Genomic DNA, 230,686 nt, shown 5'->3' with positions numbered 1-230,686 from the left:
TAGATCGTCGCCGAGGCCAGCAGGCCGGCCTTCTGCTCCGGGCCGACCCAGCCCAGCAAGCGGACCTTGTCGCCCAGCCCGCGCTGGCGCGCATAGTCGGTGGTCTGGGCGGTCTCGCCGTCGCCGCCCAGCAGCGCTTCCGGCGCGGCCGGCAGGCGCGACAGGGCGTCGACCAGGTCGTAGGTGCCCTTGCGCTTGCCCAGGCGGCCCAGGAACAGCAACTGGCCGCTGGCGCGGGCCGACCATGCGGTGGCCGGCGGCAGCATCACCGGGTTGTAGATCGCCTGCACCGGCGCGCGCACGCCTATGCTTTCCACCCATTGTTTCCACATGTCCGACAGCACCACCACGCGGCGCGCGCGGTTGAAGACGGCGCGGATCAGGCGGCGCCGCAGCGGGCCGGACTCCTGCTCGTAGAAGATGACGAACTCGGCGCCGTGCAGGTGCAGGATGGTCGGAATGCGGAACAAGAAGGCCAGCAGGAACAGCGGCATCTTGCGCCAGAAGCTGGCGCGCGAAGCCACGTGCACGTGCAGCAGGCCGACCTTGAAACTGAGCAGCATCAACAGGTAGCGGCCGTAGGCGCGCAGCGCGGCGCCCAGCTTGGCCGCGGCGCTGCCGTCGCAATGGGTGGCCAGGTAGACGATGGGATAGCGCTGGAACAGGCCGGCGTCGCGGTACACTTTGACCACCGACGAAATGCCGCCCATGGTGTCGAAGCCGGTGCCGGCCATCACAATTATTTTACTCATCGCGCCTGTTCAGGATAGTGGTTGCAGGGGCCCGTCATGCGGCTTCCTGCAACGAGATAAATTCAAACTTGCCATTGGCGCCGCGCGGGATCGCCGCCACCCTGTTCACGCTGACCGTCACGTTCGGCACGCGCAGCAGGAAGTTGTCGACCAGTTCGGCCTCGTCGGCCGCCGAGAAGCCGGCCGCCGCCACCACGTTCAGCTCGAAGCGGGCGCGGCCGCGATACACGATCTGCCCCTCCACCACCTGGTCCGCGCCCTTGAAGACGTGGTCCAGGCGGCCGATCTGGCGGCCGTCCGGCAAGGTGATCACGCGTTCCTTGCGGCCGCCGATCGCCGCCACCACCGGGAACTGGCGCCCGCAGGCGCACGGCCCCTCGCCCATCCGCACCAGGTCGCCGGTGCGGTAGCGCACCAGCGCCGTGGCCCGGTTGTTCAGGCTGGTGCCCACCAGTTCGGCCGTGCCGTCGCCGTTGTCGAGCAGCTCGACCATGCTGTAGTCGGTCAGCAGGTGGTAGCTGCCATGCTCGCAGTTGGCGATGGCGGCGACGCGCTCGGCCTGGCCGTACCAGTCGAACACCTTGACGCCGAACACCGCCTCGACCTGGGCCCGGACGTCGGCGTCCATGGTTTCGGACGAGGTCATGATGCCGCGCAGCGCCCCTCCCTCGTAGCGCCGGCCCTGCGCATGCAGCCAGGCGGCGATCGCGGCGATGGACGAAGGATACGCGTGGATAATGACCGGATCATAACGGCGCAGCTCGTCGCAATAGGCGCCGATGGTGGCGCCGGCCAGATGGTAGGACGACATCATCAGCATCTTGCCCGGCCAGTCGTAGCACCAGTAGCGGCCATCGGCCGGCCGGGCGTCGCACACCACGTCGCCGCGTATCCAGGCGCGCCGCTGGCCGGGCTGGTAGCCCATCCAGCGCAGGTGGCGGTGGATGAAGGCTTCCTCGCGCACCACGCAGGCCAGGTCCTGGACCACGGTCAGCGGCTGGCCGGAGCTGCCGCTGGTCTTGATCTTGTTGCGCAACAGCGTGCCCAGGCCGCGCGGGCGCAGGTAGCGCTGCGGCGTGCCGCGCACATCGGCCTTGGCCATCGTCGCCGCGCCGTCCGCCACCATGGGCACGGCGTTGGGCTGCGCCGGCACGGGCAAGCCAAGCAGGCGGCAGCGGGCCGCCACGTAGTCCGCCAGCGCCGCCGCCGAGCGTTCGTTGCGCGCCAGCTCGGGGTACAGCAGGGTCCGCGCGGCGACGCCGCGCACGGCGTCACGCAGCAGGGAGCGCAGCGAAAATTTTAACGAGTATTTCCACATGTTCAAAAGCTCTGGGAGCGCGCGCCGGTCGACGCGCGGTGTTGGGAAAGGCTAGCGACTAGCAACAAAGCAGGGGCTGACGTCGGGCATTATATAGCAGTTTCGATATCCTTTCGGCAATTACCGTAGCGTGCGGGGCGGCGCCACTCATTTCCCGGCATCCACAATCGCCGTATATTGTTGCGCCACCTGCTCCGACAGCACGGCATAGCTGCGCGCCGCGCGCAGGTAGGCCGGGCCGCGCGCGGCGCGGGCGCGGGCCGCGCCGGTGTCCTGGAAGATCGTCACCAGCGCCTGCGCCATCGAGGCGGCGTCGCTGGCGGTGAGCCAGCCGGCGTCGCTGGACGACAGCACGTGCGCCTGGTCCGGGATGTCGTTGCCCACCGCCGGCAGGCCCAGCGCCAGGTATTCCAGCAGCTTGGTCGGCGAGCTGACGTCGTACAGCATATTGCGCGGCACGTAGGAGACGGCGGCGTCGGCGCTCAGCAGCAGCTGCCAGGCCTGGCTGGACGGCAGCCAGCCGGTGATGCGCACCGCGTCCTCCAGCCCCTGCTGGCGGACGTAGGCCATCAGCTGCTCGGTATCGGCGGCGTTGGCCGCCGCGCCGACCAGCAGCAGGCAGGCGTCGGGGATCTGGCGGCGGGCCAGCTGCAGCGCGTCGACCACGGTCTGCAACTGGCGCTCCTTGTCCATGCTGCCCAGGTAGCCCAGCATGGGCCGCGCCTCCCAGCCCGCCGGGCGCGCGCCGGCGCTGATGCCGGCGCCGAACAATTCCATGTCCACCCCCATCGGCACGGCGCTCAGCCTGGCGGCCGGCACGCCCTGCGCCACCATATAGGCCACCATGGCATCGCTCTGGACGAAGATGTGGCGGGCGCCGGGCAGCACCAGCCGGTACAGCACCGCCTTCTCCGCCAGGCCTTTCCACAGCACCAGGTAGGCCCGCAGGCTGCGCTTGCGCGCCAGGTTGGCGCGCGCGCGCTCGATGCGTCCTTCGCTCATCAGGAACGACACCCAGTAGCAAAACGGCAGTCCCTTGACGCGGGCCACCAGCATCGCCAGCAGGCCGATCGAGACCATGTCGCGCGCCTGCACCAGGTCGCAGTTGGCGCGGTTGGCGCCCAGCAGCGCTCGCAGGCACAGCCAGAAGAAGCGCGCTTCGCGCAGCAAGCGGCTGGCATGCCAGGCCGGGCGCCGCAGCGAGGCGTAGCCCTGCTGGTCGGCGGCGGCGGCCGACGGCATGCCCACCATGTCGCAAGCGACGCCGGCGCGGGGCAGGTATTTTCCAAACAAGACGGCGACATCGGCGCGATGGGTCGGCAGCGCCTCGGGGACCAGCTGCAAAATGGTGAGGGACATGGGTGGGATGTAGTGAATTATAGGCAATAAAAAAGGGCGACTGGATAGTATCACAGTCGCCCCTTAAAACATTGCCATTAAAGCAATTAAAACACAGCGCTCCTTAGTTCGGCACGGTGATGCTCTGGCCGTTGACCAGCAGCGTGCGGCCGTTCGAGCCCGGCGTCACCGTCACCACCGGACGTTTGCAGCCGACGTCCAGCACCACCAGGAACTCGGTGTTTTGCACTGCGGCCTTCTTGATGAAGGCCGCATGCGTCTCGGTCACTTTCGGACGCGATGGATAAGGCACGGTCCAGGAGGTCAAGGTCGTATCCGGGGTCAGCGACGTCAGGCAGACCGAGCTGGTGCCGTTGACGATCTTGGCGCCGGCGCTGCCGTCGGCGACGATAGGCACGGTGGAGTGCATATTCCACTCATACTTGTGCGCAGCCGGCGCGCTGATCTTGTCCTGGACGACGTAGACGTTGTTGGTGCGCAGATACCATACTTTGCGCACCGCCGACGTGATGGCCGGACCGTAGGAGACGGTGGCATCGCCTTCGGCGTAGTCCAGCGCCGCGCTGGTCGAGAAGCCGGTGATCTTGCCGTTGCGGGTCAGGTTCTCGCGGCCGCCGATCAGCTGGCCGACGCCGCCGTCAAAGGTGATGGCGTTGTGGGCGCGGGTGGTGCGGTACCAGGCGGTCACGGTCGGCGAGTAGTAATAGTCTTCATAGCCGGCTTCGCCCAGCAGGCGCACGCCGCCGCTGTCGAGCACCAGCGCGTTCTGGTCGCCGTGGGCGTGGTTGTACGAACCATACGGGCTGGACTTGAAGTACAGCGAGGTGCGCTTGGTGTTGGTGATATCGCTGTGCATGGACACCCAGCCTATGGTCGGGAACAGCGCGGCGTTCGGCGGCGCCACCGGGGTAATCGCCGAGGCCGGCAACGGATACTCCGAGGTCAGCAGCTGGATCGGATCTTCGCTGCCGGTGACGGTGCGCGCATACCAGGCGCTTTCCGCGTTGGCGGTGCGGGCGGCGAAGGCTTTCAGCGCGCTGTAGTCGAAGCCGACTTCATGCTGGTCGCCAAACACCAGGCCGGCGGCGCCAGGCGGGATGAACTGCATCAGCATGCGGCCGAAGCCGATCGACCACGGTTTCTGGTACAGGTCGACGCCGGTGGCTTCCTTGAACGGGCCCCACAGCTGGACCGAATAGGTCGCCTGGTACATGGCGTAGGCCGAGCCCGGGAAGTAGCCGCCCTCCGGGCCGCTCCAGACAAAGATGGAATTGACGTAAGGACGCACGGCAAAGTCGAACCACTTGTCGGCGGCCGGCACGTCGCCCACCGTCATCGCGGCGATCAGGGCCAGGTAGCCGTAAGCGGTGGCGCCGTGCGAGTCGAACGGCTGCTCGTCGATGCGGCCGTCCGAGCCGGACAAGTCGGCATAGATCGCCTCGGTGCGCGCGGTGATGGCGGCGAGCCAGCGGGTACGACGGGCCGCGTCGAGGTTATTCCACAACATATCGACGGCGCGCAGCAGCGAAACGTCGATGCTGCGCGTCACCTGGTCCTGGCTGGTATAGCTGGTGATGGCGGCCGGGTCGAGCGACGCCGCCTGATCGCCGCGCGCGATCGCTTCCGCCAGGTATTTCGGGTCGCCCATCAGGCGGTACAGCAGCGCCGAGGCCTCCAGCTGACGCAGCACCGGATTGACTTTGGCCGGCAGCAGGGCCACCACTTGCGTGGTGGTGGGGGCGCTGCTCAACAACATGCCATCGGATACCGCCGGCACCGCCGTCAGGTTTTGGGGCGCAGGCGCGGGGGCGCTGGTCATGCCGGCGGTGACTTCGCGGATCAGTGCGGAAATCGCGGAGCCACGCTCGGCCATCATGGCCGACGTCCATTTCGAGAACGGCAGGAAATTCTTGCTCAGCATACGCGAGCGGCCATGCGCAATGATTCTGGCGCGCAGGACATCGTTTTCCGGCACTTCGAACACCTTGGCCGACGCATACAGCGTGAAGGTGCGCGGCGTCGACCAGTCGATCTTGGCGATATTCGGACGCACGCGCCAGCTATAGGTGGTGCCGCTGGCGGAGGCCGTCAAGGCCTTGCTGGGCAGGTAAAAGTTGCGGGTCGTGGTGTAGGTGCCGATGACGACGCCGCCGCTGGACACTTCCAGGATGTAACCCGGCGGTTTCGGGTAGACCGGATACCGCGGCCAGGCAAATGCCGGCGGGTTCTGCGGCTGCGGCATCAAATTGGTGGGGCCCGGTTGCACGGTATAAGGGTCGGCAGCGGCGGCCGTGACCCATTCCACGGGCGCGGTCGCCGCGTTTGCTTGCCCCCAGACGAGGCCCAGTCCAAGCAGCAAACTGCCAACAAGACTCGATTTATTGAAAGTCATGAGAATCCTCCGAGGGGTAAAGCATGAACAGCATAGTTGTTTGGCCACATGAAGGCAGGGCAACATTGTCAAGAAGGTTGCAAAATGCAATCATTATTGCAGCGAAGAAATTAAATATACACTAAACCGGGGTTTTCGTGGTTACGCATTAACAACTGCGTGCAAATTAAGCCGGCTGCGCCGGATTTCGTGCTGCAAATATTAGTGTAGCGGATCAAGTCTTGATTGGAAGGCAGAATTGTAGCCAAGTTGTAGCGTTTATTACGCCGGCACACCGCGCCGCGCGCGGTCTATGCTGTCCAGCAGCTCGGCCGAACGGGCTTGGTCGAACTTGCGGGCAAAAAATTTTCCAGATTGCATCAAGGGCTCGAAGTCGCGCGCTTCCAACACCGCCGGGTTCTCGCGCGCCGGGTTCCAGTCGATATAGTGCAGCGACACCTTGTTCTCGTTCATCGCGCTGTGGTGCTGCGCGGCGTCGTCGTAGCCGGCGCAGTGCGGCGCCAGCGGCGAGTTGAGCAGAATGGTCTGGAAAAAGATTTCATCGGCGCCCGTGACCGAGCGGAAAAAGCGCAGCACCGGGGCGTTTTTTGGCTGACGCACGAAGTCCAGCAGATACGCCACCGCGTCGGCGCTCAGGCACCACGAGGTCGAGCCGCGGTAGGGGCGCAGGCCGGCCACGAAGCGCCTGGCCGGCAGCACACGGTTGGCCGCCCGCACCAGCCACAGGGCCAGGCTCTTGACGGCCGGCGCGCGCAGCCGCGCATACACGTCGCGGAAAGCGTAAATCTCGATCAGGTGGGCAAAGTCCGTGCCCTTGCGCAGCGCATAGAAATTGATGAAGCTGCGTTGCTGGTCCTGCGCCAGCAGCGCTTGCAACTCGTCGTGGCGGCGCAAGGGGTAGTCGCGCCCGCTGAGGAAGATGAAATGCTCGTGGCCGCCGCTGGCGGCTGCCTCCAGCAGCTTGAGCATGGCCTCCACCTGCGAGTAGCCGCCCCAGTTGACGGCCACCGGGGCGTCGACAAAACGCACCGGCAGCGCGCCGGCGGCCTGGCGGAACGGTCCGGCATCCTGCTTGCCGTCGATATGGGCGTAGATGGTCGCGCCTTCGTGCTGCAGCGCGGCGGTCAGCCTGCCGAACAGCGCGGGCTGGTCATGGGCGAGGACTAGATAGGCAATGTTGGTCATGGTTTGTCATCATATTCGGGGGCTGGGAACAGTGATGCCTAGTGGAGATCGATCTCCAGTTCGTCAACAAAACGGCGCTCGACCGTGGTGTGCGCATAGTCGTCGAGGCGGGCGCGCTGGGCGGCCGCGGCGGCGAGGAAGGCCGGATACTGCGCATGCAAGCGGCGCACGCCGTCGAACAGCGCGTCGGCGCTCCAGTGGACCACCACCGCATTGTCGCCGACATAGTCGGTATGAGTGACCAGATCGTTGCACAACACCGGCAGGCCGGCCGCCATGTATTCAAAGATCTTCTGCGGCGGGCTGGCCGAGTAGAACGGATTACCCGCCAGCAGCGACACGCCGGCCTGCATCTGCCCGTACAGGCGCACCACCTCGGCATACGGCATCGGCGCATAGACGCGGATGGCTTGCGCCAGCGCCGGCTCGGCCGCCAGCGCCCGCTCCAGCACCGGGTCTTCGCAGCCGACCAGGTGGAAGGTGGCCGGCACGCCCTCGGCCACCAGGCGGCGGGCGCAGGCGACGATCAGGTCCAGTCCCCTGCCCTCGCCGCCGGAACCCGGATAGACGATGTGCAGGCGGCCGTCCGCCGAGGCGGCCGGCGCGCAGGCGCGGTACAGGCCCAGGTCCACCCCCATCGGTATCAGCGACACGCGCGGCGTGCGGCCGGTGTACAGCGCGGCCAGCTGGCGCGAAATGGCCATCACCGAATCCACCCGCGCCAGGCCGCGCAGGAAGGTGCTCAGCTTCAGCCAGGCGCCGAGCTTGAACGGGCGGCGCCGTTCCGGGCCGTAGCTCTGCTCGAAATGGGTGGGCGCGTAGGCCACGATAGGACAAGCCGGGCGATAGAAGGCGAAGGTGGTCACGGCCGGCAGGCCGATGACGTAGATGAAGTCGTAGTCGCGCCTGGCCCACAGCAGTTTCCAGGCGGCTTGCAGCGAAAACAGCAGCGGGTTTTTTTGCGCGATGATGTCGGTGCGGCGGATGCCGGCCACGCCGGTGCCGGCCGAGCTCAGCACCGTGGAGACCCGGTAGTGGCGGCGCAAGAAGTCGAAGCGCGCCATCTGGTCCGGGAAGCGCGACAGTTCGCGCCCCGGCAGGAAGACCAGGGCCAGGCACTCCTTTTGCGGGGCTTCAGAAGTCAATCGTCAGTCTCCAGTCGGGCCGGGGGCTGAGTTTTTCGACCAGCACCCGCAGGAAGCGGTTGCGGTCCTTGAAATCCCATGACGACGCATAGTGGTGGATGCCCACCGTTTCCTCGACGATGTCCGAATACAGCAGTTGGCCGGCGTTGAGCGGGTTGTTGTCGTCGAAGGGGTTGAAGGGGTAGAAGCTCGGCGGCGCCAGGATGTTGAGCGGCCGGCCGCCGGCGGCGTCGTCGACGGCCCGCATCAGCACGCGCGGCGCGGTGGCGAATTTCTTGATCGGAATCAGGTTTTCCAGGATCAGCTGGCGCGCGCGCTGCATGATGGGGTCGTGCGGCATGGCGGCGATGAAGCCGGCGCCCATCAGCCCGGGGCTTTCCCAGGCGGAGCAGAAGCGGTCGTCGGTCAGGATGGTCGACAGCGGCTTGATCAGCTCGATGTCGGTGTCGAGGTAGACGCCGCCGTGCTGGGCCAGGATGTCGAAGCGCACCCAGTCGGAAATGAAGGCCCAGTTGCGCTGCCGCGCGGCTTGGCGGCAGTACTCGTTATCGATATCGGAGTTCGATTCGTTCCACAGGATGATCTCGTACTCGGGGGCGAATTTCTTCCACGAGGTGAGGCAGCGCTGGGCCATCACAGGCAAAGGCTTGCCGCCGAACCAGCAATAATGGATTTTCTTTGGAATCATTTGACCGCTTTCTCTTTCAATACCAGGATAACTTTGATCACCACCACCAGGCTCACGTGCAGCAGGAAGGCGCTGATGGCGCCCGTGATGCCGAAATAATGGCTGAGCACCAGCAACTCCACCATGTACAACAGGTTCGAACACACCGTCACCACCGAGGTTTCCCTCTTCTTGCCCAGCGCCCAGTAGAAGGCGTGGGTGGTGATGAAGGAACCGCCTATCACCGCCGTCAACATCATGATGAACAGCTCCAGGTCGTACTGGGCCAGCCCGCGATAGATGATGGGCACCCAGATCGGCCGGCACAGGAAGGCCGTCAGGCCGATCAGCGTCGCCACCGGCAACAGGATCAAGATCGTTTTCCGCCACAGCGCAAAGGCGCCGGCGCGGTCGCCGACATTGAGCTTGTGCGAAAACTCGGGGATCGAGTTGGTGTAGACCGGGCTGGTGGCCATCGAAATGATGGCATACAGCCGTTTCAAAATATTGTAGACGCCCAGCGCTTCCGGACTCAGCGCCACGCCCACCAGCACCTTGTCGATATAGGCCACCGGCAGGTCGGCCACCGCCAGCAAGGTGCTCCACTTCCCGGTCGACAGCACGGCGCGCCGGTCCAGCGGCGCATCGGACGGTTCCAGCGACCCCGCCGGCTTGCGGTAGATCAGCAGTCCCAGATAGGTCAGCCGGCACAGCTCGGGCAAAGCATAACAGACGATCACCGATGACGGCGTCGGGCTCCAGTGCGCGGCCCCGTACAGCATCGCCAGGCGCAGCAGGTTGGCGCTGACGCCGGCCATCAGCAAGACCTGGTATTTATTGGTCAGGCGATAAAACGCCACCAGCGAACCCAGCGACGGCAACAGCATGGACAGCACGATGAACACCGCATCCAGCGGACCGAAGCCGCTGACCTGGGATATGTGCAGCGCCGGCAGCATCAGCGCCAGCACGGCCAGGAAGGCGGTCGCCATGCCGGCCAGCTCGAACAACAGGCTGCGGCCGATCTCCCGCCTGAGCACGGCGACCGACGATATCTTTCCCGGAAACTCGACCAGCAAGCCCTGCCAGTACTGCACCGTCACCAGCGTGAAGGCGATCATCGCCACCGATTGCATGAAGATGAAACTGCCGTACAGCTCGATGCCCATGATCTTCAGGGTAATCGGAATGGCAAAGAATCCGATGGCAGTGCTCGATACATTGAGCAGGAAAGAAAACACACTGTTTTTAAGTAAATTACTACCGCTTTTTCTGCTCACACAGCCTCACTGTTGCAACATGGGTTCATGCCAGGCCCAGGGGCTGCTTGCTCGCCAGCAGCGTCCTGCCGAGGCGTAGGAAGGGTTTTTCCACATATCGATAAGACAGATGGGCCGAAAGGAAAGACAGGGGCATCAACACCGCCCATTTGGCGACCACGCCATAGCCCGGCATCAGCATGGACACCAGTCCCAGCATCAGCCAGTGATAAAGGTAGAGCGAATAACTGATGCGCCCGATATACGACATCAGCGGCAGCGACAGAAAGCGGCTGGCCACGGAGTCGACAAACAGCAGGCGGTTGAACATCAGCGCCAGCGCTATCCCCTGCAGGGTGTAGCGCAGGGTTTCGCGGAACAGGTCGCTGCGCAGGGCCAGCGTACTGAGCAGCAGCAGCGCGCCGCACCAGAACGCCACGCTGCCGCGCAAGGCCGTGTCGACGCGCGGGAAATTCGCGCACAGCAGCGCAAAGCCGGCGCCGAAGAAGATCGCGTCGACCCGGGTGTCGGTGCCCATGTAGACGCGCACCACCGTGAATTCGCTCAGCCCCATCGACCAGACCAGGTAGATGCGCCAGCACAGCACGGCGACGACGCAGGCGGCGATCAGCTGCAGGAAGGCGCGCGGCCGCGCCACCAGCGCGGCGAACAGCGCCGGATAGACGAAATAATAGTGTTCTTCGATCGCCAGCGACCAGGTGATGCGCAGCGGCGACATCAGCGTGTCTTGCGCGAAGCCGACGAACACCTGGTAGAAGTTGGCGAAATATAGCAGGACGGCGACGAAATCCATCAGCTTCAACGGCTGGCCGGTGCCCGCCATCAGCAGCAGCGACACCAGCAGGTAGACGCTCAGCGCCGGCATCAGGCGGAACAGGCGGCGCACATAGAACTTATGGATCGACACGCCGCCGGTGGCCGCGTATTCGGCCAGCAGCACGCGGGTGATGATGAAGCCGGAAATGAAGAAGAAGATCGTCACCCCCAGGCCGCCCGGGATGACGTGGCTGAGCCAGGCGTGCGAACAGACCACGAGCAGGATCGATACCGCACGCAATCCATCGAGGGATTGCATGCGGGCGTGTGCATCAACCATGACGCGCGCCTCCGGCCACGGGCAGCGCCCGCATGGCGGACGACGGGCCGTAAGGACGCTTGGCGGCGGCCGGCGCCGGAGCCGGCGCCTTGGCGGCGCTGAAACGGCACATTTGCACGATGCAGCCGGCGCAGAACAGGAACAGCAGCTGGCTGGACGTCTCCACCAGCAAGGTGCGGTTGTAGATCAGGGTGGTCATCATCAGCACCAGAGTGACCGCGCTGGCGTCGACCATCGCCTGCTGGTGCAGGCTGCCGCCGCCGCGCCGCAGATACCTGACCGCGGCCAGCACCGCCAGCACCGGTATCAGCACGAAGCTGAGCGCCCCCAGCACGCCCAGGTCCCACAGCAGCGCCGTCAGCGTGGTGGAGTCGATGTGCAGCGGGCGGTAGCGCATGGCGATCACGCCGCGGCCGGTCGACTCGCCGTCGGCGCTGGCGCCGGGGCCGAAGCCGATCAGGCGGCCCATGGCGTCCGGCGTCGGATCGCGGTACCAGATGTACAGCGAGGCGAAGCGGCCCACTTCGCCGGTGCCGTATTGAATCTCGTACGGGTCGAAGAAGTAGCCCCCGGTATGCTCCAGCTTTTGCTCGACCGTGTTGCCGGACGAGCCCTGCTCGCCCCAGTACATGGCCTTGTAGGCGGCAAACGTTCCCGCCATGAACACCGCCAGCAGGCAGCCGTAGGCGATGAAGGTGCCGACATTGCGCAGCAGGCGGGTGCGCAGCGTCAGCACCAGCGCCAGCGGCATCCAGAACACAATCGCCTTGACCTCGCCCAGCAGCATGTTCGCCATGGCAAACACGAACACCACGGCCAGCTGCCAGAACGGCATCAGGCCGCGCGACCAGCAGGCCAGCGCGTAGATCAGCGCGGCGATCGAGAACACCACCATCACCGCGCTCATGCCGGGACCGAAGGTGCCGACCACGGCATCCCAGCCGATCAGGCCCATGCCCCAGAAGTGCTGGTAAAACACCACCGGCAATTGCAGCAGCATGATGCCGATGATCAGGCGCCACATGATCAGCAGGCGTTTTTCCGTGAACGGCGTAAAGGCCAGCACCATCAGCACGCCGAACATCGGCACGCCGAAACGGATCGACGACAACATCTGCAACTTGGTCGCCTTGCCGATGGCCAAGCCGAAGAAGAAGAAACCGAGGTAGATCGCGGCGGCGATGACGATGCCGGCGGCGCCGCCCCAGGGCACATTCGGCATGCGCCGGCCGAGCTTGGTCAGCAGGATTTCCAGCACGGTGCGCAGCAGGAACAGGAAAGCCAGGCAGCTGCCGACCCACAGGATGGCGCGGATGTGCAGGATGCTGGCGCACGGCCCCTGGATCAGGAAAATGAACACCAACAGGATGGGCAGCAGGTTTTTGGCGCTGAGGAACCACACCACCGGGATCACCAGCAGCACGCCGGCAAACACCAGCGTCAGCTTGACGCCGCCCATCGGCGCGATCAGGCCGGCAAAGGCGGCCACCAACAGCAAGGCCAGCCCGGCCAGCATGGCCGGCAGGCTGGGCAGCATACGCTTGCGGCGCGGCGCATAATAGCCGCCCGACGGCAGCGCGGGCGTGGCTTGTTTTCTAAAGAAATTCATATCGCTTTCGCTTCAAACGGCCCTGTTTCAATGCGCGTGGCCGCTGAAATGCGCGCGCATCGTCGGCGACACCGCAGCCAGCATGTCATCGACGAAACCCTGCTGCAGGCGGTAGGCCACGGCGCTGTCGGCATTGATGCTCGACACCCGTATCAGCGTCGCATCGGGGATCAGGCCATCGAGCGCGTACGACAGGCGGGCTTTTTTCAGTTCCCAGGAATTGCGCACGGCCTTTTCGCCGACCACGATCCAGTAGGTGATCGGCTCGACCCGGTTGTTCAGCGAGGCCACCAGGCGCGTGGCCGGAATGTCGCCGGAGCGCGAGCTCATGCTCTCATAGTGCACCGGCGAGACGTTGAAGCCCTGGGCGCCGTAGCAGCCTTCCGGATAGTGCACGGCCAGGTTGTCGCGCTGGTCGGTGCCGTAGGCGATCGACAGCATGATGCGCTCGCCGTCCTTGTTGACATAGGTGCGCGACAGGGTCTGCGCGTAGATCTTCTTGATCTCGGCGTCGACCTGCGGATTGATCACCGCCGACACCTGGTTGACGTCTTCCGTCCAGCCGCCAAAGCGGGTCGGTATGACGTCGGCCAGCACGATTTTCTGGTGCAGGTCCGACAGCCGCGTCGTCGGCTTGACCGCCTGCGCGGTCCACGAGGTCAGCACCATCAAGCCGCACAACACCGCTCCGGTGACGATAGATTTGTTCATACGACCGCCTTTAAGCCCGCGCCACGTTTCAATTCATGCCTGCGCACCAGCCATTGCAGGAAGGTGTCCAGGCTCAGGATCAGCACCAGCGCGCTGACGAACAGCACCATGCCGGCAAAGCCGTGCAGGAAGCCCTGCCCCGCCGCGTCGCCGAAGTAATAGGTAATCAGCGTCAGCGTCATCACGCGCAGCACGTTGGCGGTGAACGAGATCGGGATGATCAGGATCGCCAGCACGATGTTGCGGAACGCCGAGGTGTGCTGCACCACGTTCAGGTAGAACAGGCCCAGCGACTCCAGCGCCAGCAGGGTCTGCAGGCCGGCGCAGGCGTCCGCCACCAGCAGCTGGTACTGGCCGATCTGCAGGATCACGCCGCTGCGGGCGATCGGATAGCCGACCCAGAACAGCAGGTGTTCGGTGACATAGGAGACCGCCATCTTCATCGGCATGGTCAGCATCGCCACCAGCGTGCCCGGCAGCGGCACCATGAACAGCATGAAGAAGAACGCAAACCAGACGATGCGCAGCGCGCGCACGCCGAACTTGATCAGGATCACCGAGGCCAGCGTGAAGATGAAGCCCAGCATTTCGCCGGCCAGCACTTCCTGCGAACGGCCGACGATGTAGCACAGCATGCCGGCCACAAAGCACAGCCAGCCCAGCACCGGCACGCCGGAGACCGGCGGCAGCGCCAGGATTTCCTTGCCGCGCCGCGCGATCAGCCAGCTCGACAACGCCAGGATGATGGGGCCGTGGGCCTGGTCCTCGTGCATCCAGACGTCGCTGAACGTGACCATGGTGGGCACGAACAGCAACAGGAAGCCGAAAACAATGGGCGCCCACTCCAGCACGATGGTGCGGGACGGCATCGCGATACCCGTCTTGTTGGTGGTTTGCGTCATGGGTTTCATCAGAAGTCGACCAGCACCGAACCGACCACCTCGGCGCCGCTGTGCGCCATCTGCTCTTGCATCGCGTGGATGTCGGCCACCTGCGTGTGGTTCTTGCGGGCCACCAGCAGCACGCCGCCGACGCGCGCAGCGACCGCCAGCGCATCCGAGCCCATGGAGAACGACGGGGTGTCGTACAGCACCACGTCGAAATTCGCCTCCAGTTCATTGCCCAGGCCGGCAAACGAGGCGCGGCTCAGCAGTTCCTGCGGGTTGGGCGGCAAGGTGCCGGCGCCCAGCACCGACAGCGCGACGAAGGATTCGATCTTGGCGATGCTGTCGTGGCCGGCGCGGCCGGCCAGCATGTCCGACAAGCCCTGGCGCGACTGGATGTTGAAGATCTGCTGCTGCTTCGGGGTGCGCAGGTTGGCGTCGACCAGCAGGGTTTTTTCGCCCAGCTGCGAGAACACGATGGCCAGGTTGGCGGCGAACAGGCTGGCGCCGTCGCCCGGATTGATGCCGACCACGGCCAGCGCCTTGCGGCCGCGCGCGAACCAGCGCAGCATCAGCTGGCTGCGCACGGCGCGCAGCTGTTCCACCTGCTGGCTGAACGGCTTGTAGGCCGCCACCAGTTCGTTGGCGTACTTGCTCTCGCCTTGCAGCAGGTAGGGATAATCGAACTGACGCGCCAGCACTTGCTGGATGTCTTCTTCGGTGATCAGTCCCAGCCGCATGGCGGCCTCGCCGAAGCGCATGCCCAGTTCTTTTTGCATGCGCAATACGCGCTCGGCGTTCTCCGGCGAAATCTTGCCGGACTCCAGCAGCAAGCCGCCGATGCTGGAATCGCGGGCCGGCTGCACCACCGGGGAAATGATGGGGGTCGATTGCTGATTCATCTTGTCGTCCATATTAATTCAAGCGCATATTGCGCGGCAAAACGGAGTTGATCGCGCGGAAGCGTTTTTGTGCCGGCGCATTCCATTCGATGGTGCCCAGCACAGGGATGCCCAGCACGTCGCCGAGGTCGTCGCCGGAGCGCACGCGGCGGTCCATCATTTCAGCCAGCAGCGTGAAGCCCAGGCCCAGCAGCGAACCCAGGAAGGCGGCCAGCATGGTGTTGAGCAAGACGCGCGGACCGGACGGCGCCACCGGCACGATGGCGGGATTGAGCACCGAGATGTCGGACTGGTCCGATTGGCCTTCGATCTTGGTCTGCGAGAAGCGCTGCGAGGTGACGTCGAAGGCGCGCTGGGCGCTTTCCACGTCCTTGGCCAGCACGTTCATTTCGTCGCGGGTACGGTTCAGTTCCAGCACCTTGTTCTTCTGCTCGGCCAGCGCGGCGCGGATCGCGCCTTCGCGCTGGGCCAGGATGGCGGCGTTGTTGCCCACGCTGTTGGAGGTGATCTTCATCTGCACCGCCAGCTCGCTGCGCATCTTATCGACCTCGGTCTTGGCGCTCTGGTACTGCGGATGGTTGGTGCCCAGGCGCTGTGCCAGTTCAGCCAGCTTGGTCTCGGCGGCGCCGAGGCCGACCTTCAGGTTCTGGATCAGCGGATTGGTGGCCACGTCCGGCGACTCGGCCGACTGGGTGCCCTGCGCCATGCTGCGGCGCGAAGCCGCTTCCATGGCCTGGCCCTGGGCGGCAACCAGCTGCGCCGACAGGTCGTTCAGGCGGTTCGATTCGACGTCGAGACGGTTGTCGACGCTGACGATGCCGTGCTCCTGCTGGTACTTCGACAGGCGGCTCTGCGCCAGTTCGACATTGTCGCGCAACAGCTTGGTCTGCTCGTTGAAGTAGGCCGAAGCCTTTTTCATCGGGTCGACCTTCAACTGGATGCTGGTGCGCTGGTATTGCTCGGCGAAGGCGTTGGCCACGGCCGCGACGAACTGCGGGTCGCTGCCCTTGAAGCTGATGTCGATCACGCTGCTTTCGCGCGACGGCACGATTTCCAGCTTGGCCAGCAGCAGATCGGCCAGCCAGTGTTCGACCGAACCCTGACCGCCGGTGGCTTCATTGAACTGGGCCACCACCGCCGGGCTTTGCGCCAGCTTGAGCTGGTCCACCACGCGCAGCGCGACGTTCTTGCTGGTGATGATGTCGACCTGGGTCGCCATAAAGCCTGGCAACAGCTGGCTGGGCATCGCCATGCCGGTCAGGGGGTCGACCCCCTTGTAGTTGAGCAGCAACGAATTGGTGGCCTTATACGTCTTAGGCAGCAATTGGCTGATAACGGCGGTAACGGTGACTGTCACCAGCAAGGTAATCAGAAATATCCATTTTCGCGCGCGCAAAATCAGGAAAAACTGGGAAAAATTCATGGCCACTCTCTTTTCAAAATACGTAGGCTAGACAACGACGGTATAGCCGGCGTTAGAACAGGCTTTCTTTCACATAGATCACATCGTCCACCTGGACCAGGTCATCCTGCTTGGCTTCGATCACCTGCAGCACGCCCTTGGCGTCGCGGCGCTTGATGCGGATGCCGCGCTCGGTGCCGCGCGGGGTCAGGCCGCCGCCGGTGCTCAGCGCCTGCAGCAGCGTCATCTGGCGTTCCAGGCGGAATGGGCCCGGGCGCTGGACTTCGCCGTAGATGTAGAAGCGCGGCGCGCGCTCGACGTACAGGATGTCGCCGCCCATGACTTCGAAATCGCGGTTGAAGTCGTTGCCGCGGACCATGTCGACGACGTCGATGGCATCCTTGGTGGTGACGCCGTTGCGCTTGCGGATCAGGCTGACGACATCGCCGCCGTCGCCGCCGAAGCCGCCGGCCAGCGCCAGCATGTCCATCAGCGTGCGCTTGCCTTCGATCGGATAGCGGCCAGGACGGTTGACCGCGCCCAGCACCGACACCTGGGCGCTTTGCAGCGACGTCACCAGCAGGTTGACCTGGGCTTTACGGATGAAACCGCCGCTTTCCAGCATGCCGGCGATCTTCTTTTCCGCCGCCGCCGCCGTCAGTCCGCCCAGCTCGACCGTGCCGATCAGCGGGAAGGTGATCGTGCCGGCCTCGCTGACGCGGGTCTCCAGCGACAAGTCCTGGTTGCCGTACACCGACACCTTGACCACATCGCCCGCCCCCAGCAGCACGTCAGCCGCGCCGGCGGTCTGCGCCAACAAGGCCAGCATGCCGGCCACCATCCACATTGCAAGTCGCTTCATGATTCGCCCATTCCATTCTAGTTATAAAAACACTGCTACTTATTATTTGAGACCGGCCACGCCGCGCGCGTTCGAATCGGCTTCGCTCGCTGCCGGCGCCGCGGCGGCCGGGGCCGGGGCCGACGCTGCCGCCGATGCCGAGGCGCTGGCCGACGCGGCCGACTTGTTCAGGTACTCGATCTTGGCGGCGGCGCGCAGGCGGGCCAGTTCGGCGTCGGCGGCGGTCTTGCTCTTCTTATTGAACAGGAACTGGCCGATCTGGTTTTCCGCCGCGGCCAGGGTCTGCGGCGCGTCCTTGATATCGGTGATCTGGATCAGCAGGCTGCGCTCGCCTTCCTTGATGATGAACAGCTGGCCCTTCGGCAGCGACTGCAGCTTGCTGCTCAGCTCAGGCGGCAGGTCGGCCGTGGTGCGGGCGATCTGGGCGCGGGTGAACGCCACTTTGTTGGTGTCCAGCCAGGCCGCCACTTCTTCCAGCGACTTGGCGCCGTCCATCGCGGTTTTCAGCTCCGGCGTCATGGCGCTGGTGGCGATGATCAGTTCCTTCATGTCGAACTGCTTGCGCTGCGAGAAGAATTCCGGATGCTGGTTGAAGTACTCGGCGATCTCTTCCTTGGTCGGCTTGGTGATGGTGCCGACGCGCTTTTGCATGTACGACTGGGCGATGATCAGCGCCTTGGCGCGTTCGATCGCCTGCACTACCTTGGGATCGCGGTCCAGTTTTTCCTTGGCGGCTTCGTTGAGCAGCAGTTGGCGGTCGATCAGCGACTCCAGCAACTGCTTGCTGGCGGCTTCCTGCTGGGCGGCCTGCACGTTCGCGCGCTGCAGTTCCTCGTTCAACTGGGTGATCGTGATTTCTTCGCCATTGACGCTGGCCAACGACTGGCCAGGCTTTTTATCCTTGCTGCCGCCGCAGGCAGTCAGGCCTGCCGCAGCGACCAGCAGCAGTGCAGCGCACAGTACGCGCTGTTTCGATGGGACATCCTTGCGTACAACAACACCGGTAGTAGCGTTCAAAATTATTCCTTCCAAGTACATTCTAAAAAGCGGGCAGCCTGAAGCCCGGAACGAGGTATTGCGTTATTATAAAGAATGACACTTAATTTTACGTTAGACAACGCTGTTTATTTTTAAAAGCGCCACAATATCGGGCGGCGCCTGGTTCTCAATGTGCATTTTCCCGCTGGGCAACAACCAATACAGTACGGGCAATAATCCACAGGTCCAGCAGCAGCGACCAGCGGCGCAGGTAATCCAGATCGTACTGGATGCGCGCCTCCATCTTGTCCAGCGTGGCGGTTTCGCCGCGCAGGCCGTTGACCTGGGCCCAGCCGGTGATGCCGGGCTTGACCTTGTGGCGCAACATATACCCCTTGATCAGCTTGCGGTACTGCTCGTTGTGCGCCACGGCGTGCGGGCGCGGTCCGACGATGCTCATCCGCCCCTGCAACACATTAATGAATTGCGGCAGTTCGTCAAGCGAACTCTTACGCAGGAAGGCGCCGACCCGCGTCACGCGCTGGTCGTTCTTGGTGGCCTGCACCACCTTGGCGCCGTCCTCGCTGACCGTCATCGAGCGGAATTTGTAGACGATGATTTCCTCGCCGTACAGGCCGTAGCGGCGCTGGCGGAAGATGGCCGGCCCCGGCGACGACAGTTTCACGCTCAGGCCGATGACCAGCATGATGGGCAGCAGGCCGATCAGGATCAGCGTGCCCAGCACGATGTCGCTGACGCGCTTGATCATGCTGTTGAAGCCGGTGAACGGCGTTTCGCAGATGGCGATCACCGGCATGCCGCCGACGTTGTCGAAGCGCGCCTGCATCAGGTCGAAGATGTAGATGTCCGGCAAGAAATACACGGAGGCCGTGGTGTCCTGCAGCTCGTCGACCAGCGTGCGGATGCGCGGCTGGGCCGAGATCGGCTGGCTGATGAAGATCATCTTGATGTTGTTTTCGCGGACGAAGCCGGGAATGTCGACCATTTTGCCCAGCATCGGGTGCTGCATGCCGGGCGGGCGGCGGTCTTCGGTACGGTCGTCGAAGAAGCCGCGCACGGCCATGAACAGGTTGGGGTTCTTCTCGATGGTCGAGGCAAACTTCAGGCCGACGTCGTTGGCGCCGACGATGATCACCGAGCGCACCTCGCTGGCGTTGCCGGGCGAGCTGCCGAGCTTGCGCACCGCCAGGTGGCTGGCCAGCAGCAGGAACGGCGTGGCCACGAACCAGGCCAGCACCAGGCGCGCATTGTAGTGGCGCGTCAGGCCGCTGGCCATGCCGAGGAAAATCAGGATGGCCGCCGAGATGACCCAGCCGACGATGACGTCGCGGCCGTAGGCCCACATGCGGCCGCTGCGCCAGGTGCGATAGGGGTCGACGTGCTGGTACACCGACGACGTGATGAAATATGACAAGGTCATCAGGATCAGGTCGTAACCGGTGAAAGGCTGGTTGAAGCCCACCGAAAACAGGTATAACGTTCCCATGATGAGCAGCGGGTCGAGCACCCGCTGGAAGAACGAAATTAAGGGGATATCGTTGACCGTCATATTTTTCTTCTAGAACTGAATACTGCCATTAAGCGAAATCGTGTTGGCCAGGTAGCTGCCGGAGCCGACCAGCGGGCTGCCGGTGCGGCGCTGGCGATTGGCGTTCAGGCTGATCTGCGAGTGCACCGTCGGCATATAAGTCAGGCCGGCCTGCAGGGAGTTGCCGCTGTCGCTGGCGCCTGGCGGCAACTGGGCGCCGGAGGCGGCGTTGAAGTCGCGCCGCTCGCGCTGCACGCGCGCCGTCGCCATGATCTTGGTCGACAAATCCCACGACGCCGAAGCGCTGGCGCCCTTGTTCAAGCTGTTGTTGACGACGTTGCCCTCGACCGCCTCGTACACGCGCCAGCCGGAGAACGTCAGGCGCAGGCGCGACGCCGGCGACCAGATGAAGGTGGCGCGGCCGGTCGGGCCGTTGGAGTCGCGCGAGGTCAGCGCCGCGTGCGTGCGGCGCGCATAGCCGCCCAGCAGCTGGAACTGCGTGGTGCCGCTGAACACCCAGTTGACGTTGGCGTTGACCTCGTCCTGCTCGAAGCCGTTATCGAACAGCTGGCCGCCCGAGAAGCGCGGCAACTCGTAGGTGCCGCGCACATGGCGCAGCAAGATCCCCACGCGCGACGAGCTGGAGGCCAGGAAATCGATGCCGGCGTCGGTGGTGGTGTCGGTGCGGTTGTTGAAGCGCTGCGCCGTCAGGTCGTACTCGGCACGGCTGCGCTCGTAACCCGCATGGACACGCCAGCTCGGGTGGAACAGCCAGTTGATGTCGCCGTACGAACGGCGCTGGATGCGCAGATTGCGCTCGGTCGAATGGTAGTCATTGAACGGGGTCAGCGTCTGCACATAGTTGAGGCCGACATGTCCGTCGACATGGCTGCCGATGCGCCAGAGCAGGTCGGCCAGATAGTCGCGGCCATCGTAGTTGAAAGAATCGTAGTGCTCGAAGGCGACTTTGGACATCTTGGCGTGGCCGCTCAGCACCTGGCGGCCGATCGGGCGATCGAACAGCGCCCCCACTTGCAACTGCCGCATACTATCGCCGCGCGGCCCGAAAATGTTGGGGATACTGTCATCCAAACGCAACAAATTATCGTCATGCGTGTACGTGGCAGCAACAAAAGGATGGATGGTATCGCTCAGCTCGGCGTGCGCCGGCAGCGCGGCCAGGCCCAGGATCGCCAGCGGCAGCAGGCGCAGCAGCGGCTTCTGGCCGCGGGAAGTAGTTTGGACAGGACTATGCATTATCGTTTTCTTTGTCTGATCAATGTATCACTGCTTGAATATTACCAATAAGTCCACTGGCCGGTCATCACTACCCATACGCCCAGCGCTCCATTGGTGATCCCGTGCGCCACGATGGGCGCCCATAGATTTCGGCTACGCATGTACAGCAGGCTGTATGCCGCGCCGGCGACCATGCCGGCGAACCACAGATTGTGCTCAATCCCAAACAGTACCACCGAAATTGCCACCGCCTTCAGCCCGGCGCGCGCCGGGTCCAGCCGCAGAAAGTCGCCCTGGGCGATCCAGCGCATCAGGAAAGAGCGCCAGAACAGCTCCTCCATCACCGGCACCACCAGGGCCGCGCCGGCGATGCGTATCGCCACCAGCAGCCAGTCGATCTGTCCATCGGTGCGGGGATCATAGCCGGCCGACTGGCCGACCTGCATCCAGCCGGCATCGAGATTAATCCACAGCACCAGCACCACGAGGCCGACCGCCACCGCCAGGGCGCAGCCGCCCCAGCCCAGGCGCCAGTCGCGCAATTCCTCGTAACTGCGCCAGCACCAGGCCAGCGCCGCCACTACCGCCAGGATTTTGACTGGATAAAGCCAGCGCAGTTCCGCCGGACCAAGGCCGAGACGCTCGGCAACGTCGGCAACGAAGATGAAGGCGAGATAGACGAAAAACGGCAGGACCCGGCGCAGCGCCGCCGGCTCAAACACGACCCCCGCCCTCCCCGGTAGCGGCGCCCGGCTGCGACAACAGCGCCAGCGGCGAGGAAAACGGCGTGATCAAGGCGAAGCGCATGCGGGTCCCGTGTGTGCGAAATAAAAAGAAAATTGCCGACGCCCAACGTCAGCTCAAAACCATGCACATACTACAACAAAACCGCCCTACTTTGTTGCTACCGTGCGCAGCTATGCGCGGGTATTGGACTCGATTGTTTCCCAGCGCTCCAGAGCGGCCAGCAATTCCGCCTCGATCTCTTCCATGCGGCCGTTGACGCGTTTGGCTTCGGCGGCGTTTTTCTTGTAGAAATCGGGGTCGGACAGCTGCAGCGCCAGCGCGGTCTGCTCGTCCTCCAGGCGGGCGATCAGCGCCGGCAACTCGTCGAGCTCGCGCTGCTCCTTGAAACTGAGCTTGCGCTGCTTGGCGGCCGGGGCGGCGGCGGCCGGAGCCGCTTCGGCCTTGGCGGCAGCCTTGGCCGGAGCCGTCGGGGCGGCCACCGTGCGCACGCGTTCCCAGTCGCTGTAGCCGCCGACGAATTCACGCCATTGCCCCCCGCCTTCGGCCACGACGACCTGCGTTACCACGTTGTCGAGGAAGGTGCGGTCGTGGCTGACCAGGAACACGGTGCCCGGGTAGTCTTCCAACAATTCCTCCAGCAACTCCAGGGTTTCAATGTCCAGATCGTTGGTGGGCTCATCCAGCACCAGGCAGTTGGCCGGCTTGGCGAACAGGCGCGCCAGCAGCAAGCGGTTACGCTCGCCGCCGGACAGCGACTTGACCGGCGAGCGCGCGCGTTCCGGCGCGAACAGGAAGTCGTTCAGGTAGCTCATCACATGCTTGCGGGCGCCGTTGACTTCGACCCAGTCGCTGCCCGGGGCGATGGTTTCCATCAGGTTGGCTTCCTCGTTGAGCTGGGTGCGCATCTGGTCGAAGTACGCCACCTGCAGCTTGGTGCCCAATTTGGCGCTGCCGCTGTCCGGCTCCAGCTCGCCCAGGATCATTTTCAGCAGCGTGGTCTTGCCGGCGCCGTTGGCGCCGATCAGGCCGACCTTGTCGCCGCGCAGGATGGTGCCGGTGAAATTGCTGACGATCACACGGTCGCCGAAACTCTTGCTGATGTTTTCCAGTTCCGCCACGATCTTGCCGGAACGCTCGCCCGACGCCACCTCCAGCTTGACCTGGCCTTGCTGTTCGCGGCGCGCGGCGCGTTGCAGGCGCAGCGCCTCCAGGCGGCGCACGCGGCCTTCGTCGCGCACGCGGCGGGCCTTGACGCCCTTGCGTATCCAGATTTCCTCCTGCGCCAGCACTTTGTCGAACTTGGCGTTTTCCACTTCCTCGTTCTCCAGCAGCTCGGCCTTGCGGGCCTGGTAGGTGGTGAAGTTGCCGGGGAAGGACAGCAGGCGGCCGCGATCGAGCTCGATGATGCGGGTGGCGACGTTGTCGAGGAAGGAGCGGTCGTGGGTGATGAACAGCACGCTGCCCTTGAAATCGCGCAGCAAGCCTTCCAGCCACAGGATGGACGTGAAGTCCAGGTGGTTGGTCGGTTCGTCCAGCAGCAGCACGTCCGGCGCCGACACCAGCGCGCGCGCCAGCGCCACGCGCTTCTGCATCCCGCCCGACAGCGTCTTCATCAGCATGTCGCCGGTCAGGTTAAGGCGGTCGAGCACGGTTTCCACCTTGTTCGGCAGGCTCCAGGCGTCGGCCGCATCCAGCAGCACCTGCACGTCGTGCATGCGCTCCATGACGGCGTCGTCGTTGCCCTGGCCGAACTGGCCGGTCAGCGCATCGTATTCCTTCAGCAGCGCCGGCAGCTCGCCCATGCCGGAGGCGACGGCGTCGAACACCGTCATCTCGGGATCGAACACCGGTTCCTGCTCGACATAGGCGATCTTGATGTTCTGCTGCATGACCAGCAGGCCGTCGTCGAGCTTGAAGCGGCCGGAGATGATTTTCAGCAGCGACGACTTGCCGGTGCCGTTGCGTCCGATCAGGCCGACGCGTTCGCCGGTTTCCAGCGAGAATTCAGCATGATCGAGGAGCGCGACGTGGCCGAACGCCAGTTGCGCTGAGGAAAGAGAGATGACTGCCATAGTAGAATGAGGAGATCGAAACGCGCTGCGTGATGCGAGCCCGCCGATTAGGTGAGTAAAGCACGCATTGTACCGATAGTCGGCTCACACGCGCCATTTATTGCAGCCACGATGGCCGGGCGCGTCGTTTCGAACGCTGGCAACGGCCGGGCGTGGCCCGGCCGCGCAGTCAAAGGCCGCTGCTCAGGCGGCGTTGCGGCGGCGACGCGCCAGCACGCCCAGACCGGCGAAACCGGCCAGCAGCATTGCATAGGTGTCCGCCTCGGGTACCGGCGAAGTCAGGTCGAAGCGGGTGTCCGCGGTCCAGTGCATGGTATTGTCGCTCCAGCCGGACGGTGCATTCAGATAGCGGTATTCCTGGACGCCGCTGGTGATTTCCTGGCCGCGGGAAACAATACCCTCAGGGTCGGAGGACGACATCGACGTGCCGAAGTTCAGGGCGCCGTGGGCATAGGAAAAGGCCGACAGGCCGCAGTGGAAATAAGGAATGCCCGGATTGGAGCAATTGGCATAGTCCACGCCATCGACGACGAAGCTGGAGATTTCACCGCTATCGATCGTGCCGTCGGCGTTGCGATCGCTGCCGGTGAACGCACCGCCGATCGAATAGGTATTGTCAAAGGATTGCGTCGCATCATTGTAGAAGCCGGTAAAACTAAAGGTCCACGTCTGGTCCGCAGCGTGCGCAGCGGTAGAGCACATTAATGATGCAGCAAAAATTGCAAGAATTTTACTTTTCAAGATACTGCTCCCTGATGAACAAATTAGCTAATTAGCATGGATAGTATAATGCAAATGAGTAAAAGAACAATCTGTGTTACATGTTATTTGTGTTAAAGCGCAGGGATTGTGACAATCCTGCAAAAGGGAAAGAGGCCGGAGTGGGGGGTGGTGTCGCCAACAGGAATCGAACCTGTATCTGATTCTTAGGAGGAACCTGTTCTATCCGTTGAACTATGGCGACACGCTGAATGAGCCGCCATTGTAGCCGCTAACCTTCGTGTCGCCCAGAGGTAAGCATGCCCATCCTGGATTTTTTTGCAAGACACCTCCGCGAACCGCAGCGTATCGGCCTGTTCCCGCTTGACATTTCATTTCGAATAATACGAGTTTGTTAAATTATAATAGCGACTGAAATCGCCCTCTCCTCGCCAGAGGAGGACTGTTCACCCCGTCACCCCCATTCCTATGAAAAAATACCATGGCATTCAGATACTCAGGTTTGCGGCGGCCTCGCTGGTCGTTGCCGAGCATCTAATTGGCAACGTCGTCAATCACTGGGCCAATGCCGGACATTATGAGGTGCCGCCGCTGGGATTAATCGGCGTCATCGTTTTCTTCGGCATCAGCGGCTTCATTATGGTGACTACCCAGTACGACGCATTTGGAAGCGTCGCCAAAAGCGCCGATTTCTTCTTTCGGCGCGTGCTCCGCATCCTGCCGGTTTATGCCATTGCGACAACCATGCAATTCATAAACAAGTTCAATGCCGGCGAACACTACACAATCGTTAACTATTTTAAATCGCTGCTCTTCGTTCCCTATATCGGCGACAAAGGCTTTTACCGTCCTATCCTGGGCCAGGGCTGGACGCTGAATCTGGAAATGTTCTTTTATCTGGTGTTCGCCTTGTCGCTCATCCTGCCCCGCATGGGTGGCATGGCGCTCAGCATCGCCGTGTTCGTGGCCTTTGCCGCCACACACAGCTACGCCGCGGAGATGAACGTCGTCCTGGCGTTCTACATGCAACAAATCCTGCTGTTCTTCGCGTGCGGGATGCTGATTGCAACGCTGTGCAAGCATGTCCACTGGCGCTCGGCCTCGGTGGCGTCGCCGCTGGGCATCTGCCTGGCGCTGATGGCGGGCGGCATATGGGTCAATCTGTACCTGCCGGAAGGCGCGCACCTGGCCTACAACCTGGTGATGGTGTCGGCCTGCGTCTGGGCGGCGGCAAGCTACCAGCCCGTCCATACCGGCAAGACGGTGGCCATCCTGGAGCGCCTGGGCGATGCATCGTTCAGCACCTACTTGTTCCATGGTTTCATGCTGGGTGCGATCAAGTTCCTGTCCTACCGCACCGAGGAAGGCCAGTGGCTCAAGTTCGCGCTCCTGCTCGCAAGCGCCGTGATACTCGCCAATCTGGTCGGGCTGCTGATGTACAGATTCGTGGAACACCCGATTGCACGTTTGCTCAAGGGATGGACGCAGAAGCCGCACACGGCCCAGTCCAAGCCGCCGCAGCAGACGGCCAAATCCCGCGCCTGAAGGGGCCTACCCCACCGGCACCACGGCCGTCACCTCGATCTCCACCCGCGCCTGGTCCTCGACCAGGCCGGCCACCTGCACCGCCGTCATCGCCGGAAAATGCTTGCCGATGATGTCGCGGTAGGCGGCGCCGACTTCCTTGTAGGCGCCCACGTATTCCTTCTTGTCCAGCACATACCAGGTCATGCGCACGATATGCTCGGGCTTGGCGCCCGCCTCGGCCAGCACCTCGACCGCGTTCTGCAGCGCCTGGCGCACCTGGCCGGCGAAGTCGTCGGTGTGGAACACGCCCTGGCCGTCCCACCCTATCATGCCGCTGACGCACACCGTGCGTCCGCTGGCGGCCACGCCGTTCGAATAGCCACGCGGCCGGACCCAGCCCGGCGGTTGAAGAAATTCCATCATTGTTCCTTAGTGTTTGCCGCGCGCAGCAGTTCGCGCGCGATGATCAATTGCTGTACTTCGGTGGCGCCCTCGTAGATGCGCAGCGCGCGGATCTCGCGGTACAGCCGCTCGACCGGCTGCTCGCTGACCACGCCCAGGCCGCCGAACATCTGCAGCGCGGCGTCGATCACCTGCTGCGCCGTTTCGGTGGCCGTCATCTTGGCCATCGCCGCCTCCCTGGTGACGTTGCGGCCCTGGTCGCGCTGCCAGGCGGCGCGATAAGTCAGCAGCGCGGCGGCGTCGATGCCGGTCGCCATCTGCGCCAGCTTCGCCTGCGTCATCTGGAAATCCGACAGCGCCTGGCCGAACATCTTGCGCTGCGTGGCGTGCGCCAGCGCCTCGTCCAGCGCGCGCCGCGCGAAGCCCAGCGCCGCCGCCGCCACCGAGGTGCGGAACACGTCCAGCGTGGACATCGCCACCTTGAAGCCCTGTCCCGCCTCGCCGATGCGCTGCGCGGCCGGGATGCGGCAATCGCTGAACGCCAGGCGCGCCAGCGGATGCGGGGCGATCACCTGGATACGTTCGGCGATAGCGAAGCCCGGCGTGCCGGCATCGACGATGAAGGCGCTGATGCCGCGCGCGCCGGGCTGTTCCCCCGTGCGGGCGAACACCACATAAAAGTCGGCGATGCCGCCGTTGGAGATCCAGGTCTTCTCGCCGTTGAGCACATAGTGGTCGCCGTCGCGGACCGCCGCGCACTGCATGGCGGCGACATCGGAACCTGCCTGCGGTTCGGACAGCGCGAAAGCCGCGATGGCGTCGCCACGCGCCACGCGCGGCAGGTAGGCCTCGCGCTGGGCAGCCGTGCCGTGCAGGCTGATGGCGCCCGAGCCCAGCCCCTGCATGGCGAAGGCGAAATCGGCCAGGCCGTTATGCCGCGCCAGCGTCTCGCGGATCAGGCAGATGGCGCGGGTATCGATGCCCTCGCCCATCGCGCCGTACGCGGCGCCGGCAATCGCGTGTTTGAGCCAGCCGCCGTCGCCCAGCTGGCGCACCAGATGGCGGCAGGCCGCATCGACGTCGGCCTCGTGCTGCTGCGCGATGTGCTGCGCGGCCCAGGCATCGAGCTCGCGCTCCAGCACCGCGTGGCGCGCATCGAAGAACGGCCATTCCAGATAAGTCTTGTCGCCCATTAGTCGCCTTCGAATTCAGGTTTTTGCTTGGCCACGAAAGCGTGGTAAGCGCGATGGAAGTCGTTGGTCGCCATGCAGATCGCCTGCGCCTGCGCTTCCGCCTCGATGGCTTCGTCGACACCCATGTTCCATTCCTGCTGCAGCATCTTCTTGGTCATGCCGTGGGCGAAGGTGGGCCCGTCGGCCAGGCCGCGGGCGAAGGCGTGCGCCGCGTCCAGCAGCGCCTCCGGTTCCTGCAGGCTGTTGAAGAAGCCCCAGCGCTCGGCCTCCGCGCCGGACATCGAACGGCCGGTGTACAGCAGCTCGGCGGCGCGGCCCTGGCCGATCACGCGCGGCAGCAAGGCGCAGGCGCCCATGTCGCAGCCGGCCAGCCCCACCCGCGTGAACAGGAAGGCGGTCTTGCTGCGCGCCGTGCCGAGGCGAATGTCCGAAGCCAGCGCCAGGATCGCGCCGGCGCCGGCGCAGATGCCGTCGACCGCCGCCACCACAGGCTGCGGGCAGGCGCGGATGGCCTTCACCAGGTCGCCCGTCATGCGCGTGAACGCCAGCAGGCCGGGCATGTCCAGCTTGGTCAGCGGGCCGATGATGTCGTGCACGTCGCCGCCGGAGCAGAAGTTCTCGCCGGCGCCGGTGATGACGACGGCCTTGACGTCGTCCGCATAGGCCAGCGCGCGGAACAAGTCGCGCAGCTCGGCGTAGGAATCGAAGGTCAGCGGATTTTTGCGCTCGGGGCGGTTCAGCGTCAGCGTGGCGACGCCGGCGCGGACTTCAAACAGAAAGTGGCTGGCATGGTAATCGGCCAGCGCGGCGCGGTTGCCGGGCAGTTGCTGCGCTTCGCCGGGAAGATATCGCATGGTGTGGTTCCTTATTTTTCGTCCGAGGCGTTCAGGTGCTGCTTCATCTGCGACAGCAGGTCGATCAGCTGGCTCTTGTCGGCGCCGGAAATGTCCTGCAACAGTTCGGCGATCCAGCCCTCGTGCACGGCGGCCATGGTGGCGAAGGCCTTTCGGCCGGCCGCCGTCAGCTTGACGCTGTAGGCGCGGCCGTCTTTCGGATCGGGCACGCGCACCACCAGCTTCTCCTGCTCCAGCTGGTCGGTGATGCCGGTGATGTTACCGCCCGTGACCATCATCCGCTTCGACAGCTCGCCCATGCGCAGGCCTTGCGGGTAGCGCTCCAGCTGCGCCATCAGATCGAAGCGCGGCAGCGTGATGCCGAAGCTGGCGCGCAGCCGGCTGCGGATTTCGTTCTCGATTTTGACGGTGCAGGACAGCATGCGCAGCCACAGCTTGAGCGATTGATGGTGGTCCTGCGTCAGGCGGCTGGCCAGGTCGAGCACCGGCGCCCCCTCGTCCTCGTCGTCGATGGGATTCGGTTGATTCTCGTTGTCTGAAAATGGTGGCATAGCTTCCTCGTGCTTCACATTACTTCGCCGCCGGCGACGGCGACGGATTGTCCATTCATGGCGCCCGCTTCGGGCAGGCAAAGCCAGGCCACGGCGCTGGCCACTTCCCCGCTCTGCACCAGCCGCTTCTGCGGATTGGCGGCGGCCAGTTCGGCGCGCGCCTCATCCTCGCTGCGGCCGGTCTTGGCGGCGATATTGGCGACAGCTTCGCGCACGATATCGGTTTCGGTGTAGCCGGGGCAGACGGCGTTGACCGTCACGCCCTTGGCCGCGACCTCCAGCGCCAGCGCGCGCGTCAGGCCGATCACGCCGTGCTTGGCCGCGACGTAGGCCGACACGTAACGATAACCGATCAGCCCCGCAGTCGAGGCAACGTTGACGATGCGGCCCCACTTCGCGTCCAGCATGCCGGGCAGCGCGGCCTGGGTGCAGTGGAAGGTGCCGGTCAGGTTCACGTCCAGCATGCGCTGCCACAGCGCGGCGTCGGTCTTGCCGAACGGCGCGGGCGCGGCCTGGCCGGCGTTGTTGACCAGGATGTCGATACGGCCGAAGCGCTCCACAGCGCCGGCAAAGCCGCTGCGCACCGAGGCTTCATCGGTCACATCCAGCACCTGCATGGCTACCGCGCCGCCCAGGGGTGCGGCGATGGCGCTTATCGTCTCGACGGCCGCCAGCAGCGCCTGCGCGTCGCGGCCAGCCAGCGTAACGCGTGCGCCGCGCAGCAGCAAGGCCTGCGCGCAAGCGGCGCCGATGCCGCGCGCGCCGCCCGTCACCAGCGCATGCTTGCCGGCCAGCGGCAGTTGAACTGTCCCGCTCATACGCTCACCCTTCCAGCAGCTTGGCCGCGACTTGCTGCGGCGTGAGGCCGGTGCTGGCGGCCGCCAGCTGGCGCTCGCGCTCCAGGTTGCGCTCCAGTTGCTGCTTGGCCGGCAGGTACTGCTTCGGCCAGGCGACGCCGGAATAGCCTATCCTGGCCGCTTCCGCCAGCGTCCACGCCGGATTGGCCAGATGCGGCCGGCCGACCGCGCACAGGTCCGCACGGCCTGCGGCGATGATGCCGTTGGCATGGTCGGCCTCGAAGATCGAGCCGACCGCGATCGCGCCTATGCCCGCCTCGTTGCGGATGCGGTCCGCGAACGGCGTCTGGAACATGCGTCCATAGACCGGCTTTTCCAGCTTGCTGACCTGCCCCGACGAGCAATCGATCATGTCGGCGCCGGCCGCCTTGAACAGGCGCGCGATCTGCACCGCGTCGTCCGGCGTAACGCCGCCTTCGACCCAGTCGTGCGCCGAGATGCGCACGCTCATCGGCTTGTGCCGCGGCCAGGCGGCGCGCATCGCCGCGAACACGCGCAGCGGATAGCGGCAGCGGTTTTCCAGGCTGCCGCCGAATTCGTCGCCGCGCTCGTTGGTCAGCGGCGAGATGAAGGACGACAGCAGATAGCCGTGCGCGCAATGCAGCTCGACCCAGTCGAAGCCCGCCGCGTCGGCCGCCTGCGTGGCGCGCACGAAGTCGGCTTCGATGCGGTCCATGTCGGCCACGGTCATGGCGCGCGCGGTTTGCGAAACGCCGGCCAGGTACTGCTGCGGCGACGCGGAGACCAGCGGCCAGTTGTCCTTGTCGAGCGGCTGGTCGATGCCGTCCCACATGGCGCGGGTCGAACCCTTGGCGCCGGCATGTCCCAGCTGCAGCGCGATCTTCGCGTCGCTGTGCTGGTGGACGAAATCGACGATGCGCTTCCAGGCCTGCGTGTGCTCCGGCGCGTACATGCCGGGACAGGCCGGCGTGATGCGCGCATCGGCCGACACGCAGGTCATCTCGGCGAACACCATCGCCGCGCCGCCCATCGCCCTCGCGCCCAGGTGGGCCAGGTGATAGTCGCCGACCACGCCGTCCACCGCGCTGTACTGCGCCATCGGCGAGACGACGATACGGTTCTTCAGCACGACGTCGCGCACCTTGAAAGGCGTGAACATCGGCGGCACCGGCTGCGCAGGCGCCGCCTGCAAGCCCGCCTGCGCGAACGAGCGCGCCGCGAACCAGCGTTCATAGTCCGCCACGTAGCCGGCGTCGCGCAGGCGCAGGTTCTCGTGCGATAGCCGCTGGCTGCGGGTCAGCATCGAGTAGGCGAACTGCGGCGCTTCCATCGCCGTGTAGCGTTCGACGTTCTCGAACCACTCCATCGAATTGAGCGCCGCGCTTTGCAGCTTGATGACCTCCACCGCACGCACCGACTGGTAAGCCGCCAGCGCCGTCGCCGCATCATCATGCTCGCCGAAACAACGCGCCAGTTCGATCGCATCCTCCAGCGCCAGCTTGGTGCCGGAGCCGATCGAGTAATGCGCCGAATGCGCGGCGTCGCCCATCAGCACCACCGGCACCTCACCGTTCCAGTGCACCCACTTGTCGCAAACGATGCGCGGAAACTTGATCCACATGGCGGAGCCGCGCAGGTGCGCCGAATTGGACATCAGGCCATGGCCGTCCAGCTGGTCGGCAAACAGCTTCTCGCAAAACGCGACCGACTCCTCCTGGCTCATCTCCTCCAGCCCCGCCGCGCGCCATACCGATTCCGGCGTCTCGACGATAAAGGTCGAGGTGTCGCCGTCGTACTGGTAGATGTGCGCCTGGAACCAGCCGTGCTCCGTCTGTTTGAAGGAGAAGGTGAAGGCGTCGAACTTCTTGCGCGTGCCCAGCCACACGAAGCGGCATTGGCGCGCTTCGATCTGCGGCAGGTAGCTGGCGGCGTAGCGGGTGCGGATGCGGCTGTTCAAACCGTCGGAGGCGATCACCAGATCCGCGCCATAGCGGGCGGCGATTTCCTGGTCGTCCAACACCTCGGTCTCGAACACCAGCGACACGCCCAGTTCCTCGCAGCGCTGCTGCAGGATGTTGAGCACGCGCTTGCGGCCGATGCCGCAGAAACCGTGGCCGCCGGACGTGACCTTCGCGTCCTTGAAGTAGACGTCGATATCGTCCCAGTGGTTGAACGATTCCTGGATCGCACGCGCGGTCGCCTCGTCGGCGTTCATCAGATTGCCCAGCGTCTGGTCGGAGAACACCACGCCCCAGCCGAAGGTGTCGTAGGGACGGTTGCGCTCCACCACCGTGATCTGGTGGGCCGGGTCCTGCTTCTTCATCAACAGGCTGAAATACAGGCCGGCGGGGCCGCCGCCTATGCAAACAATATTCATGTGGCTCTCTTTATTCGGTACGCAGCTTGAAGCGCTGTAGTTTTCCCGTTTCGGTGCGCGGCAGCGCCGTCAGGAAGCGGATCGCGCGCGGATACTTGTACGGCGCGATCTGGCCCTTGACGAACTCCTGCAACTGCGACGTCAGCTCCGGCGATGCCTCGTGGCCCGGCTTGAGCACCACATGGGCCTCGACGATCTGCCCGCGCTCCTCGTCGGCGCGGCCGATCACGCCGCATTCGGCCACCGCCGGATGCCGCAGCAGCGCATCCTCTACCTCCGGCCCGGCGATGTTGTAGCCGGCCGAGATGATCATGTCGTCGGTGCGCGAACGGTAGTAGAAGTAACCGTCGGCGTCCATCTCGTAGGCGTCGCCGGTCAGGTTCCAGCCATTGAGCACATAGTCGCGCTGGCGTTCGTCCGCCAGGTAGCGGCAGCCGGTCGGCCCCTTCACGGCCAGGCGGCCGATCACGCCCGGCCCGACCGGATTGCCGTCGTGGTCCAGGATGCAGGCCTGGTAGCCCGGCACCGGCTTGCCGGTGGCGCCCGGCCGTATCTGGTCGCCCGCCGCCGAGATGAAGATGTGCAGCAGCTCGGTCGCGCCTATGCCGTCTATCATCGACAGGCCGGTGGCCTGGCGCCAGCTCTCGCGCGTCGCCAGCGGCAGCGCTTCACCGGCGGAGACGGTTTTTTGCAGGCTGCCGATGTCGTACTTGCCAACCAGCGGCACCATCTGGCGATAAAACGTCGGCGCCGTGAAGCACACCGTCGCCCGGTATTGTTCGATCGCCTTGAGCAGGGTTTCCGGCGTCAGCTTTTCCAGCAGCACGGCGGTCGCGCCCACCCGCAGCGGGAACAGCAGCAGGCCGCCAAGGCCAAAGGTAAAGGCCAGCGGCGGCGTGCCGATGAAAGTGTCGCTGCGCTGCGATGCCAGCACCGAGCGCGGGAAGCAGTCGCAGATCGCCATCACGTCGCGATGGAAGTGCATGGTCCCTTTCGGGATGCCGGTGGTGCCGGAGGTGAAGCTGATCAGGCAGACGTCGTCGGCCGCCGTGTCCACCGCATCGTAGCTGGCCGGCTGCGCCGCCATCAGCGCTTCGAGCGAACCTTCGGCGCCGGCGCCGCCGAAGCACAGCGTCCTGCCGCGCACGGCGGCCGGCAGATCCACCGCCTCCATCTCGGCGCGCAGGCTGTCGGCGCACAGCACCGCATTGATCTCGGCCTTGCCGGCGATGGCGCCCAGTTCGCGCGCGCGCAGCAGCGGCATGGTCGGCACCGCGATGCAGCCGGCCTTGAGCACCGCCAGGATGCACGCGGCCATCATCGGATTGTTCGCGCCGCGCAGCAGCACGCGGTTGCCCGCCTCCAGTCCCATCGGGCCGCGCAGCACATGGGCGATGCGGTCGATCTGTTCCAGCAGTTGCGCGTACGTCCAGCTCAACTGCTCGCCACGGACCGCGACGCGGTCGGCCGCGCCGCCGGCCAATGCGCCGTCGAACAGCTCCGCCACGCAGTTCAGGCGCGGCGGGTAGTGAAGCTCGGGCAGGTCGAAACGCAGCTCCGGCCACAGCGCCTGCGGCGGCAGATGCTCGCGCGCGAAGTGGTCGGTGTACGCGCTGGAAGTGCTGGCAGAACTGGCTGTCGGTCTGGTCATGGTCGCCCTGTAGTTGTAGGTCGTTCGGTGTCCGCTGCTCACGCAACAGATACTTTAAACCTAAACTATCATGACATCAAGTGCTATCGCTCAGGCGGCGGCGCCCTGCCGCACCAGGCCGGATTGGTGGATCACGGCGCGCACCACGTCGGCCAGCACCGACTGCACGGTGTCGCTGGACAGGGCGCCGGGATCGAGACTCTTCAGCGTGGCGGCGGCGCCGTCCAGGCCCAGCGTGACGCAGCCCGCATGCAGGCGCTCGATGCGCGCCTGCGCTTCCTGCTGCTGGCCCTTGGCCAGCAAGGCGTCGATGTCGCCGCTGGCGGCGGTCAACTGGTTCTGGAATCCGCTGAGATAGACCAGCAGGCGCTCGGCGTTGATGCCCAGCCGGCGCAAGGTGGTGGCTGGTTCTTCGGCGTGGTGGTCGTAGCCGCTGGCCGCCTGGTCGAGGAAATTCACCAGGTGCACCCGCACCTGCTCCGCCTGGAAGGGTTTGACGATGTAGCCGGCCGCGCCGGCCTGGGTCGCCTCCTGCACCGTGTCCTTGTCGTTGGCGGATGTCACCAGCACGAAGGGCATGGTGTTGATTTCGGCGTGGCCCTTCACGCGCTGCAGCAGCTCCATGCCGGACAGGCGCGGCATGCGCAGGTCGCAGAAGCAGATCGCCGGACGCAAACCATCTTCCAGCTGCTGCCAGGCGTCGGCGCCATCTTCCGCTTCAACGATGTCGAACTTGCCGCAGCTGTCGATCAGGTGCATCAACACCATGCGCGAGACGACATCGTCGTCGACTACCAGAACTTTCATGAGACTCCCTGTGCCCTTAATAACTAATTTTGCATTACCTTAGTACGGCACTTACCGACGATATTACATGAAAAACCCAGTTTATATGTCCTGGACATACAAGGTGATGACGAATAGCCGCAGCTTACAAAGCGCTAGCCGCTCCAGCGCGCAGCAGCAGTTCGCGCAGCTGCGGCATGGCCTCGACGATGCGCGGCCAGTTGCCGTGGTCCGCGTCCAGTTCCAGTTCCCCGCACAGCGCCTGCAGTTCCTGCTCCTCCAGATAGCCGGCGCTGCCCTTCATGCCGTGCAGCAGACGGCTGGCGGTATCGGCGTCGGCCTGCTCGACGGCGCGCTCCAGTTCCGCCAGCCGCAGCGGCGCGTCCTGGTTGAAGGCGCTGCGCAGCCGCAGTTTCAGATCGCTGCCGCCGCTGTGCTGCGCCAGCCGGGCCGGTTCGTCGGCCGCCGGCGCCACGCCGAACAGCGTGTCGAGTTCCGGCGTGCCCAGCGCGGGATTGTGGCGCGGCTCCATCAGCGGCAGCTTGAAGCCGCGCTGTAGCTGGCGTTCGATCGCGCGGCTGAGCTGGAAGTGCAGCTTGTCTTCATCGATAGGCTTGGTGAGGAAGTCGTCCATGCCGGAGGCCAGGTAGCGGCTGCGGTCTTCCTCGCTGGCGTTGGCGGTCAGCGCGATGATCATCAGTTCCTGGTCGCGCACCGGCGCCGCCTCGGTGCCGCCCGAGCGTATCAGGCGGGTGGCGCTGGCGCCGTCCATTTCCGGCATGCGGCCGTCCATCAGAATCAGGTCGTAGCGCGTCAGCGAGCAGGCCTTGACGGCCAGCGCGCCGTTGGCGGCGATGTCGACCTTGTGGCCCAGGTCCTCCAGCATCATGCGGATGATGATCTGGTTGGTCGGGAAGTCTTCCGCGCACAGCACCTTGAGCTGATGGCTGTGCGGCTCGCGCGGCACGTGCGGCACCATCGGCGGCGGCACGCCGTTCGCCAGCGGCAGCTCGAACGAGAACGTGCTGCCGTCGCCAGGCGTGCTGACGGCATTGATGCTGCCGCCCATCAGCTCCACCAGTTGGCGGCAGATCGCCAGTCCCAGCCCGGTGCCGCCGTAGCGGCGCGTGGTGGAGGCGTCGGCCTGCTCGAACTGCTGGAACAGGCGCGGGATGGCGTCGGCCTCGATGCCGATGCCGGTGTCGCTGACGCAGAAACGGATGCGGTTCAACGCGCCCTTGAAGCCGGCGCGGGCGCGCTCGTCGTCCTCCTGCGGCACGCGTTCGACGCGCATCCGCACCGAGCCTTTTTCAGTGAACTTGAAGGCGTTGCCGACCAGGTTGACCAGCACCTGCCGCAGGCGCGTCGGATCGCCGACGACGAACTGCGGCAGCCCCTCGCCGAACTCCAGGCTGAAGCCCACGCTGTGCGCCGCCGCCTGCTCTTCGAACAGGCTGACCACGTTCTCCACCGCCGACGACAACGAGAAGTCGATGTTCTCGATGGTCAGCTTGCCGGCCTCGATCTTCGAAAAATCCAGCAGGTCGTTGATGATCGACAGCAGCGACTGCGCATTGGCCTGGCCGCGCAGGATCTGCTCGCGGGTGCTGGCCGCCAGCCGGCTGTCGCGCAGGGCGAAGCCCAGCATGCCGATCACGCCGGCCAGCGGAGTGCGCATCTCGTGGCTCATATTGGCCAGGAATTCGGATTTCTGGCGGGTGGCGTCTTCCGCCTTCTGCTTGGCCAGGCGCAGGCGCTCGTCGTTCTCCTGCAAGGCGCGGTTGGCCAGCGCCAGCTCCTCGGTGTGCAGGCGCACCTGGCGCTCCTGCTGCATCAGCTGCTCCTGCGTCTGGCGCAGGGTTTGCAGCGCCTCTTCCAGCTGCTGGTAGGCGCGGGCGTTTTCCAGGCCGGCGGCAGCGTGCGAGGCCAGCGTCTGCAGCATGTCCATGTGCACCTGCTGATAGGCGTCCTTCTCCAGGCTCTGCACGCACAGCAGGCCGACCACCTTGTCGCTGATGATCAGCGGCGCATACATCATCGAGCGCGCCACGGCGGCCGGCACGCCGTCCTCGCGCACGCAGGGCACCAGCGTGTCCAGGCCCGATTCGTCCATGTAGTCGCGGTACTCGGACTCGAAGTCGTTGATGAACACCGGCTTGCGCTCCGTCAGGCACCATACGGCCAGCTGGTTGGGCTGGTCCAGCAGGCGCTGGTAGGGCAAGGTGCGCACGCCGGCCTCGATGGCGAACGGGAAGTCGATCACGCCGTCCTCCTCGCGCACGAAGCCGATGCCGAAGATCTGCGCGTTCATCAGGTGGTGCACGTGGCGGTACAGCGTGCGCATGGTGGTTTCCATGTCCAGCGTGGCGCTCATCTCGCGGCCCAGCTCACTCAGTACCGAGATGTTGCGGTGCGCCTGTTCGACGTTTTCCTTCTGGCGCTCGACTTCTTCCTTCTGCCGCTCGGTGTCGACGCGGCGCTGCTCGGCCTCGGCGCGTTGCGCCTCCGCCTCCAGGCGGCGCTGTTCCAGTTCCTGCTTCTGCTGTTGCAGCAGCTGGTTCTTGTGCTCCACCTCCGCCGTGCGCGCGCCGACCAGTTCCTCCAGCCGCTGCTGCTGGTGGTGCAGGCTGCGCACGCGCGCGTGGTAGGCGGCGTAGGCGGCGCCCAGCAGCGCAAGGCCGAACAGCCCGCGGAACCACCAGGTCTTCCAGAACGGCGGCAGGATGGTGATGTCCAAGGTGGCGGCGTTGTCGTTCCAGATGCCGTCCTTGTTGGCGGCCTTGACGCGGAAGGTGTACTTGCCGGGATCGAGATTGGTGTAGGTGGCGAAGCGCTTGGTGGAATCCGTCACCACCCAGTCCTCGTCGAAGCCCTGCAATTGGTAGGCGAAGCGGTTGCGCTGCGGCGCCGCGTAGTGCAGCGCCGCGAACTCCAGCGAAAAGACGGAATCGTCTTCCTGCAGCGTCAGCGCGTTGGTATGCTCGATCGCCACCTTCAGCACATCGGGATGCTCGCCCTGCCCCGGCTTGAGCGACTTGTTAAAGATCTGGAAGTCGGTGATGGCCACGGTCGGCGCCACGCTGTTCTCGCGCACTTCCGGCGGCGAGAACGCGGTGATGCCGTTGAAGCCGCCGAAGTACAGCGTGCCATCCGGCGTACGCAGCGCGGCGCCGTCGAAGTAAGCGCCTTCGATGGTGCCGTCGGCGCCGCTGTAGTTGCGCACCAGGCCAGTCTCGGTGTTGAGGCGCGACAGGCCGCTGTTGGTGCTCAGCCAGAGATTGCCGGCGTCGTCGGGCAGGATCGAGGCGATGGCGTCGTCGGCGATGCCGTCCTTGCGCAGGTAGCGGCGGAAGCGGATGCCGCCGTCGGCCGCCACTTCCATCTTGTTCAGGCCCGCCGCCGTGCCGACCCAGATGATGCCGCGTCCGTCCTCGTACAGGTAGTGCACCTCGTCGTGACTGAGGCTGAAGGGGTCGGCCGGGTCGCGCCGGAAGTGGCGGAACTTGCCGGTCTTGCGGTCCAGCAGATCGAGGCCGTTGAAGGTGCCTATCCACAGCTGGCCCTTGCGGTCCTCCAGTATCGGCCGCACCACGTTGTCGGCCAGGCTGCTGATGTCGGACGGATCGTGGCGGAAGGTGCGCACCTCCATGCTCTGCGGGTCGAGCCGGTGCAGGCCGCCGCGCGAGGCGATCCACAGGATGCCGCTGCGGTCGCCGACGATGTTGCGGATGGTGTCGCTGGCCGGGTCGCCGCGCACGAAGGACAGCGCCTTGATCGCCCCGCTCTCCACGTTCAGGTGGTTGACGCCGGCCCGGCCGCCGATCCACATATTGCCGTTCTTCTCGCGCCACAGCGCCGTCACCTGGTCGTCGCTCAAGCTGTTGGCGCGCAGCGGATCGTGGCGCCACACCTTGCCCTCGCCGATGACCGGGTCGTACAGATTGAGGCCGCCGCTGCTGCCCAGCCACAGCTGGCCGCGCGCCTCGGCGACGATGGCGCGCACCTTGTTGTCGGACAGCGTGTTCGGAATGTCGGCCTGGCGCACGATGCGGGCGAAGCCGCCGCTGCCCAGGTCCACGCGGCTGGCGCCGTCGTTCCAGGTGCCGACCCAGAAGGTGCCGACGCGGTCGCGGAACAGCGCCGAAATCTGGTTGTCCGCCACACTGTGGCTGTCGCTGAATTGATGCAGATACTGCACCAGGCGGTTCTCGGACGGCAGCCAGCGCAGCAGGCCGTCGGCCTGGGTGCCGACCCAGACGTTGGTCTCGGCGTCGACGTACAGCGTGGTGATGCTCATGCCCGGCTTCATGCCCTCGCGCGGGCCGAGGCGGCGGCGCTGCGGCTCCTTGCCCAGCAGGCGCCATTGTTCCAGCCCGCCCAGCGTGCCGACCCACAGCGTCTGCGCGCTGTCGACCTGCAGCGCCAGCACCGCGTTGTACTTGCTGTCGCCGCGGGCGTCTATCGTGAAGTGCTGGAAGCGCGCCTCGCCCGGCGCCAGCATATCGAGGCCGGTGGCGGTGGCCACCCACAGGCGGCCGGCGGCGTCGCGCGCCAGCGCGTTGACCTGGTCGTTGGCCAGGCTGCCGGCATCGGCCGGGTCGTGGTGCCAGCTGGTGAAGCGCTTGCTGACCGGGTCGAAGTGATGCAGGCCGTCGGCGCTGGCCAGCCACAGGCCGCCCAGGCCATCGTCGGCGATGGCGCGCACGTGGCGGTTGCCGTTGCCGCGCTGCGCCGATTCGTGCGGCAGGAAGTGGGTGAAGGTCTTGGTGGCGGCGTCGTAGCGATCCAGGCCGCCGTCGGTGCCCACCCACAGCTGGCCGGAACGGTCCAGGTGCAGCACGCGCACCCAGTTGTCGGCCAGGCTGCGCGGATCGGAGACGGCGCTCTTGTAGGTGACGGTGCGGTAGCCGTCGAAGCGGGTCAGGCCGGCCTGGGTGCCCAGCCAGATGAAACCCTGCTTGTCCTGGGCGATGGCCAGCACCGATTCCTGCGCCAGGCCGTGTTCGACGCTGAGCTGCTCGAAACGCAGCGTGCGCGGCGGCGCCCCCGCCCATGCAGCGGCCGTGCCCATGCCCCACAACAGCAGGACGGGCAGCAGCAAACGGCTACAAAGGCGTAGAAAAAACAACAAGGAAAGCCCCGTTTTCAGGATTCGAAGAAGGCCAGCACATCGTCCTTGCGCGCTTGCGTGTCGCGCTGTCCGAGGCGGATCAACTCGCAAGTATACGTCGATTCGAACAACAGGTACGACGCGAGTGCGGCGCCGCGTGTTTCGGTGGCCCCTATCCCCGACAGCATGGTGCGTATCGGCGCCGGCAAACTGGCGATGTGGCGGCTGGCGATGTCGTCGAGCCGCTCGGACGGCGCGATCACCAGCAGCTTGACCGGCTTGAGCGGCGTCTGCTCGAGCAGCTCCGGCGGCAGCATGGACAGGGTCTTGTTGACCCGCTCCAGGCGCTCGATGTCGACCGCCAGGCTGTCGAGGAAGATCGAGGACATCGCGTGGCCGGCGATCTGCGCCAGGCTGGGATAGCGGGCGGCGCTCTTTTCGGCGGCGCTGCGGGCCGGTTCGGTCAGGCGTCCGGCGCCGACCACCAGCACCTTGCTGGCGCCGAGATGGATGGCCGGCGAGATCGGCGCCAGCTGGCGCATCGAGCCGTCGCCGCAGTATTCGCGGTGGCCGCCCATGTACAGCGGTGTGGCCGGGAAGATGAAGGGTATCGCCGACGACGCCAGCAGGTGCTCGACGCCGATCTGGTCCTGCAGCGCCACGCGCTGCATGCGTATCCACGGCGCGATGTCGGCGGCGGTCTGGTAGAAGGTAAGGTGGTTGCCGGCGGTGTAGGACGAGGCGGTGACGGCCAGCGCGTGCAGCAGGCCTTCCGACAGCACCGCGTCCAGGCGCGGCAGGTCGAGCATGCGGTGCAGCAGGCCGACCAGCGGGGTGTTGTCGAGCAGCGACGCGGGCGGCGCGGCCCGCCATTTGCGCAGCAGCCAGCCGAACGACAGCAGCGAGAGCCAGCGCGCGCCGGAACGGATCACGCCCAGCGAATCGGCGCGGTAGACCTGTTCGACCTCGATGTGCTGCCAGACGTCGAGCAGCTTCTGCACGCCCTCGCCGAAGTTATCGGCGCGGCAGGCCAGCGCGGTGGCGTTGATGGCGCCGGCCGAGGTGCCGCAGATGATGTCGAACGGGTTGCGCGCGGGAGGCCAGCCCGCTTCCCACAGTATCTCCGAGATCGCCTGCAGCACGCCGACCTGGTAGGCGGCGCGGGCGCCGCCGCCCGTCAGGATCAACCCTGTTTTCTTTTGAATTCCCATGCGACAAGATTAGCAGGGTCTGCCGGATTTGGGGCGCGTTTGACGCCGTTTGACACCATTATTCGCCTAATACGACACCTTCGCGACGGGGATCGGCGCCGCCGAACCACTCCGGCTTGCCGTTGACGGTGCGGCGCTGGATGCCCTGCAGGCCGGAATTGAGCTCGAACTCGCGCACCTGGTGGCCGCGCGCCTTCAGCTGCTCGATCACGGCCGGCGTCACGCGCCCTGCTTCCAGCTCGGTCGGGCCGTTGCGGCTGCCGAAGTTGGGCAGGCTGATGGCCTGCTGCACATCGAGCTTCCAGTCCAGCGTACCGACCAGCACCTTGGCCACGTAGTTGATGATGGTCGAACCGCCCGGCGAGCCGGTGGCCAGCACCAGCTTGTGCGTGCCCTTGTCGAACACCAGCGTCGGCGACATGGCGCTGCGCGGACGTTTGCCGGCCTGCACGCGGTTGGCGATCGGGCCATTCTCGTCCTGCGAATCGAAGGAGAAATCGGTCAGTTGATTATTCAGCATGAAGCCGTCGACCATCTGGCGCGCGCCGAAGGCGTCTTCCACCGAGGTGGTCATCGACAGGCCGCCGCCAAAGGCGTCCACCGCCACCAGATGGGAGGTGGATGGTTTGTCGATGGCGGTGTCGGCGCCCCAGGCCACCTGCATCGTGGCCGGCACGCCGTAGTTGGCGCGCCCCATGGACTTCTCGCCGATCAGCGAAGCGCGCTGCTTCAGGTAGCCCTTGTCCAGCAAGGCCGCCACACCCTTGCCCGGCAACGGCACGAAGTCGGTGTCGGCCGCGTAGCGGTTGCGGTCCGCGTAGGCCAGGCGGCCCGCCTCGGTGAACAGGTGGATGCCTTCGGCCGTCAGCGCGCCGTTGACCGGCTTGTAGGGGGCGATGTCCTTCACTTCCAGTATCCCCAGCATCTGCGCGATGGCGATGCCGCCCGAGGATGGCGGCGGTGCGCCGCACACGGTCCAGGCCTTGTAGTCGCTGCAGACCGGCGTGCGTTCCTTGGCCTGGTAGCCGGCGATGTCGGCGGCGGTCAGCTTGCCCGGGTTGGTCGGATGCGCGGCCACCTTGGCGGCGATGTCGCGGGCGATGCGGCCTTTGTAGAAGGCGTCGGCGCCGCCGTCGGCGATCTCGCGCAGCGTGCGCGCCAGTTCGGGGTTCTTCAGCAGGTAGCCGACCGGACGCGGTTTGCCGTCCTCGCCGAAGAAGTAGGCCTTGGCGACCGGGTCGCGCGCCAGGTAGCGGTCGTACGACAGCAGCGCGTTCAGGCGCGGGCTGACATTGAAGCCGTCTTCGGCCAGCTTGATGGCCGGTGCGAACAGGGTTTTCCATGGCAGCTTGCCGTGCTCCTTGTGCGCCAGCTCCAGCATGCGCAGCACGCCGGGCGCGCCGACCGAGCGACCGCCGATCACGCCGATCTCGCGCGAGACGGCCTTGCCATCCTTGTCCTGGAACAGGTGCTCGTCCGCCGCGGCGGGCGCGGTTTCGCGGCCGTCGTAGGATTGCACGCGCTTGCCGTCGGAGTACAGCAGGAAGGAACCGCCGCCGATGCCGGACGATTGCGGCTCCACCAGCGTCAGCACCAGCTGGGTGGCGATGGCGGCGTCGATCGCGCTGCCGCCCTGCTTGAGCATCTGGTAGCCGGCCTGGGTGGCCAGCGGATTGGCTGCCGCCACCATGAATTTTTGCGCGGACTTGCCGGTCTTCTCGGCATAGCCGGTGGCGATTTCGGGCGCGGCGTCGGCGCTGGTGCGTTGTGCGTAGGCCGGCGCGTGCAGCGCGGCCAGCAGTGGAAGGGACAGCGCGAAGCTGAGCGCCAGGGGCTTCAAACGGAACATGGACTCTCCAAAATAAGAGGCGCGCGGCCTGGGCCGCGCGCCCGATCACCCTGGCATCCTACACGAAATCGAGTAAATCGTTTTCGCGCTGCTTACTTCGCCTGCTTACTTCGGCTGCATGCGGATGGCGCCGTCCAGACGGATGGTTTCGCCGTTCATCATGGTGTTTTCGATAATGGCCTTGGCCAGGTGGGCGTACTCGTCAGGACGGCCGAGGCGCGGCGGGAACGGCACCATATTGCCCAGCGCGGTGCGCACTTCTTCCGGCATGCCCATCAGCATAGGCGTTTCGAAGATGCCCGGGGCGATGGTCATCACGCGGATGGCGCTGCGCGACAGGTCGCGCGCCATCGGCAGCGTCAGGCCGGCGACGGCGGCCTTGGAGGCGGCGTAGGCGGCCTGGCCGATCTGGCCGTCGAACGCTGCGACGGAGGCGGTGTTGATGATCACGCCGCGTTCGCCGCTGTCGGTGGCGGCGGTCTTGCCCATGGCGTCAGCCGCCAGGCGGGCCATGTTGAAGGTGCCGACCAGGTTGATGTTGACGGTGCGCTGGAATACGTCCAGCGGGTGCGGGCCATCCTTGCCGACGGTCTTGATGGCTGGCGCCACGCCGGCGCAGTTGATCAGGCCGCGCAGCGTGCCCAAGGCGACGGCGGCGTCGACCACGGCCTTGCCGTCGGCTTCCGAGGTGACGTCGCATTTGACGAATACCGCCTTGAGCTCGGCGGCCAGCGCCTCGCCCGGTTCCACTTGCACGTCGGCCAGCACGACTTTGCCGCCGTTGGCGGTGATCATGCGGGCGGTGGCGGCGCCCAGGCCCGAAGCGCCGCCGGTTACGATGAATACATTGTCCTGAATTTGCATGAGTGTCCCTATCTCGTTTTTATTTGACGTTTACGTTAACGTCACCTCGCAATTGTAGCGAATTTTTTATCGGAGATGAGGAAATCGATGACCAGTGCGGCGAGAATGATCAGCAGAGGCATGATCGGCTCCCGGTAGCGATAAATCACGTAGAAAATCATGTGCACGGCGGTGTAGCCCAGGATGGCCAGCCAGATGAGGCCGGTGTTGGGGGTGCGCAGCCGCCGACAGGCCATGCCGGCCACCGCCGCCCCGCAGATCAAAAGATACTGGGCGAGCCAGGCCAGCCGCGTCAGGGCCTCCCCTTTGGACTGGGGCCCCTCCCCCTCGTGTATCGGGGGCATCCAGAACAGGGCGGCTTTTTGAAAGGACAGGGTGAGGAACCTGGCTGGGTTCCGCCTTATCCAGGCCAGCGCTTCTGCTTTCAATGTGTTGTTTGCCGCCACCTCCCCTTGCTTGCGCAACTGCTGCCAGGTCGCGCCTCTGGGCGTGTCGGCTATGGAGATGAACATGCCGTCGGCGGCGGGATTGTTTCCCAAGTAGAGATTAAAGCCTCCGTTCGTATTCAAGACGGGGGCGCCGACGGCTTGGTAGTTGCGCACCAGCCAGGGGGCCACAACCAGCACCGCGACGAGTCCGGCCAAGCCCAGCCTGGCCAATTTCTCGGGAACAGACAATGGCGACATCGCCAGCGCGATCGCCAGCATCGGCGTGAGCGCCAACCCGGCATTTCCAGTGATTGCAAGCAGTCCAAGAACAGCCCCGACGGAGACCGCTATCCGCGCAGATGGATTGCGTACGCATCGCAGGGACAGCAGGACAACACCGAGCATCAGCGGTGTCATGAGGTTTTCCTTGGCAAGATAGGCCGCATAAATCCACGAAGGCAAATAAATGGCATAGATGCCGACGCTGAGTAGCCGCCCTGGCCTGCCCGCGCCAGCCTCCTTGGCGATCAGATAAATCAGCCATCCGCTGACCGTGCACAGCACTGCGTTCGCAAGCAGCGCCGCCAGCAAGTGGTGGCCACAGACGGCAAAGACTGGCGCTAAAACAAACAGCGGATAACCGGCGCTCAAGAATGCGGAATTGCCGCCTTCAACCAAGCCCCTGCCAGCCAGCAGGTTCACGGCCATGTGTTCATATCCGGCATAGTCGCTGACCGGCTGGAATTGAAAGGCTAGCGCTGTCGCGGCCCGTGCGAAGAACGCAAGAACCAGGATCAAGGCCAGGCACTGCTTTTCACCAATACGAGTTCGCATAACTTAGCTCTTGCTGACTAAAAAAACCCCGACACAAATCAGCGCAACCCCGGCGGCGCGCGGCATCGTCACCTGCTCGCCTGCCAGCAAGCCGACGATGACGGTGAGTCCAAAGCCCAGGCCAACCAATGGATACGCCTTGCTGATGTCCCACTTGAATAGCACCTCAAGCCAGACGATGGCGCCGAGCCCGTACAGGAAGAAACCGCCCAGCACGTAGCTGTTTGAAAGCACCGTGATGAAGGTACGCAGCGCCAGCGGTTGCGCCATGACCTCCCTCACCGCCAAGCTGGACATGCCCGCCTTCAAGGCAAACTGCGCGGCGACAGAGAGCGCGATGCTCACGATTGCAATCAGAAGAGTATTCACAGCAGTCCATCCAACACGAGAAAGTGCGCGACGATCATCGTGACGCCCATGACGACGACGGTGCTCCGGCTGCCACGGTCTTTGATCGCATAGATCACGGGATCGTCGTGCATCTCCCCGCGCGAGGTCTTGATCCAAAGCCGGGCCAGCCAGTAAATCAAACCGATGGCAACCAGCCACAACAGGCTGGGTGTCGCGTAGCGGGATTGGGTATCGGGGGCATTGATAAACAGCCCGAAGACCACGACTGCGGACATGGCGGAGGACACACCCAGCGGCCATAGCACCGCCAAGTCCGTCACCCGGTAATCGCGGCCACGCGCGGCGGCCTTGCCGTTCTGTTCCAGCGAGATCAATTCGGAACAGCGCTTCACCAATGCCAGGCTCAAGAACATGAACACCGAAAAGGCCAACAGCCAGGCGCTGGTGACGACGGCGATGGCTACTGAGCCAGCAAGGATGCGCAGGGTGTAGAGCAGAGACAGCATGATCACGTCGATCAGCACGTACTCCTTGAACATCCAGCTGTAGGTGCTGGTCAGCACCACGTACAACAGCAGCATGAAAGAGAACGCCGGGGACACCACCAGCGCCAGCATGAACGCCAGGACGAGCAGGCAACCCGCAACGGCAAGCCCGACAAGAATCGGGATCTTGGCGCTGGCGAATGGACGGTCTTTTTTTCGGGGATGAGCGCGGTCGCTTTCCAAGTCCCACAAATCGTTGACCAGATAGGTTGCCGAAGCGGCAAACGAGAAGGACAAAAAAGCCAGCGCTGTGGTCGCAAGCTTCCCGATATCCGTGAACGAAAAGGCTGTCAGCAGGGGCACGAACAACAGCAGGTTTTTCAGCCACTGGTGTACTCGCAAGGCCCTCACCCACGTGGAAAGGCGTACCGATTCTTTCGGAAACTCTTGCTCGATTGTGTTGCGTTGTCGGACGGACTTGGACAGGCCGGCGGAGGCCCCAACCAGGATAGCCGCTTGCGCCGCGTTCCAAATGGGGATGTCCGCGCGGCTATCACCGGCGTACACAAACTCTGTTCCAACCTTTTCCTGTATCGCCTCCAGCTTGGCGTTGCCCTTGAGATTGCGGCCTGTGCCGGATGCCAGCACATCGTCAAACAAACCGAGATGGTCGGAGACGCGTTGGGCGATGGATTGATGCGCCGCCGTCGCGAGGATGATACGGCGCCCCTTGTTTTTTTCATCGTGGAGATACGCCAGCAACGCCTCGTGGTAGGGCAAGCGGGCTGCGGAGAACACTGTACGGGAGCAGACCGCTTCCTTGAAAGCTGCACGACCTTTCAACAGCCAGAAAGGCAGGCGCAGTAAATTGAGCGGCGACTGCTTGACGAGCTGGATGACCGACTCAAGCAGCGTATCGGTTGGCGTCAACGTTCCATCGAGATCGACAACCACGGGCCAACCGGCCGCCGGATTGTTTTGCACGTCGCTCAAGTGGATGTTCATCAGATGGTTGGATCGAAAAGGACGGGGCAGCCCAATTACTATGGCATTGGCGGAGCCCGCCGCCTAGGGGGCTGATGTCGATTCGATCAAACAAAGGCTGCAATTTTCCTGGCGACCGGGAGACCCGTCAGCGCCTCAGCATTGCATCAAGGCGCCGTTGCGCTGGCACAGTTTTCCCGTCGGCGAGACGACGGTGCCGGGACCGGCGTTGTTGATGTGGACGCCGTTGGCGTCGTAGCAACCGGTGGTGCTGCAGCCATTCAGCACTTGCGGAGCGTTGGGTGGGGTGAGCAAGGTTTGCATCGATGGAACCGGCGGCGCGGACGGCATCGCCACTTGCGGCGCCTGCTTGACGATGGGCATGCGCTGTATCGTCAGCGGCACCGGACGACGCGGCATCGGCACGCGCGCCGGCGCCGTGCGGCAGGGTTCGACGGCCAGGCGCTTGCCGTCCGCACTGAGCGTGCAGACCGGCAGCCGGGCGTAATCCCGCAGCTCGGCCGAGGTGACGTCCCGGTTGATGCCTGGCACGGCTACGGGCGACTGGGCCGTCGCCTGCGCTGCAACCAGCGCAGCCAGGAACAGCGCGCTGCGCGGCGTCATGGCGACGGCACCACGGTGGCCGTCAGCACGCGCCAAGGCACCAGGCAGGCGCCAACGTTCGGGAAGTAGCCGCGCGGGTTGCCGCAGTAGTACAGCCTTCTGGGCAACGACGGCGCATCGGCCGGCGGCAGGTACAGCGGAGCGCCGGCATAGTAGCCGGGCGGATAGTAGTAGCGGTCGTAGTAGGGATCGAGGTAGCCATAGCGCGGCCAATACACCGGTGCGCCGACTATGATGCCCTCACGGACATAACCATGACCATGGCCGTGGCCGTGGCCGTGATGGTAGCCGTGCCCGCCCCCTCCATGGCCGCGACCTTGCGTCCAGGCATCAGGACTGGCCAGTGCTCCCAGCAGGAAGGCCAGCGTCAGCGCCGGTTTCAACATGTTCATGGCATCACCTCGCGTAGTGCTACACCTTTCATTAATAGCAGGTCTAGCACCGGAGGGAAGCGAATGAAACAATTAGTAACCTTAGTCAGGCAAGCGGATGCGGAAATATATCAGTTTCATTTGGTCCTTTTTTTGATCTCCAAAGCACTTGTCCGCGTTGTAACCCTTCGGCCTAGGCTGCGTCTGCCCATTGACCACTACCGGAGGATCGAATTCGGTCGCGCAGGCATTCAGGTAGCCATCGACCGAGCCGCTGCGCGCGGTTCCGCCGCGCGGGCTGGCCAAGTACAATGCCCGCCCCCCGGTGGCGGCGGCGTAGGCCATCTGCTCCCAGCCCCGGTCGAACGAGGCAAAACTGTTGGTCAAATCGGCGGCCAGGGAGAGAGAGAAAGCGGGCGCACCAGCGGCATCGGTGCCCTCGGTCAGCCGAAAGACCTTGAGGACCGTTGACTTCCATATCGAACTCCAGATCAGGTAGAGGTTTTTGTGGGCATCTTCCACGATGTGCCCGCTTCCGCTAGACAGGTCCTGCAGCCGTCCCCGGTAGATGCCATGCCCCGTCACAGGATCGGTGACTGACAAATCAAAGTAGTTCTGGCTCAAAGACGAATTGCCATCCGTCGTACGTTTCAGCGCAATGGAAAACGCCCGTCCCTTGGTGTCCACGTAGGCGTCTATTTGCTGCAACTCCGGCGCCACCGTCGCCGTTGGCTTGTCGTTTACGCCGAGCGGCTCCATTACATCCCATGTGCGCCCGCTGGGGAAGACAAATCCCTTCACGCCATTAAACACATAGCTATTGCCAGTGTAACGGGGATACCCGGCAATCTCCTTCGTCAGGTCCAGCTGCGACGAGGTGAAAAACAGCGAATTCGCCACGCCAGGGAAAATATAGTCGTACACCGACCGTTCACCGATGCGTTTGGAATCAAACGTTGCCACCGCAAAGGTCGGCTCTCCCAGCGTCTCCGCCGTACAGTTGTATTGCGTATAGGTATCGCCAGTGTCTCGCCCCTCCCACGACGCCTTCAAGCATATTTGTCCATTTTCCCCTATGCCGGCGTTGCCGTAGTGTCGTTGGCTGCGCGTCAGCTGGCTCCAGTTGCCGGGGATCGCCTGCATCGTGAAAGACGGCTCCACTCCGATCGCAGGTTTTCCTTCAGGATGGGCAATGACATATACCTTGCCGGTTATCGGCGACAGTAACAAGTGCGCCTCATCCAGGCTCGGGCCAGATGCCACCGCCTCCCATGTGCCGGATGCCTGCGTCCGTTTCCGCAATTGCCAGCCTTCCTGCACACCGCCCTCGCCTGTCAGCACCAGGTTCAGCATGTACACGGTACCGTCGGCGGTAGTCGCGACACGCGACATATGGCCGCCCCAGTCATTGTTGGGCGACCAGGGTTTGACGTTTGGCGCAGTTTGCGCACCTTGCTGCAGGCCATCCGACGTGACCAGCTCAAATCGTTCCAGTGTCGGCACCGTCACGCGAGTGTAGGTGTGCGTCAGTTTTGGCGTGGTGTGAGATGTGGAGCCTTCCTGAATGTCGAACACCAGATCGTCCGCCTGTGCAGCGGAAACGTCGGCGCCGATGCTGCTGCGCTTGATCATCAATCGGACCCGTCCATTGGCTGCCGAATATCCGGCGATGCGGCCATTGTTGGTGTCGTCAACCTGCCACTTCCAGTCGGTCTTGCCCACGCCTGAATATTTAAACAGCACGCCGTTTTCAACCATGAACTCACTGCCGATGTCGCCCTTCGTGTAGCCCTTGGTGGCATTCCTGTCGGTGTCGATAAACACTCGAACAAAGTTGGGCGCGCCGGTGTAGTCGAACTCGTAGTACACATAGGTACCGTCATTGCTCGTTTTCGGATTGGAGATCAACAGTCCCGTATCGGCGCTGGCGGCGCCGGCGGTCAACAGCAGGGACGACAGCAGGACAGCCTGGCGCGCAGGCAGCATTTTATTCATGGAGGTGGTCTCGGGAAAGTAAAAAAAGAAAGGCCCAAGGCAGACGACGCATCGTCTTGCCTTGGGCGAAATAGTATCTTTTATTTAACTTGAGGGGAAGCGGAATCCGGTGCGGAGGCAGGCGCTGGGGCCATGGTCGAGTCCACCGGCGGAGGCGGCGCCACGGCAGGCGCCATCATCATCGCAGGCGGCGCCATCGTCGAGGTCGCGGGCGCGGCCAGCGGCGCCGGGGCGGCGACGCTCACCGCCAGCCAGCCCGAGGCAGGCAACAGCGGCACCAGCAGCAAGGCCACGATGTTGATGATCTTGATCAGCGGGTTGACCGCCGGACCCGCCGTATCCTTGTACGGATCGCCCACGGTGTCCCCGGTGACGGCCGCCTTGTGCGCGTCCGAACCCTTGCCGCCGAAGTGGCCGTCTTCGATGTATTTCTTGGCGTTGTCCCAGGCGCCGCCGCCGGTGGTCATCGAGATCGCCACGAACAGGCCGGTGACGATGGTCCCCATCAGCATGCCGCCCAGCGCGGCCGCACCCAGCAGCATGCCGACCACAATCGGCACCACCACCGGCAGCAGCGAAGGAATGATCATTTCCTTGATCGCCGACGCGGTCAGCATGTCGACCGCCTTGTCGTACTCCGGCTTGCCGGTGCCGTCCATGATGCCCTTGATGTCGCGGAACTGGCGGCGCACTTCCACCACCACGGCGCCGGCGGCGCGGCCCACGGCCTCCATCGCCATCGCGCCGAACAGGTAGGGTATCAGGCCGCCGATGATCAGGCCGACGATCACCATCGGATTCGACAGGTCGAAGGTGATGCTCTTGCCGGTCGATTCCAGCGCGTGCGTGTAGTCGGCGAACAGCACCAGCGCGGCCAGGCCGGCCGAACCGATCGCATAGCCCTTGGTGACGGCCTTGGTGGTGTTGCCCACCGCGTCCAGCGGATCGGTAATCGCGCGCACCGATTCCGGCATGCCCGACATTTCGGCGATGCCGCCGGCGTTGTCGGTGATCGGGCCGTAGGCGTCCAGCGCCACGATGATGCCGGCCATCGACAGCATCGCGGTGGCCGCGATCGCCACGCCGTACAGCTGGCCCAGCTGGTACGACACCAGGATCGCCGCGCACACCGCCAGCACCGGATAGGCAGTGGACTTCATCGACACGCCCAGGCCGGCGATGATGTTGGTGCCGTGGCCGGTGGTCGAAGCCTCGGCGATATGCTTGACCGGCGCGAAATCGGTGCCGGTGTAGTACTCGGTGATGTAGACCATCAGCCCGGTCAGCACGATGCCGACCACGGTGCAGCCCATCATCTTCATGCGCATGGCTTCATCGGGCCAGATCTGCCACGTCACCACGGCGAAGCCGATCAGCGACAGGCCGGCCGCCCACCACAGGCCGGTGTACAGCGCCGACATGATTTTCTTGCCCGGCTTGGCCTTGACCATCGAGCAGCCGATGATGGAAGCGATGATGGACACCGCGCCCAGCAGCAGCGGGTAGATGATGGCCGACGTCGGCGCGGAGGTGATCAGCAAGGCGCCCAGCAGCATGGTGGCGATCAGCGTCACCACATAGGTTTCGAACAGGTCGGCCGCCATGCCGGCGCAATCGCCGACGTTGTCGCCGACGTTATCGGCGATCACCGCCGGGTTGCGCGGGTCGTCCTCGGGGATGCCCGCCTCCACCTTGCCCACCAGGTCGGCGCCGACGTCCGCGCCCTTGGTGAAGATGCCCCCGCCCAGACGGGCGAAGATCGAAATCAGCGACGCGCCGAAGGCCAGGCCGATCAGCGGCTTGATCACATCGTGCGGATTGAGCGGCGGATTCGGCGCACCCGGCGCCATCGCGACCAGGAACAGATAGAACAGCACCACGCCCAGCAGGCCCAGGCCGACCACCAGCATGCCGGTGATCGCGCCGCCCTTGAAGGCGACGTCGAGCGCCTCGTTCATGCCCTTGGTGGCCGCCTGAGCGGTGCGCACGTTGGCGCGCACGGAGACGTTCATGCCGATGAAGCCGCAGGCGCCGGACAGCACCGCGCCGATCAGGAAGCCGATCGCGGTGTGCATATCGAGTAAGACAGCGATGAGGATGAGCAGCACCACGCCGACGATGCCGATGGTGCGATACTGGCGCGCCAGGTAGGCGGCGGCGCCCTGCTGGATGGCCAGTGCGATTTCCTGCATGCGGGCGTTGCCCGCGTCCTGTCGCAAAATCCAGCTACGAGACCATAAACCGTAAATCACGGCGATCACGCCGCACGCAACTGCAAACCAAAGACTAGCTGCCATAGTGTCCCCTTATTTTTATTGATCGAGCCTACAAACCCACACTTCAGAAAACCAACGCCCGCCGGGTAGGCAAGCGCAGCCAACTAAACCTGCGAACTGCAACACTTCATAAAACGGGATGGCATCCAGCCGATTTTGGGCGCAAAAAAAGCGGACACTCGGTCCGCTCTACTTTACCGCTTATTTCGCCAGCGCGGCAAACGCGCTGTCGCGAATTTGCTCGACGGGGCCGACGCCTTCGATGCGGCGGTATTTCGGCGCACCAGGCTGGCCCGATTGTGCCCAGGTATTGTAGTAACCCAGCAGCACTTCGGTCTGGTTGTGATAAACGTCCAGTCGCTTCTTGACGGTCGCTGCCTTGTCGTCGTCACGCTGCACCAGGTCTTCACCGGTGACATCGTCCTTGCCTTCGACTTTAGGCGGATTGAATTTGACGTGGTACACGCGGCCCGAACCCGGGTGGCAACGGCGGCCATCCATGCGCTCGATGATCGATTCGTCCGGCACGGCGATTTCCAGCACGTAGTCGACCTTGACGCCGCTGTCCTTCATCGCGTCGGCCTGGGCCACGGTGCGTGGGAAGCCGTCGAACAGGTAGCCGTTGGCACAATCCGGCTGGGCCAGGCGGTCCTTGACCAGGCCGATGATGATGTCATCCGATACCAAACCACCCTCATCCATCACCTTCTTGGCGGCCAGGCCTAATTCCGAACCCGCCTTGATCGCCGCGCGCAGCATGTCGCCGGTGGAGATTTGCGGGATGTTATATTTTTCTTTGATGAAATTAGCCTGGGTGCCCTTGCCTGCACCTGGTGCTCCTAAAAGAATAAGACGCATGAAAAATTCCTAAAACAGATATGGATGTGGGTTAGTTAGTATTGGATCGTACGAAACTTACCACAAAACTTCGTCTCAACGCCAATTTGTGACGGTTTGAACCGTTCTTAGCTGGCGAAACCGGGGTACGGCCCGATATTCCGTATGAATATCGCACCATTGTCTTCGTTATATCAGTTGTAACTGACTGCTGGCTGACGCATCCTTTGACACAGATCAATAGAACTGCCGGACGCGGGCCAGGTCTTCCGGCGTATCCACCCCGGCCGCAGGCGCAGAGTCGGTCACATGGACCGCGATGGGATAGCCGTGCCAGAGCACGCGCAGCTGTTCCAGTGCCTCAATGGCTTCCAGCGGCGACACTTCCAGCGCCGGGTAGGCTTGCAGGAAGTCGTTGCGGTAGGCGTACAGTCCGATGTGACGGAGCGGCACGTAAGCGGCAGGCAGCGCGTCCTTGGACTGCGCAAAGGCGTCGCGATGCCAGGGTATGGTCGCGCGCGAAAAATAGAGGGCCCGGCCGGTCTTGTCCAGCACCACCTTGACCACGTTGGGGTTGAAGGCGTCGGCGGCGTCGTGCAGCGGGTGGGCGCAGGTGGACATCGGCACCTCGGCGCTGATGCGCGAGGCGGCCGCCTGCAGCAGTTCCGGGTCGATCAGCGGCTCGTCGCCCTGCAGATTGACGACGACGGCGTCGGCCGGCAGGTTCAGCGCGCGCGCCACTTCGGCGATGCGGTCGGTGCCGGACGGATGGTCGGCGCGGGTCATGCACACTTCCACGCCATGCTGTACGCAGGCGGCGCGGATGTCTTCATGGTCGGTGGCGACGATGACGCGGGCGGCACCGGCCAGCTGCGCGCGCTCGGCCACGCGCACCACCATGGGCTTGCCGCCCAGGTCGGCCAGGGGCTTGTTCGGCAGCCGGGTCGAGGCCAGGCGGGCCGGAATGATGGCGACGAAGGACACTGCTTATTCCGCCTTGTCCTGCAGCGTGCGCGCCTCGTCGGCCCACATGATGGGGATGCCGTCGCGGATAGGATAGGCCAGGCGATCGCCCTTGCAAATCATTTCCTGGGCTTTTTTATCGTACTCCAGGGGGCCTTTGCAGACCGGGCATACCAGGATATCAAGCAAACGAGCGTCCACGACATTTCTCCACAATTTGGTCGGCCAGCGCGCCATCGATGCGCGCCGTCACCGGGACGACCCATAGTCGCGGGTCGTCTCTGAGTTCTTCAATTTGCGCACATTTTACTGCATCCTTCTCGGTCATCAAGATCAGGTCCGCATCGAGCGCGGCAAACGGGCGGTCCTGGAAGTCGTGATGGTCGGGCAAGGGCAGCTCGGCGATGCCCAGGCCGGCGGCCTTGAGCATGCCGAAAAAGCGCGACGGGTTGCCGATGCCGGCCGCCGCCGCCAGGCGCAGGCCGGTGCCGGCCAGGCTGGCGAGCGTGCGGCGCTGCGAGCGGTCGATCAGCTGCTCGGCGTACTGGCCCTCCAGCGTCATCTGGATAGCCCGGCCGCCGACGTTGCGCACCAGTTCCTCGGTCAGCAGCGGCGCATTGATGACGGTGAAGTCGCGCCGGCGCGAGACCGGCTCCCGCAGCGGGCCGGCCGGCAGCAGCCAGCCGTTGCCGGCACCGCGGCCGTCGAACAGGATGATTTCCACGTCGCGCTGCAAGGCGTAGTGCTGCAGGCCGTCGTCGGTCAGCAGGATGTCCACATCGGGATGCGCGGCCAGCAGCGCGCGGCCGGTGGCGGCACGGTCGCGCCCCACCATCACCGGGCAGCCGGTTCTTTGCTTGATTAAAAGCGGTTCGTCGCCGACCTGCGCCGGCGTGGATGCGGCGCCCACCTCGCGCCCGTGCACGCCGTCGCTGCCATGTCCACGCGAGATCACGCCCGGCTTCATGCCGGCCGCTTGCAGCGCCTGCACCAGCCAGATGGTCAGCGGCGTCTTGCCGGTGCCGCCGATGTAGATATTGCCCACCACGACCACCGGCACCGGCAGCCGCGAGGACGTCAGCACGCCGGCTCGGAACAGCGCGGCCCGCACGCCGCTGAGCGCGCGGAACAGCAGCGACACCGGCCACAAGGCACAGGCGAGCGGCCCGCGCCGCAGCCAGTTACGCGTCAGCGTGGTTTCCAGCGCCGACGATTTGGAGGGAGAAGATGTGGTCACGCGTAGGGCAATTACTTGGTCGTGCCACTGGTCTGCGCGGCGAAGGTCAGCTTGTCGTAGCCTGCGATGCGCGCCGCTTCCATCACGTTGATCACCATCTGGTGCATCGCGAACTGGTCGGCATTGACGATCACCACCGGCGACTTGCCGGCCATGCCGCCCTTGTCGGCCGCACTCTTCATGGCCTGCGCAAAGCCGGCGACATCATGGAAGGACACCGGCTCGCCATTGATCGTGTAGTTGCCCTTGGCATCGACCGTCACGTTCAGTTCGAACGGTTTGTCGGCCGCCTTCTGCGCATCGGCGGTCGGCAGCGTGATCTGCAGCTCGGTGAACTTGCTGTAGGTGGTCGTCACCATCAGGAAGATCAGGATCACCAGCAGCACGTCGATGAACGGGATCAGGTTGATATGCGGATCTTCGCGGCTTTGTCCCTTGCGGAAATTCATGGCCCGTCCTTACTTGCGCTTGCAGTGGACCAGGTCGACGAACTTCACCGCCTGCTGCTCCATCTCGATGACGAAGCTGTTGACCAGCGCGCGGAAGTGGCGGTAGAACACCATGGTCGGCATCGCGATGGCGATACCAAAGCCGGTGTTGTACAGCGCCACCGAAATGCCATGCGCCAGCTGGGTAGGATTGGCGCCGGTGCCGGTCTGCGAACCGAAAATCTCGATCATGCCGACCACGGTGCCGAACAGGCCCATCAAGGTAGCCAATTCGGCGATGGTGCCCAGCGTGGTCAGGAAGCGTTCCAGCATGTGGGCCACGCCACTGCCGGCCTCTTCGATGGATTCCTTCATCACTTCGCGCGGCGAATCGATATTGCGCAGCGCGGCCGACAGCACCACGCCCAGCGGCGAACTCTTCTCCAGCTTGTCGATCACATCGGGCGTGATATTGCCGCTGCGGTAGACCTGCACCACCTCGTCCAGCAATTTTTTAGGCAGGATCTTGCTGCGGCGCAGATACAGCAAGCGCTCGATGATCAGCGCGGTCGCGACGATCGATGCAACCAGCAACAACCAGATAGGCCAACCGGCGGCTTGTAATATGGCGAGCAAAAGGAACTCCTGTCTAGATAAACACCCGAAGGCGCAATGTATCTTGTTGGGCCGTCCTCGGCAAGTGGTGGATGGCAGCCGGAGCGCCGCCTCACAGCAGTCATCGTACGACCATGTGGAGTTCTGCACATTTTCTGTGGACAATTGTGTGCGCAATGCCTACCAAGCCAACTCAAGCCATTGATTTTAAAGAAGATAATCTCAAAGCTCAAAAATGACGCAGTTTGAACAGCCGGGCCCGCTTTTTGCCCAGCAAAAGTTGTGCCCAGTTATGCCCATATTCTGTTGATAAGATTGTGAGCAAGGCATACGATGACCTTCCAAGTCCTTGATTTCAATCGATATTCTTTCCATGCGTAAAAATCTGGCATATCGGCTTATCCGCGCCCTAAGCCTTGTCGTTACGATAATTCCAGCCACCAAAAGTGGCCAAGTCGCGGGCCATGTGGAGTTCTGCACAAAAAATGTGGATAAGATTGTTAGCAAGGAGCTACACTGTATACAAAGTCATTGATTTATAAGGATATTTTTTCCATGCGTAAAAAAAGCGCAGGGAAAATCGCCAAAATCGCCCTCGCCCGGCACCGGTATGGGTGTGGACTTCTGCACACTTAATGTGGATAAGATTGTTAGCAACGCCTCCCACATAGTGAAAGATCGTTGATTTATAAGGGATTTTTTGCCGTGAGTAAAAACCGTGCAGACCATCCCTTTTAACCGGTTTTCCCAGTGAAACCCGGGTTTTCCACCGCAACAGCCGAGTCCGCTACCGATAAGATCCGTCTATCGTGGAAAAGCAGGCACTTCTGCACATTTTGTGTGGATAAGATTGTTAGCAAGGCCTACCGACATGTTCAAAGTCATTGATTTATATGGCTTTTATTACCCTGCGCAAAAATGAAGCAGGCGGTTTTTTATCCCCATCCCCACCGGCCGAGTGCGGAGACGACCTCGACACCCTCATTCACCGAAAAGTGCGGCCTGGGCGCAAGTCCAAAGTTTTGCACATCTTCTGTGGATAAAAGTGTGCGCAATACCCTGGCCCAACACTTAAGTCATTGATTTGTCACAATATACTTTCTCTGCGTAAATTTTGAGCATGATAAAATCAACAAGAAGAAAATAGCTATCGCTCACAAAAGTTTCACACATCTTTTGTGGATAACTTTGTGCGTAACTGCCGGTGGCTAAGGCAAAGTACTTGATCCATAAGGGTTTTTCCTCGTTGCACGCAAATACGGCAGAAATGTTTACCCTTTAAAATCATATACCTACCTATAATACTTACCGCTTTAGATGCTCTGTGACCGCTGTGTTACCAAACTCACAAAGTGTGGATAGTTTCCATTTTTGAAATTTATGAACTTCGACGACCACCACGAACCCGCCCCCGCCGCAGCCCCCGTCATCACCGTCAGCGCGCTCAACCAGGCGGTGGCGCGGCTGCTGGAGCGCAGCTTCCCGCTCACGTGGATCTCCGGCGAGATCTCCAACTTCACGCGGGCCAGTTCCGGCCACTGGTATTTCACGCTGAAGGACGACGCGGCCCAGGTGCGCGCGGTGATGTTCCGCGGCCGTGCCCAATACGCCGGCTTCGTGCCGCGCGAGGGCGACCGCGTTGAAGTGCGGGCGCTGGTCACGCTGTACGGCGCGCGCGGCGACTACCAGATCAATGTGGAGGCGATACGCCGGGCCGGCGTCGGCTCGCTGTTCGAAGCCTTCCAACGCCTGAAGGAGAAGCTCGACGCGGCCGGCCTGTTCCACCCGGAGCGCAAGCGCGCCTTGCCGCTGTTCCCGCGCACCGTGGGCATCGTCACCAGCCCGCAGGCGGCGGCGCTGCGCGACGTGCTCACCGCGCTCAAGCGCCGCGCCCCGCATGTGCATGTCGTGCTGTATCCGACGCCGGTGCAGGGCCAGGGCGCGGGCGAGAAGATCGCCGCCGCCATCGACACCGCCTCGCTGCGCAACGACTGCGACGTGCTGATCGTCTGCCGGGGCGGCGGCAGCATCGAAGACCTGTGGTCCTTCAACGACGAGGACGTGGCCTACGCGGTGGCCAACTGCCGCATGCCGGTGATCTCCGGCGTCGGCCACGAGACCGACTTCACCATCTGCGACTTCGCCGCCGACCTGCGCGCCGCCACGCCGACCGCCGCCGCCGAACTGGCCGTCACGCCGCGCGCGGACTGGATGGCCTCCCTGCGCGCCGACGCGATCGACCTGCGGCGCGCGATGCGGCGCAGCGTGGGCGAAGCATCGCAGACATTGGATAACTACACGCGCCGCCTGCTCAGCCCCGGCGCGCAGATCAAGCAGCAGCGCCTCAAGCTGCTGGCGCTGTCGACCGCGATGACGCACGCGAACCGCGCGCCGCTGTCGCAGGCGCGCTTTCAATTGGACCGTTTGAGCGGCCGCCTCGGCGCGCGCAAGCCCGATGTGACGGCGGCGCGTTCGAGGCTGTCGGATTTCCAGCACCGCGCGACGATGAGCGTGTCCACGCAACTGGCGCAGCGGCGCGACGCGCTGGCGGCGCTGTCCTCGCAACTGGAGCTGCTCAATCCCCAGCGCACGCTGGAGCGCGGCTATGCCATCGTCACCGACGACCAGGGGGCCATCGTCCGCGCGCCGGCGCAGCTGAAGGCGCACAGTACACTGAACCTGCGCCTGGCCGAAGGCAGCGCGGCCGTCGGCGTGGAGTCGGTGCAGCCGCTCACTCGCAGCCAGGACTGAGCACAGGCTGCGCGTGCCGATCCGGTGGGCGCAGATCCGGACGGTCGTAGGGGATATACCCCATCCAGTACCACGGCAGGCAGGTCCCGCCGAACAGGCGCTCGACCGCAGGCAGGAACATGCGGTCCGCGTTAGAGCTATTGCTTAGCATGACGACGCCGCTCTGCGTGCGCAGGAAGCCGAGCGCGAAATTATTGGTGCCGTCGTCATTGCCCTCCTTGAAGAACGCCGGCCCCAGCGGCGAGTTGTACAACACCCAGCCCAGGCCCGCAGCCAGGCCGATGCCGCGATAAGCAGCCGTCTCCCCCGGCCAGTGCGACGGAAACTGCCGCGGCGAGACGATCGCCAGCTGCGGCGAGAACATCTCCTCACGCGCCTTTGCCGACAAGCCCTCCCCGCGCAGCACGCCGGCCATGAAGCTGGCGTAGTCGTCGAGCGTGGTGTCCATCGATCCCGCCGCCCGCGCGCGGCTGCGGTGCTGATGGGCGATGACCGTGCCGTCGCCGCCGTAGTGCACGGTCTCGCGCCCGGAAAAATCGTCACGCCAGACCATGCTGGTATTGCGCATGCCGAAGCGTTCGAACACGCGCTGCCGCATCAGCGTTTGCAGCGGCGTGCCGGTGCGCTCCTCAACCACAAGTTGCAGGATCTGCAGCCCCTCGCCCGAATACACATAGCGGCTGCCCGGCGGGTACTTGAAATCGAGCTTGCGGTTGTCGTTAATGAAGCGCCAGTTCAGCAGGCCGCTGGTGTGGGACAGCAGCATGCGCGGCGTGAGCAGGCGCCAGCGCGGATCGTCGCCCAGATCGGCGTAGCCCGGATAGTCGGGCAGCGGCTTGCTCAACAACGATGGCAACGGCGCGTCGAGCGCCAGCACCTGCTCGTCGACCAGCTGCATCACCATGTAGGCAAACGCCGCCTTCGTCAATGAAGCGCCATACATGATGGTGTCGGTGCGCAGCGGCCGCGCCGCGGCGACATCGGCGTGGCCGTAGGCGTGGCGATACACCACCTGGCCGTGATCGATGACGGCCAGCGCCAGGCCTGGCACCAGGGCGGCGTCCATCAGGCGGCGCACGTCGGCGTCCACGCCCGGCCCACGCTGCGGCACGGCGGCGCAACCCGCGCACAGCGCGGCAAGAACAATCAACGCACGAATCTTCATGCGTCGATTGTAAGTCGGCGGCGCTTGTGCAGAGGTTGTATTTATGATACTTTTGCGCGCTTACTCCAGCACCTGCCTGACATGAAAATTTCGCGTACCTGGCCACACCTGATCGTCGCAGCGCTGCTGCCGATCGCCGCCCACTCGGCAAACGTCGACGTGGATATCAAACTGGTTTCCGCCGATGCGCTGGAGGTGAGCTTCGCGCTGCCTGAGCATTGCACCGCCCTCGCCTTCCTCAAGGACGGGCGAGGCGGCCAGGAGATCCGCGCCGCATGGCAGAAGCAAAACGATTGCGCCACCGCCGAAGGCGACCTGCTGAAAAGCGCCGGCGCCTGCACCGCGCGCTTCCGCGTGCCGGCGACGATGCAGAAGATCAGCGGCTATCCCGGCTCCTTCCCCGCCCCGGGCGGCATGTACGTCCACAGCTCCAACTACGCGCTGGCCGACAGCTGCGGGCCGGTGCGCTACCGCTTCCTCGCCGCCGATGTCGTCATGAACGGCCAGCGCTACCACGACACGGCCACGCCGCCCGCGACCAGCGGCGGCGACACGTCGGCGATGCTGATGCTGACGCCGCAAACCAGCACCACGCTGGACTACTTCGATCCGCGCCTGTCGGCGGCGACCGTCGCGCAGATACGCGAAGTGGCCGACGGCACGATCGCCTTCCTGAGCAAGGAGCTGCCGCTGGCGGTGTTCACCCGCCCGGTGATCGCCGCCATCAGCGCCAGCGAACCTGGCGGCCCCAATGTCGGCGGCGACGCGAGCAACATCCTGCGCCTTGCCCTGTTCAACTGGCCGCAGGCGGCGGGACCGGAAGATCAAGCCAAGCTGACGCTGCTGGTCTCGCACGAATTCAGCCACCGCTTCCAGCTGCGCGACGCGGTCGATGTCTATCCCGATGCGCGCCTGATCAACGAAGGCGGCGGCGAGTTCCTGCGCTGGCTGACATCGGTGCGGCGGGGTTGGCTCAGCCATCAGCAGGCGGCGGCACAACTGGACACGGCGCTGGCCGAGTGTGTGCTCTACACCGAGGGCAAAAGCTGGCGCGCGCTGACGCCGCGCCAGATCGGCAGCCAGCGGCTCGAATATTTGTGCGGCCTGCCGGCCTATGTCTACGCCCTGGCCGCGCGCCAGGGGCCAGGCACCGCGCTGGCGCGCTTCGACCGCTTCTACCATCTGCTGCGCCAGGGCCAGGTACCCGATTTCGCGCAGGCGCTGGAATGCGGCGATACGGCGGCCTGCAAGCCGCAAGTGCTGCCGGCGCTGCTGTCTTCCGGTCCGACGATGGAACAGCAATGGAATGAAGTGCTGCCCAAGACCGGCCTGGCGACGCTGCGTCCGCCCAGCCAGGCCTTGCGCGACCGGATGGTGCTGCGCGCCGTGGTCAAGCTGATGGTCGACGACTGCGCCGGCCGCAGCGGCACCACCGAGACGCCGGAAGGCATCATCCTCGACGGCATGAAGGTGTGCAAATCCATCCACCAGGACAGCTACGCGACCAGCATCGAAGGCCATCCGGTATTCGGCGACGCCGCCACCGGGCCTGCCATGAAAGCGGCCTGCCTGGCGCGGCATGAGGTGACGCTGGGCCTGAAGGATGGCGGCAAGCTCGCCATCCCCTGCCAGACGCCGTACGAGATGCGCGAAGCCTTCTACGCTGTCGACATCGAGAAGACACTGGCCCGGCTGTTGAGCGAACAAGGCAAGCCATGAAAAGAGTCGGCGTCGGCAGGCAGCTTGCGGTGTGCGCCGCGATGTCCTGTCTGGCGCTGATCGTCATCGCCTTTTTGCACAAGCCGCCGTATGCCGCTTCGCTGCTGGCGGGCCTGCCGCTGCACTACCAGATGGGCATAGGACTTGGATTCGGCTGCTGTTACTGGGCCGCTTCGCAGATCGGCTACCGGTTCGCGGCCAATTCGGAGTCGACCAGAAGCACCATCGAAAGCTACAGCCGCTTGAATCTCGATGGCTGGAATCCGCTCTGGATATCGCTGGCGGCCTGCTTCGGCGAGGAGCTGCTGTTTCGGGGTGCGCTTCAACCGCTGATCGGCATCTGGATCACATCCGCGCTCTTCGTGCTCGCCCACACCAAGGCTTACCGCTTCAATGGGCTGAACAAACGCGTTGCCATCCAGGCTGCCGGAATCTTTACGGTCAGCGTCATTTTCGGCTTCGTCGCCGAGTACATCGGGCTGGTCGCCGCGATGCTGATCCACGCGCTGACGGACGTCGTCGGCCTGTACACGATCAAAACAGCCGCTCGGCGCGGCTGAATTGAAAGTGAAAGAACTCGCGCCTTACGGCTTGAACATTCTCGCCTGCAGTGCGACGCTGATGCTGGCCGCCTGCGCATCCGCCGCGCTATGCGCCAACATCACCTGGTAGCGCCCCTTGGCAACACGCCAGCTGCGCGAGCGGCTGTCGTACATCGCCAGCAGTCGCGGATCGACCGTCACGCTGACTTCGCGGCTCTCGCCAGGCGCCAGCTCAACCTTGTCCCAGCCGGCCAGGCGCTTGGGCGCCTCCCACTTCGCGCCCAACGGCGCCACGTACAACTGCGGCACGTCCTTGCCCTTGACCGCGCCGGTATTAGTCACCTTGAAGCGCAGTTGCAGCTTGCCGTCCTTCTGGCTCGCTGCCAGGCCCGAATATGCGAACTGCGTGTACGACAGGCCGTGGCCGAACGGGAACAAAGGCTTCAATCCCTTCAAGTCGAACCACTTGTAGCCAACCGCCGCTCCTTCGTGATAATCGACGGTGAAGCGCTTGCCCTCGTTCTTCGGATCGCCATCGAGCACCGGCCGTGGCAGCTGCGCTTCCGACGCCGGGAAGGTCGCCGGCAAACGCCCGGACGGATTGACCTCGCCGAACAGCACGCGGGCGATGGCCTCGCCGCCGCTGCTGCCCGCATACCACGCCTGCAGTACGGCGGCGCTCTGCCCCAGCCAAGGCATCAGCACCGGGCCGGAAGTTTCCAGCACCACCACCGTCCGTGGATTGGCCTTGGCAACGGCTGCGATCAAGCCATCCTGGTTGTCCGGCAGCGACAGCGAGACCGCGTCGAGCGCCTCGCCCACCCACTGCTGCGCGAACAGCACCACTACGTCGGCATCGGCCGCCGCACGGGCGGCAGCGTCGGCATCGCGCCCGTCGTGATAGACCACGCTGGCGCCTGGCGCGCGCGCCTGGATCGCCTTCAACGGCGACGAAGCGTGATAGACCACCGGACCGGGCCAGGTGGTCGGCGCGATGCCCGTCACGGCGCTGCCGCCGACCGGATACACCACGGACGAACCACCACCTGCCAGCACACCCACATCCGCATGCGCGCCGATCACAACGATCTTCTTCACGCCTGCCCTCAGCGGCAGCACGCCGCCCGCATTCTTCAGCAGCACCATGCCCTGCTCGGCATCGGTGCGGCTGACCAGGCCATGCGCCGCATAGTCGATCGCTCCGCCCTCGGCCACCGGATGATCGACCACGCCTTTTTCAAACATGGTGCGCAGGATGCGGAACACCATGTTATCCAGGCGCGCCTGCGGCACGTGGCCGTTGGCGACCGCCTCCTCCAGCGCGGGACCGAAGTACTGGCTCTTGTCGAACTCCCAGGCCGACTCCTGATCCAGCCCGCTGTTGGCGGATGCCACGGTGCTGTGCACCGCGCCCCAGTCGGACATCACGTAACCCTTGTAACCCCAATCCTGCTTCAGCACCTGGTTGAGCAGGTAGCCGCTCTCGCAGGCATAAGCGCCGTTCACGCGGTTGTAAGAGCACATGACGGAGCCGGGATCTGCCTGCTCCAGCACCAGCTGGAAGGCCAGCAGATCGGACATGCGGTTGGCGGCATCGTCGATGCGGCTGTCGAGAATGAAACGGCCGGTCTCCTGGTTGTTGACGGCGAAGTGCTTCATCGTCGCGATCACATGGTTGGACTGGATGCCCCGCACCTGCTGCGCCACCATGACGCCCGCCAGCAAAGGATCCTCGCCGGCGTACTCGAAATTGCGGCCGTTGCGCGGTTCGCGCAACAGGTTCACGCCGCCGGCCAGCATGACGTTGAAGCCGGACGCGCGCGCCTCGGCGCCTATCATCACACCGCCGCTGTAGGCCAGCGCACGGTCCCAGGTGGCGGCGGTGGCCAGGCCGGACGGCAGCGAGGTGCGCTCGCGCGGCGTCTTGCCGGGCTGGCTGGCGACACCGAGGCCGGCGTCGGTTTCAAACAAGGCCGGCAGCCCCAGTCGCGGCACGCCGGCGATATAGCCCGCCGACAAAGGCAGCGCGGCCGGATTGCGTTTCTTGTCGCCGAAGTCGGAGCCGAACCAGCCCATGACCCAGCCCAGTTTTTCCTGCTGCGTCATGGCTTGCAGCGCGAGCCGGGCGCGCTGGTCCGCGCCCAGCGAGGTATCCATCCACGGACGAGCGGCCGCTTCCTGCGCGTGGGCCGGCAAGGCGGAGGAAGCGACCAGCACGGTGGCGCCGGCCAGCGCCGCAGCCACCGCCAGCGCGATCGCCAGCGGACGAAGAGTCGATGCAGAATTCAAAGTGTCTCCTTATGTAGCATGCGAACGGCGGCGTCCGCAGACGCCGCCGTGCACCGCTTTAGTAGTTGATGCCGGCCCGCACGCCGACGGTGCGCGGTTCGATATAGCCGGCCTGCATCTGGCCGCCCGTCGCCGCGCCGCCCCAGGTTTTGGCCCAGGTATCGGTCACGTTGCGCACATAGCCTTCCACATACCACTTGTCTTCAGGGCTGGTCAGCTTGAGCGAGACGTCGCCCTTGGCATAGCCCTTCTGCGACAGGCCGATATGCGGATCGTCGAAGTTCAGCAGGTCGAAGTAGATCTTGCTCTGGTAGCGCATGCCGCCCCAGGCCACCAGCTTGTAGCCGCTGTCGAGCACAAAGTCCTGCGACATGTTCAGGCCGAAGGTGTACTTCGGCGCATTCGGCAGCGTGTTGCCTTCGAGGTTGCGCGCGCGGCGGCCGCGCAGGCGCGCTTCCGGTCCGCTATACACCTCGGGGCATTTCGACACCGAGTTGAACTCGACCCGCTCGGCGCACAAGTAGCTGTCGTTGTAGGAATCGTAGTCGTGGATGGTCGGCTTGATGTAGCTGGCGAAGCCGCCCACCTTCGCGCCGCTCCACGGCTTGTAGTCCCACTCGATTTCCAGGCCGGGGATGTTGACCTTGGCCACGTTGACCGTCTGCCAGCCATGCTGGATGTCGCAGGCAGGATCGGTGGTGCATGGGCTCTTCGGTATCACCTGGGCGAAGAAGTTATCGCCGGTGATCTGCATGTCCTTGTAGCGCTGGACGAAGGCCACCACCGACAGGCCCAGGCGGTTCTGCAGCAGCTTGGCCTTGTAGCCCAGCTCGAAGTTGATGACGGTCTCCGGTCCGTACGGCGTGTACGAAATGTTCGGCGACGGGCCGTTGACGCATTTCATGCCGCCACACAGGTCGTGCTTGTCGCCGAAGCCGCCCGACTTGTAGCCGGTCGACACCGAACCATAGGCCATCTCCTGGGCGTTGATCTGCTTGTTCAGGCCGACACGCCAGGTGAACTTGCGCCAGCTGTCGGCGTGGTCGTTGGGGGTCGGCGTGCCGAAGCCCAGCAAGGCTTGCGGACCGTTGTTCGGCCCCATCGCCGTCGTCAGGTCGTTGCCGTTGTGCGGACGCCAGCCCGGCGAGCCCGGCACGCCGGGATTGATCAGGCCGAGGTAGTAGGCGTTCGGGTAGTTGCCGCCCCAGCTGTCGCCGCCGTAGTTCAGGCCCCCCACGTCGGTCTTGCTGTCGCGGCTGAAGCGGCCGCCGACCGTGCCGGTCCACGTCGGCGCGAAGGTCCAGTCGGCCTGCGCGAAGGCGGCCTTGGCGTCGATCTCACGGTCCGGCTGCGCGTAGTACTGCGCGATCGGCGCACCGTAAGGACCATAGACCATGTTCTCCTGCGAGAAGTTGATCTGGTTTTTCTCGTGCATCCAGAACAGGCCCGCCACGTATTTGAAGGCGCCGAAGCTCTGCTTCAACTGCAGCTCGTTGACGGTGGACTTGTAGCGCGAATCATGGGTGCGGGTGGCACTGTCCTTGTACGGCCAGGTGCCCCAGTTGCCGCCGGAGCCCAGCGGCAAGCTCACTTCCGTCTGGAACGGCAGCGGATGGAAGCCGTTGTCGTCGTCGTGCACCTGGCTGCGCTGCTGGTCGGCCCAGGCGAAGCCGTAATCCAAAGTCGTGTTGCCGTTGACGTTCCAGGTGGCTTGCGAGCGCACGGTGTCGATCGTCATGTCGGTCTTGCCGGGCACGTTGATCAGCACATCCCACTGCCCGCGCGTGCAGGCGTAGCGCGTGCCGGCGCCCTGGTCGCAATCGCGCACGTTGACGTAGCCGGCGCCGTTGTTCTGGAATTTCTCCGCCGTCAGCAGCCACTCCACGTCGCGGCCGAACTTCATGCGCGCGGCCAGGCGGCCTGCCCATTCGTCCTGGTTGTTGTAGGCGTGGGCCGCGTCGACCTTGCTGTTGTAGCGCTGGTCGACCAAAGGCGTCCCTGGAGGGAACACGGCGCCGAAGCCCTTGTCGCTGTAGCCGGTGAAGTCCTGCAGCTGGTTCAGGCGGCTGTCCTTCTTGACCTTCATGAAGGTGGCGCGCAGGGCCAGCCCATCGTTGACGGCGATATTCTGGATCATGTTCAGCTGCTTCATGTGCAGGCTGCCCATCTCGTACGAGCTGCTGCCGTAGGTGCTGCCGAATTCAGGCTTGGCGGGAATGATGTTGATGCTGCCGGCGGTGGAGTTACGGCCGAACAGCGTGCCCTGCGGGCCGCGCAGCACTTCCACCTGCTCCAGGTCGAACATCAGCGCCTGCGCGCCCTGCGGACGCGGCGAGTACAGGCCCGCCACGTGCAGGCCGGCCGACGGGTCGCCGATCTCGGTGAAGTTGGTGGCGCTGATGCCGCGGATGGTGATCTGCACCGCCGAGTCGTTAGCCTCGGTCATCTGCACGTTGGGCAGTTCGCCGGAGATGCCCTTGAGCGTGGTGATGCCCTGGCGCGTAAGCTTGTCCTGCGTGAAGGCCGTCACGGCCAGCGGGGTTTTCAGCAGCGAAGTGGCGTAGCGCGTGGCTGTCACCTTCACTTCCGGGATGCCGTCCTTGTCGACGTCGGTGCCGACCACTTTAGGCGCGGCCTCGGCGCCGTCCGCCGCCGCTGCATAGGCGTGGTGTGCCGCCAGGTTGAAGGCGCCGGCTATGGCCAGGCTCATGATGGTTTTCTTGGTCATCGCGTGCAAAATATGTCTCCTGTTTTTATAGGTGTAAAAAAACCGGCCCCCGCGTCGGGGCCGGCAACTTCGCGGCGGGCGAAGCGATGAACTTGTTTTACTGGGCGATCAGCTTGAAGGATTGCGCCGGCGTGCCATTGCAGTCGTAGACCTGCAGCTGCACGCCGTTGGAGGTGGAAGCGGCCGGCACGTCGAGGCACTTGCCGCTGCCGCGGCCGACGAACTTGTAGTAGCCGTCGCCCAGGTCCACCGCCTGCCATTGCTGGTTGCTGCCGCCGCCGTAGGTCCACAGCTGGACCAGCGAGCCGTTGGCCGTGCCCCAGCCCGCGACATCCCAGGCCAGCCCCGGCGCCTGCTGGGTGCTGACGCGGTAGTTGCCGCTGTCGGTGGGCGTGAACTTCCACTGCTGGTTGGCCGCGCCCCGGCTGTCGCACGCCCATTGATGGACCACGGCGCCGTTACTGGTCGAGAAATCGGCGTCGTCGACGCAGGAGCCGCTGTTCTTGTTGACGACGCTGTACCACTTGTTCGGATCGATCCCCTTGACCGGATCGGTGTGGAACTGCACGTCGAAATCGCCGCTGGCGAAGCCGGCGCCGTTGCGCCAGAGTTCGGTGCCCGCTTCCACGTCCAGCAGGTACCAGTTGTTGTCGACCGCCTTGCGCCCGACCGAGTCGCGGAAGAACGGCACCAGGTCGAAGTTGACGGCGTTGACCGGCGAGGTGGCGACGTAGGAGACGATGTTCCAGCGCGGCCAGCCGGACGGGTTGTTCCAGGCGGTCCACACATCCCAGTTCATGCCGTTGATGTTGACGTTGGCGGTCTTGCTGCCGGCCGGTTGCACCGAGCCGCTGTGGTTAATCCAGATCATGATCTCGGCGCCGTCGGGCTGGCCGCTGGGCGGCGCCTCCCGGCCGGACGAGAACCAGATGTCATAGGCGATGTCCCAGTCGCCGCCGGCGCCGGGCGTGACGCGCCAGCGCGTCGGTGCGTAGGTGATGGCCTTGGCCTGCAATGGCAGGCCGCTGTCCTTGGTGCACGAGGCCCAGTGGCAGCCCTTGTAGATGGCGGGATAGGCGGCCGGCGTGCTGTCCGGCGACGACGGCGCACTGCTCACGCTCCACTCGCCGTTGTCCTGGTTGACGTTGACGCATTGCGAACCGCTGGCCTTGTCGTTCCAGAAGTTGGTAATGACGGTATAGGTCCCGCCCTTCACCGGGTAGGACGCGTAGCGATCGCAGGTGGATGCGGCCAGGCTGGGTGCGCTGTAGGCCAGCAGGATGGCGGCGGCCAGCGCCAGTTTGGGTGCTGTGGTTGTTGTCATTGCTTAGTCTCCGTATTGGTTTTGTAAGAGATCTCCCTCCGTGCAGTGCCAAGCGACAACATTGCACGTAGGTAAAGCATAGTCAGATTGAAACCCGTCCGCCCGTTCAAACTTGCGCAGCGGCCCGGCCAAAATTGCTCAGCATTGGTGTCCCCTCAGCGCCCCTCAGTATCTTTTCAGCCACAGCAGATGTAACGGCAGTGGTCTTGCATGAAATATATGCTTTATGATGGAAACGTTTCACTTGTCTTTTTTTATTAACATCTTTTATTATTTGTCAACAAGCAGCACGGAGCACGTCATGCATATGCCATCCCCCACGTCCCGGCCGCTGGAGTACCGGCTCAATCACGTCCTGGACTACATCGATGCGCATCTGGGCCAGAACCTCAATCTCGATTGCCTGGCCGCACTCGCCCATTTATCGCGCTACCATTTCCTGCGCCGTTTCCAGCAGTGGAGCGCCGAGGCGCCGCATGCCTACGTGCGCCGGCGCCGGCTGGAGACCGGCGCCTCGCAGCTGCTGTACTCGTCCGACTCCATCGCCGCCGTCGCGCAGAACTGCGGTTTCGACACCGCCGACGGCTTCGCCCGCGCCTTCCGCCAGTACTTCGGCCTGTCGCCGTCGCGCTGGCGCGACCGGCAGCGCGACATGGCGGCCGCCAGCAGCGCGGGGCCGGTGGCGGGCCAGCACGGGCCGGTGCGGGTGATCCAGCTGCCAACGGCGCGGGTGGCCTACACGCGGCACTTCGGCCCCTACGATATGGACAGCGCCGCGCAATGGCGGCAGCTCGATATCTGGTGCTGCCAGCACGGCCTGCCGCCGTCGGCGCGCTTCGGCATGGGCCTGGACGATCCCGATATCACGGCGCCGGAGAAGTGCCGATACGACGTCTGCGTGGAACTGCCGGAGAGTTTCGTGGCGCCGGCCGGCATGCCGGTCAAGACCATCGCCGGCGGCATGCATGCGGTGCTGAGGTTTATCGGCCCGCGCGTGCTGAGCAAGGATGCGTGGCACCGGCTGCTGCGCGACGGCGTGCTGTATGGCCGCTACAAGGTGGCGGCGCGGCCCTGCTTCGAACGCTATCCGGCGAACCAGCGCCAGGCCTGCATCGAGGCCCAGGATTGCGAGTTGTGCCTGCCGCTGGAGCCGCAGATGGCGCTGTGACTAGCCCGCCGACAGCATGGCCGACATGCCGATCAGCGTCGGATATTGTTCGGTGATGACGAAGGTGGGGATGTGCGACAGGTAGTCCGAGAAGCGGCCCTTCTGCTCGAAGCGCGCGCGGAAGCCCGAGCGTTCGAAGAACTCGCTCATCTGCGGCACGATGCGGCCGCCGATGTAGATGCCGCCCTTGGCGCCCAGGGTCAGCGCGACGTTGCCGGCCACGGTGCCCAGCATTTCGCAGAAGGCGTCCAGCGTCTCTTCGCACACGGGACACAGGCGGTGCAGGCCGCGCTCCATGATCTGCGACGTGGACAGGTTCTGCGGCTCGATGCGCGCGCGTTCGGCCAGCGCGCGGTACACCAGCACGATGCCGATGCCCGACACCAGCCGCTCGCTCGACACATGCTCGTGGTGGCGCCGCGCGTAGCGCAGGATATCGATCTCGCGTTCGTTCATCGGCGCGAAGGTGCTGTGCCCTCCCTCGCTGTCGATGGCGATCCAGCGGTCGCCGGCCGGCACCAGGCCGGACACGCCCAGCCCCGCGTCCGCGCCCACCAGGCCGATGGTGGCGCCGCTGCGCGCCACGCCGCCGCCGATCTGGCGCTTGTGGTCCGGCGCCAGGTAGGGCAAGGCGCTGGCCAGCGCGGTGAAGTCGTTCACCACCACCAGCGATTTCAAACTGAATTGCGAGCACACGGCCTCGATCGAGAACGACCAGTGGTGGTTGGTCATCGTCACCCAGTCGCCGTCGATGGGGTTGGCGATGGCGATGCCGGCGAAGCGCGCCTGGTAGCCGCCGGCCGTCACCGTGGCCGGCTGCGACAGGTAGGCCACCAGCGCCGCGCCCAGCGTCGGATAGGCCGCGCACTCCGTCACCCAGATCGCCTCGATCTGGTTGGGGGCCGTCTCCAGGCCGAAGCTGGCGCTGGTGCCGCCGATGTCGGCCAGCAGGCGCGGGCCGTTTGCGAGGTGCGAAAAAGATTCGCGTTTCATGGTCTCTTCCTTGTTATTACCGGCGGCTTGATTATATGTCACGTCGTTTATGAAAACGTTTTCAAGCACTGTTTTCATTAAATAACGTATCCCGATGAAAGTCAATGCGGGATCAAGGGCTGATTTGGCGGAAAGCCGCAAAATTTATGGTAATCTTCCGGCGAAAAGGTTTTCAGAAATAATCAGAACAGGACACGCCTTGGCAGACACCCCCTACTCCTCCGGCCCATCGACCCTGATGGATGTTGCACGCCAGGCGGGAGTGTCGCCCAGTACCGTGTCGCGCATCCTGAACGGCACCGCCAAGGTGTCGGAAGACAAGCGCCTGGCCGTGCTGGCCGCCATCGACAAGATGAAGTTCGCGCCCAACCAGATGGCGCAGGGCCTGAAAAAAGGCCGCTCGATGACCATCGGCATCGTGGTGCAGGATATCTCCTCCCCCTTCTTCGACGAAACGCTGCGCGGCGTCGACGACGGCTTGAAAGGCACGGGCTACGCCTCGGTGATCGTCAGCGGCCACTGGAACGCGGAAGAGGAAGCGGACCGCATCCGCCTGCTGCTGGCGCGCAAGGTCGACGGCATCATCCTGCTGTCGGGCCGGATGTCGGACCAGACGGTGCTGGGCTTCTCCAGCCAGCGCCCCATCGTCTCCACCGGCCGCGCGCTGCAGACCCGCAGCGCGCTCGGCTTCAAGCTCGACAATGAATCGGGCGCCTACATGGCGGTGCACCACCTGATCGAACTGGGCCACCGCCGCATCGCCTTCATCTCCGGCCCGGCCAACAACATCGACGCCGCCGAACGCCTGGCCGGCTATACGCGCGCGCTGAACGAGGCGCACATCGAACTGGACGACAACCTGATCGTCGAGGGCAATTACCACGAGGCCAGCGGCATGCTGGCGATGAACCGGCTGTTCGACACGCACCAGCAATTCACCGCCGTCTTCGCGGCCAACGACCTGAGCGCCTACGGCGCGCGGCTGGCGCTGTACCGCAAGGGCATCCGCGTGCCGGACGACATCTCGCTGGTCGGCTTCGACGATTTGCCCGGTTCGTCCTATACCACGCCGCCTCTGACCACCATACGCCAGCCCTTATATGACATCGGCCGCATCGCCACCCAGGCGCTGCTGCGCATCATCAACGGCGAGGAAGCACGGGGCGAAGTGCCGCCGCTGGAGCTGATCGTGCGCGAAACCACGCGGCGCGTGCGATGAGCATAGTAGCCACACGGAAAAGCTGCCTTTTCTGCACCGAAGCCCCATCCGCTTTACAATGGCGGACGTTTCGGCAAAAATCACCCTCGATCTTTTAACATCGTCAAACCAACAAAAGGAAGAACAATGGAACATACTCTGCCACCACTGCCGTATGCAATCGACGCCCTGGCGCCACACATCTCGCAAGAAACGCTGGAATACCACTACGGTAAGCATCACCAGACCTACGTTACCAACCTGAACAACCTGATCAAGGGTACCGAGTTCGAAAACCTGTCCCTGGAAGAGATCGTCAAAAAATCGTCCGGCGGCATCTTCAACAACTCCGCCCAGGTATGGAACCACACCTTCTACTGGAACGGCCTGACCCCGAACGGCAAAGGCGCACCAGACGGCGCGCTGGCCGACGCGATCAACGCCAAGTGGGGCTCGTTCGACAAGTTCAAGGAAGAGTTCACCAAGTCGTGCGTAGGCAACTTCGGTTCGAGCTGGACCTGGCTGGTGAAAAAAGCCGACGGTTCGCTGGACATCGTCAACACCTCCAACGCCGCCACCCCGCTGACCACCGACGCCAAAGCGCTGCTGACCTGCGACCTGTGGGAGCACGCCTACTACATCGACTACCGCAACGTACGTCCTAAGTATGTAGAGACCTTCTTCAAGCTGGCAAACTGGGACTTCGCTGCCGCGAACTTCGCATGATGCAAACCCGGGGTCAAGTCTCGCTTGACCCCGGGTGTTAAAGCTGCCTACACTCCAGATCGCGTCATCGCGTTTTTTTTCACGACTATATGTTAACGTTAACTTGTTTCATCACAGTGGAGATGGAGAATGAGGAAAAGCTTGATTTACCGGACTGGGGCGCTGGGCGTTCTATGCGGCGCGGCACTGCTGGCAGGCTGCGGCGGTAGCGGCGACGCGGAGGCGCAGTCCGCGCCACGCACGGCGGCGCTGCGCATGGGGGCCAGCGCCCCGGCCGACGAATACGACACGCTGCGCCTGAAATGGCTAACGCAGATCACCGGCGGCAGCGCCATCAACACCGCCGACGCCGACATCGCCGCGCAGATCGCCACGCTGACCGCCACCGCGCAATCGAACTGGAGCTCGATGACGCCCGCCGCCGGCCGCACCGCGCTGTGGAGCGACCTTGCCGACTGGAGCGCCTCCTCCACCATCACCGCCAGCTACGGGCGCCTGCGCGCCATGGCCACCGCCTACGCCACCAGCGGCTCCACGCTGCAAGGCAATGCCAGCCTGGCCGCCGACATCGTCGCCGCGCTGGACTGGATGGCCGCCAACCGCTACGGCACGGCCAACACCGCAACGGGCAACTGGTGGGACTGGGAGATCGGCTCACCACAAGCGCTCAACGACCTGATGGTGCTGATGTACGACCAGCTCAGCCCCGCGCAGATCGCCACCTACACCGCCGCCATCGACAAGTTCGTCCCCGATCCCACCAGGCGCACCGGCAGCACGCTGGTCGAAACAGGCGCCAACCGTTTGGACAAGGCCTCCGTGGTGGCAGTGCGCGGCGCGGTCGGCAAGTCCGCCGCCAAGCTGGCGCAGGGCCGCGACGCCATCAGCCAGACCTTCCCCTACGTGACCAGCGGCGACGGCTTCTACGCCGACGGCTCCTTCATCCAGCACACCAACGTCGCCTACACCGGCAGCTACGGCCTGGTGATGATAGGCGACATGGCGCGGCTGTTCTACCTGCTCAACGGCTCCGCCTGGGCCGTCACGGACACCAACGCCGGCAACGTCTACACCTGGGCCACGCAGGCCTACAAGCCCTTCGTCTACCAGGGCGCGATGATGGACTCGGTGCGCGGCCGCGCCATCTCCCGCGAGCCGACCGCGCTCTCGCCCAATAGCGACCACGATGCCGGCCGCTCGCTGACAGCCACGCTGGCGCGGCTTGCGCAAGGCCTGCCGGCGGCGCAGTCGGCGACGCTGAAGAGCACCATCAAGCACTGGATGCAGCGCGACACCAGCTACGCCAACTACTACGCGGGCCTGGGCCTGTACGACATCGCCAACCTCAAGGCCATCGCCGCCGACAGCAGCGTGACACCGGAACCGGAACAGATCCAGACCCACGTCTTCGCCAGCATGGACCGCGCGCTGCACAGCTACGCGGGCTACAGCTTCAACCTGAGCATGTTCTCGAACCGGATCTCGTCCTTCGAATACGGCAACGGCGAGAACCTCACCGGCTGGTTCACCGGCACCGGCGCCACCTGGCTGTACAACAACGAGCTGACCCAGTTCGACGGCAACTACTGGCCCACGGTGAACATGCGCCGCCTGCCCGGCATCACCACCGACGGCTCGGGCTCCGGCACGCCAGCCAACTTCGGCAGCTTCCCCAACACGCAAACCTGGGTGGGCGGATCGGAAGTCGACAAGCTGCACGCGTCGGCCGGCATGCAGTTCTCGCTGTCCAAAGTCACGGGCAGCACGCTGGCGGGCAAGAAGTCGTGGTTCATGTTCGGGAATAAGATCATCGCGCTGGGCTCGGGCATTTCCAACACCGACGGCCGCACGGTCGAAACCATCGTCGAAAACCGCAAGCTGAACGCGGCCGGCAGCAATGCGCTGACCATCAACGGCTCGGCGATGCCGACCACGATGGGCTGGTCCGCCACCACCAGCGGCGTGCAGTGGGCGCATCTGGCGGGATCGGTCAGCGGCAGCGATATCGGCTACTACTTCCCCACAGCCGCCAGCGTCAACGGCCTGCGCGAGACCCGTACCGGCAGCTGGCAGGCGATCAATACCGGACAGTCCAGCGCCCAGGTCAGCAACCGCTTCCTCAGCCTCGCGCTGTCGCACGGGGCCGGGCCGAACAATGCGTCGTACGCCTACGTGCTGCTGCCCAACCTGACGGCGGCGCAGACGGCCAGCTATGCCGCCTCTCCCACCGTGACGGTGCTGGAGAATTCAACGGAAGCCCATGCGGTCAAAGATAGCGCCTACGGCGTGGTCGGCGTCAACTTCTGGAATGACGCGAGCAAGACGGTATCCGACGGCGCAGCGGCCTACATCACCAGCAACCGCAAGGCCTCCGTCACGGCGATCGAAGCGCAGAACGAGCTGCATATCGGCGTCTCCGATCCTACGCAGAAGAACACCGGCACCATCAACCTGGAAATCCAGCGCGCCGCATGGCAGGTGATTTCGGCGGACGCCAACGTCACCGTGACGCAAATGAGCCCTACCATCAAGCTCGCCATCAACGTCAATGGCGCGGCCGGGAAAAGCTTCGCTGTGAAGCTGGCGCTGGCGCAAAACCAGACGCTGACAGCGGTGGCCGACGCCTACGTCATCAACGGCGCATCCGCAGCCAACAACTACGGTGCCGCGAATGTACTGGTGACGAAGAACGACGGCGTCGGCTACTTCCGGCAGTCGTATCTGCGCTTCGACCTGTCGTCGATCACGGGCACGGTGTCGAATGCCCGCGTGATGATGACGCCGACCAGCCTTGGCGCGGTAGCCGGCATGGCGAATCAGGTCCAGCTGGTGCAGGTCAATACGTGGGGCGAAAGTACGCTCAACTGGAGCAACCAGCCTGCCGCCACCACCCTGCTGGGCAGCTGGACGCTGGGTGCCGCCGGCACGCCGGCGTGGCTGGATATCACCGCGCAGGTCAACAGCGCACTGGCCGGTGACAAGCTCTTATCGTTGCTGGTGTCGTCGCCGACCAACTACGGCGCGGACGGCTGGGTCAACTACGGATCGCGTGAAAACACCAACGCGGCCTATCGGCCCGCGCTGGTGATCACAACGCACTAGTCCAAACTGATATTGGCTTCGCTCTCCGCATCGAACAAATGGATGCGGGAGCAATCCACCACCAGCGCCAACGCCTGGCCGGCGCGGATGTCCACATTGCCGGCCAGGCGAGCAACGATGTTCTGCGCCCCCACCTGCACGGTGACGATGGTCTCGGCGCCGAGCGGCTCCACCACCTCGGCCACGCCGCGCAGCACCGCGCCGTTGTCCGCCACCGCGCCGGGCTGCAACAAGCTGAGTATCTCCGGCCGCAGCCCCAGGCTGACAGGCCGCCCTTCGTGGCCGGACACGCGCTGCGCCATCTCGGTCGGTAGCATCAAGGCATAGCCCTCGCCGCCCACCACGCCGCCGAGCACATGGCCGTCGAGGAAGCTCATCGCAGGCGAACCGATAAAGCTGCCGACGAATTTATTGGCCGGCCGCTCATACAGCGCCATCGGACTGGCGACCTGCTGGATCTCGCCGCCCTTCATTACCACGATGCGGTCGCCCATCGTCATCGCCTCGACCTGGTCGTGCGTGACGTAGACGGTGGTGACGCCCAGCTTGCGGTGCAGCCGCGCGATCGACGCCCGCATCTCCACGCGCAGCTTGGCGTCGAGGTTGGACAGCGGCTCGTCCATCAGGAAGGCCTGCGGCTTGCGCACGATAGCGCGGCCCAGCGCCACGCGCTGCCGCTGGCCGCCGGACAGCTCCTTCGGCCGACGCTCCAGCAGCGGCTCCAGATGCAGCATCTTCGCCGCCTCGTCGACGCGTTCGTTGATCTGCGCCTTCGGCACGCCATCCAGTTTGAGCGCGAAGCCCATGTTCTGCCGCACCGTCATGTGCGGATACAGCGCATAGCTCTGGAAGACCATCGCGATATCGCGCTCCTTGGGCTGCAGGTCGTTGACGACGCGGCCGCCGATTTGCAGGTTGCCGTCGGAGATATCCTCCAGGCCCGCGATCATGCGCAGCGTGGTCGATTTTCCGCAACCCGACGGGCCGACAAAGACCACGAACTCTCCATCCTCGATGTGCAGGTTGAAGTCCTTCACGGCATGGAAGCCGTTGTCATAGAATTTACGTACATGCTGCAAACTGATTGCTGCCATGGTGTTTTCCTTGTGTGCTGGTCAGACGCCGCCCATGGCGGGATCGCTGACGCCATGGGCGCCTGTTTCCAGCCGTCCGGCGTAGCGCCGTACAAAATCGCCGCAGGTGGCGCTGAAGTCGTACCAATAGTGCTGGTTGGCGATCTCCTGCCGCCACAGATAGGAACCGCCGTTCGCCTGCAGGATGATGGTCTTGGGCGGCAGCATGCGGTAAGCGTTGAGCTCCAGCGTGACGCTGCATGGCGTGGAGCCATCGTTGCGCAGCGCTAGCCACAGATTGCCTTCGCGGCTATCCGCCTCCGCCGACAGGCCCGTGGTGGTGGCGGTCAGGTTGCCGGCCAGGCGGCGGTGGAATCCGTTCGGACCCAGTATCCACAGGTCGTAGCGCCCCTGGTCCTTGGCGTCCGGCTGCCAGACATCGTCCAGCTGCTTGCCCGCTTCGACGGTGTAGCGGCGCGGCAGGCGATCCAGATGCAGCTGGTCGTAGACATGGAACACCGCACCGGCGCTGCCGCTGTTGACGAAACTCAGTGCCACCACATCACGCCCGGCGACACCTCCGGCGGCCAGCCGCACCTCAGCACGCACATTCAGCTTGTACGGCAACGCGCGCGATGGCCGCGTGCCGCCCGCCTGCACCGGCAGCGACTGCGCGTCGGCGGCCGGTACTTCGATGCCGCGCTGGCGCCGCTGCTCGGCGCGCAGGTCGTCGGCCCACTCCTTGCTGCGCGGGTCCAGCACCGGCGGGCGCGCATCGGGCGAGGCGAAATCGAAACAGCTGGTCAAGTCGCCGCAAACGGCACGGCGCCATGGCGCGATATTGGTGTCGCGCACACCAAAGCGGCGCTCCAGGAACTGTAAGACGGAGGTGTGGTCGAACACCTGCGAGTTGACCCAACCGCCTTTGCTCCACGGTGAAATCACCAGCATAGGCACGCGCGGACCCAGGCCGTAAATGCGGCCGTCGGTGTGGCATTCGTCGTTGAACGGCAGCGTGGACTTGCCGGCCCGAGTGCCGTCGCGGTTTAATGCCGGCGCGGCCGGCGGTGGCACGTGGTCGAAGAAAGCGTCGTTTTCGTCGTACATATGGAGGAACACGGTCTTGCTCCAGACTTCGGGATTCGAAGTCAGCGCCTCCAGCACCTGCTGCGTGTACCAGCCGCCCTGGATCGGCGTCGATGGTCCCGGATGTTCGCAATACATGCGCGGCGCGACGATCCACGATACCTGCGGCAGGCGGCCCGCCTGCACGTCGTCTTTCAGCCCCTGCACGGACACGCCCTTGAGCGTGGAGCTCAGCCCCTTTTCCAGCAGCACGCCGCGGCCGTCCGTGTACTGCTGGCGATACTGGCGGAACAGCACCAGCGGGTTGTTGTCGTAGTTGTCGGCCATGTCCTGATAGACCTTCCAGCTGACGCCCGCCTCCTCCAGCCGCTCCGCGTATGTGACCCAGGTGAAGCCATCCTCCGCCGGCCCCAGGCCGTCCTTGGTGTTGTCGATGGCAGGGCCGCCGCACAGCGACGCCGGATCGTTGGTACCGCTGAACAGGAACAATCGATTCGGATTGGTGCCGCCCTGTAGCGAGCAGTGATAAGCGTCGCACACCGTGAAGGCCTGCGCCAGCGCGAACTGGAATGGCAGCTCCTGCTCGCCGTAGTACGCCATCGACGCATCCGTCTTGGCACGCGGCCAGAAGCGCATGCGGCCGCCGTCCCAGGCTTCCTGCGCGTCCGGCCAGGTGTGCGGCAGGTCCAGCGCGCACTGGGCGTTGCCGGCCTGCTGGTCCAGGCGGTACGGCAGCACGGTGCGCCGGCCGTTGAACTGCTGCCAGATATTGCGGTTGCCCTGCACCGGTATCGTGAAGCGGTCGCCGAAGCCTCGCACACCGTTCATCGTGCCGAAATAGTGGTCGAAGGAGCGGTTCTCCTGCATCAGTATCACCACGTGCTGCACGTCCTCGATGCTGCCCTTGACGCTGTGCGCAGGTACGGCAAGCGCCTCGCGTATCGACAGCGGCAGGCTGGCGTACACGCTGCCTGCTATCGCGGACCGCAGGAACCCGCGGCGACCAGTTTTCAGCTTCATCTATTTTCTCTCCTGTTACGGACGCTGCGCCGACAAACGGGCGATATGCGTACCGGTACCGTGCAGTTCCAGCACGATCAACTCGTTCTCGCCCTCACGCAGCAAAGGCGCCGGCACATACAGTGCCGTCTGCGGACCGCACTCCCAGTAGCGGCTCAGATTGAAACCGTTAAGCCAGGCCACGCCCTTGCGCCATCCCGCCATGTCGAGGAAGGTGTCGCCAAGCGTCGCCACGTTGAAGCGCGCGCGATGGAAGGCCGGCCGGCCGTCTGCCGCTACGCCGGACCTGAACGGCAGGCCGCCGACATCCTCCAGCGGCAGCGGGTACATCTGCCAGTGATATAACTTGTTGATGCCCAGCCTTACCCAACCCAATATGCCTTTGCGGTCCTGCAGATCGGGGCCGTAATTGACGCGCCCCTGATTCTCGACCAACAGCTCCAGCGTAGTCAAGCCGCCCGCAGGAATGTCGACCTCCAGATGCAGCGGGCCGTTACGTTCGATGACGCCGGCCGGCTGGCCGTTGATGAAGACTTGCGCACGGTCGTGCAGGCGTTCCAGCGACAGCATCACCTTGCCCGGTGGGTGAGCAGTCTCGGTGCGGTACAAGATGAAGCCATAGTTTTGTCCCAGTGTCTCCATTGAGCGCGGGACGATGTCACGATACGCCTCGCTCAGCAAGGGCAAGGCGTCCCACAGGCCGGCGCAGGCGTCGAACGTCAGCGCGTCGATGGCTATGCGCGGCGCCGGCGCGGGCAGCTGCATCGGCGGCAGCGCTACATGTTTCTCCAGCACGGCGCGGAAGGCGTGGAACTTGGCAGTCGGCTGGCCGGTTTCATCGAGCGGCGCGTCGTAGTCGTAGCTGTTGACGGTGGGTTGATAGTCGCGCGTCAGCAGGTCTGTATTAGCGCCATTCATGAAGCCGAAGTTGGTCCCGCCATGGAACATGTAGACGTTGACGTGCGCACCGCAAGCCATGATGCGGTCCAGCGCATCGGCGGCATCGGCGGCGTCGCGGGTGTGGTGCGGCTCGCCCCAGTGGTCGAACCAGCCGTTCCAGAACTCCATGCACATCAGCGGACCGTCCGGCTGGTACTCGCGCAGCTTGGCGAATTCCTCCTCGGCGCGCGAGCCGAAGTTGGCGCTCTTCCAGACCTGCGCCAGCGTGCCGTGCGTGAGCATATGATCGGTTGCGCCGTCCGATGTGAACAGCAGGGTTTCCACCCCGCTGTCCAACATCAGACGGCGTAGCCACGTCAGGTAAAGCTGATCGCTGCCGTAACTGCCGTATTCATTTTCAACCTGCATGGCCAATATCGGGCCGCCGCGCTGGATCTGGAGAGGGAGCAGGCGCGGTAAAAGGTCGTCGTAAAAACGGCGTACAGCTTCCAGGTAAGGCTGGTAGCAGCAGCGCACTTCCATGTAGGGATCGGCCAGCAGCCAGGCGGGCAAGCCGCCGAACTCCCATTCGGCACAGATGAATGGGCCGGGCCGGACGATCACGTACAAACCCAACGACTCGGCCAGGCGGATGAACGCCGCCAGATCGAGTCCACCTTCGTAGCGGAACTGCCCTGCGGCGGGCTCGTGCAGATTCCAGGCTACATAGGTCTCTACCGTGTTCAAGCCCATGGCTTTGAGCTTGAGCAGGCGGTCCTCCCACAGTTCGGGGAGGACGCGAAAATAGTGCAAGGCGCCGGAGAGCACCCTGAACGGCTGGCCGTTCAGGTGGAACTGGTCCCCGACGATATCGAAACTGCCCATCGTTTGATTCATGTTCTGCTTGTAGGTGAATTAGAATTTATAACGCAGGCCGAGGTAGAACTGACGCCCGGAGCTGTAGAACGCGCTGCTGTTCTCGAACGGGATCGTGGCGCTGGCGGCGTTGTAGACGCGCAGCTTCGGATTGTTCAGGTTCAGTCCCTCGAAGGTCAGCGTCAGCTTGTCGTTGACGATGTAGTTGACCGATGCGGCCAGCGTACCGGTAGCGGCGCTATAGCTCTGCGACAGCCCGAACAAGCCGTTACGCGAAGCCGAGCGGTAGGAATACACCAGGCGCGCGCTGAACTGGTCGTTCTCGAAATAGGCGCCGGCGGTGTAGGCGTTCTTCGAGGAGCCCAGCATCGGCAGGCCGTTGGCTTCCTTGGCGTCGACATAGCTGTAGTTGGCCTGCACGCCGAAACTGCCCCACACCGGCTGCTCGTAACCAAGCTCGATGCCTTTCGAAACACCCTTCGTCGATACCGGCGAGTTGACCACCGTCGGCACCAGCGCAGGGCCGCCCAGCGATGCGGGGATGGCGGTGTTGAGCAGCACCTGGGTGCTGGTGCCGGAACCGATCAGCGATTCGAAGTCGATGTAGAACAGCTGTGCCGACAGCAGCGAGCGCGGTTTGAAGTACCACTCAACGCCTGCGTTGTAATTCTTCGCCACCACCGGCGCCAGTTTCGGATTGCCGCCGGTAGCGGTGGACGGCACCGGATTGGCCACGTTGTAGGCGAAGCCGCTGAACGTCGCGCCAAGGGCGCTGTAGTCGGGACGGGACATGACCTTGGCCGCGCTCAGACGCACCACCACGTCTTCGTGCACGTCCAGCGCCAGGTTCGCGCTCGGCAGCTTGTTGGTGTAGCTGCTGTCGGTGGTCATGGTGTAGAAGTTACCGAAGCGCGAACCGGTGGTCAGCGTCGCGCCAGCCGGCACGAAGGCTGCGCAGGCGCCGGCCTGGGCCGGGCTGCCGTAGGTGATGCCATTGGTGGCCGACGGCACGCCGCATGGCACGCCGGTGTTGGTGGTGACGCTGACCTTGGTGCGCACCAGGCGCAGGCCGACATCGCCGCGCCAGTGCTCCCCCTCGAAGCGCGCCATCAGGTAGCCGGAATCCACTTTCTCCTTGACCTTGAACACGCCCGATACCGGCAGGTTGTACGAAGGGTTGGTCGGCAGGTTGGCGTTGGACCACGACACCACCTGGTCGGAAGTCAGCAGCGGCAGGCCACCAGTACCGACGCCGCCGAGGTTATTGCCAAAGTCGCCGGGATAGACGGTGCCGCCGTAGCCTGGCAGCGTGGTGATGGCGGTGGCGCCGTTGTTGGCCGCGTTGACCGCTGGGCCGCCCTTGAGCGGACGCGTACCCGCGCGCTCGTGATCCGAATGGCGCACGCCGGCCTTGATGGCGGACAGCCAGCTGTCTTCGAAGCGGTACTCGCCATCCACGTTGCCGTAGCTTTCCTTGTCGGCGCTGTGCTGCAACGCGTAGGAGTCATCGGCGCCGCTGTTGCCAGGGTTGGCCGTGAGGTTGGCGGCGTTGACGCCGTTCGGCAGCGACAGCTGCAACGGCGATCCGGCGCCGCTGTAGGCGTAGCCGGTCGAGGTGTTGGGCAGGAAGGCGTAGTTGGCGTACAGGTAGGCGTCGCTGTCTGCCTTGGTCTTGCCGACCTGGCCAGTGAAGCGCAGGTTTTCCGAGGCGCGGTATTTGAAGTCGCCGTTGAGGAAGTTGGTCTGCGAGGCGGCGCTTGGATTCGAATAGGTTTCGATCTGGGCGCCGGTGGCGTTGCCGGTGTTGTCGAAGCGGGCGTTGGTCAGCACGCCGTTGGCGAGGGTGACGTTGGTCGGCACGATACCGCCGGCGATGCTGTTACCGGGACGGACAACGAAGTTGTTCATCAGGTACTCGGCCTTCAGCTTGGAGTGGAAGCCGTTCAGGTTCAGCGTCAAATCGTTATTGACCTTGAACTCCGCATCGACCACCGCGCCGCTGCGATGGCGCTCCTGCTGGAACAGCTGCTGTGTAATGCCGGACGCGTAGTAGGCGCCGGCCAGCTGGCCGCCGTTGGCCTTGCCCGCAGCGCTGGTCGGGCTGATGACGCCCCAGGTCATCTGCTGGCTGTCGCGGCGGATCTGGCGCTTCTGGTCGAATACCTGCAGCATCACGCCCGCGTTGCCGGTGTCGTTCTTCCAGTTGAACAGTGCGTTCAGCTGCGGGTTGGTCTTGCCGGACAAATCGGAGTACACGCCTTGCAGGCCGATTTCAGCGGTGAACGGCTTCTTGAACTCCAGCGGACGGCGGGTGAGGATGTCGATCGCGCCGGAGACGCCGCCTTCCAGCTGGTCGGCCTGCGCGCTCTTGTGCACGATCACCTGCGAGACGATCTCCGACGGCAGCAGCAGGAAGCTGACGGAACGCGAAGCGCCGCCGTTGGACAGCATGTCGGAAGGATCCCAGTCGGCGGTCGCTACCGAGTGCCCGTTGATGGTGGTCAGCGCCAGGCTTGGGCTGGTGCCGCGCATGCTGACACGGTCGTTCTCGTCGTAGCCGTTGCCGCCGCCGCTGCCGGCGGTGGTGACGACGCCGGGCAGCTTTTGCAGCGCGTCGGCCACGTTCTTGTCCGGCATTTTGCCGACGTCTTCGGCGCTGATTACTTCGGTCACGCCGTCGGCGTGGCGCTTCTTCTCCAGCGATTTCTGCTTGGAGGCGCGGATGCCCGTGACTTCGATCTGTTGAACCGGAGCGTCGGCCGCCGGTGTCGTTGCCAGTTCAGCCGCATGCGGTGTCGCCGTCCCCACGATGGTCAATGCCACCGCCAGCGCCATCGGATGGAAACGCAATTGCGCCTTGCTGCTGTTGTAGCTGTCATTCATCTCCGACTCCCTTTTGTTAAGTACATCAATACTTTTATAATTGGTCAAGACATGCCTGACCTGGAATGTGAAAACAACACCGGTCCCTTGCGAGACGTCTCCTAATCTCTGTCCATCCTGTCCCCTTCTATTCTTCGAATTAATCGATCTACCAGTAGCCGGCCATGCCGCGTGCGACGCGGCTCAGTGCCTCCAGGTAGAAGAAATCGCCCCACAAATTCGCCTCGTCGACGCCGTGGCCGTGCGGTTTGCTATACACGCCGTGCAGCAGCAGCGCGTTGCTGTCGCCGGGCTGCGCGGCGCATAGCCGCACCAGGCCATCGAGGATGTGCAGCGCGGCGGCGCGGTAGCGGCGGCGCGGCTCGCCCTCCTCCAACTGGTCCGACAGCTCCAGCAGGCCGCAGACGGCGATGGCGCTGGCTGAGCTGTCCCACGGTTCGCCGCTGCGTTCGTCGAATGCCAGGTCCCAGTAGGCGATGCCGTTCGCGGGCAGGCGGCGCAGGAAGTAGTCGGCCTGGCGCATCGCCACTTGCAGCAGTCCCAGATGCGGCGCGTAGCGGTGATTCAGCGCGAAACCGTAGATGCCCCAGGCCTGGCCCCGCGCCCAGCACGAATCGTCAGACCAGCCTTGCGCGGTGCTGCCGCGCAGTGGCGCTCCGGTCTGAGGATCGAAATGAAAGGTGTGGAAACTGGAGTCGTCGCTGCGCACCAGGTAGTCCCGCGAACGCAGCGCGTGCGTCATCGCGGCCGCCTTGTAGCTCGAACGGCGCTCCTTGCCGCCGGCCCAATGCAGCAGCGGTAGATTCATCAGGCAGTCGATGATGATGCGGCCGCGCTGTTGCGGGTCGCTCAAGTCGCCCCAGGCCTGGATGATGCCGGCCTTGGGCAGGTAGCGCTGCATCAGGTGGTCGGCCGCGTCCAGCGCCATCTTGCGCGCGCCCTCGTCGCCGGTGATGCGGTAGGCGGCCACGCAGGACGGCATGTAGAGGAAGCCGAGGTCGTGATGATCGATGTTGATGCGCTTGGCCAGCCGTTCGCCGTAGCTGGGCAACTGCGCCAGCGCGGCCTCGCGGAATTCGGCTTTGCCGCTCAGTTCATGGGCCATCCACAGCATGCCGGTCCAGAAGCCGGTAGTCCAGCCGGTGTTGGCGCCGTCGGCGTAGTGTTCGAAGCGGCGCGGCTCGTAGTGGTTGGCGTGGCTGGTATCGTCCGGGAACAGCATGGTGTAGCGCGGCAGATTGGCCGATAGCTGCGTCAGCGCGGCTTGCAGCGCGGCCTCCAGATCCATGGCCTGCGGCTTGTCGATAATGGTCGGCGATGGAGAAGTTGCGATCATGGTTTCCTTGTTCAATTGATGGTTGCCGATGGCGATAGCGATAGCGACGACGAGACCGGCGACGGCGGAATCGCGCCACGGTGGGCCAGCTTGGCGGCGGCGGCCAGGTTGGCCAGCGCGGCGGCGCGTTCGGCCTCTGCGCCGCGCACGCGATGCAGCAGATAGGCGCCGTTCCATGCGTCGCCAGCGCCGGTGGTGTCGAACACGGTGGCCTTCGCCGGGGCGATGCACAGCGGGCCGCCGGCCAGCATCAGCAGGCTGCCTTCGGCGCCGCACTTGATCGCCATTTCGAGACCGGGATGTGCCGCCAGCACAGGGGCGGCGGCGAATAGTTCGAAATCGGTCGGGTGGCTGGGCAGCAGGATGTCGACCAGCGGCAGCAAGGCGTCGAACGCCCGTTTAGCAGCATCGAGGCCGCCTCGTTCGGCCCACAGGCGCGGCCGGTAGTTCGGGTCATACGCCACCTTGACGCCATATGCGCGGGCGATCCGCGCGGCCGCCAGCGTGGCCTGCATCGCGCTATCCGAAATCGCCTGCGTGATCCCGGACAGCAGGATGCAGCTTGCGGAGGCGATGTATGCCGCATCCAGATCGGCCGCAGCGATGCGCGAGGCGGCGGAGCCCTTGCGGCGGTAAGTGAATTCGCGCTCGCCGCCTTTCAGTAGCGAGATGAAGTAGACGCCGTTGTCTCCGGCCGCCAGCGGCGCCTGTTCCGTGTCGATGCCCAGCTGCCGCCACTGGCGCAGCAAGGACGGTCCGAACGGATCGTCACCGACGCGGGTGATAAAGCCCGTACTGCCGCCCTGCCGGGCCGCCGACGCCAGCGCATTCAGCACATCGCCGCCGAAACCACGGGTAAGCTGCGAGGCCTCGCCCAGCGGCTCGCCGGCATGCAGCTCCACCATGCACTCGCCCAGTGCGACCAGATCGAAACGGCGTCCGCTCATCGCGCCATCCAGCCGCCGTCGACCACCAGCGTATGGCCGTGCACATAATCTGCCGCCGGCGATGCCAGGAACACGGCTGCGCCGCCGAGGTCCGACGGACGCCCCCAGCGGCCGGCCGGAATGCGCTCCATGATCTGCCGGCTGCGTTGTTCGTCCTGCCGCAACGCTGCGGTATTGGCCGTCTCGATATAGCCAGGCGCAATGCAGTTAACGTTAACACATTTGGACGACAATTCGTTGGCGAACGCTTTCGTCAGTCCCACCACGGCGTGTTTGCTGGCGGTGTACGAAGGCACACGGATGCCGCCCTGGAAGCTCAACAGCGATGCGATGTTGATGATCTTGCCGCCGCCCCGCTGCACCATGCCGCGCGCTGCCGCCTGCGACAAACGCCACACCGCATCCAGGTTGACCGCCAGGACATCGCTCCAATCCTGTTCGCCAAACTCCGTCAGATCGGCGCGGCGGATGATGCCAGCGTTGTTGACCAGGATATCGACCGGCCCCAGTTCTGCGACCACCGCGCCGAGCAGCGCCTGCACGTCGGCCTGTGCGCCAAGGTCGCACTGCACCTCGTGATAGCGGCGGCCAGTGGCTGCAACCAGCGCATGCGTTTCATCTGCCGCAGCGGAATGCACGGTGATGGCGACATCGGCGCCCGCCTGTGCCAATGCGACGGCAATCGCCTGGCCTATGCCGATTGCGCCGCCTGTCACCAGTGCGGTCTTGCCGGCGAGGGAAAAGAGTTCGGCTGCCATGCTTACACCATGCCGACCAGTTTTTGCGTCCACGCCAGCGCGGGATCGGCCTTCACGCCCTGCTTGCGGCTGTCGCCCGCGAGGAACCACAGGTAGTAGCTCTGCGTACCCGGCGCACCGGCGTAGGTGTGATACCCATGCGGCATGGAGATCAGGCTGTTGTCGCGCACCACGTGGGTGTCGTCGAACTCACCGTCGCTGCCGTAGTGGCGCAGGAAGCCGAAGCCCTCCGGTGCGGAGATGCGGAAGTAGTACATCTCTTCATGGAAGACTTCCGCGCCATCGACCTTCTCGTGCTTGTGCGGCGGGTAGGTGCTCCAGTTGCCCGATGGGGTCAGCGTCTCGCCGACGATCAGGCTGGCGGCAGGACGGCCGTCCGGTGCGGTCAGGATTTCGCGGAAGTGGCGCGTGTAGTTCAGCGTGCCCCAGGTGCCGGTCTTCACTTGTGCAGGCACGATCTCGTACGGCTCGATGTCCAGCGACGACGGGGCGGATGGCATGGCGGCGTCGAACATGGTCAGCGCCTCGACCTTGTAGCTGGCGCCACGCGGCAGGTAGACGCTATGCGGATTGCCGGCGAAGACAGTGGCGCGGCCGCCCACCGATGCGAACACCTTGCCGTTGACGGTGATGCGCGCGCTGCCGCCGATGGCGACCAGCAGGCATTCGCGGTCGTCCTCGATGCTGCCGATGTAGGTTTCGCCGGCGGCCAGCACCAGGCGCGAAAATTCCAGCAGCTTGCAGCTGTGGCCTTGCAACGCCGAGAGGCCAGGTTCCTGGGCCAGTTGGTGGAAATGCTTGTTCATATGTGCTCCTGTTTCAGTGAGGTTAGTGCAATCAGCGTTTAGGTTGGCCGGCGCCCGGCAGCTTCTTGGCGCGGCTGCGGTCCAGCGCCTTCTGCATATAGCCGATGGCGCGCTGGATGCCGGCCTGGTCGAGTTTCTTGCGATAGCTGTCGAAGTTCTCCAGCGGCTCGCGGCCGAGGATGAAGCGGGTCGTCATTTCGGCGACGTAGATTTTCAGGTCGCTCATGATGGCGTTGAACCTGCGCGCGTCGGCCGCGCCTACTTCCACAGCAGGCATCAGCAGCTCGTCCGACGCGTCGGACCAGATGCGCACAGCCTCCGCCTGTTCCGGCAACGAGTAGAACTGCTTCAGGTAGCGCACGTCCTGCACCAGTGGGCCGCTCTGCGGGCGGGCGTGGGCGAAGATCGCTTCCGCCACCGACAGCTTGGGATTCTTCAGTATCAGATCGGTGTAGCGCGGCTCGCCCTCCACCATGCGATAACTCAGGCCTTCCTTGCCGAAGCTGAGCGCCAGGCCGCCCTCGCGGCTGTAGCCGTAGTCGAGATACTTGACGGTTTCGATCACATGGCGGTTCTGGGTGCTGATGGCCGCGCCCACGCCGGGATAGATCTGTCCCGCTTCCGGCCAGGTCAGGTAGCGCTTGCCGTCGGCGGCCGTCGGATACGCCACAGGCGCCAGATGGAAGCCGGGAAAGCGCGCCTGGTTCATCGCGGTGAAGCGCGCCAGGCCGCTGCCGTTGTAGCCCGCGTAGGCGCCGACCTGGTTGTTGGTCATCTTGGCGTCGAACTGGCGCTCGGTCTGCGACAGGTAATCGGGGTCGAGCAGGCCTTCGCTGTACCACTGGCGCATGGTGGCCAGGAAGTCTCGGTAGGCCGGATCGGCCGCGCTGTAATGGACCTTGCCGTCCTTCTGGTAGAACTCCGGCGCCAGGCCAAATCCGCCCAGGAAAACCCACAGCGGCGGCGGCAGGCCGGGCACCTGCTTCTCGCCCGGGATGGTCAGGGCGGAGAACGGAATCTCGTCGGCGCGGCCGTTGCCATTGGGGTCGCGGGTCTTGAAGGCTTTCAGCACCTGGTACCAGTCGGCGATGGTTTCGGGCTTGGCCAGGTTGAGGCGCTCCAGCCAGTCGGCACGGATCTGCGGCCCCCAGATGCTGCGCACCTGCGGGTCGATGCGCAGCATGGGGAAAGCGTAGATCACGCCCTCGTCGGTGGAGATCTGGCGGAATACTTCCGGGTTGGCGTCCAACAGCGCTTGGAGGTTGGGGGCGTGGCGCCGGATCAGGTCATTGAGCGGGATGATGACGCCATCGCTCAAGGCCTTGGCCGAGCCGCCGGGATAGGAGAACCAGTCGGCCTCGATCACGTCCGGATACTTGCCGGAGACGGCCAGCAGGTTGAAGCGCTCACGCTCCGCGCCCAGCGGCGGGTGGTTGAAGTCGACCACGATGCCGGTGCGCGCGGCCAGCACCTGATAAGCGCTCTGCTCCGCGTAGCTGTTGATGGAGACGGCGGCCTTGCCGTTGAAGTTGGCGAACCAGCTCAGATGCAGCGGTTGCGTGGCGATGGGCAGCGTTGGCTCGGCGGCCGAAGCTGTTATCGTTACCACACACAGGACAAAAAACAGACGCATGATGTTCATTCCTTGATGCCTCCAACCAGCACGCCTTTGACGAAGTAACGCTGCAGGAAGGGGTACAGCGCCAGCACCGGCAGCGTGGCCACCACCACGGTGGCGTATTTGATCGTGGTGCTCAGCGCCTCGCGGCCGGCGGCCTGGCCGGTCATCATCGAATCCGTGCTGCCGGAAACCAGGATCTCGCGCAGCACCAGCTGGATCGGGAACATGTGGCGGTCGGACAGGTAGATCATCGAATAGAAGTAGCCGTTCCAATGGCTGACGGCATAGAACAGCCCCACCACCGCCAGCGTCGGCATGCAGAGCGGGACGTAGACCTGCATCAGTATCGTGAAGTCGCCGGCGCCGTCCATGCGCGCGGCTTCCTCGTAGTCCTTGGGCACGGCGTTGAAGGCGGAGCGCAGCAGGATCAGGTTCCAGGCGCTGACGGCGAACGGCAGCACGATGGCCCAGCGGCTGTCCAGGAGGCCCAGGTCGCGCACCAGCAGGTACTGCGGCACCAGGCCGCCGCTGAAGAACATGGTGAAGATAATCAGCAGCATGACCGGCTTTTCCAGCATCAGCCGCTTGCGCGACAAGGCGTAGGCGCCAAAGCTGGTCAACACGAGGTTGAGCGCCGTGCCGCCGACCACGATCAGCATGGTGTTAAAGAAGCCGCTGCGCACCATGGGGTTGTCCCACACGCGGTGGAAGGCTTCCAGCGACAGGCCACGCGGCAGCAGCATCAGGCCGCGGTAGGACATCAGCTCCAGCGGATCGCTGAGCGAGGCGATCACCACGTAGTAGAACGGATAGAAAGTGATGAAGCACAGCGCCAGCAACAGCGCCACGTTGAACGTGTCGAAGATGGCGCCGGCCCAGCCGTTGCGCGGCTTCAGGCGGCGCAGCATCGGCAGCACGCCTGGTCCGGCCGTCGGTTTGATCGTCTGCATAGCGTTACTCATGTCTGCCCTTCCCTTACCAGATACTGTTGCCGGAACAGCGGCGGCTCAGCGCATTCGCGGCCACCAGCAGCACCAGCGCGATGGCGGAGTTGAACAGGCCGACGGCGGCGGCGTAGCTGTAGTTGGCATCGAGGATGCCGTGGCGGTAGACGTAGGTGGAGATCACGTCGGCCGTCTCGTAGGTGCTTGGGTTGTAGAGCAGGATGATCTTCTCGAAGCCCACGCTCATCAACTGACCCAGGCGCAGGATCAGCAGCGTCATCGTGATCGGCAGCAGGCCAGGCAGCGTAATGTGCAGCAGCTGCTGCCAGCGGTTGGCGCCGTCGATGCGGGCCGCCTCGTACAGCGATGGGTTGATGCCCGCCAGCGAAGCGAGGTAGATGATCGAACCCCAGCCTATGCTCTGCCAGATCTCCGAGCCGACGTAGATGCGGCGGAACCAGTCCGGGTTGTTCATCACCGCATCCGGCGTGGCGCCCAGCGCCACCAGCATATTGGTCAATACGCCGTCACGGGCCAGGAAATCCAGCACCATGCCCGACACCACCACCACCGAGATGAAGTGCGGCAGGTAGGTCACGGTCTGCACGAACTGCTTGAAGCGCAGGCTGGTCAACTCGTTCATCAGCAGCGCCAGCACGATGGGCGCCGGGAAGCCGAGCAGCACGTCGTACACGTTCAACATCAGCGTGTTGAGCATCAGGCGGTTGAAATACAGGCCGTTGAAGAACTGCTTGAACCAGTCCAGCCCCACCCACTCGCTGCCGGCCATGCCGGAAGCGGGGTTGAAGTCCTTGAAGGCGATCAGCGCGCCGTAGACCGGCACGTAATGGAACACCACAAAGTAGGCCAGCACCGGCAGCAGCATGGCATAAGCCCACTTGTTGTTGACCAGGTCGCGGCGCAGGCGCTGCATATACGATGGTGCTGCTTTGGATGCGGGCATGTCGGCGTCCCTTTCAGTGCTTGGCGGCGGCGCGTTTGCCGCGAGGCGCCTTGCCGGCTACAGGCGCGGGGCCGGTCGATTCCCGTACCACCAGCTGGCTCGGGAACTCGGCGCGCTGCTGTGCATCCGCGCCGGTGATACGGTGCAGCAGCTCCTGCACCGCCGCTTCGCTGATCGCGGTGAGCGGCTGGCGCAGCGTGCTCAGTTTCGGATGCACGTGGCTGGCGGCGGGAATATCATCGAAGCCGATCACCGACACGTCCTGCGGCACGCGCAGGCCATGGGCACGCACGGCATCCATCGCGCCGAAGGCCATTTCGTCGTTGGCGGCGAAGATGGCGGTCGGCGGTTCGGCCAGCGCCAGCAGCTTGCCGGTGGCCTGGAAGCCGGACAGTTGGCCAAAATCTCCAGGCGCCACCAGTTGTTTGTCGACGGCGATACCGGCCGCCTTGAGCGCGTCCGCGTAGCCGCGCTGACGCTCCTGGCTTTGGCCTGTGTGGACGGAGCCGCCGATGAAGGCGATGCGGCGGTGGCCCAGTTGCAGCAAGTGGTTGACGGCTTCGCGGCCGCCCATGCGGTTATCGCCGCGCACCACCGGCAGCGTGGTCTCGGTGCGGCAGTAGTTGATGAGCACCATGGGCAGGCTGCTCTGCTCCAGCATGTCGATGTAGCCGTCCTTGAGGCGCGGCAGGATGAACAGCAGACCGTCGCACAGGCCGCGCATGATCTGGCTGATGCCGGTGCGCGTGGACGATCCCAGCTCCTCGATGGAGTTGTAGATGATGAGGTCCATATTGTGGGCGCGGACGGCGACGCTGACAGCGCCGATGATCTCGTTGATCACCGTCGACTGCAGGTCGTTCACCAGCACGCCGATCACATTGGTGCGGCTGCCGCGCATCATCCTGGCCGAGATATTCGGCGAGTATCCCAGTTCGCTGGCGGCGGCCAGCACCCGGGCGCGGGTCTTCTCGGCGACATAGCCCTCCCCGCTCAGCGCGCGCGACACCGTCATTACCGACACTCCGGCTTTCTCCGCCACGTTCTGCAGTGTCACCGGTGCGGCGTCCGCACTCCCTAATTTAGCCTCTGGCACGCATCTCTCCTTGAATCCAATAAGATAACGTTATCACAAATTCCGAGAAAAAGGGAAAATTCGAGTATCGGCGTGGCCGGGAAGCCACGCCGGCCGCTTACAGGATCTGCAGGGTTTTGACGATCTTCTGGTCGCTCTTCTCGCCCGCACCGGACGCCGTGTTGCGGCTCTCCTTGCGGACTGCGACCAGGCGCGTGCCCGCCAGCGCGTAGACGCTGGACTCTTCGTTCTTCGCTTCGAATGTAACGACGATGAAGGCGCGGCCGTAGACGTTCTGCGTAATGCGGCTGGCCAGCGGCGTGCCGTCGGCCGCGATCCATACGTGCACCCGCCCCTCGAACTCCTTGACGTACTTCCGATCGCGGTCGCTCACCGCGTCGATGCCCTGCGCGAAGGTCAGCACGCGCGCCGGCTTGCCCTGGTAGACGTCGGCCTTCTCGGTCAGGAGGCTGGTCTTCTCCAGCATGTGCGACAGGCTGCTCGCGGCGGAGATCATGGGCCGCAGGTCGGTCGGACTGAATTCGCGGGCGGCGTTCAGCGTCGGCGTCTTGGCATTGGGATTGCGGGCGACGGCCGTGGCCTCGGCATCCAGCTTGGCCAGCATCTCGCGGCTGTAGCTGAGCTGCATGCCGCGCGGCCCGTCCTCGATGACGACCGCCGCCTGGCCATTGGTCTCGTCAGCATCCTTGCCTTCGCCGTTGCGGCGCCATACGCTCGAATCCAGCGACACCTTCAACGGCGCCGGTTCCTGCAGGCGCTCCAGGGCCGATTTCAGATCGGCCAGGCCGTCGGCACGGGCTGCGGAGCCGGCCAGGGCCAGCGCGGGTATCAACATCAGGTGTGGCAAACGCATTCAATCCTCTTTCTCAGACTGGCCCAGACGGCCTGCATTCATGATAACGGTTCTGCCGCAGCGCGCGGCGACGGACAGGTCGTGCGTGACCATCACCAGCGTCGAACCCCGTTCGCGATTCAGCGCGAACATCAGTTCTATCACCGCTGCGCCGGTGGCCGCGTCGAGCGCGCCGGTCGGCTCGTCGGCCAGCAGCAGCGGCGGTTCGCACACGAAGGCGCGGGCCAGCGCCACCCGCTGCTGCTCGCCACCGGACATGTACTTCGGGTAGTGCCGCAGGCGGGCCGACAGCCCTACCCGCTCCAGCATCGCCGCCGCCTTCTCCTTCGCCTCGTCGTCGCCGCGCAGTTCCAGCGGCAGCATGACGTTCTCCAGAGCGGACAAGTGCGGCAACAGCTGGAAGGACTGGAACACAAAGCCGACGTTCTGCTGGCGGAATACGGCGCGGCCGTCTTCGCTGAGCTGGAAGATATCCGTGTTCTCCAACACGACCGTGCCGCTGGTCGGCAGGTCCAACCCCGCCAGTATGCCCAGCAGCGTGGACTTGCCCGAGCCGGAAGCGCCGACGATGGCGAGCGTCTCCCCGCTCTGCACAGTCAGGTCGATATCATGCAGGATGGTCAGTTCGCCGGTGGCGTCGGCCACCCGCTTGCCGAGGTTCCTGACCGCGATGGCGGGCCGCAGCAGGCTGGCGGCGAGATTCATATTCGTCATAACTACTCCTAATTTTCCCGAAGACTGAGTAATGGCGGCTGGTTCAGCACATTGCGCAAACCCGCCCATCCGCCGAACAGGGCGCACACCGCGCCGGCCGCCAGGCCGGCGGCCCACAACAACGGCGACCAATGCCATTCCAGATGAAAGCTGAATCGCGCCAGCGCCCAGCTGGCGGCAGTGGCGCCGCCGGCAGCCAGCAAGCCCGCCAGGGCGCCGGTCAGCAGATGCTCTATCCACTGCGCCTGCGACAACTGGCCGCGCGTAGCGCCCAAGGCGCGCAACAAGGCTGCCTGGCGCTTGCGCGCATCCAGCGATCCGGCCATCGCGGCGTACAGTACCAGCAATCCGGACGCCAGCGTGAACGCGAACAAAAATTCCACCGCCGCGCTGACCTGCGCCAGCGTTTCCTGCATCCGCTGAAGGAAGGCGCTGATATCGAACACGCTCAGGTTCGGATAGTCGCGCGCCAGCAGGTAGGAGAAGCGCCGGTCGTCCTGGGGCACATGCACCGCGGTCGCCAGCGTCATGGGCATGCCGGCCATCAGCTTGGGCGACACCTCGAATGCGGCGCCGACCTGGTGCGCGCGCCAATCCACTTTGCGCAGGCTGGTGACTTTGACGTCCAGCGCCTCGCCGGCCACGTCGAAGGTCACGCGGTCGCCCAGCTTGATGCCGAGGATTTCGGCGATGCCCTTGTCCATCGAGGTCTCCGCCGCGCTGCCGTCATACCAGCGGCCGGCCGTGAGGGTATTGGGCGCCCGCAGCTGGCTGGCCTGCTCGATTTCGATTTCACGCTCGACCATCTCCTTGGCGCGCGGATCGTCCGATTTGGCGGGCTTGCCGTTGATGGCGATCAGCCGTCCCCGGCTCAGGACATGCATCTCCGGCCGGCCGTAGCTTCTCAGGCGCGCGGCCAGTTCCTGCTGCTGGTCCGGCTGGATGTTGATGATGTAGTGGTTCGGCGCTCCTTCCGGCGTGGCTTGCCGCCATGTCGCCAGCAGGTCGCCGCGCACCACTGTCAACAGCAGCAAGGCGGTCAGGCCCAGCGCCAGCGCGACGATCTGCGTTACGCTGGCGGCGGGACGGCGGCGCATGTCGGTGATGGCGAAGCGCCATGCGGGGTGGTCGAACAGGCCGCGCATCCGCTGCAGCGAGCCGATCCCCAGCCAGGCCACCAGGCCGAATACCACCCCGCACAGCGCAAAGGCGGCAGCCGCGATCAGGCCGAGCATGGCATCGCCGGTCTGCCACACCAGCAGCGCTGCGAACATGGCGGCGCCCAGCACGTAGCTGGCGATCGTGCGCGCCTGCGGTGCTTCCTGCTCGCGGCGCAGCAGGCGCACCTGCGACACATTGCGCAGCTGGAGCAGCGGCGGCAGCGCGAAGCCAAGCAGCAGCACCATCCCCGCCGCCAGCCCCTGCACCGCCGGCTGCCAGCCTGGCGGCGGCAGGTCGGCGGCCACCAGCTTGCCCAGCCACTCCAGCAGCACGAAATGGCTGCCGTAACCGAGCAACACCCCGCCCACGCTGCCGGCCGCGCCGAGCATCAGGAACTCCAGCAGATACATGCGCATCTGCTGCGATTGCGTCTGGCCCAGGCAGCGCATCACGGCGCAGGCGTCGAGGTGGCGCTGCATGAAGCGGCGCGCCGCCATCGCCACCGCTATCCCCGCCAGCAGCGCGGACAACAGGCTGACCAGCGACAGGAACTGGTGCACCTGATCCTGCATGGACTGGCTGTCCTTGCCCATGGAGGCGATCGAGCTGATTTCGATACCCAGCTTGGGCGCTGCCGCGACGCGTGCCTTGATCCATTGTTCGAACGCCGCCACCTGCGCCGGCTCGCCCGCCAACAGCAGGCGGTGGGTGGCCATGGCGTGCTGCTGCAGCAGATTGGTGGACATCAGGTCGGCGGCGGACATCATGGCGCGCGGCGCCAGCGTGATGAAGGATGCGGCGGCATCGGGCTCCGACGCGATCACCTCCGCCACCGCCAGGCTGCGGTCGCCGATGCGTACAGTGGCGCCGATGCGCAGGTTCAGCGCGGCCGTCAACGTCCGGTCTACCCACACCGTGCCGGGCTTGGGAGCGCCGGTGGCGATGGCGTCCGGCTGGCCATCGCGGCGCAGTTTCATTTTGCCGCGCAAGGGATAGGCATCGCTGACGCTCTTCAGCGCGACCAGCATGGACAGGCCGTCATCATCTATACCGGCGACGGCCATGCTCAACATGGCGACGGTGTCGGCGCTGCGCAAGCCGCGCCGCTGCGCCTCGGCGCATATGTCGGCGGGTAGCGGCTGGTCTGAAGCCAGCACCAGGTCTGCCGCCAGCACCTGGCCGGCGTTGCGCGCTATGCTGGCGCCCATCCGCGCGGTGAAGAAGTTCACCGACGACAGCGCGGCCACCGACAGCATCAGCGCCGCCAGCAGGAAGCGCAACTCGCCCGCGCGCCAGTCGCGCAGCATCATGGAAAACGATAGTCTGAACATCTACACTGGCTCCGATCCCAAAGATAGCAGCATGCCTAAACTCAGGCCGGCAAGCTGCGGAAATGCGACGAATCGACACATGCCGCGATGGTTTGCAAAAATGAACGCCTGGGACGCATGCGGCGGGAGTCCGCCGACATGCCTATAATCGCGGACGCCCTCTTAATCCTGGAGCATTCGACATGACCTATCTCGCATCGCCGCAACGCTATGAAGCCATGCAGTACCGCACCTGCGGCCGCAGCGGCCTGAAACTGCCTTTGATGTCCCTCGGACTGTGGCACAACTTCGGCGACACCAACACCCTCGCCTCGCAGCGCGACATGCTGCGCACCGCCTTCGACCTGGGCATCACCCACTTCGACCTGGCCAATAACTACGGGCCGCCGTATGGCGCGGCCGAAACCAACTTCGGCCACCTGTACAAGGAAGACTTCAAGCCCTACCGCGATGAGCTGATCGTCTCCACCAAGGCCGGCTGGGACATGTGGCCTGGCCCCTACGGCCAGGGCGGCGGTTCGCGCAAGTACGTGCTGGCCAGCCTGGATCAAAGCCTGCAGCGCATGGGCCTCGACTACGTCGACATCTTCTACTCGCATCGCTTCGATCCGGACACGCCGCTGGAGGAAACCATGGGCGCGCTGGCGCATGCAGTCCGGCAGGGCAAGGCCCTGTACGTGGGCGTGTCGTCCTACTCCGCCGAGAAGACCGCCGAGGCGGCGCGCCTGCTGGCCGAGTGGAAGGTGCCGTGCCTGATCCACCAGCCGTCCTACAATATGCTGAACCGCTGGATCGAGGAAGACCTGCTCGACACGCTGGCCAGCCAGGGCATGGGCTGCATCACCTTTACCGCACTGGCGCAGGGCATCCTGAGCGACAAGTACCTGAACGGCATTCCGGAAGACTCGCGCATCAACCGCCCGGGCGGCGGCTCGTTGCAGAAGGCCCACCTGAGCGAGGAAAACCTCGAACGCGTGCGCGGCCTGAACGAGATCGCCAAGGCGCGCGGCCAGACGCTGGCGCAGATGGCGCTGGCCTGGGTGCTGCGCGATCCGCGCGTCACGTCCACGCTGATCGGCGCCAGCAGCAGCGCGCAGATCCGCGAGAACGTGGCGGCCTTGCAGAACCTGGGCTTCAGCGCCAGGGAGCTGGCGGACATCGATGCGCTGGCCAAGGAAGGCGCCATCAATCTGTGGGCAGGATCGTCCAGTCACAAGTAAGCTCGGTGGTTCGGTTGATGGTGGATTGTAGGCGAGACAACCTTTGGCTCACCTTAAGATGGCTGCGGTTATACTCGCCGCATGCAAAAACTGAAACTGAACCTGGGCCAGCCGACGCTGGTGCGGCGCGTGATGCTGTCGCTGCTGGCGGCGTTCTGCCTGGTGTGGCTGGTGCTGATGGGGCGCGAGCTTTCCGTCGCCATCGATCGCGAAGACTTCGACCGCCGCGTGCGCGCCCTCGGCGACAATGTGCAGGTGACGCTGGATGGCGTGCAGAGCGAAGAGGTGGCACGCGCCGCGCTGGCCGCCACCTCCAACCTGATCAACCAGAGCTATCGCGACCAAGGCGTGCCAGGCATCCTGGCGCTGCAGCTGTCGCGCGCGGACGGCACGCGCATCTACCTGTCGCCCGAGACGAAAGGCACGCCGCTGCCGAATCCGGGCGTGGACATCGGCAGCACCGAGATCGCCGGCCAGCCATTCCGCATCCACCAGCGCCGCGTGGGCGCGTGGGCCGTGACCGTGGCGGCGCAGAAGATCTCCAACTGGTGGATATTACGCCGCATGGGCGCGGAACTGGGCGTCAACATGCTGATCGCGCTGCCGCTGGTGGTGCTGCCGCTGTGGATCGCGGTGCGGCGCGGATTGAAGCCCTTGCAGGAGCTGTCGGCCCACATCGTCGGCAAGGGCGGCCATGACCTGACGCCGCTGAACATCGTGCCGAAGTACCAGGAGCTCAAGCCGCTGGCGACAGCACTGGACAATCTGCTGGACCAGCTGCGCCGCCGCGTGGCGCGCGAGACCAGCTTCGTCCACGACGCCGCCCACGAGCTGCGCACGCCGATGGCGGTGATCTCGGTGCAGGCCCACGTGCTGGTGAAGGCGCAGGACCAGGCGCAGCGCGACGAGGCCGAGCAGCGCATGGACCACGCCATCGCCCGCGCCTCCCACCTGGTGCAGCAGCTGATGGAGATGGCGCAGCTGGAGCGCGGCACCGAAAAAGGCCTGTCGCTGCAACCGCTGGATGCGGCGCAAATGGCGCGGCAAGCCATCGTCGACCTGGCGCCGGCGGCGATGGAGCGCGACATCGAACTGTCGCTGGAGGCTCCGGACGCGCTGCCGCATGCGCTGGACCACCACGCCTTCCTCTCCATCCTGCACAACCTGCTGCACAACGCGGTGCGCTACATCGACGATGGCGGGCAAGTGACGGTGGAACTGGCCCGCATCGACGGCACGCTGCGCCTGGCCGTCAGCGACAACGGTCCCGGCATCCCCGCCGCCGAACAGGCGCTGGTGTTCGAACGCTTCTACCGCTGCGCGGGCCAGAACGTCTCCGGCTCGGGACTGGGATTGTCCATCGTGCAGCGCGCGGCCCAGGGCTTGCGCGGCGCCGTGCGGCTGGAAGCCGTACAGCCGCGCGGCTGCCGCTTCGTGGTCGACATCCCGGCTGCGTGACCGCAGGCGAATAAAGACGGACCGCTATCCGGACCTGGAATCAAGGCCTGGTGCAGCTGCCGCGCTATCACGTCGCCGGCCTGCTGGAGAGCGGCGCCCTGCGCGAAGTGCTGGGCGCGTGGCGGCCCAAGCCGATGCCGGTATCGGTGCTGTATCCGCACGCGCGCCAGCTGTCGCCGCGCGTGCGCGTGTTCGTCGACTGGCTTACGGACGCGATGTCGGCGGCGAGCTAGTACGCGACCAGTCGCGCCGCTCTCCCCGCTCGTCCGACGCTGCATCCCCGGCCTCCGCAACCTCGCGGAATTCGCCATCCACCACCGGGATCGTTTCAATGTGATCGAAGCCGATGTCCGCATCGGAAGGCAGCGTCTCGACATCGACACCGGCGCGTTCGCCCGTGCCCTCCGCGTCGGTGTCGCTATCGAGGCCCACGTCCGGCTCACCGGCGACGTCGCTGCCGCTGTCGGAGTTGTCGCTGGGGCCCAATGCGCGCGTGCCGTGGCCGCGCCCCAGTGTGCGGTCGGTACCTACCGGAATATTGTCCGGGTCCAGGGTGCTGTCAGCCATGATCTGCTCCTTCCAGTGAAAAACCCGATTTGACCACTGCCGCCGCCGCCCTTCCGTGCGGATGCGCGCATAAAGGCTATCGTGCCGATAGGTATTTTTTACTTTACAAATGTAATATTCATCTCTATAGTTACTCCATACCGCAGCCAACCAAGGAGTAACGCCATGAGCACCACGACCAAAAATCTGATCCGCGCCGCAGCCACCGCAGCATTTGCCATCGCCGCCACGGCCACTACCGTCAGCAGCGCCTTCGCGCAGACCACCGCACCGGCCGCCGCCACGGCAACCGCAGCAACCACCAACGCCGCGCAAACCGCCGTCGCCAACGGCGCGCTGGCGTCGACCACCAAAGCCCAACCCGCCGGCCTGACCCGCGCCCAGGTGCAGGCGGAGTTCCTCGAAGCGCGCAAGAACGGCACGCTGATCGAAAACGAAGCCGACATGGATGTCGCCCAGACCAAGAAGCACTACACCAAGTAATACGCAAGTAATCGGAAGCCCAGTCCATGCAAACGCCACGCGCCCTCCAGACCACCGCCCTCGCCGCATGCGTGCTGGCGGTGCTGGCCGGCTGCGCCGACGTGGGCAAGGTCAAGCCGCAGGCCACCGCGCTGAAACCGGCCGAACTCAATGCCGGCAAAGCCATCGCCGCCGCCAGCGCCAATGTCGCCTGGCCCGGGCAGCAATGGTGGGAAGCGCTGCATGACGCGCAGCTGAACAAGCTGGTGGCCGCCGCGCTGGCCGACAATCCGTCGCTGCGCGCCACCCAGGCCCGCGTGCACCAGGCCGAAGCACTGGCCGGCGTCGCCAGGGCCGGCACGCTGCCGCAGGTGAACGCCTCCGCCAACGCCGACCGCGAACTGTATTCCGCGCACAGCACCGTGCCCGCTCCATTGGCCGGCAACTACGCGTGGAAGAATACCGCCACCCTGTCCGGCTCCTACGACCTGGATCTGTGGGGCCGCAACCGCGATGCGCTGGCCGCCGCGCTGGACGAGGTGCACATGGCGTCGGCGGAATCGCAGATGGCGCGGCTGACGCTGGAATCGGCCATCGTGCGCAGCTACATCCAGCTGTCGCTGGAATACGCGCTGCAGGACAGCGTGGCGCAAAACCTGGCGCAGCGCCAGCGCATCCTGGAGATCACGCGCAAGCGCCAGGCCGCGGGGCTGGCCAGCGAGATCGAAGTCGCGAGCATAGAAACCACGCTGCCGGCGGGACGGCGCGAGCATGAGCAGATCGGAGAATCGATCGCCCTGCTGCGCAACCAGCTGGCGGCACTGATCGGCAAAGGACCGGGCGACGGAGATGCGATCGCCCGGCCGATGCTGGCCCTCGACGCCGGCCATGGCGACGCGGTGCCCGCCTCGCTGCCGGCGGAACTGGTCGGCCACCGGCCCGACATCGCGGCGCAGCGCTGGCGCGTGGAAGCGGCCGGCGCCCGCATCGCCGGCGCCAAGGCCGATTTTTACCCGAACATCAACCTGGCGGCCTTTGTCGGCTTCCAGTCGCTGGGCTTCACACACTTCCTGGACGCTAACTCCGCCATGCGCGGCGTGACGCCGGCCATCAGCCTGCCGATCTTCGAAGGCGGACGACTGCGCAGTCAATTGGGCAACCAGACCGCGCTCTATGATGGTGCGGTCGAGCAGTACAACGCGGCCGTGGTGCAGGCGATGGCCGACGTGGCCAACGCGGTGGTCCGCATCGATTCGGTGAAGCAGCAGGACAAGCTGGCGCAGCGCGCGCTGGCCTCGGCCCGGCGCCAGCAGCAGCTGGCGGAACGCGCCTACCGCGCCGGCATGACCGATGCGCTGAACGTGATCAACGCCCAGTTGGTGTTATTGAACGAAGAACAGCAGATGGCGCAAGTGGCTAGCAAACAACTAGATAACTACACATTGTTGATGACCGCGCTGGGTGGCGGCATAAAACTGGAATTGCCGTGATGCTTAGATAGTACAATCAAAGCCTTTGAAAAACGTATGAGGAGCAGGCAATGAGCAGTTTTGAAGCGACTAAAAAACGCCTGAAAAACATCCATGCCCGAATGCCGGACTTCCCCGAGGATTTGATGCGCGTACTGCGCATGACCTACCACATCCAGAAACGGATGAAAGACCTGAGCAACGCGGCGCTGCGCAAATACGACCTGGTCGACGCCAGCTACATGGTGTTGGCCGTGCTGTACGGCTCGGACGACGAGACATCGACCGCCTCCACGCTCGGCGAAGCCTGCATGGAAAAGCCGGCCAACCTGACGCGCGTCTGCAACGACCTGGAATCCCAGGGCTTGATCACGCGCGGCAACCGCCCCGGCGACCGCCGCTGCGTGATGATCTCGCTGACGGACGCCGGCCGCGAGCTGGCCGCCAAGGTGCTGCCGGAAGTATGGTCGGCCACCACCCATGCCTACGACGGCTACAGCGCGGAAGAAGTTAAAGTACTTGAAGGGCTGCTGAAAAGGCAGCTGGATAATTTAGAAGCACTCACATAGCCTGAATCGACGCCATGAACCCTCCCCAAGCCGCCACTCCCACCCCGGACACCAGCGCGGCCAGGGGAGCCATGCACTGGCTGGCGGCGGAAGCCAAAGGCTGGTTCAACACCGAGGGCGAACGCTGGGTCTTTGTCGCCAAGACCATGCTGGCCTCCTTCTCCGCGCTGTGGCTGGCCTTCCGCCTCGGCCTTGACGCCCCCTATACCGCCCTCGCCACCACCGTCATCCTGGCGCTGCCCAGCAGCGGCATGGTGCTGGAAAAAGCCTTCTACCGTTTTCTCGGCACGCTGGTCGGCTGCGCGGCCTCGCTGCTGCTGGTGGCCTTGTTCCCGCAATCGCCGCCGCTGCTGTTCATCGGCGTGGCGGTCTGGATCGCCCTGTGCACCGGCGGCGCCGCCATGCACCGCAACCAGCAGTCGTACAGCTTCGTCCTGGCCGGCTACACCGCCTGCATGATCGCGGTGCCGGCCATCGACTCGCCGGACCGCGTGTTCACGCTGGCCGTCACCCGCGTCACCGAGGTCGGGCTGGGGATCATCTGCGCCGCCGTGGTGCACGACGTGGTCTTCCCGCGCCGCCATTCGCGCGCCGTGATGCGCACCGTGCAGGCGCGCTACGCCAGCTTCGTCAGTTTCTGCACGCAGGTGCTGGAGCAGCGCCTGACGCCGGCCGAGACGGAACTAAGCCACCTGAAGTTCGCCGCCGACATCGCCGCGCTGGAATCGGGCCGCGCCGCCGCTTTTTTCGAAGCGGACCATCCACGCTCGCACACGCGCCAGCTGCACGCCTTCAACGCCGCCTTCATGACGGTGCTGACCACATTCTATACGTTGCACCGGCTGATCCACCGACTGCGCGGGGCCGCGCCACGGCATGCGCAGCCGGTGCTGGAGCTGGTCGAGCCGATGCACGCGCATCTGGCGCTGGCGCTGCGCGACGAGCTGACGCCGCAGCACATGGCCAGCATGCGCACCGTGCTGGCCGCCGACATCGCCGCCGCCCGCAGCCGGCTGGCCGAGGCGGAAGCCACGGAAACCAGCACGCCGGTCACGCGCGCGCAACAAATCGACTTCGACACCGCGGTGGAGCTGCTGGAGCGCTACGCCCGCGACATGGAGGCCTTCACCGGCCTGTATCACGGCCTGGCGCAGGAAAAGCGCCAGCAGGTCAGCGATCCCGGCTCCTACACGCCGAAGACGCCGCCGGCCATCGTCGCCGCCAGCGGCTTCCGCGCCGGCGTCACGCTGCTGCTGACGGCGTCGGCCTGGTACTGGCTGGCCTGGCCCTTCGTCGGCAACGCCATCCTGATGGCGACCATCTTCTGCGCGCTGGCCTCGTCGTCGCCGCGTCCCACGGCGCTGGTGCAGCAGGTGCTGATCGGTTTTTTGCTCGCCACGCCGCTGGCCTTCGTCAGCGAATTCTTCCTGGTCGCGCGCGCCAACGACTTCCCGACGCTGATCGTGGCGGCGCTGCCGATCTTCGTCCTTGGCAGCTACCTGATGACCAGCCCGCGCTGGGCCGGCGTCGGCATCGGCATCTGCATGTTCTGCGCGACGCTGCTGGTGCCGACCAATCTGATGCGCTACGACGTGGAAAGCTTCATGAGCAGCGAGCTGTCGCTGACCATGGGCGTGGCGGTGGCCTACCTGATGTTCAAGGTGGTGCTGCCCGAGCACACCATGGGCCAGAAGGACCACGTTGCCGCCGCCCTGTGGCGCGAGGCGCAAGGCGCTTGCACCGCGTCGATGTACCGCCTGAAGCGGCGCTTCGACAACCGCGTGCGCGACCTGCTCAGCCAACTGAACGCCGCCTCCGGCCCGGCGCCGGGCGAAGCCGCGCGCGCCGTGGTGCGCCAGGGCCTGACCTTGCTGGAGCTGGGCCATGCCGTGATCGAACTGCGCCAGCTGATCGCCGGCTCGCAGCCAGGCCCGGTGCCGGCGGCGCTGAAACTGGTGGTGCGCGAACTGGCCGCCTACCTGCGGGCGCCGTCGGGCGCCAGCGGCGGTACGGCGCTGCAATCGATACTCGACGCCGGCGCCAGCGTGCGCGCCGCCCTGCCCTCGGCCACGCCGGAGCGCAGGCTGCGCCTGCAAACGGCGCTGACCGACCTGCATTCCATTTACACGTCCCTGCTGGACCAGATAGCTACAGGAGAAACCGACCATGCCGCGTGAGATAGACTTTTTCGGCGTACTGCTGCCCGGCGTGCTGCCGCTGTTCCTCGTCAGCCTGGTGTTGCAGGTGGCGCTAGACAGCGCCTTGAGCCACCTCGGCGCCTACCGTCGCAGCTGGCATCCGGCGCTGGTGCGCCTGTGCCTGTTTGCCTGCATCTTCAGCGCCCTGCTGGTGACGCTCTACAAATAATCAAAAATATTATAAATAATTTATCTCAATCAGAAAGCCTGCCGTGAGTGCATCCAAAATCTTCCGTTTTTTCCTGACCATGCTGCTGTTGGCCGCCGCCCTGTGGATGGGGCGTTCGGCCTGGGACCACTACATGGAGTCCGCCTGGACCCGCGACGGCCGCGTCAAGGCCGATGTCGTCACCATCAGCGCCGATGTCGCCGGCACCGTCACCGAGGTGAAGGTGCATGACAACCAGCTGGTCAAGCAGGGCGACGTGCTGTTCGTGGTCGACGCGGCGCGCTACCAGAGCGCGCTGGCGCAGGCCAACGCCGTGCTGGCGTCGCAGCAGGTGGAGAAAGGCCGGCGCAGCAAGGAAGCCAGCCGCCGCGCGGGACTGGACAGTTCCATCGTCTCGGCCGAGAACAAGGAGACGGCGGAATTCGCGGTCGGCACGGCGACGGCGCAGTACCAGGCCGCGCTGGCGGCGCGCAATCTGGCCCAGCTCAATCTGGAGCGCACGGTGGTGCGCGCCCCCGTCACCGGCTACGTCACCAACCTGAACGTGCATGCGGGCGACTTCGCCGCCGTCGGCGCGGCCAAGCTGGCGATGATCAATAGCGCCTCGTTCTACGTGGTCGGCTACTTCGAAGAGACCAAGCTGCCGCTGTTGAAGGTGAACGACGCCGTCGAGGTGCACCTGATGAGCGGCGCGGCGCAGCTGAAAGGCCATATCGAAAGCATCGCCCACGGCATCACCGACCGCGACGCCAACACCGGCCGCGAGCTGCTGGCCGACGTCAACCCCACCTTCAACTGGGTGCGGCTGGCGCAGCGCGTGCCGGTGCGCATCCACATCGACGAGCAGCCCAAGGGCCTCGACCTGGTGGCCGGCACGACCTGCACGGTGGTGATCCATGGATAACGGCGCCGATCGTTTCAGCACCATCCGCCTGTTCCTGGACGCGGCGCAGCTGGGCAGCTTTTCCGCCGCCGGCCGCAAGCAAGGCATGTCGCCGGCGGCGGCCAGCGCCTGCATCCAGCGGCTGGAGGCGTCGTTGCAGGTCAAGCTGTTCGAGCGCACCACGCGCCAGCTGCGGTTGACCGAGGAAGGCCAGATGTACCGCCACTTCAGCGAGCAGGCGATGGCGCTGATGGCGGAGGCGGAAGCCGGCCTGCATGCGGGTGGCGACGGCGTGCGCGGAATGGTAAAGATTTCGGCGCCGTCGGACCTGGGCCGCAATGTGCTGATGCCGATGCTCGACGAGTTCCGCGCGCTGCACCCGGAGCTGCAGTACGCGCTGACGCTGAGCGACACCACCGCCAACATGGTGCAGGACGATATCGACCTGGCGATCCGCTACGGCCAGCTGGCCGACAGCGAGATGGTGCGGCGCGTGCTGGCGCCGAGCCGGCGCGTGGTGTGCGCGTCGCCGGCGCTGATCGCGCAGACGGGCGGCCCGGCCACGCCGGAAGAGCTGGCGCAGCTGCCGACGCTGGTGCTGGTGACGGCGCTGGGGCCGATGCAGGAGTGGCGTTATTGCAGCAACGACGAGGCGGACGAGAAGCGCGCGGTGCGCGTGCGCCGCACGCAGCAGAGCAACGACGGCGAGGTGATACGCAAGTGGGCCATCGCGGGCCAGGGCTATGCGTACAAGTCCATCCTCGATATCGCGGGCGATCTGCGCAGCGGCAGGCTGGCGACGGTGCTGGACGAATACTTCACCGAGAGCGCGCCGCTCAACCTGCTCTATCACCGCAACCGCTATCAGCCGCCGCGCATTACGCTGCTTATTGAGTTTTTGCTGGAGCGCTTTGCAGACCTGGCATGACGCCCATTTGCTGCAACAGCGTCAGGTTGTCTTCCAGGTGCCAGTTCTCGGCGATGCGGCCGTCGGCCACGCGGTACAGGTCGAAGGCCTGGAAGTCGATCGCCTGGCCCTTGCCGGCGGTTGCGCCGAACTGGCCGGTGAAGTGGCCGCTGAAATGCAGGTGCACGGCCACGCGGTCGCCGTTGACGACCATGTCGGTGATTTCGGCCTTCAGGTCCGGCACGGCGGCGCGGAAGCCTTTCGACGCTTGCAGCGGGCCGTTGACGCCCTGCTCGCGCCCGGCGGGCAAGGTGCGGTCCATGAAGTCCGGGGCCAGCGCCTGCGCGGCCAGTGCCGGGTCGCCGGTGTTCCAGAAGGCGGCGTAGCGGCGGGCTGCCTGGATGGTGAGGTCGGTGGTGTTGTCGGCGTAGGCAACGTTGACGGCGCCGGCCAGCAGCAAGGCGGCGGGCAGGAGGGAGCGTTTCATGGGCAGTCCTTTCGTTGAGTGGATGCCCAAATTGTGCGCCGCCCGCCGCCGCGCGGGAATTGGCCTGGCCGTTGAAGCAGCTGCTTGCTGCGGTTGAAAATGCCGTGCAGCGTGCGTGCGGCCGGCGGACGGCGGCTTTCTAGCGCGCCCCGGCGGCGTCGATGATGGCGCCGCTGACGTAGGACGATTGTGGGCTGAGCAGCCACAATATCGTTTCCGCGATCTCCTCCGGCTGGCCGCCGCGCAGCATCGGCACGTTGGATTCCAGCCGCGCCACGCGCCCCGGATCGCCGCCGCTGGCGTGGATATCGGTATAAATCATGCCCGGCCGGACGCAGTTCACCCGTATGCCCTCGGCCGCCACCTCCTTCGACAGGCCCAGCGTCATCACATCGATCGCACCCTTGGACGACGCATAGTCGATGTAGACGTTAGGCGCCCCATGCTTCGCCGCGCCAGACGACAGGTTGACGATGCCGCCGCCCTGCCCGCCGCCGGCGGTGGACATGCGCTTGACCGCCTCCTTGCTGCACAAGAAGTAGCTGATCACATTGGTGGCGAACACCCGCTGCAGGCGCTCCACCGACATCTCCGTCAAGCGGCACTGCTGCTCCAGCACGCCGACGTTGTTGACCAGCGCCGTCAACGGCCCCAGTTCCTCGTCGACGGTTGTGAACAGGCGCTGCACGTCCGCCTCCACGCTGACGTCGGCCTGCACGGCGATGGCCTCGCCGCCCTCGGCGACGATCTGCTCGCGCAGCCTGCCCGCCGCCTCCGCGTCGTTCAGGTAGTTGATGCAGACCGCGTAGCCGCGCCGGCTGGCCATCAGCGCGGTCGCCGCGCCTATGCCCCGGCTGCTGCCGGTTATGAGTATCACTTGTTTCATAAGCTGCCTTATCAAAGAAAAAGCCCGCTGCTGCGGGCTTGGGCCATGTTTATTTTTCCGGGCTGACGTGGGTCAGCGCGTAGCTCACATGCTCCCACCAGTGCTCGCGCGAGTGCACCGTGCGCAGGCACTTCTTGTCGATTTCACCCTTGAACACGGGGTCGAAGCACTGCTTGGTCATCAGCGCGTTGCGCTGGTTCTCGGCGTTGCTCAAGGCGATCACCAGCCAGACGATGAAGCCCAGCGCCAGCACCGCCAGGCTCCAGGCGACGTGGTTGATGTAGGCCCACTCAAACAGGGTTTCGATGACAGGCGAAGACTCCTTGTAGATCTTCATGACCTGGCCCTCGGCCGCCTTGCGTTCGTCGCTGATTTCTTTCATGGCGCTATCCTTACTTCTTTCCGGCGCGTTCCTGGGCCGACTTGGCTACCAGGCTGTCCGCCACTGCAAACACGGCTGCGTGCACCTCGGGGGTGGACGTCAGGCCATGGCCCGCCACCGACGGCGATGTCGTGTAGTGACCGTCGATCACCAGCGTCGGAGCACTGTCCAGTTTATACTGGTTTGCCACCTGCACGCCACGCTTCATCTTCGCTTGGACACCAAACGAGTTGAAAAATTCCAGATATTTGGCCTTGTCGACGCCGTTCTTGACGACGAAGTCGAGGATGGCCTGGTCGGTGTTGAGGCGGTTATGTTCGACGTGGACGGCATGGAACAGCTTTTCGTGCATGCCGTTGCCCAGCGCGTTCATCGCCTCCAGCGTGAAGAAGGCCTTGGCTTGCGCATCCTCGCCCAGGTGCATGCGGCGGAACACGATCTTGTCGCCCTGCTTCCTGACCCATTCGGCCAGCGGCGCTTCCAGCTGGTTGCAGTACGGGCAGTGGTACATGAACACTTCCAGCACTTCGACCTTCTTGCCGGTGTCGGGACGGTTGGGCAGGTCCAGCGTGTTGTAGTCCACGCCGTTCTTGAAATCGGCGGCTTGGGCGCCGGCGGCGGCGGCCATGAAGGCCGCGGTGACGAGCAGCGGGCGCAGGAAGCTCAGGAAACGCATGACAGTCCTTCATCGAGGGTGAGTGGCAAACGCCGCGAGATTACCACCTTTTCCACGATGTGCAAATTATGGCCGCATTAAACCCATCAAGGCCGGTGCTGGCGTGCCGCTTCCAGCCGCTCGCACAGCATGGCGACGCCATCGGCGATGCGCGGCGTGGCGCGCACCAGGGTTTCGCTGTCGATCATGAACAGGTTGCCGCGCTGGACCGCCTGCATGCCCTTGTACTGCTTCCAGATATTGATGCCGGCTTCGGCGTCGTGCTTCTCGCCGCCGACGATGGCTTCCGGATTTTCCTGCAACACCGCCTCGGTGCTGACCGTGGGCGCCGGCACCTTGAGCGCGGCGAACACGTTCTGGCCGCCGCACACGCGGATCGCGTCGCTGACGATATGCTCGCCGCTCAGCGTGAAGATGGGCTTTTCCCAGATCTGGTAGAACACCCGCACCGTGGACCGCTGCGCATAGGCGGCCGACAGTCTGGCGATGCGCTGGCGGTAGTCCTGCGCGGCCTTTTGCGCGGACGGTCCGGTGTCCATCAGCTGCCCCAGGCGGGTCAGGCTGGTGGCTACCTCTTCCAGCTTTTGCGGGTCGCTGTAGAAGATCGGGATGCCCAGGCTTTTCAGCTGGTCGAGCTGGCGGGCGGTGTTCCCGCTTTTCCATACCACCAGCAGGTCCGGGCGCAGCGCCAGCACATGCTCCATGTCGATGGTGGCGTTGCTGCCCACCTGCGGGATGCGCTTGGCCGCTTCCGGATAGTCGCTGTAGTTCATGACGCCGACCACGCGTTCGCCGCCGCCGGCCGCAAACAGCAGTTCGGTGATGTGCGGCGCCATCGAGATGATGCGCTGCGCCGGCCTGGCGACGGTGACGCTGTTGCCGGCGTCGTCCTTCACCGTGACGGCAGGTTGAGCGCACACCGGCGCGCAGGCCAGCGCCAGCCAAGGCAATAGCTGCGCAGGGCGAACGGTCGTGGTCGGGGTGCGCATCAGAACTCGTAGCGGGCCGACAGTTTCAGCTGGCGGCCGTCGGCGGCGTAGATAGCGCCCTGGATGCCGTCCTTGCAGCTGAAGGCTTGCGAGAAGTAGCGCTTGTCGGCCAGGTTCAGGCCCGACACCGCGAACTCCCACTGGCCCAGCTTGCGGGCGTAGCGCGCATCCAGCGTGGTGTAGGCAGGGATCTGCGCCGGGCACTTGTTGTCGAAGTCCGCGCCGTTGCGCTGGCTGTCCACCCACTGCACGCCGACATCGGCGGTGTGGCCGGTGGCCAGGGTCCAGCTCAGGCGCGCGGTCAGCGTGTTCTTCGGCACCAGCATCATTTCCTTGCCGTTGTAGGCGCCCTCGGTGAATTTGGCGTCCACGTGCTGGTAGTGCGCGTTGACGCTCCAGTTGGCGTTGATCCGCTGCTCGGCATCGAGCTCGAAGCCTTCGCGGCGGGTCGCCGCCAGGTTGGTGTTGGCGTAGATCGTCGGATCGTAGAAGATCTCGTTGGTCAGGTTGTGGCGGAATACGCGGCCGGTGATCTTCTGCGCGGCGGTGCCATAGCTCACGCCCAGCTCCAGGTCATGCGACTGCTGCGGCGCCAGCGGCTTGTTGAAGCCCGGGGTGTAGGCGTTTTCATCGGAATTGGCGACACGGTAGCTTTGGCCAGCCTTGCCGTAGACGGTCAGCTTCGCGACTGGCATGTAGCTCGCCTGCAGCTCCCAGGCGTTCAGGCCTTGCGACACTTTGTAGCCGGTGCTGCCGAAACTCACGGCATCGCTGAAGTCCTTGTTGAAGATCTCGCGGCGCACGCCGGCCGACACGCGGCCTTCATGGGCGGCGTCAAAACGCAGTTCGTCGCGGACGTACAGGGCCTTCGAATGCTGCGTCGCATCGGCTGCGGAGTACTTGGCGCTGGTGGCCGTGGTGCGATTCCAGACGGTCCAGTCGAAGCCGGCCACCATCTCGTTCAGCAGGCCGCCGATCTCGCCCAGGCGGCGCACGCGCGGCGAGAACTGAGTCTGCTTGCTGTCGTAGGTGGTGATCGACGGCGGGCCGCCGAAGGAGTAGGCGGATTCCGCCTTCTTCTTGCGGTACGACAGATCGGCCGCCAGCTCATAGCCGCCGATGCGGCGCTGGGCGAAGGCGGTGAAGCGGTCGCTGTCGAGCGTGGCGTAATCGTCGGGAGTCTTGCTCTGGCGCGGATTGGCGTTGTACTCTGCCTCGCTCAGCGAGCCGGGAAGGCGCATGTCCTGGCGCGCGCCTTCGTAGCGGAAGCCTGCGCGGCCGGCGTTGTCGAACCATTGCGCGCCGCCGCTGAAGTGGGTCTGCTTGAATTCGTTGTTGTCGCGGTAGTTGTCGGTGCGCTGGGTGTCCAGCGTGGCGTCGGCGGCGAAGCCGTCCCAGGCCTGGAAGCCGGACGCGCGCACTTCGCCGGCGCGGAACTGGCCGCCCTCGACGAACACGCTGCCGCGGCGGCTGTTCTTGACCGGGCGCTTGGTGACGATGTTGATCACGCCGCCGGTGGCGCCGTCGCCGTACAACACGCTGGCGCCGCCGCGCGTGATTTCGATGTGGTCCACGGTGTAGATCGGGATGGTCGACAGGATGGCGCTGCTCAGTTCATTCTCCGACAGGCGTACGCCGTCCAGCACGATCACCATGTTCTGGCTGCTGTTGCTGCCGAAGCCGCGCAGGTCCAGGCCGAAGTCCGGGCTGCCGTCCAGGCTTTGGCGGCCGTAGACGCCGCCTACTTTGCGGATCGCGGCGTTGACGTCGTTGGCGCCGGCGCGCTGGATCTCTTCCGCGCTGATGATGGTGGCGCCGATCGGGGCCAGCGCCGGGTCGGCGTCGAAACGCGAACCGGTGATGACGATCGGTGCCAGCATCTGGGCGACCTGCGCGCCGGCGGTGGCGCCGGCAGCGGCGGCATCTTGCGCCAGGGCGGCGACGGGAACGGCGGCGGTGAAGCACAGGGAAACGGCGGCGGCCAGCAGGCGCGGTTGGAAAGCGGTGGAGTGCATGTCAGATCATTTTCAAAAGAGACATCCGCCTGCGTCCCCGCAAGCCGGAAGTGTACGGAAGCCGCGCGGATCGCATCACGCGCGCTTCCCCCTGGTCTGGCCGGTATCCGGGCTGGCAAGGCGCTCAAGCGGCCTTGCGTTACCGTTGCGGGGGCAGCACACCTTGGCCGTCACGCTGCGAGCGTGGGCGGCCTGTGTTTCCCGTTTAACTGCACATGTGAGCACATGGGCAAGCACCAGAACCCCGGCATTATACGCCCCTGCCCCGTATCATTAACTTTTTAGATATGACCTATCTACATTTCGCGCATTGATTGCAACAGCTTCCGTCCTTATAGTGAGTTCAACCTCACACCGGAGCTTTACCATGCATGCATTGCCCAGCTATTTCCTTTCCCACGGCGGCGGCCCCTGGCCGTTCATGATGGACCAGGTGGGCCATCTGTACGGCCAGCTGGACGCGTCGCTGCGCGACATCCCGCGCCAGCTCGGCGTGACGCCGAAGGCGGTGCTGGTGATCACGGCGCACTGGGAGGGCCGCGATTTCACGGTGTCGTCGTCGGCACGGCCGCCGATGATCTACGACTACGGCGGCTTCCCGCCGCACACGTATGAGGTGCAGTACAAGGCGCCGGGTGCGCCGGAGCTGGCGGCGCAGGTTAAGCAGCTGCTCGATGCGGGCGGTTTCCCGGCGCAGCTGGATCCGCAGCGCGGCTTCGACCACGGCACCTTCAGCGCCATGTATCCGGTGTATCCGGATGCGGACGTGCCCATCGTGCAGCTGTCGCTCAAGCACGGCCTCGATCCGTTGACGCACCTGGAGGCGGGACGTTTGCTGGCGCCCTTGCGCGAGCAGGGCGTGCTGATCGTCGGCAGCGGCCTCAGTTACCACAACCTGCGCGCGTTCAACGCCCAGGGTGCGGCGGCCTCGCACGCCTTCGACGGCTGGCTGCGCGCGACCATGGCGCTGCCGCCGCAGCAACGCGCGGCGCAGTTGATGGAGTGGGAAAAGGCGCCGGCTGCGCGCATGGCGCATCCACGCGAGGAGCATCTGCTGCCGTTGATGGTGGCGCTGGGCGCGGCGGAGAACGAGGCGGCCAGCGTCCCCTATCACGAGGACGCGTTCATGGGATCGCTGGCGGTGAGCAGCTTCCGCTTCGGTTAAATCCGGGGTCAGGTCCCCGGATTTAGGTGCCGCGCTTGCCGTTGGCGTAGGCTTCGGCCTTGGCGGCGGCGATCGCGGCTTTCTCGGCCGCCTTCACCGCCATCTCGGCGTCATGCACGTCCAGCCGCTCCTTGCGGTTGGCCGGCGTCTCCAGCGAGATGCGGCCCAGGATGCCGCTGCGGTAGTCGCCCAGGAAGGTGTGCGAGGCTTTTTCGAAATCGAGGTCGCCGCCCTTCTGGCGGAAGCCGCGCTTGGCCGCCACGCCCTCCACCACTGCGATGCCGTCGAACGTCTCGATATCCTTGAAGCCGTAGCGCGCCACCAGCAGCTGCGGGTAGTACTTCAGCATCTCGTCGGCCAGGAACACCGCCACTTCCTCTTCGATCAGCGCGTTCGAGCCGATCGCGTGGCTGGCGGCCAGCATCAGGCCGTCGCTCGGCAGCGCGATCTTCGGCCACAGCATGCCCGGCGTGTCGACCAGGATGGTGTTCTTGTCCAGGTAAAGCTTTTGCTGCTGCTTGGTGACGGCCGGCTCGTCGCCGACCTTGGCCACCTTGCGCTTGAGCAGCGCGTTCATCAGCGTCGACTTGCCGACGTTGGGGATGCCCATGATCATGATACGCAGCGGCTTGGTCGGCACGCCGCGGTGCGGCGCCAGCTGCTTGGCCAGTTCCGGCACGCGGGCCACGTCGGCCGGCTTCTTGGTCGTCATCGCGAACGCGGTCACGCCTTCCTGCGCGTTGTAATAAGCCACCCAGGCCGCCGTGGCGGCCGGATCGGCCAGGTCGACCTTGTTGAGGATCTTCAGGCACGGACGCTGGCGGAACTTGCGCAGCTCCTCCACCATCGGGTTGGTGCTGGCCTCGGGCAGGCGCGCGTCGACCACCTCGATCACCAGATCGGTGTTCTCCATCTGCTCGGCCGCCTTCTTCTTGGCGGCGTTCATATGCCCTGGGTACCATTGTATCGACATGCTCTGACCTTCAAAATCGTTCTGACAATCCGCTATTTTACCTGCTGGCCCGACTGGACTTCGGATATCATGAGGCGCTTTTCCCTTTTTCTGACCATATAAACAATATTATTTCTCCACCGGAGTGCTGAAGATGAGCATAGCTGCACCGTCCAACCCCAAGGAAATCACCGTTCGCGGCATCATCCTTGGCATACTGATCACGCTGGTCTTCACGGCGGCTCAGGTCTACCTGGGGCTGAAAGTGGGCCTGACGTTCGCCACCTCGATCCCGGCAGCCGTCATCTCGATGGCGCTGCTGAGCGCCTTCAAGGATGCCACCATCCAGGAAAACAACATCGTCCAGACCATCGCCTCGGCCGCCGGCACGCTGGCCTCGGTGATCTTCGTGCTGCCCGGCCTGCTGATGATAGGCTGGTGGGCCAAGGTGCCGTTCTGGCCGACCTTCGGTGCCTGCGCCATCGGCGGCGTATTGGGCGTGATGTACACCATGCCGCTGCGCCGCGCGCTGGTGTCGCAGTCCGACCTGCCCTACCCGGAAGGCGTGGCCGCCGCTGAAGTGCTCAAGGTCGGCATGGCCTCGCGCGCCGGCGCCGCCGAAGGCAAGGCCGGCCTGTGGGCCGTGATCTGGGGCAGCGTGGCGTCCGCCGTGTTCGCCGCCGGCGCCGCCGTCAAGCTGATGGCCGGCGAAGTGTCGATCTACTTCCGCACCGGCTCCGGCGCCACCGGCATCGGCGCCTCCAGCTCGCTGGCCTTGATCGGCGCCGGCCACCTGATGGGCATCACGGTCGGCATCGCCATGCTGGCCGGCCTGGTCATCGCCTGGGGCATCATGGTGCCCTTGATGACCTCGCTGAGCCCGGCCGCGCCCGGCGTCGAAGCCTCCGCCCACGCGCTGGGCATCTGGTCCAAGGAAGTGCGCATGATGGGCGCCGGCGTGATCGGCATGGCCGCGATCATCACGCTGGCCGGCCTGGCCAAGCCCATCTTCGGCGGCCTGAAGTCGGCGATGGAATCGGCCCGCAAGGCCAAGCTCAATGGCGGCGTGCTGGACCGCACCGAGCAGGACTTGCCGATCTTCGTGGTCGGCCTGGTCACGCTGCTGTCGATGGTGCCGGCCGGCTGGCTGCTGTCGAGCTTCCTGCAAGGCGGCCCGCTGGGCTCGCTGGCCTTCCCGCTGGTGGCGGTCGGCATCGGCTACATCCTGGTGGCCGGCATCTTCGCCGCCGCGGTCTGCGGCTACATGGCCGGCCTGATCGGCTCGTCGAATTCGCCGGTGTCCGGCATCGCCATCCTGACCATCCTCGGCGCCGCGCTGAGCGTGGGCATGGTCGGCCGCAGCATCATGGGCCCGGAAGTGGCGCAGGCGCTGATCGCCTACGCGCTGTTCGTCACCACCGTGGTGCTGGCCGTGGCCGTGATCGGCAACGACAACCTGCAGGACTTGAAGACCGGCCAGCTGGTCGACGCGACGCCGTGGAAACAGCAGGTCGGCCTGCTGATCGGCGTGGTCGCCGGTTCCTGCGTGGTGCCGCCGGTGCTGGAGCTGCTCAACCACGCCAACGGCTTCGTCGGCGCCCCCAACCTCAACTCGATCTCGGACCAGCCGCTGGCCGCGCCGCAGGCGCTGCTGATCTCGACCTTGGCCAAGGGCGTCATCGGCGGCCAGCTGCGCTGGGACCTGCTGGGCTACGGCGCCTTGGTCGGCCTGCTGCTGGTGGCGATCAACTTCGGCCTGAAGCGGTCCAGCAACGGCAAGTACAGCCTGCCGCCGCTGGGCGTGGGCCTGGCGATCTACCTGCCGAGCGCGGTGATCACGCCGGTGTGCATCGGCGCCGTGGCCGGCTACCTGTTCGACCGCGCCATGGAGCACAAGGTCGGCGGCGACACCGCCAAGCGCCTGGGCGTGCTGGTGATGTCGGGCTTCATCGTCGGCGAGAGCTTGTTCAACGTCGCGCTGGCGGGCCTGATCGTGGTTTCCGGCAAGGGCGAGCCGCTGGCCATCGCCAACTCGCTGAGCGAGGCGCAGACCATGGTGGTGGCGCTGATCTTCGGCGTGGCCATGGTGTGGGGCTTGTACCGCTGGTCGGCCAAGAGCGGCCGCAGCGTCGCCGCCTGATGTAGCGGAACGCGTTCCAGCCCCAACGCCCTGCCGGCTCCGGCAGGGCGTTTTTCATTGGGCGGCCGGTTGTGACAATTAGCGATAATTCAACATTGGAATTTCAATATGATGTCGGGACCGCCTTCTTCCACTATCCCGAGGAATTCCATGAAAAAATCCCTGGTATGCCTGCATGCGCTGGCCGCACTGGCGCTGTCATCCCCAGTGCTGGCGCAGCAGATCCCCGACTTCACGGCGAACAACGCCAACCCGACCGACCCCGGCACCTTGGGACCGCCGGCGCCGTCCTACGGATACCCCGATGCCCCCGACATCTACTCCGACGAGCGCAATATGCGCTTCCGCAAGGGCCTGCCGTCCTACCAGGCCGAGCTGACAACGGTGCCGACTTTCCAGTCCATCGGCATCTACTGGGCGCCGCCGGGAGGCAACGTCGACCGCCGTTCGCGCGTCAAATACCGCAAGCATGGCGAGCAACAGTGGAAGAACGGCCTGCCGCTGTCCTTCGATCCGCGCAACAAGGAATACCGCGGCAGCCTGGTGATGCTGGACGCGGGCACCAGCTACGACATCGAACTGTCGCTGGCCGACCAGCCGGACCTGAGCGCCGCCACCACCCAGGCCACCTGGAGCGAACAATTCCCGGTCGGCCGCACCATCACGCTGCCGCCGGGCGTGCTGAAGCTGCCGGGAGAGAGCACGTCCCGGACTTACGAGGTCAACGTGTCGGGCACGCCGGACGCCTACGTGCGCTATGTGTCGGCGCCGTTCGACGCCGACCCGAGCCAGCGCAGCACCATCGACATGGGCGCGGCGGACGGACACCTTCATTCCGGCAATAGCTGCGTGGTGATCAAAGCGTCCTACGTCATCGTCAGCAAGCTGCAACTGAAGAACTGCCAGCGCCAGGGCATCGCCATCGACGCGCCTTCGCACGACGTCATCATCGAGGACAACGACATCAGTGGTTTCGGCTCGGCGCCTGTCACCACCGAAAGCCCGCCGACCGCCGGCAATGTGCCGACCAATAAGATCGTCCCCGGCCACTACCTTGAGGCGGGCATATCCTGCTCGAATAGGCTGAGCGCCCCGGCCGACCGCGTGCAGCGCGTCGTCATCCAGCGCAACCGGATACACGATCCGCGTTACGGCTCCATCCACTGGGGCTACGCCCATCCCAACTCGGCGAACGGCATCGCGTTCGGCCATTGCGGCGGCAACCATGTGATCCGCTACAACGAGGTCTACGCCGCGGCCGGCCACTACTTCAGCGACGGCATCGGCGGTGGCGACAACTTCACCTTCGAAGGTTTCCCGGCCGCCGACTCAGACATTCACGGCAACGACGTCTCCGGCGTGTACGACGACGCCATCGAATCGGAGGGCGCCAACCGCAACGTGCGCATCTGGGGCAACTACCTGCACCATGTGTTCACCGGCGTCGGGCTGGCCACCGTGTCGCAGGGGCCGGTATACGCCTTCCGCAACATCCTCGGCGACACGGTGGGCATGAGCAATCCCAACGGCGCCGACCAGGACAGCGAGGGCCATGGCGTATTCTTCAAGCTGGGCAGCCGGGAGCCCATCGTCAATGGAGGACGGGCTTACTTCTTCCACAACACCAATCTGCAACCGCCGCCGTTGGCCGGCATGCGATTTGGCCTGGGCTCGAACGGATTCCTGGCCAATAACGGCGGCGACACCTGCAACATCGTCAGTCGCAACAACCTTATGTCGATCAGCGACACCGGGCAGGGCACCGTGGTAGTGAATGAGGTGTGCGGCAAGAACGACATCGACTACGATGCCTATCGCGGCGGCATTTCGATCAACGGCGCCCGCTCGGAGTTGCATCCAGCGCCCGGCAGCGGCAGGAACGGTAGCGCCATCGTTTTCAAGGCCGGCAGCCAGGTCTGGCCGACGATAGGACTGGTCGAGTACGGCGATTATCCCAACCCGCAATACAAGACGGGCAAGGTGTACCTGACGACCGCGCGGCCCACCAACGCCGGCAACTACCAGCTGCAAGCCGGGTCGCTGGGCTATGGCAGCGGCGTGTATCTACCCAACTTCAACGAGCCGGGCACGGGCACGCCGACCGACACCGGCATCGATGCCGGCGCCCACCAGCGCAACACGCCGCCGATGGAATTCGGCGTCGACGCCTACCGCCCCAAGCCGTAGCAGCCGCCGCCGATTCATGCCGCCAGTATAGGCACCGGGCGTGAAATTCGACCCGTGCGGCATTCGTGCTCGTTTGGATGTCTCGTTCTGTCTCGTTTTGACTCGTTTGAACTTTGTGCGGCGCACAAGGCCTAGCGAGACAGAACGAGACAGAACACGACACAACGAGCAAGGAGAACGAGCATGAATGCCGTACAGACCTGTGAGCTGCCACCCGCCGCATACTCCGAGCTGGCGGATTTTCTGCGCAAGAGCGCCAGCACGCTGTCCCCGGTGGAGGCGGCATCGTCGCCATTCACGAGTGGACGGAAAGAAGCCGCGCTGCGGCGGCAGCGCTGCGCGGCTACCAATGGAAGCTGCTCTTTATTGTCGCCGCGCCAGATGGCCGTGCAGATTGCCGGCGACGGCTGGTGGCACACGCCAACCATCAATCGCAAAACACGGTGGAGCGCCGCCTGCCCCGCTATCGTCGCGAGGTCGACGAACTGACCGACGATCACTGACGGCCCGTCACAGGTCCGCCAGCGCCCTCACATGCGCCACCACGCTGCGGCCCAGCGCCGACAGGTTGTAGCCGCCTTCGAGGCAGCTGACGATGCGGCCCTTGGCGTACAGCCTGGCCACCTCCATCACCTGCTGCGTCATCCACGCGTAGTCCGCCTCGACCAGGCCCATGCCGCCGACGTCGTCCTCGCGGTGGGCGTCGAAGCCGGCCGAGATGAAGATCATCTCCGGCTTGAAGGCGTGCAGCGCCGGCAGCCACTGCTCCAGCACGATCTGGCGCACCGCGTCGCCGCGCGTGTGCGCCGGCACCGGCACGTTGACCATGTGCGCGCTGATCGGCTCAGGCTCGGTGTACGGATAGAACGGATGCTGGTAGAAGCTGACCATCAGCGCGCGCGGCTCGTTGAGCAGCGCCTCCTCGGTGCCATTGCCGTGGTGGACGTCGAAATCCACCACCGCCACCCGCGCCAGGCCGCGCGCGTCCAGCGCATGCTTGGCCGCCACCGCGACGTTGTTGAACAGGCAGAAGCCCATCGGCTCGATCGGCCGCGCATGGTGGCCGGGCGGACGCACCGAGCAGAAGGCGTTGTCGATCTCGCCGTCGATGACGGCGTCGGTCGCCGCCACGGCGGCGCCGGCGGCGCGCTGCGCGGCCAGCCAGCTGTAATGGTTGAGCGAGGTGTCGCCGTCGATCGGGTAGCACTCGCCCGGCTCGGGCACGTTGTCGCGCACGATGGCGATGGCGTTCTTGCTGTGGTTGCGTTCGAGATCGGCGAGCGCCACCAGCGGCGCTTCGCGGTGCTCCAGCAGGTCGCTGATGTGCGATCCGATCAGCTGGTCGGCAATCGCTTGCAGGCGCGCGGGGGATTCGGGGTGCCAGTCGCCCATGTCGTGGCGGGCGCAATCGGGGTGGCTGTATATGGCTGTAGTCATGTGACGGGTATCTGCTGCTGTAGTCGCTAATCTACCATAGATAGCGGCGGCGCCGGATGGCCGCGCGCCGCTGGATAGACAAAAAAACAATTGCCGCATATCATTGCAGATTATTTAACAATGAAAGTCATGCATGGCAGGTTTTCCCCTCTTCCGCTCGCTAACACTGGCCGGCGCCGCACTACTGAGCCACGGCGCCCATGCCGCCGCAGCAACGTCGCCGCCGCCGCCGGTCGCCAGCTTCTTCTCCGCGCAGCAGGTCAGCCATGCTGCACTGTCGCCCAAGGGCGGCTACATCGCCCTCACCACCATGCTGCCCGACGGCATCCAGGCGCTGGTCGTACGCGACAGCACGAATCTGTCCAAGGTGACGTTGCTGGCGCGCTCCACCGCCGACCGCGCCGTCATCACCAGCGTCCACTGGATCAACGAAAACCGCGTCGGCTTCACCGTCAGGAACCTGGACAACGAATTCGAAGGCAACCTCGATGAATTCGCCATCGACCGCAGCGGCGAGAACCGCGTGCACCTGATCGCCGGCAACTGGAAGCACCAGCAAAAGCAGGTCGGCAGCAATATGGTCAACCGCACGCTGACCGCCGCCTACAGCTTCCATGGCGTGACCCACGACGGCTCGGACGACATCCTGGTCGAGAAGTACACCTGGAACAACACCGACCGCACGCCCGACCACTCGCGCCTGATGCGCCTGAACACCCGCACCCAGGCGCTGCGCAGCGCCTTCGACGGCACCCAGCCGGAAGCGGTCCAGTCCTGGCTGACCGACGGCAACGATGTGCCGCGCGTCGTCACCGCGCAGGTCAAGGGCCGCTGCATCACCTCCCACCGCAACCCCGCCGACACCAGTTGGAGCGAGATCGGCAACAGCGTCTGCTACCAGGACCAGCGCTTCGCCCCGCTGTTCTTCGACGGCGCCGACACGCTCTACGTCACCGCCAATTACAAGGGCAACGGCGCGCTGTTCCGCTACAACCTGAAGACGCTGAAGATGGACCCGGAACCCTTCGTCGAAACGCCGGGCTACGATTTCCACGGCAGCCCCGAGATCGACCGCGTCACCCACAAGCTGCTGGGCCTGCACCTGCATACCGACGCCGCCACCACCGTCTGGCTGGACCCGGCGCTGAAGGCCGAACAAGCCAAGATCGATGCCGCCCTGCCCACCACCATCAACACTGTGCACTGCGCGCAGGATTGCGCCGCCAGTCCGGTGCTGCTGATCGCATCGAACTCCGACCGCCAGCCGCAGCGCTTCCTGCTGTACACCCGCGCCAGCGGCGCCGTCATCGGCCTGGGCGGCGTTCATCCCGACATCGTGCCGGCGCAGATGGGGCCGCGCAGCTTCCACCGCTACGCGGCACGCGACGGCCGCTCCATCCCGGTCTACGTGACGCTGCCGCCCGGTAAGCCGAGCGGCCCGCAGCCGGCCGTGGTGCTGGTGCACGGCGGCCCGATGGTGCGCGGCGGCTCGTGGGAATGGGACGCCGAAGCGGCCTTCCTGGCCACGCGCGGCTACGTCGTGATCCAGCCGGAATTCCGCGGCGGCACCGGCTTCGGCGCCGACCACTTCCAGGCCGGCTGGAAGCAATGGGGCGGCACCATGCAGGACGACCTGGCCGACGCCGCGCGCTGGGCCGCCAGGCAGGGCTGGGCCGATCCCAAGCGCGTCGCCATCATGGGCGCCAGCTACGGCGGCTACGCCACGCTGATGGGCCTGATCAAGGATCCGGCCGTGTTCCGCTGCGGCGTCGAATGGGCCGGTTCCACCGACATCAAGCTGCGCTTCACCACCACCGAGTCGGATGCGTCGCAGGAAATCCTGGGCTACAGCCTGCGCCTGCTGGTCGGCGACCCCGACAACCCGGCCGACGCCGCGATGATGCGCAAGAACTCGCCGCTGCTGCGCGCGGCCGAGCTCAAGCAACCGCTGCTGATGGCGCACGGCCTGATGGACCGCCGCGTGCCGATCGAGAACGCGCGCAGCTTCGCCGCCGCCGTCAAGGCCGGCAACCCCAATGTGACGTCGATCATCTACAACGACGAGGGCCACGGCTGGCGCCGTCCGGAAAACAGCATCGACTTCTGGACCCAGGTCGAGACCTTCCTCGACCGCAACCTGAAGCAGGCGCCGTAAGCCGCAACACCCGCATGGTATCGCCTGGGCAGTTTCTCGCATAGAATCTGTACAGCGCACAACTCCCATCGATACCATGTACACAAAATTGCATGCCGTGGCCCGGCAGGTCGGCGACATCATCGTCGGCAAGGAGCTGCAGATCCGCCAGGCGCTGACCTGCCTGCTGGCCGGCGGCCACCTGCTGGTCGAGGACGTGCCGGGCGTGGGCAAGACCACGCTGGCGCATGCGCTGGCGATCTCGCTGGGGCTGCGCTTCAACCGCATCCAGTTCACCAGCGACCTGCTGCCGGCCGACGTCAACGGCATCTCCATCTACGAGCGCGAACAGAACGGCTTCGTGTTCCACCCCGGCCCCATCTTCACCCAGGTGCTGCTGGCCGACGAGATCAACCGCGCCACGCCCAAGACCCAGTCCGGCCTGCTCGAAGCGATGGAGGAGCGCCAGGTCAGCGCCGACGGCGTCACCCGTCCGCTGCCGCAGCCGTTCTTCGTCATCGCCACGCAAAACCCCACCCACCAGATCGGCACCTTCCCGCTGCCGGAATCGCAGCTGGACCGTTTCCTGATGTGCCTGTCGCTGGGCTATCCCGACGCCGCCGCCGAACGCGCGCTGCTGATGGGCGAGGACCGCCGCGTGCTGCTCAAGGCGCTGTCGCCGGCCATGGCGCCGGCCGAACTGGCCGAGGCGCAGCAGGCGCTCAAGCGCATCCACGCCGCGCCGGCGCTGATCGACTATGTGCAGGCGCTGGCCGCCGCCTCGCGCCAGAACGGCCTGTTCGCCGAGGGCATGAGCCCGCGCGCCGCCATCGCCCTGCTGCAGGCCGCGCGCGCCTGGGCCGCGCTGGAGGGCCGCGACCACGTGCTGCCGGAGGACGTGCAGGCGGTGCTGGTGCCGGTGTGCGCGCACCGGCTGCGGCCGCTGAAGGCGGCGCACGGCGTCGCGCTGGCCAGCCGCGACCTGGTGCTGCAGCTGCAGGCGTCGGTGCCCGTCTAGGCCGCCATGGCCGGCCCGCCGCCCTCGCTGTCTTCGCCATCCTCGCTGCGCGGCCTGTACCGGCGCGCCCGCGACCAGTGGCTGTTCCAGCTCGGGCCCAGCGAAGCGGGCGCGGTCACGCTGACCATGCGCCGCGTGTTCATCGTGCCGACCCGGCCCGGCCTGGCCTTCGCCGGCCTGCTGCTGTTGATGCTGATCGGCGCCCTCAACTACAACCTCGGCCTCGGCTTCGCGCTGACCTTTTTCGCCGGCGCCTGCGCCGTGGCCGATATGTACCAGACCGCCAACAACCTGGCCCGCCTGGAATTGACGCCGGGCCGCGCGGCGCCGGTGTTCGCCGGCGAGGAGGCGCAGTTCGAACTGCACCTGCACAACCGCGGCAAGCTGGCGCGCTACGCCGTCTGGCTCGGCTTCCAGGCCGACGGCGAACCGCGCCAGGTCACGGACGTCGCGGCCGGCGGCGCCAGCACGGTGCGGCTGTCGGCCGCCACCTCCGCGCGCGGCTGGCTGGAGGCGCCGCGCATCCGCCTCGTCACGCGCTTCCCGCTCGGCCTGTTCCGCGCCTGGAGCTACTGGCGCCCCGCGCTCAGGGTGCTGGTGTATCCGGCGCCCGAGCTGCCGGCCCGGCCGCTGCCGTCCAGCGGCGCCGCCAGCGAGGACGGCCACGGCACCGTGGGGCTGGACAATTTCGCCGGCATCCGCAGCTACCAGCCGGGCGACCCGATGCGCCACCTGGCCTGGCGCCAGATCGCCCGCCACGATCCGGCGCTGGGCGGGCAGCTCGTCACCAAGCATTTCGACGGCGGCGCCGTGGCCGAGCTGTGCCTCGACTTCGCCGCGCTGCCCGCGCAGCTGGACCTGGAACTGAAGCTGTCGCGCATGGCGCGCTGGGTGCTGGAGGCCGAGCGGCGCGCCCTGCCCTACACCTTCCGCCTGGCGCAGCACGAGTACGGCCCGGCGCTGGGCGACGCCCACCAGGCCGCCTGCCTGCGCGCGCTGGCGCTGTTCGGACTGGAGGGCGGCGCATGAGCGCCCGCCTGGCGCCGCGCCTGACGCGCGACAAGTCCGACACCCTGCTGCTGCTGGCCGCCGCGCTGATGGTGCTGGCGCCGCACTTCGCGCACCTGCCGCCGTGGATCAGCGCCGTGGTGTGCGCCACGCTGCTGTGGCGCGCCGCCATCACCTGGCGCGGCAAGCGCATGCCGCCGCTGTGGCTGCTGCTGCCGGTCTCGATCGCCGCCATGGCCGGCGTCTACCGCAGCTTCCACACGCTGCTGGGGCGCGACGCCGGCGTCGCCATGCTGGCGCTGCTGCTGGCCTTCAAGCTGCTGGAGATGCGCGCCAAACGCGACCTGTTCGTGGTGATCTTCCTCAGCTTCTTCGTGCTGCTGACGAATTTCTTCTACTCGCAAAGCATGCCCACCGCGCTGTGGATGGGCGCCACCCTGATCGTGCTGCTGACGGCCCAGCAATCGTTCCAGTACACCGGCGCCGTGCCGCCGCTGGCGCGCCGCCTGCGCACCGCCGCCACCACCGCGCTGCTGGCGGCGCCGCTGGCGATGCTGATGTTCGTCGGCTTCCCGCGCATCCAGGGTCCGCTGTGGGGCCTGCCCGGCGACGCCCACAGCGGCCACACCGGCATCTCCGACAGCATGGCGCCCGGCACGCTGTCGTCGCTGGCGCAGTCGGACGCCGTGGCCTTCCGCGTGCGCTTCTTCGGCCCGATGCCGGCCCAGGGCCAGCTGTACTGGCGCAGCATCGTGCTGGGCGACTACGACGGCCACACCTGGACCCGCGTGCCGCGCCGGCGCGGCCTGCAACGGCTGGACATCGGCGTCGCCACGCGCGGCCAGCCGCTGCGCCACGAGATCACCATGGAGCCCACCAACAGCCGCTGGCTGGCGGCGCTGGAGCTGAGCGGGCCGACGCTGTCCCTGCCCGGCTACCGCGTGCGCGATTCCGACGAACTGGAGTTCTTCACCAGCGAGCCGGTCACGCAGCGCGTGCGCTACGAGGCCGGCGCCTGGACCGACTTCCGCGTGCAGGCCGACGAACAGCCGCAGCGCATGGCGCGCTGGACCGAGCTGCCGGCCGGCTTCAACCCGCGCACGCTGGCGCTGGCGCGCGCGCTGCACGCGCACGCCGCCGGGTCCGCGCCGCCGGCCGCGCGCGAGGCGGCCGGGCTGGCGCTGCGCCTGCTGCAGCGCTTCCACGACGACGGCTACGTCTACACGCTGCAGCCGCCCTTGCTGGGCCGCGACGCCGTCGACGATTTCCTGTTCGGCAGCAAGGCCGGCTTCTGCGAGCACTACGCCGGCGCCTTCGTGGTGCTGATGCGCGCCATGGGCGTGCCGGCGCGCGTCGTCACCGGCTACCAGGGCGGCGAGCTGAACCCGGTGGACGGCTACCTGACCGTGCGCCAGTCCGACGCCCACGCCTGGGCCGAGTTCTGGGCCCCCGGCGCCGGCTGGCGCCGCATCGACCCGACCGCCGCCGTCGCGCCCGAACGCATCGCCCACAGCCTGGCGCAGGCGCTGCCGCAACCGTCCGCTTTCGGCCTCGGCCCCTTGCTGAATCTGCAAAACGACCCCGATTCGTGGCTGGGCAAGCTCAGATTCAACTACGCCGCGTTGAATAATGCTTGGAATCAATGGGTCCTGGATTACAATCCAGAGAGGCAGCGGAGTTTCCTTGAGGAACTAAGCTCAGCCTTCGCCAACTGGCGCAGCGCACTCGGTGCGGCGCTGGCGGGCGGCCTGCTGTATGGGCTGTACTGGAGGCGGCAGCGGCGGCCGTTGGCGCCGCTGGACCGGCTGTACCAGGCCTTTTGCCGGCAGCAGGCGCGCCGGGGCTACGCGCGCCGCCCGGACGAAGGCCCGGCCAGCTACGCCGCCCGCCTGCGCACCATGCAAGCCAGCCCGGACCGGCTAGCCGCGATGGACAAATTTTTAACACTGTACGGCGCGCTGAAGTACGGCGCCGCCGGTTCCGAACCACGCTCGGCGTCGCTGACGACGCTGAAAACCTTGCTACGCATATGCCGATGAAGACATTGATGACCGCCCTGCTGCTGGGCACCGCCACCCTGGGCCAGGCCGCCCAGATCGACCCCTACGGCTACAAGCTGCCGCCGAGCATGCAGCCGAAGAAAAAGGCCCCGGCGGCCGCCAAGAAAAAAGGCCCGCCGCCGGTCGACTATGTCGGCGAGTTCGTCAACTTCGGCGACTGGAAGGAAGTGCGCAGCTTCCTCGACGAGGTCGCCACCCGCGACGGCTTCGAGCGCGCCGAACTGAACACGCTGATGGGCCAGGTGCGCTACCTCGATTCGGCGGTGCAGCTGGTCAAGCCGGCGCCGCCGGGCAAGCCGAAGAACTGGCAAGCCTACAGCCGCCTGATCGTCGATCCGGTGCGCATCGACAACGGCGTCAAATTCTGGAACGACAACCGCGACGCGCTGGAACGGGCCGAGGCGCTGTACGGCATCCCGGCGGAGATCCTGGTCGGCATCATCGGCGTCGAGACCGTGTACGGCCGCAACACCGGCCGCTTCCGCGTGGTCGACGCGCTGACCACGCTGGCCTTCTCCTACCCGGAAGCGCCGCAGCGCGCCGAGCGCATGGCCTTCTTCCGCGGCGAGCTGGAGGCGACCTTGCTGTTCGCGCGCCAGAACGGCATCGATCCGCTGTCGCTGCGCGGCTCCTTCGCCGGCGCCATCGGCATGCCGCAGTTCATGCCCAGCAGCGTGATGAAGTACGCGGTCGATTTCGACGGCAGCGGCAAGATCGACCTGCTCAACTCCAGCGGCGACGCCATCGGCAGCGTGGCGGCCTTCCTGGCCGCGCACGGCTGGCAGCGCGAGCTGGGCGGCCCGCTGGTGTACGCCGCCAGCGTCTCGCCCAACCGCGCCTGGGAAGCCATGACCAACCAGGGCCTGAGCGCCAAGTACCGCGCGCCGGAACTGGCGGCGGCCGGCGTCACCACCGCGGTGCCGGTGCCGGAACAGCAGAACTACGGCCTGGTGGATTTGCAGAACGGCGCCGAGCCGACCGAGTACTGGCTGGCCAACAATAATTTCTTCGCGATCACACAATACAACCGCAGCTATTTCTACGCGATGTCGGTGGTGGAACTGGGGCGCGCGGTGCGCCTGGCACGCGGCGGTTTGTAAGGAAGCGTAAAGTACCTTGATCCGCAGACTTGCCGACTGTATTGTTTAGTTGACACTTGGCAAGTATTTGTACAAACTTGCGGTATCTGTGGTGCAAACATAAACTGATCTACAACAAAATTAACTTAAAATTAACTTTGTGTGTTCATTAAGTGTGTGCACAAGCAGCTTAGCATATCAGTGGGTGTATAATTCTCACACAATGTTGCAACCGGACAACAATACCCCACAAGCAATGAGGTTTTTTTATTGCTTATGAGTATTACATGGCATGTTGTTGTACAATTGTGTATATATTATGAAACTTGTTATCCCGGAATCCCGTCCGTGTGTGAATTCGTTCCTTGGTAAGGATGAACATTAACGCAGCAAAGCGAGCTCCGAGTGTTGTACTTTGCAGGACAACTTTACAGAAGGAAAAGACGAAATCATGACAAACCAAGTCGGCATAGATATGAACAACGATGCGGATGGCGATGATCTGCTGCAATACAATCCCAACCGCCTGCTCGATACCCTGATCGAGAACCTGCGTCTGAAAAACGATGCAGCCCTGTCGCGCGCGTTGGAAGTGGCACCGCCGGTCATCAGCAAAATCCGCCACCACCGCTTGCCGGTTGGCGCTTCGCTGCTGATCCGCATGCACGAAGTAAGCGACCTGAGCATCCGCGACCTGCGTTACTTGATGGGCGACCGCCGCAACAAGTTCCGCATCAGCGACAAGCAATTCAAGCCTAAAGAAGGCGAACCAGGCGGCCAGGGCTGATCCAGCCGTCGTCCTGCAGCGACTCCCTCCCCCTTATCCAGGGGCGAGGGATGCAATACCTTACGCCGGGAATACCCCGGTCGATAAGTAGCGGTCGCCGCGATCGCAAACGATGAACACGATGGTTGCGTTCTCCACCGTTTGCGCAATGCGCAGCGCGATCTCGCAGGCGCCCGCCGCTGAAATACCACAGAAGATGCCTTCCTCGGCAGCCATGCGGCGCGCCATGCGTTCGGCCGCCGCCTGCGACACCGACTCCACCTGATCCACCCGCGAGCGGTCGTAGATTTTCGGCAGGTAGGCTTCCGGCCATTTGCGGATGCCGGGTATCGACGAGCCCTCTTCCGGCTCGGCGCCGATGATCTGCACGCCAGGATTCTGCTCCTTCAGATAACGCGACACGCCCATGATGGTGCCGGTGGTGCCCATGGCGCTGACGAAGTGCGTCACGCGGCCATTGGTGTCGCGCCAGATCTCCGGCCCCGTGCCCTCGTAGTGCGCGCGGGCGTTGTCGAAGTTGCCGAACTGGTCGAGGATGATGCCCTTGCCGTCCTTCTGCAATTGCTCGGCCATGTCGCGCGCGTACTCCATGCCGCCGGTCTTGGGCGTGAGCATGATCTGCGCGCCATAGGCGGCCATGCTCTGGCGCCGTTCCACACTCAGGTTCTCCGGCATCAGCAACAGCATCTTGTAGCCGCGCAGCGCGGCCGCCATCGCCAGCGCGATGCCGGTGTTGCCGCTGGTGGCCTCGATCAGCGTATCGCCCGGCTTGATGTCGCCCCGTTCCTCGGCGCGCTTGAGCATGGACATGGCGGCGCGGTCCTTGACGGAACCGGCCGGATTATTGCCTTCGAGCTTGCCGAGTATGACGTTGTTACGGGCCAGCGCCTCGGCGCCGGGCAAGCGCGTCAGCTGCACCAGCGGCGTGTTGCCTATCGTATCTTCCAGAGTCTTGTAAGCCATCGTGTTCTATCTTCAGTTATTTCGCCAAAACATGCATTTTAATCCGAGTTGGGATCCCGCGTACGGGAGATCCCCGGGCGAAGTGCTTGGACGGCGCGCCGCCATGGGATAGACTTGCAACACTTCTGTCACCACTTTCATTTCCCGGAATCGTCATGGCCACAACCCCTATGGAACTGCTCCCCGAAGACACGCCGGACGAGCCGACTCCGCTCACCGGTCTGGACCTCGAAAAACGCCAGCACCAGATCTTCCCCGTGCTCAGCGCGGCCGACATCAGGCACATGCTGCGCTTCGGCCACGTGCGCCACTTCGAGGACGGCGACATGATCTTCGAAGCGGGCAAGACCGGCTTCGGCCTGATGCTGGTGCTCAAGGGCGGCATCGAAGTCAGCCGCTACGACGGCCTCGGCAACACATCCTACATCACCACCCACACGCCGGGGCAGTTCAGCGGCGAGGTGGCGCAGCTGTCCGGCCGGCCTTCGCTGGGCAACGGCAAGGCGGTGGGCGCGGTGGAAGTGCTGGTGGTGCCGTCCGAATCGCTGCGCGCGCTGCTGGTCGCGCACGCCGAGCTGGGCGAGCGCATCGTGCGCGCGCTGATCCTGCGCCGCGTCGGCCTGATCGAACAGAATTCCGGCGGCCCGGTGATCGTCGGCCCGCGCGGCCACGGCCGCATCCACACGCTGCAAAGCTTCCTGTCGGCCAACGGCCACCCGCACAGCGTGCTCGATCCCGAACTGGACCGGCAGGCCGCCGACCTGATGGCGCACTACCAGCCGAAACCCGAGGAACTACCGCTGGTGGTGTGCCCGGACGGCGTCGTCAAAAAGAATCCGAGCGTGGTCGACATCGGCCGCTGCCTCGGCATGCTGCCCGAGATCGACAGCGAGAAAATCTGGGACGTGATCGTGGTCGGCGCCGGCCCCGCCGGCCTGGCGACGGCGGTGTACGCCGCGTCGGAAGGCTTGTCGGTGCTGGCGCTGGAAACGCGCGCCTACGGCGGCCAGGCCGCCGCCAGCGCGCGCATCGAGAACTACCTGGGCTTCCCCACCGGCGTCTCCGGCCGCGCGCTGGCCGGCCGCGCCTACGTGCAGGCGCAGAAGTTCGGCGTCGAAGTGGCCATCCCCGCGCCTGCCGGCCGCCTGATCTGCGACACCTATCCGCTGCAAGTGGAAATGTGCGGCAGCCTGCAGCGGCTGAAGGCGCGCACCGTCGTGCTGTCGTGCGGCGCGCGCTACCGCCGCCCGTCGCTGGCCAACCTGCGCCAGTTCGAAGGCAAGGGCGTGTACTACTGGGCCTCGCCGATCGAGGCCAAGCTGTGCAAGACCGAAGAGATCGTGCTGGTCGGCGGCGGCAACTCGGCCGGCCAGGCGGCGGTCTTCCTGGCCAGCCACGCGGCCAAGGTGCATATGCTGATCCGCAAGGACAGCCTGGCATCGACCATGTCGAGCTACCTGATCGAGCGCATCCAGGCCACGCCCAACATCGAGCTGCACACGCAAACCGAGATCGTCGCGCTGGAAGGCGACGACGACGGCTTGAAGCAGGTGCGCATCCGCGGCATCAAGAGCGGCGAGGAATGCGACTACGACGTCTGCCGCGTGTTCCTGTTCATCGGCGCCGATCCGAATACCGACTGGCTGGGCGATTGCGGCGTGGACGTCGACGCCAACGGCTTCATCCGCACCGGTTTCGACGTCACCAAATCGCAGTGCAAGGCCAACTTCCGCGACGGCGTGTACCCGCGCGACCTGCCGTCGCGCGCCGCGCTGGAGACCAGCGTGCCGGGCGTGTTCGCCATCGGCGACGTGCGCGCCAGCTCGACCAAGCGCGTCGCGGCGGCGGTGGGCGAAGGCGCGGCCGTGGTGTCGCAGATCCACGCCTTCCTGGCCAACCTGCCGGCCGACAAGGTATTCAGCTAAATCGTTTAGCTCAATTGTTTGGCCGAATTGTTTGGCTGAACCCGGCGCTATGCCCGGCCCGGCAGCGCCAGCCGGGCCGGCGCCGCCCGCGGGGCCGGCTGCGGCCGTTGCAAGTGGGCCGCCGCCTCCCCCTTCAAATGGAAGACCTTGACGGACTGCGCCAATGCCTGCGCATGCTCCTGCAAGCTTTCCGCAGCCGCCGCCGCCTGCTCCACCAGCGCGGCGTTCTGCTGCGTGATGTCGTCCATCTGCGTCACCGCGCGGTTGACCTCGCCGATGCCGGTGCTTTGTTCCTGGCTGGCGGCGGTGATCTGCGCCATGATGTCGGCCACTTTCTGCACCGACGCCACCAGCAGCGTCATGGTGCTGCCGGCGTCGTTCACCAGCTTGCTGCCGGCATCGACGGTTTCCACCGACGCGCCGATCAGTTGCTTGATCTCCTTGGCAGCCGCCGCGCTGCGCTGCGCCAGGTTGCGCACCTCCGACGCCACCACCGCGAAGCCGCGCCCCTGCTCGCCGGCGCGCGCCGCTTCCACGGCGGCGTTGAGCGCCAGGATATTGGTCTGGAAAGCGATGCCGTCGATCACGCCGATGATGTCGACGATGCGGCTGGAACTGGCCTTGATCGAGCCCATCGTATCGACCACCTGCGCCACCATCGCGCCGCCCTGCACGGCCACGGTCGACGCGTCGGCCGCGAACTGATTGGCCGAGCGCGCGCTGTCGGCGTTCTGCTTGACGGTGTCGGTCAATTGCTCCATCGAACTGGCGGTCTGCTCCAGCGAACTGGCCTGGGCCTCGGTGCGCGACGACAGGTCGGCGTTGCCGCGTGCGATCTCGTCGGTGGCCACCAGCATCTCGTCGGTGCTGGAGCGGATGCGGCCTATCATGCTGGTCAGGTTGGTGTTGATGGTGTTCATCGCATCCATCAGATGGCCGACCTCGTCGTCGCGCTCGATGCGGATGTCATGGTCCAGATCGCCTGCCGCGATATTGCGCGCGGTGTCGATCGCGTGGTCGAAGCTGAGTTTGATGTGGCGATAAATCATGAACAGGCAAACCAGCGACACGCCGACCAGCAGCGCCAGCAAGGCGATCGCGGTCCGGAACGCCATGGTGGTGCTGCGGGTCGAGGCCGCGACCGCCGCGCCGGTGCGCTCGTCGAGCAGCACCAGGAATTCATTCACCGGCTGCATGATCTTGGCCTTGTTCTTGTGATACTGATCGTCATGCATGATCTTGCGCGCCATGTCCGGGTCGGGCGGCCCGGTCTTGGTGAACTTGCCGCTGCCGTCGTCGAACAAGCCCTTGACGGCGTTCATGGCGATCACTTCGGTTTTCACCAGCCCGTCCGAATTGGCCTGCGCCTCTTTCAGCTTGCCGAATTCCTCTTCGGTGAACCCGGCTCGACGCATCAGCTCACTCAGCGCGACGGCTTCGCCGTCGGGGGTGGGCTGGTCGACGCCGGCCGCGACGAAGTCCCAGTAGATGCGCTCGTAATGCTGGGGCCGCGGCTTCTTGCCGTTGCGGATATCGAGGATGTCCACGTATTCTTTTTCGTACTTGGGGTCGCCGGTGACGACGTAGGTGCGGGCCAGCCGGGTCAGGTCGTCCGAGCTTTGCCGCAATTCGTCGGCCAGCAGATAGGAGTGGTAGCGCGCCTCGTTGGCGCGGTTCAGCTCCCCCTCCTTGGTCGAGATGCGCACCAGCGCCCACAAGGTCAGACTGGACAGCGCGAGGCTGACCAGAAAGAACACGATGAAAATATTCTTGATGGAGAATTTGCTTTTCATGAAGGCCCCCAATGATCGGTTCGCGACAATTGTAGACCCTGGCGCACCAATCGGGCGCACCGCATGAACCGGCAGGCAATACTGTTGCTTCCAAGCGAACTTGCTTGGCGCGCGCGACCTATTTCTGCGGCGGCGCCGGCGCTTCCAGCGCGTTGATCTCGAAGTCACCGTCGTCGACCACCCGCTCCCAGCCCTCGAACTTGCCCATGCCGCGCGTGCGCGCGATCGACAGCAACAGGCTCTGGCCCGGCGCCGGCCGCTCCGGCTGCAACTGGTAGACCGGATCGGCAAACGCCTGCGCAGGCGTGGTGATGGTCCAGCCCATGTCGACGAACTGCTGGATCACGTCCTTGAGCCACAGCGCGTTGATCAGATTGTGGTGCATCAGCATGACCTGCGGGATATCGCGGCCCTCCAGCTTGCGCGACAGGTCGCGGTAGGCGATGGCGCGCTGGCGCACGTGCGACAGGTAGGCTTGCCTGATCGGCGCGAGGTCGGCCTTGGAATCGGCGCGCAGCACCTGGTTCAGTTTTTCATCCAGCCGCCAGTCGCTGGTATCGAGGCTGACGTAACCGTTGCGGTAGCCGCTCTGCCTGAGGAAGGCGCGCATGCCGTCGCGCTTCTCCGGCGTGTTGCCTTCGCGCAGATAGGTGTAGCGGAACCACTTCTGATAGCCCGGCAGGGTGGCCGTGATGCGGTCGCAGTCCTGCACCTCCTGGCGATATTGCGCGAGACTGAGCTTGGCGTCGTTCAGGTCGGGATGGGTCATCGTGTGATTGCCGAGCGCATGCCCCGCCTGCCCCCAGGCCCTGGCCAGCGCATAGCCTTCCGGCTTGTCCGCGCCGAAGCCGCAGGTGACGAACAAGGCCGCCTGCACGTGGTGCGCGGCCAGCGCGTCGAGCATCGCCTGGTTGCGCTGCTGCGGCGACATCAGCGGCGTCGCCTCCAGCCTAGGGCCGTCATCGAAGGTGAAGGCCACGGACTGCGCCTGCGCAGCAGGGGCGCAGGCCAGCGTGGCGATAATCAATGCGCGGCGCAGAGCCGGTACCCAAGACCTCATTGTGCGTTGCGCTCCTTGATGCGTTTCAGTTGGGCCGACTGGTAGGCGCCGAAGGCGTCGTTGAACAGGCAGCGTATCAGCGGATCGTCGACGATGTCGGCGTCGGGCGGCGCACCGTTGATGCGCATATACATCGACGTCAGCGACTCGCCCAGCGCCAGGCCGGCGTACAGCTTGGCGATGGGGATCTCGGTCATCCAGGTCGGCGCCTCCTCGTCGCCGGCGAGCGCGATGTCGTCGCCGTGTATGCGGTAGCGGAACTGCTGCGCCACGCCCTCGTGATCGTAGACCCACAGCTGCCAGACGCAGGGCGTTTCGAAATAGCTGTCCGGGGTCAGCTCCATGTCGCGGTATTTTTCGAGCAGGCCGTTGCGGCAGTAGTCCAGCGCCAGCGCGGTTTGCCCGGCGCTGAGCGGCGCGAAATGGCGGGCGATCTCCGATGTCGGTGGCGGCGTGATGGCGGCGTTGTATTCGTAGTCCACATCCTGCTCGCCGACCGGCTGCACCCATGGCAGCGGTGCCGATGGCGTCAGCGCTTGCGGCGTCAGCTCCACCGACACCGACGGGTTCAGGCGCACAATGCCGGCGCCGGGCAGCCACGCGCCGACTTCCTGCGCGAACTGGCGATAGGTGATCGGGAACAGCGCGTGGTTGTACCACGACCAGGGCTCCTGCACGAACTGGCAGGAGCTCGGCACCACGTAGCGCGGCGCCAGTGCCTGCAGCTGTTCGGGCCACTCCTCGGGCAGCTGCGGCACACCGCCCTCCGCGCGCGACGGTGCGATGACATCGATCTCGCGCATGGTCTGGAAAGGCCACAACACCATATCCCACGGCGCGTAGGGCTTGAGCTGCTCCAGCGTTTCCGGGTCCATCCACGAATCGACGACGTTGAGCACATTCAGGCCGGCGGCGCGGATGTGGAACATCGAATCGACGTCGGAGTCGAGGGCCTTGCGCGGGATGACTTCGATGGCGCCGATGCGCACCGGCGCATCCACCTTCAGCGACTGCACATTGACGAAGCCCAGCGCGCGTATCATCGCGAACAGTTCATCGAACAGGCAGTAGAGGTAGATTGGCGTAGCGCGGTCGAGCAGCTCCAGGCTCTCGAGCGAACAGTGGTCGTCATGGAAGTGCGAGATGAACACCGCATCCGGCTTCATCCCGCGTATCTGCGCGTGATCGAAGCGCACATCAGGGAAGGCGTGGCAGTTCCTGCTGAACGGGTTCTCGAAGATCGGATCGAACACGATACGCGTTTCATCGCATTCGAACACATAGCCGGCATGGAGGATTCTGGATATCTTGAGTGTCATAAGCTGGGCTGGCGGCAACGGGGCCGCGATGATATCGTACTCACACCGAAATGGCACAGAGACTACGCATCATACGCCGTCCCCTTTGCCGCGCCTCCTGCGGCATGGCCTTATTGCGCGCCAATGCCTCCAACTCGGCCTTCACCGATTGCTGCATCGCAGGATCGTTTTCCAGCCAAGCGAGGGCTTTCGTCGGCCAGTAGCCGCCAACTGAAGTACTGAGAGCATGCTTCAGCAATGACTTCGCCGGAAACCTTCGTACACTTGCAGCATAGTCGGGGAATCGGAGCTCAACACCAGCCAAAAACTCATGGAAGTCCTGCACGTCCAACTCCAGAACAGGCAAGAGATGCACGCACATGCTTTCAGAGTTAATGAGGTGTGCTTGATCGTGTACTAGCATGCACCATCCGTCGCGCAAATGAACACCGAGCTTACGGCCACTGATTTCCATCAGCCAGCAATAAGGCCGCGCTTCATCTGCAAGAAAAAGTGCCGGCGCTATCATTTCCGTCCCCATGACTGATGCAATACCACCATCCCAGTCATTTTCGACAACCACCGAGGGAAGTGATGGCGATAAAAAATGGTCCAGTTTTGGCCGTAATGCCCGCTATGCTCATTGGTCAAAAACTCCCCATGAGGCCCGCGTTGAAGCATGCCTCCGAGGACATAACTATGTACCGCATTGAGCGAATGCGCAAGCTGCTGGTTAACGCAGCGGCGTCGGGTAGCTGGCCGGGCTGGCGTTGCCTTCGGTGTCGATGGCTTGGACGCCGAAGTAGTAGTTGTCCTTCGACAGCGGCACCGTGAACTCGGTGGCCTTGCCGACGAACTGGCTGCCCTGCCATTCGGCGGCCGAGGTGTCGCGCCAGACGATGCGGTAGCCCGCCAGGTCCGGCTCGGCGTTGGCTTGCCACACCAGCTCGGTATCGTTCTGCAATTTGGCGGTGCGCACCTGCACCTTGGCCGGCGCGGCCGGCGCCAGCGACAGCGACGACAAGGCCGCCGCGTTCACCCGCGCCACCTGGGCGATGTAGTTGAAATCGTCGTACTGCGGCAGGTCGCCGATCAGCACGCCATTCTCGGTGCGGATGTTCTGGTGCTGGTGGTTGAAGTCTTCCGCCGGCTCGGTGAAGCGCAGGGCCGCATAGCCGCGCTCCAGGAACGGCATGTGGTCGCCGCCGCGCAGGTAGCGGTCGCGGCGCTGGATGACGTTGACCTTGAACTTGGGCACATAACGCTCGCCCGCCTCCTTCACCGCCCGCGCCAGCTGGCGCGACAGCGAATCGTTCTCGCCGCCGGTCTGGATCAGCGTGCGCACGGCGTCGCTGTTTTCCTTTTGCACCGGCAAGCCTTCGGCGAACAAACGCACTTGCGTGTTGTCGACCTTGCCGTGCTCGTCACGCGAGCTGCCGATGATGTCGTTGGTGAACATGCCGGCGATGTTCAGGTTCTTCTGCCTGGCCAGCTCGGCCCAGTGCGCCGCGCCCAGCAAGCCCTGCTCTTCCGCCGCCACCGTCATGAAGACCAGCGTGGCGTCGAATTTGTACTTGGCCATCACGCACGCCATTTCCATCACGGCGGCGGTGCCGGAGGCGTCGTCGTTGGCGCCGGGCGCGTCGCCCTTGGCGTCCATGACGTCGGTGTTGCGCGAGTCGTAGTGGCCGCTGACCACGTACATGCGGTCCACCGAAGCGGCCTGCGTGCCCGGCAGGGTCGCCACCACGTTGACGATCTCGGTCGGACGGCTGATGCGCGCGGAGACCGGCGCGATGTGGCTGTCGAACGCCACTTGCAGGCGTCCGCCCTGGGCCGCGCCGCATCGCTCCAGCTCGCTCTTGATCCAGCGCCGCGCCGCGCCTATGCCTTCGGTTTCGGAGACCGTGTCCGACATCGTGTGGCGCGTGCGGAAGCCGACCAGCTTGTTGATATAGCCCTCGATGCGGACCGGCGAGATGTCCTTGACGATCTGGTCGATCTGGGCCTGGTGACGGCTGGTGTCAGGGCCGGCCGCGATGGCTGGCGCGACGGCCAGCACGCTCAGGGCAGTCAGGATGAGTGGCTTGCAATGCATCGTCTGTCTCCGGTGAAAAGATCTCAATATCTTCGCACGGATCAACGACTATTTTTGACCGGGAAACAAAACACAAACAAAAAACCCGCAGCGGCCGGCTGCGGGTTGGGGGGATGGAGCGCTTACTTGGCTGGCGCGGCGGCCGGCGTCGATGCAGCGGCTGCTTTCTCGGCCTTGGCGGCGGCCTTCGCTGCTGCCTTGTCAGCCTTGGCGGCGGCCTTGTCGGCGCTCTTGTCAGCCTTGGCGGCAGGGGCTGCCGCAGCGGCCGGCGCACCGTCGAGTGGCTTGCCGTTCACAACCAGGCCGGCTTGCGACAGCTTGACGGCGCTTTTGTCGCCGATGCCCTTCACGCGCTTCTCGAAATCCGCCCAATCCTTGAAATCGCCTTTTTTACGCTCTTCCAGGATGGCTTTCGATTTGACCGGGCCGATGCCCTTGACCGAGTCCAGCGCGGCGGCGTCAGCCTTGTTGACGTCGACCTGCGCAAAAGCGAAGCCCATCGTTGCAATCAGTGTCGCAACAGCCAGCAAAATTTTCTTGAACATGTCTCAATCTCCATGGTGGGTGAAAGCAAGGGCGACAACCGCGCCTTGAACACCCTTAACGGCCAGCCTCGACGTCGGTTGACAGATTATCCATGAAGCTTTTATGACATGCATCAGCAGCCGCCCATCAAGCGTCGAACAACTCCTCGCGCGTGACCGTCGCCGTACCGAGCTTGCCGACCACGATGCCGCCGGCGCGGTTGGCCGTCTGCACCGCTTCGTTCCAGCCGACCCCGGCGCCCAGCATGGCGGCCATGGTGGCGATCACCGTGTCGCCGGCGCCGGAGACGTCGAACACCTCGCGCGCCTGCGCAGGCATGTGGAATTGCTCGCCGTCGGTGTACAGCGTCATGCCCTCTTCCGAGCGGGTCAGCAACAGCGCGTCCAGCTTCAGTTCCGCGCGCAGCGCCTGTGCCTTGGCGGTCAGCTGCTCTTCGCTGTTCCAGCTGCCGACGATGCGCTTCATTTCCGATTTGTTCGGCGTCAGCACGGTCGCGCCGGCGTAGCGGGTGAAGTCGTCGCCCTTCGGATCGACCATCACCACCTTGCCGGCGGCGCGCGCCGACGCGATCATGTCCGCCACGTTGACCAGCGAACCCTTGGCGTAGTCCGACAGCACGATCACGTCGTAGTCGGCCAGCAGCGCCTTGAATTGCAGCAGCTTGTCGCGCAGCACGGTATCGGTGGGCGCTTCCTCGAAATCGATGCGCACCATCTGCTGCTGGCGGCCGATCACGCGCAGCTTGATGATGGTCGAGATGGCGTCGTCGCGCTTCAGGTAACTGTGGATGCCGCCGCTTTGCAGCATCTGCTCCACTTCGTTGCCGGCCTCGTCGGCGCCGACCACGCCCAGCAGGCCGGCGCGCGCGCCCAGCGCCGCGGCATTGCGCGCCACGTTGGCCGCGCCGCCCAGCCGCGCTTCGCGCTTCTCGATGCGGACGATGGGCACCGGCGCTTCCGGCGAAATGCGGCTGACGTCGCCGAACCAGTAACGGTCCAGCATCACATCGCCCACCACCAGGATGCGCACTTGATCCAGTGCAGGTGCTTGATAAGTCGTGACGTTAGTGCTCACAGAAACCTCTTAAACGCGGGTCAGGATGGAACGGCCGATGCCGTGGTATTCGAAGCCTGCTTCAGCCATCACTTCCGGCTCGAACAGATTGCGGCCGTCGAAGATGATGGCTTGCTTCAGCGACGACTTGATGCGGTCGAAGTCCGGGCTGCGGAAGGCCTTCCACTCGGTGACGATGACCAGCGCCTCGGCGGCGGCCAGCGTATCCATCGGGCTGGTGGCGAAGCGGATGCGCGCCATTTCTTCGGCGCTCAGGTCCAGCTCCAGCACGCGCTTGGCTTCCGTCATCGCGACCGGATCGTACACCGCCACCGTCGCGCCGCCGTCCAGCAGCTGCTTGATCAGCACGCGGGCCGGGGCTTCGCGCATGTCGTCGGTGTTCGGCTTGAAGGCCAGGCCCCAGACCGCGAAATGCTTGCCGCTCAAATCCTCGCCAAAACGCTTGACCACTTTCTGGCCCAGCACCAGCTTCTGCTTGTCGTTGACCGCTTCCACGGCGCGCAGGATCAGCAAGTCCTGGTCGTACTGGCGCGCGGTGCGCTCCAGCGCCTGCACGTCTTTCGGGAAGCAGGAGCCGCCATAGCCGGCGCCGGCGTACAGGAAGCTGTGGCCGATGCGCGGATCGGAGCCGATGCCGTGGCGTACCGCTTCAATGTCGGCGCCCACCTGGTCGGCCAGGTTGGCCAGCTCGTTCATGAACGAGATGCGGGTCGCCAGCATGGCGTTGGCCGCGTACTTGGTGAACTCGGCCGAGCGCACGTCCATCCAGAAGGTGCGCTCGTGGTTGCGGTTGAACGGCGTGTACAGCTTCTTCATCAGGCCGTGGGCTTTTTCGCCCTCCGGCGTGCTGTCGCAGCCGATGACGATGCGGTCTGGACGCATGAAGTCTTCCACCGCCGCGCCTTCTTTCAGGAACTCGGGATTGGAGACTACGGAGAATGTCGACGCATCGCCGCGCGTGGCCAGCTCGGCCTGCACCGCGGCCTTGACGCGGTCGGCGGTGCCGACTGGCACGGTCGATTTGTCGACGATGACCTTGAACTCGGTCATGTACTTGCCGATGTTTTTGGCGGCGGCCAGCACGTATTGCAGGTCGGCCGAACCGTCCTCATCCGGCGGCGTGCCGACGGCGATGAATTGCAGGCAACCGTGCGCGACCGAAGCGGCGACGTCGGTGGAGAACTGCAGGCGGCCGGCGGCGCGGTTGCGCGCGACCACTTCTTCCAGGCCCGGCTCATGGATAGGGATGCCGCCGTTGTTGAGCAGGTCGATTTTCTTCTGGTCGACGTCGAGGCAGAAAACGTCGTTGCCCAGTTCGGCGAGGCAAGCGCCGGTGACGAGGCCTACATAGCCGGTGCCGATGATGGTGATTTTCATGTTGGTGCTCTTTTAATTCATGACGTTGAGTTCTTCGGTGCGGCGCGGCGGGTAAGTCTCCCAGCGGCTGCATCCCGGGCACTGCCAGTAGAACTGACGGGCCTTGAAACCACAATGGCTGCATTGATAGCGTGCCAGCTTCTGCGTATAACCGTGTACCAGGTTCTTGACCATCGACAGTTCCGGCACCAGGTTGGCCGGCGCGTCCATCAGGCGCGCCTCCAGCAATTTGTCCAGGCCCAGCAGGGTCGGCGTGCGGCGCAGCTCATTGCTGACCAGCTGCTTGGCGGCGTCGACGCCGTCCAGCTCCAGCACCGCCTTGTACACCACTTCGATCAGGTCGATCGACGAAGCCTGTTCCAGATAGGATTTCAGCAGGTTGACGCCTTCCTGCGGACGGCCGACCTTGCGGTAGGCATCCATCATGCGTTGCGCCACCAGCGCCGTATGCGGCACGCTGATCTGCTCGACGCGGCGCCAGGTCAGCAGCGCGCCTTCGACATCGCCCTGCGCCAGCTGGGCGTCGCCGCTCAGCATGGTGGCGCGCACGTTGACGCGGTCGGCGTGCAGCGACTTGTCCAGCAGCGGCAGCGCCTGCTCCGGATGCATGTGCACCAGCGCGTCCTGCGCCAGCTCGCAATAGAACTGCGCGATTTCCTTCTGGCGCGAACCGGCGCCCGATTCCTGCAGGCCGATCGCCGCCTCGATGGCGCGCGGCCACTCCTTCTCGCGCTGGAAGATTTCCAGCAGCGCGCGGCGGGCCTGCACGGCGTACTGGCCGCTGAGCATGGCGTTGAAGGTTTCCTCGGCGCGGTCCAACAGGCCGGCCTTCAGGTAGTCCATGCCCAGCTCGTACTGCGCGTGTTCCTTCTGCTCCTGCGGCAGGTCGGGACGCGACAGCAGGTTCTGGTGCACGCGGATGGCGCGCTCGGTCTCGCCCCGGCGGCGGAACAGATTCCCCAGCGCGAAGTGCATGTCGGCCGTTTCCGGGTCCATGCGGACGATCTCGATGAAGGCGTCGATGGCCTTGTCCGGCTGCTCGTTGAGCAGGAAGTTCAAGCCCTTGAAGTAACCGCGCGGCAGCGTGCGCGATTCCGACACCAGTTGACGTATGTCGACGCGCGCGGCGACCCACCCCAGTCCGAAGAAGACCGGGATACCCAATAACCACCAAAGTTCGAATTCCATGCCGGTTTTTTTTATTTAATTATTGTGTGTTGACGCTGTCCGGCTGCGGCTGGGCGTTGGCCTGCAGCGCGGTCGATTGCAGCGTGGTGATCGTGGTTTTGTGCTGGTTGGTTTCGCGGCGGTGGCGGAACACGGTCGGCGTCAGCGCGAGTACGCCCAGGAAGGCGCCGGCGACGAAGAAGCCCAGCAGCATCAGGACCAATGGTCCGTGCAGATCATAGTGAAGGAAGAAATGCAGATCGACTTCCTGCGTGTTCTTCAGGGCAAAGCCAAAAAACAGGACGAAAAGAACGAATCCAATAATCGTGGATATGAATTTCATTAGCCAGGTTTCCTGTTCAGTATTTCTAAAAAAAAGCGGCATCCGTAGACGCCGCTTTTATTTTAACTCATCAGACGCTTCAGTCCTCAATGATCGGTTGCCCGACCATCGCGTCAACCCGCTCGCGCAATTGCTTGCCCGGCTTGAAGTGAGGCACCCGTTTTTCGGGCACCATCACTTTGTCGCCCGACTTCGGATTACGTCCGATACGCGGCGGCCGGCTATTCAGAGCAAAGCTGCCAAAACCGCGGATCTCGATGCGCTGACCGGTCGCCAGGGCGTTGGTCATCGCATCCAGTATGGTCTTGACGGCATACTCCGCATCTTTGGCCACCAGCTGAGAATAACGCTCAGCCAGGCGGTTGATCAACTCGGACTTAGTCATCGACTAGTTCTTAGTTCTTGTTATCGAACTTGGCTTTCAACAGCGCGCCCAGGCTGGTGGTGCCCGAAGCTGCGTTGTTGTCGGTCGACGCCATCTTCTGCATGGCTTCTGCAGTTTCAGCGCTGTCTTTAGCTTTGATCGACAGTTGGATCGAACGTGCTTTGCGGTCGATGTTGATCACCAGAGCTTCGACGGAATCGCCGACTTTCAGGTGGGTGCCAGCATCTTCCACGCGGTCACGCGAGATTTCCGACGCGCGCAGGTAGCCTTCAACTTCTTCGGACAGCTGGATCACTGCGCCTTTAGGCTCAACCGATTTAACGGTACCAGTTACCAGTGCGCCTTTGTCGTTCATGGCTGCGAAGTTGTTGAATGGGTCGCCTTCCAGTTGCTTGACGCCCAGGGAAACGCGCTCGCGCTCAACGTCGATGGCCAGAACGATGGCTTCCAGTTCGTCACCTTTCTTGAAGCGACGCACGGCTTCTTCGCCGGTTTCGGTCCAGGACAGGTCGGACAGGTGCACCAGGCCGTCGATGTTGCCGGCCAGGCCGATGAACACGCCGAAGTCGGTGATCGACTTGATCGCGCCACGGACTTTATCGCCCTTCTTGTGGGTCACGCCGAAGTCATCCCATGGATTTGCTTTGCACTGTTTCATGCCCAGCGAAATACGGCGACGCTCTTCGTCGATTTCCAGAACCATCACTTCAACTTCGTCGCCCAGCTGGACAACTTTGTTTGGAGCGACGTTTTTGTTGGTCCAGTCCATTTCGGAAACGTGAACCAGGCCTTCGATGCCTTGTTCAACTTCAACGAACGCGCCGTAGTCGGTCAGGTTCGTGACTTTACCGAACAGGCGGGTGCCTTGTGGGTAACGACGGGACAGACCGGTCCAAGGATCGTCGCCCAGTTGCTTCACGCCCAGGGACACACGGTTCTTCTCTTGATCGTACTTCAGTACTTTCGCGGTGATTTCCTGGCCAACGGTCAGCACTTCCGATGGGTGACGCACACGACGCCATGCCAGGTCGGTGATGTGCAGCAGGCCGTCGATACCGCCCAGATCCACGAACGCGCCGTAGTCGGTGATGTTCTTGACGACGCCGGTAACAACCGTGCCTTCTTTCAGCGTTTCCATCAGTTTCTGACGCTCTTCGCCCATCGAAGCTTCGATGACGGCGCGGCGGGACAGAACGACGTTGTTACGCTTGCGGTCCAGTTTGATCACTTTGAATTCGAGGGTCTTGCCTTCGAATGGGGTGGTGTCTTTCACTGGACGGGTGTCGACCAGGGAGCCCGGCAGGAACGCGCGGATGCCGTTGGTCAGAACGGTCAGGCCGCCCTTGACTTTACCATTGACGGTACCGACGACGATTTCGCCCGATTCCATGGCTTTTTCCAGTGCCAGCCACGAAGCCAGACGCTTGGCTTTGTCGCGCGACAGGATGGTGTCGCCGAAACCGTTTTCCAGCGATTCGATCGCCACGGAAACGAAGTCGCCTACTTTGACTTCCAGTTCGCCGTGGTCGTTCTTGAATTCTTCAACAGGGATGAATGCTTCCGATTTCAGGCCGGCGTTGACGATCACGAAGTTGTGATCCAGACGAACGACTTCAGCCGAGATCACTTCGCCCGAACGCATGTCTTGACGCGACAGGGACTCTTCGAAGAGGGCTGCAAAACTTTCCATATTAGACATTGTAACTTCCAGGTAGCCAACAAGGCTCGCGATATGCGACTTCAGTTGGGTTGAGGTTAATAAACGCCGCAGTCCTCAGAGCGACCGCGACACGTGCTATTTACCGATGGCCGCATACCACTGCAACACCTGGTCGACCGCTTCATCAGCCGTCATTTCCGAGGTGTCGAGCACATGCGCCCCCTCTGCGGGGACCAGCGGCGCGATGGCCCGGTTTGTATCCCGGTCGTCACGCGCCTGCAAATCCATCAGTAGGTCTTCCATATTAGCAGAAAACCCCTTGCCAATCAATTGCTTATATCGGCGCTCCGCCCGGGCCGCCACACTGGCGGTCAAAAACACCTTCAAAGGCGCGTGCGGGAAGATCACCGAGCCCATGTCGCGGCCGTCCGCGACCACGCCCGGCGCCTTGCGGAAGCCCAGCTGCAGCCCCACCAGCGCGTGGCGCACGGAGGGAAATGTTGCAATTTTTGAAGCGGTGTTGCCGACCTCTTCCGCCCGGATGGCGTCGGTGACGTTTTCATGCGACAAGATGATGTCGCCGCCCTGGAAGCTGCACTGCAGGTGCTCGGCCAGCTTGGCCAGCGCATGCTCGTCGGCCAGGTCGGTGCCGCGGCGCAGGGCCGACAGCGCCGTCAACCGGTACAGGGCGCCGGAATCCAGGTAATGGAAGCCGAGCTTATCGGCAACGCGATGTGCGACCGTGCCCTTGCCGGATGCGGTAGGGCCGTCGATGGTGATGACTGGAATTGCGGAAGTTGCCATTTGTTTTACTTTGCTTATTTTGCTATCGCTGCAAACGCAGCGAAGTACTCGGGGAAGGTCTTGCCCACGCACTTGGGATCGTTGATGCGCATGACGTTGCCCTTGCGGGCGGCGCCGTCCAGCGACACCAGCGAGAAGCACATCGCCATGCGGTGGTCGTCATAGGTATCGATGGTAGCAGGCGTGATGACGGCCGGCGGCGTAACCTTGATGTAGTCGGCGCCCTCCTCCACGATGGCGCCCACCTTGCGCAGCTCGGTCGCCATGGCGGCGATGCGGTCGGTTTCCTTGACGCGCCAGCTGGCGATGTTGCGCAGCGTGCTGGTGCCGTCGGCGTACAGCGCGGCGATGGCGATGGTCATGGCGGCGTCGGGGATGTGGTTGAAGTCGGCGTCGATGGCTTTCAATACGCCGTTCGACCTGGCCTCGATCCAGTTGTCGCCCATGGTGATCTGCACACCCATCTGCTCCAGCGCGGCGGCGAAGCGCACATCGCCCTGGATGCTGTCCTTGCCCACGCCCTCGACGCGCACCGGGCCGCCGGCAATCGCGCCGGCCGCCAGGAAGTAGGAGGCCGACGAAGCGTCGCCCTCGACGTGGATGGTGCCCGGCGACTGGTAGACCTGGCCGGGTTCGATGGTGAAGGACTCCCAGCCGTCCTGGCCGACCGTGACGCCAAAGCGGCGTATCAGGTTCAGCGTGATTTCGATGTAGGGCTTGGAGATCAGCTCGCCGACGACGTCGATGGCGATCGCATGTTCGCGCGCCATCAGCGGCGCCACCATCAGCAGCGCGGTCAGGAACTGGCTCGACACATCGCCGCGCACCGACAGGCGCTGCGCGTGGATCTTGCCCTGCTTGATGTGCAGCGGCGGGAAGCCGGGGTTGCCGGTGTATTCGACGTTGGTGCCGGCGGCGTTGAGCGCGTCGACCAGGTCGCCGATCGGGCGTTCGTGCATGCGCGGCACGCCATGCAGCGTGTAGTCGCCGCCGATGACGGCCAGCGCGGCGGTCAGCGGACGGATCGCGGTGCCGGCATTGCCCATGAAGAGGTCGGCCGATTTATTCGGCAGCACGCCGGCCACGCCCTTGACGTGGTGGATGGTGCCGGTGGCGGTTTTCTCCTCGGTCCACTGCACGCCCAGCGAGCGCAAGGCAGCCAGCATCACGGCCGTGTCGTCCGAGGCCAGCAGGTCGACGATGGCGACGTCGCCCTGCGACAGCGCGGACAACAGCAGGATGCGGTTGGAGATGGATTTCGAGCCCGGCAGGCGCACGGCGCCCTGCACATGGGCGACGGGTTGGAGATCGATAAATTCGTGGTTCATGCTGTTCCGTTCTAAAGTATGCGGCGCCCGCAAAACCCGCACTGCGCGGCGGCCGGGGTCTGCCCCCAGGGGGTCAGACCCCTTGGTTTGCGGGGTCCGGCGGCGCCTCGGCCGCCTCGATCGCTGTAATCCACTGGTGGCGGGCGCGCTGGGCGTTGTTGTACACGCTCTCCAGCCCTGCCCCGTCGCCGGCGGCGAGACGGGCGCGCAGACCCGTCAATTGTGCCAGATAGGAATCCAGCTCCGTCAACAATGCCGACTGGTTGGCCAGGCTGATGTCGCGCCACATTTCGGGCGACGATCCGGCGATCCTTGTGAAATCGCGGAAGCCGCTGGCCGCATACTGGAACAGTAAATCTGCATGCGGTTTGTTCGCGATGTCGTCCACCAGGGCATACGCCAGCAAATGCGGCAGATGGCTCACGGCGGCAAACACCTTGTCATGTTCTTGCGGCGTCAAGCGATGAATGATCGCATCGCAGGCACGCCAGGCGGCGGCCACGCGCTCCACGTCGGCCTCCGCGTTTTCATCCAATGCCGTCAGCACCACCTTCTTGCCGACGTACAGATCGTCGATGGCCGCCTCGGGACCGTTGGTCTCGCGGCCGGCAATCGGATGGCCCGGCACGAACTGGGCGATCTTGCCGCCCAGCGCGCGCCGCGCCGACGCCACCACGTCGGACTTGGTGCTGCCTGCATCGGTGACGACGGTGCCCGGCTGCAGGTGGGGCGCTATCGCCGCCAGGATAGGCTCGGTCTGTGCCACCGGCGCCGCCAGCAGCACCAGGTCGGCGCCTTCCAGCGCCTCGGCCATCGTGCAGCCGCCGCCCGCATCGGCCACGCCGATCACGTCGATGATGCCCAGCTCCTGCGCGCGCTTCAGCGAGGCGGCGGAGCGCCCCATGCCGACCACGCTGCCGACGGCGCCGGCCTTCTTCAGCGACCGCGCGAACGATCCGCCGATCAGGCCCACGCCAAAGATGACGACCTTGTTCAGCATGGGCATTACTGCGCCAGCGCCTTGGTCAGCGCCGCGATCAGCACCGCGTTTTCCTGCGGCAGGCCGATGGAGATGCGCAGCCATTCCGGCAAGCCGTAGTTGCCGACCGGGCGCACGATCACGCCCTGCTTCAACAGCGCCAGGTTGACGCGCGCGCCGGCGGCCAGGTCATTGCCGACCTTGACCAGCACGAAGTTGCCGTAGGACGGCACGTACTGAAGGCCCAGCTTGTCGAACGCCTCGGTGAACTGCTGGTAGCCGGCGGCGTTGTTGGTGGCGCTCTGCTTCAGGAAAGCCTTGTCGTTCAGCGCAGCGATGGCCGCGGCCTGCGCCATCGAGTTGACGTTGAACGGCTGGCGGATGCGGTTCATCAGGTCCGTCAGCGCCGGCTGGGCGATGCCGAAGCCCACGCGCAAACCGGCCAGGCCGTAAGCCTTGGAGAAGGTGCGCGACACCAGCAGGTTCGGGTACTTCTTCACCCATTCCGCCGATTCGAACTGGTTTTCCTCGGCCAGGAATTCGTTGTAGGCCTCGTCCAGCACGACGACCACGCCAGCAGGCACCTTGTCCAGGAAGGCCTGGATGTCGGCGGCCGGGATGAAGGTGCCGGTCGGGTTGTTCGGGTTGGCGATGAAGACCAGGCGGGTGTCTTCCTGGATCGCGGCCAGCATGGCCGGCAGGTCATGGCCGTAGTCCTTGGCCGGCACCACGATGTGGCGCGCGCCGACGCCCTGGGTCGCCAGCGCGTACACGGCGAACGAGTACTGCGAATACACCACCGACTGGCCGCGCTCGACGAAGGCGTGGGCGGCGATTTCCAGGATGTCGTTGCTGCCGTTGCCCAGCGTGATCCACTCGGCCGGCACGTCGTAGCGCTTGGACAGCGCGCCCTTCAGGTCGAAACCGTTGGCGTCCGGGTAGCGGCCCAGGTCCGCCGCGGCGGCGGTCATCGCCTGCACTGCCGACGGCGGCACGCCGAACGGGTTCTCGTTCGACGCCAGTTTGACGATAGCCTCTTCATCGAGGCCGAATTCGCGCGCGACTTCCGCAATCGGTTTGCCGGCTTGGTAAGGAGCGATAGCGCGGACGTATTCCGGGCCGTAGTTCTTGGACATGGTCTCTCTCTATTGAAGTTACGAATCAGGTCAGGCTCACCGGGTAGGACCCCAGTACCTTGAAAAAGGCTGCATTGCCTTGCAGTTCATCGAGCGCCTTGGTCACGGATTCGTCATGCACATGACCTTCGACGTCGACGTAGAAGTAGTATTCCCAGGTGCCGGTGCGGGCCGGGCGCGATTCGAAGCGCGTCATCGACACGTTGTGGCGGGCCAGCGAACCAAGCAGGCGGTAGATGGAACCGGCCTTGTGCGGCGCGGCCAGCGCCAGCGAGGTGCGGTCCTTGCCCGACGGGCCGGCCTGCAGGTGGCCGATCACGGCGAAGCGCGTGCGGTTGTGCGGGTCGTCCTGGATATTGGCCTTGACCGTGCCCAGGCTGTAGCGCACGCCCGCGCGCTCGCCGGCGATCGCGGCGATGGCGTGGTCGTCGCGCGCCATGCGCGCCGCTTCGGCGTTGGACGACACGGCGCGGCGTTCGATTTCCGGGTAGTTGTTGTTCAACCAGATCTGGCACTGCGCCAGCGCCTGCGCGTGGGCGCAGATGGCGGTGACGCCGTCCATATTGCCGGTGCCCGTCAGCAGGCTGTGGCGCACGGCGATGGAGACCTCGCCGCTGATGGTGAGCGGCGTATGCAGCAGCAGGTCCAGCGTGCGGCCGATGGCGCCTTCGGTCGAGTTCTCGACCGGCACCACGCCGAATTCGGCGGTGCCGGCTTCGGTGGCGCGGAACACTTCATCGATCGACGAGCAAGGCAGCACGTCGACGGCGGTGCCGAACTGCTGGTACACGGCCTGCTCGCTGTAGGTGCCGGCCGGGCCGAGGAAGGCGATGGTGACGCGCTTTTCCAGCGAACGGCAGGCGGACATGATCTCGCGCCAGATGGTCTGCAGCTCGACGTTGCCCATCGGGCCGGGATTGCGGTCGGCCACGCCGCGCAGCACCTGGGCTTCGCGTTCGGGACGGAACACCGGGGCGTTGGTTTCGGCCTTGACCTGGCCGACTTGCTGCGCCACTTTGGCGCGCTGGTTCAACAGGTCGAGGATCTGCGCATCGATGGCGTCGATCTGCTCGCGCAGGGGTGTCAGTTTGTCGTTCATGATGGGTTTATTTTCCGGCGCCCGCACTGGAGGCGAATTCGTTCAAGTAGTCTACGAGCGCTTGCACGCCCTCGATAGGCATCGCGTTATAGATCGATGCGCGCATACCGCCGACGGACTTGTGGCCCTTCAGTTGCAGCAGGCCGCGCGCTTTGGCGCCGGCCAGGAATGCTTCGTTCTTGCTTTCGTCCTTCAGGTAGAAGGGAACGTTCATGCGCGAGCGGTTGGATTTCGCTACGCGGGTTTCATAAAAATCGCTGGCGTCGAGCGCGTCGTACAGCAGCTTGGCCTTGGCGATGGCGCGGCGCTCCATCTCGGCCACGCCGCCCTGCTGCTTCAGCCACTGGAACACCAGGCCGGCGATGTAGATGCCGTAGGTGGGCGGCGTGTTGTACATCGACTCGTTGTCGGCCACCAGCTTGAAATCGAACGCCGACGGGCAGGCCGGCAGCGCCTTGCCCAGCAGGTCTTCGCGCACGATGACGATGGTGACGCCGGCCGGGCCGATGTTCTTCTGCGCGCCGGCGAAGATCAAACCGTACTTCGAGACGTCGATGCGGCGCGACAGGATGTGCGAGGACATGTCGGCCACCAGCAGCACGCCGTCCCCGGATGCGGGAACGCCGGCATCGAAGTCGTACTCGACGCCGTCGATGGTCTCGTTGGTGCACATGTGCAGGTAGGCGGCGCCGGGCGTGAGCTTCCACTCCGATTGCGGCGGCACCGACGTCGCCGACGAGGCGGCGACGTTCACGTTGGCGTACTTGGCGGCTTCCTTGATGGACTTGGCCGACCACGAGCCGGTATGAATAAAATCGATGGTCGCTGGCTGCGGCTTGTGGCCGACGAGGTTCAGCGGGACCAGGGCGTTCTGCGACAGTCCGCCGCCCTGCATGAACAAGATCTTGTAATTGTCCGGTACTGCCAGCAGCTCGCGCAGGTCGCGCTCGGCCGCCTTGTAAATCGAAATAAACTCCGGCCCGCGGTGGCTCATCTCCATGACGGACATGCCGCTGCCATGCCAGTCCAGCATTTCGGCAGCGGCTTGCGCCAGCACTTCCTTCGGCAATACGGCGGGGCCGGCGGAGAAGTTGTAGATATGAGTCACGTTGCGGTCCTTATTTTTTGGCGGGTTGTTTCGGCTTCTGCTTTTGTTCCTGCTCCAGCGCCTGCGCCTGCTGGCGCTGCTCCTGCTGCTGCTGCATCAGCGGGCCAAGGCGGCGCATAGCGATCGCCTGGCCGATCTGCATGCTCTCGGCAGTCAGCTTGGGCATGGTGGCCAGCATCTTGGCGCCCACCGGCGAGCGGTAGAAGGCGGCGATCTGCTTCAGTTCATCGGCGTTGTAGGTGCGGGCGTACAGCGGCACCGACTCGGCGAGGATCTCCTCGATCATGGCCGGATCGTTGATGGCGCTCTGCAAGGTGCTGATGGCGGGCGGCAGTTCGGCTTCCATCTTGGCCATCGCCTGCTTCTTCTGCTCCGGCGTGGTGGTCGGGTTGTTCTTGATCGCCGCCTCGGCGCCGGCGCGCATCGACGTGCCGATGTTCTGCGACATCTGCTGCATCACGCCGGTCATCACCGAGCGCAGGTTCATCGCGTCGAACAACTCTTGGGCGGCGGCGGTGGAGGCGGCGTCGGCCTGCGCATAGACGGGAGCGGCGCCGATCAGGGCCAGAGAAGTTACCAGCGTTGCCAGGATTTTTTTCATTTTACGGTCTCAAGAAATAAAAATGGGGCCAGTCCTATTGTCGCATTTATCCGCGCAATAAACCTGACCCCGCTGGCCCCGGACTTGCGTCCGGGGCGGTATCTGCTATGACTTACTCGGCTGGAGCTTCGTCTGGCTTGGCATCGGGACCCGGTTCCAGCTCGACTTCGTCGATATCGGTCTCCACCACGCGTTGCAGGCCGGACAGCTTGGTGCCGTCTTCGACTGCGATCAGGGTCACGCCCTGGGTGGCGCGGCCCATCTCGCGGATCTCGGCCACGCGGGTGCGGATCAGCACGCCGCCGGTGGTGATCAGCATGATCTCGTCGGTCGAATCGACCAGCGTTGCCGCCACTACCTTGCCGTTACGCTCGGAGGTCTGGATCGCGATCATGCCCTTGGTGCCGCGGCCGTGGCGGGTGTACTCGGTGATCGGCGTACGTTTGCCGAAGCCGTTCTCGGTAGCCGTCAGCACGGACTGCTGTTCGTTTTCCGCCACCAGCAGCGCGATCACGCGCTGGCCTTCGTCCAGGTTCATGCCGCGCACGCCGCGGGCGTTGCGGCCCATCGGACGCACGTCGTTCTCGTCGAAGCGCACGGCCTTGCCGGCGTCGGAGAACAGCATCACGTCGTGCTCGCCGTCGGTCAGCGCCGCGCCGATCAGGAAGTCGCCCTCGTCCAGGTCGACCGCGATGATGCCGGCCTTGCGTGGATTGCTGAAGTCTTTCAGCGGCGTCTTCTTCACGGTGCCCAGGCTGGTCGACATGAACACGTAGTGGTCTTCAGGGAAGGTGCGGTTATCGCCGGACAGCGGCAGGATAACGGTGATCTTCTCGTTGTCCGCCAGCGGGAACATGTTGACGATAGGCTTGCCGCGCGAGTTGCGCGAACCTTGCGGCACTTCCCATACCTTGAGCCAGTACATGCGGCCACGGTTGGAGAAGCACAGGATGTAATCGTGCGTGTTGGCGATGAACAGCTGGTCGATCCAGTCTTCCTCTTTGGTCGCCATGGCCTGCTTGCCACGGCCGCCGCGTTTCTGCGAACGGTACTCGCTGATCGGCTGCGCCTTCATGTAGCCGGTGTGCGACAGCGTCACGACCATGTCCTGCGGCGTGATCAGGTCTTCGGTGCCGAGGTCGGTCGCGTTGTGCTCGATGTTGGAGCGGCGCGGATCCTTCTGCGGGTCGCCGAATTCGTTGACCACGTGGGTCATCTCGTCGGTGATGATGGTGGTCACGCGTTCCGGCTTGGCCAGGATGTCCAGCAGGTCGGCGATTTCCGCCATCACGTCCTTGTACTCGTTGACGATCTTGTCCTGTTCCAGGCCGGTCAGGCGTTGCAGGCGCATCTGCAGAATTTCCTGCGCCTGGTCGTCGGACAGACGGTACATGCCGTCCGGCTGGATGCCGTAGTGCTTGGGCAGGTGCTCGGGACGGAAAGCCTCGATGCCGCCGACGGTGCTGCCTTCGCTGGTACGGGCCAGCATCTCGCGCACCAGCGACGAATCCCAGGAACGGTCCATCAGGGCGGTTTTCGCCACCGGCGGCGTCGGCGCCGTCTTGATCAGGGCGATGAAGTCGTCGATGTTGGCCAGCGCCACGGCCAGGCCTTCGAGCACGTGGCCGCGCTCGCGCGCCTTGCGCAGCTCGAACACGGTGCGGCGCGTGACCACTTCGCGGCGGTGCGACAGGAAGCAGCTCAGCATTTCCTTCAGGTTCAGCAGGCGCGGCTGGCCGTCGACCAGGGCCACCATGTTCATGCCGAAGGTGTCTTGCAGCTGGGTTTGCTTGTACAGATTGTTCAGCACCACTTCCGGCACTTCGCCGCGCTTCAGCTCGATGACCACGCGCATGCCCGACTTGTCGGACTCGTCGCGGATGTCGGAAATGCCTTCGAGCTTCTTGTCGCGCACGTTTTCGGCGATGCGTTCCAGCAGCGATTTCTTGTTGACCTGGTACGGCAGCTCGTCAACGATGATGGCCGTGCGGCCGCCGTCCTTGCCGTATTCTTCGTAGTGGGTCTTGGCGCGCATCACCACGCGGCCGCGGCCGGTGCGATAACCGTCGCGCACGCCCGAGACGCCGTAGATCGTGCCGCCGGTCGGGAAGTCCGGCGCCGGGATCAGTTCGATCAGCTCGTCGATCGAGCATTGCGGATTGCGCAGCACGTGCAGCGCGCCGGCGATCACTTCATGCAGGTTGTGCGGCGGGATGTTGGTCGCCATGCCGACCGCGATACCCGACGAGCCGTTGATCAGCAGGTTGGGGATGCGGGTAGGCAGTACCGTCGGCTCTTTTTCCTTGCCGTCGTAGTTGGGCTGGAAGTCGACGGTTTCCTTGTCGATATCGGCCAGCAGCTCGGCGGAGATCTTGTCCAGGCGGCACTCGGTGTAACGCATCGCCGCGGCGCCGTCGCCGTCGACCGAGCCGAAGTTACCCTGGCCGTCGACCAGCATGTAGCGCAGCGAGAAGTCCTGCGCCATGCGCACCAGCGTGTCGTAAATCGACGCGTCGCCGTGCGGGTGGTACTTACCCATGGTCTCGCCCACCACACGGGCGCATTTGACGTAAGGGCGGTTCCACACGTTGTTCATTTCGTGCATCGCGAAGAGGACCCGGCGGTGCACAGGCTTGAGGCCGTCGCGCACGTCCGGCAAGGCGCGGCCGACGATCACGCTCATGGCGTAATCGAGGTAGCTCTTGCGCATCTCTTCTTCGAGGGAAATAGGGATTGTTTCTTTTGCGAATTGATCCATTGGCGGGTCGACTGATCTTTGACTGTGGTTTATCTTTTAAGCAATGTATGCCGCACTTACTGCATTTCTTACGTCGCCTCTCACTACGGACAGACAAGCGTGCGATTTTAGCATGCGCGCACGGCAACCAGCACAATTCCGGCGGAGCCCGCGCCGCTGCGGGCTGCGCACCTTGTAACGCCATGTAATATTCATGACACATTACTCAATTATTATCGATAATCACGTTGCAACAAAACAACATTTTGGTCGGAATCAAAAAGGGCTCGTGTTGGACCCTTTAAACGCCCAAACATAGCTTGTGGCAAAATGGATTAGAAGTTAATTGCTCGTTTCGCAATCGGGAGACAGGCGTGACGCCCCTGCGTGGTAGAATTCGCCCCACGTATCACTACGTCGCGCAGTTTTTCTGCGGATATCACCCCCGAAAGGAAGAAAAATATGAAAAAACTGATTTCTATGTTGGCCATCTCGGCTGCATTCGCCGGCTCGGCCATTGCACAAACCGCGCCAACCGCCCCTCCTTACGCACCTGTTACCCAGGACATCAAGGCAGCAACCCCGAAGAGCGCCTACGTGCAAGATGCACGCGGTGTGATCGCCCGCGATCCATTCGGCCTGTGCTGGCGCACCGGCTACTGGACCCCGGCCGATGCCGTTCCAGGTTGCGATCTGCCACTGTGCACCGAGCCAGAGAAACTGGTTGACGGCAAATGCGTCGCTCCAGCTCCTGTAGCAGCGCCTGCGCCAGCCGCACCAGCGCCGGCTCCAGCGCCTAAAGCAGTGGTTCCAGTGCCAACCGCACAAAAAGTCAGCTTCGCAGCCGACGCGTTCTTCGACTTCGACAAAGCCGTTCTGAAACCAGAAGGCAAGGCGAAACTGGACGACGTGACCTCGAAACTGGGTTCGATCAACCTGGAAGTCATCATCGCCGTCGGCCACACCGACTCCGTTGGTAGCGATGAATACAACCAGAAGCTGTCGGTACGCCGCGCTGAAGCCGTCAAAGCCTACATCATCTCCAAAGGCGTTGAAGCCAACCGCGTGTACACCGAAGGCAAAGGCGAGAAACAGCCAGTTGCAGACAACAAAACTGCAGAAGGCCGCGCCAAGAACCGTCGCGTAGAAATCGAAGTAGTCGGCACCAGCAAGTAAGCTGCCGCTCTACCCGGCCCGCCGACGCGGGCCGCATCATGCCACCCGGTAATTTCAGGGTGGCATTTTTTTCGCCCGGTCTATTGCCATATATTCAACATTAGCAATAATTTACATATCTATATGAGTATAAGTATTGATAACAATCATTGAAATAATGCTATGATTTTGCTGCGGTTTGCCAGTCGGGGCCGCTCAGTCAGTCAACTCGGCAGTTCAAAATCAACTACCAGGAAATCCAATATGAACTTCAAGTCCGTCATTGTCGCCGCCGCACTCGCCGCTTCCGCCTTGCCCGCCATGGCCACCACCGTCACCGTCTACACCGATAAAGCCGCATGGCTGAGCGCCGTCGGCGGCGCTCCGGTGCAGACCGAAGACTTCTCCGACAACACCCTCGTCAGCGGCCTGACCATTACCACCAGCACCGGCAACATCGGCGACGGCGTGCTGCACGACCTCGTGGCCCCGACCCTGAGCACCACGTTCGACTACACCCCGAACCTGATCGGCCTGGGCGGCAATTTCGACCTGTCGCCCGGCGGGCCCGGCGTCGGCCTTCAACTGACGCTGCTGAACGGCAGCTCGCTCAACTTCACCGTGCCGACCGAGATCGACCCAAACTACACCGGCCAATTCTTCGGCATCGTCTCCAGCGACGCCTTCTCGTCGCTGCGCCTGAGTTCCGGCACCCACCAGGCCAGCGCGGAAACCTACAACCTCGACAATCTGGTGCTGGCCGCCGTGCCGGAACCGGAAACCTACGCCATGCTGCTGGCCGGCCTGGGCCTGGTGGCCGTGGCCAAGCGCCGCAAGGCTAAAGCCGCCTGATCGGCTCCGGCATCCCGCCCAACCCCACCAGCCGGAGGCGCCGAAGGCCGCGTCCAGTGCAGGTGGGGTTTTTTTTCGCCCGCTGCTTTAGAATAGCGGGATTAGTCCTTATGAGCCGAACCGATGAACGCCGATCCCTTAGAGCTGCAAAAATTCTCCGACCTCGCCCATCGCTGGTGGGACCCGACCTCCGAGTTCCGTCCGCTGCACGAGATCAACCCGCTGCGCCTGGAGTGGATCAACGCGCGCGCGCCGCTGGCCGGCAAGAAGGTGATCGACATCGGCTGCGGCGGCGGCATCCTGAGCGAATCGATGGCGCGCAAGGGCGCCACCGTCACCGGCATCGACCTGTCGGAAAAAGCGCTGAAGGTGGCCGACCTGCACAGCCTGGAATCGGGCGTGGCGGTGCGCTACAAGCTGATCGCCGCCGAAGACATGGCGGCCCAGGAGGCTGGCCAGTACGACGTCGTCACCTGCATGGAAATGCTGGAGCACGTGCCGGACCCGGGCGCCATCGTGCGCGCCGCCGCCACGCTGGTCAAGCCGGGCGGCCAGGTGTTCTTCTCGACGCTGAACCGCAACCCCAAGGCCTACCTGTTCGCCATCCTCGGCGCCGAATACCTGCTGCGCATGCTGCCCAAGGGTACCCACGACTACGACAAGTTCATCACGCCGTCCGAACTGTCGCAGTTCATCCGCAGCGCCGGCCTCGACGTGCAGGGGTTCAAGGGCATGGGCTACAACCCGCTGACCAAGATCTACTCCCTCAACGACGACACCAGCGTCAACTATCTGGTGGCCACCAGCCGCCCGCTGTAAAGAACATATTTATGACCCAGATCAATCCTCCGCGCGCCATCCTGTTCGACCTCGACGGCACGCTGGCCGACACCGCCCCCGACCTGGCGGCCGCCGTCAACCTGCTGCGCACCGAGCGCGGCCTGGAGCCGACCGCCTACGAACTGCTGCGCCCGACCGCCTCGGCCGGCGCGCGCGGCATGATAGGCGCGGCCTTCGGCCTGAAACCGGAGGACGAGGGTTTCATTCCGCTGCGCGACGGCTTCTTCGCCAACTACCAGGCGGCGATGGCGGTGCACAGCACGCTGTTCCCCGGCATCGTCGAGCTGCTGGCCGGCATCGAACAGGCCGGGCTGCAATGGGGCATCGTCACCAACAAGCCGGCGCGCTTCACCGATCCGCTGCTGCCGCAGATCGGCCTGGCGCACGCGGGCTGCGCGGTGTCCGGCGACACCACGGCGCACGCCAAGCCCCACCCCGCCCCGCTGTTCGAAGCGGCCGCCCGCCTCGGCCTGGCGCCGGAACAATGCTGGTACGTGGGCGACGACCTGCGCGACATCCAGGCCGGCAAGGCCGCCGGCATGCCGACCATCGCCTGCGGCTGGGGCTACTGCGGACCGGTCGAACCGCAGGCTTGGCAGGCCGACTACCTGTTCGGCCATCCGTCGGAATTGCTGGCATTGATGCAAGAATCGTTGTCGGGCAGATCCGAACTTGCCGCGTAAGATTGGCGTTTTTGCATTTGATAACGCTAACCGTTGTATAGACGAGTCAATGATATCGCTGCCATTTGAATAGGCACACTAATTGGTTGTTCAACAAGTCGAACTACGTATAATCGGCGTCGACTGCGTAGTATCACTTACTTCCTGCAAGCCACAACCTCGCTGAATGGAAAGAGAGACAGTCACCACTATCTCAACTTTCCATTCAGGAGCACCATGAATTTTCCTGAGCTGGCTGCCCCAACCTTGCAGCCTCACTCCGAGCAGTACCACGTCCTTCCCCTGCCGCCGCTTGAGGCGGGCGCACCGCAAAGCTGGATGGTCAGCGTCGCCGACGCCAAATACCACTGGTACGACCTGGTGGCGGGCTTCCCTGAGACGCCGGACATCCGCGACCCGATCGGCCGCTACCAGCGCCGCATGCAGTTCGAACTGGAGGCACTGGCGGCCCAGCACCACCTGTTCTTCGCGGTGATCCGGCCGCGCGTGCGCTTCGACATCAAGGGCGCGATCCAGTGGGGCTTCTTCTCGCTCAAGCTGACGCTGCCGCTGCTGATGGGCGCGGACGAGGCAAGGGAAAGCATCACCATCGAGCTCAAGGTGCCGTTCGCGGCCACCATGAAAAAGCCGACCGTGATGCTGACGCCGAACTTCGTCACCCTGAACTGGGGCGGTCTGATCGAGGCGTTCTCCATCCACGACATCCTGCAAAACTACGCCCACGCGCTGAAGATCCCGAGCAAGGTGGTCTACGTCGGCCAGACCCGCGACAACGACGCCCGCCTGAGCAAGGGCCGCCTGCCGGCGCTGCAAAAGCTGCACGCGCAGCAAAGCGAACATTTCGACACGCTGCTGCTGGTGCAGCAGCTGGACGTGCAGGTCAGCTGCGCCGACGGCGATCCGGCCGCAGCGCCGCAGTATGCCGATCCGCTGGCGGCGGACGCCCTGCAGGGCGAGCGCATGGACGTGGTGGAAGCAGCCTTGATCAATTACTTCGAAGGCCCCGCCACGCGCAACCACGAACAGCGCACGCTGCGCGCAGCCCGCCTGGGCGCCGTGCAGGCCGGGCAAAACCTGGCGCAGTTCACCATCGACCTGCAATACCCCGACGCCGGACGCTACAACTACCTGTGCTCCGGGCAGGTGGACAGCGCCAAGCGCCACCTGCTGAGCTGCTTCATCGCCGACGGCCAGGCCAAGGTGACGCCCATGCCGCTGCCGCCGCAGCCCAAGTCGGCGAAGGCCGCCAAAGGCTGAGCACGATGCGGCCCGCAGACGTGCAAGCCAGCGCCACCGGTGTTACATTGCGTGAAGAATTGTCGCGGCCCCCAGATTGCCATATGGAAATATCTCCGGGGACGTACTATACTATTGCAAACAACTACTGAGACCCTGGAGCGCACGCCATGCCGAGCGATTACCCTGAACTAATCGCTGACGACGACTATCCCGATCCTTCACCCGAGGAATTGGGCGTAGGGGCGCTGTTTGCGGAGGCGCCGGAACCGTTCCACGACCTGCTGGCCACGACGGCCGAGCATATCGACGAGCTGCTGCCGCTGATGCCGCAGCGCACCGCCGCGCCGCAAACCTGGGTCGTCACCGTGGCCGACGCCAAGTTCCACTGGTACGACCTGGTGGCCGGCTTTCCTGAAATTCCCGACATCCGCGACCCGGTCGGCCGCCACCTGCGCCGCATGCAGTTCGACCTGGAAGCGACCACGGAAAAACGGCTGATCTATTTCGCCGTCAACCGTCCGCGCGTGCGCTTCGACACCAACCGCAGCACCAGCTGGGGCTTCTTCTCGCTGAAGCTGACGGTGCCCATCCTGGTCGGCCCCGACGAAAAACGCGACAGCATCACCATCGAACTGGAAGTGCCGTTCGCCGCCACGCTGAAAAAACCCAGCGTGGTCGTCACCGACCGCTTCATCACCCTGAACTGGGGCGGCTTGATCGAGGCCTTGTCGATCCACGACGTGCTGCAGCAGTACGACAATTCGCTGACCTACCAGAGCAAGGTGCAGTACGTCGGCCAGACCAAGGATCCGATGGGCCGCCTGGCCCGCGCGCGCCTGGCGGCGGTGCAGAAGGTCCATCAGCTCAACAGCGAAGACAACGACATGCTGCTGCTGATCCAGCGCATGAACGTGGAAGTGATCTCCGACGACGGCGACCCGGCCGAGCTGCCCGCCAACGACAATCCGGTGGCCGCCGACGTGCTGCTGAAGGACCGCATCGACATCATCGAATGCGCGCTGATACGCTACTTCGAAGGCCCGATGATGCACGGCCGCAGCGACAAGGAAGCCGAGGTCCGCAAGCAGCGCCTGCGCGAAGCGCAAGCCGCCAACCATCTGGAGAGCTTCCGCATCGACCTGCGCCTGGAAGACCCGGGCAAGTACCACGACCTGTATTCCCAGCACGCGCCGGTGTCGCGCAACCACATCATCGACTGCACCATCGTCGATGGCGAAGTGCTCGTCACCCGCGTGCCGGACAAGACCAAGTCCTGATCCCCTGTATCACACAGCGGCCAGCGCCTGCGCCAGATCGGCCAGCAGGTCGTCGCTGTGCTCGATGCCTATCGACAGCCGCACCGTATCCACCGTCACGCCGGCCTTGGCCAGTTCCTCCTCGTTGAGCTGACGGTGCGTGGTCGACGCCGGATGGCAGGCCAGCGATTTCGCATCGCCGATGTTGACCAGCCGCGTGAACAACCGCAGCGCATCCTGGAAACGCGCCCCGCCCTCGACCCCGCCTTCCACGCCGAAGGTCAGCACGCCGGACGGACGGCCGCCCAGGTACTTCTGCGCCAGCGCGTGATCGCGATGGTCCTCCAGCCCCGCGTAGTTGACCCACTTGACCTTGGCGTGCGTGCTGAGGAACTGCGCCACCTTGCGCGCATTCTCGGTGATGCGCTCCATGCGCAGCGCCAGCGTCTCGATGCCCTGCAGGATCAGGAAGGCGTTGAACGGCGAGATCGCCGCGCCGGTGTTACGCAGCGGGACCACGCGCGCGCGGCCGATGTAGGCCGCCGGACCCAGCGCCTCGGTGTAGACCACGCCATGGTAGGACACATCCGGCTCGTTGAGGCGCTTGAAGCGCTGCTTGTGCTCAGCCCACGGGAACTTGCCGGAATCGACGATGGCGCCGCCGATGGAATTGCCATGGCCGCCCAGGTACTTGGTCAGCGAGTGCACCACGATGTCGGCGCCGTGTTCGAAGGGACGCAGCAGGTAAGGCGTGGCGACGGTGTTATCGACGATCAGCGGCACGCCGTGCTTGTGGGCGATGGCGGCGATGGCCTCGATGTCGGTGATATTGCCGAGCGGGTTGCCGATCGATTCGATGAACACGGCCTTGGTGCGCTCATCGATCAACGCATCGAACGAGGACGGATCGCGCGCATCGGCAAAGCGGGTGGTGATGCCGAACTGCGGCAGCGTATGCGCGAACAGGTTGTAGGTGCCGCCATACAGCGCCGAGGCCGAGACGATGTTATCGCCCGCTTCGGCGATGGTCTGGATCGCGTAGGTGACGGCGGCCTGGCCGGAGGCCAACGCCAGCGCCGCCACACCGCCTTCGAGCGCGGCCACGCGCTGCTCCAGCACATCCTGGGTCGGGTTCATGATGCGGGTGTAGATATTGCCGGGCACCTTGAGGTCGAACAGGTCCGCGCCATGCTGGGTGTCGTCGAAAGCGTAGGCGACGGTCTGGTAGATCGGCACCGCCACGGCGCGCGTGGTGGGATCGGGCTTGTAGCCGCCGTGGACGGCGATGGTTTCGAGTTTCATACGGTCTCCGCGATGATGTTATGTAAAAACCATCTTTAAGAATAGGACAAAATCGCGGAGGGTCCAAAGAATTTAATCGCGCTTGAATATGCGGAATCCGCCCTCCCTTGCCGCCGCCGGCCGCACCAGCGTGACGCTGGCGCTGCGCTCGGCCAGCTGCTGGTCGGTCATCGGGCCGGTGCCGCTGTAGCGGTCGAGCACCAGGAAAATCACCGGCGTGATGTACAGCGTGATCACCTGCGAGAACAGCAGGCCTCCCACCACCGCCAGGCCAAGCGGCTGGCGCAGCTCCGCGCCCGCGCCCCAGCCGAACGCCAGCGGCAAGGCGCCCATCAACGCCGCCAGCGTCGTCATCATGATCGGCCGGAAGCGCTCGATGCAGGCGGCGCGGATCGCCTCGGCCGCCGCCAGCCCTTGCGCGCGCTGGGCGTCCAGCGCGAAGTCGATCATCATGATGGCGTTCTTCTTGACGATCCCGATCAGCATCAGGATGCCGATGGTGGCGATCAGCGTCAGGTCCATGTCGAACAGCCGCAACGTAATCAGCGCGCCCACCGCCGCCGACGGCAGGCCGGCCAGGATGGTCAGCGGATGGACATAGCTTTCGTACAGCACCACCAGCAGCACGTAGATCACCAGCACGGCGATGGCGATCAGCACCAGCTGGCTCGATTGCGTGTCCTGGAACACGGCCGCCTCGCCGCCATACCTGGCGACGATGGACGACGGCAGCTGCACCTCCCTGCCGATGGCGTCGATGCGGCTGGTGGCGTCGCCCAGCGCGACGCCGGGCGCCAGGTTGAACGACAGCGTCACTGCCTGCAACTGGCCCTGGTGGTTGACGGCGGTCGGCCCGACGGTGCGTACCACATTGGCAAAGCTGGACAGCTGCACCAGCGCGCCACCGGTGCCACGGACGCTGATCTTGTCGAGCGAAGCGTCGAATTGGCGGTCGGCAGCGTCCATGATGACCTGGTAGCTGGCGCTGGGCGCGTAGATGGTGGAGATCTGGCGGTCGCCGAAGCCGAGGTACAGCGCGCTGCGCAGGTCCGCCAACTGCACGCCGAGGCCATTGGCCTTGTCGCGGTCGATGTTCAGGCTGGCCTGCAAGCCCTTGTTCTGCGTGTCGCTGGTGACATCGCGGAACAGCGGATCGGCGCGCATCGCCAGCATCACCTTGTCGGCCCAGCCCTCCAGCGCATCCGGCGCCACGCTTTGCAGCGTGTACTGGTAGCGGCTCTTGCTGGTACGCCCGCCCAGCTGCAGGTTCTGCATGGGGCTCATGTAGACCGCGATGCCGGCCACCGTGCGCGCCGCCCGCCGCAGCGAGTCCAGCGTCTCGGCCATGCCGGCCCGTTCTCCCTTGGGCTTGAGCGTCAGGATCAGGCGACCGCTGGAGCTGCTGGTGCCCCCGCCCGGTCCGCCCGCGCCGGTAAAGGACAGCACGCCCTGCACATTGGGATCGGCCTGCAACACCGCCGCCACCTTGGCCTGCAAGGCCATCAGCGCCGGCATCGACACATCTTCCGACGCCTCCGTGATGACGCGGATGCGGCCCAGGTCTTCCTCGGGGAAGAAGCCCTTGGGGATGGCCTGGTACAGCACCGCCGTCAGCACCAGGCTGCCCAGCGCCGTCCACAGCACCACGCCGCGATGGCGCAGGCCCCAGTCCAGCGACGACTCGTAAGCCCGGCTCAAGCGCCCGAAGCCGGTCTCGAAGGCCTTGGTGATGGCGTTGCCGTGGGCGTGGGCCGCGTCCTCGTGGGTCAGCAGGCGGCTGGCCAGCATCGGCACCAGCGTCAGCGACACCAGCGCGGACACCAGCACCGCCAGCGACACCACCACCGCGAACTCGTGGAACAGCAGGCCGATCACGCCGGGCATGAAGAAGATGGGGATGAACACCGCCACCAGCGAGACCGAAATCGAGATGATGGTAAAGCCCATCTCCTTCGAACCATTGAGCGCGGCCAGCAACGGCGGCTCGCCCTGCTCGATGTGGCGCACGATATTTTCCAGCACCACGATGGCGTCGTCGACCACCAGGCCCACCGCCAGCGTGATGCCGAGCAGCGAGACGTTGTCCAGGCTATAGCCGGCCCAGTAGAACAGCACCATCGCGCCCAGCAGCGATATCGGCAGCGTGACGGCAGGGATCAGCGTGGCCGACAGCCGGCGCAGGAACAGGAAGATCACCAGCACCACCAGCAGCACGGTCAGCGCCAGCGTCAGGTTGACGTCGTGGATGGCGTCGCGGATCGACAGCGAACTGTCGCCGCTGAGCGTGACGCTGATCGACGCCGGCAACTGCGCCTGCAACTGCGGCATCAGCTTGCGCACCGCATCCACCACTTTCACGGTGTTGGCGTTGGGCTGGCGCTGCACCTGCAACACCACCGAGCTGGCGCCGTTGTAGGTGGCGCTGGTACGCACGGATTGATAGCTGTCCTCCAGCGTCGCCACTTCCTTCAAGCGTATCGGCAGGCCGTTGCGGTTGGCGATAATCAGTTCGCCGAACTGCGCGGCCTTCATCAGGCGGGCGTCGGCCTGGATGGTCAGCGTCTGGTCCGGGCCTTCGATGATGCCCAGCGGGGAATTCGAGTTGGCGGCCTTGACGGCGCCGGCCAGTTCGTCCAGCGTGATGTTGCGGGCGTTGAGGCGCTCAAGGTTGGCGTGCACCCGCACGGCGAAGCGCTTCTGGCCGTTGACGTTGACCTGCGCGACGCCGGTCAGGGTGGCCAGGCTGGGCGCGATCAGGTTCTCGGCGTAGTCGTTCAACTCCGTCAGGCCCAGCGACGGCGAATTCAGGACGATGAACAGCGTCGGGCCATCGGCCGGATTGGTCTTGCGGTAGGACGGCAGCTCCGTCACTTCGGGCGGCAGCGCGCGCTGGGCGCGCAGCAGGGCCGCCTGCACGTCGAGCGCGGCGACATTGATGTCGATGCTGGGGTCGAATTCCAGCGTCAGCGTGGTGGTGCCGGGCGCGCTGCTGGAGGTGATCAGGTTCAGGCCTCCGATGGTGGAAAACTGCTTCTCCAGCGGCAGCGCCACCGACGACGCCATCGTCTCCGGGCTGGCGCCCGGCAGGTCGGCGTTGACGTTGATGACGGGCGTGTTATAGCTGGGCAGCGCGGCGACCGGCAGCTGCAGCCAGGCCAGCACACCCGCCGCGATCAACGCCAGCGACAGCACGATCACCAACGCCGGGCGGCGTATGCATAGTTCGGAGATGTTCATCGCACGCTCCCGCCGGCGTCGGCCACCAGCGTGTCCTTGTCCTTGCTGACGCGGACCTTGGCGCCCGGTTTCAGATTCTGCTTGCCCTCGACGATGATCTGCTCACCGCCCTCCAGTCCCGACACGGCGGCCAGGTTGCCGAAGGCGTGCAGCACGCGCACCTTGCGCGGCTCCGCCAGCTGGTCCGCGCCGACCGCGTACACCAGCGCGCCGTCGGGCCGCGTGACGATGGCCGCCAGCGGCACGACGACGGCGCCGCGCATGGTCTCCAGCGTGATGCGGGCGTGGACGTACTGGCCGGGCCACAGGCGGGTAAGGCCGTTGTCGAACTGCGCCTTGACGCGGATGGTGCCGGCGACCGGATCGACCGCGCTGTCGATGAAGCTGAGTTTTCCCTTCAGCGTGGCATCGGGCAGCTGGGCGGTGACGGCGGCAGCGCCGGTTTTCTGGCCGTTCAGCAGACCGGCAAGGCCGCTCTCCGGCACCGTGAAGCTGACGCCGATGGGATTGATCTGCGTGACGCTGGCCAAGGCGGCATTGGCTTGCACCAGGCTGCCCACGAACACATTGACCGCACCGACCCGGCCCGCGGATGGTGCGCGGATGCTGGTGTAGCTCAGGTCCACGTGTGCGGAGCGCAGCGCGGCCTGGTCTGCCTGCACCAGTGCGCGCTGGCTTTCAACCTGGGTTTGCAGGCTGTCCGCCGCGCTGGCGGAGATGAAGTGCTGCGCCGACAGCTCCTGGCTGCGGCGGAACTGGCGTTCCAGGTCTGCCAGCGTGGCGTGGTCGCGCAGCAGCTGCGCCTGCGCGCGCTCCAGCACGGCGCGCTCGCTGCGGTCGTCCAGCGTGAACAGCAAGGCGCCGGCGGCGACGAACTGCCCTTCCTTCACATGCACCTGTGTCAACTGCCGCGTGACGCGCGGACGGATATCGACCGTATTCAAAGGGACGACGGTGCCGTTGGCCTCCAGCTCAATCGGCACGTCGCGCCGCTGGGCCGCAGCCAGGCGCACCAGCGGCGTGCCGCCGCGCGCCTGGCTGGCCGGCGCCGAAGCCGACTTGCCCGCTGCCGATGCCGGCGTCGACGCGGCGCGGCCCGCGACGGTATCGGCCAGCGCGAGTTGCGGCCGGCCGAGCGCCACATAGCCTATCGCCGTCACCGATGCCAGCGCGGCCAGCGCGGCCGCCACGCGTACAGGCTTCGTCTTCAACCTCCCGGCTCCGTCAGCACCGACAGCTTGGTGACGCCCGACCGCTGGATGTTGGCGATCACCTTGGCCACGGCGCGGTACGGCACGCCCTGGTCTGCTTGCAGGCTCAGTGCCAGCTCGGGATCCTTGCCCACCAGTTCCTTCAGTTCGGGCTCCAGCGCGGCCGGCTCCACTTCCCGCTTGTCGATGAAGATCTTGTTGCTGCCATCGATGCTGACCGTGACCGTCTTCGACGGATTGGCCGGCGTGGTGGTGGACGTCTTGGGCAGGTTGATGCGCACCGCGTTGTTCAGCAGCGGCGCCGTCAGGATGAATGTCACCAGCAGCACCAGCATCACATCCACCAGGGGCGTGATGTTGATCTCGCTGACCACGTCGCTGCTGTCTCTACCAGTCGAGAAGGCCATTATGCGTATGCTCCCTGCTGCGGCGCGCTGGCCGGACGGGCCGCCTGCAGTGCGGCCTTGGTTGCGGGACGCGTCACGCGGAAGCCATTCTTCTGCGCCAGGTTGACGAAGTCGGTGGCGTAGTTATCCAGCTCGGCGGCCGTCACCTTCAGGCGGCGCACGTAGAAGTTGAACGCCAGGACCGCAGGCACCGCCACCGCGATGCCGACGCCGGTGGCGATCAGCGCTTCGCCAATCGGGCCGGCCACCACGTCGATGCTGGCGGAGCCGCTCTTGCCGATCGCCCCCAGCGCGTGAATGATGCCGAACACCGTGCCGAACAGGCCCACGAACGGCGCCGTGCTGCCGATGGACGCCAGCACCGCCAGGCCGCTCTCCAGCGATTGGTACTCCTTCTGGATTTGCTGGCGCAGGTGACGCTCCAGCAGTTCCTGTCTGTCCCAGCTGTGCTCCAGGTCGCTGCTGGCGTCGCCCGATTCGCTGACATGCAGGGCCGCGAAGCCGACGTTGGCCAGGCGCGATTTCGGGCTCGCGTCGCTGGCCAATGCGCTGGCCGCATCCAGCGTGCTGGCGCTCCAGAACTGTTTGGTAAATTGTTTATCCCGTTTGCCAAGCCGGTAGTGCTGCACGCCCTTGGCCAGTATTAGCACCCAGGTAATCACGGAGAACAGCACCAGTGCGTAAAGGGCGCCTTGAACGATAAGATCTAAGTAGTAGGAAGACATGGATAGCGCTCTCAGTATAAAAAGGGATTAGGAAAGTTTGAAATTCAGTGGAACCTTGACCCAGCCGTCTATCGGCGTCTGGCCCCGTTTGGCCGGATCGAAGGACCAGGCCAGCACCGCCTTGACGGCGGCATCGTCGAGGATCTTGTGGCCGCTGGATTTGTCGACGGCGACGTTATCCGGCTTGCCGGATGCGAGTACGTGCACCTTCAACACCACGTTCCCCTGCAGGCCGCGGTCCTGCGCAAGGGCGGGATAGTCGGGCGCCGGGTTGCTGCGGTAGCCTGCGTAGCCACGCGGCTCGGTCACGGGTTCCGGTGGCGGCGGCGGTGCGGGTGCGGCGGCGACCGGGGCAGGCGGCGCCGGTGTCGCCACCTGCACGGTGTTGGCGCTCGGCGGGCCATCGTCCACAGGCGCCTGTGCCACCACCGGCACTTGCGGCGGCGCTTTTGCCGGGGCTGGCGCAACCTTGGCCACCTGCGGCTGCACCTTCGGAGGTTCAGGCGGCGGTGGAGGCGGCGGCGCGAACTCAATCGCCAGCGGCTCGGCCGCTTTCGGCGGCAGCGGATCGATCTGGCCGCCCTGTTGGAAGGCGACGATCACGCCGGCATGCAGCACCACCGCCAACCCGACCACGGCAGCCAGGCCGCGCCTGTTGCCCTTGCCGGCGATAGTGCCGGCCTGCGGGATCGCCACGCTGACCGGCAACGCAGCCTGCACCACCGGCGCGGGCCTTGCCTGCCGCCGGACAGCTGCGCGGCGCGGCGAATAGTTGATACTCTCAAAAGTCATTGCGGTCATGGTGTAGCCCTCTCGATTGTGTAACTGATTTCATTCAAAACGCTGTTCACCAGCGAACAGCCCCGTCGGCGCAAGCCACCACCGCGGCAGCGAAGGCGACCGACAGCAGCAGCGCCGTCCAGCTGCCCTTGGCCGCCGAGGTGCCGGTGCGCACTTCCTTCCATCCTGTGACCATCGGCTTGACCAGGTTGTCCTTCTTGAGGAACAGGTAGACCAGGATCGCCACGATATGCAAGGCCATCACCGCCAGCAGCACGTAGGCCAACTGCTTGTGCAGGCCGGTGAGACGATTCGCCAGCCCCTCCTCCACCAGCGCAAACAGCGGCCCTGTGAAGGAGATTTCGTCGTTGCCGAACAAGCCCGTCGTCGCCTGTACCGCCAGCAGTCCAAGCAGCGCAAACACCGACAACGCGCCCAGCGGGTTGTGGCCCTGCCCCTTCCAGCGGCCGCGCAGATAGGCGCGCAGGCTGGAGGCGGTCGGCAGGAAGTTGAGGAAGCGTGCGTGCGTCGACCCGGCAAAACCCCACGCCAGCCGGAACGCCACCAGGCCAAGTATCGCCAGCCCGGCCTTGCCATGGACTTCCATCCAGTCGCCGCCGATCTCGCCGCTGACGATGGCGACCGTCACGGCCAGCACCAGCGACCAGTGGAACACGCGCGTCGGCAGATCCCACACCAGGATGCGGCGGCGCGTTGGCACGGCTGCCGCCGCCGGCTGCAACTCCTCATAGGTAGCGCGCTGGTTCATGATGCGGCTTGCTTAGTTAGGCGCTGCGGCGGCGACCTGCTTGGCCGGCGGCGCGATGCGAACGATCTTTCCACCCTGCGACTCGTAGTCCTCCGAGCCGGTGGCCCCGGCCACCTTGTAGCCCTTGGCCGTCAGCAGGTCGCCCACGGCGCCGGCACGGTGCGCGTGGTTGGAGACGGTGACGATGACGCGGTCCTTCGGTATATATGCCAGCTGGTTTTCAACATCCTTGGCCTGAATGTTCAGGAACACAGGGAAGCTGCCCTTGGCGGTGACTTCGTCCGGGCGGCGCACGTCCAGCACCACCAGCTTTTCCGGCTTGGTCAGCAGCGCGTCGACTTCGGCGCGTTCCAGCTGCTTGGTCTTGTAGGTCCAAGGCTGCGGCGCTTGCTGCGCCCATGCGGATACGGTGGCGGTCAGCGCCAGGGCCAGTGCGGCGATACGGAATGTCTTCATGGTGTCGTTGCCTTCAAAGTGGATGAGTGGGATTCCTCACCGGTCACTTCTGCAACTATCGTGCCAAACCTGCCGATGGCGCGCAAAGCCTGTATTCATGGGCATTGTTGGATTTTCGGCTGCGGCGCATGTGCTGTCAGAGCACCACTTAGCGAAACAGGGCTGCTGCGAAATCAACAGCCCACTCGAAGCGCCGACTGCACCTTCGAATCGTGACGAAAAGGCGCACAAGCAGCCGGATACTCATGCTTAAACATATGCATTAATTGTATAAACGATTTCTGCGCGATGGCACGCTACTTGCGAAATGGAGGTCAATACCACCGTCAACATCAGTCACCATCAGGAGAGCATAGTAATGAGCAAAGCGCATAAGGCCTTACCCAACCACTTCCGAGCGGCGCCGCTGGCGGCCGCAGTCGTTACCGCGCTTGGGCTGCTGTCGTCAGGAACCCTGCACGCCGCCGATACGCCAACCATCGCCGAGCTGCAAGCCGAAATCGCAAGACTCAAGCAGGCATTGGCAGCAAAGGACGGGACTATCGTTTCCGCCCCTCAGCCGGAGCCGGTCGCCATCAGCGCACCAGTCGAAGAGGAACCGCAGGCACTGGGCGCCGTCACCGTTCGCGCCAAAAGAAAAATCGAACTACTGAAAGATGTACCGCTATCGGTTTCCGTCGTCAGCGGCGCGGAGCTCGACCGCGAACTGGCACAGGATCTGAGCGCCATCACCAAGCGTGGCGCCGGCATCCAGTTCAACCAGAACAACACGCGCGGCGCCTCGCTGTCGATACGCGGCCTGGGCAAACGCTCCTTCACCGAAACGCAAGACCCCAGCGTCGGCATGGTGGTCGACGGCGTCAGCTACGGCCTGTCGCAACTGGCCAACTTCGATTTCTACGACATCGATTCGGTCGATGTCACGCGCGGCCCGCAAGGCACATTGGGCGGCAAGGGCGCCAGCTCCGGCGTCGTCAGCATCAACACCAAAAGGCCGTCGTTCTACCCGAGCGCCGACTACCAGATCACCTACGGCCAGCGCGACACGCTGATCGCTAAAGCCAATCTGGGCGGCCCGATCATCGAAGACCTGCTGGCATGGCGCAGCTCCTTCCTCGTCGACCGCAGCCGGGGCTACTACGTCAACAACTTCGACAGCAACTACAGCCTGTATAACAAGAACCGCGTCAGCGGCCGCACGCAGTTCCTGTTCACACCCAGCGCGGATTTCAATGCGCGCGTCAGCTTCGACCTGGAACCGCACGCACCACAGGTGCAGAATGGCCTGACCTTCTACAAGGACCAGCCGGACCGCTTTGCCGACGGCTCGCTCACCGACCCTAGCGGCACCACGGCGCGCGCCAAGCTGGCCGGATACACCGCCGCCACCGGCGCCTTCACGCCGGGCCGCGCATGGTTTGCCGGCCGCGATTTCAACGGTTCGCCCTACACCTACGACAAGAACTACATCGGCGACAACAACCTGAACTTCAACGAGAACCAGGGCCAGACGGTCCACAACAAGGGCGGCCAGATCGACCTGACCTGGAACCTGGCCAATCACACGCTGAGCTCCGTCACCGCCACCCGTAAATACACCTTCGACGCCCACAACGACGAAGGTACGCCGTTCGACATCAACCGCAACGGCGGCGGCGGCGTCGATTACCAGCAGTTCAGCCAGGAGCTCAAGCTGAAGTCCAAGCCGGGCGGATCGTTCGACTACGTGGCCGGCCTGTTCTACCTGAAGACGGAGGATGACATCGCAGCGAAAACCGGCTGGGGTTCGGATGCCGGCGCATGGTTTGCCACCACCGCGCAGTACAACACGCTGGACCGACTGGCGGGCGCCAACCGCGGCGCGGGCCTGGCGCTGCTGAAGGATACGCTGGACGATGCAGTCACCAGGGGCGACACCATCGTCAACACCAAGAGCACCGCCATCTACGGCAACGCCACCTGGCGCGCGACCGACGCCATCAGCCTTAACGGCGGCTTGCGGCTGACGCACGAGAACCGCACCACCACCGACGTCAAACTGCTGACCGCCAACGGCGCCGGCGCCGCGCTCAATCCGGTCGCGGTGCGCGGCGTATCGCTGGGTGGCTTCAACTCCACCGCCACCGGTGCGCTCGCCGCCGGCAACAGCGCGGCGCAGGCTGCGCTGGCGGACGCGGTGGCCAGCCGCTACTTCGGCGCCGCCTCGTATGGCGCGCTGACCGCCGCACAACAGGCGCAGGTGGCTGCTGCCAAGGCGCTGCGCGCCGGCCAGATCGGTCAACTCATCGGCGGCATCACCAGCCACTACGACGATAACCTGGTGACGGCCACGCTGGCGCCGAGCTACCGCTTCAACGACAACATCACCGGCTACACCTCTTGGCAGTATGGCGAAAAGTCCGGCTCCGCGCTCAACGTCAACGGCCTGTCCGCCAACGTGCGGCCCGAGAAAACCAACGCGTTCGAAGTGGGCCTGAAATCGAGCCTGCTGAACAACACGTTGATACTCAACGCCGACCTGTTCCAGATGAACATCCGCGACTACCAGTCGACGGTACGTGTGGTGGACGACTTCACCACGCAAACCAATATCGCCAACGGCCAGGCCAATCCGACCGCCTACGTGACGGCGCAGGGCAATGTGCCCAAGGTGCGGGCGCGCGGGCTGGAGCTGGATGCGGTCTACTCCGGCATCCAGAACCTCAGCATCCGCGTGGCCGGCGCCTATACGGACGCGCGCTACATCAGCTTCCCGCTGGCCGCCAAACCGGACGAGCAAGCCTACCTGACAGCACCCTACGTCGACCAGAGCGGCCTGACGCTGCCGGGCGTGGCCAAGTGGACCGGCAACGTCGGCGCCGAGTACCGCATACCCGTATGGGCCAACAAGCAGTTCCACGCCAGCTTCAATACCGCCTTCACCAGCCGCTATAACAACACGGACACGCTATCCGACTACGGCTACGTGCCTGGGAACGCCATCACCGACATCGCCATCGGCCTCACCACCAAGGCCGGTTTCGACGTCAGCCTGATCGTGAAGAACGCCACCGACAACCGCAAGCACGAACCGGCATGGACCAGCTATTCGCCGAATCCGTATCCGCGCTGGTTTGGCCTGAGCTTCAGCGGCAAGCTGTAATCGCAGCAGCGGCCTGCTGGATATTCAACAGCAGGCCGCTGCAACTGACCGCGCGGCAGCAGGCGCTCCTGCTGCCCGCAGAAGAATTCCCAGTTAAATCAAGTACATGAGTGTCAGGCGACTGCTGGTCCGATAGTTGCTATCTAAAGCAGTGATGCCTTATCTCGTCCACGCATACAGAAGGAGCAAGTCAGTGAACAAGCCCGCAATAAAGACGCTATCGATCGCCGTGCTGCTAAGCTTTTCCGCAGTGCTGTCGGCGGCGCCCGACGACACCCCCAAGGCCGCAGCGCCGGCAAACAGCAAGGCCTGGGCATATACAACGCCACAGCAGCCGGCCGCCCCTATCGTTAAACAGAAAAGCTGGGTACGCACACCGGTCGATGCTTTCGTGCTCGCCAAGCTGGAGGAAAAAGGCCTGAAGCCGTCGCCGGACGCAGACCGCGCCACCTTCATCCGCCGCGCCACGCTCGACACCTGGGGCCTGATCCCGACGCCTGAGGAAGTGCGCGCCTTCGTCAACGACAAGTCGCCGGACGCCTACGAGAAGCTGGCGGACCGCCTGCTGTCGTCGCCGCACTACGGCGAACGACAGGCGCGCCGCTGGCTCGACCTGGCGCGCTACGCCGACAGCGCAGGCTTCCAGAACGACACCACCCGTCCAAACAACTACCGCTATCGCGACTACGTCATCACCGGCTTCAACGCCGACAAGCCGTTCGACCGCTTCATCAAGGAGCAGCTGGCAGGCGACGAGCTGTGGCCCGATAGCCAGGAAGCCAAGATCGCCACCGGTTTCCTGGCCGGCTATCCGGACAACTCGAACTCGCGCGACCTGGTGCAGCGTAAATACCAGATCGCCACCGACATGACGGACCTGGTCGGCGAGACCTTCCTGGCCGCCACCGTGGGCTGCGCGCGCTGCCACAACCACAAGGCGGACAAGGTTAGCCAGAAGGAGTACTTCCAGCTGCAGGCCTTCTTCGCCAACACCAGCTTCGACGAAAAAGCCCCCGCCATCAAGGGCGATGCCGAACTGGCGTACGAGAAGCAGCAGACCGCCTACCGCGAAGCGACCAAGGATATCCGCGCGCAGCAGAAGGCCATCCTCGACACCATCCGTACGGTGGCCGTCAAGTACCACAAGGAGCGCTACCTGACCGACAGCCGCGAGGCGATCTTCAAGCCTGAAGCCGAATGGACGGCGATGGACCGCTGGGTGAACTTCCGCCTGAAAACCGTCAGCACCGACCAGGACGTGGTGGCCTATCTGAAACTGACCGCCGAGGACAAGGACAGCGCGGACTACAACCCGGCCAACGTCGACAAATGGAAGCAGTATCAGAAGCTGACTGCCGATCTGAAGAAGTTCGAGAAGCTGAAGCCGGAGAAAGGCAGCCTGACGCTGACCGCCGCCACCGAGCTGGGTCACGCCGACTCGCCGCCGACCTTCGTTCGCTTCGGCGGCGTGCATGAGCGTCCGACCGACGAAGTGCAACCGGCGCTGCCGGTGCTGTGGGCGGGCGCCAACGCCAAGCTGGATATCAAGCCCACCGCAACCTCGTCCGGCCGTCGCACCGCGCTTGCCAACTGGCTTGCCAGCGCCGACAACCCGCTGACGGCGCGCGTGTTCGTCAACCGCGTGTGGAGCCAGTACTTCGCCAACGGCATCGTCGCCTCGGTGGCCGACTTCGGCCGCGCAGGCCAGAAGCCTACGCACCCGGAGCTGCTCGATTACCTGGCGACCGACTTCGTCAAGCAGGGCTGGAGCGTCAAGAAGCTGCATCGCCAGATCCTGCTGTCCAGCGTCTACCGCCAGTCCTCCGGTCAGCGCGACGATGTGCTGAAGGTCGATCCGGACAACAAGCTGCTGGCGGTCTACCCGCGCAAACGCCTGGAAGCCGAAGAGATCCGCGATTCGCTGCTGGCCGCTTCCGGCAAGCTGGAAGACAAGATCGGCGGCCCTGCCGTGTTCCCACCGGTACCAGCCAACTTCAACGCCGGCAACCTGTGGACGCCATCCACCGATCCCGCTGAGCAGAACCGCCGCAGCGTCTACGTGTTCGTACGCCGCAGCGTGCCGTATCCGCTGATGCAGAGTTTCGACCTGGCCGATCCATCGCATGCGCACCACAAGCGCGATGTCACCACCACGCCTTTGCAGGCGCTGACCTTGTTCAACAGCGACGTGGTGTTCGGCTGGTCGCAGGCACTGGCAGGCCGCGTGATCCGCGAGGCCGGCAAGGATGAAACGGCGCAGTTGAACCGTCTGTACGAGATCCTGTTTGCCCGCGCTCCGAACAAGTCCGAGAAGGCGGCGTTGAAGGAATTCCTCGACAAGGAGGAAAAAATCATCCTGGCCAAAAACGCGGACGGCAAGTTTGAAATCGCCGTACCGCTCGGCCTGAAAGAAAACCAGCAGGTGAATCCGGTGCGGGCGGCGGCATTCGTCGACCTGGTGCACGCGGTCTCCAACTCCAACGACTTTGCCTACCGCTTCTAACACTATCTAAAAGGACTGCACCATGAGTATCAATACACGTCGCGACTTCCTGCTTAAATCCGGCCTTGGTATCGGCGCCGGCGCGCTCACCGGCCTGCTGCCTGGCGGCGGCCTGCTGCACGCGGCAACCGCCGCCGAACTGGCGGATCCACTGGCGCCGAAACAGCCCAACTTCCCGGCCAAGGTCAAATCCGTGATCTGGCTGCACATGAACGGCGCCCCGAGCACGCTGGACCTGTTCGACTACAAGCCTGACCTGATCAAGCTGGCGGGCCAGGACGTGCCGGCCTCCTTCCTGAAAGGGATCAAGACCAGCACCCAGGGCGGCGTCGGTAAACTGTATGCGTCCAAGCGCACCTGGAAGCAGCATGGCGACAGCGGTTCGTGGTTCTCGGACCTGGTACCCAACATCGCCACGCAATCCGACAAGATCGCCTTCATCAAATCCAGTGTCACCGTCGGCGCCACGCACGATATCTCGATCCTGAAGCTGAACACCGGCGACCTGAGTCCCGGCCGCCCTTCGCTGGGCGCGTGGGTCAGCTACGCACTGGGTTCGGCCAATCCTGACCTGCCGCCATACGTGGTGCTCTACAACGGCAAGAGTGAGCCTAGCGCCGGTTCAGTCAACTGGAACTCCGGCTTCCTGCCGGCGGTGTACCAAGGCACGGCCTTCCGTCCCGGCCCGTCGCCCATCCTGTACCTGGAACGCCCGGAACTGCGCACCGCGTCGCAGCAACGCGCCTCGCTGGACCTGCTCAAGCGCCTCAACAACGAAGGCGCGGCGCGCTACTCGGCGGACACCGAACTGAAAGCCCGCGTGCGTTCCTACGAACTGGCCGACCGCATGCAGGTCGCCGCGCCGGAAGCCGTGGACCTGGGCAAGGAGAGCGATGCGACCAAGGAGCTGTATGGCCTGAACGACGAGACCAGCGCAAGCTACGGCACCACGCTGCTGCGCGCCCGCCGTCTGGTGGAACGCGGCGTGCGCTTCATCCAGGTGGTATCCGGCGCACCCGATGGCCAGACCGAGATCACCAGCTGGGATGCGCACAGCGATCTGGAAAAAAACCACAGCGTCAACGCCCGCATGATCGACAAGCCTATCGCCGGCCTGCTGGCCGACCTGGAGTCGCGTGGCCTGCTGGATTCGACGCTGGTGGTGTGGACTTCGGAATTCGGTCGCACCTCCTACGGCCAAAGCGGCAATGGCCGCGATCACAACCCATGGGGCTACACACAGTGGGTGGCGGGCGGCGGCATCAAAGCCGGTAGCACCTACGGCGCGACCGACGAAATCGGCCTGCAGGTGGCGGACAAGGACAAGGCTGTCGACACCTACGACCTGCACGCGACGGTGCTGCAACTGCTGGGCCTCGACCACCTGAAAACCACCTTCCTCAACAACGGCCGCTCGGAACGCCCGACCGTCGTGTATGGAAAAGTCATCAAAGAACTGATTGCCTGATCAAGGAACCGAACATGAAAAAATACAGCATCGTCCTCCTCCTGACCATGGCCGCCGCTGCGGCCTACGCGGGCGACACCAAAGTAAGCCTTACCGGCGCTGAGGAAACGCCGGCCGTCGCCACCAACGCCAGCGGCGCGGGCACCATCACCGTGGGCAGCGGCGCCGAGCACGCGGTCAGCGGCAGCATCACCACCAAGGAGGTCCAGGCCACCGCCGCCCACATCCATCAGGGGGCGGCGGGCAAGAGCGGGCCACCGGTGATCACGTTGACTAAAACCGGCGACAACACCTGGTCCGTGCCGGCCGGCGCTACGCTCAACGACGAGCAGTACGCCAGCTACCTGGCCGGCAACCTGTACATCAACGTCCACAGCGCCGACCATCGGCCGGGCGAGATTCGCGGCCAGCTGCGTCCTTAAGAACAGGCCTCCATGCGTAAAGTCATTTTGCTGTTTGCAGTCTCGATGGCGCTGTCGGCCGGGGTCCGGTCGGCTGAAGAGCTGAGTGTGGACCTGATGCAGTCCATCGAGGATACCAACAAAAGCCTGTCGTCGAATATCGCGTTGAGTAACAAACAGGCCGCCACGGCGGATGCGAAGGAACTGACGCAGATGTTCGCGCAGGTCGAAACCTTCTTCGACCACAAGGGCGATGCAAAGAACGCGGTGGACCTGGCGCGGCAAAGCAAGGAGCTGTCGACTGAAATCGTCGGCTTCGTGGCGGTGAATAATTTTGAATCGGCCACCACGGCCGCCACCAACTTGTCGCGCACCTGCCGCACCTGCCACACTTTTTACAAGAAGGAGTAGCGTATTCGCAGAGTTTTACAAACGGCCGCGCTGGCGTGGCTGCTGCTGGCGCAGCTGCCCGCCTCCGCCGCGCCGCGGGGCGATCCGGTAGTGGGCAGGGAAAAGGCGGACTCCGAGCGCTGCCTTGAATGCCACGGCGGCAGCGGCGAAGGCCAGGGCTTCAGCGTAGGCACGGACGGCAAGTTCGCCAAGTTGGCCGGCCAGCATCCGGAGTACATCATCAAGCAGATACAGGATTTCCGCAGCGGTAAACGCAAGCATGAATTCATGAAGATGATGGCCACCGGGATCAGCGACGCCGACCTGGCCGACATCGCCGCCTACTTCGCCACGCTGCCGCCGATGCCGGCCGCCGCCAAGTCGGCGCAGGCGCATCAGCAGGCCACCGCCCCGCTGTCGCATGCGCAGCAGCTGTACGCACGAGGCGATCCGGCGCGCAAGCTGCCCGCCTGCACCAGCTGCCACGGCGAAAACGGTAAAGGCACGGCAGGCGTCGGCCCGGTCATCGGCGGCCAGGGCCAACGCTACCTGGAGCAGCAACTGCACGACTGGCGCAGCGGGAGCCGCAAAAACAGCGCCGGCGGCGTGATGAACCAGCTGGCGGCGCCGCTCAGCGACGCCGAGATCGAAGCGCTGGCCCGCTATGTATCCGAGATGTAGACCACTAACCAGAACAGGAGTACCAATGAAACGCATGTTAATCGCTACGCTGCTGGCGGCCGCAGTCGCCCTGCCAGCCACCGCCGCGCTGAAGGAAGGCGACGCCGCTCCCGCATTCAAGGTGCAGGCGTCGCAGGCCGGCAAGGCCTTCGCCTTCTCGCTCAAGGACGCGTTGAAGAAAGGGCCGGTGGTGGTGTACTTCTACCCGTCCGCCTTCACCGGCGGCTGCAACGTCCAGGCGCACACCTTCGCCGTCAACCACGACAAGTTCAGCGCCGCCGGCGCCACGGTGGTCGGCGTTTCGCTGGACAGCATCGTGCGTCTCAACGAGTTCTCGGCCGATCCCAACTACTGCGCTGGAAAATTCCCGGTCGCCGCCGATGTCAACGGCGATATCGCCAAGTCCTACGAACTGGCGATCCGCGAGATCGCCGCCGGCAAGAAGGATACGCGCGGCGTCGAGATCGACCACGCGGCGACCGAACGCACCACCTTCGTCATCACACCGGACGGCAGGATCGCCGCCGCCGTGGGCGGCCTGACGCCGGAAGCCAACGTCGAGAAAGCGCTGGCGGCCGTGCAGCAACTGGCCCAGCGTCCGGCCAAAAAATCTTGAGGAGCACGACGATGAGCAAACGCTATACCACCTGGCGGCCTCACCTCGCAGCACTGGTCGCAACCGGCCTGGCGCTGGTGGCAGCCGACATCACCGCCAACGCGCAGACAGCGGCGGTCCCCACCACCACTCCGGCCATCGCGGGCGTGGTGGCGGCCGGCACGCCGATCGAGCTGATACGCGATGGTTTTACCGGCACCGAAGGGCCGGTAGTGCTGCCTGACGGTAGCCTGATCTTCACCGAGACCACGGCCAACCGCATCACGCGCATCGCCGCCGACGGCAGCACGTCCACCTTCCTCGACAACAGCAACGGCTCGAATGGCCTCGGCTTCAACGCCAGCGGCGATCTGTATGCGGTGCAGGTACTGAAGCCGCGCGTGGGCATCGTCTACCCTCCGTCACATGCGCGCACGTTGGCAGACCAGTTCGAGGGCAAGCCGTTCGGCCGCCCGAACGACCTGGTGGTGGACCGCAAGGGCGGCGTCTACTTTACCGATTCCGGTGCGCCGCCACGTCCGGCGGGCACGCCCGCGCCAGTAGATCAACCGGTGGTGGCCAAGCCCGCCGTTTACCACATCACACCATCGGGCGAGCTGCAACGCATCGCCGCCGATATCGAACGCCCCAACGGCATCCAGCTGAGTCCAGACGAGAAGGTGCTGTACGTCGCCAACACCGCCGGAGAGCACGTGCTGGCCTACGACATCGCCGCCGACGGCAGCATCGGCCCGCGCCGCAACTTCGCGCGCCTGGAAGGCTGGCGCAAGACGGACACTGGCAACAGCAGCGGCGCCGATGGCCTGGCCGTCGACGACAGCGGCAGGCTGTATGTGGCCTCCACCGCCGGCATCCAGGTCTTCTCCAGCAAGGGCGAGGCGCTGGGTGTGGTGGCGCTGCCGAAAGCTCCACAGAACCTGGCCTTCGCCGGGCCGGACAAGAAGACTCTCTATGTGGTCGGACGCGGCGCGGCCTACAAGATCGCCTTGCTGGCAGAGGGCTATGGCGGACGCGCCAAGTAACGCTTTTCTTTTCAACTCTACGACGGAAAACAGATGAAACAAGGACTCAAGAAGGTACTTATCTCAACGCTGGCGATCACCCTCCTCGCCGGTTCCGCCGGCGTGCTGGCGCAGCAGGCGCCGAAGCCGGAGAACCTCATCAAGTGGCGCCAGTCGGCCTTCCAGCTGGTGGCGTGGAACACTGGCCGTATCAAGGCGTCGGTCGAAGGCCAGTACAACAAGGACGAAGTACAGCGCGCAGCGAACACCATCGCCGCCATCGCCAACTCCGGCCTGGGCGGCCTGTTCGCGGCCGGCACCGAGCAAGGCAAGGGCTGGCACGACACCAGCGCCAAGCCGGAGCTGTTCAAGGACGGCAAACACTTCGCTGAACTCAACGCCAGCTTCGGCAAGGAGGCCACCGAACTGGCCGCCGTGGCGGGTGGCGGCGATGTAGCGGCGATCAAGGCCCAATTCGGCAAGCTGCAGCGCACCTGCAAATCCTGCCACGACGATTTCAAATCCAAAGACTGAACATGACCACGACCATACATAAAGCAGCCCTGATCTGCGGCGCCGTCACGGCGCTGTGCCTCTCCTATGCGGCGTCTGCGCAGACGCCGGCCGCGCCAGCAGCAGCCGCGCCTGCGCAGCCGAACACCGCGCGTTCCACCGATCCGGCCAAGCCGCTAAGCTTCTTCGTCACCAGCGAAGGCCTGGGCAAAGGTGCGGACCTGGGCGGCCTGGCCGGCGCCGACGCGCACTGCCAGAAGCTGGCCGAATCGGTCGGCGCGGGCAAGCAGACCTGGCGCGCCTACCTCAGCACCCAGGCGGCCGACGGCAAGCCTGCGGTCAATGCGCGCGACCGCATCGGCAATGGCCCATGGTTCAACACGCGTGGCGCCGTGGTGGCGCGCGATGTGGCGCACCTGCATGGCGACACGCTCGATGCTGCGCGCCTCGGCAACAACCTGACGCGCACCACTGTCTTCACCGAGAAGAACGAGCCGGTGAAGGGCGCAGGCGACAAGCCGAACGAGCATGACATCATCACCGGCTCGCAGCCGGACGGCCGCGCCTACGCCGATGCCGCCGACCATACGTGTAAAAACTACACCAGCAGCGCCGCCGACGGCTCGGCGCAGCTGGGCCACTTCGACCGCACCGGTGGCGGCAACACGTCCTGGAATGCCGCCCATCCAAGCCGTGGCTGCGGCCAGGCGAACCTGGTCGCCACCGGCGGCGCCGGCCTGCTGTACTGCTTCGCCGCTAACTGATGACGGCGAAAGGTATCGTATTTGGGGACGGCGCCCGCAGGCGCCTGGCTTCCGGCGTCGACGTCCTGGCCAATGCGGTCAGGCTGACGCTGGGGCCCAAGGGCCGCAACGTGGTGCTGGAGCGCGGCCACGCCACGCCGGCACTGACCAAGGATGGCGTCACCGTGGCGCGGGAGATCGATTTTGCCGATCCGTTGCAGAACATGGGCGCGCAGCTGATCAAGGAAGTCGCCGCCCGCACCGGCAGCGATGCGGGCGATGGCACCACCACCGCCACCGTTCTCGCGCAAGCCATCGTGCGCGAGGGCCTGAAGTACGTCACGGCCGGTTTCAGTCCGATAGGGCTGAAACGCGGCATCGACAAGGCGGTGGCCGCCGTCGTGGCTGAATTGACTACGGCCGCCCGTCCGGTCGCCACCAACCAGGCGATCGCGCAGGTGGCCACCATATCCGCCAATGCAGACGCGGTTATCGGCGACTTGATCGCACGCGCCTTCGACCGCGTGGGCAGGGATGGCGTGATTACGGTGGAAGACGGGCCGTCGCTGCAGGACGACCTGACCGTCGCCGAGGGCTTGCAGTTCAAGCGCGGCTACCTGTCGCCCTATTTCATCAGCGACGCGGAACGGCAGGTGGCGGAGCTTGAACGGCCGCTGATACTGCTGGCCGATCAAAAAATCGCCAACGTGCGCGAACTGCTGCCATTGCTTGAACTGGTCGCCACAACCGGCCGGCCGCTGCTGATCGTGGCCGAGGATGTGGAGGGCGAGGCACTGGCCGGCCTGGTGGTCAATCACGCACGGGGTTTGCTGAAGTCGGTGGCGGTGAAGGCGCCGGGTTTCGGCGAACGTCGCCGCGAGAGTCTGGAGGATCTGGCGGCGTTGACCGGCGCCCGTGTGCTGTCCGGCGATAGCGGCTTGACGCTGCAGGCTGTTACGCTGGCCGACCTGGGCACGGCGCGGCGGGTTGAGGTGGGCAAGGAGCACACCATCGTCATCGACGGCGGCGGTCCTGCGGCGGGAATAGCGGCACGCTCGTCGCAGATCAAGGCGCAGATAGCCGACACTTCCGCCGGCTACGACCGCGACAAACTGCATGAGCGCCTGGCCGGCCTGTCCGGCGGTGTCGCGGTGATACGGTTGGGAGCCGCCACCGAGGCCGAACTGTCCGAGAAGAAGGCACGGCTGGAGGATGCGCTGCATGCGACACGCGCTGCCATCGCCGACGGTGTTGTACCGGGAGGCGGTGTGGCGCTGCTGCGCGCAAGGCCGGCTGCGCTGCTTCTGCGCGGCGACAGCGCGGACGAGGATGCGGGCATCGCCATCGTGCTGCGCGCGCTCGAAGAGCCTTTGCGGCAGATCGTCGCCAATGCAGGCGGCCAGCCTGCCGCCGTGCTGGCGCGGGTACTTGATGGCAGCGGGGACTTCGGCTTCGACGCGGCCGATGGCAGCTACGGCGACCTGTTTAAACTGGGTGTGCTTGATCCGGCCAAGGTGACAAAAGCGGCGCTGCAAAACGCGGCGTCGATTGCCGGTCTGCTGTTGACCACCGATGCCGGCATCTACACCATCCCGTTGCCACCGCAGGCGCACGACGACCACCATCATCTCGAGGAAGCGGCCTGACGGCCGCCTGCACAGGCGCGGCGCACTATCGCCGCTGCGCCTGTGCCTCCGCTTGGGCGATGTTCGCCGAGATCGATTTCCCGATATCCGAATCCGCAGGCACCAGCGCCAGTATCTTCTTCCACGGCTTGACGGCGCTTGCATAATCGCCGCGCTCCAGCGCCGCGCTGCCCGATAGCGCCAAGGCCTGGATGTGATTCGGGTCGATCGCCAGCGCACGGGCGATCAGCGCTTCTGGTTCACCGGCCAGCGAGGTATTGAGCGTCATGCCCAGTACGACCGCATAGTCCACCAGCAGTTCCGGAGTGGCCGGCTCCAGCGCCAGCAAATGGCGGTAGGCGTCGGCCGCTTGATCGAAGCGGCGCAGCGTTTCGTACGAGCGCGCCAGCATGCGCCAGCCGTTGGCGTCATTGGGTTCCTTGGCGAGACGCGCAGCCAGCCGGGCCACCATGGCTTCGACCTGTTCAGGACCGACGGCGGCGCCGGGCGATGCGGCGGCCAGCGCCGGTTCCGATGGACGCTCCAGCGCCGCAGGAGTGCCCAGCAACGCATACAGCGACACCGCCAGCAGCGGCACAAACAATCCGACCAGTATCACCGGCCAGCGCTGGCGCGGCAGCTTCACGGGCGCGTCGCCGCCGACTTCGCGGCGCAACAACGGTGGCAGTACAAACAGCAGAGTGCAGGCCAGCATGGCGCCCGCGATCAGGATAAAGCTCGTCATTCCGAATCCTCCATTGCGAAACCGCGTTGCCGCAATTGATACAGTAGCGTCAGCAGGCCGATGGCCAACAGCGCGAATGGTCCCAGCCAAAGCAGCCAGGTATTTGCCTTGAACGGCGGCCGGTACAGCACGAAGTCGCCGTAGCGCTGCACCATGAAATCAATCACATCCTGCTCCGAACGGCCGCGGGCCAGCTGGGTACGTGCTTCCTTCTTCAGATCCAGCGCCAGCTGGGCGTGCGAATCGGCGATGGTCTGGTTCTGGCAGACCAGGCACCGCAGCTGTTCGGCCACGTGCTGAACGCGCAGCTCCAACGCGGCATCGGCCGATGCGTCGGCCGGCGATGGCGCAGCCTGCGCCAGCAAAGACCACACCGCAGCCAGGCATGCCAGACTACGCCGCAGCTCAGGCATGATTAAGCTCCCGTATGATGGGCAGCAGCTTTTCGCGTATCAGTTCGGAGGTCAGCGGCCCGGTGAGCTTCAGGCGTATCTGCCCCTGCTTGTCGATGACGAAGGTCTCCGGCACGCCATACACGCCGAACTCGATGCCGGTCTTGCCATCGCCGTCGAACGCGGACACCTGGTAAGGATTGCCAAACTCCCGCAGCCACTTCTGGCTATCGCCGCGCACATCGTTGTAGTTCAGCCCCACCACCGGCGCGGCCGCCAAGCGCGAGAACTCCAGCAGCGCGGGATGCTCGGCGCGGCAAGGCGCGCACCAGGATGCCCACACGTTCAGCACCCAAACCTTGCCCGCCATGTCCTTCGAATTGAAGGTGCGCCCCGCATCCTCGACCTGCGGCAGCGAGAATGCCGGCGCACGCTTGCCGATCAGCGGCGAGGGTATCTCCTGCGGCTTGAGCCGCAAGCCTATGCCCAGGAAAACCAGCAGTACCGCAAAGCCGCCGAGCGGCAAAATGTATCGTTTCATATGCTCTCCAGATTAAATCGGACTTCGGCGGCGGACGGGGAAACGCTTCCCTGCCGCGCCAGCCGGTAGCGCTTGTCGGATGCTGCCAGCAGGCCGCCGCTGGCGATGATCAGGCAGCCCGCCCAGATCCAGCCGACGAACGGCTTGCTCTGCACACGCACCGCCCACGCGCCATCCTTGCCCGGCTCGCCCAGCGACAAATAGATATCCCGCGTGAAGCCGCGATCAATGGCTGCTTCGGTCATCGGCATCTGCTGCACGGTGTAGTAGCGTTTCTCCGGCCGCAGCACCAGCACCCGGCCGTCCACTCCCTGCACTTCGAAGGTGGCCCGGGCGGCGATGTAGTTCGGTCCGTCGACTTTCTCCAGCGCGGTAAAGCTGTAGCGCCAGCCATTGCTGACGATGCTGTCGCCGACGCGCAAGCTGGCGTCCTCGGACACTTCGCCTCCCTTGACCAGCGTGACGCCGACCACGAACACCGCCACGCCGGCGTGGGCCGCCAGCATGCCCCAGTAGCTCAACGGCTGTTTGCCCAGATGACGGCCAAGCGACACGCCCTCCCCCGCCGCCGCCACGCGCTGGAACAGATGCAGCGCGGTACCAAGCACTATCCACACCGCCAGCATCAAGCTACCCGCAACGGCGGGCGTCAGCTTCCAACCCAGCCAGGCCGCCAGGCCAAACAACAGCGAGGCCTGGCCGATGCGCGACACGCGCGCCAGCACCGGCCGCAGCTCCGCAGTTTTCCATTCGACGAAGGGTGCGGCCGCCATCAGCGCCAGCACCGGCAGCATCAGCGGCACAAACACCGCCTCGAAGTACGGCGCGCCCACCGATATCTTGCCGAGGTCCAGCGCATCCAGCAGCAAGGGATACAAAGTCCCCAGCAGGACCGTGGCGGCCGCCGTCAGCAGCAGCACGTTATTCAACAGTAGCAGCGACTCGCGTGAGAACAGTGCGAACCGGCCGCCCAAGCCCACCGATGGCGCGCGCCACGCGTACAGCGCCAGCGAACCGCCGATGACGATCGCCAGGAAGACCAGGATGAACAGGCCGCGGCGCGGATCGGTGGCAAACGCATGCACCGATGTCAGCACGCCGGAACGCACCAGGAAGGTTCCCAGCAGCGACAGCGAGAACGCGACAATCGCCAGCAGCACCGTCCAGTTCTTGAAACTGCCGCGCTTCTCCGTCACCGCCAACGAATGTATCAGCGCGGTGCCGACCAGCCAGGGCATGAAGGATGCGTTTTCCACCGCATCCCAGAACCACCAGCCGCCCCAACCCAGTTCATAGTAGGCCCAGAAGCTGCCCATGAAGATACCCAGCGTGAGAAAGGCCCACGCCACCAGCGTCCACGGCCGCGACCAGCGCGCCCATGCCGCGTCCAGCTGGCCGCCCAGCAGCGCCGCGATGGCGAACGCGAAGGCCACCGAGAAGCCGACATACCCCATGTACAGCAAGGGCGGATGGATGATCATGCCGAAGTCCTGCAACAGCGGATTGAGATCGCGACCATCGCGTGCGGCCGGCAGCAGGCGGTCGAACGGATTGGATGTGAACAGCATGAACAGCAGGAAGCCGACACTGATCCATGCCATCACGCCCAGCACACGCGCCGTCATCGCCGCCGGCAGGCGGCGGCTGAACACCGCCACCGCCGCCGTCCACCCGGCCAGGATCTGCACCCACAGCAGCAGCGAGCCCTCGTGGCCGCCCCACACGGCCGCCACGCGGTAGTAAATCGGCAGCATCGAGTTGGAATTGGATGCCACGTACGCCACCGAGAAATCGTTGATGGCAAACGCCGCCAGCAGGCAGCCGAAAGCAGCGCTGACAAAGACAAACTGCCCGGCCGCAGCGGGCCGCGCCAGCGCGATCCAGCGCTGGTTGCCACGCCATGCGCCCAGCAGCGGCAAGCTGGCCTGCACCAGCGCCAGGGCCAGTGCGAGCATCAATGCGAAGTTACCCAGTTCGGCGATCATTTGTCCACCTTGGCAGTCTGGCGGCCTTTCTTCAGCGCGTAGGCCGCATCCGGCGGCATGTAGTTTTCATCGTGCTTGGCCAGCACTTCGTCGGCCACGAAGCGGTGGTCGTCGCCCAGCTTCCCCTGCGCGACCACGCCCTTGCCCTCCTTGAACAGGTCCGGCAGGATGCCGCGATAGTGCACCGGCAGGCGCTGAACCGTATCCGTGACGATGAAGCTGACGGTGATGCCGTCGGCTTCGCGTTTCAGGCTGTTCGGTTCGACCATGCCGCCCATGCGGAAGCTCTTGTTGTGCGGCGCTTCGCCCGCCAGCACCTGGCTGGGCGTGAAGAAGAACACCAGGTTTTTCTGGAACGCGGACAGTATCAGCCACGCCGCCACCAGCAACGCGCTCAAGGCGGCGGCCAGCAACGCCAGGCGTTGTTGACGGCGCGTCATGCGCGCGTTCCCGGTGCCTGCGCCGAGCGGGCCGCCTTCAACGCGGCGCGGCGGCGCAGCGCCAATGCGGCCTGCTCCCCCGCCAGCACCAGCGCCACCACGGCGAACGAACCCCACACGTACTTCGCATACCCACCCATCGCGATCAAATCGTTCCAGCTATCCCAAATCATTGCTTCTCCGTGATGTAACGTTGTACCCATTCCGTATGCTGCTCGCGTTCCAGCACGATGGCGCGCAGCCTTTGCAGCGTGGCGGCGATGGCGTAGGCCCACAGCGCCAGCGTCATGATCAGCATCCCCTGCAGCATCAGCGTCGCCATCGTCGGCGCGCTGCGCAGCGATATCGACGAGCCCTGGTGCAGCGTGTTCCACCACTGGACGGAGAAGTAAATCACCGGCACGTTGACCACGCCCACCAGGGCCAGCACCGCGCCGGCACGGTCGGCGCGGCGCGGGTCCGAGATCGCCGACTGCAACGCCATGAAACCGATGTAGAGGAACAGCAGGATCAGCTCCGACGTCAGCCGCGCATCCCACACCCACCATGCGCCCCACGTCGGCTTGCCCCACAGCGCGCCGGTCCACAGCGCCAGGAAGGTGAACAGCGCGCCGGTGGGCGCCAGCGCGCTGGCCATCATCGACGACAGCCGCGTGTTCAGCACCAGGCCGACGGCGGCCCAGAAAGCCATCGCCACGTAGATCAGCATCGACAGCCAGGCCGCAGGTACGTGGACGAAGATGATGCGGTAGGCGTCACCCTGCTGGAAGTCGGTCGGTGCGGCAAACAGGCCGATATACAGGCCGACAGCCGACAGCAGCAACGCGGCGGCCAGCAGCCAGGGTATGGCGCGGCCGGCCAGCGGGAAGAAGGCCTGCGGCGCGGCGTAGCGCAGCCAGCGGCCGGTGCGCGGCGGGCTTGCGTCGGCGGTATAGGTGGTTCGGATACTTAGCACGGTGATGTTCCCTCTTCAGTCATTCCAATGAAATACGCAATGCGGATGCGGTGGCCCACGGCGCCAGCGCGGCGGCGCCGGCCAACAGGCCGCCGAGCAGCAGCAAGTTGGCTTCGGCCGTGCTGCTGCCGGCATCGGCGACTGCCGCGCCGGCGCCGAAGATCAGCACCGGCGCGTACAGCGGCAGCACCAGCAAGGCCACCAGCACGCCGCCGCCCCGCACATCCAAGGTGAGCGCGGCGCCGATGGCGCCCACCAGGCTCAGTGCCGGCGTGCCGACCAGCAGGCTCAAAGCCAGCGACGTTGTCGCCTGTCCGTCCAGGCCAAACTGCAAGGCCAGCAAGGGCGTCAGCAGCACCAGCGGCAAGCCGCTGATGAGCCAATGCGCAGCCACCTTGCCGGCGACGATCAGCACCAGCGGCTCGGACGACAGCAGCATCTGTTCCAGCGTGCCGTCGGCGTGATCGTGGCCGAACAAGCGGTTCAGCGCCAGCGTGCTGGCCAGCAGCGCGGCGACCCACAGCACGCCGGGGCCCAGTGTGCGCAGCAGTTCCGGCTCCGGCCCCACGCCCAGCGGGAACAGGGTGCAGACGATGACGAAGAACGTCAGCGTGCTCAGAATGTCAGTGCGGCGGCGGAAGGCCAGCAGCAGGTCGCGCCGTATCACATGGGCCAGCGCGGTCAGCATGGCAGCAGCCGGTCCAGGTCGAACTGCTCCAGCCTCCGCGCCTGCAAAGCCTGCGCCTGGTGCGTGGTGTAGATCAGCATTCCGCCCGACGCCAGGTGGCGGTTCAGCGTACGGCACAGGGACTGCACCGCCGCCTGGTCCAGCGCGACGAACGGCTCATCGAGCAGCAGCAACGGCGGCAGCGGATCGATCGCCAGCCGCGCCAGCGCGACCCGGCGCCGCTGCCCCTGCGAGAGCGCGCGCGCCGGCAGGTCGGCCGCACCGCCCAGGCCCACGCTGACCAGCGCCACCACGGCCTGCTCACGGCTGCACGCGGTGCCGGACAAGGTACTGGCGGTGGCGACGTTCTCCCAGGCCGACAGGTCGTCCTTGACGGCGCTGGCGTGGCCGCAGTAGATCAGCTGGCGGTGATAGTCTTCGCGCAGCTGCTGGATAGGCCGGCCGTTCCAGCGCACCTCCCCCGCCAGCGGCCGCCCCAGTCCGCACAGCAATCGCAGCAGGCTGGTTTTGCCGCTGCCGTTGCCGCCCTTGAGCCACAAGGCTTCGCCGCTTTGCAGTTCGAAATTCAGATCGCTGAACAGCTGCCGCTCGCCGCGCGCGCAGGCCAGCCGGTGCGCCTGTAGACGCATGGTCGCGGCCCCCATCAATGCTGCAGCAGTTCGCCGTGGCTGGCGGCGCCGCCCACCGCACCCAACTCCCCCGCCGCTTCGAAGCCGATCAGGCCGAAGCGCTTCAGGTGCGTGCGCAGGATGTTGCGGCTGATGCCCAGCACCCGCGCCGTCTGCACCTGGTTGCGGTGGCAGGAGTCGAAGGCGGTGCGCACCACGGCTTCCTCGAAGCGGTCGAACAGGTCCGGCTGGTCGCTGTCTATCATGCTGTTGACCAGCGCAGCAAGCTGCTGCTGGAGGCTGTCCGCACTCGGAGGCGGCGGCGCGGATGGCGCCTGCCGCGCGAGGTGCGTGTGATGGCGGTGCGAGATGCCGGTCAGCTTCAGGTCTTCGGCCTGGATCTGGTTGTCGCGGCAGACGATCAGCGCGAAGTGGATGACGTTTTCCAGCTCGCGGATATTCCCCGGCCACTCGTAGGACAGCAGCGCCACCTTGGCGTCCGACGACAGCGTGACATCCTCCAGTTTCAGCTTGCCGCTGTAGACGTCGATGAAGTGGCGGGCCAGCGGCAGGATGTCGCCGGTGCGTTCGCACAGCGGCGGCAGGTGCACGGTCGCCACGCCGAGGCGGTAGTACAGGTCGGAGCGGAAGCGGTCGGCCGCTATCGCCTTGTGCAGGTCGACGTTGGTGGCCGCCACCAGCCGCACGTTCAACGGTATCGGCTGGCGCGCGCCGAGGCGCACCACCTGCCGCTCCTGCAGCACGCGCAGCAGCTTCACTTGCAGCGCCAGCGACAGGTCGCCGATCTCGTCGAGGAACAGGGTGCCGCCGTTGGCCGCCTCGAACCATCCGGAGCGCGCCTGCGTGGCGCCGGTGAAGGCGCCCACCTCATGGCCGAACAGCTCCGCGTCGATCAGCGTTTCACTGAAGGCGCCGCAGTTGACCGCGACGAAGGGACCGCGCCGTCCGCTCTGGTTGTGGATGTGGCGGGCGATCAGCTCCTTGCCGGTGCCGGTCTCGCCGACGATCAGGGTGGTGGCGTCGCTGCGGGCGATGCGCTCCACCTGCTGCAGCAGCTCCGACGAGCGCGGATCGTGAAATAGCAAGGCCTTGGCGCGGATCGACAAGGTCATCCCGGACTGGTCGGGGAAGGTAAGTAGTTTGTCCACGGCGGTTCCCGTTATTGTTGAAGTGTCATGCCAGATTAAGGATAATTTGTTGCGCCGCACACGAATCATTACGTACATCTAAATTCACATTCTGGATAAAGACGCAGCGCTCCTTCTGTGGACTGGCGCGGCTTGCAGCGGGAACGTAAAATAAATTTGTGCGCGGTGTTGTATTTCATTTGCTGCAGCGCGAGGTGCTGCAAAACCAACATGGGATCAACAGTTGTGCAACACTGTCACAAAATGGAATGCCGCCACGTCTAAGCTGAAGGACCACTACTTTTACCTGCCATGACCGACACCATCACCTTCGACGCCCTGCGTCCGCGACTGCTCTCCATCGCCTACCGCATGCTCGGCACGCGCGCCGACGCCGAGGACGTAGTGCAGGATGCCTGGCTGCGCTGGCACGGCAGCGCGCAGGAGGCCGTGCAGTCGGCGGAGGCCTGGCTGGTGACGATCACCACCCGCCTCGCCATCGACCGCCTGCGCGGACGCATGGCGGAGCGCGAGTCCTATGTCGGCTGGTGGCTGCCGGAGCCCATCGTGGAGCTGGACGAGCGCACGCCCGAGAGCAGCGCCGAGATGGCGAGCGAGGTGTCGGTGGCCTTCCTGTGGGTGCTGGAGCGGCTGTCGCCGGAGGAGCGCGCGGCCTTCCTGATGCGGCAGGTGTTCGATCACGACTACGCCGATATCGCCGAGGTGCTGGGCAAGAGCGAGGCGGCCTGCCGGCAGATGGTGCACCGGGCGCAGGAGCGCGTGCAGCAGCAGAAGCCGCGCTTCGACGTGCCGAAGGACCAGCACCGCGACCTGCTGGGCAAATTCATCGAGGCGGCCAAGGTCGGCGACCGCGCCGCCATGAAGGCGATGATGGCGGGCGACGTGCAGATGGTGGCCGACGGTGGCGGCAAGGTCAACTCCTTCCTGCACATCCTGCACGGAGCCGGGCGCGTGGCCGGCATGTACTGGTCGCTGGAGCACCAGAATCCGAACAAGGTCGCCTACCGGGCGGCGCGCGTCAACGGCGAGCCGGGGCTGATCCGCTATGTGGACGGCAAGCTGGAGTCGGCGCAGTCCTTCCTGGTGGAGGACGGCGCCATCGTTTCGATCTTCATCGTGCGCAATCCGGACAAGCTGACCGGCGTGCCGCAATTTATTTGAGATTTTTTTGAAAAGCTGTCACAGGATGTGAAGCCGGGGCGTCTAACAGGTATGGAGGGCGCAATGGTGTGCCCTCAAACCACCGAAAGGCACCATCATGAACCACTCCGCACGCATCCCCTTCTTCCAGCTCGCACACGCCAACCTGCAGGCGATGATCGCGCTGTCCGGCACCGTCAAGAAAAGTTCGCTGGGCCCGCGCCTGGTGGAGCTGATCAATCTGCGCGTGTCGCAGATCAACGGCTGCGGCGTGTGCATCGATATGCACTGGCGCGACCTGATCAAGCAGGAAGCCAATCCGCGCCACCTGAACGCCATCGCCGGCTGGCGCGAGGCGCCCTTCTTCAGCGACCGCGAGCGCGCAGCGCTGAACTGGGCCGAGGCGGTCAACGCGCTGCCGCACCAGCATCCGAGCGATGACGATTTCGCGCTGCTGCAGCAGCACTTCACGGACAACGAGATCGCCGAGATCAGCTACACCATCGCCGTCATCAAGGGTTGGAACACCATCAACGCCAGCCTGCGCAACCAGATCCCGGAAGTGCCGGCGCCCGGCATGTAAGGTCAGGCCTTGAGGACTTGTGCGACCACGGCGCAGACGTGGTCGACATCCTCCGCCGTCATCGACGCGTGCAGCGGCAGGGTGACGGTTTCGCGCGCGATGCGCTCGGCGTTGGGGAACTGGCCGTCGGTGTAGCCGTAGCCTCTGCCGACGGTGGTGAGGTGGCAGGCCTCATACGACATGCCGGTGCCGACGCCCTGCTCCTGCAAGGCGGCGCGGAAGCTCTTGCGGGTGTGGCCGAACCGTTCGTAGGGGATCAGCACGTTGAACATATTCCAGCTCTGGCGCGGCACGCCTTGCGGCGGCAGCACCACGCCTGGCAATGATGGGAATTTTTCGAAGTAGCGTTCCACCAGTGCGGCGCGCTGCGCCAGGAAGCGCGGCAGCTGCTTCAACTGGTGCACCCCGATCACCGCCGAGACGTCGGACATATTGAATTTGCCGGCGGCGACGGCGACGTCGCGCGTGTCGTCGGGCAGGCGCTGGATGCCGTGGAAGCGCAGCAGGTCCACCAGTTTGGCCTCGTCCCCGCTGGCGACGACGATGGCGCCGCCTTCGATGGTGGTCATGTTTTTATTCGGGTGGAAGCTGAAGGTGGCGATGTCGCCGAAGCCGCCGACCGGCTGGTCCTTCCAGTAGGAGCCTTGCACCAGCGCGGCGTCTTCGATCACGCGCAGCTGGTGGCGCTGGGCCAGCGCGTACAGCGCGTCGATGTCGCCGAGCGCGCCGGGGAAGTGGGTCGGCATGATGGCCTTGGTGCGCGGCGTGATGGCCGCCTCCACCTGCGCCAGGTCGATGGCGCGGTTGTGCAGCTCGCAGTCGACGAACACCGGCGTGGCGCCGACCTTGACGATCATGTTCATCGCGGAGAAAAAGCTTTGCGCGGAGGTGATCACCTCGTCGCCGGGGCCGATGCCGCACACTTGCAGCGCGATCTCCATCGCGCCGGTCGCCGACGTCAGCACGCGCGTGGGGCGGCCGCAGAAGCTCTCCGACAAGGCACGCTCCAGTTCCGTCACATTGGGACCGGTGGCGATCCAGTTGGAACGCAGCACGGCGGCAACGGCCTGGATGGTGTCTTCATCGAGTTGGGGTTGGGCGAATTTGAGCATGGATGGCGGCCTGTGCGGGGAGACTGGAGAGCACGATTCTACCAGCGCCACACCCTAGCTGCTCAGGCATGGCCAGAGCACGGCGGCATGCGCCTGGCCGGCCCCCAGCACACGCTCGGCGATCAGCGCGCCCAGCTTGCGATAGCTCTCCCACTGTGCCTCGTCAAAAAACTGGTCGGCCGTGGTCTGCTGGGGAAACTGCGGCTGGTCGGCCGCGTGCGTGCACAGGTCGCCCGGCATGGCGCCGACCTGCACCGGCTTGAGGACGACGATGCGCACGTCCGGCGCGCCTTCCGGTGCGCTGCCCGGGCGGTAGCCGTTGAGCAGCAAAGCACAGCGGCCGTCGCGGTCGCCGCGCCGCATGGTCTCGAAGCTGCCGAAGGCGTCCCCCAGCGCCGCCGCTTGCGCGCCGTCCGCCAGGCGCAGGTCCAGGCCGAAGTCGATCCGGGCCAGGCGGATCAGGACGCCGAGGTCATGGTACTGGTAGGCCGGGTCGGCGCCGCAGTCGCAGGCCAGGATCAGCTTGATGTGGCGCTCCGGCCGCAGCAACTCGTAGATGCCGGTATTGTCGAAATGGCCGCCGTCGCTCAGGTAGTGAAAGCGGCGGCGCAGCCCGTGGAAATGGGCGGTCAATTCCTCGACCAGATACACCTGGGTCGGGAAGTAGCGGCGCATCCATCTGGCCAGGCGGTTGCGCTCGTCGTCCGGCTTCGCCGGGATCCCGGACTGCCACCAGCGTCCCAGCCGCACGTTGGCAAGACCCAGCAGGAAAGCCTTGGCGGCCGTGGTGCCGCGCCCCATGCCGCTGCTGACCGCGGCGCCCGAGACCGCCACCCACTCGCCTATGGTCAGCGTGTCGCTCTGGGCCAGCAGCGCCGGGTCCGGATGCAGGATCTGGCCGTCGACCGCGATGTTGGGCACGACAGGATGGTTCTGCATGCCGGGCAGGATGACCATCGGCCGCCCCTTGCGGTCGCGTTGCACCAGTTGTTCCGACGGGTCGACGTTCTGGTTGAGGCAGATGTTAATCAGATGCATGGGCGCCATCTGGTTCCGGGTATAGGCGGCATAGGGGATGTGGTCGCTGGCCTCGGGCTCGGCGGAGCTGCGGGCCGCCGCCGAGGCGTGCTCGAAGCGCTTGCCGTTGGAGGCGCCGTGGTAGGCGCGGGTCAGGCGGCCGCCGTACAGTCCGGACAGCGTAGACAGGTTGAGAAATTGCGGGTAGTGCGCGACGATCAGCACCAGGGCCAGCGCGCAGGCCAGGCTGATCGACACCAGCGGCAAGCGGCCGGCAACTGCCGCGGCGAGCGGGCCGGGCCGCGGTATGCCGCCATTCCATTCGAGCCACAGCACCGCCATGTCCCACAGCACGCACAAGACGAAGGCCAGCAACAGGCCCAGAGCGCCGAACAACAGGTCCAGCGGCAACCGCAATTTGGGCTGGCTGGTGCCGGCCTTGATCTGGTGCTGGGTCATGTGCACCAGCCAGGTCATCACGCCGCCCAGCGTCAGCTGCGACAGCCAGTGCATCCGCAGCGCAGGGTTCATGTACAGCCATTGCGCGGCGGTGTCGACCAGCGCGACGAACAGCACGGCGCCGCTCCAGCGCAGGCCGCTGGTCAGGCAGCGGGTCAGCACCACACGGTGGTTGCCGATCACCGCGTGGTTGCCGACGCTGGTGCCGAACCACCAGATCATGGCCAGCAGCATCAGGGCCGAGGCCGCGACGGCCACATAAAACAGGCGCGTCCAGTCGGCCTCATGCAGCGCGGACACGGCGGCCGCGATGCCGCTCAACAGCAGGATCAGGCCAGCCATGACCACCGCCGGCAGCCAGCCCGATTGCCGGCCCAGGTCCCGGGGGAAGGATGTAAGCGCAGCCCGCAGGTCGGGCTTGTCGCCGATCGTACTGTTGGGGCGTGGATAGATGAGCCAGAATGCCAGGATGCAGGGCGCGACCCATGCGGCGGCCAGCAACGCCACCAGGTCCCACAACGGACTGCACCACAGCGCGGGGCCGGCCGCGAACCTCAACCATTGGGGCAGCAGTCCGCCCGGCCCGACCGCTCCTGCCGCTCCATCAGCGGCATACGCCCAGGCCAGGCCGTATCCGTAGGCCAGCTTGGCCAGGCCGAGCACCAGGAACAGGCACGCCAGCAGCGTGCCCAGCACGTATTGCATGCCCAGCCAGGCCCTGAGCGCGGTCGCGGCGCCGTACAGCGTATCGCCGGCGCTGACCGGGGACAGGTAGCGGCCGTTTTCCCGCAGCCACGCCATGGCCATCTCGGCGCGTCCACGGGCCGTGCCGAGATGCTCGCGCAGCGCCTCGCGCATGCGCGGGGCATCGCAGGTGAACACCTGGTAGGCCTGTTGCGCGGCCTCCTGGTCGGTTTGGGGCTTGCCTTCAGGCGTCGGGCTCCCCAGGCGGCCGGGAATGAACAAGCTGCCGAAGAAGCTGCCGACGTAGCCGCCGCCGCTGACCGTGGACAGGTAGTCGAACTGGGCCAGCAGACAGTCGTGCGCGGCGCTGGCCTGGCCGCTCCTGGCGACACCGGGCGGCGCGGGCAGCGCGGCGGCAGGAATCCGGCTCAGCGCTTGCAGCACGCCGAGGCAGAACGTGGCGCTGCGGATGCCGCCGCCCGACAGCGCCAGCCCCCATTGCTGGTCGGCTTGGCCGCGCACCGTGCTCAGGGACATCGCGCTGCGCCGCGCGCAGGCCCGCCGGCACTCTTCGGCCATGTGGCCGCGGTAGGTGGCGGCGGTCTCGGTTGGCGCTGCTCCGTCGCCCTGCTTTGGTCGTCCTCGGCCCATCATCCGCTCCCCGTATCGCTGCCAGATGTACGCCAGCGCCATGTGGTTTGGACATCGACTGCCTGGTGGGAGTTCCGCTGCAGGGTGCAACACATCAATAGCGATTTACAAAGCCGCTTCCAGCTCGGCGAGCTTTTTCTCAAGCATAGACCGCTCCTTCGGGTTGCTGATTTTTGGCAGCACCTGACGCAAGGCCAGCGCATTGGCCTTGGTCATGGCCTTGTCTGCGGCGACGGCAACGTCGGGTTTGACTCCGGTTCCTTCCCAATCGCCTTTTGTGATCAGGTTGATTGAACGTCCTACCGGTATCACGGCGACCAGGTTCGGATCGATACGGAATGGCTGGACCGGATGCGCACCGCCTCCGGTTGTTTCACCAACTACGGTGATGCGCTTGATCGCCTGGAGGTTGTACGTAAAATCCTCGGCTGCGGAAAAGGTTTCGCCGCTGGTTAACACATAGACGGGCTTGTCTGCGCCAAAGCGCGCACCTGGAACGGCTGGATCGCTCCAGAACGAGTTGGTTTCATTCTCGGCGCGGAAGTAGATGTCCGACAGATGAACCTTCTTGTCCCCAAGCAGGTAACTTGCCACATGCGCCACCATGCGCGGGTCGCCGCCATGATTTTCGCGCAGGTCAATGATCATCGCGTTGCCATTGGCTGCCAGGCTCATTGCGGCAGTAGCGGCGGCCTTGCCGATATCCGCTGAAAAAAACCCGTTCAGCTTGAGGTACATGATATTGCCGGGTAGGCGCTCCACTTTTTCAAAGGAAAAGTTCAAGTATTGCCCCACTTCGGTCATACGCTGCAGCATCTCGGCAGGCACGCCGTGGTCAAGCGAGGGACGAGGCCGATCAGGTGGCGCGTTGAGGGCGTAGCGGATGCTCAAGTGTTTGTCCGGGTGGGCAGCCTGGATATGGGTCGTCAGCAAGTCCGCGAATTCAGCATCCGTCGCGGCCTTCTCGTAGTCGCCTTTGAGCAAGTGATCGCGAACGGCGGCGGCCATCTTGCTGCCTTCGTCGGCGAAAACATATTTGTCGGACAGGCGCTGGGCTAACAGGTCTACGGCAGCGGCCTTGTCTGCCGCGCTCAACGACCGCGACTGTTGCACGGTGGCGGCAGGCCGCTGTGCTTGTGCGCCTGCGATGGGGAGAGCGGTGATGCACAGGATCATGACTGCTGCGGAAAAGAGGTGTCGCATAATAGGATGTGGCTCCATGAAAAAGAATAAATCAAAAGGCGCAAACACAGTACCGCTCTTGCCCGGCTACATCTGGCGGAACTGCCTGGTAAACCCTTCACTCACCGTCAAACGCTCGGCCCGGCCTTTCAGTATCACCTCCAGGCCGGCGCCGCCGCGCGCGCCCTGTTCGCTGCGTTCGATCCGGTCGACAGCCTGCAGGTTGACGATGGCGCTGCGGTGGATTTGCGCGAACAGCTGCGGGTCCAGCTGTTCGAGCAGAGACTTGAGAGGCAGGCGGATCAGCGCATCGCCGCTCTCCGTCACCACCCGCGTGTACTTCTCGTCCGACTGGAAGTACAGCACTTCGCTCACCATCACCAGCCGCACCGTATTGCCGCTCGAAGCCTTGATCCACTTGAGGTAGACCGGCGCGCTCTCCTGCTCGAACAGCTTTTCCCACACGGCCGGCGGCGGGCTGGCGGCCGCGCGCGACTTCAGGCGGCGGATCGTCTGCAGCAGGCGTGCGGTGGTCACAGGCTTGACCAGGTAATCGGCCGCGCCGGCATCGAAAGCGGCAAGCGCGTAGTCCGCGTAAGCCGTGACGAACACCACCTGGCAGGACTCGGGAATATGACGCGCCACCTCCATGCCGTTCAGGCCGGGCATCTGGATATCCAGGAACACGATGTCCGGTTTCAATGCATCGATGCACGCCACCGCTTCAATGCCGTTTTCGGCCTGGCCGGCGATCTGCAGCTCGGGCCACAGGACGCGCAGCTGGTCCGTCAGTTCCGCCTGCAACAGCGGCTCGTCTTCGACGATCAGGGCGCGCGGCATCAGGCTTGGTCTCCTGCCACAGGCACCGTCAGCACGGCGCGCACGCCTTGTCCATCGCCGGGCTCCACGACAAGGCTGGCCTCGCGCCCATACAACAGTTGCAGGCGTTCTGCGATATTCGCCAGCCCCGTGCCCTGTCCGGCCTGTTCGGTCAAGCCGACGCCGTCGTCGACCACAGACACGCTTAGCAGCTTGCCTTGTCCCTTGCTCTCGCACCGTGCGCTGATGGTGATCAGGCCCGGTCGGCTGGCCCGCTCCAGCCCGTGTTTGACGGCGTTTTCCACAAGCGAGATCAGCATCGCCGGCGGGAACGGCAGACTGCGCAACTCCTCGTCCACATCGACGGCGAAGCGCAGTCGCGCGCCCATGCGGATGCGCATCACCGCCAGGTAGTCGCTCACCAAATCCGATTCTCGTCCCAGCGTCGAGGACACCGAGCGCATATCCGGCAGCGCGTTTTGCAGGTAGCCGACCAGATGGTCAAGCATGTCCTGCGCGGCATGCTGGTTGGTGCGGATCAGGTACTTCAGATTGGCCAGGGTATTGAACAGGAAGTGCGGCTCGACCTGGGCTTGCAAGGCCGAGAGGCGCGCCTGCAGCGAGGTGCGTTCCAGCTCGCGTTCGCGCCGGGCCGCATCCAGTGCGTTTGCATGGCGCGCGAGGTGCTGGCGTAGCTGGGCGCACACCATCTCGGCGGCCTTCAGCGATTCGCCCTGCTGGATCGCGAACCAGGCCAGGCCCGGGCGGCAGCGCAGCTCGATGCGGCAGCTGGGACCCAAATCGGGCGATACCCTCACCTCCACATGGCGCCCCAGCGCCAGCGGCCGCCAGCGGCCCAGCACGATCCGGCCCTTGAATGGGTCGTGGAAGAACGCCGGCGGGCCGGAGTAGCCAAGCGCCGTGCCGAGCGCAAGTCCCGACAAGGACTCGGTGCACAGGTCAAAGGTGGTATAGGGGTTGAACGGCGCATCGATGCGGCGCGTCACCGAAGAAGCCATTCCCTCGGCACACAGTGCCTTGCCCTCCTCGACCAGCCGGGCAAGATAGCTGCGGGCGATCCCGCTCGACATCATCGCGAACCAGGCCATCACCGCCAGCACGCCGCCGCCGACCATGTACGGATTGAGCTTGCGGGCCTCGAATTCGCCCGGCGCGGCCGTGCCGAAGTTCAGCCAGAGCGGCATCAGCGCGATCGCCAGCGACAGGAACAGCAGCGAACCGGCATTGAATCGCAGCGCCGATTGCAGCAGGTAGCGGCGCACCAGGCGGCGGTCGTGTTTGACTTCCGGTACGGGAGGAGCATTGAATGGCAGAAATGCGGGAGAACTCATTGAATCCCTCGTGTTGAACTTGTGCCGCCATTCTAGCGGCTCGGGTGCGCGTGTTTTCGCCCATGCGACGAATGACCGCAAATCGGGGAGGAAACCGGCGCCGGCGGGATGAATGCCGGCGACCGTAGCGCTCACCGGGGATGAGTAATCAACAGGGCTGGCGGACGTCGGAGGAAGGCCGCACATAGTAAAAAACCCGCTCGGAGGCGGGTTTTTTGTACTTCATGAAGCGGCTTAAAACGAATTAGTGGTGGAGACGGCGGGAATCGAACCCGCGTCCGCAAGCACTCTACAGACAGTTCTACATACTTAGCACTATCATTTAATTTAACCAGTACAACACGGACGTGCACGTTTTGGACTAGCGATTCACCTTAGATTTAGCACGGATTGAAGTGACCCCTCACAGTGCGATTCCCTGTAAATGACTCCATGACTTTTAACGGTCCGCCCCAGGGAAGAAGCGTTTAGGAGCTAACAGCAATTAAGCTGCCAGTGCGTACGAGTTATCGTTTGCAGTTAAGTTTTTCTGGGTGTATTTACGAGGTAGCCAGGCCTCGGTATGCCCTGTTCTGCTTTGCAACCCACGTCGAAACCAGGTCGTCCCCACAGATCTCCATTCTACCGCACTTTGCCCGGCGACGCATCTTACTCTCAACAGCACGTCAAACGCCCGTCATATTTGCCCGTTATAGTGAGCGCAGTTCTCACACAGAACGACCATTTAGCGCCTCTCCGAGGCGGCTACTACCGGCGCCGGCGGTCGGGAAATATACCGGCACCAACACTCCCCCAGCCCGCTAAATCACGGCCATGGACTTGGCCAGCAGGCCGAACATGCCCAGGAAACCGGAGAGCAATAGCGCAACCAGCCAGCGGAACTGGGCGTCGCTGCGATCCATACGTTTCTGGCTTTCATAAATGACCATGTCGATACGGACGGTAGTCTCGCGCTGCAAATTGCCGATATGGCTAAGGGTTTCTCTGTGCATGTCGTCCATGCGTGCACGCATAGTGTCGATATGGATACTGGCTTCCTTGCGCATGTCGTCCATGCGTACGCAAATAGCGTCGATATGGCTACTGGTTTCCTTGCGCATGTCGTCCATGCGTGCGCACACAGCGTCGATATGGCTACCGGTTCCCTTGCGCATGTCGTCCATGCGGAAAGAGGTTTCCCTCTGCAGTTCGCGTATCTGCGCGTGCACGGCCAGGAAATGGTCGGCAGTCTCTTTCCGGATTTGCTCCAGCTTGCCGTCTAGGTGGTTGAAATTGTCTGCGGTTTCCTTGCGCAGCGCGTCAATCCGCGCCGTGGTCTCGCGGTGCAACTCGTCAATGCGAGCCGTAGTCTCGCGGCGCAACTCGTCGACGCGGGCGTTGACTTCCCTGATGCCCGCCGCGCTCTCCTGTCTCAATGTTTCAATCTGGACGTCCATATCCTCATCCTCGGCACCGTGCCTGCCGTTGTCAAGCTGAGCTAACGCCTTTTTATTCGCTGTCATCGCACGGTCCCACCCCTGTCCGGCCAGCTTAATCCCGGCGCCGAACCGCAGTCCTGATCTGCCTCAAGCCCATCTTTGCGCCACGTTGTTGCGATGCAGCACAAAATACGCTGTCCGTATGGTTTTTTCTCAACACCGCCATCGCACTGCATTAAAATGAAAGCCACACCACCGCGCCCGACCCACGCCATGCCCAGTGCCGCTGCCCTCGACGCCCCCAGCCCGAAGAAACGCGGCCGGCCCCAGAAAGGGGAAGGCGGCCGCCTGCGCGCGGAATTGATCGAGAAATCGGCCCAGCTGTTCCGCACCAAGGGCTACGACAACACCACCGTGCGCGATATCGCGGCCGCCGCCGGCATCCAGGCCGGCAGCTGGTTCTACCATTTCAAGACCAAGCAGGACATCCTGGCCGCCATCATGGAGCAAGGCCTGGCGCACTCGCTGGCCGAGATCGAGGCCATCGCCCGCCAGCCGCTGCCGCCGCGCGCGCTGCTGCGCAAGCTGGTCGAAGCCCACCTGCACACGCTGCTGGCGCCCGACCACCACTTCATCGCCGTGCTGCTGTACGAATGGCGCTCGCTGGACGCCGCCTCGCGCGAACGCATCATCGCGCTCAAGGACCGCTATGAGGCCGTCTGGGACCAAGCCATCGCCGCCCTGCACCGCTCCGGCGACTGGGCCATGCCCTCGCAATTTGATCGTCTGCTGATCTTCGGCGCGCTGAACTGGACCGTGCAATGGTACAAGCCCGGCAGCGGCGCCGATCTGCAGCAACTGGCGCAACAGGCGATGTTGTTCATCCTGCGCACGCCGGCCGCGCTTGAGGCACAATAGAGGCATATATCTTGAAAGGAATGCCTGATGATTTATGAAGTCGCCGAGCTGTACATCAAACCCGAATCGCACACGGCCTTCCAGGCTGCGGTGGCCGAGGCGGTGCCAGTGTTTAAGAACGCCACCGGCTGCCTGTCGATGCGCCTGGACCGCGATATCGAGGTGCCGGATACCTACCATCTGGTGGTGGGCTGGCAGACGATCGAGCATCATACGGTGGATTTTCGCGGCAGCCAGGGCTTCCTGACCTGGCGCGGGCTGGTGGGCAGCCATTTCGCCCTGCCACCGAAAGTGGAACATTTCGAAACCGTGGTCTCCGGCTTTTAAGCCGCCCATGACTGCGCAGTCTCAAGAAGGAGGCTCATCATGACCCGCACCATCCACCGCAACTTCGAACAGGTGACGGACGCCGAAAGCGCCCGCAGCGCCCTGCTGGCCAGCGGCTTTCCGCCGTCCTGCGTCAAGCTGACCAAGCATACGACGCTGCCGCCCAGCGTGTCGACCAGCATGGTCGGCAACCTGCTCGATTCCCTGACGCCGGGCGGCCCGGCCGCCGCCGCGCAGGCCCGCCAGCGCAGCGGCGCCATGCTGACCATCGATATCTACGATGAAGACGAGGGCCAGAAAGCCGACGCCATCATGGGCGGCTTCGGCTCCACGGCGGCGTAGTCAGCCGGCCAGCAGGCCGGCCAGTCCGCCGCTGTCGGCGCCAGCCTGCTGGCGCCGCATCCATTCGCCGGCGTCGGCCACCGTCAGCGGCCGCGCGTAGAAGAAGCCTTGCAGCGCGTGACAACCGGCGTCGCGCGCGGCCACCGCTTGCTCCAGCGTTTCGATGCCCTCGGCCACCACTTGCAGGTCGAGCGCGGCCGCCAGCTGGCAGATCGCCATCACCACCGCCACCGCGTCCGGCGCCGGCAGCGGGTCGATCAGGCCGCGGTCGATCTTTACCGTGCTCAGCGGCAGCTGGCGCAGCATGCTCAGCGACGAAAAACCCGTACCGAAATCATCCATCGCCACATCGATGCCCAGCGCGCTGAGCTGCTGCAGCTGCAGCTGCGTGTCGTCGAGGTTGTCGACCGCGGCGCTTTCGGTGATCTCCAGCGTCAGGCAGCGCGGCGGGATGCCGGTCTCGCCCAGCACGCGCTCGACCAGCTGCAGGAAGCCGCGGTTGAGCAACTGCATCGGCGAGACGTTGACCGCCACCGGCATGCAGTCGCCCAGCTCGGCGTGCCAGGCGGCGATCTGGCGGCAGGCCTGCTCCAGCAGCATGGCGCCCAGCTCAGGGATCAGGCCGGTGCGCTCGGCGATGGCGATGAATTCCACCGGGCTGACCATGCCCACGCCCGGCCGCATCCAGCGCGCCAGCGCCTCGAAGCCCAGCAGCTTGCCGCTGACGGCGTCGATCTTGGGCTGGTAGTCCAGGTAGATTTCGTGGTTGCGGATGCCCTTGCGCAGCGCCTGTTCATTGTCCAGCGACTTGCTCGACATCTGCTCGAAGCGCTGTTCGGCCATCGCCAGCGCCGTGCCCGGCGTGCGCTTGGCCTGGTACATGGCGGCGTTGGCGGCGCGCAGCAGCGCTTCGGCGTTGCCGGCGTTGTCGGGGAAGACCGCCATGCCCATCGAGGCGTCGATGAAGTATTCGCCGGCCGGCACCTTGATCGCCTGCACGCAGGCGCTTTGCAGCCGTTCGGCGATGTCGCGCGCATTGCCTTCGTCGGGGTCGACGATGGCGAACTCGTCGCCGCCCAGCCGTATCAGTTCGGCGCGCGCGCCCAGCGCTTCCTTGAGCTTGGCCGCGAAGGCTTTCAGCACGTGGTCGCCGGTGACGTGGCCCTGGCTCTGGTTGAACAGCTTGAAGCGGTCGATGTTGAGCACCACCAGCGTGCAGTGCAGCGAGCCGTCGGCCAGGTAGCAGTATTCCTTCAGGCGCTGCATCAGCACGGTGCGGTTGGGCAGGCCGGTCAGCTTGTCGTGCGTGGCCTGGTGCAGCAGCGCGCGGGCGCTGGCGTTGCGTTCGGTGTCGTCGGTGATCAGGATTTGCGTGGCGGCCACGCCATCCCATTCGACGCGCCACGCTTCGAAGCGCAGCTCCAGCTCGCGCCCGCCCGCCACTTCGCGCCGGCCTTCCCAGTTGGCGATGTCGAGCTTGCCTTCCTGCAGCGCGCGGTGCTGGCGCTGCAATTGCTCGTCGCTGAAGCTGTCCGGCGGCAGGTCGGCGATCACCACGTAGTTGCCCTGCCCCAGCGGCATGCCGTAGATCCCGCGCACCGCCGGGTTGGCGTACAGGATGCGCTCGCCGTCGGTGACAACCACGCCCTGCACCGAGTGTTCGGTCAGCAGCTGGAAGCGCGCGGCCAGCTTGCCGGCGTCGCGCAGCGCGCCCTCCAGCGCCGACAGCACGGACACGGTGCCGATGCCGGCGCGCAGCAGGGTGGCGAAGAAGATGCTGGCGGCCACGCCCTGCTCGCCGTAGAACACCAGCAGCAGCTGGTTCAGGCCCAGCAGGACCAGCAGCGGCCCGACCAGCCGTTCCAGCGCATGGGTGCGCCATAGCCAGCGCATCGCCAGCACGCCGGTGCCCATCAGCACCAGCAGATTGAACAGCGGCCAGAACACCAGCTTGGCGGCCGGCGCCGGCGCCAGCAGCGCGACGGCCGCGCCCACGCCGATGGCGATGGCGGCGCCGCGCGGCAGGCGGCGGCCGGCCAGCTGGGCCACGCTGGAAGCGAGGAAGATCAGGTTGCCGATGGCGCCGGCCAGCACCAGCGGCAGGCCCAGCATGTCGAACGGCGCCGCCGCTTCGGTGCGGATCAAATAGCCGAACGCCAGCAGCGCGGCGAACAGCGTCGAGCAGCCCATGTCGCGGGCGAAGCCCTGGCTGCGGTGGCGCCGCCACACCAGCAGCAGCGCCACCCCGATCACGACGAACATGGCGGCGTTGGTCAGATAGAGGTAGAGCATGCCGTGCATGTCAGGCCGCCGGGTGGTTGAACACCTGGCGCAGATAGGCCAGGAAGGTTTCGTCCTTGCACACCGTCTTGCCCGGCGAGTCGGACAGCTTGGCCACCGACTGGCCGTTGCAGCACACCAGCTTCATGACGATGTTCAGCGGCGTCAGGCCGACGTCGTTGGTCAGGTGGGTGCCGATGCCGAAGCCGGTCATGATGCGGTCGGCGAAGTGGCGGTACAGCGCGAACGCGGTCTCCAGGTTCAGGCCGTCCGAGAACACCAGGCGCTTGGTCTTGGCGTCGATGCGCAGCGCGGCGTAGTGGGCCAGCGCCTTTTCGCCCCACGCCACCGGGTCGCCGGAATCGTGGCGCAGGCCGTCGAACAGCTTGGCGAAGTACAGGTCGAAGTCGTCGAGGAAGGCGTCCATGCCGACCACGTCGGTCAGGGCGACGCCGAGGTCGCCCCGGTATTCCTGCACCCACGCTTCCAGCGAGGCTTTCTGGAAATCGCGCAGCCGCACGCCGAAGGCCTGGAACGATTGCATGTATTCGTGCGCCATGGTGCCGATCGGCACCAGGCCGAACCGCATCGCCTGGTAGACGTTGGAGGTGCCCTTGAAGTATTGCGGCACTTCGCGCGCCAGGCGCTGCACCACTTCGTCATGCCAGGCGCTGGAGTAGCGGCGGCGCGTGCCGAAGTCGGAGAATTCGAAGGGGTTGCGTTTGGCCGGCTCGGCGCCGAAGGCTTGCAGCGCGGCGATCTTGGCGGCCAGCCGCGTGCGCCCTTCCGCCAGCGCGGCGGCCTGGTCGAAGCGGCGGAAGTACAGCTCGTTGACGATGTACAGCACGTAGATCTCGAAGCCCATCACGTGCACCTGCGGGCCGCTGGCGTGGATGGCCAGCGCGCCGCCTTCAACGCGCGCGTCGATGAACTTGCGCTGGAAGCGGAACACGGTGAGGAAGTCGACGAAGTCGCTCTTGATGTAGCGCAGCGAGCGCAGGTAGTTCAATTCCTGCTCGGTAAAGCTCATCGAGCACAGGTGGTCGAGCTCGCGTTGTATGTCGGGCAGCAGCTCGGCCAGCGGGTAGGCGGTGGCGTTGCGGCAGACGAATTCGTATTCGGTGTGCGAGTTCGGATGGCCATGCAGCAGCGCCTGCCACATGGTGAATTTGTATAAATCGGTTTCCAGCAGGCTGCGGACGATGGGCTGGTTCATGCTGGGTCCGTTCCGAGCCCGCGGCTGGCGTTGGCCAGCAGTTCGGGCAGCACGTCGGCCGTCTGCATCAGCTGCACGCCGCGCGCCTGCATCGCCTGCAGGAAGGCCTGGTACTGCGGTTCGAAGCCGGCGACCGGGCTGATGCAGTCGGTCAGCAGCACCAGCTTGGACAGCGGCTGGCCCAGGTGTTCAACGATATGCTCGACCGTGGCCCTGACGCAGTGGCTGCCGGCCTCGCCGGCGATGTAGACCTGGTCGGCCTCGGCCAGCGTGGCGATGAAGCCGGTGTTGAGCTGGGTGTCCGGGTCGTCGGCGTCCGGCACTTCGGCCATGACGGCGGAGTAGTGCTCGGTCCACGGGTTGGAACCCTTGGCCAGCTTGGCGACGATGCCCAGCGACGCTTCCTCCCAGGCGCCATAGGCGGCGCGCACGTCGTCGTGGACGTTGTTGCCCCAGGTGCCGATTTCGCAGTGCACCGGCCACACCATCAGGCGGTAGCGGCCGGCCGCTTCCAGCTTGTCGAGGTAGTTCAGCGCCAGCGGCAGGGCGGCCGGATGGCGCGGCAGGAATTTTTCCGCCCGCACGTCGGCCGCGCTGATCTCGGTGAACGGCGCCACCGGGGCGCCGTCCTGCGCGATCCAGAAGGTGGGGTGGGCGATGTCGAAGCGGTGGTGGGAATCGAGCGTGATGCTGATGGCGGTCAGGCCGGCGCGGCCGCGGTTGATCAGGCCGGCCAGGCGCAGCATGTCCTGGTGGGCGCCCGGCACCGGCAGCGCCGGCGCGTGGTGCGCGCGGGTGGCCGGGTTGTCGGGCAGGTAGCTGGCCGGCAGATCGCAAAAATCGTTTTGCGGATCGATGATCAGCAGATGCAGGTTCCGTTTCATGTGGGCTCCGAGTCTTGCTTAACTGTATATGATTTTGCCCGATAGCGCGGGCCGATGGTGATGATTATCGGCCAAGCCGCACGAATTTGCGTAAAATGCTTTTTCAATAAGATGGAGGAAAACCTATGAGCGCCCGCCTTTTCCATGCCGCCGCCATCGCGGCGGCCCTGTCCGGCTGCGCCAGCGCCGGCTTCCCGCCGGTGGCCGTGCCTGCCGCGCTGCAGCCGCCGGCCGGCCACCAGTTGTCGCTGGCGGCCAACGCCAGCGGTGTGCAGATCTATGTGTGCAGCGCCGCCAAGGCCGAGCCGGCGCAGGCCGAGTGGGTGTTCAAGGCGCCCGAGGCGGCGCTGTTCGACGCCGCCGGCGCCGTCATCGGCAAGCACTACGCGGGCCCGACCTGGGAAGGCAACGACGGCAGCAAGGTGGTCGGCGAGGTCAAGGCCAAACAGGACGATGCGGCCGGCAAGGCGATCCCGTGGCTGCTGCTGGCGGCCAAGTCGGCCAGCGGCGACGGCGTCTTCGGCCGCGTCAGCTACGTGCAGCGCCTGGCGACCGAGGCCGGCAAGGCGCCGGCCGACGGCTGCACCGCCGCCGACATCGGCAAGCAGGCGCGCGTGCCGTACAAGGCGCTGTACCGCTTCTACGTGCCGGGCTGAGGCGCCCCGTTCTGAACGCGAAAAACTCCCTGCCGGCGCCAGCCGGCAGGGAGTTTTTCATTGCGGGGGGGGCGGAAATTAGGCGGCGATCGCTTCGATCTTCGAGCGGCCCTTGGCGACGGCGGCGGCCACCGCTTCCTCCCCCATGGCCACGCCTTCGGCGACGACGAAGGTGATGTCGGTCATGCCGAGGAAGCCCAGCACCGAGCGCAGGTAGGTCGTGACGTGGTCGTAGGCGGCTGCAGGGCCTTCGCTGTAGACGCCGCCGCTGGCGACGAACACGATCACTTTCTTGCCGTGCACCAGGCCTTCAGGGCCGTTGGCGCCGTACTTGAAGGTGCGGCCGGCGCGCGCCACGTGGTCGATCCACGCTTTCAGGCCGGAGGTGACGGAGAAGTTGTACATCGGCGCGCCGATGACGATGGTGTCGGCGGCCAGCAGCTCGTCCACCAGCACGTCGGAGGTCTTGATGGTGTGGGCCTGGTCGGCGTTGCGCTGCTCGGCCGGGGTGAAGTAGGCGCCCATCATCTGCTCGGTCAGGTGCGGCACCGGGCTGGCGGCCAGGTCGCGGGTGACGACGGTGCCCGACGGGTTGGCCGCTTGCCATTTGGCGACGAATTCGCCGCCCAGCTGGCGCGACAGGGAGCCGTTTTGACGAACACTGCTGTTGATGTGGAGTACGGTTGCCATGATGCTAAACCTTTCGTGTGGGGAGGGATTGCTTCCATCATAGAACGGGTTTAGTATCGACGAAATACTGTAAATTTAAATCCTACCTATCGATATATTCGATATCAATTTTCCAACAAGGTGTTCCCATGCGCGATCCCGGCCTGCCCTCCCTCGACCAGCTGCGGGTGTTTATCGCCGTCATCGACCATGGCGGTTTCGCCCACGCGGCGCGGGCGCTGCACCGCACGCAGTCGGTGATCAGCTACACCATCGCCAACCTGGAGGAGCAGCTCAACGTCGAGCTGCTCGACCGCAGCAAGCGCAAGCCGGTGCTGACCGAGGCCGGCAAGGCGCTGCTGGCCGACGCCCGCGCGGTGTCGCTCAAGGTGGACGGCATGCGGGCGCGCGCCAAGGCGCTGTCGGCCGGGCTGGAGGCGGAGGTGTCGGTGGTGGTCGACGTGATGTTCTCGACCTGCAAGCTGGTGCGCATCCTGCACGCCTTCCAGAAGGAATTCCCGACCGTGGCGATGCGGCTGCGCACCGAGGCGCTGGGCGCCGTCACCGAGCTGGTGCTGCAGCGCGAATGCCACATCGGCATCAGCGGCTGGATGCCGGGCACGCCCGACACCATCGAGCGCCAGAGCTGCGGCTTCGTCACCATGGTGCCGGTGGCCTCGCCCGAGCATCCGCTGGCGCAGATCGAGGGCAAGATCCCGAGTGCGGTGCTGCGCGAGCACACCCAGCTGGTGCTGACCGACCGCAGCACGCTGACCAAGGGCCAGGACTTCGGCGTGCTGGCCCTGCGCGACTGGCGGCTGGGCGACCTGAGCTCCAAGCACGCGCTGCTGCGCAGCGGCATCGGCTGGGGCAATATGCCGGTCGAGTTCGTGCAGTGTGATCTGGACGCGGGGCGGCTGGTGCAGCTGCAGATCAGCGAGGGCAGCTCGTTCAGCTTCCCGCTGTACGTGATACGGCGCGGCGACGAGGAGCCGGGCCCGGCCACGCGCTGGCTGATGCAGCAGTTCATGGAGCTGGAGCAGCCCGAGCAGCCCGGCGAGCCGGTGCCCAACCACGACCTGCGGCCGGTGCCGGTGCCGGGCGACGCGGGCCTGAGCCATATGTACCACCGGCTGCGCGACGCAGCCACGCCGGGCCAGCCGGCGCCGGCCGCGGCCAAAGCCAAGGCCGGCGCCAGGGCCAAGCCCGGCCCGCTGCCGCCGATGGGCGAGGCGCCGGCCGGCCTGAGCGCGCCCGCCCCTATTTCACTCCGGCGGCGCTGAGCTTGCAGCGCAGGCGGCGGATCTCTTCCGACAGATCGACCACCAGCGCGGCGACGTCGTCGTTGGCGTCAAAGTCGCGCTCGACCTGGCACAGCCGGCGCGCGCGCACCAGGTCGGCGCTGGTGAAGCGCCAGGCGACGATGTCGGCGCAGTCCGGTTCGGCGCTGTCGAGCAGGATGCCGGTGCGCACCCGCTGCACCACCCAGTCCGGCTCGACGGCGCAGGCTTGCGCCAGTTCTTCCACGGTCAGCGCGGCGTCGTCGATCAGCACCGCCTCCAAGATAGCCTGTCCCATCGTTCATCCTCCCGCGCGCGGGTTGAAAGCCAGATCGCGCGCCATCGCTTGATACAGTTCGCGTGCCTTGTCGGTGCTGGCCGGCGGCAGCACCACTTCCAGCAGCAGATACAGGTCGCCGGCCTCCTTGCCGGGGATGCCGCGCCCGCGCAGGCGCAGCTTGCGGCCGCTCTGCGAGCCGGCCGGCACCGTGACGTTGACCTTGCCGGACGGCGTGGCCACCTCGATCTCGCCGCCCAGCGCCATTTCCCACGGCGCCACCGGCACCGTCTCGTAGACGTCGCGGCCGTCGATGCGGTAGCGCGCGTGCGGCCGGAACTGGATTTCCAGGTACAGGTCGCCCGGCCCGGCCGCGCCCGGCTGGCCCTGGCCCGTCAGCCGCAGCTGCTGGCCGGCCGTCACGCCCTTCGGAATGTTGACGCTGAGGTTGCGCTCGCGCGTGACGATGCGGTCCTGGGCGTCGCGCTCGGCCACGGTCAGGGTGATGGTGCGGGTCGCGCCTTGATAGCTGTCGGCCAGGTCGATGGTGATGGCGGCGTGGCTGTCCTCGCCGCGCTGGGGCGGCGCCTGGCGCCGGCGGCCGCCGCCCAGGTTGGCGAACAGGTCGGCGAAGAAATCGCTGCCCATGGGATCGCCGCCATAGCCGCCCGCGCCCGCGCCGTTGCCGCCGAAGCCCCGGCCCCAGTCCGGCGGCGGACGGAATTCCTGGCCGGCGCGGTACTGGTGGCCGCGTCCGAGCTCGTCGTAGGCGGCGCGCTTTTCGGCGTCGCCCAGCACGCCGTAGGCTTCGTTCAATTCCTGGGTCTTGCCCTGGGCATCGGCCTCCTTGCTGACGTCCGGATGGTATTTACGGACCAGCTTGCGGTAGGCTTTCTTGATGTCGTCCTCGGTGGCCGTCTTCGGCACGCCCAGGGTCTGGTAGTAATCCTTGTATTCCACGTTGTCGCGCTCCTGTATTGCGTCAGCCACAGTCTAGCGCCAAATGGGCGAAGGCGGCGCCCGCCGCCTCATTTATGCTCGGGCTTGTCCTTGGCGGCCGGCCTGGCCTCGATTTCGCGCACCGACGACATCATGTCGTTAAAGTTCTTGAGCTCGGCGTATTCGCCCTTTTCCAGGATCAGGCACTTGCCCTTGTAGTGCTTGTTCTCGCACACTTCCCAGGTGCCGTTCTGCACGATCACGCTGGAGGTGCGGTCGTTGAAGCCCAGCTTGTCCAGGTCGGGCTCCGAGCCGTGCAGCTGCAGGGCCGGGCCGCCGAAGTGCGCGCGGGTGTACAGCGTGATGTCGCCGGCCTGCGCCGCCGCGGCGGCGCCCAGCAGCGCAAGGCCCAGTATTCGCTTCATGAACGGTACTCCGAAAGATGGCGGTGTCGCCCATGATAGCGCACCCCGCTCAACGGACGCGGCGCAGCGAAGAGATGCGGTTGTTCATGTCGTCGAGGAACTCGTAGCGGCCCGGCTCCAGCACGATGCAGCGGCCGCCGAAGTCGGCGTGCTCGCACAGTTCCCAGCGGCCTTCGTTGACGATGACGGAACCGGCCACGTCGTTGAAGTCGTAGCGGTCCAGCGTGCGCACTTCGTTGTTGTGCAGCTCCAGCCGGGCGCCGTTGAAGCGCGACTTGGAGAACAGGATGATGGCTTCGCGGCGGTGGCCGTAGCCGCGGTCGTCGTCGCGGTCCCAGCGGCCGCCGCGGTCGTCACGGCCGCCACGGTCGTCGCGGCCGCCGCCGCCGACTTCGCGCACCGACGAGATGACGTCGTTGAAGCCGGACAGCGACCGGTATTCGCCGCGCTCGACCGTCATGCAGCGGCCCCGGTATTCGGAATGTTCGCACAGCTGCCAGGTGCCGGAGCGCACGACGACGCTGGAGGCGCGGTCGTTGAAGCCGAGCGGATCGAGGTCGGGCGCGCTGCCGCGCAGCGTCAGCGGCTGGCCTTCGAAGTTCGAGTCGGTAAACAGCGTCAGCTCGCCGGCATGGGCCGACAGGGCCAGCAGCGGGGCGGCCAGCAGAGGAGCAGCCAGCAAAACAGCGGCGCGGGTCAGACGGTGCAGGAATGGTTTCATGATAGGGATCGCCAAGGTAAAAAAGTTAATCGGCCGGTGACATGCACCGACAACGCGCATGCTAACGTTACGGCCGACACGCCGGTATGGCTAATTTGCAATAAATTGTAATGATAGTCTCTGCAGGCAAAATAGTGCCGGGGTAAAATGGCCGCCCGCCCTGTTCCGATCGCCGCGCATGCCCCACTCGTTCACGCTGCCCAACCTCCGTCGCGAAGCCGCCGCCCTGTGGCGCCTGGCCTGGCCCATGCTGATCGGCCAGCTGGCCACGGTGGGCATGGGCGTGGCCGACGTGGCGATGACCGGCCACGCCAGCGCCGACGAACTGGCCGCCGTGTCGCTGGGGGCGTCGATCTGGTCCATCATCCTGGTCACGGTCAGCGGCACCATGATGGCGATTAACAGCGTGGTGGCGCACGACGTCGGCGCCGGCGAGCTGGCGCGCATCCCGCACGCGGTGCGGCAATCGCTGTGGAAGGCGCTGGGCGTGGGTGTGCTGGCGATGCTGCTGGCCAACATGGCGACGCTGCTGTTCGAGCACCTCTACCTGACACCGCACGTGCAGCGCCAGGCCACGCTGTTCGTGCACGCGATCAGCATCGGCCTGCCGCCGTTCGCCGCCTACCGCGCGCTGTACGGCTACAGCACCAGCATCAACCAGACCAAGCCGGTGATGCTGATCGCCATCCTGGGCCTGCTGTTCAATGTGTTCGTCAACTGGCTGCTGGTGTTCGGCCACTGGGGCCTGCCGCGCTTGGGCGGGGTCGGCTGCGCGGTCGCGACCGGCCTGTGCATGTGGCTGATGCTGGCCGCCATGCTGGTGTGGATGCGCTGCGCGCCGGCCTACCGCGCCACCTACCCGTTCACCCACTGGGAATGGCCGCACTGGCCGGAGATCCGCTCGATGCTCAAGCTGGGGCTGCCGATCGGCGTGACCTATTTCGCCGAGGTCAGCGCCTTCGGCGCGGTCAGCCTGCTGGTGGCGCGCTACGGCGTGGTGCAGGTGTCGGCGCACCAGATCGCGCTGAACTTTTCCTCGCTGGTGTTCATGGTGCCGCTGAGCTTTGGCATCGGCCTGATCACCCGCGTCGGCCAGGCGGTCGGCGAAGGCAATCCGGTGCGGGCGCGCTTCGTGGCCTGGGTGGGCGTGTGGATGTCGCTGGCGTTTGCCGTGCTGTCGGCGCTGTTCATCGTGCTGTGCCGGCGGCAGATCGCCGCCGCCTACACGTCGGACGCGGCGGTTCAGGCGCTGTGCGAGCAATTGCTGCTGTTCGCCGCCCTGTTCCAGCTGTCGGACGCGACCCAGGTCGCCACCTCGTGCGCGATCCGCGGCTACAAGGTCACGCGCCAGCCGATGCAGATCCAGCTGCTGGCGTTCTGGGGCTTCGCGCTGCCGCTGGGCTGCTGGCTGGGGCTGGCGCCGCAATGGCTGCCGTGGTCGCCGGCGCAGCCGATGGCGGCGGCCGGCTTCTGGATCGGCCTGGTGATCGGGCTGACGGTGGCGGCGGTGCTGTTGAGCTGGTCGCTGCAGCGGCTGTCGCTGGCCCGCGTGGCCCATGCGCGGACCGGCTGAGCGATACAGCCCGTTACAGCTACCGAAGGAAAAACGGTTTTCCTGCGCGGATTCAGAACATTGCCGTCTCGCCACAAGCGGGCCGGTCTGGTATCGTCTTGGGTTCTGATAACCAAGAGACACTCACTCCCATGCGCTTCATCCTCTGCTTCCTCGCCCTGCTGGCCGGCTCCCAAGCCTCGGCCGAAAAACTGACCCTGGACCGCCTGCATGCCGACCCGTCGCTGAGCGGCCCCGGCGTGCGCAGCCTGAAGGTATCGCCGGACGGCGCCCGCGTCACCTTCCTGCGCGGCCGCGACGACAACCAGTTCCAGCTCGACCTGTGGGAATACAACCTGAAGGACAAGACCACGCACCGCCTGGTCGACTCCAAGATCCTGGTGCCGGAGGAGAACCTGTCGGACGCCGAGAAGGCCCGCCGCGAGCGCGAGCGCACCGCCAGCCTGAAGGGCATCCTCAGCTACAGCTGGTCGCCGGACGGCAAGCAGCTGCTGGTGCCGATAGCCGGCAATCTGTACCTGATCGACGCCAGCAAGCCGGACGCCGCGCGCATGGTGGCCTCGGGCAATGTGCTCGATCCCAAGATTTCGCCGAAAGGCCGCTACGTCTCCTTCGTGCGCGACCAGAACCTGTACGTGATCGACCTCTCCACCGGCAAGGAAAAGCAGCTGACCACCGATGGCGCCGGCACCATCCATAACGGCGAGGCCGAGTTCGTGGCGCAGGAAGAAATGGGCCAGACCAGCGGCTACTACTGGGCGCCGGACGATTCCGCCATCGCCTACAAGCGCTACGACGAGGCGCCGGTGCCGGTGGTGCGCCGCTTCGAAATCTTCGCCGACCGCACCGACGTGGTCGAGCAGCGCTACCCTGCCGCCGGCGATCCGAACGTGCTGGTGCAGCTGAAGATCGTGTCGCCGACCAGCGGCGAGATCCGCAACGTCGAGCTGGGCGCCAACCAGGACATCTACCTGGTGCGCGCCGACTGGAGCGCCAGCGCCAAGGCCCTGCTGTTCCAGCGCCAGAGCCGCGACCAGAAGCAACTGGAACTGGTGTCGGTCGACGCCGCCACGCTGGCGCAGAAAGTGCTGATCACCGAAACCTCGCCGACCTGGGTCAGCATCTTCGACGACCTGCGCTTCCTGGGCAACGACAAGGGCTTCGTCTGGGCCTCCGAGCGCAGCGGCCGCAAGCACCTGTACCTGTACGACATGAACGGCAAGCTGCAGCACGCCATCACCAGCGGCGAATGGGGCATCGACCGCCTGCTGGCGCTGGACGAAAAAGGCGGCCGCGTGTTCGTGCAATCGAACCGCGACGCCGTCGTCGACAGCCAGACCTATATGCTCAAGCTGGACGGCAGCAGCGCCAACAAGCCGGTGCGCATCACCCAGGGCGACGGCTGGCACGACGCCTCGTTCGCCCGCAACGGCGAAGTGTTCGTCGACACCTACTCCGATCCGGACACGCCGCCGCAGGTCAGCATCCGCCGTCCGGACGGCGCGATGATCAGCTGGCTGGAGCGCAACGAGCTGAACGCTTCCCATCCTTACGGCAAATACCTGGACGCCCACCTGCACACCGAGTACGGCACGCTCAAGGCCAAGGACGGCCAGACCCTGTACTACTCGATGATCAAGCCGAGCGGCTTCGACGCTGCCAAGAAATACCCGGTCTACCTGTCGACCTATGGCGGCCCGCACTCGCAGCACGTGGCGCGCAAATGGGGCAACTTCTTCGACCAGTACATGGCGCAGCAGGGCTTCGTGGTCTGGCGTCTGGATAACCGCGGTTCCTCGCGCCGCGAGCGCGTGTTCACCGACGCCAACTACCACAACCTGGGCAAGGTCGAGGTGGAAGACCAGATCACCGGCATCGAATGGCTGGGCAAGCAGAGCTTCGTCGACGCCAAGCGCGTGGGCGTGTTCGGCTGGAGCTACGGCGGTTTCATGACCTTGCGCCTGCTGGCGGAAGCGTCGGACAAGATCGCCATGGGCGTGTCGGTGGCGCCGGTGACCGACTGGTCGCTGTACGACACCCACTACACCGAGCAGTTCATGGGCACGCCGAAGGAAAACGCGGCGGGCTATGCATCGGCGGGCGTGTACTCGCACCTGGACGGCTTGAAATCGCCGCTGCTGCTGGTGCATGGCATGGCCGATGACAACGTGCTCTTCACCAACACCACGCGCATGATCGACGCGCTGGTCAAGCGCAATGTGCACTTCGAGCTGATGACCTATCCGGGCGCCAAGCATGGCATCTCGGGACGCGGCCCGCAGCGCCACGTGTACGGCAACATCGAGGCCTTCTTCAAGAAGAACCTGATGCCGGAAACGAAATAAACAGTATAAAAAAAGGACCCTCGGGTCCTTTTTTTATGAGGGTGCGACGCTTAGTTGCGGTTGCCCTTGACGACATCCTTGACGGCTTCTTTCGCATCGCCCAGGCCTTTTTGCAGCTTGCCTTCAGCTTGCTTGTTCAGGCCCTTGGCTTGCTGCTCCGAGCTGCCGACCAGCTTGCCGGCTTCTTCCTGGATTTTGCCGCCGATGTCTTTCGCAGTACCTTTAACTTGATCTTTGTTCATGGTGAACTCCTAGTGGGTGATGAAGCTACAGGACACGCAGCGCTGTGCTGTGTGCATGGCATCCACTATAGGCAGAGGGCGGCTGAGTTTCTGTGCGCTTACGCACCCTGAACCGCAATCAAGTTTTGCGCCAGACGCTGGCCAGCCAAGGCTGCTGTGCGCGCGGCAAGCCCGCCGGGCGGTAGTAATGTTGGACTGCGATAAAACCCGCTGCCAGCAGGTAACGCTCCCAGGTTTCATAATCGTAGTAGCTGCCGTAGCGCGGGCCGTTCCAGCCTTCGCGGTTGTCGCCGCGCGGGTTGGAGCTGAACAGCACGCCGCCGGTTTTCAGCGCGGCATGCAAGTCGCGCAGCACTTGCGGCAACGCGGCGCTCGGCACGTGGAACAGCGAGGCATTGGCATAGACGCCGTCGAAAAAACCGGCGGGCAGGTCGAGTTTGACGAAGTCCTGTTGCCACGCCTCGCAGCCGCTGTAGGCGCGCGCCATCTCGACGAAACGCGCCGAGCCGTCGACGCCGATCGCTTCGTGACCCATGTCCTTGAAGGTCTTGAGGTCGCGGCCGGGGCCGCAGCCGAGGTCCAGCAGGCGGTATGGCGCCGGGCCTTGTATGGCCGCCAGCAAGGCGGCGATGTTCTGGCTCACATCGTGGTCGATAGTGCCGGCGAAGAATTGCTCGGCGGTGCGCTCGTAATGCTGCAGCGTGGTCTGCGTGATCTGCTCGATGGGGTCGTCGGGGTTCATGCCGCCAGTATATACGGCGGGTGCGAAATTCGGCCTGTGCGGCATTCGTGCTCGTTTGGATGTCTCGTTCTGTCTCGTTTTGACTCGTTTGAACTTTGTGCGGCGCACAAGGTCTAACGAGACAGAACGAGACAAAACACGACACAACGAGCGAGGAGAACGAGCATGAATGCCGCACAGACCTGTGAGCTTCCACCCGCCGCATACTCCGAGCTGGCGGATTTTCTACGCAAGAGCGGCAGCACGCTGTCGCCGGTGGAGGCGGCCATCATCGCCGTCCGCGAGTAACTGGGCCAACGCCGCCCGCCTGCGCGACCGTTTGCAAAAGCGCGCCGCCAAACAGCCCTTGTCCGCCGCCGACGCCATGACCGTCGCCGCGAAATCGATGAGCGACGCCCTGACCACCGCCCTTGCGCTGGTAGAGCACGCCAACCATCAATCGCAAAACACATTGGAGCGCCGCCTGCCCCGCTATCGCCGCGAGTACGATCAACTGACCGACGATCACTGACGGGCAGCGCCGTTCAATTTACCAGACCCGCACGCGGTCCTTCGGCGCAAGATACAAAGTCTGCCCTGGCTGCACATTGAAAGCCTGATACCAGGCATCCATGTTGCGGACGGTGGCGGTGCGCCACTTGTCCGGCGCGTGGCCGTCGGTCAGGATCGCGCGGCGCAGCGCCGCTTCGCGTGCCTTCTCGCGCCAGCTCATCGCGTAGCCGATGAAGAACTGCTGGTCCGCTTCCGCCGTCGCACTCGGCTTGGCCAGCGTGGCCCGGTAGGCATCATGCGACGCCGCCAGGCCAGCCAGGTCGGCCAGGTTCTCGCTCAAGGTCTGCTGGCCGTTGATCGCCAGATCCGGGAACGGCTTGTACGCCGAGTACTGCGCCGCCAGCGCCGCCGAAGCGCGCTTGAAATGCTTGCCGTCGGCCGCCGTCCACCAGTCGCGCAGCAGTCCCCTGGAATCGAACTGGGCGCCCTGGTCGTCGAAGCTGTGGCTGATCTCGTGGCCGATGGTCGCGCCGATGCTGCCATAGTTCACCGCATCGCTGGCCTGCGGATCGAAGTACGGCGCCTGCAGGATCGCCGCCGGGAAGTTGATCGCGTTCTGCATCGGCATGTTGACCGCGTTGACCAGCTGCGCCGGCATGCACCACTCGCCACGGTCCACCGGCTGCTTCAGCTTGGCCAACTGCTGCTGCGTGTGTACGCGTTCGGCGCGCAGCAGGTTGCCCAGCGCATCGTCAGGCGTCACTGCCAGCTGTTCGTAGCTGGCCCACTTGTCCGGATAGCCTATGCCCACGTACAAGGTCTTGAGCTTGGCGTGCGCTTCCAGTTTGGTGGCCGGCGCCATCCACGCCAGCTGGTCGATGCGGGCATGGAAGGCATCGACGATCTTGGCCACCATCTGCTGCAAGCGCTGCTTGGACTCGGGCGGGAAATATTTGGCCACATACACCTTGCCCAGCGCATCGGGCATGGCCATGTTGACGGCGTTCAGGCTACGCTTCCAGCGCAGCGATTGCTCCGGCGTGCCGTTCAGCGTGCGGCCATAGAAATCGAAGTGCTGCTCGGCCAGCGCCTTGGGCAGCGCGCTGCTCACATGGTTCACGCTGTGGAAGGCGAGGAAATCCTTCCACGTTTCCAGTGGCGCCGACTGCACCAGCCTGGCCGCGCCCACCACCGCGCCCGGATGCCAGACGATGAATTTTTTCTGCTCGCCCAAACCGGCGCTGGCGAAGAAGGCCTTCCAGTCCAGCCCCGGCGCCTTGCGCGCGAAATCGGCGGCGCTCCAGTTGTTGTTCGCCTTCAGCACGTCGGACGACACCTCGCGGCTGGCGTGCGCCATGGCGATGCGGCGCTCCAGTTCGAACACGCGGGCGGCCCGCGCATCGGCGTCGGCGATGCCGGCCAGCTTGAAGGTGGCGGCGATGTGGGCCTGGTACTGGCCGCGCAGCTTTTTCATCGCCGGCGTGTTGTCCAGATAGTAGGCGCGATCCGGCATGCCCAGCCCGCCCTGCAGCAGATAGGGCGTGTAGTGCTCCGCGTCTTTCAGGCCTTGCGCGATCCACAGGCCGAACAGGTTCTCGGTGAAGAAGTTGGTGGCGTTGAGCGGATCGACGTCGGCCCGCAGCGTGCCGCCCAGCGCCCTGGCCAGCTCGCCCTTGTCGCGGATGGCGGCGATCTGTTGCAGCAGCGGTTGCAACGGCGCCAGTCCCTTGGCCTCGATGCCCGCTTCGTCCATGAAGCTGGCGTAGAAGTCGGCGATTTTTTTCGCCTCGGCGTCGGTCGGCTGCGCCGCCATCGCTTCGATCAATTTCAGGAGACGCTGGTTGGTGTCCTCGATCAGCGCGTTGCCCACGCCCCAGCCGCTGCGGTCGGCCGGAATCTCGACGCTGTTGAGCCAGTCGCCGTTGACGTAATCGAAGAAATCGTCGCCCGGCAGCACGGCGGTTTTAGTGGCGGCGGCCGGCGGTGCGGTGTTGGCCGGCTCGGCGCGCAGCGGCGCGGCCAGCATCAGGGTGGCGCAGACGGCCAGGCGTAGAGCGGTTGCGGATGGGTGCATAAAAGTCCCTTGATAATGGATCTGGTTGGATGACGGGCGTGGTACGCCAGCCTGCACTCTATCGCCTCCGCATGCGCGCCGCCGCCGGTTTGCGACGAACTGCGGATTCCGCGGAACAGATGGTTGCAGCACGGCAGAAAAGAGACGCTCCCCCAGCAAAATTGCTTCATTCATTCTGGGAATCGCTATATAGTTAGCCTATAGCAACGCGCTAATTACCCAGGAGATAAATATGAAACTTGATGCCCTGTTCCAGAATCCAACTGCGTTGCCCACTGCGCCTAAAGTCGTGGAAGAGCTGATCAGCAGTTTCGACAAGGCCAGCGTCTCCACCGAAGAGATCGCGAAGAAACTGTCGACGGACCCGGTGCTGAGCGCCAAGCTGCTGCGACTGGCCAACTCGGCCTACTACCACGTCTCGCGCAGCATCGGCACCGTGGAAGATGCGGTACTGATGCTCGGCTTCGTCACCGTGCGCACGCTGGTCATCAGCTCCGGCCTGGTCAGCGGCTTCAAGACCGTGCCCGGTCTCGACCTCAAGCAATTCTGGCGCTACAGCCTGCACACCGCGGTGTGCGCCAAATGGATCGCCAAGAAAACCAAGGAAAACACCGACCTCGCCTTCACCATCGGCATGATGCACGCCATCGGCCAGCTGGTGATCCACTCGGCGATGGCCGAACAGGCGATGGCGCTGGACAAGGTGGCCGGCCCGATGGACTCGCGCCGCCTGGACGCCGAACAGGCTTCGTTCGGCTACACCTTTGCCGATGTCGGCGCCGAACTGGCCAAGCGCTGGAAGTTCCCGCAAACCTTTTCGGAAACCATCCTGGCCTTCCCGGAACCGCACCACAACGGCGAGCTGAATCGCCTGGCCGCCGTGGTCTCGCTGGCAGCCTGGCGCGCCCGCGTCGAGCAGGCGCAGCTGAGCGACGACGAGATCGCCGCCTGCTACCCGGCCGACCTGGCCGAGGAGCTGGGCCTGGACGACAACGCCCTGATCGACGACATGCCGCCGCCGGACGAGCTGAGCGCGGGCCTGGAGGAGCTGGTCAAATAAGCCAGCTTGCTTTAAAGACCATGGAAAGCCGCCGATTTCGCATCGCGCGGCTTTTTTTTCAAATATTTTTTCAAAACACCCTAAAGTTCCCGTTTAAGGCGACGTTAATCAGGACATGCGGTAATCCGTTTTAACTAGCCAGGGTGAGAACATGACCTCCACCGAAGTCCTCTCGATGTACGAAAATATTGCCGGTTTGACCAATCAGATGGCCGCCGCCGCACGTCTGGGAGACTGGGATGGCCTGAGCCGCCTGGAAGCGCAATGCGCCACCGAAGCCCGCGCAGCCGGCAGCGGCACCCCGGCACTGAGCGGCGCCCCGCGCTTGCGCAAGATCGACCTGCTGAAGCAAATCCTGGCCAACGACCGCGAAATCCGCGACGTCACCGAGCCATGGCTGAACAGCGTTCCCGGCATGTCGCGCCAATAAACCCCCCCCTCTGCCCAAAGCGCCTCCCCGGCGCTTTTTTTTCGCCCCAAACAAAAAAGGGTCGGACCCCGCATGGGGTCCGACCCTGTTCGCCGCCGTGCGGGGTCAGGCGCCCAGCGCCACCCGCAGCGACAGCGCGATCCCCTGCGCCGCCTTGGTGATCTCTTCCAGCGAAGGGAAGCTAGGCGCGATGCGGATATGGCTGTCCTTAGGATCGTTACCATAAGGGAAAGCCGCGCCAGCCGGCGTCAGCGTGATGCCGGCTTCCTTGGCCAGCGCCACGGTGCGCTTGGCCGAGCCCTGCGGCGTGACCAGATCGATGAAGTAGCCGCCCTGCGGACGGGTCCACGACACGCCCGGCACGTCGCCCAGGTAGTGCTCGAACTGCGCCAGCACCGCCTCGAACTTCGGCTTCAACAGCTGGCGGTGCTGTTCCATCAAGGCTTCCACCGTCGCCACATCCTTCAGCAGGCGCACATGGCGCAGCTGGTTGATCTTGTCCGGGCCGATGCTGCGGATGCCCGCGTGCCTGGTCCACCAGGCGATATTGGCCGGCGACGCCGCCAGCGCCGCGATGCCCGAACCGGCCCACGTCACCTTGGACGACGACGCGAACACGATCGCGCGGTCCGGGTTGCCGGCCTGGGCGCAGGCGTCCAGGATGTTCGCCACTTCCAGCTTCTGCTCGCCCAGATGGTGGAAGCGATAGGCGTCATCCCACATCAGGCGGAAGTCCGGCGCGGCGGTCTTCATCGCCGCCAGACGGGCCACCACGGCGTCGGAGTACACCACGCCGCCCGGATTGCTGTACTTCGGCACGCACCACATGCCCTTGATGCTGGCATCCTCGGCCACCAGTTTTTCCACCAGGTCCATGTCCGGGCCGGCTTCGGTCATCGGGATGTTGATCATCTTGATGCCGCGCGCCTCGCAGATGGCGAAATGGCGGTCGTAGCCCGGCACCGGGCACAGGAAAGTGACCGGCTCGCGCACCCACGGCGCATGGCCGGGCGTGCCGTTGAGCAGGCTGTAGATGATCACGTCATGCATCAGCGACAGGCTGGCGCTGCTGTCGACCACCACCTGGGCGGCCGGCACGTCCAGCAGCTTGCCGAACAGTTCGCGCGCTTCCGGCAGGCCGATGGTGCCGCCGTAGTTGCGGCCGTCGGTCCCGTCGACGGCCTGGTAGCCGTCCAGCGACGCCATCAGGGCGTTCGACAGATCCAGCTGCTCGGGGGCTGGCTTGCCACGGGACATGTCCAGCTTCAGGCCGAGTTGTTTGAAAGCTTGGTATTGCTCGTGATGCTGAGACGGGAGATCTGCTGCGGTCATAAGGCTCTTTCAGGGATGGTGGGAATATGGGCGTCGAATACTATACCCCAGAACGTCCCGCTTGGATAAGAGCCGGCAGTTATATGCTTATTACCGTTCCATCATTGATTCGGGCGTGACTTCGTGCAATGGCGGCGCCTCCACCGGCGGCGTCTCCTCGGCGGCCGGCTTTTTCTTGCGGAATCCTTGCCAGATCTTCAACGGCCCGCTGCCGCGCTTCTTGCGCAGATAGAGGAAGCCGCCCGCGCCGAGCAGCAGCGCCAGCAACCCGGCGCCGGCCCCGATCAGCGGCAGATTGCTGGACGGCTGCTCCGGCGGCTTTTCCTTTTTGTACTTCAGCTTGGGCAATACGCGCACCTTCTTGACCGGCGCCGACGCCTCCGCCGACGCCGCGCCGGAAGCCGGCTCGCCCGCCGCCGCGCTCGCAGCGCTCGCCGCAGACGCCGCCCCGGCCGAGGCCGACGCACCATGCGCCGCCTCCGCAGCAGCGGACGCCGAGGTCGAATGTGCCGCCGCAGCCGCCGGCGCTGCCGACGCCGCATGCGCAGCCGAGGCCGCATGCGCCGCCGTAGCCGCCGCCTCATGCCCGCCAGCCGGACCGCTGGCCGCCGGGCCATGCACGCCCGACGCCGCCGGCTGCGCAACCGCAGCCGTCGCCGGTGCGACAGCCGTCCCGCTGGCAGCCGCCCCGCCCTTCGCCGCCAGCGCGCCCTGCAGCACTTTTACCTTGCCCTCCAGTTCGACCAGCTTGCTGGACAACTCCACACTATGCGTGTCCAGCACCGCGCATTCTTTCGCGCTCATGCCGGATGGCGTACAAGCCGCCGGAGCCGCCGGCCGTTTCACGCCCTTAGGCAGCGGCAACGGAGGCAGGGGCAACAAAGCCTGCGCCACGCCCAGCGGCACGCCGCCATCGGCCTGCGCCGCCTCGCCGCCGGCCGCCGGCCTGGGCGGCACCGCACGCACCGCCGACCGCCGCGATGGCGCAGACGCAGACGCAGGCGCAGCCCGCAAGCCGCCCGGCTCGCCCACCTCCGACTCATGCGCAGCCGGCATCGGCGCCGGCCGCGTCCGGTCGCGCACAGGAGCCGGCGCCGGCGCCGTATCGACCGGAGCAGACGCCGCCACCTCAGCCGCCTTGGCCGCCCGAGCCTGCGCCGCCGTCTGCGCCACCGTCAACACCGGCAGCGCCGACGGCAACGGCGCCGGATTCGGATCCGGCTGCAGCCACACCGTGGCCGCGCGCACATCATGGCGCCCGGCCGCACTCAACTCCAGGAACAAATGGACATACTCGGCATCGATATTGCGGGTCGTCGTCAGATGCAGGAACTGGCGCCCGTCGCGCCGCACCACCGACATATGAACGCCGGCCAGCGCCGGATTCATCGTAATGCTGGCGCCGCGATACACATCCGGCTGCGCCAGCCGCACCTGCAGCGCCGACACCTCGTCCGGCGCCAGCTGCACCAGCTCGATATCGGCCGACAAGGGCTGGCCGATGAACGAGCGCACCGCCACCTCCCCCAGTTCCGCCGCCGACGCGGCAGCCGCCAGCGACAGTGCGCCGGCGCAAGCAAAGATCAAGGTCAGGAAAGGTGTGCGCTGCATGTTGTGGTCGCTTGGCCGCGAATTCTAAAAGTGTATCAGCTATAACGGCTGAATTTCCCGGTTTTGTAGCCCCAGGTTAATTTTTCCAGACTGCGCTACACTAGAAACCACTTAGCAAACTCACATGATTGCCTATCCGCCCAAAGGAAAAACCATGAACACCAGAAGTGAACGTGACAGTTTTGGCCCGATCGACGTTCCCGACCACCAGTTGTGGGGCGCGCAAACCCAGCGCTCGCTGGAACACTTCCACATCTCCACCGAACGCATGCCGCTGGAGCTGATTCACGCGCTGGCCAGCGTCAAGCGCGCCGCCGCCCGCGTCAACCTGGACCTCGGCCTGCTCGACGGCGCCAAGGCCATCGCCATCACCCAGGCCGCCGACGAAGTGCTGGCCGACCAGCACCCGAGCGAATTCCCGCTGGCCGTGTGGCAGACCGGCTCCGGCACCCAGTCGAATATGAACATGAACGAAGTGCTGGCCAACCGCGGCTCCGAGCTGATGGGCGGCGTGCGCGGCGAAGCGCGCAAGCTGCACCCCAACGACGACGTCAACAAAGGCCAGTCCTCGAACGATATCTTCCCCACGGCCATCCACGTCGCCGCCGCGCAGGCGCTGGCCGGCAACGTGCTGCCGGCGCTGCGCCAGCTGCGCGACAGCCTGCACGCCAAGGCCGAAACCTTTGCCGACATCGTCAAGATCGGCCGCACCCACCTGCAGGACGCCACACCGCTGACGCTGGGCCAGGAATTCTCCGGCTACGTCGCCCACCTCGACTTCGCCGAACGCGCCATCAGCACCGCCCTGCCCGGCGTGCTGCAACTGGCGGCCGGCGGCACCGCCGTCGGCACCGGCCTCAACGCGCACCCCGAATACGCCCACCGCATCGCGGCCGAGCTGGAGCACACGCTGGCCCTGCCCTTCCGCAGCGCCGACAACAAATTCGCCGCGCTGGCCGGCCACGACGCCCTGCTGCTGGCCCACGGCGCGCTCAAAACCCTGGCCGCCGCGCTGATGAAAATCGCCAACGACGTGCGCTGGATGGCCTCCGGCCCGCGCTCCGGCCTGGGCGAAATCACGATACCGGAAAACGAGCCGGGCAGCTCCATCATGCCGGGCAAGGTCAACCCGACCCAGTGCGAAGCCGTCACCATGCTGTGCTGCCAGGTGTTCGGCAACGACGTCGCCATCACCGTGGGCGGCGCCTCCGGCAACTTCGAGTTGAACGTCTACAAGCCGCTGATCGCCCACAACTTCCTGCAAAGCGCGCGCCTGCTGGCCGACGGCATGCGCAGCTTCGAAGAGCATTGCGTGCACGGCATCGAGCCCAACCGGGGCCGCATCGCCGAGCTGATGGAACGTTCGCTGATGCTGGTGACGGCGCTGGCGCCGCACATCGGCTACGACAAGGCCGCCACCATCGCCAAGCAGGCGCAGCACGAAGGGACGACGCTGAAGCAGGCGGCGCTGGCGCTGGGCTACGTCAGCGCCGAGCAGTTCGAGCAGTGGATCGTGCCGCTGGACATGACCCGTCCGGGCGCCTAGAAGCCGTAGGAGTAGCGGACGCCGGTCAGCCAGTCCGGCCGCGCGTTGGCGTCGTGGCCGGGGTTGACGCGCCACATCACAGCGCCCGTCAGCTTGCCCATGCGGCCATCGCGGCCGAACATGGTGGTATAGCCGATTTCCAGGTCGCGTTCGGTGGCGGTCGGCCGCAGGTTCAGCGTCGGCGCACCGAAGGCCGGTGCGCCGGGGTCGCCGTTCTGCGGCGACACCCCGCTGTATTGCAGCGTGCCGGTGCGCACCCTGGCCGGCACCGACAAGGTGATCGCCAGGCGGTCGTGGCTGTTGAACACCTGGCGCGTCGACAAGCCCACGCTGTAGGCCACGGTGCGCACCGACGACACCTGCGCGATCAGGCTGTCCGGATTGCCGATGCCTTCGGTCCGGCCATAGGACGCCATCAGCATCAGCGCGCTGCGCGAGCTGAGCGCGTAGCCCAGCGACAGCGAGGTGAAGGTGGTGGTCGGACGGGTGTTCATGGCCAGCGCCGGCGACTGCTGCGAGCCGAGCGCCGAACCGGTCTCGCGCAGCACGCCGATGGTCAGGATGCCGACCGCGCGCCCCATTTTCTTTTCAAAATCCGCGCTGGTGAGGAACCGCTTGCTGTGCTCGTTGAGCATCGGCCCCAGCGGATCGAGCAAGGTCAGGTTGTCCGGCAAGGCGCCGAAGTGCAGGCGCGGCCCGCCGTGGTAGCCGACGCCGTAACGCGGCGCGCTCTCGCCCTGCACCTGCTCGCTGAGCGCGGACTGCCGGTCCGCCGCCTCGAACAGCAGCGACGAATTGGCCCGCTTTTCAAAAGCGGTCGGCAATCGTTGCGGGGAAAAAGGATCGGATGCAGCGGCGCTTACCAAACCGGAAAGCGGGCAAATCAGGACGGCCAGGGGCCAGATGAGCTTGTTCATGATGCAACTCGCTGAGGGCAAATCATGCTGCACAAATATTCAGCAGTTAACTCAGGATAGCAACTTTTTTTCTCAACAGCAATCTCAACCGTGCGGTATCCGTCGAGTAAACTGCGGCCCTGTCGGAATGCCGCTACACTACTGAAAGTAAGCGGCGGAGCCGATTTCACATCATAGCAACAGAGGATAAAATGCAGAGAGTAAGTTTTGAATTGAGCGGAGAGTTTGTTGAGCTGAATCAGCTGTTAAAGCTGGTGGGCCTGTGCGACAGCGGCGGCGCCGGCAAGATGATGGTTGCCAGCGGCACCGTCAAAGTGGACGGCAAACAAGAGTTGCGCAAGACCGCCAAGATCCGCGCCGGCCAGCAAGTGACCGTGGGCGACATCCGCATCAGCGTTGACGGCGTGTGATTGGTTCTTGCATTTGAGCAATAATGGCCTAAGCTGAGGTCATGCGGGGTTGCGCGTTTGATCGGGCGCAAACCGGCGGACCTGACCATCGCTATATTGGGATAGCCCGCCAGCCGGCTTTTTCAACTTTTTACGACCAGGGGAACGTCATGGACGATCCTGCCAACAACATGCAAACGCAGGAACGCCTGCTCGACGACCTCCGGCAAGTGATCGAGAACGCCGAAGAACTGCTGAAGAACACCGGCCAGTACCACGGCGTGCTGTACCAGGCGGCCCGCGCCAAGCTGGCGCAGGCGCTGCTGACCGCCACCGAGGAACTGGCGCGTTTCGAAAACGTCCAGCTCGACCGCATGATCGAGCTGACCGCCGCCGCCAACCGCCTGCACCAGGACCTGACCGGCGAGGCCAAGCTGCTGCGCGCCTTCCGGCCGACTTAACGGCGCCGCGCCAGCCACGCATCGAGCGACACCTTGCCCGGGCCGAAGGCCACCAGCACCAGCAGCATCGCGCCCCAGTAGAAATGGTCGTTGATCGCGGCCGGGCATTCAAAGCTCAGCAGCTGCGGATACGAAATCACCGCCATCGCGTTCACCAGGAACAAGGCCAGCGCCGCCGGCCGCGACGCCAGTCCCACGAACAGCAGCACCGGCAGCACCAGCTCGCCCGCCGCGCCCGCGTAGGCCGCCAGCTCGGGCGGCAGCAGCGGCACCATGTACTCGTCGCGGAACAGCGACAGCGTCGCGCTCCAGTCGCCGACCTTGACCATGCCGGCCTTTAAGAATTGCCAGCCCACATAGCAGCGCAGCACCAGGCTCATCAGGGAGCCGCCCCACGCGGTCAGTGCCGCATCGTAGCGGGATAATTGCTGGTGCAGTCCGAGGATAGTTTTCATCATTGCGCTTTCAAAATTAGTTAGTCGCCGTTAGACCTCTATCCTGACAATCAATGCGAAATCTATCCATTGCTGCAAATGGGCGGCGAAGTCGTAGTCTTCGTCGAGCTCGAAGGCCGCGTCCAGCGCCGCGCCGAGCTCGCCGTCCGCCGCCAGCACCGACAGCGCCGCATGGCTGGCCGCGCTCAGCGCCAGGACCCGGGTTTTCCAGTGCGGGCGCGTGACCAGTCCATAGCTGGCCAGCGCCAGCTCGGACGGGAACGCCACCTCGCCCTCGGCCTGGTGCGCCTGCCACAGCGGGATCACCGCCCATGCCGAAGCCAGCAGCGTGCATGCCGGATGCAGCTGCAGGCGCGCCGTCTCGACCTGCTGCGGCGACAGCGCCGCCATCTGCTGCGCCGTCACGCCCTCGGCCGACGGCGCGTAGTGGGCGCGGTGCAAGGTCCACTCCAGCGTCGCCATGTCGGGCAGATACGGGTAGTCGGCCACATGCGGGAAGGCGCGCAGGAAATCGGCGAAGTGCGCGCCGAAGCGATTCAGGTCGCCGCTGTCCGACGGCTGCGCGCGGCCGTAGGCTTGCGCCAGGCCGCCGAAGAATTCCTCGCCCACCAGCATCTGGATCACCGGGTAGGCCGCGCCCAGCGTCTTGCCCCAGGTCGCGCTCAGGTTGCCGCGATACAGGGCGTAGCGGTGCTCGCTGTGTTCGCCTTTGAATTGCGCCAGCGCCGCCGGCGCCAGCTCAGCATCGAACAAGCCGGCGGCGAACGCCTGCTGGTCGGCGGCCAGCGTCAGCGTGGCTGCCGGCTCGTCCGCCGTAGCGAGCGCAGCGGCCGCAGCGGCCGTGGCCGATGCCATGGCCGGCGCCGCGGCCGACGCCGGCCATGGCGCGGCCGCCGCCGCATGGCGGCGCAGCAGCGCCTCGGCCTTGTCCGCCTCGCCCAGCAGCACGCCGAGCTCGGGAATATCGGTATCCCATTCAATCAAGGTCGGCACCGCGCCGAAGCGCTGCAAGGCCGCCTCGTACAGGCGCCAGACCGGCTCGGCCACCGTATCGCCATGGTGGTCGATCACCGCTTGCGGCGTCACCAGGTGGCCGGCCAGATGCATCTCGCCCACCATGCCGGGCCGGATCGCGGCCAGCGCGGCCAGCGCGTCCTCGCCGTGGTTGCATTGATTGACGTACAGATTGTTGATGTCCAACAGCAGCCCGCAACCGCTGCGCGCCGCCAGTTCCACCATGAACTCGGCCTCGCTCATCGCGTCGCTATGGAAGCGCACATAGGTCGACACATTCTCCAGCAGCAGCTGGCGCTTCAGCGTGTCCTGCACGCGGCCGACGCGCGCGCACAGCAAATCGAGCGCGGCGCGGTCCAGCGTCAGCGGCAATAAATCGTTGAGCTGCCGGTCGCCGACGGCGCCCCAGCACAGGTGTTCGGACACCAGCATCGGTTCGGCGCGCTCGACCAGACTGCGCACGCGTTCAAGATGCTGTTCGGAGAACCCGCGCGCCGAGCCCAGTCCCAGGCCGACGCCATGCAGGCTGATCGGATAATCGCGCCGCAATTGCTGCAGCACGTGCCAGTCCCAGCCGGCTTGATCGAGATAATTTTCGGTATGAACTTCGAGCCAGGCGGCGCGCGGCCGCTGCTCGACAAACTGCCGGTAGTGCGGCGCCCTCAGCCCCACGCCGACGCCCGGCAACTGCTGCGCTGGACGTGGCAAGGACATGAGTGCGCGACCGGCTGTGCCGATTACTTGGCTGGCGCTGCGGTTTTGCCGCCGGCTTTTTCGCAAGTACCCTTGGCGACATATTTCCACTCGGCGGCGCCGTTGTCGGTCTTCGACTGGCCGGCGCAGGAGTGGGAACCGTTGGCCGAGGCGCAATCGTTCTGGCCTGCCTTGGCGATGCCGAAGCATTTCTCTTTTTCAGCCGATGCCGACGCGGTCGCGGCGGAAGCGCTGCCGACGGCAGCGGCGCATACGGTGGCCAGGGCGGCGGCGATCAGGGCTTGGCGTTTGTTCATGGTAAGTCTCCTCAGTGGAAAGTTAAGTTTGATGTGCAACGCAATCGTCTGCAACTGTACGGTAGTCGGCCAACGAGGGTCCATCCTTACAGGTTTTTTTGAAAATTTTTGCGGGCCCCGTAAGCAGACGCAGCGTACCAGCATTAACGCTTGTACGCATCATTCTGTTGACTGGATTCAAATCGGAAGAAGTCGTCGGGCGCGGCAACGCGCCGACACGCTGCGCACCGGTCGGCGCGCAGGCGGGAAGAGGCGGCGCCGAACGGGCCGCGGCGATGCCGGTCAGGCAGTCGTGTTGATGGTGTTGCCGAGATGCGAAGGCAGATTCGGCGCCGACGGCACCGGTGGAATCGCCTCGATCAGGGCAGCAGCGCTCGACGCCTGGATATCCTGGGCTTTTTTCAACACAGCAATGCCGACCGCCTGCTTGGTGCCGGTGTCAGCGATCGTGGTTGCTACTTGAGCAATACCTGAAACGTCCATGTGATTCTCCAGTAAGGCGTATCACTATTGTTACGGACGTTCGGCGCGTAACTTTAGGCGTTCGATGAAACTTTTTTCAAATAGTCGCCCAGCCAGGCCAGCACCGCCTGCGGCCGGTTCAAGTCCAGCCAGGCCACCGACGGCGGCAAGTCCGGCGGCAACGGCTGGTCGGAGGCGACTGCGATCACCAGCGGATCGTGCGGATACAGCGGCGGTTTGCCGGATGCGGGCCGGTAGACCTCCAGCTTGGCGATCGGATAGGCCTTGAAGCCCTCCAGCAGCGTCAGGTCGGCGGGCGCCAGGCGGTCCAGTTGCTCATCCAGCGACGGCTCGGGGGCGCCGCGCAGTTCGCGGATGATCGCCATGCGGAACGGCGACGCCACCATCACCTCGGCGGCGCCGGCCATGCGCAGGCGGGCGCTGTCCTTGCGCGGCGGCTCCAGTTCCAGGTCGTGGTGGCTGTGCTTGATGACATTGACCTTCAAGCCCCGCCCTGCCAGCCCGGCGATGAGAAACTCCAGCAGCGTCGTCTTGCCGCTGCCCGACGTCCCGGTGATCGCCAGGACAGTGCGCTTGCGCGCGGGAATTTCTCTCTGCATTGCCCTACCTCTCCACGACATCTTGTTGCCACCATTATACGCAGCAACATCGTGGGAGGCCGGGGCTTACTCCTCGTTCAGGGCCTTGAAAGGTTCAACGCGAGAACTCCGCGCGCCCAGCAACAGCAAACCGAGGCTGATGGCGGCGGCGGCGTAGGTGCCGGTCTCCTGCTGGGCCGACGGCGCCTGCTCGGCGGCATGGGCGCGTGGGACGGCGAAGGCGGCGGCTATCAACAGAGGCAACAATTTCAGGTATTTCATCGTATTTCCCGTGCATGAATGTCAATGATAGAAAAATATCATGCACACATGACGGGGCTGTGACAGCTTTCAATACGGAACGCGGTAGCGGTAGCCTTTGAAACTGAACACCGCCTCGCGCGGCTGCAGTTTTTCCAGCATCAGGCCGGGCGCGACTTCCTCGCCTTCGTGGCGCAGGATCTTGTCGATCAACAGCAGGCGGTCGGCAGGGTTCTTGGAATAAATGTAGCCGCCGACGGTGACGTGCGGGATCGAACGCTGTATCGGCTCCGGCAGGTCGCGCAGGTTCTGGACCGGCTCTTCCGGCGCGGCGGCTGGTTTGGCTGGCTTGTCGGCCGCCGCCAGCGGCGCCGGCGTGGCGGGCGCGGGCGCGCTCACAGGTGCCGCCACGGCGGCCTCGGCCACTGGTTGCGGGCGTGGCGCGGGCGTGACGGTGGCCACCGGCGGCGGCAACGCGGCCGCCAACGGCGCGCCGCCAGCCTGCGCCGGGACGACAGGCGCGACAGGCGCCGGCACGGCGGCCGGCGTGGCTGCGGCAACCGGCGTCGCCGCCGGTCCGCCCGCAGCGACGGCAGCCACCTGCTGGGCGTCTGCCGGTTGCCGTTGCTGCGCCGGACGCAACACCAGCACCAGCAGCACCACGATCGCCACGCCCATCGCCAGTGCCGCCAGCACCAGCGGCTTGGTCAACGCGCCGCCCGCCGTCTTTCGATCCGTCCCATGCAGCACGGGCGCGTGCAGCGTCGGCGCGCTGCCCAGTTGACGTTCCGCCTGCGCCTTCTTCAGCGCTTCCAAAATGTAAGACATATTATTCCCCTGCTCCCGCGCTGCCGCCGGCGTTCGCGCGGGCCAGCAGACGCGGCTCCTGCACGCCGCCCAGCTGGTACAGCCGGATGAAAGTTTTCGGACCGGCCACGCCGTCCGCCTTGAGATGCTGCTCGGTCTGGAAATCGGTCAGGCGCGCGCGCAGGCCGGCGCTCAGCGGCTGATCGTCCTGCGGTTTCTTCAGGCCATAGATTTGCGCCAGCCGCCGCGCCAGCCAGTCCACGTCCGGCCCGTGATCGCCGCCCGAGACCTCATCCCGCCAGCTGCGCGGCGCGCGCCAGAAGGTCGTGAATTCGCCGCCGAAGCGCGCCGCCAGCGCGTCCAGGGCTATGCTCTGCGGCTTGCCGCCGGGCCGGCGACGACTGGTTGGTCGCTGCGCTCGTCCATCGCCGTCAGCAGCACGTAGTTGGCGGCGGTGGGATCGTCGTGCAGCGTCAGCATCGCCGGGCGGTCCAGCAGGCGCAAATCGGCGATGCCGCCCTTGACCTGCAAGCAGCGCAGATTCAAACGCGCCGCCGTCGGACAGGGCTCGCCATCCGGCAGCGCCAAGCCCCAGATCGCCGCCAGCTGCCGCAAGGCCGCCGCGCTGCCGCCGACCNCTGCCGTGGCAGGCGCAGGCGCCGCCGCC

The 230,686-nt window shown here is 65.0% G+C and carries 203 protein-coding genes, 1 tRNA gene, 1 other RNA gene, 1 pseudogene and 1 riboswitch (1 of these 207 cut by a window edge); of the genes and pseudogenes, 62 read left to right on the top strand and 144 right to left on the bottom strand.

The genetic code is table 11. The annotated features are described in order from the left end of the window. The 22 genes from DUGA2_RS15285 to DUGA2_RS15180 form a co-directional block, all read right to left on the bottom strand. Positions 1-752 carry the 5' portion of a glycosyltransferase family 4 protein gene (locus DUGA2_RS15285; protein WP_070270131.1) on the bottom strand. The gene continues 310 nt to the left of window position 1, outside the view, so only the first 752 of its 1,062 coding nucleotides appear in the window; it begins with the start codon at positions 750-752; its stop codon lies off the left edge, out of view. Positions 753-786: 34 nt separating this feature from the next. Next, positions 787-2,070 (bottom strand): phenylacetate--CoA ligase family protein, encoded by a 1,284-nt coding sequence (locus tag DUGA2_RS15280; RefSeq protein WP_070270267.1) that lies wholly within the window; start codon positions 2,068-2,070, stop codon positions 787-789. 147 nt (positions 2,071-2,217) lie between these two features. Beyond that, positions 2,218-3,429 carry a glycosyltransferase gene (locus DUGA2_RS15275; protein WP_070270129.1) on the bottom strand — a complete coding sequence of 404 codons (1,212 nt, stop codon included), beginning with the start codon at positions 3,427-3,429 and terminating at the stop codon, positions 2,218-2,220. Between the two features lie 103 nt (positions 3,430-3,532). Beyond that, complete coding sequence (locus DUGA2_RS15270) at positions 3,533-5,821, bottom strand: heparinase II/III family protein (RefSeq protein ID WP_168167796.1); 2,289 nt, start codon at positions 5,819-5,821, stop codon at positions 3,533-3,535. Positions 5,822-6,082: 261 nt separating this feature from the next. Continuing rightward, complete coding sequence (locus DUGA2_RS15265; RefSeq protein WP_070270127.1) at positions 6,083-7,006, bottom strand: beta-1,6-N-acetylglucosaminyltransferase; 924 nt, start codon at positions 7,004-7,006, stop codon at positions 6,083-6,085. A gap of 38 nt (positions 7,007-7,044) precedes the next feature. Then, on the bottom strand, positions 7,045-8,151 hold the full coding sequence (locus DUGA2_RS15260; RefSeq protein WP_070270126.1) for a glycosyltransferase: 1,107 nt from the start codon (positions 8,149-8,151) through the stop codon (positions 7,045-7,047). After that, entirely contained in the window at positions 8,141-8,839 is a 699-nt protein-coding gene (locus DUGA2_RS15255; protein WP_070270124.1) for a glycosyltransferase family 32 protein, read from the bottom strand. The genes DUGA2_RS15260 and DUGA2_RS15255 overlap by 11 nt, the downstream gene beginning before the upstream one ends. Next, complete coding sequence (locus tag DUGA2_RS33135; RefSeq protein WP_373994837.1) at positions 8,836-10,098, bottom strand: lipopolysaccharide biosynthesis protein; 1,263 nt, start codon at positions 10,096-10,098, stop codon at positions 8,836-8,838. The genes DUGA2_RS15255 and DUGA2_RS33135 overlap by 4 nt, the downstream gene beginning before the upstream one ends. Before the next feature lie 25 nt (positions 10,099-10,123). Beyond that, complete coding sequence (locus DUGA2_RS15245) at positions 10,124-11,194, bottom strand: acyltransferase (RefSeq protein ID WP_070270121.1); 1,071 nt, start codon at positions 11,192-11,194, stop codon at positions 10,124-10,126. Beyond that, positions 11,187-12,803: a hypothetical protein gene (locus tag DUGA2_RS15240; protein ID WP_070270119.1), complete on the bottom strand. Its 1,617-nt coding sequence runs from the start codon at positions 12,801-12,803 to the stop codon at positions 11,187-11,189. Before DUGA2_RS15240 ends, DUGA2_RS15245 begins: the two co-directional genes overlap by 8 nt. 27 nt (positions 12,804-12,830) lie before the next feature. Then, entirely contained in the window at positions 12,831-13,514 is a 684-nt protein-coding gene (gene epsI, locus DUGA2_RS15235) for an exosortase-associated protein EpsI, B-type (RefSeq protein ID WP_070270118.1), read from the bottom strand. Next, on the bottom strand, positions 13,511-14,416 hold the full coding sequence (gene xrtB / locus DUGA2_RS15230) for an exosortase B (protein WP_373994836.1): 906 nt from the start codon (positions 14,414-14,416) through the stop codon (positions 13,511-13,513). Before xrtB ends, epsI begins: the two co-directional genes overlap by 4 nt. A gap of 8 nt (positions 14,417-14,424) precedes the next feature. Beyond that, positions 14,425-15,300 carry a chain length determinant protein tyrosine kinase EpsG gene (gene epsG, locus DUGA2_RS15225; RefSeq protein ID WP_070270263.1) on the bottom strand — a complete coding sequence of 292 codons (876 nt, stop codon included), beginning with the start codon at positions 15,298-15,300 and terminating at the stop codon, positions 14,425-14,427. Positions 15,301-15,313: 13 nt separating this feature from the next. Continuing rightward, the gene (gene epsF / locus DUGA2_RS15220) at positions 15,314-16,723 is read right to left on the bottom strand and encodes a chain length determinant protein EpsF (RefSeq protein ID WP_070270114.1); all 1,410 of its coding nucleotides are present in this window, start codon (positions 16,721-16,723) and stop codon (positions 15,314-15,316) included. A gap of 52 nt (positions 16,724-16,775) precedes the next feature. Then, positions 16,776-17,564, bottom strand: a complete 789-nt coding sequence (gene epsE / locus DUGA2_RS15215; protein ID WP_070270112.1) for a polysaccharide export protein EpsE — start codon at positions 17,562-17,564, stop codon at positions 16,776-16,778. 42 nt (positions 17,565-17,606) lie between these two features. Further along, entirely contained in the window at positions 17,607-18,581 is a 975-nt protein-coding gene (locus tag DUGA2_RS15210; protein ID WP_070270110.1) for an EpsD family peptidyl-prolyl cis-trans isomerase, read from the bottom strand. A 148-nt stretch (positions 18,582-18,729) separates the two neighbouring features. Continuing rightward, positions 18,730-20,112 carry an undecaprenyl-phosphate glucose phosphotransferase gene (locus tag DUGA2_RS15205; RefSeq protein ID WP_008446392.1) on the bottom strand — a complete coding sequence of 461 codons (1,383 nt, stop codon included), beginning with the start codon at positions 20,110-20,112 and terminating at the stop codon, positions 18,730-18,732. Positions 20,113-20,121: 9 nt separating this feature from the next. After that, the gene (epsL, locus tag DUGA2_RS15200) at positions 20,122-21,348 is read right to left on the bottom strand and encodes an XrtB/PEP-CTERM-associated polysaccharide biosynthesis outer membrane protein EpsL (protein ID WP_070270109.1); all 1,227 of its coding nucleotides are present in this window, start codon (positions 21,346-21,348) and stop codon (positions 20,122-20,124) included. Between the two features lie 41 nt (positions 21,349-21,389). After that, on the bottom strand, positions 21,390-22,052 hold the full coding sequence (locus tag DUGA2_RS15195) for a CAAX prenyl protease-related protein (RefSeq protein ID WP_070270107.1): 663 nt from the start codon (positions 22,050-22,052) through the stop codon (positions 21,390-21,392). Positions 22,053-22,247: 195 nt separating this feature from the next. Then, on the bottom strand, positions 22,248-24,149 hold the full coding sequence (locus DUGA2_RS15190) for an ATP-binding cassette domain-containing protein (RefSeq protein ID WP_070270104.1): 1,902 nt from the start codon (positions 24,147-24,149) through the stop codon (positions 22,248-22,250). Between the two features lie 183 nt (positions 24,150-24,332). Next, the gene (locus DUGA2_RS34210) at positions 24,333-24,890 is read right to left on the bottom strand and encodes a PEP-CTERM sorting domain-containing protein (protein WP_210402564.1); all 558 of its coding nucleotides are present in this window, start codon (positions 24,888-24,890) and stop codon (positions 24,333-24,335) included. 148 nt (positions 24,891-25,038) lie between these two features. Further along, a tRNA-Arg gene (locus tag DUGA2_RS15180) sits at positions 25,039-25,113 on the bottom strand. Between the two features lie 224 nt (positions 25,114-25,337). Between DUGA2_RS15180 and DUGA2_RS15175 the strand changes: the two genes are divergently transcribed. Then, a complete protein-coding gene (locus tag DUGA2_RS15175) occupies positions 25,338-26,414 on the top strand; it encodes an acyltransferase (protein ID WP_070270101.1) in 1,077 nt (358 codons plus the stop codon). Between the two features lie 6 nt (positions 26,415-26,420). Here the strand turns inward: DUGA2_RS15175 and DUGA2_RS15170 are convergent, their stop codons facing one another. The 25 genes from DUGA2_RS15170 to DUGA2_RS15055 all read right to left on the bottom strand — a co-directional run bounded on the left by DUGA2_RS15170 (position 26,421) and on the right by DUGA2_RS15055 (position 56,511). Continuing rightward, positions 26,421-26,816: a RidA family protein gene (locus DUGA2_RS15170; RefSeq protein WP_070270099.1), complete on the bottom strand. Its 396-nt coding sequence runs from the start codon at positions 26,814-26,816 to the stop codon at positions 26,421-26,423. Next, positions 26,816-27,991 carry an acyl-CoA dehydrogenase family protein gene (locus tag DUGA2_RS15165; protein ID WP_070270097.1) on the bottom strand — a complete coding sequence of 392 codons (1,176 nt, stop codon included), beginning with the start codon at positions 27,989-27,991 and terminating at the stop codon, positions 26,816-26,818. The genes DUGA2_RS15170 and DUGA2_RS15165 overlap by 1 nt, the downstream gene beginning before the upstream one ends. After that, positions 27,991-28,845 carry an enoyl-CoA hydratase family protein gene (locus DUGA2_RS15160; RefSeq protein WP_070270096.1) on the bottom strand — a complete coding sequence of 285 codons (855 nt, stop codon included), beginning with the start codon at positions 28,843-28,845 and terminating at the stop codon, positions 27,991-27,993. Before DUGA2_RS15160 ends, DUGA2_RS15165 begins: the two co-directional genes overlap by 1 nt. 11 nt (positions 28,846-28,856) lie before the next feature. Next, positions 28,857-29,396 (bottom strand): MarR family winged helix-turn-helix transcriptional regulator, encoded by a 540-nt coding sequence (locus DUGA2_RS15155; RefSeq protein WP_008446382.1) that lies wholly within the window; start codon positions 29,394-29,396, stop codon positions 28,857-28,859. A 14-nt stretch (positions 29,397-29,410) separates the two neighbouring features. Further along, entirely contained in the window at positions 29,411-30,214 is an 804-nt protein-coding gene (locus tag DUGA2_RS15150) for an SDR family NAD(P)-dependent oxidoreductase (RefSeq protein ID WP_070270094.1), read from the bottom strand. A gap of 4 nt (positions 30,215-30,218) precedes the next feature. Then, positions 30,219-32,591, bottom strand: coding sequence for a bifunctional salicylyl-CoA 5-hydroxylase/oxidoreductase (locus DUGA2_RS15145; RefSeq protein WP_070270093.1), 2,373 nt, complete (start codon positions 32,589-32,591; stop codon positions 30,219-30,221). Between the two features lie 10 nt (positions 32,592-32,601). Beyond that, positions 32,602-34,242 carry an AMP-binding protein gene (locus DUGA2_RS15140; RefSeq protein WP_070270091.1) on the bottom strand — a complete coding sequence of 547 codons (1,641 nt, stop codon included), beginning with the start codon at positions 34,240-34,242 and terminating at the stop codon, positions 32,602-32,604. 90 nt (positions 34,243-34,332) lie between these two features. After that, entirely contained in the window at positions 34,333-35,049 is a 717-nt protein-coding gene (locus DUGA2_RS15135; RefSeq protein ID WP_070270089.1) for a response regulator, read from the bottom strand. A 124-nt stretch (positions 35,050-35,173) separates the two neighbouring features. Further along, a complete protein-coding gene (locus DUGA2_RS15130) occupies positions 35,174-40,099 on the bottom strand; it encodes a two-component regulator propeller domain-containing protein (RefSeq protein ID WP_229214698.1) in 4,926 nt (1,641 codons plus the stop codon). 74 nt (positions 40,100-40,173) lie between these two features. Beyond that, positions 40,174-41,349, bottom strand: coding sequence for a patatin-like phospholipase family protein (locus DUGA2_RS15125; RefSeq protein WP_070270088.1), 1,176 nt, complete (start codon positions 41,347-41,349; stop codon positions 40,174-40,176). Positions 41,350-41,407: 58 nt separating this feature from the next. Further along, positions 41,408-43,198 carry a gamma-glutamyltransferase gene (ggt, locus tag DUGA2_RS15120; RefSeq protein WP_070270086.1) on the bottom strand — a complete coding sequence of 597 codons (1,791 nt, stop codon included), beginning with the start codon at positions 43,196-43,198 and terminating at the stop codon, positions 41,408-41,410. Positions 43,199-43,303: 105 nt separating this feature from the next. After that, positions 43,304-44,062, bottom strand: a complete 759-nt coding sequence (locus DUGA2_RS15115) for an SDR family NAD(P)-dependent oxidoreductase (protein WP_070270085.1) — start codon at positions 44,060-44,062, stop codon at positions 43,304-43,306. 41 nt (positions 44,063-44,103) lie between these two features. Then, on the bottom strand, positions 44,104-45,324 hold the full coding sequence (locus tag DUGA2_RS15110) for a glycosyltransferase family 39 protein (RefSeq protein ID WP_070270083.1): 1,221 nt from the start codon (positions 45,322-45,324) through the stop codon (positions 44,104-44,106). Positions 45,325-45,327: 3 nt separating this feature from the next. Then, positions 45,328-45,693, bottom strand: a complete 366-nt coding sequence (locus tag DUGA2_RS15105) for a hypothetical protein (RefSeq protein ID WP_070270082.1) — start codon at positions 45,691-45,693, stop codon at positions 45,328-45,330. Then, positions 45,690-47,165, bottom strand: coding sequence for a UbiA family prenyltransferase (locus tag DUGA2_RS15100; protein WP_070270081.1), 1,476 nt, complete (start codon positions 47,163-47,165; stop codon positions 45,690-45,692). Before DUGA2_RS15100 ends, DUGA2_RS15105 begins: the two co-directional genes overlap by 4 nt. Positions 47,166-47,300: 135 nt before the next feature. Then, the gene (locus DUGA2_RS15095; protein WP_070270080.1) at positions 47,301-47,768 is read right to left on the bottom strand and encodes a hypothetical protein; all 468 of its coding nucleotides are present in this window, start codon (positions 47,766-47,768) and stop codon (positions 47,301-47,303) included. Next, a complete protein-coding gene (locus DUGA2_RS15090) occupies positions 47,765-48,160 on the bottom strand; it encodes a hypothetical protein (RefSeq protein ID WP_070270079.1) in 396 nt (131 codons plus the stop codon). The genes DUGA2_RS15095 and DUGA2_RS15090 overlap by 4 nt, the downstream gene beginning before the upstream one ends. 81 nt (positions 48,161-48,241) lie before the next feature. Continuing rightward, a complete protein-coding gene (locus tag DUGA2_RS15085; RefSeq protein ID WP_141753285.1) occupies positions 48,242-50,134 on the bottom strand; it encodes a hypothetical protein in 1,893 nt (630 codons plus the stop codon). A gap of 80 nt (positions 50,135-50,214) precedes the next feature. Continuing rightward, positions 50,215-52,431, bottom strand: a complete 2,217-nt coding sequence (locus DUGA2_RS15080; protein ID WP_070270074.1) for a sodium-translocating pyrophosphatase — start codon at positions 52,429-52,431, stop codon at positions 50,215-50,217. Positions 52,432-52,611: 180 nt separating this feature from the next. Further along, entirely contained in the window at positions 52,612-53,268 is a 657-nt protein-coding gene (gene adk / locus DUGA2_RS15075) for an adenylate kinase (protein ID WP_070270072.1), read from the bottom strand. A gap of 216 nt (positions 53,269-53,484) precedes the next feature. Continuing rightward, positions 53,485-54,231 (bottom strand): 3-deoxy-manno-octulosonate cytidylyltransferase, encoded by a 747-nt coding sequence (gene kdsB / locus DUGA2_RS15070; protein ID WP_070270070.1) that lies wholly within the window; start codon positions 54,229-54,231, stop codon positions 53,485-53,487. A 3-nt stretch (positions 54,232-54,234) separates the two neighbouring features. Continuing rightward, positions 54,235-54,411, bottom strand: a complete 177-nt coding sequence (locus DUGA2_RS32680; RefSeq protein WP_008446346.1) for a Trm112 family protein — start codon at positions 54,409-54,411, stop codon at positions 54,235-54,237. Then, the gene (lpxK, locus tag DUGA2_RS15065; protein ID WP_070270069.1) at positions 54,392-55,447 is read right to left on the bottom strand and encodes a tetraacyldisaccharide 4'-kinase; all 1,056 of its coding nucleotides are present in this window, start codon (positions 55,445-55,447) and stop codon (positions 54,392-54,394) included. Before lpxK ends, DUGA2_RS32680 begins: the two co-directional genes overlap by 20 nt. 11 nt (positions 55,448-55,458) lie before the next feature. Then, the gene (locus tag DUGA2_RS15060; RefSeq protein ID WP_070270067.1) at positions 55,459-55,896 is read right to left on the bottom strand and encodes a biopolymer transporter ExbD; all 438 of its coding nucleotides are present in this window, start codon (positions 55,894-55,896) and stop codon (positions 55,459-55,461) included. Positions 55,897-55,905: 9 nt separating this feature from the next. Beyond that, on the bottom strand, positions 55,906-56,511 hold the full coding sequence (locus tag DUGA2_RS15055) for a MotA/TolQ/ExbB proton channel family protein (protein WP_008446341.1): 606 nt from the start codon (positions 56,509-56,511) through the stop codon (positions 55,906-55,908). 1,359 nt (positions 56,512-57,870) lie between these two features. Between DUGA2_RS15055 and xseA the strand changes: the two genes are divergently transcribed. Then, entirely contained in the window at positions 57,871-59,241 is a 1,371-nt protein-coding gene (xseA, locus tag DUGA2_RS15050; RefSeq protein WP_070270066.1) for an exodeoxyribonuclease VII large subunit, read from the top strand. On the opposite strand, the gene DUGA2_RS15045 is transcribed toward xseA, so the two are convergent. Next, positions 59,222-60,406, bottom strand: a complete 1,185-nt coding sequence (locus DUGA2_RS15045; RefSeq protein ID WP_141753284.1) for a serine hydrolase — start codon at positions 60,404-60,406, stop codon at positions 59,222-59,224. The genes xseA and DUGA2_RS15045 overlap by 20 nt on opposite strands. Positions 60,407-60,487: 81 nt before the next feature. Between DUGA2_RS15045 and DUGA2_RS15040 the strand changes: the two genes are divergently transcribed. Then, the gene (locus tag DUGA2_RS15040; protein ID WP_070270062.1) at positions 60,488-62,125 is read left to right on the top strand and encodes a hypothetical protein; all 1,638 of its coding nucleotides are present in this window, start codon (positions 60,488-60,490) and stop codon (positions 62,123-62,125) included. Then, the gene (locus DUGA2_RS15035) at positions 62,122-62,685 is read left to right on the top strand and encodes a CPBP family intramembrane glutamic endopeptidase (protein WP_083296335.1); all 564 of its coding nucleotides are present in this window, start codon (positions 62,122-62,124) and stop codon (positions 62,683-62,685) included. The genes DUGA2_RS15040 and DUGA2_RS15035 overlap by 4 nt, the downstream gene beginning before the upstream one ends. Before the next feature lie 24 nt (positions 62,686-62,709). Here DUGA2_RS15035 and DUGA2_RS15030 read toward each other — a convergent pair whose 3' ends face one another. From DUGA2_RS15030 to DUGA2_RS15020, 3 genes are all read right to left on the bottom strand, one after another. Continuing rightward, entirely contained in the window at positions 62,710-64,956 is a 2,247-nt protein-coding gene (locus DUGA2_RS15030) for a beta-glucosidase (RefSeq protein ID WP_070270059.1), read from the bottom strand. A 58-nt stretch (positions 64,957-65,014) separates the two neighbouring features. Then, entirely contained in the window at positions 65,015-67,666 is a 2,652-nt protein-coding gene (locus tag DUGA2_RS15025) for a TonB-dependent receptor (RefSeq protein ID WP_070270259.1), read from the bottom strand. 115 nt (positions 67,667-67,781) lie between these two features. Further along, positions 67,782-69,008 carry an RICIN domain-containing protein gene (locus DUGA2_RS15020; protein ID WP_070270057.1) on the bottom strand — a complete coding sequence of 409 codons (1,227 nt, stop codon included), beginning with the start codon at positions 69,006-69,008 and terminating at the stop codon, positions 67,782-67,784. A 301-nt stretch (positions 69,009-69,309) separates the two neighbouring features. Here DUGA2_RS15020 and DUGA2_RS15015 point away from each other — a divergent pair, with 301 nt between their 5' ends. Then, entirely contained in the window at positions 69,310-70,176 is an 867-nt protein-coding gene (locus tag DUGA2_RS15015) for a GyrI-like domain-containing protein (protein WP_070270055.1), read from the top strand. Here DUGA2_RS15015 and DUGA2_RS15010 read toward each other — a convergent pair whose 3' ends face one another. Beyond that, positions 70,177-71,169, bottom strand: a complete 993-nt coding sequence (locus tag DUGA2_RS15010; protein WP_070270053.1) for a glucokinase — start codon at positions 71,167-71,169, stop codon at positions 70,177-70,179. A gap of 238 nt (positions 71,170-71,407) precedes the next feature. Here DUGA2_RS15010 and DUGA2_RS15005 point away from each other — a divergent pair, with 238 nt between their 5' ends. From DUGA2_RS15005 to DUGA2_RS14995, 3 genes are all read left to right on the top strand, one after another. Next, positions 71,408-72,388 (top strand): LacI family DNA-binding transcriptional regulator, encoded by a 981-nt coding sequence (locus DUGA2_RS15005; protein WP_070270052.1) that lies wholly within the window; start codon positions 71,408-71,410, stop codon positions 72,386-72,388. A gap of 126 nt (positions 72,389-72,514) precedes the next feature. After that, on the top strand, positions 72,515-73,093 hold the full coding sequence (sodB, locus tag DUGA2_RS15000) for a superoxide dismutase [Fe] (protein WP_008446326.1): 579 nt from the start codon (positions 72,515-72,517) through the stop codon (positions 73,091-73,093). 141 nt (positions 73,094-73,234) lie between these two features. Beyond that, positions 73,235-76,195, top strand: coding sequence for a polysaccharide lyase family 8 super-sandwich domain-containing protein (locus tag DUGA2_RS14995; RefSeq protein WP_229214693.1), 2,961 nt, complete (start codon positions 73,235-73,237; stop codon positions 76,193-76,195). Here DUGA2_RS14995 and DUGA2_RS14990 read toward each other — a convergent pair. The 15 genes from DUGA2_RS14990 to DUGA2_RS14920 form a co-directional block, all read right to left on the bottom strand. After that, on the bottom strand, positions 76,192-77,289 hold the full coding sequence (locus tag DUGA2_RS14990) for an ABC transporter ATP-binding protein (RefSeq protein ID WP_070270043.1): 1,098 nt from the start codon (positions 77,287-77,289) through the stop codon (positions 76,192-76,194). The genes DUGA2_RS14995 and DUGA2_RS14990 overlap by 4 nt on opposite strands. A gap of 21 nt (positions 77,290-77,310) precedes the next feature. Beyond that, positions 77,311-79,374, bottom strand: a complete 2,064-nt coding sequence (locus tag DUGA2_RS14985) for a phosphocholine-specific phospholipase C (RefSeq protein ID WP_070270041.1) — start codon at positions 79,372-79,374, stop codon at positions 77,311-77,313. A 15-nt stretch (positions 79,375-79,389) separates the two neighbouring features. Beyond that, positions 79,390-81,150, bottom strand: coding sequence for a beta-galactosidase family protein (locus tag DUGA2_RS14980; protein ID WP_083296333.1), 1,761 nt, complete (start codon positions 81,148-81,150; stop codon positions 79,390-79,392). Positions 81,151-81,168: 18 nt separating this feature from the next. Further along, positions 81,169-84,012, bottom strand: a complete 2,844-nt coding sequence (locus DUGA2_RS14975; RefSeq protein WP_070270038.1) for a TonB-dependent receptor — start codon at positions 84,010-84,012, stop codon at positions 81,169-81,171. A gap of 148 nt (positions 84,013-84,160) precedes the next feature. After that, the gene (locus tag DUGA2_RS14970) at positions 84,161-85,348 is read right to left on the bottom strand and encodes a glycoside hydrolase family 88 protein (protein ID WP_070270257.1); all 1,188 of its coding nucleotides are present in this window, start codon (positions 85,346-85,348) and stop codon (positions 84,161-84,163) included. An 11-nt stretch (positions 85,349-85,359) separates the two neighbouring features. Continuing rightward, the gene (locus DUGA2_RS14965) at positions 85,360-86,295 is read right to left on the bottom strand and encodes a sugar kinase (protein ID WP_070270037.1); all 936 of its coding nucleotides are present in this window, start codon (positions 86,293-86,295) and stop codon (positions 85,360-85,362) included. After that, positions 86,292-87,053 (bottom strand): 2-dehydro-3-deoxy-D-gluconate 5-dehydrogenase KduD, encoded by a 762-nt coding sequence (gene kduD, locus DUGA2_RS14960; protein WP_070270035.1) that lies wholly within the window; start codon positions 87,051-87,053, stop codon positions 86,292-86,294. The genes DUGA2_RS14965 and kduD overlap by 4 nt, the downstream gene beginning before the upstream one ends. Positions 87,054-87,055: 2 nt before the next feature. Beyond that, the gene (locus DUGA2_RS14955; RefSeq protein WP_070270034.1) at positions 87,056-87,859 is read right to left on the bottom strand and encodes a 5-deoxy-glucuronate isomerase; all 804 of its coding nucleotides are present in this window, start codon (positions 87,857-87,859) and stop codon (positions 87,056-87,058) included. A 31-nt stretch (positions 87,860-87,890) separates the two neighbouring features. Beyond that, positions 87,891-89,492 carry an extracellular solute-binding protein gene (locus DUGA2_RS14950; protein WP_168167795.1) on the bottom strand — a complete coding sequence of 534 codons (1,602 nt, stop codon included), beginning with the start codon at positions 89,490-89,492 and terminating at the stop codon, positions 87,891-87,893. A gap of 5 nt (positions 89,493-89,497) precedes the next feature. Further along, positions 89,498-90,442, bottom strand: coding sequence for a carbohydrate ABC transporter permease (locus DUGA2_RS14945; protein WP_083296332.1), 945 nt, complete (start codon positions 90,440-90,442; stop codon positions 89,498-89,500). Between the two features lie 13 nt (positions 90,443-90,455). Next, positions 90,456-91,388, bottom strand: a complete 933-nt coding sequence (locus tag DUGA2_RS14940; protein ID WP_070270030.1) for a sugar ABC transporter permease — start codon at positions 91,386-91,388, stop codon at positions 90,456-90,458. Between the two features lie 13 nt (positions 91,389-91,401). Beyond that, complete coding sequence (locus DUGA2_RS14935; protein ID WP_141753283.1) at positions 91,402-92,484, bottom strand: LacI family DNA-binding transcriptional regulator; 1,083 nt, start codon at positions 92,482-92,484, stop codon at positions 91,402-91,404. Positions 92,485-92,581: 97 nt separating this feature from the next. After that, positions 92,582-93,337, bottom strand: a complete 756-nt coding sequence (locus DUGA2_RS14930) for a hypothetical protein (RefSeq protein ID WP_070270027.1) — start codon at positions 93,335-93,337, stop codon at positions 92,582-92,584. Then, complete coding sequence (locus tag DUGA2_RS14925) at positions 93,338-94,051, bottom strand: ABC transporter ATP-binding protein (RefSeq protein ID WP_070270025.1); 714 nt, start codon at positions 94,049-94,051, stop codon at positions 93,338-93,340. Between the two features lie 8 nt (positions 94,052-94,059). After that, a complete protein-coding gene (locus tag DUGA2_RS14920; RefSeq protein WP_070270023.1) occupies positions 94,060-96,543 on the bottom strand; it encodes an ABC transporter permease in 2,484 nt (827 codons plus the stop codon). Positions 96,544-96,725: 182 nt separating this feature from the next. Here DUGA2_RS14920 and mgrA point away from each other — a divergent pair, with 182 nt between their 5' ends. The 3 genes and pseudogenes from mgrA to DUGA2_RS14905 form a co-directional block, all read left to right on the top strand. Further along, entirely contained in the window at positions 96,726-97,763 is a 1,038-nt protein-coding gene (gene mgrA / locus DUGA2_RS14915; protein ID WP_070270021.1) for an L-glyceraldehyde 3-phosphate reductase, read from the top strand. Positions 97,764-97,844: 81 nt separating this feature from the next. Further along, on the top strand, positions 97,845-99,221 hold the full coding sequence (locus DUGA2_RS14910) for a HAMP domain-containing sensor histidine kinase (protein WP_070270019.1): 1,377 nt from the start codon (positions 97,845-97,847) through the stop codon (positions 99,219-99,221). A gap of 44 nt (positions 99,222-99,265) precedes the next feature. Then, positions 99,266-99,454: pseudogene (locus tag DUGA2_RS14905) on the top strand (LysR substrate-binding domain-containing protein); the annotation flags it as partial. Here the strand turns inward: DUGA2_RS14905 and DUGA2_RS14900 are convergent. Continuing rightward, positions 99,426-99,788 (bottom strand): hypothetical protein, encoded by a 363-nt coding sequence (locus tag DUGA2_RS14900; protein WP_070270015.1) that lies wholly within the window; start codon positions 99,786-99,788, stop codon positions 99,426-99,428. The pseudogene DUGA2_RS14905 and the gene DUGA2_RS14900 overlap by 29 nt on opposite strands. Before the next feature lie 165 nt (positions 99,789-99,953). Here DUGA2_RS14900 and DUGA2_RS14895 point away from each other — a divergent pair, with 165 nt between their 5' ends. The 7 genes from DUGA2_RS14895 to DUGA2_RS14865 are packed head-to-tail and all read left to right on the top strand — an operon-like array spanning position 99,954 to position 106,466. After that, positions 99,954-100,271: a DUF4148 domain-containing protein gene (locus DUGA2_RS14895; RefSeq protein ID WP_070270014.1), complete on the top strand. Its 318-nt coding sequence runs from the start codon at positions 99,954-99,956 to the stop codon at positions 100,269-100,271. 26 nt (positions 100,272-100,297) lie between these two features. Beyond that, a complete protein-coding gene (locus DUGA2_RS14890; RefSeq protein WP_070270012.1) occupies positions 100,298-101,740 on the top strand; it encodes an efflux transporter outer membrane subunit in 1,443 nt (480 codons plus the stop codon). Between the two features lie 50 nt (positions 101,741-101,790). After that, positions 101,791-102,288, top strand: a complete 498-nt coding sequence (locus DUGA2_RS14885; RefSeq protein ID WP_008446279.1) for a MarR family winged helix-turn-helix transcriptional regulator — start codon at positions 101,791-101,793, stop codon at positions 102,286-102,288. 14 nt (positions 102,289-102,302) lie between these two features. Continuing rightward, on the top strand, positions 102,303-104,465 hold the full coding sequence (locus tag DUGA2_RS14880; RefSeq protein WP_070270011.1) for an FUSC family protein: 2,163 nt from the start codon (positions 102,303-102,305) through the stop codon (positions 104,463-104,465). Further along, positions 104,455-104,655, top strand: a complete 201-nt coding sequence (locus tag DUGA2_RS14875; protein ID WP_008446277.1) for a DUF1656 domain-containing protein — start codon at positions 104,455-104,457, stop codon at positions 104,653-104,655. Before DUGA2_RS14880 ends, DUGA2_RS14875 begins: the two co-directional genes overlap by 11 nt. 43 nt (positions 104,656-104,698) lie before the next feature. Beyond that, the gene (locus tag DUGA2_RS14870; protein WP_070270009.1) at positions 104,699-105,559 is read left to right on the top strand and encodes an efflux RND transporter periplasmic adaptor subunit; all 861 of its coding nucleotides are present in this window, start codon (positions 104,699-104,701) and stop codon (positions 105,557-105,559) included. Next, entirely contained in the window at positions 105,552-106,466 is a 915-nt protein-coding gene (locus tag DUGA2_RS14865; protein WP_070270007.1) for a LysR family transcriptional regulator, read from the top strand. Before DUGA2_RS14870 ends, DUGA2_RS14865 begins: the two co-directional genes overlap by 8 nt. On the opposite strand, the gene DUGA2_RS14860 is transcribed toward DUGA2_RS14865, so the two are convergent. The 6 genes from DUGA2_RS14860 to DUGA2_RS14835 all read right to left on the bottom strand — a co-directional run bounded on the left by DUGA2_RS14860 (position 106,426) and on the right by DUGA2_RS14835 (position 111,880). Next, positions 106,426-106,932 (bottom strand): ester cyclase, encoded by a 507-nt coding sequence (locus DUGA2_RS14860; RefSeq protein WP_070270006.1) that lies wholly within the window; start codon positions 106,930-106,932, stop codon positions 106,426-106,428. The two genes, DUGA2_RS14865 and DUGA2_RS14860, sit on opposite strands and share 41 nt — an antisense overlap. A 139-nt stretch (positions 106,933-107,071) precedes the next feature. Continuing rightward, positions 107,072-107,818, bottom strand: a complete 747-nt coding sequence (locus DUGA2_RS14855) for an SDR family oxidoreductase (RefSeq protein ID WP_070270004.1) — start codon at positions 107,816-107,818, stop codon at positions 107,072-107,074. A 49-nt stretch (positions 107,819-107,867) separates the two neighbouring features. Beyond that, the gene (locus DUGA2_RS14850; protein ID WP_070270002.1) at positions 107,868-108,200 is read right to left on the bottom strand and encodes a hypothetical protein; all 333 of its coding nucleotides are present in this window, start codon (positions 108,198-108,200) and stop codon (positions 107,868-107,870) included. 10 nt (positions 108,201-108,210) lie between these two features. Beyond that, positions 108,211-108,876, bottom strand: coding sequence for a thiol:disulfide interchange protein DsbA/DsbL (locus DUGA2_RS14845; protein ID WP_070270001.1), 666 nt, complete (start codon positions 108,874-108,876; stop codon positions 108,211-108,213). Between the two features lie 86 nt (positions 108,877-108,962). Beyond that, positions 108,963-109,865, bottom strand: a complete 903-nt coding sequence (locus DUGA2_RS14840) for a cobalamin-binding protein (protein WP_070269999.1) — start codon at positions 109,863-109,865, stop codon at positions 108,963-108,965. Further along, positions 109,865-111,880 carry a TonB-dependent receptor gene (locus tag DUGA2_RS14835; protein WP_070269997.1) on the bottom strand — a complete coding sequence of 672 codons (2,016 nt, stop codon included), beginning with the start codon at positions 111,878-111,880 and terminating at the stop codon, positions 109,865-109,867. Before DUGA2_RS14835 ends, DUGA2_RS14840 begins: the two co-directional genes overlap by 1 nt. 80 nt (positions 111,881-111,960) lie before the next feature. Beyond that, positions 111,961-112,136: riboswitch (cobalamin riboswitch) on the bottom strand. A 111-nt stretch (positions 112,137-112,247) separates the two neighbouring features. On the opposite strand from DUGA2_RS14835, the gene DUGA2_RS14830 reads away from it, so the two are divergent. Next, on the top strand, positions 112,248-113,045 hold the full coding sequence (locus DUGA2_RS14830) for a class III extradiol ring-cleavage dioxygenase (protein ID WP_070269995.1): 798 nt from the start codon (positions 112,248-112,250) through the stop codon (positions 113,043-113,045). Between the two features lie 22 nt (positions 113,046-113,067). Here the strand turns inward: DUGA2_RS14830 and ylqF are convergent, their stop codons facing one another. Next, positions 113,068-114,018, bottom strand: coding sequence for a ribosome biogenesis GTPase YlqF (gene ylqF / locus DUGA2_RS14825; protein ID WP_071658917.1), 951 nt, complete (start codon positions 114,016-114,018; stop codon positions 113,068-113,070). Between the two features lie 133 nt (positions 114,019-114,151). Between ylqF and DUGA2_RS14820 the strand changes: the two genes are divergently transcribed. The 3 genes from DUGA2_RS14820 (at position 114,152) to DUGA2_RS33130 (ending at position 118,813) form a co-directional block, all read left to right on the top strand. Continuing rightward, positions 114,152-116,137, top strand: a complete 1,986-nt coding sequence (locus DUGA2_RS14820) for an OPT family oligopeptide transporter (protein ID WP_070269991.1) — start codon at positions 114,152-114,154, stop codon at positions 116,135-116,137. Positions 116,138-116,287: 150 nt separating this feature from the next. Next, positions 116,288-118,324, top strand: coding sequence for a right-handed parallel beta-helix repeat-containing protein (locus tag DUGA2_RS14815; RefSeq protein ID WP_070269990.1), 2,037 nt, complete (start codon positions 116,288-116,290; stop codon positions 118,322-118,324). A 183-nt stretch (positions 118,325-118,507) separates the two neighbouring features. Next, positions 118,508-118,813, top strand: coding sequence for a hypothetical protein (locus DUGA2_RS33130; RefSeq protein ID WP_229214692.1), 306 nt, complete (start codon positions 118,508-118,510; stop codon positions 118,811-118,813). Positions 118,814-118,834: 21 nt separating this feature from the next. Here the strand turns inward: DUGA2_RS33130 and DUGA2_RS14805 are convergent, their stop codons facing one another. Further along, positions 118,835-119,761, bottom strand: a complete 927-nt coding sequence (locus tag DUGA2_RS14805; protein ID WP_070269985.1) for a histone deacetylase family protein — start codon at positions 119,759-119,761, stop codon at positions 118,835-118,837. Between the two features lie 133 nt (positions 119,762-119,894). Here DUGA2_RS14805 and DUGA2_RS14800 point away from each other — a divergent pair, with 133 nt between their 5' ends. From DUGA2_RS14800 to DUGA2_RS14775, 6 genes are all read left to right on the top strand, one after another. After that, positions 119,895-121,916, top strand: coding sequence for a S9 family peptidase (locus DUGA2_RS14800; protein ID WP_070269983.1), 2,022 nt, complete (start codon positions 119,895-119,897; stop codon positions 121,914-121,916). Between the two features lie 76 nt (positions 121,917-121,992). After that, complete coding sequence (locus tag DUGA2_RS14795) at positions 121,993-122,913, top strand: MoxR family ATPase (protein ID WP_070269980.1); 921 nt, start codon at positions 121,993-121,995, stop codon at positions 122,911-122,913. A 6-nt stretch (positions 122,914-122,919) separates the two neighbouring features. Next, positions 122,920-123,942 (top strand): DUF58 domain-containing protein, encoded by a 1,023-nt coding sequence (locus DUGA2_RS14790; protein ID WP_070269978.1) that lies wholly within the window; start codon positions 122,920-122,922, stop codon positions 123,940-123,942. Continuing rightward, the gene (locus DUGA2_RS14785; RefSeq protein ID WP_070269976.1) at positions 123,939-125,960 is read left to right on the top strand and encodes a DUF3488 and transglutaminase-like domain-containing protein; all 2,022 of its coding nucleotides are present in this window, start codon (positions 123,939-123,941) and stop codon (positions 125,958-125,960) included. The genes DUGA2_RS14790 and DUGA2_RS14785 overlap by 4 nt, the downstream gene beginning before the upstream one ends. Next, positions 125,951-127,081, top strand: a complete 1,131-nt coding sequence (gene mltB, locus DUGA2_RS14780; protein ID WP_070269975.1) for a lytic murein transglycosylase B — start codon at positions 125,951-125,953, stop codon at positions 127,079-127,081. Before DUGA2_RS14785 ends, mltB begins: the two co-directional genes overlap by 10 nt. 430 nt (positions 127,082-127,511) lie before the next feature. Then, positions 127,512-127,847, top strand: coding sequence for a hypothetical protein (locus DUGA2_RS14775; RefSeq protein ID WP_008446241.1), 336 nt, complete (start codon positions 127,512-127,514; stop codon positions 127,845-127,847). 60 nt (positions 127,848-127,907) lie between these two features. Here the strand turns inward: DUGA2_RS14775 and cysM are convergent, their stop codons facing one another. Then, complete coding sequence (cysM, locus tag DUGA2_RS14770) at positions 127,908-128,810, bottom strand: cysteine synthase CysM (RefSeq protein ID WP_070269973.1); 903 nt, start codon at positions 128,808-128,810, stop codon at positions 127,908-127,910. A gap of 155 nt (positions 128,811-128,965) precedes the next feature. Here cysM and DUGA2_RS14765 point away from each other — a divergent pair, with 155 nt between their 5' ends. Further along, positions 128,966-130,735 (top strand): cyclic nucleotide-binding domain-containing thioredoxin-disulfide reductase, encoded by a 1,770-nt coding sequence (locus tag DUGA2_RS14765; RefSeq protein ID WP_070269971.1) that lies wholly within the window; start codon positions 128,966-128,968, stop codon positions 130,733-130,735. A gap of 47 nt (positions 130,736-130,782) precedes the next feature. On the opposite strand, the gene DUGA2_RS14760 is transcribed toward DUGA2_RS14765, so the two are convergent. From DUGA2_RS14760 to gyrA, 20 genes are all read right to left on the bottom strand, one after another. Then, positions 130,783-132,528: a methyl-accepting chemotaxis protein gene (locus DUGA2_RS14760; RefSeq protein ID WP_070270255.1), complete on the bottom strand. Its 1,746-nt coding sequence runs from the start codon at positions 132,526-132,528 to the stop codon at positions 130,783-130,785. 118 nt (positions 132,529-132,646) lie between these two features. After that, on the bottom strand, positions 132,647-133,588 hold the full coding sequence (locus tag DUGA2_RS14755; RefSeq protein ID WP_070269968.1) for a polysaccharide deacetylase family protein: 942 nt from the start codon (positions 133,586-133,588) through the stop codon (positions 132,647-132,649). Further along, the gene (locus DUGA2_RS14750; RefSeq protein ID WP_070269966.1) at positions 133,585-134,907 is read right to left on the bottom strand and encodes an MBL fold metallo-hydrolase; all 1,323 of its coding nucleotides are present in this window, start codon (positions 134,905-134,907) and stop codon (positions 133,585-133,587) included. The genes DUGA2_RS14755 and DUGA2_RS14750 overlap by 4 nt, the downstream gene beginning before the upstream one ends. 40 nt (positions 134,908-134,947) lie before the next feature. Further along, positions 134,948-135,415, bottom strand: a complete 468-nt coding sequence (locus tag DUGA2_RS14745; RefSeq protein ID WP_168167794.1) for a hypothetical protein — start codon at positions 135,413-135,415, stop codon at positions 134,948-134,950. Positions 135,416-135,619: 204 nt separating this feature from the next. Further along, positions 135,620-136,984 (bottom strand): M28 family peptidase, encoded by a 1,365-nt coding sequence (locus DUGA2_RS14740; RefSeq protein WP_070269961.1) that lies wholly within the window; start codon positions 136,982-136,984, stop codon positions 135,620-135,622. A gap of 122 nt (positions 136,985-137,106) precedes the next feature. Continuing rightward, on the bottom strand, positions 137,107-137,529 hold the full coding sequence (locus DUGA2_RS14735) for a DUF655 domain-containing protein (RefSeq protein WP_070269959.1): 423 nt from the start codon (positions 137,527-137,529) through the stop codon (positions 137,107-137,109). A 127-nt stretch (positions 137,530-137,656) separates the two neighbouring features. Then, a complete protein-coding gene (gene rfaE1, locus DUGA2_RS14730) occupies positions 137,657-138,604 on the bottom strand; it encodes a D-glycero-beta-D-manno-heptose-7-phosphate kinase (RefSeq protein WP_071658916.1) in 948 nt (315 codons plus the stop codon). A 9-nt stretch (positions 138,605-138,613) separates the two neighbouring features. Then, the gene (locus tag DUGA2_RS14725; RefSeq protein ID WP_070269955.1) at positions 138,614-139,981 is read right to left on the bottom strand and encodes a UDP-glucose/GDP-mannose dehydrogenase family protein; all 1,368 of its coding nucleotides are present in this window, start codon (positions 139,979-139,981) and stop codon (positions 138,614-138,616) included. 12 nt (positions 139,982-139,993) lie between these two features. Further along, positions 139,994-141,169 (bottom strand): lipopolysaccharide assembly protein LapB, encoded by a 1,176-nt coding sequence (gene lapB, locus DUGA2_RS14720; protein WP_070269954.1) that lies wholly within the window; start codon positions 141,167-141,169, stop codon positions 139,994-139,996. Between the two features lie 19 nt (positions 141,170-141,188). Continuing rightward, positions 141,189-141,491 carry a lipopolysaccharide assembly LapA domain-containing protein gene (locus DUGA2_RS14715; protein ID WP_008446217.1) on the bottom strand — a complete coding sequence of 101 codons (303 nt, stop codon included), beginning with the start codon at positions 141,489-141,491 and terminating at the stop codon, positions 141,189-141,191. A 79-nt stretch (positions 141,492-141,570) separates the two neighbouring features. Beyond that, entirely contained in the window at positions 141,571-141,876 is a 306-nt protein-coding gene (locus tag DUGA2_RS14710) for an integration host factor subunit beta (RefSeq protein WP_008446215.1), read from the bottom strand. A 10-nt stretch (positions 141,877-141,886) separates the two neighbouring features. Beyond that, positions 141,887-143,566, bottom strand: coding sequence for a 30S ribosomal protein S1 (rpsA, locus tag DUGA2_RS14705; RefSeq protein WP_070269952.1), 1,680 nt, complete (start codon positions 143,564-143,566; stop codon positions 141,887-141,889). A 105-nt stretch (positions 143,567-143,671) separates the two neighbouring features. After that, entirely contained in the window at positions 143,672-144,340 is a 669-nt protein-coding gene (cmk, locus tag DUGA2_RS14700) for a (d)CMP kinase (RefSeq protein ID WP_008446210.1), read from the bottom strand. A 14-nt stretch (positions 144,341-144,354) separates the two neighbouring features. After that, entirely contained in the window at positions 144,355-145,668 is a 1,314-nt protein-coding gene (gene aroA / locus DUGA2_RS14695) for a 3-phosphoshikimate 1-carboxyvinyltransferase (protein WP_070269950.1), read from the bottom strand. 73 nt (positions 145,669-145,741) lie between these two features. Then, positions 145,742-146,668 carry a prephenate dehydrogenase/arogenate dehydrogenase family protein gene (locus DUGA2_RS14690; protein WP_210402566.1) on the bottom strand — a complete coding sequence of 309 codons (927 nt, stop codon included), beginning with the start codon at positions 146,666-146,668 and terminating at the stop codon, positions 145,742-145,744. Positions 146,669-146,673: 5 nt separating this feature from the next. After that, positions 146,674-147,783 carry a histidinol-phosphate transaminase gene (gene hisC / locus DUGA2_RS14685; RefSeq protein WP_070269947.1) on the bottom strand — a complete coding sequence of 370 codons (1,110 nt, stop codon included), beginning with the start codon at positions 147,781-147,783 and terminating at the stop codon, positions 146,674-146,676. 25 nt (positions 147,784-147,808) lie between these two features. Continuing rightward, the gene (gene pheA / locus DUGA2_RS14680; RefSeq protein WP_070269945.1) at positions 147,809-148,882 is read right to left on the bottom strand and encodes a prephenate dehydratase; all 1,074 of its coding nucleotides are present in this window, start codon (positions 148,880-148,882) and stop codon (positions 147,809-147,811) included. Positions 148,883-148,889: 7 nt separating this feature from the next. After that, a complete protein-coding gene (serC, locus tag DUGA2_RS14675; protein WP_070269943.1) occupies positions 148,890-149,990 on the bottom strand; it encodes a 3-phosphoserine/phosphohydroxythreonine transaminase in 1,101 nt (366 codons plus the stop codon). Between the two features lie 10 nt (positions 149,991-150,000). Continuing rightward, complete coding sequence (locus DUGA2_RS14670) at positions 150,001-150,591, bottom strand: DUF2059 domain-containing protein (RefSeq protein WP_070269941.1); 591 nt, start codon at positions 150,589-150,591, stop codon at positions 150,001-150,003. Positions 150,592-150,703: 112 nt separating this feature from the next. Continuing rightward, positions 150,704-153,349, bottom strand: a complete 2,646-nt coding sequence (gyrA, locus tag DUGA2_RS14665) for a DNA gyrase subunit A (protein WP_070269939.1) — start codon at positions 153,347-153,349, stop codon at positions 150,704-150,706. A gap of 441 nt (positions 153,350-153,790) precedes the next feature. On the opposite strand from gyrA, the gene ompA reads away from it, so the two are divergent. The 6 genes from ompA (at position 153,791) to DUGA2_RS14635 (ending at position 159,374) form a co-directional block, all read left to right on the top strand. After that, positions 153,791-154,504, top strand: coding sequence for an outer membrane protein OmpA (gene ompA / locus DUGA2_RS14660; RefSeq protein ID WP_070269938.1), 714 nt, complete (start codon positions 153,791-153,793; stop codon positions 154,502-154,504). Positions 154,505-154,747: 243 nt separating this feature from the next. Continuing rightward, entirely contained in the window at positions 154,748-155,335 is a 588-nt protein-coding gene (locus DUGA2_RS14655) for a PEP-CTERM sorting domain-containing protein (RefSeq protein ID WP_070269936.1), read from the top strand. A gap of 123 nt (positions 155,336-155,458) precedes the next feature. Further along, entirely contained in the window at positions 155,459-156,154 is a 696-nt protein-coding gene (gene ubiG / locus DUGA2_RS14650) for a bifunctional 2-polyprenyl-6-hydroxyphenol methylase/3-demethylubiquinol 3-O-methyltransferase UbiG (RefSeq protein WP_070269935.1), read from the top strand. A gap of 11 nt (positions 156,155-156,165) precedes the next feature. Continuing rightward, positions 156,166-156,858, top strand: coding sequence for an HAD-IA family hydrolase (locus DUGA2_RS14645; RefSeq protein WP_070269933.1), 693 nt, complete (start codon positions 156,166-156,168; stop codon positions 156,856-156,858). Positions 156,859-157,074: 216 nt separating this feature from the next. Beyond that, complete coding sequence (locus tag DUGA2_RS14640) at positions 157,075-158,115, top strand: hypothetical protein (protein WP_070269931.1); 1,041 nt, start codon at positions 157,075-157,077, stop codon at positions 158,113-158,115. Positions 158,116-158,264: 149 nt separating this feature from the next. After that, a complete protein-coding gene (locus DUGA2_RS14635) occupies positions 158,265-159,374 on the top strand; it encodes a hypothetical protein (protein ID WP_070269929.1) in 1,110 nt (369 codons plus the stop codon). A gap of 9 nt (positions 159,375-159,383) precedes the next feature. On the opposite strand, the gene DUGA2_RS14630 is transcribed toward DUGA2_RS14635, so the two are convergent. The 8 genes from DUGA2_RS14630 to DUGA2_RS14595 all read right to left on the bottom strand — a co-directional run bounded on the left by DUGA2_RS14630 (position 159,384) and on the right by DUGA2_RS14595 (position 168,240). Further along, the gene (locus tag DUGA2_RS14630) at positions 159,384-160,655 is read right to left on the bottom strand and encodes an O-acetylhomoserine aminocarboxypropyltransferase/cysteine synthase family protein (RefSeq protein ID WP_070269927.1); all 1,272 of its coding nucleotides are present in this window, start codon (positions 160,653-160,655) and stop codon (positions 159,384-159,386) included. A gap of 72 nt (positions 160,656-160,727) precedes the next feature. After that, complete coding sequence (locus DUGA2_RS14625) at positions 160,728-163,892, bottom strand: efflux RND transporter permease subunit (RefSeq protein WP_070269925.1); 3,165 nt, start codon at positions 163,890-163,892, stop codon at positions 160,728-160,730. Next, the gene (locus tag DUGA2_RS14620) at positions 163,889-165,103 is read right to left on the bottom strand and encodes an efflux RND transporter periplasmic adaptor subunit (RefSeq protein ID WP_070269923.1); all 1,215 of its coding nucleotides are present in this window, start codon (positions 165,101-165,103) and stop codon (positions 163,889-163,891) included. The genes DUGA2_RS14625 and DUGA2_RS14620 overlap by 4 nt, the downstream gene beginning before the upstream one ends. After that, a complete protein-coding gene (locus DUGA2_RS14615) occupies positions 165,100-165,510 on the bottom strand; it encodes a biopolymer transporter ExbD (RefSeq protein ID WP_008446180.1) in 411 nt (136 codons plus the stop codon). The genes DUGA2_RS14620 and DUGA2_RS14615 overlap by 4 nt, the downstream gene beginning before the upstream one ends. Next, positions 165,510-166,235 carry a MotA/TolQ/ExbB proton channel family protein gene (locus DUGA2_RS14610; protein WP_070269921.1) on the bottom strand — a complete coding sequence of 242 codons (726 nt, stop codon included), beginning with the start codon at positions 166,233-166,235 and terminating at the stop codon, positions 165,510-165,512. Before DUGA2_RS14610 ends, DUGA2_RS14615 begins: the two co-directional genes overlap by 1 nt. Before the next feature lie 27 nt (positions 166,236-166,262). Next, positions 166,263-167,036, bottom strand: a complete 774-nt coding sequence (locus DUGA2_RS14605) for an energy transducer TonB (protein ID WP_083296330.1) — start codon at positions 167,034-167,036, stop codon at positions 166,263-166,265. Positions 167,037-167,082: 46 nt separating this feature from the next. Continuing rightward, complete coding sequence (locus DUGA2_RS14600; RefSeq protein ID WP_070269919.1) at positions 167,083-167,784, bottom strand: cytochrome b/b6 domain-containing protein; 702 nt, start codon at positions 167,782-167,784, stop codon at positions 167,083-167,085. 12 nt (positions 167,785-167,796) lie between these two features. Further along, positions 167,797-168,240 carry a rhodanese-like domain-containing protein gene (locus tag DUGA2_RS14595; RefSeq protein ID WP_070269918.1) on the bottom strand — a complete coding sequence of 148 codons (444 nt, stop codon included), beginning with the start codon at positions 168,238-168,240 and terminating at the stop codon, positions 167,797-167,799. Positions 168,241-168,598: 358 nt separating this feature from the next. Here DUGA2_RS14595 and DUGA2_RS14590 point away from each other — a divergent pair, with 358 nt between their 5' ends. The 11 genes from DUGA2_RS14590 to groL all read left to right on the top strand — a co-directional run bounded on the left by DUGA2_RS14590 (position 168,599) and on the right by groL (position 181,344). After that, positions 168,599-171,382, top strand: a complete 2,784-nt coding sequence (locus DUGA2_RS14590) for a TonB-dependent receptor domain-containing protein (protein WP_070269916.1) — start codon at positions 168,599-168,601, stop codon at positions 171,380-171,382. 193 nt (positions 171,383-171,575) lie between these two features. Beyond that, positions 171,576-173,885 carry a DUF1549 and DUF1553 domain-containing protein gene (locus tag DUGA2_RS14585; protein WP_070269914.1) on the top strand — a complete coding sequence of 770 codons (2,310 nt, stop codon included), beginning with the start codon at positions 171,576-171,578 and terminating at the stop codon, positions 173,883-173,885. 22 nt (positions 173,886-173,907) lie between these two features. After that, positions 173,908-175,353 (top strand): DUF1501 domain-containing protein, encoded by a 1,446-nt coding sequence (locus tag DUGA2_RS14580; protein WP_070269912.1) that lies wholly within the window; start codon positions 173,908-173,910, stop codon positions 175,351-175,353. Between the two features lie 14 nt (positions 175,354-175,367). After that, the gene (locus DUGA2_RS14575; RefSeq protein WP_070269910.1) at positions 175,368-175,775 is read left to right on the top strand and encodes a CHRD domain-containing protein; all 408 of its coding nucleotides are present in this window, start codon (positions 175,368-175,370) and stop codon (positions 175,773-175,775) included. A gap of 12 nt (positions 175,776-175,787) precedes the next feature. Then, positions 175,788-176,165, top strand: coding sequence for a hypothetical protein (locus DUGA2_RS14570; protein ID WP_008446168.1), 378 nt, complete (start codon positions 175,788-175,790; stop codon positions 176,163-176,165). A gap of 90 nt (positions 176,166-176,255) precedes the next feature. Next, a complete protein-coding gene (locus DUGA2_RS14565; RefSeq protein WP_229214691.1) occupies positions 176,256-176,825 on the top strand; it encodes a c-type cytochrome in 570 nt (189 codons plus the stop codon). 25 nt (positions 176,826-176,850) lie between these two features. Beyond that, the gene (locus tag DUGA2_RS14560; protein ID WP_070269908.1) at positions 176,851-177,441 is read left to right on the top strand and encodes a peroxiredoxin; all 591 of its coding nucleotides are present in this window, start codon (positions 176,851-176,853) and stop codon (positions 177,439-177,441) included. Positions 177,442-177,452: 11 nt separating this feature from the next. Continuing rightward, complete coding sequence (locus tag DUGA2_RS14555) at positions 177,453-178,463, top strand: SMP-30/gluconolactonase/LRE family protein (RefSeq protein WP_070269906.1); 1,011 nt, start codon at positions 177,453-177,455, stop codon at positions 178,461-178,463. A 33-nt stretch (positions 178,464-178,496) separates the two neighbouring features. Beyond that, on the top strand, positions 178,497-178,976 hold the full coding sequence (locus DUGA2_RS14550) for a cytochrome c (protein WP_070269905.1): 480 nt from the start codon (positions 178,497-178,499) through the stop codon (positions 178,974-178,976). 2 nt (positions 178,977-178,978) lie between these two features. Beyond that, entirely contained in the window at positions 178,979-179,719 is a 741-nt protein-coding gene (locus tag DUGA2_RS14545) for a lectin (protein WP_141753279.1), read from the top strand. Further along, the gene (gene groL, locus DUGA2_RS14540; protein ID WP_070269903.1) at positions 179,719-181,344 is read left to right on the top strand and encodes a chaperonin GroEL; all 1,626 of its coding nucleotides are present in this window, start codon (positions 179,719-179,721) and stop codon (positions 181,342-181,344) included. Before DUGA2_RS14545 ends, groL begins: the two co-directional genes overlap by 1 nt. 25 nt (positions 181,345-181,369) lie before the next feature. Here groL and DUGA2_RS14535 read toward each other — a convergent pair whose 3' ends face one another. The 10 genes from DUGA2_RS14535 to DUGA2_RS14490 are packed head-to-tail and all read right to left on the bottom strand — an operon-like array spanning position 181,370 to position 188,846. Then, entirely contained in the window at positions 181,370-182,068 is a 699-nt protein-coding gene (locus DUGA2_RS14535; RefSeq protein WP_070269901.1) for a tetratricopeptide repeat protein, read from the bottom strand. Next, positions 182,065-182,481 carry a cytochrome c-type biogenesis protein gene (locus DUGA2_RS14530; RefSeq protein ID WP_070269899.1) on the bottom strand — a complete coding sequence of 139 codons (417 nt, stop codon included), beginning with the start codon at positions 182,479-182,481 and terminating at the stop codon, positions 182,065-182,067. Before DUGA2_RS14530 ends, DUGA2_RS14535 begins: the two co-directional genes overlap by 4 nt. Then, on the bottom strand, positions 182,474-183,001 hold the full coding sequence (locus DUGA2_RS14525) for a DsbE family thiol:disulfide interchange protein (protein ID WP_008446148.1): 528 nt from the start codon (positions 182,999-183,001) through the stop codon (positions 182,474-182,476). The genes DUGA2_RS14530 and DUGA2_RS14525 overlap by 8 nt, the downstream gene beginning before the upstream one ends. Beyond that, on the bottom strand, positions 182,998-184,986 hold the full coding sequence (locus DUGA2_RS14520; protein ID WP_070269896.1) for a heme lyase CcmF/NrfE family subunit: 1,989 nt from the start codon (positions 184,984-184,986) through the stop codon (positions 182,998-183,000). The genes DUGA2_RS14525 and DUGA2_RS14520 overlap by 4 nt, the downstream gene beginning before the upstream one ends. Beyond that, entirely contained in the window at positions 184,983-185,426 is a 444-nt protein-coding gene (ccmE, locus tag DUGA2_RS14515; RefSeq protein ID WP_070269894.1) for a cytochrome c maturation protein CcmE, read from the bottom strand. Before ccmE ends, DUGA2_RS14520 begins: the two co-directional genes overlap by 4 nt. Continuing rightward, positions 185,423-185,599 carry a heme exporter protein CcmD gene (gene ccmD, locus DUGA2_RS14510; RefSeq protein ID WP_070269892.1) on the bottom strand — a complete coding sequence of 59 codons (177 nt, stop codon included), beginning with the start codon at positions 185,597-185,599 and terminating at the stop codon, positions 185,423-185,425. The genes ccmE and ccmD overlap by 4 nt, the downstream gene beginning before the upstream one ends. After that, positions 185,596-186,372: a heme ABC transporter permease CcmC gene (gene ccmC / locus DUGA2_RS14505; RefSeq protein ID WP_070270249.1), complete on the bottom strand. Its 777-nt coding sequence runs from the start codon at positions 186,370-186,372 to the stop codon at positions 185,596-185,598. Before ccmC ends, ccmD begins: the two co-directional genes overlap by 4 nt. A 28-nt stretch (positions 186,373-186,400) precedes the next feature. Continuing rightward, on the bottom strand, positions 186,401-187,069 hold the full coding sequence (gene ccmB / locus DUGA2_RS14500) for a heme exporter protein CcmB (protein WP_070269890.1): 669 nt from the start codon (positions 187,067-187,069) through the stop codon (positions 186,401-186,403). After that, on the bottom strand, positions 187,063-187,713 hold the full coding sequence (gene ccmA / locus DUGA2_RS14495) for a cytochrome c biogenesis heme-transporting ATPase CcmA (RefSeq protein WP_070269888.1): 651 nt from the start codon (positions 187,711-187,713) through the stop codon (positions 187,063-187,065). Before ccmA ends, ccmB begins: the two co-directional genes overlap by 7 nt. Beyond that, positions 187,713-188,846: a sigma-54-dependent Fis family transcriptional regulator gene (locus tag DUGA2_RS14490; protein WP_083296328.1), complete on the bottom strand. Its 1,134-nt coding sequence runs from the start codon at positions 188,844-188,846 to the stop codon at positions 187,713-187,715. Before DUGA2_RS14490 ends, ccmA begins: the two co-directional genes overlap by 1 nt. A 291-nt stretch (positions 188,847-189,137) precedes the next feature. Here DUGA2_RS14490 and DUGA2_RS14485 point away from each other — a divergent pair, with 291 nt between their 5' ends. After that, positions 189,138-190,007, top strand: a complete 870-nt coding sequence (locus DUGA2_RS14485) for an RNA polymerase sigma-70 factor (protein ID WP_070269883.1) — start codon at positions 189,138-189,140, stop codon at positions 190,005-190,007. Between the two features lie 97 nt (positions 190,008-190,104). Next, the gene (locus DUGA2_RS14480; protein ID WP_070269881.1) at positions 190,105-190,569 is read left to right on the top strand and encodes a carboxymuconolactone decarboxylase family protein; all 465 of its coding nucleotides are present in this window, start codon (positions 190,105-190,107) and stop codon (positions 190,567-190,569) included. 2 nt (positions 190,570-190,571) lie between these two features. Here the strand turns inward: DUGA2_RS14480 and DUGA2_RS14475 are convergent, their stop codons facing one another. From DUGA2_RS14475 to DUGA2_RS34500, 7 genes are all read right to left on the bottom strand, one after another. Next, on the bottom strand, positions 190,572-191,681 hold the full coding sequence (locus tag DUGA2_RS14475; protein ID WP_070269879.1) for a DegT/DnrJ/EryC1/StrS aminotransferase family protein: 1,110 nt from the start codon (positions 191,679-191,681) through the stop codon (positions 190,572-190,574). 54 nt (positions 191,682-191,735) lie between these two features. Then, on the bottom strand, positions 191,736-194,495 hold the full coding sequence (locus DUGA2_RS14470) for a hypothetical protein (protein ID WP_141753278.1): 2,760 nt from the start codon (positions 194,493-194,495) through the stop codon (positions 191,736-191,738). Positions 194,496-194,597: 102 nt separating this feature from the next. Beyond that, on the bottom strand, positions 194,598-195,668 hold the full coding sequence (locus DUGA2_RS14465; protein WP_168167793.1) for a S41 family peptidase: 1,071 nt from the start codon (positions 195,666-195,668) through the stop codon (positions 194,598-194,600). Between the two features lie 93 nt (positions 195,669-195,761). Continuing rightward, positions 195,762-196,514 (bottom strand): LytTR family DNA-binding domain-containing protein, encoded by a 753-nt coding sequence (locus DUGA2_RS14460; protein WP_070269875.1) that lies wholly within the window; start codon positions 196,512-196,514, stop codon positions 195,762-195,764. After that, a complete protein-coding gene (locus tag DUGA2_RS14455) occupies positions 196,514-197,845 on the bottom strand; it encodes a sensor histidine kinase (RefSeq protein ID WP_168167792.1) in 1,332 nt (443 codons plus the stop codon). Before DUGA2_RS14455 ends, DUGA2_RS14460 begins: the two co-directional genes overlap by 1 nt. Positions 197,846-198,093: 248 nt before the next feature. Then, positions 198,094-198,453, bottom strand: a transfer-messenger RNA (tmRNA) gene (gene ssrA / locus DUGA2_RS14450). Positions 198,454-198,645: 192 nt separating this feature from the next. Continuing rightward, positions 198,646-199,347: an apolipoprotein A1/A4/E family protein gene (locus tag DUGA2_RS34500; RefSeq protein ID WP_229214690.1), complete on the bottom strand. Its 702-nt coding sequence runs from the start codon at positions 199,345-199,347 to the stop codon at positions 198,646-198,648. A 189-nt stretch (positions 199,348-199,536) separates the two neighbouring features. Between DUGA2_RS34500 and DUGA2_RS14440 the strand changes: the two genes are divergently transcribed. Genes DUGA2_RS14440 through DUGA2_RS14430 form a run of 3 tightly spaced genes read left to right on the top strand, consistent with a single transcriptional unit; the run spans position 199,537 to position 200,850 of the window. Beyond that, on the top strand, positions 199,537-200,181 hold the full coding sequence (locus DUGA2_RS14440) for a TetR/AcrR family transcriptional regulator (protein ID WP_070269871.1): 645 nt from the start codon (positions 199,537-199,539) through the stop codon (positions 200,179-200,181). A 27-nt stretch (positions 200,182-200,208) separates the two neighbouring features. Next, positions 200,209-200,508, top strand: a complete 300-nt coding sequence (locus DUGA2_RS14435; protein ID WP_008446132.1) for an antibiotic biosynthesis monooxygenase — start codon at positions 200,209-200,211, stop codon at positions 200,506-200,508. A 39-nt stretch (positions 200,509-200,547) separates the two neighbouring features. Further along, entirely contained in the window at positions 200,548-200,850 is a 303-nt protein-coding gene (locus DUGA2_RS14430; protein ID WP_070269869.1) for a hypothetical protein, read from the top strand. On the opposite strand, the gene DUGA2_RS14425 is transcribed toward DUGA2_RS14430, so the two are convergent. From DUGA2_RS14425 to DUGA2_RS14415, 3 genes are read right to left on the bottom strand one after another with little or no spacing between them, the layout of a single operon-like run. Next, complete coding sequence (locus DUGA2_RS14425; RefSeq protein ID WP_070269868.1) at positions 200,851-203,151, bottom strand: EAL domain-containing protein; 2,301 nt, start codon at positions 203,149-203,151, stop codon at positions 200,851-200,853. A 1-nt stretch (position 203,152) separates the two neighbouring features. Then, positions 203,153-204,346, bottom strand: a complete 1,194-nt coding sequence (gene pncB, locus DUGA2_RS14420; RefSeq protein WP_070269867.1) for a nicotinate phosphoribosyltransferase — start codon at positions 204,344-204,346, stop codon at positions 203,153-203,155. Further along, on the bottom strand, positions 204,343-205,230 hold the full coding sequence (locus tag DUGA2_RS14415) for a cysteine hydrolase (RefSeq protein WP_070269866.1): 888 nt from the start codon (positions 205,228-205,230) through the stop codon (positions 204,343-204,345). The genes pncB and DUGA2_RS14415 overlap by 4 nt, the downstream gene beginning before the upstream one ends. 125 nt (positions 205,231-205,355) lie before the next feature. On the opposite strand from DUGA2_RS14415, the gene DUGA2_RS14410 reads away from it, so the two are divergent. Beyond that, positions 205,356-205,886 carry a DUF3455 domain-containing protein gene (locus tag DUGA2_RS14410; protein ID WP_070269865.1) on the top strand — a complete coding sequence of 177 codons (531 nt, stop codon included), beginning with the start codon at positions 205,356-205,358 and terminating at the stop codon, positions 205,884-205,886. A 78-nt stretch (positions 205,887-205,964) separates the two neighbouring features. Here DUGA2_RS14410 and DUGA2_RS14405 read toward each other — a convergent pair whose 3' ends face one another. Further along, entirely contained in the window at positions 205,965-206,576 is a 612-nt protein-coding gene (locus tag DUGA2_RS14405) for an FMN-dependent NADH-azoreductase (RefSeq protein WP_070269864.1), read from the bottom strand. A 128-nt stretch (positions 206,577-206,704) separates the two neighbouring features. Here DUGA2_RS14405 and DUGA2_RS14400 point away from each other — a divergent pair, with 128 nt between their 5' ends. Then, positions 206,705-207,838, top strand: a complete 1,134-nt coding sequence (locus DUGA2_RS14400; RefSeq protein WP_070269863.1) for a LysR family transcriptional regulator — start codon at positions 206,705-206,707, stop codon at positions 207,836-207,838. Here the strand turns inward: DUGA2_RS14400 and DUGA2_RS14395 are convergent. The 4 genes from DUGA2_RS14395 to DUGA2_RS14380 form a co-directional block, all read right to left on the bottom strand. Then, positions 207,816-208,133 carry a chaperone modulator CbpM gene (locus DUGA2_RS14395; RefSeq protein ID WP_070269862.1) on the bottom strand — a complete coding sequence of 106 codons (318 nt, stop codon included), beginning with the start codon at positions 208,131-208,133 and terminating at the stop codon, positions 207,816-207,818. The genes DUGA2_RS14400 and DUGA2_RS14395 overlap by 23 nt on opposite strands. Positions 208,134-208,136: 3 nt before the next feature. Beyond that, positions 208,137-209,072, bottom strand: coding sequence for a DnaJ C-terminal domain-containing protein (locus DUGA2_RS14390; RefSeq protein WP_070270246.1), 936 nt, complete (start codon positions 209,070-209,072; stop codon positions 208,137-208,139). 68 nt (positions 209,073-209,140) lie between these two features. Continuing rightward, positions 209,141-209,476 (bottom strand): beta/gamma crystallin-related protein, encoded by a 336-nt coding sequence (locus DUGA2_RS14385; RefSeq protein WP_070269861.1) that lies wholly within the window; start codon positions 209,474-209,476, stop codon positions 209,141-209,143. A gap of 49 nt (positions 209,477-209,525) precedes the next feature. After that, positions 209,526-210,197, bottom strand: coding sequence for a beta/gamma crystallin-related protein (locus DUGA2_RS14380; RefSeq protein WP_070269860.1), 672 nt, complete (start codon positions 210,195-210,197; stop codon positions 209,526-209,528). Positions 210,198-210,375: 178 nt separating this feature from the next. Between DUGA2_RS14380 and DUGA2_RS14375 the strand changes: the two genes are divergently transcribed. Both DUGA2_RS14375 and DUGA2_RS14370 read left to right on the top strand, forming a co-directional pair. Beyond that, positions 210,376-211,770: an MATE family efflux transporter gene (locus tag DUGA2_RS14375; RefSeq protein ID WP_070269859.1), complete on the top strand. Its 1,395-nt coding sequence runs from the start codon at positions 210,376-210,378 to the stop codon at positions 211,768-211,770. Between the two features lie 131 nt (positions 211,771-211,901). Further along, positions 211,902-214,115: a S9 family peptidase gene (locus DUGA2_RS14370; RefSeq protein WP_070269858.1), complete on the top strand. Its 2,214-nt coding sequence runs from the start codon at positions 211,902-211,904 to the stop codon at positions 214,113-214,115. A 50-nt stretch (positions 214,116-214,165) separates the two neighbouring features. Here the strand turns inward: DUGA2_RS14370 and DUGA2_RS14365 are convergent, their stop codons facing one another. Together DUGA2_RS14365 and DUGA2_RS14360 are read right to left on the bottom strand one after the other, a co-directional pair. Beyond that, positions 214,166-214,357: a CsbD family protein gene (locus DUGA2_RS14365; RefSeq protein ID WP_070269857.1), complete on the bottom strand. Its 192-nt coding sequence runs from the start codon at positions 214,355-214,357 to the stop codon at positions 214,166-214,168. A gap of 118 nt (positions 214,358-214,475) precedes the next feature. Then, positions 214,476-215,099, bottom strand: coding sequence for a bifunctional 2-polyprenyl-6-hydroxyphenol methylase/3-demethylubiquinol 3-O-methyltransferase UbiG (locus DUGA2_RS14360; protein WP_070269856.1), 624 nt, complete (start codon positions 215,097-215,099; stop codon positions 214,476-214,478). A 165-nt stretch (positions 215,100-215,264) separates the two neighbouring features. On the opposite strand from DUGA2_RS14360, the gene DUGA2_RS34805 reads away from it, so the two are divergent. Continuing rightward, entirely contained in the window at positions 215,265-215,387 is a 123-nt protein-coding gene (locus DUGA2_RS34805) for a hypothetical protein (protein ID WP_286162312.1), read from the top strand. A 31-nt stretch (positions 215,388-215,418) separates the two neighbouring features. Beyond that, complete coding sequence (locus DUGA2_RS34495; protein WP_229214689.1) at positions 215,419-215,610, top strand: hypothetical protein; 192 nt, start codon at positions 215,419-215,421, stop codon at positions 215,608-215,610. 18 nt (positions 215,611-215,628) lie between these two features. Here DUGA2_RS34495 and DUGA2_RS14350 read toward each other — a convergent pair whose 3' ends face one another. Continuing rightward, positions 215,629-217,665 (bottom strand): M13 family metallopeptidase, encoded by a 2,037-nt coding sequence (locus tag DUGA2_RS14350; protein WP_070269855.1) that lies wholly within the window; start codon positions 217,663-217,665, stop codon positions 215,629-215,631. A gap of 232 nt (positions 217,666-217,897) precedes the next feature. Between DUGA2_RS14350 and DUGA2_RS14345 the strand changes: the two genes are divergently transcribed. Continuing rightward, positions 217,898-218,725, top strand: coding sequence for an HDOD domain-containing protein (locus tag DUGA2_RS14345; protein WP_070269854.1), 828 nt, complete (start codon positions 217,898-217,900; stop codon positions 218,723-218,725). 151 nt (positions 218,726-218,876) lie between these two features. Continuing rightward, a complete protein-coding gene (locus DUGA2_RS14340) occupies positions 218,877-219,155 on the top strand; it encodes a flagellar protein FliT (protein ID WP_008446096.1) in 279 nt (92 codons plus the stop codon). A 105-nt stretch (positions 219,156-219,260) separates the two neighbouring features. Here the strand turns inward: DUGA2_RS14340 and DUGA2_RS14335 are convergent, their stop codons facing one another. Then, positions 219,261-220,487, bottom strand: a complete 1,227-nt coding sequence (locus DUGA2_RS14335; RefSeq protein WP_070269853.1) for an aminotransferase class I/II-fold pyridoxal phosphate-dependent enzyme — start codon at positions 220,485-220,487, stop codon at positions 219,261-219,263. Positions 220,488-220,577: 90 nt separating this feature from the next. Beyond that, positions 220,578-222,098, bottom strand: a complete 1,521-nt coding sequence (locus DUGA2_RS14330; RefSeq protein ID WP_070269852.1) for a FimV family protein — start codon at positions 222,096-222,098, stop codon at positions 220,578-220,580. A 154-nt stretch (positions 222,099-222,252) separates the two neighbouring features. On the opposite strand from DUGA2_RS14330, the gene fumC reads away from it, so the two are divergent. Continuing rightward, the gene (gene fumC, locus DUGA2_RS14325; protein WP_070270244.1) at positions 222,253-223,644 is read left to right on the top strand and encodes a class II fumarate hydratase; all 1,392 of its coding nucleotides are present in this window, start codon (positions 222,253-222,255) and stop codon (positions 223,642-223,644) included. Here the strand turns inward: fumC and DUGA2_RS14320 are convergent. After that, the gene (locus DUGA2_RS14320; RefSeq protein ID WP_070269851.1) at positions 223,641-224,561 is read right to left on the bottom strand and encodes a hypothetical protein; all 921 of its coding nucleotides are present in this window, start codon (positions 224,559-224,561) and stop codon (positions 223,641-223,643) included. The two genes, fumC and DUGA2_RS14320, sit on opposite strands and share 4 nt — an antisense overlap. Positions 224,562-224,752: 191 nt before the next feature. Between DUGA2_RS14320 and DUGA2_RS14315 the strand changes: the two genes are divergently transcribed. Further along, positions 224,753-224,971, top strand: coding sequence for an RNA-binding S4 domain-containing protein (locus DUGA2_RS14315; RefSeq protein ID WP_008446085.1), 219 nt, complete (start codon positions 224,753-224,755; stop codon positions 224,969-224,971). Between the two features lie 149 nt (positions 224,972-225,120). Next, the gene (locus tag DUGA2_RS14310; protein ID WP_070269850.1) at positions 225,121-225,411 is read left to right on the top strand and encodes a DUF883 family protein; all 291 of its coding nucleotides are present in this window, start codon (positions 225,121-225,123) and stop codon (positions 225,409-225,411) included. On the opposite strand, the gene DUGA2_RS14305 is transcribed toward DUGA2_RS14310, so the two are convergent. The 8 genes from DUGA2_RS14305 to DUGA2_RS34490 form a co-directional block, all read right to left on the bottom strand. Continuing rightward, positions 225,408-225,869, bottom strand: a complete 462-nt coding sequence (locus DUGA2_RS14305; protein ID WP_307170337.1) for a DoxX family protein — start codon at positions 225,867-225,869, stop codon at positions 225,408-225,410. The two genes, DUGA2_RS14310 and DUGA2_RS14305, sit on opposite strands and share 4 nt — an antisense overlap. Positions 225,870-225,896: 27 nt before the next feature. Further along, complete coding sequence (locus DUGA2_RS14300) at positions 225,897-227,594, bottom strand: DUF692 family multinuclear iron-containing protein (protein WP_070269849.1); 1,698 nt, start codon at positions 227,592-227,594, stop codon at positions 225,897-225,899. Between the two features lie 23 nt (positions 227,595-227,617). Beyond that, positions 227,618-227,890 (bottom strand): DUF2282 domain-containing protein, encoded by a 273-nt coding sequence (locus tag DUGA2_RS14295; RefSeq protein ID WP_070269848.1) that lies wholly within the window; start codon positions 227,888-227,890, stop codon positions 227,618-227,620. Positions 227,891-228,172: 282 nt separating this feature from the next. Beyond that, positions 228,173-228,373, bottom strand: a complete 201-nt coding sequence (locus DUGA2_RS14290; RefSeq protein ID WP_008446074.1) for a YjfB family protein — start codon at positions 228,371-228,373, stop codon at positions 228,173-228,175. Between the two features lie 53 nt (positions 228,374-228,426). Beyond that, on the bottom strand, positions 228,427-228,972 hold the full coding sequence (gene mobB, locus DUGA2_RS14285; protein WP_070269847.1) for a molybdopterin-guanine dinucleotide biosynthesis protein B: 546 nt from the start codon (positions 228,970-228,972) through the stop codon (positions 228,427-228,429). 66 nt (positions 228,973-229,038) lie between these two features. After that, the gene (locus DUGA2_RS14280) at positions 229,039-229,233 is read right to left on the bottom strand and encodes a hypothetical protein (protein WP_070269846.1); all 195 of its coding nucleotides are present in this window, start codon (positions 229,231-229,233) and stop codon (positions 229,039-229,041) included. Between the two features lie 69 nt (positions 229,234-229,302). Then, positions 229,303-230,040 (bottom strand): general secretion pathway protein GspB, encoded by a 738-nt coding sequence (locus DUGA2_RS14275; protein WP_070269845.1) that lies wholly within the window; start codon positions 230,038-230,040, stop codon positions 229,303-229,305. Position 230,041: 1 nt separating this feature from the next. After that, the gene (locus DUGA2_RS34490) at positions 230,042-230,281 is read right to left on the bottom strand and encodes a peptidoglycan-binding protein (RefSeq protein WP_070269844.1); all 240 of its coding nucleotides are present in this window, start codon (positions 230,279-230,281) and stop codon (positions 230,042-230,044) included. Positions 230,282-230,686 lie beyond the last annotated feature (405 nt).

Source organism: Duganella sp. HH101, assembly GCF_001758795.1.
Classification (GTDB): domain Bacteria; phylum Pseudomonadota; class Gammaproteobacteria; order Burkholderiales; family Burkholderiaceae_D; genus Rugamonas; species Rugamonas rivuli.
Note: the sequence above shows the minus strand (reverse complement) of the source record. Positions and strands in the feature narration are given on the sequence as shown.

Coding starts and splice junctions, on each gene's coding strand:
- DUGA2_RS15280 (WP_070270267.1), bottom strand. CDS start 2,070: ATGTGGAAATACTCGTTAAAATTTTCGCTGCGCTCCCTGCTGCGTGAC.
- DUGA2_RS15275 (WP_070270129.1), bottom strand. CDS start 3,429: ATGTCCCTCACCATTTTGCAGCTGGTCCCCGAGGCGCTGCCGACCCAT.
- DUGA2_RS15270 (WP_168167796.1), bottom strand. CDS start 5,821: ATGACTTTCAATAAATCGAGTCTTGTTGGCAGTTTGCTGCTTGGACTG.
- DUGA2_RS15265 (WP_070270127.1), bottom strand. CDS start 7,006: ATGACCAACATTGCCTATCTAGTCCTCGCCCATGACCAGCCCGCGCTG.
- DUGA2_RS15255 (WP_070270124.1), bottom strand. CDS start 8,839: ATGATTCCAAAGAAAATCCATTATTGCTGGTTCGGCGGCAAGCCTTTG.
- DUGA2_RS15245 (WP_070270121.1), bottom strand. CDS start 11,194: ATGGTTGATGCACACGCCCGCATGCAATCCCTCGATGGATTGCGTGCG.
- DUGA2_RS15240 (WP_070270119.1), bottom strand. CDS start 12,803: ATGAATTTCTTTAGAAAACAAGCCACGCCCGCGCTGCCGTCGGGCGGC.
- epsI (WP_070270118.1), bottom strand. CDS start 13,514: ATGAACAAATCTATCGTCACCGGAGCGGTGTTGTGCGGCTTGATGGTG.
- xrtB (WP_373994836.1), bottom strand. CDS start 14,416: ATGACGCAAACCACCAACAAGACGGGTATCGCGATGCCGTCCCGCACC.
- epsG (WP_070270263.1), bottom strand. CDS start 15,300: ATGAATCAGCAATCGACCCCCATCATTTCCCCGGTGGTGCAGCCGGCC.
- epsF (WP_070270114.1), bottom strand. CDS start 16,723: ATGAATTTTTCCCAGTTTTTCCTGATTTTGCGCGCGCGAAAATGGATA.
- epsE (WP_070270112.1), bottom strand. CDS start 17,564: ATGAAGCGACTTGCAATGTGGATGGTGGCCGGCATGCTGGCCTTGTTG.
- DUGA2_RS15205 (WP_008446392.1), bottom strand. CDS start 20,112: ATGACGGTCAACGATATCCCCTTAATTTCGTTCTTCCAGCGGGTGCTC.
- epsL (WP_070270109.1), bottom strand. CDS start 21,348: ATGCATAGTCCTGTCCAAACTACTTCCCGCGGCCAGAAGCCGCTGCTG.
- DUGA2_RS15190 (WP_070270104.1), bottom strand. CDS start 24,149: ATGGCAGTCATCTCTCTTTCCTCAGCGCAACTGGCGTTCGGCCACGTC.
- DUGA2_RS15175 (WP_070270101.1), top strand. CDS start 25,338: ATGAAAAAATACCATGGCATTCAGATACTCAGGTTTGCGGCGGCCTCG.
- DUGA2_RS15170 (WP_070270099.1), bottom strand. CDS start 26,816: ATGGAATTTCTTCAACCGCCGGGCTGGGTCCGGCCGCGTGGCTATTCG.
- DUGA2_RS15165 (WP_070270097.1), bottom strand. CDS start 27,991: ATGGGCGACAAGACTTATCTGGAATGGCCGTTCTTCGATGCGCGCCAC.
- DUGA2_RS15160 (WP_070270096.1), bottom strand. CDS start 28,845: ATGCGATATCTTCCCGGCGAAGCGCAGCAACTGCCCGGCAACCGCGCC.
- DUGA2_RS15155 (WP_008446382.1), bottom strand. CDS start 29,396: ATGCCACCATTTTCAGACAACGAGAATCAACCGAATCCCATCGACGAC.
- DUGA2_RS15150 (WP_070270094.1), bottom strand. CDS start 30,214: ATGAGCGGGACAGTTCAACTGCCGCTGGCCGGCAAGCATGCGCTGGTG.
- DUGA2_RS15145 (WP_070270093.1), bottom strand. CDS start 32,591: ATGAATATTGTTTGCATAGGCGGCGGCCCCGCCGGCCTGTATTTCAGC.
- DUGA2_RS15140 (WP_070270091.1), bottom strand. CDS start 34,242: ATGACCAGACCGACAGCCAGTTCTGCCAGCACTTCCAGCGCGTACACC.
- DUGA2_RS15135 (WP_070270089.1), bottom strand. CDS start 35,049: ATGAAAGTTCTGGTAGTCGACGACGATGTCGTCTCGCGCATGGTGTTG.
- DUGA2_RS15130 (WP_229214698.1), bottom strand. CDS start 40,099: ATGGGCACGGCCGCTGCATGGGCGGGGGCGCCGCCGCGCACGCTGCGT.
- DUGA2_RS15125 (WP_070270088.1), bottom strand. CDS start 41,349: ATGGGAATTCAAAAGAAAACAGGGTTGATCCTGACGGGCGGCGGCGCC.
- ggt (WP_070270086.1), bottom strand. CDS start 43,198: ATGTTCCGTTTGAAGCCCCTGGCGCTCAGCTTCGCGCTGTCCCTTCCA.
- DUGA2_RS15115 (WP_070270085.1), bottom strand. CDS start 44,062: ATGCAAATTCAGGACAATGTATTCATCGTAACCGGCGGCGCTTCGGGC.
- DUGA2_RS15110 (WP_070270083.1), bottom strand. CDS start 45,324: ATGCGAACTCGTATTGGTGAAAAGCAGTGCCTGGCCTTGATCCTGGTT.
- DUGA2_RS15100 (WP_070270081.1), bottom strand. CDS start 47,165: ATGAACATCCACTTGAGCGACGTGCAAAACAATCCGGCGGCCGGTTGG.
- DUGA2_RS15095 (WP_070270080.1), bottom strand. CDS start 47,768: ATGACGCCGCGCAGCGCGCTGTTCCTGGCTGCGCTGGTTGCAGCGCAG.
- DUGA2_RS15090 (WP_070270079.1), bottom strand. CDS start 48,160: ATGAACATGTTGAAACCGGCGCTGACGCTGGCCTTCCTGCTGGGAGCA.
- DUGA2_RS15085 (WP_141753285.1), bottom strand. CDS start 50,134: ATGAATAAAATGCTGCCTGCGCGCCAGGCTGTCCTGCTGTCGTCCCTG.
- DUGA2_RS15080 (WP_070270074.1), bottom strand. CDS start 52,431: ATGGCAGCTAGTCTTTGGTTTGCAGTTGCGTGCGGCGTGATCGCCGTG.
- adk (WP_070270072.1), bottom strand. CDS start 53,268: ATGCGTCTTATTCTTTTAGGAGCACCAGGTGCAGGCAAGGGCACCCAG.
- DUGA2_RS15060 (WP_070270067.1), bottom strand. CDS start 55,896: ATGAATTTCCGCAAGGGACAAAGCCGCGAAGATCCGCATATCAACCTG.
- xseA (WP_070270066.1), top strand. CDS start 57,871: ATGAACTTCGACGACCACCACGAACCCGCCCCCGCCGCAGCCCCCGTC.
- DUGA2_RS15045 (WP_141753284.1), bottom strand. CDS start 60,406: ATGAAGATTCGTGCGTTGATTGTTCTTGCCGCGCTGTGCGCGGGTTGC.
- DUGA2_RS15040 (WP_070270062.1), top strand. CDS start 60,488: ATGAAAATTTCGCGTACCTGGCCACACCTGATCGTCGCAGCGCTGCTG.
- DUGA2_RS15035 (WP_083296335.1), top strand. CDS start 62,122: ATGAAAAGAGTCGGCGTCGGCAGGCAGCTTGCGGTGTGCGCCGCGATG.
- DUGA2_RS15025 (WP_070270259.1), bottom strand. CDS start 67,666: ATGAGCCTGGCCATAGCCGGCGCCTTCAACCTGGCGGCACACCACGCC.
- DUGA2_RS15020 (WP_070270057.1), bottom strand. CDS start 69,008: ATGACAACAACCACAGCACCCAAACTGGCGCTGGCCGCCGCCATCCTG.
- DUGA2_RS15015 (WP_070270055.1), top strand. CDS start 69,310: ATGCATATGCCATCCCCCACGTCCCGGCCGCTGGAGTACCGGCTCAAT.
- DUGA2_RS15010 (WP_070270053.1), bottom strand. CDS start 71,169: ATGAAACGCGAATCTTTTTCGCACCTCGCAAACGGCCCGCGCCTGCTG.
- DUGA2_RS15005 (WP_070270052.1), top strand. CDS start 71,408: ATGGATGTTGCACGCCAGGCGGGAGTGTCGCCCAGTACCGTGTCGCGC.
- sodB (WP_008446326.1), top strand. CDS start 72,515: ATGGAACATACTCTGCCACCACTGCCGTATGCAATCGACGCCCTGGCG.
- DUGA2_RS14990 (WP_070270043.1), bottom strand. CDS start 77,289: ATGGCAGCAATCAGTTTGCAGCATGTACGTAAATTCTATGACAACGGC.
- DUGA2_RS14985 (WP_070270041.1), bottom strand. CDS start 79,374: ATGAAGCTGAAAACTGGTCGCCGCGGGTTCCTGCGGTCCGCGATAGCA.
- DUGA2_RS14980 (WP_083296333.1), bottom strand. CDS start 81,150: ATGAATCAAACGATGGGCAGTTTCGATATCGTCGGGGACCAGTTCCAC.
- DUGA2_RS14975 (WP_070270038.1), bottom strand. CDS start 84,012: ATGAATGACAGCTACAACAGCAGCAAGGCGCAATTGCGTTTCCATCCG.
- DUGA2_RS14970 (WP_070270257.1), bottom strand. CDS start 85,348: ATGATCGCAACTTCTCCATCGCCGACCATTATCGACAAGCCGCAGGCC.
- DUGA2_RS14965 (WP_070270037.1), bottom strand. CDS start 86,295: ATGAGCGGACGCCGTTTCGATCTGGTCGCACTGGGCGAGTGCATGGTG.
- kduD (WP_070270035.1), bottom strand. CDS start 87,053: ATGGCAGCCGAACTCTTTTCCCTCGCCGGCAAGACCGCACTGGTGACA.
- DUGA2_RS14955 (WP_070270034.1), bottom strand. CDS start 87,859: ATGAACAAGCATTTCCACCAACTGGCCCAGGAACCTGGCCTCTCGGCG.
- DUGA2_RS14950 (WP_168167795.1), bottom strand. CDS start 89,492: ATGCGTCTGTTTTTTGTCCTGTGTGTGGTAACGATAACAGCTTCGGCC.
- DUGA2_RS14945 (WP_083296332.1), bottom strand. CDS start 90,442: ATGAGTAACGCTATGCAGACGATCAAACCGACGGCCGGACCAGGCGTG.
- DUGA2_RS14940 (WP_070270030.1), bottom strand. CDS start 91,388: ATGCCCGCATCCAAAGCAGCACCATCGTATATGCAGCGCCTGCGCCGC.
- DUGA2_RS14930 (WP_070270027.1), bottom strand. CDS start 93,337: ATGCGTTTGCCACACCTGATGTTGATACCCGCGCTGGCCCTGGCCGGC.
- DUGA2_RS14925 (WP_070270025.1), bottom strand. CDS start 94,051: ATGACGAATATGAATCTCGCCGCCAGCCTGCTGCGGCCCGCCATCGCG.
- DUGA2_RS14920 (WP_070270023.1), bottom strand. CDS start 96,543: ATGTTCAGACTATCGTTTTCCATGATGCTGCGCGACTGGCGCGCGGGC.
- mgrA (WP_070270021.1), top strand. CDS start 96,726: ATGACCTATCTCGCATCGCCGCAACGCTATGAAGCCATGCAGTACCGC.
- DUGA2_RS14910 (WP_070270019.1), top strand. CDS start 97,845: ATGCAAAAACTGAAACTGAACCTGGGCCAGCCGACGCTGGTGCGGCGC.
- DUGA2_RS14900 (WP_070270015.1), bottom strand. CDS start 99,788: ATGGCTGACAGCACCCTGGACCCGGACAATATTCCGGTAGGTACCGAC.
- DUGA2_RS14895 (WP_070270014.1), top strand. CDS start 99,954: ATGAGCACCACGACCAAAAATCTGATCCGCGCCGCAGCCACCGCAGCA.
- DUGA2_RS14890 (WP_070270012.1), top strand. CDS start 100,298: ATGCAAACGCCACGCGCCCTCCAGACCACCGCCCTCGCCGCATGCGTG.
- DUGA2_RS14885 (WP_008446279.1), top strand. CDS start 101,791: ATGAGCAGTTTTGAAGCGACTAAAAAACGCCTGAAAAACATCCATGCC.
- DUGA2_RS14880 (WP_070270011.1), top strand. CDS start 102,303: ATGAACCCTCCCCAAGCCGCCACTCCCACCCCGGACACCAGCGCGGCC.
- DUGA2_RS14875 (WP_008446277.1), top strand. CDS start 104,455: ATGCCGCGTGAGATAGACTTTTTCGGCGTACTGCTGCCCGGCGTGCTG.
- DUGA2_RS14865 (WP_070270007.1), top strand. CDS start 105,552: ATGGATAACGGCGCCGATCGTTTCAGCACCATCCGCCTGTTCCTGGAC.
- DUGA2_RS14860 (WP_070270006.1), bottom strand. CDS start 106,932: ATGAAACGCTCCCTCCTGCCCGCCGCCTTGCTGCTGGCCGGCGCCGTC.
- DUGA2_RS14855 (WP_070270004.1), bottom strand. CDS start 107,818: ATGAAACAAGTGATACTCATAACCGGCAGCAGCCGGGGCATAGGCGCG.
- DUGA2_RS14850 (WP_070270002.1), bottom strand. CDS start 108,200: ATGAAAGAAATCAGCGACGAACGCAAGGCGGCCGAGGGCCAGGTCATG.
- DUGA2_RS14845 (WP_070270001.1), bottom strand. CDS start 108,876: ATGCGTTTCCTGAGCTTCCTGCGCCCGCTGCTCGTCACCGCGGCCTTC.
- DUGA2_RS14840 (WP_070269999.1), bottom strand. CDS start 109,865: ATGCGCACCCCGACCACGACCGTTCGCCCTGCGCAGCTATTGCCTTGG.
- DUGA2_RS14835 (WP_070269997.1), bottom strand. CDS start 111,880: ATGCACTCCACCGCTTTCCAACCGCGCCTGCTGGCCGCCGCCGTTTCC.
- DUGA2_RS14830 (WP_070269995.1), top strand. CDS start 112,248: ATGCATGCATTGCCCAGCTATTTCCTTTCCCACGGCGGCGGCCCCTGG.
- ylqF (WP_071658917.1), bottom strand. CDS start 114,018: ATGTCGATACAATGGTACCCAGGGCATATGAACGCCGCCAAGAAGAAG.
- DUGA2_RS14820 (WP_070269991.1), top strand. CDS start 114,152: ATGAGCATAGCTGCACCGTCCAACCCCAAGGAAATCACCGTTCGCGGC.
- DUGA2_RS14815 (WP_070269990.1), top strand. CDS start 116,288: ATGAAAAAATCCCTGGTATGCCTGCATGCGCTGGCCGCACTGGCGCTG.
- DUGA2_RS33130 (WP_229214692.1), top strand. CDS start 118,508: ATGAATGCCGTACAGACCTGTGAGCTGCCACCCGCCGCATACTCCGAG.
- DUGA2_RS14805 (WP_070269985.1), bottom strand. CDS start 119,761: ATGACTACAGCCATATACAGCCACCCCGATTGCGCCCGCCACGACATG.
- DUGA2_RS14800 (WP_070269983.1), top strand. CDS start 119,895: ATGGCAGGTTTTCCCCTCTTCCGCTCGCTAACACTGGCCGGCGCCGCA.
- DUGA2_RS14795 (WP_070269980.1), top strand. CDS start 121,993: ATGTACACAAAATTGCATGCCGTGGCCCGGCAGGTCGGCGACATCATC.
- DUGA2_RS14790 (WP_070269978.1), top strand. CDS start 122,920: ATGGCCGGCCCGCCGCCCTCGCTGTCTTCGCCATCCTCGCTGCGCGGC.
- DUGA2_RS14785 (WP_070269976.1), top strand. CDS start 123,939: ATGAGCGCCCGCCTGGCGCCGCGCCTGACGCGCGACAAGTCCGACACC.
- mltB (WP_070269975.1), top strand. CDS start 125,951: ATGCCGATGAAGACATTGATGACCGCCCTGCTGCTGGGCACCGCCACC.
- DUGA2_RS14775 (WP_008446241.1), top strand. CDS start 127,512: ATGACAAACCAAGTCGGCATAGATATGAACAACGATGCGGATGGCGAT.
- cysM (WP_070269973.1), bottom strand. CDS start 128,810: ATGGCTTACAAGACTCTGGAAGATACGATAGGCAACACGCCGCTGGTG.
- DUGA2_RS14765 (WP_070269971.1), top strand. CDS start 128,966: ATGGCCACAACCCCTATGGAACTGCTCCCCGAAGACACGCCGGACGAG.
- DUGA2_RS14760 (WP_070270255.1), bottom strand. CDS start 132,528: ATGAAAAGCAAATTCTCCATCAAGAATATTTTCATCGTGTTCTTTCTG.
- DUGA2_RS14755 (WP_070269968.1), bottom strand. CDS start 133,588: ATGAGGTCTTGGGTACCGGCTCTGCGCCGCGCATTGATTATCGCCACG.
- DUGA2_RS14750 (WP_070269966.1), bottom strand. CDS start 134,907: ATGACACTCAAGATATCCAGAATCCTCCATGCCGGCTATGTGTTCGAA.
- DUGA2_RS14745 (WP_168167794.1), bottom strand. CDS start 135,415: ATGATAGCGCCGGCACTTTTTCTTGCAGATGAAGCGCGGCCTTATTGC.
- DUGA2_RS14740 (WP_070269961.1), bottom strand. CDS start 136,984: ATGCATTGCAAGCCACTCATCCTGACTGCCCTGAGCGTGCTGGCCGTC.
- DUGA2_RS14735 (WP_070269959.1), bottom strand. CDS start 137,529: ATGTTCAAGAAAATTTTGCTGGCTGTTGCGACACTGATTGCAACGATG.
- DUGA2_RS14725 (WP_070269955.1), bottom strand. CDS start 139,981: ATGAAAATCACCATCATCGGCACCGGCTATGTAGGCCTCGTCACCGGC.
- lapB (WP_070269954.1), bottom strand. CDS start 141,169: ATGGAATTCGAACTTTGGTGGTTATTGGGTATCCCGGTCTTCTTCGGA.
- DUGA2_RS14715 (WP_008446217.1), bottom strand. CDS start 141,491: ATGAAATTCATATCCACGATTATTGGATTCGTTCTTTTCGTCCTGTTT.
- DUGA2_RS14710 (WP_008446215.1), bottom strand. CDS start 141,876: ATGACTAAGTCCGAGTTGATCAACCGCCTGGCTGAGCGTTATTCTCAG.
- rpsA (WP_070269952.1), bottom strand. CDS start 143,566: ATGGAAAGTTTTGCAGCCCTCTTCGAAGAGTCCCTGTCGCGTCAAGAC.
- cmk (WP_008446210.1), bottom strand. CDS start 144,340: ATGGCAACTTCCGCAATTCCAGTCATCACCATCGACGGCCCTACCGCA.
- aroA (WP_070269950.1), bottom strand. CDS start 145,668: ATGAACCACGAATTTATCGATCTCCAACCCGTCGCCCATGTGCAGGGC.
- DUGA2_RS14690 (WP_210402566.1), bottom strand. CDS start 146,668: ATGCTGAACAAGGTCGTCATCTTTGGCGTGGGCCTGATCGGCGGATCG.
- hisC (WP_070269947.1), bottom strand. CDS start 147,783: ATGTCCAAGAACTACGGCCCGGAATACGTCCGCGCTATCGCTCCTTAC.
- pheA (WP_070269945.1), bottom strand. CDS start 148,882: ATGAACGACAAACTGACACCCCTGCGCGAGCAGATCGACGCCATCGAT.
- DUGA2_RS14670 (WP_070269941.1), bottom strand. CDS start 150,591: ATGAAAAAAATCCTGGCAACGCTGGTAACTTCTCTGGCCCTGATCGGC.
- gyrA (WP_070269939.1), bottom strand. CDS start 153,349: ATGGATCAATTCGCAAAAGAAACAATCCCTATTTCCCTCGAAGAAGAG.
- ompA (WP_070269938.1), top strand. CDS start 153,791: ATGAAAAAACTGATTTCTATGTTGGCCATCTCGGCTGCATTCGCCGGC.
- DUGA2_RS14655 (WP_070269936.1), top strand. CDS start 154,748: ATGAACTTCAAGTCCGTCATTGTCGCCGCCGCACTCGCCGCTTCCGCC.
- ubiG (WP_070269935.1), top strand. CDS start 155,459: ATGAACGCCGATCCCTTAGAGCTGCAAAAATTCTCCGACCTCGCCCAT.
- DUGA2_RS14645 (WP_070269933.1), top strand. CDS start 156,166: ATGACCCAGATCAATCCTCCGCGCGCCATCCTGTTCGACCTCGACGGC.
- DUGA2_RS14640 (WP_070269931.1), top strand. CDS start 157,075: ATGAATTTTCCTGAGCTGGCTGCCCCAACCTTGCAGCCTCACTCCGAG.
- DUGA2_RS14635 (WP_070269929.1), top strand. CDS start 158,265: ATGCCGAGCGATTACCCTGAACTAATCGCTGACGACGACTATCCCGAT.
- DUGA2_RS14630 (WP_070269927.1), bottom strand. CDS start 160,655: ATGAAACTCGAAACCATCGCCGTCCACGGCGGCTACAAGCCCGATCCC.
- DUGA2_RS14625 (WP_070269925.1), bottom strand. CDS start 163,892: ATGAACATCTCCGAACTATGCATACGCCGCCCGGCGTTGGTGATCGTG.
- DUGA2_RS14615 (WP_008446180.1), bottom strand. CDS start 165,510: ATGGCCTTCTCGACTGGTAGAGACAGCAGCGACGTGGTCAGCGAGATC.
- DUGA2_RS14610 (WP_070269921.1), bottom strand. CDS start 166,235: ATGTCTTCCTACTACTTAGATCTTATCGTTCAAGGCGCCCTTTACGCA.
- DUGA2_RS14605 (WP_083296330.1), bottom strand. CDS start 167,036: ATGACCGCAATGACTTTTGAGAGTATCAACTATTCGCCGCGCCGCGCA.
- DUGA2_RS14600 (WP_070269919.1), bottom strand. CDS start 167,784: ATGAACCAGCGCGCTACCTATGAGGAGTTGCAGCCGGCGGCGGCAGCC.
- DUGA2_RS14595 (WP_070269918.1), bottom strand. CDS start 168,240: ATGAAGACATTCCGTATCGCCGCACTGGCCCTGGCGCTGACCGCCACC.
- DUGA2_RS14590 (WP_070269916.1), top strand. CDS start 168,599: ATGAGCAAAGCGCATAAGGCCTTACCCAACCACTTCCGAGCGGCGCCG.
- DUGA2_RS14580 (WP_070269912.1), top strand. CDS start 173,908: ATGAGTATCAATACACGTCGCGACTTCCTGCTTAAATCCGGCCTTGGT.
- DUGA2_RS14575 (WP_070269910.1), top strand. CDS start 175,368: ATGAAAAAATACAGCATCGTCCTCCTCCTGACCATGGCCGCCGCTGCG.
- DUGA2_RS14570 (WP_008446168.1), top strand. CDS start 175,788: ATGCGTAAAGTCATTTTGCTGTTTGCAGTCTCGATGGCGCTGTCGGCC.
- DUGA2_RS14560 (WP_070269908.1), top strand. CDS start 176,851: ATGAAACGCATGTTAATCGCTACGCTGCTGGCGGCCGCAGTCGCCCTG.
- DUGA2_RS14555 (WP_070269906.1), top strand. CDS start 177,453: ATGAGCAAACGCTATACCACCTGGCGGCCTCACCTCGCAGCACTGGTC.
- DUGA2_RS14550 (WP_070269905.1), top strand. CDS start 178,497: ATGAAACAAGGACTCAAGAAGGTACTTATCTCAACGCTGGCGATCACC.
- DUGA2_RS14545 (WP_141753279.1), top strand. CDS start 178,979: ATGACCACGACCATACATAAAGCAGCCCTGATCTGCGGCGCCGTCACG.
- groL (WP_070269903.1), top strand. CDS start 179,719: ATGACGGCGAAAGGTATCGTATTTGGGGACGGCGCCCGCAGGCGCCTG.
- DUGA2_RS14535 (WP_070269901.1), bottom strand. CDS start 182,068: ATGACGAGCTTTATCCTGATCGCGGGCGCCATGCTGGCCTGCACTCTG.
- DUGA2_RS14530 (WP_070269899.1), bottom strand. CDS start 182,481: ATGCCTGAGCTGCGGCGTAGTCTGGCATGCCTGGCTGCGGTGTGGTCT.
- DUGA2_RS14525 (WP_008446148.1), bottom strand. CDS start 183,001: ATGAAACGATACATTTTGCCGCTCGGCGGCTTTGCGGTACTGCTGGTT.
- DUGA2_RS14520 (WP_070269896.1), bottom strand. CDS start 184,986: ATGATCGCCGAACTGGGTAACTTCGCATTGATGCTCGCACTGGCCCTG.
- ccmE (WP_070269894.1), bottom strand. CDS start 185,426: ATGACGCGCCGTCAACAACGCCTGGCGTTGCTGGCCGCCGCCTTGAGC.
- ccmD (WP_070269892.1), bottom strand. CDS start 185,599: ATGATTTGGGATAGCTGGAACGATTTGATCGCGATGGGTGGGTATGCG.
- ccmB (WP_070269890.1), bottom strand. CDS start 187,069: ATGCTGACCGCGCTGGCCCATGTGATACGGCGCGACCTGCTGCTGGCC.
- ccmA (WP_070269888.1), bottom strand. CDS start 187,713: ATGGGGGCCGCGACCATGCGTCTACAGGCGCACCGGCTGGCCTGCGCG.
- DUGA2_RS14485 (WP_070269883.1), top strand. CDS start 189,138: ATGACCGACACCATCACCTTCGACGCCCTGCGTCCGCGACTGCTCTCC.
- DUGA2_RS14480 (WP_070269881.1), top strand. CDS start 190,105: ATGAACCACTCCGCACGCATCCCCTTCTTCCAGCTCGCACACGCCAAC.
- DUGA2_RS14475 (WP_070269879.1), bottom strand. CDS start 191,681: ATGCTCAAATTCGCCCAACCCCAACTCGATGAAGACACCATCCAGGCC.
- DUGA2_RS14470 (WP_141753278.1), bottom strand. CDS start 194,495: ATGATGGGCCGAGGACGACCAAAGCAGGGCGACGGAGCAGCGCCAACC.
- DUGA2_RS14465 (WP_168167793.1), bottom strand. CDS start 195,668: ATGATCCTGTGCATCACCGCTCTCCCCATCGCAGGCGCACAAGCACAG.
- DUGA2_RS14460 (WP_070269875.1), bottom strand. CDS start 196,514: ATGCCGCGCGCCCTGATCGTCGAAGACGAGCCGCTGTTGCAGGCGGAA.
- DUGA2_RS14455 (WP_168167792.1), bottom strand. CDS start 197,845: ATGAGTTCTCCCGCATTTCTGCCATTCAATGCTCCTCCCGTACCGGAA.
- DUGA2_RS34500 (WP_229214690.1), bottom strand. CDS start 199,347: ATGACAGCGAATAAAAAGGCGTTAGCTCAGCTTGACAACGGCAGGCAC.
- DUGA2_RS14440 (WP_070269871.1), top strand. CDS start 199,537: ATGCCCAGTGCCGCTGCCCTCGACGCCCCCAGCCCGAAGAAACGCGGC.
- DUGA2_RS14435 (WP_008446132.1), top strand. CDS start 200,209: ATGATTTATGAAGTCGCCGAGCTGTACATCAAACCCGAATCGCACACG.
- DUGA2_RS14430 (WP_070269869.1), top strand. CDS start 200,548: ATGACCCGCACCATCCACCGCAACTTCGAACAGGTGACGGACGCCGAA.
- DUGA2_RS14425 (WP_070269868.1), bottom strand. CDS start 203,151: ATGCACGGCATGCTCTACCTCTATCTGACCAACGCCGCCATGTTCGTC.
- pncB (WP_070269867.1), bottom strand. CDS start 204,346: ATGAACCAGCCCATCGTCCGCAGCCTGCTGGAAACCGATTTATACAAA.
- DUGA2_RS14415 (WP_070269866.1), bottom strand. CDS start 205,230: ATGAAACGGAACCTGCATCTGCTGATCATCGATCCGCAAAACGATTTT.
- DUGA2_RS14410 (WP_070269865.1), top strand. CDS start 205,356: ATGAGCGCCCGCCTTTTCCATGCCGCCGCCATCGCGGCGGCCCTGTCC.
- DUGA2_RS14405 (WP_070269864.1), bottom strand. CDS start 206,576: ATGGCAACCGTACTCCACATCAACAGCAGTGTTCGTCAAAACGGCTCC.
- DUGA2_RS14400 (WP_070269863.1), top strand. CDS start 206,705: ATGCGCGATCCCGGCCTGCCCTCCCTCGACCAGCTGCGGGTGTTTATC.
- DUGA2_RS14395 (WP_070269862.1), bottom strand. CDS start 208,133: ATGGGACAGGCTATCTTGGAGGCGGTGCTGATCGACGACGCCGCGCTG.
- DUGA2_RS14385 (WP_070269861.1), bottom strand. CDS start 209,476: ATGAAGCGAATACTGGGCCTTGCGCTGCTGGGCGCCGCCGCGGCGGCG.
- DUGA2_RS14380 (WP_070269860.1), bottom strand. CDS start 210,197: ATGAAACCATTCCTGCACCGTCTGACCCGCGCCGCTGTTTTGCTGGCT.
- DUGA2_RS14375 (WP_070269859.1), top strand. CDS start 210,376: ATGCCCCACTCGTTCACGCTGCCCAACCTCCGTCGCGAAGCCGCCGCC.
- DUGA2_RS14370 (WP_070269858.1), top strand. CDS start 211,902: ATGCGCTTCATCCTCTGCTTCCTCGCCCTGCTGGCCGGCTCCCAAGCC.
- DUGA2_RS14365 (WP_070269857.1), bottom strand. CDS start 214,357: ATGAACAAAGATCAAGTTAAAGGTACTGCGAAAGACATCGGCGGCAAA.
- DUGA2_RS14360 (WP_070269856.1), bottom strand. CDS start 215,099: ATGAACCCCGACGACCCCATCGAGCAGATCACGCAGACCACGCTGCAG.
- DUGA2_RS34805 (WP_286162312.1), top strand. CDS start 215,265: ATGAATGCCGCACAGACCTGTGAGCTTCCACCCGCCGCATACTCCGAG.
- DUGA2_RS14350 (WP_070269855.1), bottom strand. CDS start 217,665: ATGCACCCATCCGCAACCGCTCTACGCCTGGCCGTCTGCGCCACCCTG.
- DUGA2_RS14345 (WP_070269854.1), top strand. CDS start 217,898: ATGAAACTTGATGCCCTGTTCCAGAATCCAACTGCGTTGCCCACTGCG.
- DUGA2_RS14340 (WP_008446096.1), top strand. CDS start 218,877: ATGACCTCCACCGAAGTCCTCTCGATGTACGAAAATATTGCCGGTTTG.
- DUGA2_RS14335 (WP_070269853.1), bottom strand. CDS start 220,487: ATGACCGCAGCAGATCTCCCGTCTCAGCATCACGAGCAATACCAAGCT.
- DUGA2_RS14330 (WP_070269852.1), bottom strand. CDS start 222,098: ATGCAGCGCACACCTTTCCTGACCTTGATCTTTGCTTGCGCCGGCGCA.
- fumC (WP_070270244.1), top strand. CDS start 222,253: ATGAACACCAGAAGTGAACGTGACAGTTTTGGCCCGATCGACGTTCCC.
- DUGA2_RS14320 (WP_070269851.1), bottom strand. CDS start 224,561: ATGAACAAGCTCATCTGGCCCCTGGCCGTCCTGATTTGCCCGCTTTCC.
- DUGA2_RS14315 (WP_008446085.1), top strand. CDS start 224,753: ATGCAGAGAGTAAGTTTTGAATTGAGCGGAGAGTTTGTTGAGCTGAAT.
- DUGA2_RS14310 (WP_070269850.1), top strand. CDS start 225,121: ATGGACGATCCTGCCAACAACATGCAAACGCAGGAACGCCTGCTCGAC.
- DUGA2_RS14305 (WP_307170337.1), bottom strand. CDS start 225,869: ATGATGAAAACTATCCTCGGACTGCACCAGCAATTATCCCGCTACGAT.
- DUGA2_RS14300 (WP_070269849.1), bottom strand. CDS start 227,594: ATGTCCTTGCCACGTCCAGCGCAGCAGTTGCCGGGCGTCGGCGTGGGG.
- DUGA2_RS14295 (WP_070269848.1), bottom strand. CDS start 227,890: ATGAACAAACGCCAAGCCCTGATCGCCGCCGCCCTGGCCACCGTATGC.
- DUGA2_RS14290 (WP_008446074.1), bottom strand. CDS start 228,373: ATGGACGTTTCAGGTATTGCTCAAGTAGCAACCACGATCGCTGACACC.
- mobB (WP_070269847.1), bottom strand. CDS start 228,972: ATGCAGAGAGAAATTCCCGCGCGCAAGCGCACTGTCCTGGCGATCACC.
- DUGA2_RS14280 (WP_070269846.1), bottom strand. CDS start 229,233: ATGAAATACCTGAAATTGTTGCCTCTGTTGATAGCCGCCGCCTTCGCC.
- DUGA2_RS14275 (WP_070269845.1), bottom strand. CDS start 230,040: ATGTCTTACATTTTGGAAGCGCTGAAGAAGGCGCAGGCGGAACGTCAA.